Source organism: Streptomyces sp. NPDC003247 (genome assembly GCF_042888135.1).
Taxonomy (GTDB): domain Bacteria; phylum Actinomycetota; class Actinomycetes; order Streptomycetales; family Streptomycetaceae; genus Streptomyces.
This window is the reverse complement of sequence record NZ_JBIAPF010000005.1, coordinates 115,344-346,029: the sequence shown is the minus strand read 5'-3', so window position 1 is coordinate 346,029 and position 230,686 is coordinate 115,344. Positions and strand designations below refer to the sequence as shown.

Annotated in this window: 181 protein-coding genes, 17 pseudogenes and 1 CRISPR repeat array (2 of these 199 only partly in view); of the genes and pseudogenes, 105 read left to right on the top strand and 93 right to left on the bottom strand. The window is 72.1% G+C overall.

Annotated features, from left to right (window positions below; translation table 11 throughout):
* A protein-coding gene (locus tag ACFYWQ_RS19050) for a S10 family peptidase (protein ID WP_389517961.1) crosses the window boundary here: on the bottom strand, nt 1-1,382 show its 5' portion. The gene continues 25 nt to the left of window position 1, outside the view; the window shows 1,382 of its 1,407 coding nt (coding positions 1-1,382); it begins with the start codon at nt 1,380-1,382; its stop codon lies off the left edge, out of view.
* A 264-nt stretch (nt 1,383-1,646) separates the two neighbouring features.
* Between ACFYWQ_RS19050 and ACFYWQ_RS19045 the strand changes: the two are divergent.
* The 5 genes and pseudogenes from ACFYWQ_RS19045 to ACFYWQ_RS19025 form a co-directional block, all read left to right on the top strand.
* Nucleotides 1,647-2,022 (top strand): annotated as a pseudogene (locus ACFYWQ_RS19045) (PAS domain-containing protein); the annotation flags it as partial.
* A gap of 165 nt (nt 2,023-2,187) precedes the next feature.
* Nucleotides 2,188-2,421 (top strand): helix-turn-helix domain-containing protein, encoded by a 234-nt coding sequence (locus ACFYWQ_RS19040; RefSeq protein WP_389518325.1) that lies wholly within the window; start codon nt 2,188-2,190, stop codon nt 2,419-2,421.
* Between the two features lie 244 nt (nt 2,422-2,665).
* Nucleotides 2,666-3,982 carry a S10 family peptidase gene (locus tag ACFYWQ_RS19035; RefSeq protein ID WP_389517959.1) on the top strand — a complete coding sequence of 439 codons (1,317 nt, stop codon included), beginning with the start codon at nt 2,666-2,668 and terminating at the stop codon, nt 3,980-3,982.
* Between the two features lie 339 nt (nt 3,983-4,321).
* Nucleotides 4,322-5,782, top strand: coding sequence for a pyridoxal phosphate-dependent decarboxylase family protein (locus ACFYWQ_RS19030; RefSeq protein WP_389517957.1), 1,461 nt, complete (start codon nt 4,322-4,324; stop codon nt 5,780-5,782).
* A 245-nt stretch (nt 5,783-6,027) separates the two neighbouring features.
* Nucleotides 6,028-6,192, top strand: coding sequence for a hypothetical protein (locus ACFYWQ_RS19025; protein ID WP_389517955.1), 165 nt, complete (start codon nt 6,028-6,030; stop codon nt 6,190-6,192).
* Between the two features lie 218 nt (nt 6,193-6,410).
* On the opposite strand, the gene ACFYWQ_RS19020 is transcribed toward ACFYWQ_RS19025, so the two are convergent.
* Entirely contained in the window at nt 6,411-7,169 is a 759-nt protein-coding gene (locus ACFYWQ_RS19020) for a transcriptional regulator (protein ID WP_389517953.1), read from the bottom strand.
* A gap of 229 nt (nt 7,170-7,398) precedes the next feature.
* Between ACFYWQ_RS19020 and ACFYWQ_RS19015 the strand changes: the two genes are divergently transcribed.
* The 9 genes from ACFYWQ_RS19015 to ACFYWQ_RS18975 all read left to right on the top strand — a co-directional run bounded on the left by ACFYWQ_RS19015 (nt 7,399) and on the right by ACFYWQ_RS18975 (nt 19,305).
* Nucleotides 7,399-8,361 carry an ABC transporter permease gene (locus tag ACFYWQ_RS19015; protein WP_389517951.1) on the top strand — a complete coding sequence of 321 codons (963 nt, stop codon included), beginning with the start codon at nt 7,399-7,401 and terminating at the stop codon, nt 8,359-8,361.
* On the top strand, nt 8,361-9,248 hold the full coding sequence (locus tag ACFYWQ_RS19010) for an ABC transporter permease (RefSeq protein WP_389517949.1): 888 nt from the start codon (nt 8,361-8,363) through the stop codon (nt 9,246-9,248). The genes ACFYWQ_RS19015 and ACFYWQ_RS19010 overlap by 1 nt, the downstream gene beginning before the upstream one ends.
* Complete coding sequence (locus ACFYWQ_RS19005) at nt 9,245-11,098, top strand: dipeptide ABC transporter ATP-binding protein (RefSeq protein ID WP_389517947.1); 1,854 nt, start codon at nt 9,245-9,247, stop codon at nt 11,096-11,098. Before ACFYWQ_RS19010 ends, ACFYWQ_RS19005 begins: the two co-directional genes overlap by 4 nt.
* Nucleotides 11,099-11,190: 92 nt before the next feature.
* Nucleotides 11,191-12,831: an ABC transporter substrate-binding protein gene (locus ACFYWQ_RS19000; protein WP_389517945.1), complete on the top strand. Its 1,641-nt coding sequence runs from the start codon at nt 11,191-11,193 to the stop codon at nt 12,829-12,831.
* Between the two features lie 20 nt (nt 12,832-12,851).
* Nucleotides 12,852-13,937, top strand: a complete 1,086-nt coding sequence (locus tag ACFYWQ_RS18995; protein ID WP_389517943.1) for an aminotransferase class V-fold PLP-dependent enzyme — start codon at nt 12,852-12,854, stop codon at nt 13,935-13,937.
* 29 nt (nt 13,938-13,966) lie between these two features.
* Nucleotides 13,967-14,353, top strand: a complete 387-nt coding sequence (locus tag ACFYWQ_RS18990; RefSeq protein WP_389517941.1) for a RidA family protein — start codon at nt 13,967-13,969, stop codon at nt 14,351-14,353.
* Complete coding sequence (locus ACFYWQ_RS18985) at nt 14,353-16,326, top strand: amidohydrolase family protein (protein ID WP_389517939.1); 1,974 nt, start codon at nt 14,353-14,355, stop codon at nt 16,324-16,326. Before ACFYWQ_RS18990 ends, ACFYWQ_RS18985 begins: the two co-directional genes overlap by 1 nt.
* Complete coding sequence (locus tag ACFYWQ_RS18980) at nt 16,326-17,627, top strand: amidohydrolase (protein WP_389517937.1); 1,302 nt, start codon at nt 16,326-16,328, stop codon at nt 17,625-17,627. The genes ACFYWQ_RS18985 and ACFYWQ_RS18980 overlap by 1 nt, the downstream gene beginning before the upstream one ends.
* Before the next feature lie 67 nt (nt 17,628-17,694).
* Nucleotides 17,695-19,305 carry a hypothetical protein gene (locus tag ACFYWQ_RS18975; RefSeq protein WP_389517935.1) on the top strand — a complete coding sequence of 537 codons (1,611 nt, stop codon included), beginning with the start codon at nt 17,695-17,697 and terminating at the stop codon, nt 19,303-19,305.
* Nucleotides 19,306-19,325: 20 nt separating this feature from the next.
* Here the strand turns inward: ACFYWQ_RS18975 and ACFYWQ_RS18970 are convergent, their stop codons facing one another.
* Nucleotides 19,326-19,805: an Lrp/AsnC family transcriptional regulator gene (locus ACFYWQ_RS18970; protein ID WP_389517933.1), complete on the bottom strand. Its 480-nt coding sequence runs from the start codon at nt 19,803-19,805 to the stop codon at nt 19,326-19,328.
* 99 nt (nt 19,806-19,904) lie between these two features.
* Between ACFYWQ_RS18970 and ACFYWQ_RS18965 the strand changes: the two genes are divergently transcribed.
* The gene (locus ACFYWQ_RS18965; protein WP_389517931.1) at nt 19,905-21,011 is read left to right on the top strand and encodes a histidinol-phosphate transaminase; all 1,107 of its coding nucleotides are present in this window, start codon (nt 19,905-19,907) and stop codon (nt 21,009-21,011) included.
* Entirely contained in the window at nt 21,008-21,643 is a 636-nt protein-coding gene (locus ACFYWQ_RS18960; protein WP_389517928.1) for a YitT family protein, read from the top strand. The genes ACFYWQ_RS18965 and ACFYWQ_RS18960 overlap by 4 nt, the downstream gene beginning before the upstream one ends.
* 96 nt (nt 21,644-21,739) lie before the next feature.
* Here ACFYWQ_RS18960 and ACFYWQ_RS18955 read toward each other — a convergent pair.
* The 6 genes and pseudogenes from ACFYWQ_RS18955 to ACFYWQ_RS18930 all read right to left on the bottom strand — a co-directional run.
* Nucleotides 21,740-21,955 (bottom strand): annotated as a pseudogene (locus ACFYWQ_RS18955) (integrase core domain-containing protein); the annotation flags it as partial.
* 42 nt (nt 21,956-21,997) lie between these two features.
* Nucleotides 21,998-24,088: a hypothetical protein gene (locus ACFYWQ_RS18950; RefSeq protein WP_389517926.1), complete on the bottom strand. Its 2,091-nt coding sequence runs from the start codon at nt 24,086-24,088 to the stop codon at nt 21,998-22,000.
* 74 nt (nt 24,089-24,162) lie between these two features.
* Nucleotides 24,163-25,023: a carbohydrate ABC transporter permease gene (locus ACFYWQ_RS18945; protein WP_389517924.1), complete on the bottom strand. Its 861-nt coding sequence runs from the start codon at nt 25,021-25,023 to the stop codon at nt 24,163-24,165.
* Entirely contained in the window at nt 25,020-25,973 is a 954-nt protein-coding gene (locus tag ACFYWQ_RS18940) for a carbohydrate ABC transporter permease (RefSeq protein WP_389517922.1), read from the bottom strand. The genes ACFYWQ_RS18945 and ACFYWQ_RS18940 overlap by 4 nt, the downstream gene beginning before the upstream one ends.
* Before the next feature lie 55 nt (nt 25,974-26,028).
* The gene (locus tag ACFYWQ_RS18935) at nt 26,029-27,327 is read right to left on the bottom strand and encodes an ABC transporter substrate-binding protein (protein WP_389517920.1); all 1,299 of its coding nucleotides are present in this window, start codon (nt 27,325-27,327) and stop codon (nt 26,029-26,031) included.
* A gap of 309 nt (nt 27,328-27,636) precedes the next feature.
* Complete coding sequence (locus ACFYWQ_RS18930) at nt 27,637-28,704, bottom strand: LacI family DNA-binding transcriptional regulator (RefSeq protein WP_389517918.1); 1,068 nt, start codon at nt 28,702-28,704, stop codon at nt 27,637-27,639.
* Nucleotides 28,705-28,869: 165 nt separating this feature from the next.
* Here ACFYWQ_RS18930 and ACFYWQ_RS18925 point away from each other — a divergent pair, with 165 nt between their 5' ends.
* Nucleotides 28,870-30,498 (top strand): glycoside hydrolase family 31 protein, encoded by a 1,629-nt coding sequence (locus ACFYWQ_RS18925; RefSeq protein WP_389517916.1) that lies wholly within the window; start codon nt 28,870-28,872, stop codon nt 30,496-30,498.
* Nucleotides 30,499-30,630: 132 nt separating this feature from the next.
* On the top strand, nt 30,631-31,896 hold the full coding sequence (locus tag ACFYWQ_RS18920; RefSeq protein ID WP_389517914.1) for a family 43 glycosylhydrolase: 1,266 nt from the start codon (nt 30,631-30,633) through the stop codon (nt 31,894-31,896).
* A 280-nt stretch (nt 31,897-32,176) separates the two neighbouring features.
* Here the strand turns inward: ACFYWQ_RS18920 and ACFYWQ_RS18915 are convergent.
* From ACFYWQ_RS18915 to ACFYWQ_RS18890, 6 genes and pseudogenes are all read right to left on the bottom strand, one after another.
* Nucleotides 32,177-32,471: pseudogene (locus tag ACFYWQ_RS18915) on the bottom strand (phosphotransferase); the annotation flags it as partial.
* Nucleotides 32,472-32,658: 187 nt separating this feature from the next.
* Nucleotides 32,659-34,110, bottom strand: a complete 1,452-nt coding sequence (gene gndA / locus ACFYWQ_RS18910) for an NADP-dependent phosphogluconate dehydrogenase (protein WP_389517912.1) — start codon at nt 34,108-34,110, stop codon at nt 32,659-32,661.
* A gap of 33 nt (nt 34,111-34,143) precedes the next feature.
* Nucleotides 34,144-35,187: an L-idonate 5-dehydrogenase gene (locus ACFYWQ_RS18905; protein ID WP_389517910.1), complete on the bottom strand. Its 1,044-nt coding sequence runs from the start codon at nt 35,185-35,187 to the stop codon at nt 34,144-34,146.
* Between the two features lie 35 nt (nt 35,188-35,222).
* Nucleotides 35,223-35,993 (bottom strand): SDR family oxidoreductase, encoded by a 771-nt coding sequence (locus ACFYWQ_RS18900; RefSeq protein WP_389517908.1) that lies wholly within the window; start codon nt 35,991-35,993, stop codon nt 35,223-35,225.
* A gap of 32 nt (nt 35,994-36,025) precedes the next feature.
* Nucleotides 36,026-37,084 (bottom strand): D-2-hydroxyacid dehydrogenase, encoded by a 1,059-nt coding sequence (locus tag ACFYWQ_RS18895; RefSeq protein WP_389517906.1) that lies wholly within the window; start codon nt 37,082-37,084, stop codon nt 36,026-36,028.
* A 5-nt stretch (nt 37,085-37,089) separates the two neighbouring features.
* Nucleotides 37,090-37,728 carry an RraA family protein gene (locus ACFYWQ_RS18890; RefSeq protein ID WP_389517904.1) on the bottom strand — a complete coding sequence of 213 codons (639 nt, stop codon included), beginning with the start codon at nt 37,726-37,728 and terminating at the stop codon, nt 37,090-37,092.
* 466 nt (nt 37,729-38,194) lie between these two features.
* Here ACFYWQ_RS18890 and ACFYWQ_RS18885 point away from each other — a divergent pair, with 466 nt between their 5' ends.
* Genes ACFYWQ_RS18885 through gdhA form a run of 9 tightly spaced genes read left to right on the top strand, consistent with a single transcriptional unit; the run spans nt 38,195 to nt 46,483 of the window.
* The gene (locus ACFYWQ_RS18885) at nt 38,195-39,571 is read left to right on the top strand and encodes an MFS transporter (RefSeq protein ID WP_389517902.1); all 1,377 of its coding nucleotides are present in this window, start codon (nt 38,195-38,197) and stop codon (nt 39,569-39,571) included.
* 26 nt (nt 39,572-39,597) lie between these two features.
* Nucleotides 39,598-39,813, top strand: coding sequence for a hypothetical protein (locus tag ACFYWQ_RS18880; RefSeq protein WP_389517901.1), 216 nt, complete (start codon nt 39,598-39,600; stop codon nt 39,811-39,813).
* 29 nt (nt 39,814-39,842) lie between these two features.
* Nucleotides 39,843-40,658, top strand: a complete 816-nt coding sequence (locus ACFYWQ_RS18875; RefSeq protein ID WP_389517899.1) for a LamB/YcsF family protein — start codon at nt 39,843-39,845, stop codon at nt 40,656-40,658.
* 18 nt (nt 40,659-40,676) lie between these two features.
* A complete protein-coding gene (locus ACFYWQ_RS18870; protein ID WP_389517897.1) occupies nt 40,677-41,414 on the top strand; it encodes an allophanate hydrolase subunit 1 in 738 nt (245 codons plus the stop codon).
* A complete protein-coding gene (locus ACFYWQ_RS18865; protein ID WP_389517895.1) occupies nt 41,411-42,433 on the top strand; it encodes a biotin-dependent carboxyltransferase family protein in 1,023 nt (340 codons plus the stop codon). The genes ACFYWQ_RS18870 and ACFYWQ_RS18865 overlap by 4 nt, the downstream gene beginning before the upstream one ends.
* Before the next feature lie 49 nt (nt 42,434-42,482).
* Nucleotides 42,483-43,277, top strand: a complete 795-nt coding sequence (locus ACFYWQ_RS18860; RefSeq protein WP_389517893.1) for an SDR family oxidoreductase — start codon at nt 42,483-42,485, stop codon at nt 43,275-43,277.
* A 35-nt stretch (nt 43,278-43,312) separates the two neighbouring features.
* The gene (locus ACFYWQ_RS18855; RefSeq protein WP_389517891.1) at nt 43,313-44,482 is read left to right on the top strand and encodes a pyridoxal phosphate-dependent aminotransferase; all 1,170 of its coding nucleotides are present in this window, start codon (nt 43,313-43,315) and stop codon (nt 44,480-44,482) included.
* A gap of 32 nt (nt 44,483-44,514) precedes the next feature.
* A complete protein-coding gene (locus tag ACFYWQ_RS18850; protein ID WP_389517889.1) occupies nt 44,515-45,090 on the top strand; it encodes a TetR/AcrR family transcriptional regulator in 576 nt (191 codons plus the stop codon).
* 46 nt (nt 45,091-45,136) lie between these two features.
* Nucleotides 45,137-46,483: an NADP-specific glutamate dehydrogenase gene (gene gdhA / locus ACFYWQ_RS18845; RefSeq protein ID WP_389517887.1), complete on the top strand. Its 1,347-nt coding sequence runs from the start codon at nt 45,137-45,139 to the stop codon at nt 46,481-46,483.
* A 429-nt stretch (nt 46,484-46,912) separates the two neighbouring features.
* Here gdhA and ACFYWQ_RS18840 read toward each other — a convergent pair whose 3' ends face one another.
* Nucleotides 46,913-47,083 (bottom strand): hypothetical protein, encoded by a 171-nt coding sequence (locus ACFYWQ_RS18840; protein ID WP_389517885.1) that lies wholly within the window; start codon nt 47,081-47,083, stop codon nt 46,913-46,915.
* A 387-nt stretch (nt 47,084-47,470) separates the two neighbouring features.
* Nucleotides 47,471-48,763: a family 16 glycosylhydrolase gene (locus ACFYWQ_RS18835; protein ID WP_389517883.1), complete on the bottom strand. Its 1,293-nt coding sequence runs from the start codon at nt 48,761-48,763 to the stop codon at nt 47,471-47,473.
* A gap of 439 nt (nt 48,764-49,202) precedes the next feature.
* On the opposite strand from ACFYWQ_RS18835, the gene ACFYWQ_RS18830 reads away from it, so the two are divergent.
* The 8 genes from ACFYWQ_RS18830 to ACFYWQ_RS18795 all read left to right on the top strand — a co-directional run bounded on the left by ACFYWQ_RS18830 (nt 49,203) and on the right by ACFYWQ_RS18795 (nt 61,514).
* Nucleotides 49,203-50,342, top strand: coding sequence for an ROK family protein (locus ACFYWQ_RS18830; protein WP_389517881.1), 1,140 nt, complete (start codon nt 49,203-49,205; stop codon nt 50,340-50,342).
* Between the two features lie 236 nt (nt 50,343-50,578).
* Nucleotides 50,579-51,748: an ROK family protein gene (locus tag ACFYWQ_RS18825; protein ID WP_389517879.1), complete on the top strand. Its 1,170-nt coding sequence runs from the start codon at nt 50,579-50,581 to the stop codon at nt 51,746-51,748.
* A 150-nt stretch (nt 51,749-51,898) separates the two neighbouring features.
* The gene (locus ACFYWQ_RS18820; RefSeq protein ID WP_389517877.1) at nt 51,899-53,188 is read left to right on the top strand and encodes an ABC transporter substrate-binding protein; all 1,290 of its coding nucleotides are present in this window, start codon (nt 51,899-51,901) and stop codon (nt 53,186-53,188) included.
* 3 nt (nt 53,189-53,191) lie between these two features.
* Nucleotides 53,192-54,139, top strand: a complete 948-nt coding sequence (locus ACFYWQ_RS18815; protein ID WP_389517875.1) for a carbohydrate ABC transporter permease — start codon at nt 53,192-53,194, stop codon at nt 54,137-54,139.
* Complete coding sequence (locus ACFYWQ_RS18810; RefSeq protein WP_389517873.1) at nt 54,136-55,044, top strand: carbohydrate ABC transporter permease; 909 nt, start codon at nt 54,136-54,138, stop codon at nt 55,042-55,044. Before ACFYWQ_RS18815 ends, ACFYWQ_RS18810 begins: the two co-directional genes overlap by 4 nt.
* A gap of 3 nt (nt 55,045-55,047) precedes the next feature.
* On the top strand, nt 55,048-56,679 hold the full coding sequence (locus tag ACFYWQ_RS18805) for a glycoside hydrolase family 13 protein (RefSeq protein ID WP_389517871.1): 1,632 nt from the start codon (nt 55,048-55,050) through the stop codon (nt 56,677-56,679).
* Between the two features lie 413 nt (nt 56,680-57,092).
* Complete coding sequence (locus tag ACFYWQ_RS18800; RefSeq protein WP_389518324.1) at nt 57,093-60,131, top strand: family 78 glycoside hydrolase catalytic domain; 3,039 nt, start codon at nt 57,093-57,095, stop codon at nt 60,129-60,131.
* A 288-nt stretch (nt 60,132-60,419) separates the two neighbouring features.
* Nucleotides 60,420-61,514: a LacI family DNA-binding transcriptional regulator gene (locus ACFYWQ_RS18795; RefSeq protein WP_389517869.1), complete on the top strand. Its 1,095-nt coding sequence runs from the start codon at nt 60,420-60,422 to the stop codon at nt 61,512-61,514.
* Nucleotides 61,515-61,600: 86 nt separating this feature from the next.
* Here the strand turns inward: ACFYWQ_RS18795 and ACFYWQ_RS18790 are convergent, their stop codons facing one another.
* Nucleotides 61,601-63,175, bottom strand: coding sequence for a sigma-70 family RNA polymerase sigma factor (locus ACFYWQ_RS18790; protein WP_389517867.1), 1,575 nt, complete (start codon nt 63,173-63,175; stop codon nt 61,601-61,603).
* A 425-nt stretch (nt 63,176-63,600) separates the two neighbouring features.
* On the opposite strand from ACFYWQ_RS18790, the gene ACFYWQ_RS18785 reads away from it, so the two are divergent.
* Entirely contained in the window at nt 63,601-65,598 is a 1,998-nt protein-coding gene (locus ACFYWQ_RS18785; RefSeq protein WP_389517866.1) for a hypothetical protein, read from the top strand.
* Nucleotides 65,599-65,748: 150 nt separating this feature from the next.
* Complete coding sequence (locus ACFYWQ_RS18780; protein ID WP_389517864.1) at nt 65,749-67,698, top strand: DUF1566 domain-containing protein; 1,950 nt, start codon at nt 65,749-65,751, stop codon at nt 67,696-67,698.
* A 70-nt stretch (nt 67,699-67,768) separates the two neighbouring features.
* Here the strand turns inward: ACFYWQ_RS18780 and ACFYWQ_RS18775 are convergent, their stop codons facing one another.
* Together ACFYWQ_RS18775 and ACFYWQ_RS18770 are read right to left on the bottom strand one after the other, a co-directional pair.
* Complete coding sequence (locus ACFYWQ_RS18775) at nt 67,769-69,661, bottom strand: hypothetical protein (RefSeq protein WP_389517862.1); 1,893 nt, start codon at nt 69,659-69,661, stop codon at nt 67,769-67,771.
* 443 nt (nt 69,662-70,104) lie between these two features.
* The gene (locus tag ACFYWQ_RS18770) at nt 70,105-72,777 is read right to left on the bottom strand and encodes a Tat pathway signal sequence domain protein (protein WP_389518323.1); all 2,673 of its coding nucleotides are present in this window, start codon (nt 72,775-72,777) and stop codon (nt 70,105-70,107) included.
* 707 nt (nt 72,778-73,484) lie between these two features.
* Between ACFYWQ_RS18770 and ACFYWQ_RS18765 the strand changes: the two genes are divergently transcribed.
* The 7 genes from ACFYWQ_RS18765 to ACFYWQ_RS18735 all read left to right on the top strand — a co-directional run bounded on the left by ACFYWQ_RS18765 (nt 73,485) and on the right by ACFYWQ_RS18735 (nt 82,067).
* Nucleotides 73,485-74,111 carry a GDSL-type esterase/lipase family protein gene (locus ACFYWQ_RS18765; RefSeq protein ID WP_389517860.1) on the top strand — a complete coding sequence of 209 codons (627 nt, stop codon included), beginning with the start codon at nt 73,485-73,487 and terminating at the stop codon, nt 74,109-74,111.
* Nucleotides 74,112-74,193: 82 nt separating this feature from the next.
* Nucleotides 74,194-75,186: a hydroxyacid dehydrogenase gene (locus ACFYWQ_RS18760; protein ID WP_389517858.1), complete on the top strand. Its 993-nt coding sequence runs from the start codon at nt 74,194-74,196 to the stop codon at nt 75,184-75,186.
* A 247-nt stretch (nt 75,187-75,433) separates the two neighbouring features.
* Complete coding sequence (locus ACFYWQ_RS18755) at nt 75,434-76,288, top strand: ABC transporter permease (protein ID WP_389517856.1); 855 nt, start codon at nt 75,434-75,436, stop codon at nt 76,286-76,288.
* The gene (locus ACFYWQ_RS18750) at nt 76,285-77,172 is read left to right on the top strand and encodes a carbohydrate ABC transporter permease (protein ID WP_389517854.1); all 888 of its coding nucleotides are present in this window, start codon (nt 76,285-76,287) and stop codon (nt 77,170-77,172) included. The genes ACFYWQ_RS18755 and ACFYWQ_RS18750 overlap by 4 nt, the downstream gene beginning before the upstream one ends.
* An 88-nt stretch (nt 77,173-77,260) precedes the next feature.
* Complete coding sequence (locus ACFYWQ_RS18745; RefSeq protein ID WP_389517852.1) at nt 77,261-78,910, top strand: extracellular solute-binding protein; 1,650 nt, start codon at nt 77,261-77,263, stop codon at nt 78,908-78,910.
* The gene (locus ACFYWQ_RS18740; RefSeq protein ID WP_389517850.1) at nt 78,907-80,091 is read left to right on the top strand and encodes a LacI family DNA-binding transcriptional regulator; all 1,185 of its coding nucleotides are present in this window, start codon (nt 78,907-78,909) and stop codon (nt 80,089-80,091) included. The genes ACFYWQ_RS18745 and ACFYWQ_RS18740 overlap by 4 nt, the downstream gene beginning before the upstream one ends.
* Complete coding sequence (locus ACFYWQ_RS18735) at nt 80,088-82,067, top strand: DUF2264 domain-containing protein (RefSeq protein WP_389517848.1); 1,980 nt, start codon at nt 80,088-80,090, stop codon at nt 82,065-82,067. Before ACFYWQ_RS18740 ends, ACFYWQ_RS18735 begins: the two co-directional genes overlap by 4 nt.
* 10 nt (nt 82,068-82,077) lie before the next feature.
* On the opposite strand, the gene ACFYWQ_RS18730 is transcribed toward ACFYWQ_RS18735, so the two are convergent.
* On the bottom strand, nt 82,078-82,215 hold the full coding sequence (locus ACFYWQ_RS18730) for a hypothetical protein (RefSeq protein ID WP_389517846.1): 138 nt from the start codon (nt 82,213-82,215) through the stop codon (nt 82,078-82,080).
* Between the two features lie 536 nt (nt 82,216-82,751).
* The gene (locus ACFYWQ_RS18725) at nt 82,752-83,210 is read right to left on the bottom strand and encodes a hypothetical protein (RefSeq protein WP_389517844.1); all 459 of its coding nucleotides are present in this window, start codon (nt 83,208-83,210) and stop codon (nt 82,752-82,754) included.
* A gap of 200 nt (nt 83,211-83,410) precedes the next feature.
* Here ACFYWQ_RS18725 and ACFYWQ_RS18720 point away from each other — a divergent pair.
* The 5 genes and pseudogenes from ACFYWQ_RS18720 to ACFYWQ_RS18700 form a co-directional block, all read left to right on the top strand.
* A pseudogene (locus ACFYWQ_RS18720) lies at nt 83,411-83,542 on the top strand (ATP-binding protein); the annotation flags it as partial.
* A 396-nt stretch (nt 83,543-83,938) separates the two neighbouring features.
* Nucleotides 83,939-84,439, top strand: a pseudogene (locus tag ACFYWQ_RS18715) (transposase); the annotation flags it as partial.
* Between the two features lie 136 nt (nt 84,440-84,575).
* Nucleotides 84,576-86,018, top strand: coding sequence for an NF041680 family putative transposase (locus tag ACFYWQ_RS18710; RefSeq protein WP_389517842.1), 1,443 nt, complete (start codon nt 84,576-84,578; stop codon nt 86,016-86,018).
* A 16-nt stretch (nt 86,019-86,034) separates the two neighbouring features.
* Nucleotides 86,035-87,158: a CRISPR direct-repeat array (repeat unit 27 nt; unit sequence GTCGTCCCCGCACCCGCGGGGGTAGTT).
* Nucleotides 87,159-87,734: 576 nt separating this feature from the next.
* Complete coding sequence (locus ACFYWQ_RS18705; protein WP_389517840.1) at nt 87,735-87,920, top strand: helix-turn-helix domain-containing protein; 186 nt, start codon at nt 87,735-87,737, stop codon at nt 87,918-87,920.
* Between the two features lie 109 nt (nt 87,921-88,029).
* Nucleotides 88,030-89,160 (top strand): tyrosine-type recombinase/integrase, encoded by a 1,131-nt coding sequence (locus ACFYWQ_RS18700; RefSeq protein WP_389517838.1) that lies wholly within the window; start codon nt 88,030-88,032, stop codon nt 89,158-89,160.
* 238 nt (nt 89,161-89,398) lie between these two features.
* Here the strand turns inward: ACFYWQ_RS18700 and ACFYWQ_RS18695 are convergent, their stop codons facing one another.
* Nucleotides 89,399-90,553 carry a tyrosine-type recombinase/integrase gene (locus ACFYWQ_RS18695; protein ID WP_389517836.1) on the bottom strand — a complete coding sequence of 385 codons (1,155 nt, stop codon included), beginning with the start codon at nt 90,551-90,553 and terminating at the stop codon, nt 89,399-89,401.
* 94 nt (nt 90,554-90,647) lie between these two features.
* Between ACFYWQ_RS18695 and ACFYWQ_RS18690 the strand changes: the two are divergent.
* Nucleotides 90,648-90,812: pseudogene (locus ACFYWQ_RS18690) on the top strand (pirin family protein); the annotation flags it as partial.
* Between the two features lie 261 nt (nt 90,813-91,073).
* On the opposite strand, the pseudogene ACFYWQ_RS18685 reads toward ACFYWQ_RS18690, so the two are convergent.
* Nucleotides 91,074-91,567, bottom strand: a pseudogene (locus ACFYWQ_RS18685) (transposase); the annotation flags it as partial.
* Between the two features lie 479 nt (nt 91,568-92,046).
* Between ACFYWQ_RS18685 and ACFYWQ_RS18680 the strand changes: the two are divergent.
* Nucleotides 92,047-93,816: a CocE/NonD family hydrolase gene (locus ACFYWQ_RS18680; protein WP_389517834.1), complete on the top strand. Its 1,770-nt coding sequence runs from the start codon at nt 92,047-92,049 to the stop codon at nt 93,814-93,816.
* A gap of 102 nt (nt 93,817-93,918) precedes the next feature.
* A complete protein-coding gene (locus tag ACFYWQ_RS18675) occupies nt 93,919-95,241 on the top strand; it encodes an IclR family transcriptional regulator C-terminal domain-containing protein (protein ID WP_389517832.1) in 1,323 nt (440 codons plus the stop codon).
* Nucleotides 95,242-95,304: 63 nt separating this feature from the next.
* Here the strand turns inward: ACFYWQ_RS18675 and ACFYWQ_RS18670 are convergent, their stop codons facing one another.
* Together ACFYWQ_RS18670 and ACFYWQ_RS18665 are read right to left on the bottom strand one after the other, a co-directional pair.
* Complete coding sequence (locus ACFYWQ_RS18670) at nt 95,305-95,889, bottom strand: helix-turn-helix domain-containing protein (RefSeq protein ID WP_389517830.1); 585 nt, start codon at nt 95,887-95,889, stop codon at nt 95,305-95,307.
* 304 nt (nt 95,890-96,193) lie between these two features.
* Nucleotides 96,194-97,183 (bottom strand): AraC family transcriptional regulator, encoded by a 990-nt coding sequence (locus ACFYWQ_RS18665; RefSeq protein WP_389517828.1) that lies wholly within the window; start codon nt 97,181-97,183, stop codon nt 96,194-96,196.
* A 292-nt stretch (nt 97,184-97,475) separates the two neighbouring features.
* Between ACFYWQ_RS18665 and ACFYWQ_RS18660 the strand changes: the two genes are divergently transcribed.
* The 6 genes and pseudogenes from ACFYWQ_RS18660 (at nt 97,476) to ACFYWQ_RS18635 (ending at nt 102,077) form a co-directional block, all read left to right on the top strand.
* Complete coding sequence (locus ACFYWQ_RS18660) at nt 97,476-99,095, top strand: bifunctional 3-(3-hydroxy-phenyl)propionate/3-hydroxycinnamic acid hydroxylase (protein WP_389517826.1); 1,620 nt, start codon at nt 97,476-97,478, stop codon at nt 99,093-99,095.
* A gap of 1 nt (nt 99,096) precedes the next feature.
* Nucleotides 99,097-99,978, top strand: a complete 882-nt coding sequence (locus ACFYWQ_RS18655) for a dioxygenase (RefSeq protein ID WP_389517824.1) — start codon at nt 99,097-99,099, stop codon at nt 99,976-99,978.
* Entirely contained in the window at nt 99,975-101,048 is a 1,074-nt protein-coding gene (locus ACFYWQ_RS18650; protein WP_389517822.1) for a maleylacetate reductase, read from the top strand. Before ACFYWQ_RS18655 ends, ACFYWQ_RS18650 begins: the two co-directional genes overlap by 4 nt.
* 203 nt (nt 101,049-101,251) lie before the next feature.
* Nucleotides 101,252-101,413 (top strand): annotated as a pseudogene (locus tag ACFYWQ_RS18645) (DUF6233 domain-containing protein); the annotation flags it as partial.
* Nucleotides 101,414-101,489: 76 nt separating this feature from the next.
* Nucleotides 101,490-101,630, top strand: coding sequence for a hypothetical protein (locus tag ACFYWQ_RS18640; protein WP_389517820.1), 141 nt, complete (start codon nt 101,490-101,492; stop codon nt 101,628-101,630).
* Between the two features lie 69 nt (nt 101,631-101,699).
* Nucleotides 101,700-102,077 (top strand): hypothetical protein, encoded by a 378-nt coding sequence (locus ACFYWQ_RS18635; RefSeq protein WP_389517818.1) that lies wholly within the window; start codon nt 101,700-101,702, stop codon nt 102,075-102,077.
* A 536-nt stretch (nt 102,078-102,613) separates the two neighbouring features.
* Here the strand turns inward: ACFYWQ_RS18635 and ACFYWQ_RS18630 are convergent.
* Together ACFYWQ_RS18630 and ACFYWQ_RS18625 are read right to left on the bottom strand one after the other, a co-directional pair.
* Nucleotides 102,614-103,159 (bottom strand): nuclear transport factor 2 family protein, encoded by a 546-nt coding sequence (locus tag ACFYWQ_RS18630; RefSeq protein ID WP_389517816.1) that lies wholly within the window; start codon nt 103,157-103,159, stop codon nt 102,614-102,616.
* A 40-nt stretch (nt 103,160-103,199) separates the two neighbouring features.
* Nucleotides 103,200-104,504 carry an MFS transporter gene (locus tag ACFYWQ_RS18625; protein ID WP_389517814.1) on the bottom strand — a complete coding sequence of 435 codons (1,305 nt, stop codon included), beginning with the start codon at nt 104,502-104,504 and terminating at the stop codon, nt 103,200-103,202.
* Nucleotides 104,505-104,954: 450 nt separating this feature from the next.
* On the opposite strand from ACFYWQ_RS18625, the gene ACFYWQ_RS18620 reads away from it, so the two are divergent.
* The 3 genes from ACFYWQ_RS18620 (at nt 104,955) to ACFYWQ_RS18610 (ending at nt 109,495) form a co-directional block, all read left to right on the top strand.
* On the top strand, nt 104,955-105,599 hold the full coding sequence (locus ACFYWQ_RS18620; protein WP_389517812.1) for a TetR/AcrR family transcriptional regulator: 645 nt from the start codon (nt 104,955-104,957) through the stop codon (nt 105,597-105,599).
* Nucleotides 105,600-106,295: 696 nt separating this feature from the next.
* Nucleotides 106,296-107,852 carry a bifunctional 3-(3-hydroxy-phenyl)propionate/3-hydroxycinnamic acid hydroxylase gene (locus ACFYWQ_RS18615; RefSeq protein WP_389517810.1) on the top strand — a complete coding sequence of 519 codons (1,557 nt, stop codon included), beginning with the start codon at nt 106,296-106,298 and terminating at the stop codon, nt 107,850-107,852.
* The gene (locus ACFYWQ_RS18610; RefSeq protein WP_389517808.1) at nt 107,849-109,495 is read left to right on the top strand and encodes a helix-turn-helix domain-containing protein; all 1,647 of its coding nucleotides are present in this window, start codon (nt 107,849-107,851) and stop codon (nt 109,493-109,495) included. The genes ACFYWQ_RS18615 and ACFYWQ_RS18610 overlap by 4 nt, the downstream gene beginning before the upstream one ends.
* A gap of 277 nt (nt 109,496-109,772) precedes the next feature.
* On the opposite strand, the pseudogene ACFYWQ_RS18605 reads toward ACFYWQ_RS18610, so the two are convergent.
* From ACFYWQ_RS18605 to ACFYWQ_RS18550, 12 genes and pseudogenes are all read right to left on the bottom strand, one after another.
* A pseudogene (locus ACFYWQ_RS18605) lies at nt 109,773-110,120 on the bottom strand (Fe-Mn family superoxide dismutase); the annotation flags it as partial.
* A gap of 7 nt (nt 110,121-110,127) precedes the next feature.
* Entirely contained in the window at nt 110,128-110,898 is a 771-nt protein-coding gene (locus ACFYWQ_RS18600; RefSeq protein ID WP_389517806.1) for a cobalt-precorrin-6A reductase, read from the bottom strand.
* A 300-nt stretch (nt 110,899-111,198) separates the two neighbouring features.
* Nucleotides 111,199-114,153 (bottom strand): polysaccharide lyase family 8 super-sandwich domain-containing protein, encoded by a 2,955-nt coding sequence (locus ACFYWQ_RS18595; RefSeq protein WP_389517804.1) that lies wholly within the window; start codon nt 114,151-114,153, stop codon nt 111,199-111,201.
* Nucleotides 114,154-114,316: 163 nt separating this feature from the next.
* Nucleotides 114,317-115,177 (bottom strand): class II fructose-bisphosphate aldolase, encoded by an 861-nt coding sequence (locus tag ACFYWQ_RS18590; RefSeq protein WP_389517802.1) that lies wholly within the window; start codon nt 115,175-115,177, stop codon nt 114,317-114,319.
* A 139-nt stretch (nt 115,178-115,316) separates the two neighbouring features.
* A complete protein-coding gene (locus tag ACFYWQ_RS18585; protein ID WP_389517800.1) occupies nt 115,317-116,210 on the bottom strand; it encodes an SIS domain-containing protein in 894 nt (297 codons plus the stop codon).
* 304 nt (nt 116,211-116,514) lie between these two features.
* Complete coding sequence (locus ACFYWQ_RS18580) at nt 116,515-117,237, bottom strand: hypothetical protein (RefSeq protein WP_389517798.1); 723 nt, start codon at nt 117,235-117,237, stop codon at nt 116,515-116,517.
* A complete protein-coding gene (locus ACFYWQ_RS18575) occupies nt 117,230-118,246 on the bottom strand; it encodes a Gfo/Idh/MocA family protein (protein ID WP_389517796.1) in 1,017 nt (338 codons plus the stop codon). The genes ACFYWQ_RS18580 and ACFYWQ_RS18575 overlap by 8 nt, the downstream gene beginning before the upstream one ends.
* On the bottom strand, nt 118,243-119,421 hold the full coding sequence (locus tag ACFYWQ_RS18570) for a LacI family DNA-binding transcriptional regulator (RefSeq protein ID WP_389517794.1): 1,179 nt from the start codon (nt 119,419-119,421) through the stop codon (nt 118,243-118,245). The genes ACFYWQ_RS18575 and ACFYWQ_RS18570 overlap by 4 nt, the downstream gene beginning before the upstream one ends.
* A gap of 26 nt (nt 119,422-119,447) precedes the next feature.
* Nucleotides 119,448-120,329, bottom strand: a complete 882-nt coding sequence (locus tag ACFYWQ_RS18565) for a carbohydrate ABC transporter permease (protein ID WP_389517792.1) — start codon at nt 120,327-120,329, stop codon at nt 119,448-119,450.
* A gap of 80 nt (nt 120,330-120,409) precedes the next feature.
* The gene (locus ACFYWQ_RS18560; protein WP_389518322.1) at nt 120,410-121,387 is read right to left on the bottom strand and encodes a carbohydrate ABC transporter permease; all 978 of its coding nucleotides are present in this window, start codon (nt 121,385-121,387) and stop codon (nt 120,410-120,412) included.
* A pseudogene (locus ACFYWQ_RS18555) lies at nt 121,384-121,905 on the bottom strand (extracellular solute-binding protein); the annotation flags it as partial. The gene ACFYWQ_RS18560 and the pseudogene ACFYWQ_RS18555, both read right to left, overlap by 4 nt.
* A gap of 70 nt (nt 121,906-121,975) precedes the next feature.
* A pseudogene (locus ACFYWQ_RS18550) lies at nt 121,976-122,491 on the bottom strand (extracellular solute-binding protein); the annotation flags it as partial.
* On the opposite strand from ACFYWQ_RS18550, the gene ACFYWQ_RS18545 reads away from it, so the two are divergent.
* Both ACFYWQ_RS18545 and ACFYWQ_RS18540 read left to right on the top strand, forming a co-directional pair.
* Nucleotides 122,439-122,585 carry a hypothetical protein gene (locus ACFYWQ_RS18545; protein WP_389518353.1) on the top strand — a complete coding sequence of 49 codons (147 nt, stop codon included), beginning with the start codon at nt 122,439-122,441 and terminating at the stop codon, nt 122,583-122,585. The pseudogene ACFYWQ_RS18550 and the gene ACFYWQ_RS18545 sit on opposite strands and share 53 nt — an antisense overlap.
* Nucleotides 122,586-123,090: 505 nt before the next feature.
* The gene (locus tag ACFYWQ_RS18540) at nt 123,091-124,527 is read left to right on the top strand and encodes a sulfatase-like hydrolase/transferase (RefSeq protein WP_389517790.1); all 1,437 of its coding nucleotides are present in this window, start codon (nt 123,091-123,093) and stop codon (nt 124,525-124,527) included.
* A gap of 13 nt (nt 124,528-124,540) precedes the next feature.
* Here the strand turns inward: ACFYWQ_RS18540 and ACFYWQ_RS18535 are convergent, their stop codons facing one another.
* From ACFYWQ_RS18535 to ACFYWQ_RS18515, 5 genes and pseudogenes are all read right to left on the bottom strand, one after another.
* Nucleotides 124,541-124,768, bottom strand: coding sequence for a hypothetical protein (locus ACFYWQ_RS18535; RefSeq protein ID WP_389518321.1), 228 nt, complete (start codon nt 124,766-124,768; stop codon nt 124,541-124,543).
* A 39-nt stretch (nt 124,769-124,807) separates the two neighbouring features.
* Nucleotides 124,808-127,375 (bottom strand): annotated as a pseudogene (locus ACFYWQ_RS18530) (WD40 repeat domain-containing protein); the annotation flags it as partial.
* A gap of 14 nt (nt 127,376-127,389) precedes the next feature.
* Nucleotides 127,390-127,737 (bottom strand): hypothetical protein, encoded by a 348-nt coding sequence (locus tag ACFYWQ_RS18525; protein ID WP_389518320.1) that lies wholly within the window; start codon nt 127,735-127,737, stop codon nt 127,390-127,392.
* 79 nt (nt 127,738-127,816) lie between these two features.
* Nucleotides 127,817-128,155, bottom strand: coding sequence for a CU044_2847 family protein (locus tag ACFYWQ_RS18520; protein WP_389517788.1), 339 nt, complete (start codon nt 128,153-128,155; stop codon nt 127,817-127,819).
* 108 nt (nt 128,156-128,263) lie between these two features.
* Nucleotides 128,264-129,280 carry a zinc-dependent alcohol dehydrogenase family protein gene (locus ACFYWQ_RS18515; RefSeq protein ID WP_389517786.1) on the bottom strand — a complete coding sequence of 339 codons (1,017 nt, stop codon included), beginning with the start codon at nt 129,278-129,280 and terminating at the stop codon, nt 128,264-128,266.
* 209 nt (nt 129,281-129,489) lie between these two features.
* Here ACFYWQ_RS18515 and ACFYWQ_RS18510 point away from each other — a divergent pair.
* Nucleotides 129,490-129,612, top strand: a pseudogene (locus tag ACFYWQ_RS18510) (transcriptional regulator); the annotation flags it as partial.
* Between the two features lie 183 nt (nt 129,613-129,795).
* Nucleotides 129,796-130,011, top strand: a complete 216-nt coding sequence (locus ACFYWQ_RS18505; RefSeq protein WP_389518319.1) for a hypothetical protein — start codon at nt 129,796-129,798, stop codon at nt 130,009-130,011.
* Between the two features lie 65 nt (nt 130,012-130,076).
* On the opposite strand, the gene ACFYWQ_RS18500 is transcribed toward ACFYWQ_RS18505, so the two are convergent.
* The 3 genes from ACFYWQ_RS18500 to ACFYWQ_RS18490 all read right to left on the bottom strand — a co-directional run bounded on the left by ACFYWQ_RS18500 (nt 130,077) and on the right by ACFYWQ_RS18490 (nt 132,851).
* Nucleotides 130,077-131,339, bottom strand: a complete 1,263-nt coding sequence (locus ACFYWQ_RS18500; protein ID WP_389517784.1) for an aromatic ring-hydroxylating dioxygenase subunit alpha — start codon at nt 131,337-131,339, stop codon at nt 130,077-130,079.
* 5 nt (nt 131,340-131,344) lie between these two features.
* Complete coding sequence (locus tag ACFYWQ_RS18495) at nt 131,345-131,995, bottom strand: VC0807 family protein (protein WP_389517782.1); 651 nt, start codon at nt 131,993-131,995, stop codon at nt 131,345-131,347.
* A gap of 190 nt (nt 131,996-132,185) precedes the next feature.
* The gene (locus tag ACFYWQ_RS18490; protein WP_389517780.1) at nt 132,186-132,851 is read right to left on the bottom strand and encodes a TetR/AcrR family transcriptional regulator; all 666 of its coding nucleotides are present in this window, start codon (nt 132,849-132,851) and stop codon (nt 132,186-132,188) included.
* Nucleotides 132,852-133,096: 245 nt separating this feature from the next.
* Here ACFYWQ_RS18490 and ACFYWQ_RS18485 point away from each other — a divergent pair, with 245 nt between their 5' ends.
* The 3 genes from ACFYWQ_RS18485 to ACFYWQ_RS18475 all read left to right on the top strand — a co-directional run bounded on the left by ACFYWQ_RS18485 (nt 133,097) and on the right by ACFYWQ_RS18475 (nt 137,700).
* Nucleotides 133,097-133,867, top strand: coding sequence for an SDR family NAD(P)-dependent oxidoreductase (locus tag ACFYWQ_RS18485; RefSeq protein ID WP_389517778.1), 771 nt, complete (start codon nt 133,097-133,099; stop codon nt 133,865-133,867).
* Between the two features lie 159 nt (nt 133,868-134,026).
* Nucleotides 134,027-135,850, top strand: a complete 1,824-nt coding sequence (locus ACFYWQ_RS18480) for a flavin-containing monooxygenase (RefSeq protein ID WP_389517776.1) — start codon at nt 134,027-134,029, stop codon at nt 135,848-135,850.
* 152 nt (nt 135,851-136,002) lie between these two features.
* Nucleotides 136,003-137,700 carry a hypothetical protein gene (locus tag ACFYWQ_RS18475; RefSeq protein WP_389517774.1) on the top strand — a complete coding sequence of 566 codons (1,698 nt, stop codon included), beginning with the start codon at nt 136,003-136,005 and terminating at the stop codon, nt 137,698-137,700.
* Between the two features lie 17 nt (nt 137,701-137,717).
* On the opposite strand, the gene ACFYWQ_RS18470 is transcribed toward ACFYWQ_RS18475, so the two are convergent.
* Nucleotides 137,718-138,479, bottom strand: a complete 762-nt coding sequence (locus ACFYWQ_RS18470; RefSeq protein ID WP_389517772.1) for a hypothetical protein — start codon at nt 138,477-138,479, stop codon at nt 137,718-137,720.
* Between the two features lie 233 nt (nt 138,480-138,712).
* On the opposite strand from ACFYWQ_RS18470, the gene ACFYWQ_RS18465 reads away from it, so the two are divergent.
* The gene (locus ACFYWQ_RS18465) at nt 138,713-140,725 is read left to right on the top strand and encodes a beta-galactosidase (RefSeq protein WP_389517770.1); all 2,013 of its coding nucleotides are present in this window, start codon (nt 138,713-138,715) and stop codon (nt 140,723-140,725) included.
* Between the two features lie 389 nt (nt 140,726-141,114).
* Here the strand turns inward: ACFYWQ_RS18465 and ACFYWQ_RS18460 are convergent, their stop codons facing one another.
* Nucleotides 141,115-141,606, bottom strand: a complete 492-nt coding sequence (locus tag ACFYWQ_RS18460; RefSeq protein WP_389517768.1) for a peptidylprolyl isomerase — start codon at nt 141,604-141,606, stop codon at nt 141,115-141,117.
* Nucleotides 141,607-141,736: 130 nt separating this feature from the next.
* Here ACFYWQ_RS18460 and ACFYWQ_RS18455 point away from each other — a divergent pair, with 130 nt between their 5' ends.
* A complete protein-coding gene (locus ACFYWQ_RS18455) occupies nt 141,737-142,306 on the top strand; it encodes a DinB family protein (RefSeq protein ID WP_389517766.1) in 570 nt (189 codons plus the stop codon).
* 86 nt (nt 142,307-142,392) lie between these two features.
* Here the strand turns inward: ACFYWQ_RS18455 and ACFYWQ_RS18450 are convergent, their stop codons facing one another.
* From ACFYWQ_RS18450 to ACFYWQ_RS18430, 5 genes are all read right to left on the bottom strand, one after another.
* Complete coding sequence (locus ACFYWQ_RS18450) at nt 142,393-143,682, bottom strand: hypothetical protein (protein ID WP_389517764.1); 1,290 nt, start codon at nt 143,680-143,682, stop codon at nt 142,393-142,395.
* Nucleotides 143,679-145,091 carry a neutral/alkaline non-lysosomal ceramidase N-terminal domain-containing protein gene (locus ACFYWQ_RS18445; RefSeq protein ID WP_389517762.1) on the bottom strand — a complete coding sequence of 471 codons (1,413 nt, stop codon included), beginning with the start codon at nt 145,089-145,091 and terminating at the stop codon, nt 143,679-143,681. The genes ACFYWQ_RS18450 and ACFYWQ_RS18445 overlap by 4 nt, the downstream gene beginning before the upstream one ends.
* 77 nt (nt 145,092-145,168) lie before the next feature.
* Nucleotides 145,169-146,461 carry an MFS transporter gene (locus ACFYWQ_RS18440; protein WP_389517760.1) on the bottom strand — a complete coding sequence of 431 codons (1,293 nt, stop codon included), beginning with the start codon at nt 146,459-146,461 and terminating at the stop codon, nt 145,169-145,171.
* 297 nt (nt 146,462-146,758) lie between these two features.
* On the bottom strand, nt 146,759-147,340 hold the full coding sequence (locus ACFYWQ_RS18435; protein WP_389517758.1) for a carboxymuconolactone decarboxylase family protein: 582 nt from the start codon (nt 147,338-147,340) through the stop codon (nt 146,759-146,761).
* Between the two features lie 187 nt (nt 147,341-147,527).
* Nucleotides 147,528-148,394, bottom strand: coding sequence for a helix-turn-helix transcriptional regulator (locus ACFYWQ_RS18430; protein ID WP_389517756.1), 867 nt, complete (start codon nt 148,392-148,394; stop codon nt 147,528-147,530).
* Nucleotides 148,395-148,518: 124 nt separating this feature from the next.
* Here ACFYWQ_RS18430 and ACFYWQ_RS18425 point away from each other — a divergent pair, with 124 nt between their 5' ends.
* From ACFYWQ_RS18425 to ACFYWQ_RS18415, 3 genes are read left to right on the top strand one after another with little or no spacing between them, the layout of a single operon-like run.
* Entirely contained in the window at nt 148,519-149,034 is a 516-nt protein-coding gene (locus ACFYWQ_RS18425; protein WP_389517754.1) for a MarR family winged helix-turn-helix transcriptional regulator, read from the top strand.
* Complete coding sequence (locus ACFYWQ_RS18420; RefSeq protein WP_389517752.1) at nt 149,031-149,477, top strand: MarR family winged helix-turn-helix transcriptional regulator; 447 nt, start codon at nt 149,031-149,033, stop codon at nt 149,475-149,477. Before ACFYWQ_RS18425 ends, ACFYWQ_RS18420 begins: the two co-directional genes overlap by 4 nt.
* A 52-nt stretch (nt 149,478-149,529) precedes the next feature.
* Nucleotides 149,530-149,901, top strand: a complete 372-nt coding sequence (locus ACFYWQ_RS18415; RefSeq protein ID WP_389517750.1) for a tetratricopeptide repeat protein — start codon at nt 149,530-149,532, stop codon at nt 149,899-149,901.
* Between the two features lie 69 nt (nt 149,902-149,970).
* Here the strand turns inward: ACFYWQ_RS18415 and ACFYWQ_RS18410 are convergent, their stop codons facing one another.
* Nucleotides 149,971-151,407, bottom strand: a complete 1,437-nt coding sequence (locus ACFYWQ_RS18410; RefSeq protein WP_389517748.1) for a PepSY-associated TM helix domain-containing protein — start codon at nt 151,405-151,407, stop codon at nt 149,971-149,973.
* 143 nt (nt 151,408-151,550) lie between these two features.
* Here ACFYWQ_RS18410 and ACFYWQ_RS18405 point away from each other — a divergent pair, with 143 nt between their 5' ends.
* On the top strand, nt 151,551-152,195 hold the full coding sequence (locus ACFYWQ_RS18405) for a peptide deformylase (RefSeq protein WP_389517746.1): 645 nt from the start codon (nt 151,551-151,553) through the stop codon (nt 152,193-152,195).
* Between the two features lie 38 nt (nt 152,196-152,233).
* Here ACFYWQ_RS18405 and ACFYWQ_RS18400 read toward each other — a convergent pair whose 3' ends face one another.
* Nucleotides 152,234-153,652, bottom strand: a complete 1,419-nt coding sequence (locus ACFYWQ_RS18400) for a dihydrolipoyl dehydrogenase family protein (RefSeq protein ID WP_389517744.1) — start codon at nt 153,650-153,652, stop codon at nt 152,234-152,236.
* A 12-nt stretch (nt 153,653-153,664) separates the two neighbouring features.
* Here ACFYWQ_RS18400 and trxA point away from each other — a divergent pair, with 12 nt between their 5' ends.
* On the top strand, nt 153,665-154,192 hold the full coding sequence (trxA, locus tag ACFYWQ_RS18395) for a thioredoxin (RefSeq protein WP_389517742.1): 528 nt from the start codon (nt 153,665-153,667) through the stop codon (nt 154,190-154,192).
* A 60-nt stretch (nt 154,193-154,252) separates the two neighbouring features.
* Here the strand turns inward: trxA and ACFYWQ_RS18390 are convergent, their stop codons facing one another.
* The 3 genes from ACFYWQ_RS18390 to ACFYWQ_RS18380 form a co-directional block, all read right to left on the bottom strand.
* Nucleotides 154,253-155,689 (bottom strand): aldehyde dehydrogenase family protein, encoded by a 1,437-nt coding sequence (locus ACFYWQ_RS18390; protein WP_389517740.1) that lies wholly within the window; start codon nt 155,687-155,689, stop codon nt 154,253-154,255.
* A gap of 547 nt (nt 155,690-156,236) precedes the next feature.
* Nucleotides 156,237-157,286, bottom strand: a complete 1,050-nt coding sequence (locus tag ACFYWQ_RS18385; protein WP_389517738.1) for a LacI family DNA-binding transcriptional regulator — start codon at nt 157,284-157,286, stop codon at nt 156,237-156,239.
* Between the two features lie 114 nt (nt 157,287-157,400).
* A complete protein-coding gene (locus ACFYWQ_RS18380) occupies nt 157,401-158,051 on the bottom strand; it encodes a TetR/AcrR family transcriptional regulator (protein ID WP_389517736.1) in 651 nt (216 codons plus the stop codon).
* A 119-nt stretch (nt 158,052-158,170) separates the two neighbouring features.
* Here ACFYWQ_RS18380 and ACFYWQ_RS18375 point away from each other — a divergent pair, with 119 nt between their 5' ends.
* Entirely contained in the window at nt 158,171-158,734 is a 564-nt protein-coding gene (locus tag ACFYWQ_RS18375) for an NADPH-dependent FMN reductase (RefSeq protein ID WP_389517734.1), read from the top strand.
* Nucleotides 158,735-158,851: 117 nt separating this feature from the next.
* Here ACFYWQ_RS18375 and ACFYWQ_RS18370 read toward each other — a convergent pair whose 3' ends face one another.
* Nucleotides 158,852-160,303, bottom strand: a complete 1,452-nt coding sequence (locus ACFYWQ_RS18370; RefSeq protein ID WP_389517732.1) for an MFS transporter — start codon at nt 160,301-160,303, stop codon at nt 158,852-158,854.
* 263 nt (nt 160,304-160,566) lie between these two features.
* Between ACFYWQ_RS18370 and ACFYWQ_RS18365 the strand changes: the two are divergent.
* The 5 genes and pseudogenes from ACFYWQ_RS18365 to ACFYWQ_RS18345 form a co-directional block, all read left to right on the top strand.
* Nucleotides 160,567-161,019: pseudogene (locus ACFYWQ_RS18365) on the top strand (MarR family winged helix-turn-helix transcriptional regulator); the annotation flags it as partial.
* Nucleotides 161,020-161,333: 314 nt separating this feature from the next.
* Nucleotides 161,334-163,376 (top strand): SpoIIE family protein phosphatase, encoded by a 2,043-nt coding sequence (locus tag ACFYWQ_RS18360; protein WP_389517730.1) that lies wholly within the window; start codon nt 161,334-161,336, stop codon nt 163,374-163,376.
* Nucleotides 163,377-163,551: 175 nt separating this feature from the next.
* Nucleotides 163,552-164,574: an LD-carboxypeptidase gene (locus ACFYWQ_RS18355; RefSeq protein WP_389517728.1), complete on the top strand. Its 1,023-nt coding sequence runs from the start codon at nt 163,552-163,554 to the stop codon at nt 164,572-164,574.
* A gap of 88 nt (nt 164,575-164,662) precedes the next feature.
* The gene (locus ACFYWQ_RS18350) at nt 164,663-164,968 is read left to right on the top strand and encodes a hypothetical protein (RefSeq protein WP_389517726.1); all 306 of its coding nucleotides are present in this window, start codon (nt 164,663-164,665) and stop codon (nt 164,966-164,968) included.
* Nucleotides 164,969-165,052: 84 nt separating this feature from the next.
* A complete protein-coding gene (locus ACFYWQ_RS18345; RefSeq protein ID WP_389517724.1) occupies nt 165,053-165,973 on the top strand; it encodes an AEC family transporter in 921 nt (306 codons plus the stop codon).
* Between the two features lie 13 nt (nt 165,974-165,986).
* On the opposite strand, the gene ACFYWQ_RS18340 is transcribed toward ACFYWQ_RS18345, so the two are convergent.
* Complete coding sequence (locus tag ACFYWQ_RS18340; protein WP_389517722.1) at nt 165,987-168,443, bottom strand: cellulosome protein; 2,457 nt, start codon at nt 168,441-168,443, stop codon at nt 165,987-165,989.
* Nucleotides 168,444-168,583: 140 nt separating this feature from the next.
* The gene (locus ACFYWQ_RS18335) at nt 168,584-169,636 is read right to left on the bottom strand and encodes a LacI family DNA-binding transcriptional regulator (protein ID WP_389517720.1); all 1,053 of its coding nucleotides are present in this window, start codon (nt 169,634-169,636) and stop codon (nt 168,584-168,586) included.
* Between the two features lie 115 nt (nt 169,637-169,751).
* Here ACFYWQ_RS18335 and ACFYWQ_RS18330 point away from each other — a divergent pair, with 115 nt between their 5' ends.
* Nucleotides 169,752-171,932, top strand: a complete 2,181-nt coding sequence (locus tag ACFYWQ_RS18330) for an alpha-galactosidase (protein WP_389517718.1) — start codon at nt 169,752-169,754, stop codon at nt 171,930-171,932.
* Nucleotides 171,933-171,995: 63 nt separating this feature from the next.
* On the opposite strand, the gene ACFYWQ_RS18325 is transcribed toward ACFYWQ_RS18330, so the two are convergent.
* Nucleotides 171,996-173,384 carry a glycoside hydrolase family 43 protein gene (locus ACFYWQ_RS18325; protein WP_389517716.1) on the bottom strand — a complete coding sequence of 463 codons (1,389 nt, stop codon included), beginning with the start codon at nt 173,382-173,384 and terminating at the stop codon, nt 171,996-171,998.
* A gap of 393 nt (nt 173,385-173,777) precedes the next feature.
* On the opposite strand from ACFYWQ_RS18325, the gene ACFYWQ_RS18320 reads away from it, so the two are divergent.
* Together ACFYWQ_RS18320 and ACFYWQ_RS18315 are read left to right on the top strand one after the other, a co-directional pair.
* On the top strand, nt 173,778-175,205 hold the full coding sequence (locus ACFYWQ_RS18320; RefSeq protein ID WP_389517714.1) for an amidase: 1,428 nt from the start codon (nt 173,778-173,780) through the stop codon (nt 175,203-175,205).
* Between the two features lie 156 nt (nt 175,206-175,361).
* Nucleotides 175,362-175,808, top strand: a complete 447-nt coding sequence (locus ACFYWQ_RS18315; protein ID WP_389517712.1) for a type II toxin-antitoxin system PemK/MazF family toxin — start codon at nt 175,362-175,364, stop codon at nt 175,806-175,808.
* Between the two features lie 178 nt (nt 175,809-175,986).
* Here the strand turns inward: ACFYWQ_RS18315 and ACFYWQ_RS18310 are convergent, their stop codons facing one another.
* A complete protein-coding gene (locus ACFYWQ_RS18310; protein WP_389517710.1) occupies nt 175,987-176,808 on the bottom strand; it encodes a TIGR02452 family protein in 822 nt (273 codons plus the stop codon).
* A 310-nt stretch (nt 176,809-177,118) separates the two neighbouring features.
* Between ACFYWQ_RS18310 and egtA the strand changes: the two genes are divergently transcribed.
* The 4 genes from egtA to egtD are packed head-to-tail and all read left to right on the top strand — an operon-like array spanning nt 177,119 to nt 181,585.
* Nucleotides 177,119-178,462, top strand: a complete 1,344-nt coding sequence (gene egtA, locus ACFYWQ_RS18305; protein ID WP_389517708.1) for an ergothioneine biosynthesis glutamate--cysteine ligase EgtA — start codon at nt 177,119-177,121, stop codon at nt 178,460-178,462.
* Nucleotides 178,459-179,802 (top strand): ergothioneine biosynthesis protein EgtB, encoded by a 1,344-nt coding sequence (gene egtB / locus ACFYWQ_RS18300; RefSeq protein WP_389517706.1) that lies wholly within the window; start codon nt 178,459-178,461, stop codon nt 179,800-179,802. Before egtA ends, egtB begins: the two co-directional genes overlap by 4 nt.
* Complete coding sequence (gene egtC, locus ACFYWQ_RS18295) at nt 179,802-180,626, top strand: ergothioneine biosynthesis protein EgtC (protein ID WP_389517704.1); 825 nt, start codon at nt 179,802-179,804, stop codon at nt 180,624-180,626. Before egtB ends, egtC begins: the two co-directional genes overlap by 1 nt.
* On the top strand, nt 180,623-181,585 hold the full coding sequence (gene egtD, locus ACFYWQ_RS18290; RefSeq protein WP_389517702.1) for an L-histidine N(alpha)-methyltransferase: 963 nt from the start codon (nt 180,623-180,625) through the stop codon (nt 181,583-181,585). Before egtC ends, egtD begins: the two co-directional genes overlap by 4 nt.
* A 339-nt stretch (nt 181,586-181,924) precedes the next feature.
* On the opposite strand, the gene ACFYWQ_RS18285 is transcribed toward egtD, so the two are convergent.
* From ACFYWQ_RS18285 to ACFYWQ_RS18275, 3 genes are all read right to left on the bottom strand, one after another.
* Nucleotides 181,925-183,649, bottom strand: a complete 1,725-nt coding sequence (locus ACFYWQ_RS18285; RefSeq protein ID WP_389517700.1) for a GAF domain-containing protein — start codon at nt 183,647-183,649, stop codon at nt 181,925-181,927.
* Between the two features lie 263 nt (nt 183,650-183,912).
* Entirely contained in the window at nt 183,913-184,983 is a 1,071-nt protein-coding gene (locus ACFYWQ_RS18280; RefSeq protein ID WP_389517698.1) for a zinc-dependent alcohol dehydrogenase family protein, read from the bottom strand.
* Nucleotides 184,984-185,171: 188 nt separating this feature from the next.
* Nucleotides 185,172-187,550: a glycoside hydrolase family 65 protein gene (locus ACFYWQ_RS18275; RefSeq protein WP_389517696.1), complete on the bottom strand. Its 2,379-nt coding sequence runs from the start codon at nt 187,548-187,550 to the stop codon at nt 185,172-185,174.
* A 527-nt stretch (nt 187,551-188,077) separates the two neighbouring features.
* Between ACFYWQ_RS18275 and ACFYWQ_RS18270 the strand changes: the two genes are divergently transcribed.
* Nucleotides 188,078-188,533, top strand: coding sequence for a Crp/Fnr family transcriptional regulator (locus ACFYWQ_RS18270; protein WP_389517694.1), 456 nt, complete (start codon nt 188,078-188,080; stop codon nt 188,531-188,533).
* A gap of 76 nt (nt 188,534-188,609) precedes the next feature.
* A pseudogene (locus tag ACFYWQ_RS18265) lies at nt 188,610-188,756 on the top strand (CBS domain-containing protein); the annotation flags it as partial.
* 421 nt (nt 188,757-189,177) lie between these two features.
* Here ACFYWQ_RS18265 and ACFYWQ_RS18260 read toward each other — a convergent pair.
* Nucleotides 189,178-190,080 (bottom strand): pyridoxamine 5'-phosphate oxidase family protein, encoded by a 903-nt coding sequence (locus tag ACFYWQ_RS18260; RefSeq protein WP_389518318.1) that lies wholly within the window; start codon nt 190,078-190,080, stop codon nt 189,178-189,180.
* Nucleotides 190,081-190,318: 238 nt separating this feature from the next.
* On the opposite strand from ACFYWQ_RS18260, the gene ACFYWQ_RS18255 reads away from it, so the two are divergent.
* Nucleotides 190,319-190,717 (top strand): STAS domain-containing protein, encoded by a 399-nt coding sequence (locus ACFYWQ_RS18255; RefSeq protein WP_389517692.1) that lies wholly within the window; start codon nt 190,319-190,321, stop codon nt 190,715-190,717.
* 143 nt (nt 190,718-190,860) lie between these two features.
* Here the strand turns inward: ACFYWQ_RS18255 and ACFYWQ_RS18250 are convergent, their stop codons facing one another.
* On the bottom strand, nt 190,861-192,297 hold the full coding sequence (locus ACFYWQ_RS18250) for a hypothetical protein (protein WP_389517690.1): 1,437 nt from the start codon (nt 192,295-192,297) through the stop codon (nt 190,861-190,863).
* A 62-nt stretch (nt 192,298-192,359) separates the two neighbouring features.
* On the opposite strand from ACFYWQ_RS18250, the gene ACFYWQ_RS18245 reads away from it, so the two are divergent.
* Nucleotides 192,360-193,061: a CDP-alcohol phosphatidyltransferase family protein gene (locus ACFYWQ_RS18245; protein ID WP_389517688.1), complete on the top strand. Its 702-nt coding sequence runs from the start codon at nt 192,360-192,362 to the stop codon at nt 193,059-193,061.
* A gap of 18 nt (nt 193,062-193,079) precedes the next feature.
* On the opposite strand, the pseudogene ACFYWQ_RS18240 reads toward ACFYWQ_RS18245, so the two are convergent.
* The 5 genes and pseudogenes from ACFYWQ_RS18240 to ACFYWQ_RS18220 form a co-directional block, all read right to left on the bottom strand.
* Nucleotides 193,080-193,499, bottom strand: a pseudogene (locus tag ACFYWQ_RS18240) (adenylyltransferase/cytidyltransferase family protein); the annotation flags it as partial.
* Nucleotides 193,496-195,073 (bottom strand): fibronectin type III domain-containing protein, encoded by a 1,578-nt coding sequence (locus ACFYWQ_RS18235; RefSeq protein ID WP_389517686.1) that lies wholly within the window; start codon nt 195,071-195,073, stop codon nt 193,496-193,498. The pseudogene ACFYWQ_RS18240 and the gene ACFYWQ_RS18235, both read right to left, overlap by 4 nt.
* A gap of 84 nt (nt 195,074-195,157) precedes the next feature.
* Nucleotides 195,158-196,699, bottom strand: coding sequence for a lipopolysaccharide biosynthesis protein (locus ACFYWQ_RS18230; protein WP_389517684.1), 1,542 nt, complete (start codon nt 196,697-196,699; stop codon nt 195,158-195,160).
* The gene (locus ACFYWQ_RS18225; RefSeq protein WP_389517682.1) at nt 196,696-198,255 is read right to left on the bottom strand and encodes a hypothetical protein; all 1,560 of its coding nucleotides are present in this window, start codon (nt 198,253-198,255) and stop codon (nt 196,696-196,698) included. The genes ACFYWQ_RS18230 and ACFYWQ_RS18225 overlap by 4 nt, the downstream gene beginning before the upstream one ends.
* On the bottom strand, nt 198,252-199,775 hold the full coding sequence (locus ACFYWQ_RS18220) for a hypothetical protein (protein WP_389517680.1): 1,524 nt from the start codon (nt 199,773-199,775) through the stop codon (nt 198,252-198,254). Before ACFYWQ_RS18220 ends, ACFYWQ_RS18225 begins: the two co-directional genes overlap by 4 nt.
* 257 nt (nt 199,776-200,032) lie before the next feature.
* Here ACFYWQ_RS18220 and ACFYWQ_RS18215 point away from each other — a divergent pair, with 257 nt between their 5' ends.
* Nucleotides 200,033-201,013: an NAD-dependent epimerase/dehydratase family protein gene (locus ACFYWQ_RS18215; protein WP_389517678.1), complete on the top strand. Its 981-nt coding sequence runs from the start codon at nt 200,033-200,035 to the stop codon at nt 201,011-201,013.
* Nucleotides 201,014-201,054: 41 nt separating this feature from the next.
* Nucleotides 201,055-202,254 carry a glycosyltransferase family 4 protein gene (locus tag ACFYWQ_RS18210; RefSeq protein WP_389517676.1) on the top strand — a complete coding sequence of 400 codons (1,200 nt, stop codon included), beginning with the start codon at nt 201,055-201,057 and terminating at the stop codon, nt 202,252-202,254.
* Nucleotides 202,255-202,383: 129 nt separating this feature from the next.
* On the opposite strand, the gene ACFYWQ_RS18205 is transcribed toward ACFYWQ_RS18210, so the two are convergent.
* The 3 genes from ACFYWQ_RS18205 to ACFYWQ_RS18195 all read right to left on the bottom strand — a co-directional run bounded on the left by ACFYWQ_RS18205 (nt 202,384) and on the right by ACFYWQ_RS18195 (nt 205,806).
* A complete protein-coding gene (locus ACFYWQ_RS18205; RefSeq protein WP_389517674.1) occupies nt 202,384-203,520 on the bottom strand; it encodes a glycosyltransferase in 1,137 nt (378 codons plus the stop codon).
* Nucleotides 203,517-204,209 (bottom strand): DapH/DapD/GlmU-related protein, encoded by a 693-nt coding sequence (locus ACFYWQ_RS18200; protein ID WP_389517673.1) that lies wholly within the window; start codon nt 204,207-204,209, stop codon nt 203,517-203,519. The genes ACFYWQ_RS18205 and ACFYWQ_RS18200 overlap by 4 nt, the downstream gene beginning before the upstream one ends.
* A 145-nt stretch (nt 204,210-204,354) precedes the next feature.
* Nucleotides 204,355-205,806, bottom strand: a complete 1,452-nt coding sequence (locus ACFYWQ_RS18195) for a sugar transferase (protein WP_389517671.1) — start codon at nt 205,804-205,806, stop codon at nt 204,355-204,357.
* Nucleotides 205,807-206,042: 236 nt separating this feature from the next.
* Here ACFYWQ_RS18195 and ACFYWQ_RS18190 point away from each other — a divergent pair, with 236 nt between their 5' ends.
* A complete protein-coding gene (locus ACFYWQ_RS18190) occupies nt 206,043-206,258 on the top strand; it encodes a dodecin (protein ID WP_389517669.1) in 216 nt (71 codons plus the stop codon).
* A gap of 58 nt (nt 206,259-206,316) precedes the next feature.
* Here ACFYWQ_RS18190 and ACFYWQ_RS18185 read toward each other — a convergent pair whose 3' ends face one another.
* Nucleotides 206,317-206,808: a hypothetical protein gene (locus ACFYWQ_RS18185; RefSeq protein ID WP_389517667.1), complete on the bottom strand. Its 492-nt coding sequence runs from the start codon at nt 206,806-206,808 to the stop codon at nt 206,317-206,319.
* A gap of 210 nt (nt 206,809-207,018) precedes the next feature.
* Between ACFYWQ_RS18185 and ACFYWQ_RS18180 the strand changes: the two genes are divergently transcribed.
* Together ACFYWQ_RS18180 and ACFYWQ_RS18175 are read left to right on the top strand one after the other, a co-directional pair.
* The gene (locus ACFYWQ_RS18180; protein WP_389517665.1) at nt 207,019-208,161 is read left to right on the top strand and encodes an LLM class flavin-dependent oxidoreductase; all 1,143 of its coding nucleotides are present in this window, start codon (nt 207,019-207,021) and stop codon (nt 208,159-208,161) included.
* A 60-nt stretch (nt 208,162-208,221) separates the two neighbouring features.
* Nucleotides 208,222-208,383 carry a hypothetical protein gene (locus ACFYWQ_RS18175; protein WP_389517663.1) on the top strand — a complete coding sequence of 54 codons (162 nt, stop codon included), beginning with the start codon at nt 208,222-208,224 and terminating at the stop codon, nt 208,381-208,383.
* A 93-nt stretch (nt 208,384-208,476) separates the two neighbouring features.
* Here the strand turns inward: ACFYWQ_RS18175 and ACFYWQ_RS18170 are convergent, their stop codons facing one another.
* The 5 genes from ACFYWQ_RS18170 to ACFYWQ_RS18150 form a co-directional block, all read right to left on the bottom strand.
* The gene (locus tag ACFYWQ_RS18170; RefSeq protein ID WP_389517661.1) at nt 208,477-209,343 is read right to left on the bottom strand and encodes a lysophospholipid acyltransferase family protein; all 867 of its coding nucleotides are present in this window, start codon (nt 209,341-209,343) and stop codon (nt 208,477-208,479) included.
* Entirely contained in the window at nt 209,343-210,116 is a 774-nt protein-coding gene (locus tag ACFYWQ_RS18165; protein ID WP_389517659.1) for a GNAT family N-acetyltransferase, read from the bottom strand. The genes ACFYWQ_RS18170 and ACFYWQ_RS18165 overlap by 1 nt, the downstream gene beginning before the upstream one ends.
* A gap of 319 nt (nt 210,117-210,435) precedes the next feature.
* Entirely contained in the window at nt 210,436-211,182 is a 747-nt protein-coding gene (locus ACFYWQ_RS18160) for a succinate dehydrogenase/fumarate reductase iron-sulfur subunit (RefSeq protein ID WP_385064991.1), read from the bottom strand.
* Nucleotides 211,179-213,128 (bottom strand): fumarate reductase/succinate dehydrogenase flavoprotein subunit, encoded by a 1,950-nt coding sequence (locus ACFYWQ_RS18155; protein ID WP_389517656.1) that lies wholly within the window; start codon nt 213,126-213,128, stop codon nt 211,179-211,181. The genes ACFYWQ_RS18160 and ACFYWQ_RS18155 overlap by 4 nt, the downstream gene beginning before the upstream one ends.
* 1 nt (nt 213,129) lies before the next feature.
* Nucleotides 213,130-213,801: a succinate dehydrogenase gene (locus ACFYWQ_RS18150; RefSeq protein WP_389518317.1), complete on the bottom strand. Its 672-nt coding sequence runs from the start codon at nt 213,799-213,801 to the stop codon at nt 213,130-213,132.
* A 130-nt stretch (nt 213,802-213,931) separates the two neighbouring features.
* On the opposite strand from ACFYWQ_RS18150, the gene ACFYWQ_RS18145 reads away from it, so the two are divergent.
* Nucleotides 213,932-214,816, top strand: coding sequence for a LysR family transcriptional regulator (locus ACFYWQ_RS18145; RefSeq protein WP_389517654.1), 885 nt, complete (start codon nt 213,932-213,934; stop codon nt 214,814-214,816).
* 659 nt (nt 214,817-215,475) lie between these two features.
* Here ACFYWQ_RS18145 and ACFYWQ_RS18140 read toward each other — a convergent pair.
* From ACFYWQ_RS18140 to ACFYWQ_RS18125, 4 genes are all read right to left on the bottom strand, one after another.
* Nucleotides 215,476-217,611: a putative bifunctional diguanylate cyclase/phosphodiesterase gene (locus ACFYWQ_RS18140; protein WP_389517652.1), complete on the bottom strand. Its 2,136-nt coding sequence runs from the start codon at nt 217,609-217,611 to the stop codon at nt 215,476-215,478.
* Nucleotides 217,608-218,420 carry an SAM-dependent methyltransferase gene (locus tag ACFYWQ_RS18135; RefSeq protein WP_389517650.1) on the bottom strand — a complete coding sequence of 271 codons (813 nt, stop codon included), beginning with the start codon at nt 218,418-218,420 and terminating at the stop codon, nt 217,608-217,610. Before ACFYWQ_RS18135 ends, ACFYWQ_RS18140 begins: the two co-directional genes overlap by 4 nt.
* 276 nt (nt 218,421-218,696) lie before the next feature.
* Nucleotides 218,697-219,662: an SCO0930 family lipoprotein gene (locus tag ACFYWQ_RS18130; RefSeq protein ID WP_389517648.1), complete on the bottom strand. Its 966-nt coding sequence runs from the start codon at nt 219,660-219,662 to the stop codon at nt 218,697-218,699.
* 235 nt (nt 219,663-219,897) lie between these two features.
* Nucleotides 219,898-220,476, bottom strand: a complete 579-nt coding sequence (locus ACFYWQ_RS18125) for a hypothetical protein (protein ID WP_389517646.1) — start codon at nt 220,474-220,476, stop codon at nt 219,898-219,900.
* Between the two features lie 22 nt (nt 220,477-220,498).
* Here ACFYWQ_RS18125 and ACFYWQ_RS18120 point away from each other — a divergent pair, with 22 nt between their 5' ends.
* Both ACFYWQ_RS18120 and ACFYWQ_RS18115 read left to right on the top strand, forming a co-directional pair.
* Complete coding sequence (locus ACFYWQ_RS18120; RefSeq protein ID WP_389517644.1) at nt 220,499-220,627, top strand: hypothetical protein; 129 nt, start codon at nt 220,499-220,501, stop codon at nt 220,625-220,627.
* Nucleotides 220,628-220,648: 21 nt separating this feature from the next.
* Complete coding sequence (locus ACFYWQ_RS18115) at nt 220,649-221,413, top strand: hypothetical protein (protein WP_389517642.1); 765 nt, start codon at nt 220,649-220,651, stop codon at nt 221,411-221,413.
* Nucleotides 221,414-221,533: 120 nt separating this feature from the next.
* Here the strand turns inward: ACFYWQ_RS18115 and ACFYWQ_RS18110 are convergent.
* Nucleotides 221,534-221,935 (bottom strand): annotated as a pseudogene (locus ACFYWQ_RS18110) (hypothetical protein); the annotation flags it as partial.
* A 1,049-nt stretch (nt 221,936-222,984) separates the two neighbouring features.
* Between ACFYWQ_RS18110 and ACFYWQ_RS18105 the strand changes: the two are divergent.
* Nucleotides 222,985-223,659: a class F sortase gene (locus tag ACFYWQ_RS18105; protein WP_389517640.1), complete on the top strand. Its 675-nt coding sequence runs from the start codon at nt 222,985-222,987 to the stop codon at nt 223,657-223,659.
* Nucleotides 223,660-223,722: 63 nt separating this feature from the next.
* Here ACFYWQ_RS18105 and ACFYWQ_RS18100 read toward each other — a convergent pair whose 3' ends face one another.
* Nucleotides 223,723-224,568: a polysaccharide deacetylase family protein gene (locus ACFYWQ_RS18100; RefSeq protein ID WP_389517639.1), complete on the bottom strand. Its 846-nt coding sequence runs from the start codon at nt 224,566-224,568 to the stop codon at nt 223,723-223,725.
* A 148-nt stretch (nt 224,569-224,716) separates the two neighbouring features.
* On the opposite strand from ACFYWQ_RS18100, the gene ACFYWQ_RS18095 reads away from it, so the two are divergent.
* Nucleotides 224,717-225,178: a universal stress protein gene (locus tag ACFYWQ_RS18095; protein ID WP_389517637.1), complete on the top strand. Its 462-nt coding sequence runs from the start codon at nt 224,717-224,719 to the stop codon at nt 225,176-225,178.
* A gap of 88 nt (nt 225,179-225,266) precedes the next feature.
* Here ACFYWQ_RS18095 and ACFYWQ_RS18090 read toward each other — a convergent pair whose 3' ends face one another.
* The gene (locus ACFYWQ_RS18090; protein WP_389518316.1) at nt 225,267-226,418 is read right to left on the bottom strand and encodes a CapA family protein; all 1,152 of its coding nucleotides are present in this window, start codon (nt 226,416-226,418) and stop codon (nt 225,267-225,269) included.
* Between the two features lie 244 nt (nt 226,419-226,662).
* Between ACFYWQ_RS18090 and ACFYWQ_RS18085 the strand changes: the two genes are divergently transcribed.
* The 3 genes from ACFYWQ_RS18085 to ACFYWQ_RS18075 all read left to right on the top strand — a co-directional run bounded on the left by ACFYWQ_RS18085 (nt 226,663) and on the right by ACFYWQ_RS18075 (nt 228,667).
* Nucleotides 226,663-227,211 carry a sigma-70 family RNA polymerase sigma factor gene (locus tag ACFYWQ_RS18085; protein WP_389517635.1) on the top strand — a complete coding sequence of 183 codons (549 nt, stop codon included), beginning with the start codon at nt 226,663-226,665 and terminating at the stop codon, nt 227,209-227,211.
* Nucleotides 227,212-227,348: 137 nt separating this feature from the next.
* Nucleotides 227,349-227,864, top strand: a complete 516-nt coding sequence (locus ACFYWQ_RS18080) for a hypothetical protein (protein ID WP_389517633.1) — start codon at nt 227,349-227,351, stop codon at nt 227,862-227,864.
* Between the two features lie 152 nt (nt 227,865-228,016).
* On the top strand, nt 228,017-228,667 hold the full coding sequence (locus ACFYWQ_RS18075) for a zf-HC2 domain-containing protein (protein ID WP_389517631.1): 651 nt from the start codon (nt 228,017-228,019) through the stop codon (nt 228,665-228,667).
* Between the two features lie 42 nt (nt 228,668-228,709).
* On the opposite strand, the gene ACFYWQ_RS18070 is transcribed toward ACFYWQ_RS18075, so the two are convergent.
* The gene (locus tag ACFYWQ_RS18070; protein ID WP_389517629.1) at nt 228,710-229,573 is read right to left on the bottom strand and encodes an Fpg/Nei family DNA glycosylase; all 864 of its coding nucleotides are present in this window, start codon (nt 229,571-229,573) and stop codon (nt 228,710-228,712) included.
* Between the two features lie 31 nt (nt 229,574-229,604).
* Nucleotides 229,605-230,686, bottom strand: the 3' portion of a protein-coding gene (locus ACFYWQ_RS18065; RefSeq protein ID WP_389517627.1) for a SpoIIE family protein phosphatase. 1,006 nt of this gene lie beyond the right edge of the window; the window shows 1,082 of its 2,088 coding nt (coding positions 1,007-2,088); its start codon lies beyond the right edge, outside the window; its stop codon occupies nt 229,605-229,607.

Genomic DNA, 230,686 nt, shown 5'->3' with positions numbered 1-230,686 from the left:
AGGAACTTCCTTATGTCGTCGGCCAGTTGTTCGCGCGCGAGCCCTCCCAGGTAGGGCATATGACCGGACTCGTAGCGCCGGATGTGAACCCTGTCCCTGTCCAGCGGAACGCGCGTGACAGCGTGTTCGAGCGCGCCGACGGTGGTGACCAGGTCGTAGTAGCCCTGGCAGAAGAGCACGGTGAACCGTGGGTCGCGTCGCATGGCGGCGGCGAGGTCCTGGATGGATGTGTCCGAGGTCGGATAGACACCGGGGCCGGAGCCGTGATTCCAGCGGAAGTTGACCCGGGCGAACTCGATGGGCCGGTAGTCGATGTCGTACTCGGCACCGAGCTCGTCCCGCAGGTACGGCACGAGGGCTCCGCTGAACATTCCGGCGTACTGGCCCATCGCGGGGTCGTCGGAAACAGGGTCCGTGCCGGCGCCCGCGATCGGCAGGGTGTAGCGGGTGTCGTAGGCGCCGACCTGCCGGTCGCCGTCGGCGAGCAGTAGCTGCGCGAACTGGGCCCGGCTGAGCCTGAGATGGTTGCTGATCAATGCGTCCGCGGGAATACCGATGAGTTCGTGCAAGGAGCGGGCGATGCGTGTCCGGCGCTCGGGCGCAAGAGCGGTGCCGGCGAAGAGTGCGGGAAGGTAGTCCTGCTCGGCGAATCGGCGGGTGCTCTCGACATGGGCCTCCAGTGTCGGCGGCCGGTTGGGCAGGCGGTCGTGGTACCAGGCGGTGGCGGCGTAGGTGGGCAAGGTCGCGGCGTGGACTTCGTCGCTGTCCGGCTTCCAGAAGTGGGCACCGAGAAGGATGACACCGCTCAGCGCGGTCGTACCCAGGCTGCCGGTGCCCATGGGGCCGCCCGGCATCAGCCGCGCGATGGCCGCCGCCCTGATGCTGCCGTAGCTCTCACCCAGCAGGAACCGGGGCGAGTTCTCGCGGCGGTGCCTGCGGCACCATGCGGAGATCAGACGGATGAAGGCACGGGCATCGCCCTCCGTGCTGTAGAAGTCGGCCTCCAGCTCCGGGCTCAGAACCCGGCTGTAGCCGGTGCCGGGCGGGTCGATGAAGACGAGATCGGCAGCGTCGAGGACGGTCTCGCTGTTGTCTGTGAGGGTGTACGGGGGCGTGCTGCGTGGGGTGAGGGAGTCGGCTTCGGAGACTCGTCTTGGGCCCATGCCGAGGTGGAGCCAGACCGACGACGAACCGGGCCCGCCGTTGAAGGCGAAGATCACGGGCCGGCCGGATTGCTCGATGCCGGACCGCTGGTAGGTGGTGCAGACGATGCGTGCGCCGGGTTGTCCGTCGCTGCCGTCGATGGTGAACTCCTCCACCCGGGCTTCGTAGGTGAGCTCCTCGGATCCCACCTTGATCGTGCGCTGTGTGGACTGGGTCATGCGACGTGCTCCTTGGAGGCTGTGGGTGGGCGAAGAACCGAACGGCGTGGTGGCCCGCTCGTCCGGGAGGTCGTACGCGGGCATGCCGGGGGACCGCGTCTGCCAATCCAGCAGAGCCAAAAAACTTGCAACTTTCAACTCTCAGTTGATGCCACCAACACAATGTTGCATGCAGATTTCCGAGGGGGAAGCCCTACGTAAGCTTGTCTTTCTTGGGACAGGAGCCGTTGACCGGCAAGGTCCGACGCTGCCACAATCTGTGGAATGTCAGCCGGAACGCATCGCAGAGGCCAGCCTGAGGCCGCGAAGGGCGCCCCCCGGGACGGGATGACTTTCTCGCTGAGCCAGCGTGCTCACGCCGCGCGGGTGGTGGAGATGGTCGCGCCCATCGTTCCGGTCCTGGCCCGAGCGCTTCACCCTCGGACGGAGGTGGTCCTGCACGACCTCACACGCATGCCGGCCACCATCGTGGCCGTCGCGGGTGCGGTTACGGGCCGGGAGGTCGGCGGCCCACCGACAGACCTGGGTCTGCGTACCTTCCGCTCACGCACCCCCCCCCGACCTGATCGGCTACCGGACCGAGACAGCGGAAGGACGGGAACTACGACTGTCGAGCGTGTTCTTCCGCACCCCCTCAGGCGTTCCGGTGGCATGCCTGTGCATCACCACCGACGTCCACGACCTGAAGCAGGCGCGGGAAATCCTCGACGCGACGACCGCGTTCCGGGGACTGGTGCCGCCCTCCGGCAGCGGTACGTCGACGGAGACCTTCCCGGCGTCCGTCGACGAGCTGGCCGCCGGCATCATGCGCCAGGCCATCGAGGCCGCGGGCGTGGCACCGCACCTGATGAGGAAGGTCCACAAGGTGGAGGTCGTCAGAGACCTGGACAAACGCGGCTTCTTCACCATCAAGGAGGCCGTCGACATCATCGGACAGCGGCTGGGGGTGAGTCGCTACACGATCTACAACTACCTCAACGAGATCTCGGCCGACGCCGAGCACGCGTGTGCGGCGAACTCCGGTCCCGCCTCCACCTGACATCCCTCTCGACAGCGCACGAGCCTCGACCGGAAGTTGACGCTTGTCGCCGTCAAGTGAATCCCACCGCGGCCCAGCCCTCCACCCGGTCCGGGCCGTCCCGAGCAGACAGGAGCCGTATCCCGTGATCCAGGTGACAAGCCGTCAGTCCGGTCGTCTGGGCGGTGCGACCGCGAAGTACACCGTGACGGTGCGGACGTACCCTGCCCTCGACCCGTCGGGACAGCAGGTGGGGAGCTGTTCCGTGACCGCCTACGTGCGCGATACCGACGACTCCTCCCCCAGCGGTGACCGTCCGGTGCTGTTCGCCTTCAACGGAGGGCCGGGTTCGTCGTCGGCGCTGCTCCACCTCGGTGGCCTCGGACCGGTGCGCGCCTCGTTCCCGACCGACCTGTCGGACCGGTCCCCGGGACCGTTCCCCCTGGAAGCCAATCCGGGCAGCGTGCTGGATGTCGCCGACCTGGTCTTCCTCGACGCCGTGAACACCGGCTACGGCGTAGCCGAAGCCGGCCGGGACGCCGCCGGCGTCTACGGTGTCGACGGGGACTCCGCCTGCTTCGCCGCCGTGATCACGGCCTGGCTGTTGGAGGAGGACCGCCTGCACGCACCGACGTTCCTCCTCGGGGAGAGCTACGGCACCATCCGGGCACCTATGGTGGCCCGCAGACTGCTGAGCCAGACCACCAGCATCGCCGTCAACGGGATCGTGCTGCTCGGCCAGGCCGTGAACGTGCAGGAGACCGCCCAGCGTCCCACCAACGTGATAGGCACGGTCGCCGCCCTGCCGTACATGGCCGCGACCGCCTGGTATCACGGGCGGTCCCGGGCCGGCGGAGCGGACGTGGACGAAGTGTCGTGGGCAGCACACGAGTTCGCCATGACCGAGTACCTGCCGGCGCTGATACGCGGCAGCCTGCTGCCGGACTCCGAGCGCCGTGCGGTCGCCGAGCGACTGGCGCAGCTGACGGGCATCACACCCGAGCACCTGTTGCGGAGCCGCCTGCGGATCCACACCGACGAGTTCCGTCGACGCGTCCTCCAGGACGAAGGCCTGATTCTGGGCAGCAGCGACTCCCGCTACACTCGGCCCGCTCCCGATGAGCGCCGGGGCGAGGCGGTCGCCGATCCGGCGTCAGCCGCGATCATGCCCGGCCTCACGGCCGCCACAGTGCGCTACTACCGCGACCACCTCGATGTGCCGGACAAGGCATACCGGATGATGGATGCGGAGGCGTACCGCAACTGGGTATGGCACGACCCCGCTTCGCCCCACCCGCTCATGGGCAGCCAGCCGTCACCGTTCGCCGTCTTCGACTACGCCGCCTGCCTCAGCGGCTACCTCAAGGCGAATCCGGCGGCCCACCTGCTCATCGGCACCGGGCACTACGACTCCCTGACCACGGTGGGCATGGTCGAGCACCTGGTCACCCAGAACGATCTGCCGGCGGAGCGACTGCACCGCAAGACCTACGGGAGCGGCCACATGATGTACACCGACCCCGACGCCTGCGCCCAGCTCAACGACGACCTGCGTGAGTTCATCGCAGCCTCCCGAGGTTGACCTTCATCGCAGGGCCGTGAACGGCCGGGACCGACATCGCGGAAAAGGCCGGGTTGCCTTCGGCACATCACCTCTCCAGGACTTCGGGCCACGACCGCGACGGCGGCGGGACCACCTGGGGCGATTGAACCCGCTTGCGATGACTTCGAGTTGTTGTGGCTGCAACCCGGCGTGGCGAGCCGTGTGGGCGATCACGCGCTTCCGGCTCGGGCAAGGCCGACGGTATCGGCGGTCTGCGCGTTGCGCATTCTGTAACGCACCATCAAAGCGACATACCAGAATGCTCAATGCAAACACGCTCTATTGCGCTGATACCAAGACACTCGCCACGATATCGCCATGACGCATTCAACGGGCCAACCCGTTCCCGGCACGCTTGAGACCTCGCTGTCGGCACTCGCCGACCGGACTGGGGTCCTTGAGGACCTCTCCCGCTACCTGTCGCACGCATGGGAGTCGTTCGATCGCCCGCGGCCGTCCGAACCGGCTATCGACGCGGACCTGGTCACCCGGCTCGGCGGCACACTGCCGGAGCGGCCGGGCGACACGCGCGCCGCTCTGGACGACGCGGTGAACATCCTGGAAGCCAGCATCTCGCCGTCGCGACCGCTGTTCCTCGCCTATGTCGGGTCCAGCGGTCTGGAGGTGAGCGTGCTGGCTTCTGCACTGTCGGCCGCCTACGACGCGAACCTGGCCACCGCTGCCGGGGCCGCCGACCTGCTCGACCAGCAGGCTGTGCGTTGGGTGGCCGACTTCGTGCGCTACCCCTTGGGCGAGGGGCACTTCACGAGCGGAGGCCAGACTTCGAACCTGACCGCCTTGCTCGCGGCCCGCGAGCAGGCGCTCCCGGGCGCCCGGGAGAAAGGAGTCGCCGGTCACCGGGCCACCGTCTACTGCTCCGACGAGGCGCACCACTCCATCGCACGTGCCGTGGAGGCGGCGGGCCTGGGGCGCCGGGCACTGCGTCGGATACCGACGGACGAGCAGCGCCGGATGCGTGTGGACGCGCTCCAGAATGCCCTTGAACGCGACCGGGCGGAGGGGTTCACTCCGATCGCCGTCGTCGCGACCGCCGGCACCACGCTGACCGGAGCCGTCGACCCCCTCGCGTCGGTGGCCGACGTGTGCGAGCGCGAGGGAGTGTGGCTGCACGTCGATGGGGCCTACGGGCTGCCTGCCGCCGCCACCTCGACGGCCGGACACCACTTCGCGGGACTCGAGCGCGCCGACTCCGTCACGATCGACGCGCATAAGTGGCTCGGGATGCAGAAGAGCTGCAGCATCATCCTGCTGCGTCACCGGGGCCCGCTGAGGGCGGCGTTCGGGCACGAGGAGCGGTACATGCTCCATGAGGAGGATGCCGGCAACCCGGTCGACCACACCTTCGAATACTCCCGGCCCTTCCGTTCCCTGCGTTTGTGGCTGTCCATGAGGGTGTACGGCGCGGAGCAGTTCCGTTCCTGGATCGAGGGGACGCTCGCCAACGCGGCTCTACTCGCGAGCGAGGTGCGGGCTCACGCCTCATTCGAACTCTTGCATGAGCCCATGCTTTCGACCGTCTGTTTCCGGCACGTCCTGCCCGGACTGAGCAACAGCGGACTCAACGCTCACAACGAGAGACTCGCGCGGGCCATGCAGGCGGACGGGCGCGTCTACATCGCTCCCGCCATCGTCGACGGCCACACCTGCCTGCGCGCATGCTTCGTCAATTTCCGCACTGCCCCGGACGTCGTCAGGACTGTCCTGGACGTGGCGGACGAACTGGGCCGGGCACTCCCCGAGAGGACCGTCGCCCGCTGAGCGGAACGGCAGGGGCCTGCGGTGAAGCGCACACTGGCGGCGATGACGCGCGGCCAGTGTGCGCGCACTGAGATCAGGCTGCCCCTACGGGCACCCGCCGGCGCGGTGACCGTTCACCGACAGACCGTGCTCACGTCCGCGGTGTTCTTCTCGGGCAAGTACGTCGGCCGGCGGACGGAGAGCTGCGTCGTCCCCCTCGAACCGGATCTCTGCCGGGATCGCGCGCCGGGTCATGCGGATGCCGGGTGGACGAGACGACCGTGGTGGATGAGGGACGCCACCTGCTCGCGGCGGCGTACCCGGATGCTGATCTCGTAGTCCCTGATGCCGCCGACGTTGGCGAGCCGGCCGGTGGGACACCGGTAGAAGTCCGGTGTTCCCGGGCGGCGATGACGGCCATGATGCTGTGACGACCGCTCATGGCACCGGCGAGAAGCGCATGCGTCGTGCCGGCCGATGTCCTCGCCGACGCGGTGCGGGCGGGCCGGGTCCACCTGGATCCGGAGCCGGCGAGTTCGGCGAGGCGGGCCTGGGAGGGGCGGCAGTCTTCCGCCTGCGCTTCGGCGCTGACACCGCGACTCGGAGCGCCTCGCGAGCTGTCCGCGGACGAGATGGGCGGGACGTCCGGTCAGGCCGGCGTCTCCGAGGCGGAACCGGTCGAGACCTCGTTCAGGTAGTTGTAGATGGTGTACCTGCTGACGCCCAACCGCTGGGCGATCACGTCCACCGCCTCGCGGATGGCGAAGAAGCCACGCTGGTCCAGGTCCCGTACGACCGCGACTTTGTGAGACTTTTTCATGAGGTGGGTCGGGACGCCGACGGCGTCGATGGCGTGGCGGATGATGCCGTCGGCCAGGCCGTCGACGGTGGTGGGGAAGGACTCCACCGGCTCCTCCCGTCCCGTCGGCGCGGGCAGGTCACCGAACGACGTCAGGGCCGCCAGGACCTGCCGGGCCTGCTCCAGGTCACGTACGTCGGAGTTGAGGCAGAGGCAGGCCACGGGCTTTCCGGACGGGGTGCGGAAGAAGATGCTGGAGGACTTCAGGACCAGCCCGTCCGGGGTCTCCGTGCGGTAGTTGACGATGTCCTCGGGCTGCTCGGTGCGGAACGTGCGCAGACCGAGGTCGGTCGGTGGTCCGCCGACCTCCCTGCCGGTGACGGCTCCCGCGATGGCCGCGATGGTGTTCGGCATCCGGGTCAGGTCGTGCAGCACCACCTCGGTGCTGGGCGCCAGTGCCGCGGCCAGCGCCGGGACGATCGGCGCGACGATCTCCACCACCCTCGCCGCGTGGGCCCGCTGGCTGAGGGTGAACTTCAGCTCCCCTTCACCGATGGCGGCATCGGTTCCGCTGGCCGATCGGCTGGTTCGACGTGCGTTGGCTGCCATTCCACAGAGTGTGGCAGTGGCCGAAGCCGATGGTCAACGACGCGCCTCAGACAAAAACATGGTTACAGGGGGGTTGCTCTGGCGAAATTTGAGTGCAACATAGCGCTGGTGACATCAACGCAACGTCGAGGATGTCCACACCACGTTGAGATTTACCCTTTCCACTGCTGCTCGCTCCCGAATCGAGGTGCCCCGTGATGCCCGCCCATGTGAGGGGAGGTGACGCGCCGTGATCGCGGTCTTCGTGCTCAGGCGCCTCGGAGCCGGCCTCGTGCTGCTGCTCGTTCTGAGCTTCGTGGTCTTCTGCCTGCTGTCACTGAGCCCCGGTACACCCCTGCAGGCCCTGCTGGGAACCCGTACCGCCTCTCCGCAGCTCATCGATTCGCTGAACGCCCGCTACCACCTCGAGGACCCGTTCCTCGTCCAGTACGGGCACTGGCTGGCCGACCTGGGCACCCTGAACCTCGGCGAGTCGATCTCGGTGCAGAGCGACACCCCGGTCGGCCAGATCCTCTCCGAGCGGGTCACCGTCACCGTCCAGCTCGCGCTCTACGCGATGCTGCTGGTGGTCGTCGTGGGGATCCCGCTGGGCATGCTGGCCGGGATGCGGCGCGGCCGGCGGACCGACCGCGCGGTGTCGCTGGGGGCGACCGTCGCGATCAGCGCGCCCGCCTTCGTCCTGGCGATCGTGATGCTCTACGTCTTCGGCGTGGCCCTGGGCTGGTTCCCCATTTACGGCACTGGCGAGGGCTTCGCCGACCGGATCAGCCATCTGACGCTCCCTGCCGTCTCCCTGGCCACCGCGCTGTCCGCGATCATCATCCGGCAGACCCGGGCGGCGATGCTGGACGTGATGGCGCAGGACTACATCACCTTCGCCCGGCTGCGAGGCCTGTCACCGGCCCGGGTCCTGGTGCGCTACGCGTTGCGCAACGCCGCCCTGCCCGTTGTCACCAGCCTCGGTCTGATCGTCGTGGCCGCGCTGACGTCGACCCTCTTCATCGAGCAGGTGTTCTCCCTGCCGGGGCTCGGCACGCTGCTCCTGCAGGCGGTGACCAACACGGACGTGCCGGTGGTGCAGGGCACGGTCCTGGTGCTCGGCGGCGCGGTCGTCGTGATCAACCTGGCCGCCGATCTCTGCGCGCTCGCCCTCGACCCGCGCGTGCGCCACACCGCGAAGGACGGTGCGTGATGGCCGAAACGACCACCCTCGTACCCGACGTACCGATCCCGGTGGACGACACCACACGCTCGCGCGGCGCCCGACGCGGGCCCGGGATCCTGATCGTGCTGTCGGCGGTCGTCGCGGCGGCCATCCTCCTCCTCGTGGTGGCGGGCGAGTGGCTCACGCCCTTCGACCCGACGCACCAGGACCTGATGAACACCGCCGCCGCGCCGGGCGCCGGGCATCTGCTCGGCACCGACACGCTGGGCCGGGACGTGCTGTCCCTGCTGATCGCCGGAGCGCACACCGCGGTGGTCGGACCGCTGGTGGTCTCGCTGGGCACGGTCGTCTTCGGTGTGTCGCTGGGCCTGCTGGCGGGCTGGAAGGGCGGGGTCCTGGACACGGTGATGAGCCGGCTCGCGGACCTGATGTACGCCCTGCCGGGGCTGCTCGTCATCGTGGTCGTGGTCGGGGTCCTCGACGGCGGCTACTGGCTGGCCGTCGCGGTGCTCACCCTGCTCTCGATCCCCACGGCGTTCCGGATGACCCGCAGCGTCGCCGCGGCGCAGGTCCGCCTGCCGTACGTGGACGCGGCCCGCACCCTGGGGCTGTCGACCCACCAGATCATGTTCCGCCACGTGCTGCCCAACGTGCTGCCCACGGTTCTCGCCACCTTCCTCCTGGACTTCGTGAGCGCCCTCATCGGGCTGTCGGGCCTCTCCTTCCTCGGCCTGGGCGCCCCGGCCGGCACCCCCGACTGGGGCTCACTCCTCCAGGACGGCCAGAGCATGATCACCGTCAACCCCTGGGTGTCCCTCGCCCCCGGCCTGCTGATAGTGCTGACCGCCACCAGCGTCACGCTCCTTGGAGACTGGATGTACGACCGTTACTCGACCGAAGGGGCCCGGCGATGACGGCGGCGGCGCGGACGGCGCCGGCCCCGCTGCTGTCGGTGCGCGACCTGCGCGTCCGTACCAGCCGCGACCGCACCCTGGTGCGCGGGACCAGCTTCGACCTGCGGGCGGGCGAGATCCTCGGCATCGTCGGTGAGTCCGGCAGCGGCAAGACGATGACCGCCCGCGCCCTGGTACGCGCCCTGGCCGACGGACTGCGTACCGAGGGCACCGTCGACTTCGACGGCACCGACATCGTCGCCGCCGACGAACGCGCCCTGCGCCCGCTGCGGGGCTCCCGCCTCGCCATGGTCCTCCAGGATCCGTTCACCTCGCTGAACCCGTTGCAGACCGTGCGCGAGCATCTGCGCGAGTCGCTCCGCCCGGCCGTGCGCCGGGACCGGGCGGCGGCACGGACCGAGGTGGTACGACGGCTCGCGGAGGTCGGGCTGAAGGAGGAGGTGGCCGACCGCTATCCCTTCCAGCTCTCGGGCGGTATGCGCCAGCGCGTCGCCATCGCCGCCGCCCTGGCCCAGGACCCCGAACTGCTCATCGCCGACGAGCCCACCACCGCCCTGGACGCGAGCACCCAGGCCCAGGTGCTGGACCTGCTGCGCGACCTCCAGCGCGAGCGTGGCATGGCCCTGATCCTGATCACCCACGACCTGCGGGTCGCCTTCTCGGTCTGCGACCGCATCATGGTCATGTACGCCGGTACCGTCCTCGAACAGGCGCCGGCGGCGGCGATGTCCCGGGCGCCCCGGCACCCGTACTCCCTCGGGCTGCTGATGGCGGAGCCCTCGGCGACCCACTACCAGGAGAAGCTCTCCTTCGTCCCCGGAAGCGTCCCCGACGCCGACACCGTCGCCGACCGGTGCGCCTTCGCCGACCGCTGCCGCTGGAGCACCGACACCTGTACCGCGGCCGCTCCGCCCCTCGCGGAGGTCGGCACGCCGGAGGTCGCGCGTACGTCCGCCTGTGTGCGGGTGCCGGAGATCCAGGACGAGATGGACGCCGAGCGGCGCGCCGAGGCCGCGGTCCTGGACGAGGCCCCGCTTCCCGACCTGGGCAAGCGGCTGCTCAAGGTCACCGGTCTGGGCAAGACGTTCCGCGGCGCATCCCTGCTGCGGCGGCGGGTCGAGGCCAACGCGCTGCGGGAGGTGTCCTTCGAGATCGCCCGCGGCGAGTCGCTGGGCCTCCTCGGCGAGACCGGTTCGGGCAAGACGACCACCGCCCGCTGCGTCCTCGGACTGCTGACGCCCAGCTCCGGCACGATCGAGCTGGACGGCATCGACATCAGCGACTACCGGCGCCTGACCCGCGACGAGCGGGCGCGGGTACGCCGCATGGTGCAGGTCGTCTTCCAGGATCCCTACGCCTCGCTGAACCCGTCGCTCACCATCGGCTCAGCCCTCGGCGAGGCACTGGCCGCAGGCGCAGGGAGCGGGCCGGCATCCGTGGCGGAGCTGCTCGCCCTCGTCGGGCTGGACGGCACGTACGCGGCGCGCAAGCCGGGCGCCCTGTCCGGGGGCGAGCGCCAACGGGTCGCCATCGCCCGCGCCCTCGCCGTCGGACCCGAGCTGCTGATCTGTGACGAGCCCGTCGCCGCGCTGGACGTGTCGGTGCAGGCACAGATCCTCGAACTGCTGCGCGAGATCCGGGCCGAGCGCGGGACCAGCATGCTCTTCATCACCCACGACCTGTCCGTGGTGCGCCAGATGACCGACCGGACTCTGGTGCTGCAGGGCGGTCAGGTCGTCGAAGAGGGCGCGACCGGCCACGTCCTGGACTCCCCCCGGCACCCCTACACGCGCAGTCTCGTCGCGGCCGTACCCCATGCCGCCGACTCCGCCGCCCCGTCCACCACATAACCCCCGCCCCACCCGCCGTACCCCCCCGTACCGCCGCACGCCGAGACCTCCGGGTCCGCCGTGCCGCGCCCACGCTCCGAAGGGAAGCGAAGATGACGACTCGTTGGGCAACCAAGCTCCGGTCCGCGAGACCGGCCGTGGTCACCACCGCCGTGCTGGCCCTCACCGTCACAGCCTGCGCCGGGAACGACTCCGCGGCCGACACAGGAAAGGCGAAGGTCACCGACGCGGACATCCCCTCCTTCACGGTGGCCCTGAACTCCCAGCCGCCCGGCTACGACGCGGCCACCAGCGCCCAGCCCTACGTCACCAGCTCGGTGATGTCGCTGGTGACCGAACCCCTGGAGCGCTACAACGACAACGGCACCTTCACGCCGGCGCTCGCCACGAAGGTGGCCCAGCCGGACCCCACCACGCTCGTCTACACCCTGCGCGACGGCGTGAAGTTCTCCGACGGGCAGCCGCTGACCGCCGAGGACGTCGCGTGGAGCATCACCCACACCGCGACACCGCCCGCGCAGACCTCGGCGAGCGTCCGCAGCTTCAAGAGCGCCTCGGCCACCGGCCCACTGCAGGTGACGGTCAAGCTCTCCAGCGCCACGCCGCTGGGACGGGTGACCCTGGCCCAGGCCACCCTGATCCAGGAGAAGAAGTTCGCCGTCGCCCACCAGTCGGACCTCGGCACCGCGAACGCCATCCCCGTCGGCACCGGCCCGTACACGGTCGGTTCCGCCACGGCGTCCGGCATCACCCTGAACCGGCGGACCGGCTACTGGGGAACCGAACCCAAGATCCAGAAGGTGGACTTCAAGGTCGTCAGCGACGACAACAGCGCCCAGCTCGCCATGCGTTCGGGAGAGGTGGACCTCCGCCAGATCGGCGACGTCAAGACCGCCGCCCAGTGGCGCGCGATCCCCGGCACATCGGTGCTGTCCTCGCCGTCCGGGTCGGTGAACTTCCTCGCGATGGACGTGTCCAAGGCGCCGTTCGACGACATCCACGTCCGCCGGGCGATCTCGCACGCCACCGACGTCGCCGGCCTCATCAAGGCCGCGTGGGGAGGTGAGGCCACCGCGCTCAAGGGCCTCATGCCGGTCGACAGCCTCAAGGTCGTCGCCGGCGGCGAAGCCGCGGTCGACACGTTCCTCGACTCCCTCCCCGACCACGCGCTCGACCTGGACGAGGCCAAGAAGGAACTCGCCCAGTCCTCCCACCCGAAGGGCTTCAGCACCACCGTCGAGTACGTCTCCGAGGTGCCCGCCACCAAGGTGGTCGCGCTGTCGCTCCAGCAGAACCTCAAGCCGCTCGGCATCGACATCAAGACCAAGGCCGTCACCCTGAACGCCTGGTCGGCCAAGTTCTACCAGCACAAGCTCACCGGTCTCATCGTCGGCTTCGGCTTCACCGCCGAGCCCGACCCGTCCGCCCCGCTCGCCAGCATGGTCGGCAAGGCGAACATGGGGCCGCAGAAGGCCAACCTGGCGAACTTCACCACCCCCGAGGTCGAGAAGGCCCTTCCCACGCTGAGCACGGCCGGGGCCGACGCCGCCCGGTGGGACGCCGCCAAGACCGTCATCGCCCAGGTCGCGGACCAGGCGGCGTACGTGCCGCTGGCCTCGGAGGACCTGCTGATGGCGGTCGGCAAGGGGTTCGCCTCGGACACCGGGAAGATCACGGCCCGGAACATCCAGGACGGCAGCTGGGTGCTGGACATCCGCGCCACCCAGCAGTAGGAGGAGGTACCCCCACCGTCATGCACCCCGCACCCATACCCGACGGCGGCCTGGAGAACGCCGTGCCGGGCCGGCCAGGGATCGCCTACCTGGACACCGCCTCCATAGGTCTCGTGCCCGCCAACGTCGGGGCAGCGGTCGCCGACTGCTACCGGGCGCTCGGCGGCGGGGTGCTCGGCATGGCGGCCACCCGCCCCACGGTCCAGCGCACCCGCGCCCTTCTCGCGGAGGAGTTCGGGTGCGCCACCGAGGACATCACCTTCACCTCCTCCACCGGCGAGGCCGTGAACACCGTGGCCCGCGCGGTCAACTGGCGTCCCGGGGACGAAGTCGTCGTCCTCGAGGACGAGTTCCCCACGGTCCTGTGGCCGTGGAGCACGCTGCCGGATGTCCGCCTCGTCACGGTGGCGCCGGGACCGGACGACGACCGCCTGGGCGCGCTGACCGCCGCCATCGGCCCGCGCACCCGGCTCGTCGCCGTGTCCCACGTCAACTCCCAGACCGGCACCGTCGTCGATCTCGCCGCTCTCCGGGCGGCCTGTGTCCCGCACGGTTCGCTCGTCTTCTGCGACGGCGCACAGTCGGCCGGCGTCCTCCCCGTGGACGTCTCCCAGACCGACTTCTTCGTGTCCACCGGCTACAAGTGGATGCTCGCCGGCTTCGGCATCGCCTTCCTGATCACCAAGCCGTCCGTCCAGTCCGCCCTGCGCCCCACGCTCCTCGGGCACGGGAACATTCCACCGTCGAAGGCCCTCTCCGTCGGCACCCCGAACCTGGCCGGCATCTACGCCCTGGGCGCGGCAGCCGAATTCCGCCGGGCGACCGGCTACGACACCATCAGCCGGCGAGCGCTCGAACTGGCCGGGCGGATCCGGGACGAGGCGACCCGACTGGGACTGCGGTCCGTGGCCCACCCGTCCTCACACAGCCAGATCGTCAGCCTCGCGCCCGCCGCCCTCTGCGCCGGGGAGTACGTCACCCGCCTCCGCCACGACGGCGTCGTAGCGGCCGACCGGGGCGGCAACCTGCGCCTCTCACCCCACTTCTACACGCGGGACTCCGACGTCGACGACCTCCTCGACGCCCTGTCCCGCCTGCCTCTCTGATCGCCCGCACCCACCCAAGGACCCCCACCATGCCCAAGAAGATCATCCAGAACGGCTCCTCGCTCGGCCCCTACTCGCAGGCCGTCGTGGTCGGCAACCACTGCTACGTCGCGGGGACCGGCGGCTTCCTGCCCGGCACCTCCCAGCTCGTCGAGGGCGGCATCGAAGCCGAGATCCACCAGACCCTGAAGAACCTCGAAGCCGTCATCAGCGAGGCGGGCTACCGGATGACCGACGTCGTCTCCGTCACCGGCTACCTGCGCGACGTCTCCCACTGGCCCCTGTTCAACGAGATCTACGGCGACTACTTCCCGACGGAGTCCTCGCCCGCCCGCGCCGTGGTCGGGGTCGCCGCGCTGCCCGCCGGGGCCAGCGTCGAGGTCAGCTGCATCGCCCACCGCGAGGACGCCGTCTGATGCTCACCCTTCCCGACACCGAGCACTTCGCCTACTACGCCGCCGGTGAGCGCTGCGGAGACCTCACGGTCACGCCCGGCGCCCCCGGACGGCTGACGCTGGACTTCGCCGTCTCCAACAACGGACGCGGCGCCCGGCTGCACGAGGAGATCGACCTCGACGACAGCCACCTGCCTCTGCGGTGGTCCATCGACGGCACCTCCCTCATGGGCGCCGCCGTCAGCGAGCGCTTCACCACCGACGGTGCCACCCGGTCCTGGACCAGCCAGGCCGACGAGGGCAGCGACACCGGGGAGGGCGGCCTGTACCTGCCGGCGGACTCCAGCCCGTACACCCGGTGGATCGCCGCACGCGCCGCGCTGACCGCCGACGGCACCGTGCCCGCCCTCCCCTCAGGCACCGTCACCGCCGAGCGGCTGTCGCACCCCGGACCGGACACGCCCGGGGACCCGCTGGAGGTGTACGTGGTCCGGGGCATCGGCCTGAGCGCCGAATACGTGCTCACCGACTCCGGGCAGCGGCTGGTCGCATGGCTCGGCGCAGACGGGGAACTCCTCGTCCGCGACCACCACACCGACGCGTTCGACGCCTTCGCCCGGCTGGAGGCCGACCTCACCCGCACCCACCTGCGACAGGTGCAGGCCCGTATCCGCCACCGCTACGACCGACCGGTCCGGATCCGCGACGTCCGCGTCTTCGACCCCGAGAGCCTCACCCTCACCGCACCCCGGTCGGTGACCTTCCACCGTGGCCGCATCACCACCGTGGAGCCCGAGGAGCAGGCCGTCCCGGTCGAGGGCGAGATCGTCGTCGACGGCGACGGCGGAACCCTCCTCGCCGGCCTGCACGACATGCACGCCCATGTCAGCCCCACCGTCGGGCTCTTCTACCTGGCCGCGGGCGTGACCACCGTCCGCGACATGGGCAACGCCAACGACGTCCTGCTGCCCCTGGCCGACCAGTGGGACGCGGGTGAGCTGGCCGGCCCCACCGTCGTCCCGTCCGGCTTCATCGAGGGCCGCAGTCCCCATTCCGCGCTCCTGGGCATCATCCCGGACACCCTCGAAGAGGGACTCGACGCCGTGCGCTGGTACGCCGCCCACGGATACCACCAGATCAAGATCTACAACTCGATGAACCCGGACTGGGTCCCCGCCCTGGCCGACGAGGCACACCGTCTGGGCCTGCGCGTCACCGGGCACATCCCCGCCTTCACCACCCCGGACCGCATGATCGAAGCGGGCTACGACGAGATCACCCACGTCAACCAGCTCATGCTCGGCTGGCTGCTGGACGACGGCGAGGACACCCGCACCCCGCTGCGGCTCACCGCCCTGGCCCGCGCCCGCGACCTCGACCTGGACGGCGAGGCCGTCCGGCAGACCCTGAAGACGATGAAGGACCGGGGCATCGGCCTGGACACCACCGCGGTCATCGTCGAACGTCTGATGCTCAGCCGCGCCCGCACCGTCCTGCCCGCCGACGCGCCCTTCCTCTCCCACATGCCGGCCGGCTACCAGCGGCAGCGCAAGCGGACCTTCGTACCCAGCCGCACCGCCGACGACCTGCGCGCCTACGACGACTCCTTCCCCAAGGTCCTGGAGGTGATCAAGCTTCTCCACGACCACGGTGTCCCGCTGTGGCCCGGCACCGACGACATCACCGGCTTCACCGTCCACCGCGAACTGGAACTCTACGTCGAGGCCGGCCTGACACCCGCCGAGGTCCTGCGCATCGCCACCCGGGACTGCGCCCGCCACCTGGGACTCGGACACAGCCACGGCAGCGTCGAACGCGGCCGGCACGCCTCCTTCCTCCTCGTCGACGGCGACCCCCTGACCGACATCTCCGCCGTCCGCGACATCCGCATGGTCGTCAAGGACGGAGACGTCTACTTCCCCCAGGAGATCTACACCGAACTCGGCATCGCCCCCTTCGCCGAAGCCCCCCGAGTCGAGCGGGAGGACTCCTGATGACCGCCTCCGCACCCGCACCGGCGGGCAGCACCTTCCCGGACACCCCGGACGACCTCTTCGAACGGCTCGCCGACACCTACCGCGACTTCCACCGCCACCCCGAACTCTCGCTCCAGGAACACCGCACCGCCCGACGCGTCGCCGAACTCCTGCGCCCCCTCGGCTTCGAGGTCACCGAACACGTCGGCGGCACCGGAGTCGTCGGACTGCTGCGGCGCGGTGAGGGACCCGTGGTGATGCTGCGCGCGGACCTCGACGCGCTGCCGGTGGAGGAGAAGACCGGCCTGCCCTACGCCAGCACCGCCAGGGCGACCGACGCAGAGGGCCGCGACACCCCCGTGATGCACGCCTGCGGCCACGACGTCCACATCGCCTGCCTGCTCGGCGCCGCGGAGATCCTCGCCCGCCCCGAAACGAGATGGACGGGCACCCTCCTCCTCGTCTTCCAGCCGGCCGAGGAACTCGCCCGCGGCGCCCGCGCCATGGTCGACGACGGGCTCTTCACCCGCTTCGCCACCCCGGACGTGGTCCTCGGCCAGCACGTCGTACCGGCCCCCGCCGGGACCATCGCCTACGGCAGCGGCCCCATCATGGCCGCCACGGACAGCGCCGACGTCGTCCTGCACGGGCGCGGCGGCCACGGCTCCCGTCCGGAGAGCACCGTCGACCCCGTGCTCATGGCGGCACACGTGGTCACCCGCCTCCAGGGCATCGTCTCGCGCGAGATCCCCGCGGCCGAGGCCGCCGTCCTCACCGTCGGACGGCTCCAGTCCGGCACCAAGGACAACATCATCCCGGACCGGGCCGAACTCGGCGTCAACATCCGCAGCTACACCCCCGGCACGCGCGCCACCCTCCGCGACGCCATCGAACGCGTCGTCCGTGCCGAAGCCGAGGCCGGCGCGGCGCCCAGGCCGCCCGAGATCACTTGGACGATCGCCGCACCGGCCACCGTCAACGACCCCGCCGCCACCAAGGCGACCGTCGCCGCCCTCACCGCGCACTTCGGCCGGGACCGGGTGATGGAACAGCCGCCCATCACAGCCAGCGAGGACGTCGGCGTCTTCGGCCAGGCGTGCGGCGCGCCCACCGTGTTCTGGTTCATCGGCGGCCTCGACCCGGACGAGTTCGCCGACGCCGTCTCGCGGGACAGCGTCGCGTCCCTGCCCACCAACCACTCCCCGCACTTCGCCCCCGTCGTCGAACCCACTCTGCGCACCGGGGTCCAGGCACTCGTCGTGGCCGCCACGGCCTGGCTCGCGGGGACTTCGCCCACCGGTTCCGACGCCCCCTCCTGACACAGGACGCGCGACGCCCCCGGCTTCCTCCCCCTCCCCCCACCCTCTCGAGAGGCACACCCAGCCCATGGCATCTCCCAGCATCGACATCACGCTCACCCCGGAGGTGCCGGACGGCGCGGCGACCGGCGTGACGGTGAGCTACGTCGTGCGCGGCATCGACGTGGCCGAGGGCGACACGCTCTGCCGCATCCCGAAAACCCTCTTCGGCTTTCCCGCCGCCGAGATCACCGACGACGGCATCGTCGCCTTCGACGACGGCGGCGAACTGCCGCTCACCCACAGCCTGGACGAGCCGACCCCCACCTTCACCTACCGCCGCTGGCGCACCGGCCGGCCCTCGACCGGCGACATCCGGGTCGAGTACTTCGCCCCCGTCCGCGTCGTCACCCCCGCCACGACCAACGGGCCCCTGTACGACCTCAGGGCCGAAGGCTCGGGCATCAGCGCGGCCGGCATCTCCTTCCTCGCCCTCCCGGACCGCGAGGAGGAGTTCACCAGCAGCGTGGGCTGGGACCTGTCCCAACTGCCCGCAGGAGCACGCGGGGTGAGCAGTCACGGAGAGGACACCGTCAGCCGCACGGCCACCCCGGAAGCCCTGACGTTCACCTTTTACATGGCCGGAAGCATCGGCTCCTACCCCGAGCACCCCGACCCCGTCTTCGGCATGTACTGGCTGTCCCAGCCTCAGTTCGACACCACCGAGGTCGGCGCGTACGTCCGCGAGCTCTACGACCGGATGTCCGTCTTCTTCCGCGAACCCGACCCGGGATACCGGGTGTTCGTCCGCAAGCACCCCTTCCCCGGGAACGGCGGCAGCGCCATGCCCGGTTCCCGCAGCTTCATGTTCGGCTGGAGCGACGAACAGCCCCAGTCCGCGCCCGTCCTGAAGAACCTCCTGTCCCACGAGGCGGTGCACAACTGGCCGCTGCTGTCCGGAGACCCCGCGGAGAACAGTTGGTACAACGAGGGCGTCGCCGAGTACTACTCACTCAAGCTCACCCTCGACGCCGGCATCCTCACCGCGGACGCCTTCGCCGGCCTGCTGAACGAGCGCGCCCACGGCTACTACTCCAACCCGCTGCAGACCCTCTCCAGCGCGGAGACGGCCGAGCTGTTCTGGAAGGACTGGCGCGCCCAGCGAGTACCTTACGGGCGTGGCCTGTTCTACCTGATCGACGTCGACCACAAGCTCCGCGCGACCAGCGAGGGACAACGCGGCCTCGACGACCTGGTGCTCGAACTTCTCGAACGCCGGCGCGCCGGGGAGGAGGCGTCGGTCGCCGTGTGGATCGATCTGGTGGTGCGCGAACTCGGCGAGAGCGCACGTGAGAAGTACGGGGCCATGATGGCCGGCCGCTGGGTCCTTCCGGACACCGACGCCCTGGCCCCCAGGCTGACCGGCCGGGACGCCGACATCCGCCAGCTCGACGTCGGATTCGACTACCCGAGCTTCAAGAGCGGCACCGTCACCGGTGTGTTCGAGGGCGGTCCCGCCGACAAGGCCGGCGTCCGGGACGGCGACGTCATCGTGCACGGTCCAGCACCCCACTCGCTGCCGCAGAAGGAGGTCACGGAGATCACCCTGACCCTCCGGCGGGACGACAAGACCTTCGACGTCACCTACGAACCCCTCGGCGAGCTGGTTCCGGGGCGGCTCTGGGACGCCGCCGACTGAACACAGGACAGGTCCTGCCGTCAGGACCTGCCCGACCCCCACTGTTCCGCGACCGCCTCGATGAGCGCGCGCATCCTCAGGGGCATCTCCTCGCAGAGCGAGATCGCGGTGTTCGTCCGCACCACACCCGGCGCCGCGAGGATGCGGCCGTTGACGCGGTGGAGGTCGGCGGTGTCCTGGGCGACGACCTTGACCAGCAGGTCGGCGTCCCCCGTGGTGGAGTGCATCTCGACCACCTCCGGAATGTCGTGCAGTTCCTCGGCCGGCCGCGGGGTGCTCGTCTGGCTCAGCGAGATCGACACGAAGGCCACCAGGCGGTTGCCCAGGGCCGCGGGGTCCACCCGCCGGGAGAACTCCCGCAGCACCCCCTCCCGGTCCATGCGCTGGAGCCGCGCTGCGAGCGTGTTCCGCGCGATGCCCAGCCGCCCGGCGAGGGCCAACGCGCTCGCGTCGGGCTGGTCGTCGAGGGCCAGCAGGATACGGGCGTCAAGGCTGTCCATATGGGCATTCTGGCACAGAAAATAGTTCCATCCATTCAGACTGCTCAATGAAGAGTGGGCCTGTTGCGCAAAACTAACCCCTCTTCGCAAGGTATCGATATGCCTGATCAGAGCCTTTCCACGCCCCCCGGGCGGCGCCCGCTCCTGCGCCCCGCACTCGACGCCATACCCGCCTACACGCCGGGGCGTCGCGCGACGACGGCACTCACGGCGGCACTCGCGTCCAACGAGAGCCACCTCGCCCCGCTGCCTTCCGTCCAGGACGCCGTACGCGAGGCCGCGTCCCGGGTCAACCGCTATCCGGACGCCTCCGCCGTCCGGCTGCGAGCCGCCATCGGAGACGCCCTCCACGTAGACCCCGACACGATCTCGGTCGGCCCGGGAAGCGTGGGTGTCCTGCAGCAGCTTCTCGCGGCGTTCTGCGACGCCGGGGACGAAGTGGTCTTCGCCTGGCGCTCCTTCGAGGCGTACCCCATCCTCGTCGGACTCGCCGGAGCCCGCGCGGTAACCGTGCCCCTCACGGGGGACGGCGCCCACGATCTCGACGCGATGGCCGCCGCCGTCACCGAGCGGACCCGGATCGTCCTGCTGTGCGTGCCCAACAACCCCACGGGCGTGGGCATGCCGCACACGGATCTCGAAAGGTTCCTCGACCGCGTTCCTCCCACGGTCCTCGTGGTCGTGGACGAGGCGTACGCCGAATTCGTCGACGACCCGGATGCGGTCGACGCTCTGCGACTGCTGGACGACCACCCCAACCTCTGCGTCCTGCGCACCTTCTCCAAGGCGTACGGCCTCGCCGGCCTGCGGATCGGCTACTGCGCGGCTTCCGCCTACACGGCCGACGGGCTCCGGCGCGCCGCCCTGCCCTTCGGCGTCGGGACGGCCGCCCAGGAGGCGGCCATCGCCTCGCTCGCGGCCCGGGGCGAACTGCGGGCGCGAGTGGCCGAGGTCCGCGCGGAGCGAGAGCGCGTCACCACTGCCGCGCGTACGCAGGGCCGGCCGGTACCCGTCAGCCAGGCCAACTTCTTCTGGGTACCGGCGCGGGGCCGCCGGCTCGCCGCGCTGCTCACCGCGTTCGGCGCCGCGGACGTCCTCGTCCGTCCTTTCGCCGACGAGGGCATCCGCGTCACCCTCGCGGACCGTGCCGCCAACGACCGGGTGCTGGACGTCCTGGCGAACGCGGGTGTGGGGGTGGAGCAGTGACCGCGCAGGCAGTCGACGCCCGAACCACCGGACCGGCCGTCGCGCACACCGCCGTCGAGGACGGCCTGGCCATGACCATCGGCACCTTCCTCACCTCATTCGGCCTCTACCTGATCCACTCCGTCGGAGCCGTCACCGGAGGGACCGCCGGACTCGTCCTGCTGCTCACCCGACTGCTGCCCTGGCCATTCGCCGTCATCTTCGCGGTCATCAACCTCCCCTTCGCCGTACTGGCGTGGCGGCGCAAGGGACGGCGCTTCGTCCTCAACTCGGTGATCTCCGTCGCGCTGCTCTCCGCGTTCTCCCTCGTCCAGCCGCACCTGATCGCGACCTCACACCTCGTTCCCCCGTACGCCGCGCTCCTGGGGAATCTCATCGCGGGTATCGGGCTGCTCATCCTCTTCCGGCACCATTCGAGCCTTGGCGGATTCAACGTCATCGCGCTCGTCTGCCAGGACCGCCTGGGCTGGCGGGCGGGGTACGTCCTGCTGGCCCTGGACGCCACCGTCGTCGTCCTCTCGGCTTTCACGGCACCGCTGCAGACCACGCTGCTCTCCGCGCTCGGCGTCGCCGTGCTCAACCTCGTGATCGTCCTGAACCACCGCCCCGGCCGCTACCCCACCGCACTGTGAAGGCCCGTTGTTCCGAGTGCCTCCGGGGTCTGGCGCGGCCCTGGATCTGGGCCAGACCCATCACTGAGGCTCAACCTCGGGAGTGGACACCGGGTTTCATGCGACTCGCGACAGCGTACGTGATGAGATCAGCTGTTGCTCGAACTCGACTGGCGTGAGGTGGCCGAGGGCGGAGTGGCGGCGGCGCCGGTTGTAGGAGGCCAGCCGGCGGAACAGCTCCAGCCGTGTCTGCGCCTTCGAGGTGAGGCGTCGCCCGTGGAGCGGTTCCCGTTTCAGGCCCTGGAAGAACGACTCGGCCAAGGCATTGTCGTGAGCGGCCGGCCCGGGGCCGCGGTCCCGGGCCGGCCGCGACGGCTATGCCTGGCGGGCCGGCTCGGCGGCCCGGGACACCGCTCGTTCCGCCGGACTCCGCTGCTCCGCCAGAACGCCCTGCTCCATCGGAACGCCGCAACGGATCCAGTCGTCGATCCATGCGATGAGGTGCCAGTCCTGGTCGTTGGCGAGCGGGTCGGCCACATGCGCCGGCTCCCCGTCCACCGCGGTGGGGAAGACGAACGCGCAGGTGGCGCCGCCGTCGTCGAAGTAGTTGCACATGTTGGCGCGGAGGATCCGGTCGGCCAGTTCCCGGAGTCGGGGCGTGCGCAGTTCGCCGGGCAGGTTCGCCACCGCGTCGGCCGTCAGGGCGCTCCAGTGGTGGGGGAACACATCACCCCACTGCCGTCGCAGCCCGAACCAGAATCCGTCCCAGTGCCGGATGGCGATGCCGTTCAGCCGCACATGCTGCTGCGGGCCCCCGAAAGCGAGCAGTTTGGGCAGGGCGGCGCGGTTCGCGTCGAGGAAGACGCCGTCCCCGGTGAGCCGGTACGCCTCACTGTAGAGATTGATCAGGGGCGCGATGATCGACTGCTCGTAGGCGACCTCGTGCGCGGGCAGGTCGTCGCCCTGTGCGACGAAGTGCCGGGCACTGGCGACAAGGCGGTCACGGAGTTCCGTCGCGCGCTGCTCGTGGCCGGCGGCTTCGAGTTCGGTGGCCGTACGAACGGTGACGGCGGCCAGCCCGATCGCGAGGAACCGCTCGATGCCCCTGTGGAAGGCGCGCTCCAGAATGCCCGCGGCGTGTCCGAGCATCGTCTCGTCCCGGTTCCACAGGTACCGCTCCAGGTAGAAGCGTGACAGCCACGGCATGTCGTAGAGGCGCGGCGGGTCCGTGACGTTCGATCCGCGGCGCGGTGTGTAGTCCGCCTCCAGCAGGTGCTCGCGGGCGAAGTGCGCCCACCCGTCCAACTCCTCGTCGACCTCCGCCGACAGCCAGCCGAGACGGCGTGCCAGTTGCAGCATGATCGCCATGCCGATGCGCTCCGCACCGTCCGACCAGTCCGGCCACCCCCCGGCGGGAACGGTGAGCCGGGTGCGGACGTCCGTGCTCACCAGACCGTAGGCGAGTGAGCCCGCCCGTTCGGTGGCCCGTTGGTAGCGCATGATGTAGTCCGCCCGCTTGCGCACCATGGTGGGGAGCGGGTCGTGGAAGAGGATCTGGGTGTGGCTGTGGTCCCCGATGGACACGGTCACATCGCCGTGCCGGGTGCCGCTGACGGCGTAGCCGCCGGGTACTTCTCGTACGGACACGTCCGGGTGGTCGACCCGCACCGTCTCGGCGGTGCGGACCAGTATCTCCTCACCGGTCTGCGCGGCGAGCCGGTCGAACTCGGCCGGGGCACCGGTGTCGGCGAGGAACGACTCGACGGTGTCGTACCAGCGCAGTTCCCACCCGAGCCGGTAGGTCTCCCCGGGTGCCAGGGTGAACTGCGGCTGCCCGCCGAACGCGTCGGGGTTGCGGGCGTGGTCCGTCGGGTGCAGGACCACGTGTCCGCGCACGTTCGAGGAGGAGTTGTGGTTGCGGGACTCGACGGAGTAGCCGTGCAGCGCGCCGTCGCGGACGATCAGACCGAGGGAGCGGCCCACGCCGGACATCGGCTGCGCGAGCACCCACGCCCACTTGCCGCCGGTCATCACATGGGCGTGCACCGAGCGGTGCACGGCCGAGCGGGCGTTCTCGTACAGGTCGGCGAACGGGGTGTTGATGCCAATGCCGGTGATGCGCACCGGTGCCTCGCCGACGTTCTCGAAGGAGTACGTCTCGGTGAAGGCCGGGCCGCCGGCTCGCTCGACGGTCAGTCGCACGTCGGCGGTGACGTCGAAGGTCACCCGGATCGCCGCATCCGTCACCACCCATTCGTCCGGGACGTTCCACCGTCCGGCACCCCGGTCGGTGACGAGGTGGCCACTGCCCCACGCGTGCTCCGCGAACTGCCAGGAGATGGAGTCGTCGAGCAGGTACCGCCTCTCGGGATCGGCGTCGCAGACGAACTGCGCGGGCGCGCCGTCCGGAGTCATCACGACGGTGCCGCCGTCGAACCGGACAGCGTCGGGCATGGGATCAGACATGGGAGCACTTTCTGGACGGGACGCGCGCCGGCGGGCTCGTGCGGCCTCCGGTGCGCGTGCGCGTGGGACGCCGGTCAGCCCTTGAGGGCGCCGCTGATGAGGTCCAGCCGCCAGTACCGTTGCAGGAACAGCAGCAGCAGGACGCAGGGGATGATCGACAACATCGCTCCGCTGATGGCCAGCGAGTACAGGGAGGGCTCGCCGGAACTCTGCGAGAGCAGGCTGTACAGGCCGAGGGTGAGGGGGAACTTGTCGGTGTCGGACAGCATGATGTACGGCAGCAGGAAGTTGTTCCACACGCCGACGAACTGCAGCATGAAGACGGTGACCATGGCCGGGACCATCATGGGCAGTGCGATCGAGACGAAGATCCGGAACTCTCCGGCCCCGTCCATGCGGGCCGATTCGAGTGTGTCCGACGGGACGGAGGAAGCGGCGAACACGCGGCACAGGTAGATGCCGAACGGCGAGATGATCACCGGTAGCAGGACCGACCAGTAGGTGTTCCCGAGTCCGATGAGGGACATGAGCATGTACTGCGGGATCGCGATGACGATCCCGGGGACCAGGACTCCGGCGAGGATGGCGTAGAAGATGATCCGTCGGCCGGGGAAGTCGAACTTCGCCAGTCCGTACCCGGCGGCGACGGAGACCAGGACCGACAGGACCGAGCCGATGCCGGCGTAGAGGAAGCTGTTGAGCGCCCAACGCCCGAACTCGCCGCTGTTGTGCGTCATGAGCGACCGGATGTTCGCCATCAGTCCGGTGCCGGGTGTGAAGGTGAACGTGCTGAACAGCTGGCCGGGTGACTTGGTCGAGGCGACGACCACCCAGGCGACCGGGACGAGACAGTAGAGGGCACCGATGAGCAGCACACCGGTGGAGAGGGCGTAGACGCCTCGGCGGGTGCGGGGCGGCGTGGCGATGGTGCTCACTGCTCCTCCTGGAAGGCCTTGCGCTGAGTGCTGCGCAGCAACGCGACGGACAACACGACGGTGAAGAGGGCGAGCAGCACGGATTCGGCCGACGCCAGGGGGAGGTTGTCCCGGGTGAAGCCGTCCCGGTAGACGGTCATCAGCGGCACCCACGTGGCGGAGATGCTGGTGGTCATGGGCTGCAGCGTGGTCGGCTCGCCATAGACCTGCAGCGTTCCGATCAGGCTGAACAGGCCGGTGAGCACGAGCGCGGGGGCGACCAGTGGGATCTTGATCCGCCAGGCGATCTGCCACTCACTGGCGCCGTCGAGGCGGGCCGCTTCGTAGACCTCGGCGGGCAGACCGCGCAGGGCCGTGTAGATGACCACCATGTTGAAGCCGATCCCGCCCCAGATCGCGATGTTCGCGATGGAGAAGAAGACCTGCGGATCGTCCAGGAACGGGATCGTTCCCAGGCCGAGGGCGCGTGTGATGTGTGAGAAGGGGCTGGTGCCCGGCAGATAGAGGAAGCCCCACATGAGGCTGGCGACCACGCCGGGGACGGCGTACGGGATGAAGATCGCGACGCGGGAGAAACGGCGTGCGCGCACCCGGTACGTGTCCAGCAGCAGTGCGAATACGAGCGCCAGACCGAGGGTGAGCGGGATCGCGATCAGCCCGTACAGGGCGAGTCGGCCGAAGCCGGCGAGAAAGTCCGGGTCGGTCACCGCGTCGGTGTAGTTCGACAGGCCGACGAACACCTGTCGGCGGGCGGCGAGGATTCCGCCGCCCTGCACCCGGTAGCCCCGGAAGCTCAGCCACAATGCGTAGACGATCGGGACAAGCATGAACGCGACGTAGAGAAGCGCCGCGGGGGCGACGAAGAAGTAGGGGGCTCGGAGTGCCCTCCGGCGGCGCCGGGATCGCTTGACGTCCGAAGCCGTGAGGGGACGGGGCGCTGCTGTTGCCATGGTTCGACTCCTGGGCGCGGCCCTGACCGCAGCGGTCAGGGCCACATCGGTTGCGCTACTCCGAGACCTTGAAGCCGGTCTTCTTCATGTCACTGACGACGGTGTCCTGCACCGCCTTGACCGCAGACGACAGCGTCGAGCCGTTCTTCATCGCCTTCGCCGTCTCGTCCTGGTACGCCGACTGCCCCACGTCGGTGTTGGGTCCCCACTGGATGGCGGGAAGCGTGTCGCCGGCTATCTCGGCGGCGAGTTTCCAGAAGTCGGTCTGCTGCGGCATCAGTGTCGGCGGCTCGGCGGTCGCGGCGAGTTCCTGTCCGGAGATGTTGCCCGGGTAGGTTCCGGCCGCGATGCCGATCCGGCGCGCCTCCTTCGACGTCGACAGCCACTTGATGAACTCGGCGGCCTGCTCGGGGTGCTTGCTGTCCGCGGTCACGATGGTGGAGGAACCGCCCTGGAAGCCGACCTTGTCGTCCCCCTCGGTCCACGTCGGCAGCTTCGCCATCGCCCACTGTCCGGCGGTGTCGGGTGCGTCGGCCTCGATCACGCTGGGCGCCCAGATCGCGGACGGCCAGGTGAGGATCTTGCCCTGGTTCAGCTCCTGGTTCCACTGCGGCGTCTGGATGCCCTCGACCTTGACGTAGCCCTTGTCGATGAGTCCCTGCCAGTAGTCCGCCACCTTCAGCGCCGGCTCGCTGTCGATGCCGACCTTCCAGGTGTCGCCCTCGGTGGCCCACATGGCGGCGCCGGCCTGCTGTGCGAGGCCGGCGAAGTTGCCGAACTCGGTGGGGTTGAAGGTGGCGATGTAGCTGTCCGGGTCCTTCTCGTGGATCTTCTTGGCGGCCTCCGCGTACTCGGCCCACGTGGTGGGGACCTCGACGCCGAGTTCCTCGAACCGCTTGGTGTTGTAGAGCAGCACCTGGGGGCCGGCGTCGTTGGGGACCGCGAAGGTCTTGCCGTCGTAGGTCGTCAGGTTCCACATCGAGTCGGTGAAGTCGCTCTTCAGTTCACTGTCGATGTGCTTCGTGATGTCGATCGCGACGCCGCTGGTGACCACGGCCGGAAGCGACTGGTACTCGACCGAGGCCATGTCGGGGCCGCTGTTGCCGGCCCGGTGCTGGGTGAGCAGCTTCGCCGGGACCGAGCTGTTGCCGGTCGGAGCGATTTGCTTGACCTGGATCTTCGGGTGGGTCTTGTTCCAGGCGTCCACGATCTTCTTGTTGGCGTCGCCCCAGGCGTAGTACGTCAGGTGCACGACGCCGTCGGAGCTCTCGTCCGAGCCGGATCCGCCGCATCCGGAGAGGACGAGAGCCAGTACGCCCGCGGCTGCGGACGGGAACGCGAGTTTCCTTCGCATTGCTATCTCCCTTGATGAGGAATGCGATGAGGCCAAGCGCTCCGTTGCTTCGTACGGGGGGTGCGGCGCGGAAACTGCGCCCCGGCTCGGCGGTTCGAGGTCATGATGGAAGCACGCAGCGATACGTATCGCAATAGTCGTGACGACATCTGACGCCGACGCGTCCGAAGGGGCTGACCATGGTGAACGCACACGGTGAGCCGCCGCACGGCGAGCGGCATGAGGGCCCGGCCCGCACGCCGGCCAACCGTCCACGTCGGCGCGCGGGCCGGCCGCCGCCCGGCGGTTCCCGCGTACCGCCCGTACCTCTCAGCCAGGCGCGTTGAACAAGGTGGTCGTGGCCCGGCGCGTCAGACCGCGGGGCTCGACGAGTTCCAGACGGGCCGGCGCGCGGGAGCCTTCGAGGCGCTCCAGCAGCAGCCTCATCGCCAGGCTGGAGACGGTACGCGGCAGGGGCGACACGTTGGTGACCGGACGGGCGAAGGACAGTGCGGTCTCGTCCGTGCAGAGGCTGACCAGCGACAGGTCCTCGCCGAGGAGCAGATGCCGCTCGTGCACCAGTCGGACCAGCCACTCGGTGACCTGCGGGGCGCGGCAGATCAGGCCGAGACGGTCGTCGGCGTGGGCCAGCAGCCGGTCGGCGCTGTCCACCACGCCCTCCCAGCCCTCCAGCCTGCGGGGCACCACGGTCAGCTCGACACCGTGGGCCGCCGCCCGGTCCCGGAGCCCGTCGTAGAAGTCGAACATGAACTGGAACCGCCGGCGCTCGGCCGGCAGATCCCCCAGGACGGCGATGTGCCGGTGGCCGGTGAGAGCCAGCTCGTCCACCATCAGTTCCGCGGAGCGCCGGATGTCGAAGTCGACCACGTCCAGGCCCCGCGGGTCCTTCGGCCGTCCGACCAGGACCACGGGCAGTCCCAGGTCGTGGGCGGCGTCGATGCGTTCGTCGTCCGGCTGGATGTCCATCAGGACGAACGCGTCGCAGATCGACCGGCCGGCCAGGCGCCTGATGCCCTCGGGTGCCTCACGCTCGGTGCTGACCAGCACGTCGTAGTCGTGTTGCCGCGCCTGCTCGATGATCGTGTCGAGGTAGGGAACGGACTCGGCGGCGTCGACCTTCGCGCTGAGGTGCATGACCAGCGCGATGACGTTGGTCTTCGCCGTCCGCAGTGTCCGCGCACCGGCGTTGGGCTGGTAGCGCAGCTGCCGCATCGCCGCCTCCACCCGGCGGCGGGTCTCCGCCGAGACCGCACGCTTACCGCTCATCACCGCCGACACCGTGCTCTGCGCCACGCCGGCCAGGGCGGCGACATCCTTGCTGGTCGGCGCCGTTCTGCCGCCGCGATGTTCCGCCGGCGACCGATCGTCCTGTTCCATGTGGCGTACCGTATCCGACCCTCCGCGCCCCGGGCAGAGCGGAACGAGATGTGCGGCGACAGGGGATGTCGTGGGGCAGCCGTCTGCGGTAGCGTCGATACGTATCGCAGACCATTTCGTCAGGCATTCGTCCTGATCTGCCGTTTTCCGGTGAAGGAAGTGATGATGTCCCCCCGCCTTGAATCCGCCCAGTCCGTCGCCGCCCATTCCGTCGCCGCCCAGTCCGTCGGCACCCTCGTGGGACAGTCGGCGGACGAGGTGGAGCTGACGCTCGAAGCGGGCGAACGGTGGTGGGGCGGGGCCGTGTCCGACGGCCTGCTGATGCCGTTCGGCGACCGGCCCTTCGCCCGCGACCTGGGCGGCACGGTGTCGGGGGCCGACGGTGCGGCGGCACCGTCCAACCAGAGCAGTCCGTTGCTGGTGTCGACCCGGGGCCGGGTGGTGTGGTCGGACAGGCCCTTCGCCTTCTCCTTCGAGGAGGACACGTTGCGGATCTCGGGCCGGCAGGTGCTGGTGTGCCGGGGCGGGTCGACGCTGCGGGAGGCCTATCTGACCGCCTCACGGCGGTTCTTCCCGCCGTCGGGGCGGGCACCGGCACGGGAGCTGTTCGAGGCCCCGCAGTACAACACCTGGATCGAGTCCCCCTACACGCCCACGCAGCAGTCGGTGCTGGAGTTCGCCGCCGGCATCCTGGAGGCGGGAATGCCCCCCGGGGTACTGATGATCGACGACTGCTGGTCGCCCGACTACGGCTCCTGGTGGTTCGACCGGGGCCGGTTCCCCGACCCGGCGGCGATGACCCGGCAGCTCCATGCGTGGGGCTTCACGGTCATGCTCTGGGTCGTTCCCTTCGTCAGCCCCGACTCCGCGGCCTTCCGCGAACTGGAGGGCCGGGGCCTGCTCGTCCGCGACCGCTCCGGCGACACGGCGGTGCGCCGATGGTGGAACGGGCTGAGCGCGCTGCTGGACCTGACCAACCCTGACGCGATCGCCTGGCTGACCCGCCACCTGGACGCCCTGCGTGACGAGATGGGCGTGGACGGGTTCAAGTTCGACGGCGGCGACGTGCGCGACTACCGCGACGACGACCTGACGTTCCGGCCCGCCGAGCCGGTCGACCTGTGCGAGGCCTGGTCGCGGGTGGGTCTGGAGTACCCCTTCAACGAGTACCGGGCCAGCTGGCGCATGGGCGGCCGGCCGCTCGGGCAGCGGCTTCAGGACAAGGGCCCGCTGTGGGGTCCGGCCGGCATCCGGTCCCTGCTGCCCGAGATGCTCGCCCAGAGCATGACCGGCTATCCGTTCATCTGCCCCGACATGATCGGCGGCGGTGAGATCACGGCCATGAACGCCCAGGGCGACTCCACGGACCAGGAGTTCTTCGTCCGCTACGCGCAGGTCGCCGCCCTCAGCCCCATGATGCAGTTCTCCGTGGCACCTTCCCGTGTCCTGGACGAGGTCCACCTCGCCGCGGTCCGTGAGGCACTCGCCGTCCGTGCGGCGCTGCTGCCGCGTCTGCTGGAACTGGTGGACGAGGCGGCGCGCACCGGCGAGCCGGTCCTGCGGCCCATGGCGTACCACGCGAGCGGGGCGGACGAGGTCACCGACCAGTTCTTCCTCGGTCCGGACCTGATCGTCGCCCCGGTGACGGAACAGGGCGCGACCACGCGGAGCGTCGTCCTCCCGGCGGGCCGCTGGCGGGCGGACGACGGCGCGGTCTTCGACGGCCCCGCACGCATCGACGTACCGTGCGCCCTCGCGCGCATCCCGCGGTTCGAGCGACTCGGCGACGCCTGAGAGGAGTCGGACCGCCTCCCGTCCGGCAATCGGACGGCCTCCCGTCCGGCAAGAGGACCGACGGAACCCGTGGACGACCATGACCGGACCGCCCTGCCCGAGGGCGGTCCCCCGCAGTGAGCAAGGGGACGTATGAACGAGAGACTGGTGACGAGCGGAGTCCCGTGGTTCGACGACCGCGGACAGACGGTGAACGCCCACGGCGCCTGTCTGCTGCGCCGGAACGGGCGCTGGTACCTGTTCGGCGAGTACAAGACCGATGACCTCAACCAGTTCGCCGGCTTCAGCTGTTACTCCTCCGCCGACCTGGTCGACTGGCGCTTCGAGCGGATGGCCCTGCCGGTGCAGCCCGACGGACTGATGGGCCCCGGCCGCATCGGCGAGCGCGTCAAGGTCATGGAGTGCCCCACCACCGGCCGCTTCGTGATGTACATGCACTCCGACGACCTGGGGTACATGGACCCGCACATCTGTGTGGCGGTCAGCGACACCATCGACGGCGAGTACTCCTTCGTCGGTGCGCTGACCTACCGGGGCGAACCTCTTCGCAGGTGGGACATGGGCACGTTCCAGGACGACGACGGAACCGGTTACCTCCTGATCCACGAGGGCGACATCTACCGTCTGAGCCCGGACTACCTCACCGCCGAGGAACGCGTCGCCCACGAGGTCGCCCGCGGCGGCGAGTCACCCGCCATGCTCAAGCACGACGGCACCTACTTCCTGATGGTCTCGCACAAGACCAGCTGGGAGAGCAACGAGAACGTGCACCTGTCCGCCCCGGCCGTCGAGGGGCCGTGGACCTACCGCGGTTTCTTCGCCCCCGACGGCAGCCTGACCTGCAACTCGCAGTGCACCTACGCCTTCACCCTGCCCACCGCCGACGGGGACCTCCCGGTCTACATGGGCGACCGCTGGTCCTTCCCGCACCAGGCGTCCGCGGCCACCTACGTGTGGCAGCCGCTCCGGATCCACGGCGACACCCTCTCCATCGACCGGTACCAGGGCGCCTGGGACCCGCTCACCGGCCGTCCGGGCGAGTACACCGGCAAGGAGACGGCCATCGGCTTCTCCTCCACCACCGCGGGCGACAGCGTGGAGATCCCCTTCACCGGCACGTGCATCGTCCTCGTGGGCTCGTCACGGCCCGACGGCTCCTACGCACGGGTGGAGCTGACCGACGCCGGCGGAACGGTGCTCTCCTCCCTCTACGTCACCTTCTACAGCAAGGTCCCCGACGACGGGTACCGCTACGTCAGCCCGGTCCTTCCTCCGGGCGACTATCTGCTGAGGGTCACCGTGCTCGGCGAACCCACCGAGTGGAACGACAAGAGCGGGGCGCGCTTCGGCTCCGTCGGCACCCACGTCTCCGTCGACCGGGCCGTCGTACTCCCCTGACCCGTCTGCGGGCGACGGCGGGCCGAGGCCGGCTGCTCCCTGGCGCCGCCCGCTCCCCCCGGTCGGACGGCGGACGTCCGGCCGGGGCCGGAACACAGGCGGCCGGCCGCTCGTCGGCGCCCGCGAGTCCCCGGCGGGACCTTCGCCGTCACCGGAAACTGTTCGCCGCGGCGCCGGCCACCACCCGTAGCCCTGGGCGCGGTCCGACACCTCATCAGCCGTGTTTGCGAGCGCTGCCACCCGGCCTGCGGGTCCCCATGTCGGCTTGCCGCCAGGAAGGCCAGGGCTTCGGGAAGCGCGCGGACGGTTCACCGATCCGCACGGGGGTCGGGACCGGAAGCGGCAGGCGCGGAGCCAGGACAGGCAGCCACCGGCACTCCTTGCGCTGGAGGTCCGGGGCACGTTCTGTACGGGGCATGCGCACGGCCAACTCGTCCCCAAGGCGCCACTGCTGGTTGTCCCACCCGCCCGCCACCTTGCGGATGGCCGGCCCTGCGAGGTCCGGATGCTGCTCCTGCAGCAGGTAGCAGGTTGTGGACCAGGTCTGCGGTGATCTCGGTCTCGGAGTCGGTCATGCGAAGCCACAGTACTGGGGCCCATCGCCGATGCGACTCCGGTCCGGCAACACGTTCGCAAGCTGACGTGCTCCCCTCGCGAACCGTGGTGCTCCGCGGACGCATGCGCGGGGCGCATGCGTCCGCTCCGGTCGTGGCGGGGAGGGTCCCGGACAAACAGCCGACCCCCCGCCTGGCCGGACGGTGGTCAGTGCGAGCCGGCGTCCACCCGGACCTCACCGCGGTCGCCGGACCAGAGGGTGTGGAACGTTCCCTCCTTGTCGGTGCGCCGGTAGGTGTGGGCGCCGAAGAAGTCGCGCTGACCCTGGACGAGCGCGGCGGGGAGACGGTCCGCGGCGAGCGAGTCGTAGTAGCTCAGCGCGGAGCTGAACCCGGGCACCGGAACGCCGGAGAGCGCGGCGGTGGCGACGATGCGGCGCCAGGCGTCCTGCCCCTCGGTGACGGCCCGCGCGAAGTACGGGGCCTCCAACAGCGTGGTGATGCCGGGATTCTCCGTGTACGCCTCGGCGATGCGGTCGAGGAAGCGGGCGCGGATGATGCAGCCGCCGCGCCAGATCCTGGCGACGTGGTCCTTGCGGATGTCCCAGCCGTACTTGTCGGCGCCGGCGATGACGGCGTCGAAGCCCTGCGCGTAGGCGACGACCTTCGAGGCGTAGAGGGCCTTGGCGACGTCCTCTGCGAAGTCCGGGCCGGCCACCTGCTGTGCGGGGCGGGCCGCGCCGAGCCTCCGTACGGCCGCGCGCTGCGCCGGCCTGGCGGAGACGGCGCGGGCGAAGACGGCCTCCGCGATGCCGCCGACCGGGACGCCGAGGTCCAGGGCGTTCTGCACGGTCCACACGCCGGTCCCCTTGGAGCCGGCCTGGTCGAGGACGATGTCGACGAACGGCCGGCCGGTGTCGGGGTCGACCTGCCGCAGGATCTCGGCGGTGATCTCGATCAGGTAGGACTCCAGCGGGCCCTTGTTCCAGTGGGCGAAGATGTCCGCGACGGCGTGCGGTTCGAGGCCGCCCACCGTGCGCAGCAGGTCGTACGCCTCGCCGATGAGCTGCATGTCGGCGTACTCGATGCCGTTGTGGATCATCTTGACGAAGTGCCCGGCGCCGTCGGTGCCGACGTGTGTGACACAGGGTTCGCCGTCGGCGACCGCGGCGATGGAGGAGAGGATCGGGCCGAGGGTCTCGTAGGACTCGGCGGAGCCGCCGGGCATGATCGAGGGGCCCTTGAGGGCGCCTTCCTCGCCGCCGGAGATGCCCACGCCGACGAAGTGGATGCCGGTGGGAGCGATGCGCTTCTCGCGGGCGATGGTGTCCTGGAAGTTGGCGTTGCCGCCGTCCACGATGATGTCACCGGGCTCGAACCGCTCGGTGAGCTGCTCGATCACCGCGTCCGTGCCCGCGCCGGCCTGCACCATGATGATCGCGGTGCGCGGCCGGGCCAGCGACGCGACGAAGTCGTCGACGGTCTCGGCGGCGACGAACCCCGCCTCGGGGTGCGCCGCGACCAGTTCGGCGGTGCGGGCGTGGGTGCGGTTGTACACGGCCACGGTGTTGCCGTCGCGGGAGGCGAGGTTGCGGGCGAGGTTGGAGCCCATCACCGCCAGTCCGATGACACCGATGTTGGCCGTTGCGCGGGTACTCATGTGTTTCTCTTCCGTTCGGTGGGGACGGTCGGGTCAGAACGCGAGGAGGACCTTGCCCGAGACCGAGGCGTCGGCGGCGACGGCGAGCGCCCGCAGTGCCTCGGCGGCGGGGAAGCAGTGGGTGACGACCGGTCCGATGGCGAGGGATCCGTCGGCGAGTGCTGCGATGACCTCGTCGATCTCGTCGTTGAAGCGGAAGGAGCCGACCAGGTTCAGCTCCCGGGTGATGGCGTGCGCGACCGGCACCGGCTGGTCGCCCTGGGGCAGCAGGCCCACCATGACCACCGTGCCGCCCCGGGTCGCGCCGCGGATCGCGGAGGCGAGGCCCCGGTGGTTGCCGGAGGACTCGATCACCACGTCCGCGTCGACGGCGGCGATCGCCTCGGCGTCGCCCGCGTCGAGGGTTCGTGTCGCCCCGACCTCGGTCGCGATCCTGCGGGGCGTGTCGTGCAGGTCGACCGCCACGATCTCGGCGGCGCCGGCCCGCTTGGCGACCGCGACGGCGAGGGCGCCGATGGGACCGCTGCCGACGACGAGGACCCGCTTGCCGCTCACGTCGCCCGCCCGCGAGACGGCGTGCCAGGCGACGGCGGCCGGTTCGGCCAGGGCGGCGACGCGGAGGTCGACGCCCTCGGGCAGCTCCCGCAGCATGGCCCCGGGCAGCACGACCTCGGCGGCGAAGGCCCCCTCGGTGTGGGGGAAGCGGGCGGCGGAGCCGAGGTAGCGCACGCCCGGCGAGAGGTTGGGCCGGTCGTGGGGAAAGCGGACGCCGGTGGGTTCGCGCCGTGAGGGGTGGACCGCGACGCGGGTGCCCGCCGCCGGACCGCTGCCGTCGGACGCCGCCCGCAGGACGGTTCCGACGACCTCGTGGCCGAGGACCATCGGGGCCCGCAGCACGGACTCGCCGACGGCGCCGTGCTTCCAGTAGTGCAGGTCGGAACCGCAGATGCCGCCGTAGGCCACGGCGACGACCGCCTCGTGCGGCTGCGGGGCGCGCAGGTCGATGTCCTCGATCCGGACGTCGTCGGCGCCGTGGGCGACGACCGCGGTGGTGGTGTGGGTGAACTGGGTGGACACGGGCGGTTCCCTTCTCAGACGACGACCGTCATGTCTCAGACGACGACCGTCATGCCGCCGTCGACGAAGACGACCTGGCCGTTGACGTAGTCGGAGGCGCTGGAGGCGAGCCATACGGCGGGGCCGACGATGTCGGCGACCGTCCCCCAGCGCCGGGCGGGGGTGCGGCCGAGGATCCAGGAGTTGAACTTCTCGTCGTCGACGAGGTTCTGGGTCATCTCGGTGTGGATGTAGCCGGGGGCGATGCCGTTGATCTGGAGTCCCTCGCCGGCCCACTCCGCCGTCATGGCCCGGGTCAGGTTGCGCAGGGCTCCCTTGGCCGCGGTGTAGGGGCCGATGGTGGGGCGGGCGAGGTCGGTCTGTACCGAGCAGATGTTGATGATCTTCCCGGCGTGGCGCGGCAGCATCCGGCGGGCGACCTGCCGGCCCACGACGAAGGCGCCGGTGAGGTTGGTGTCGACCACCCGCTGCCAGTCCTCGCGGCGCACGTCGAGAAGGGGTTCGCGGTGCTGGACGCCGGCGTTGTTCACCAGGACGTCCACCGGGCCGACTTCGGACTCCACGGACGCGAGGGCCGAGGCGACGGCGTCCTCGTCGACGATGTCGAAGGACCGGGCCGCGACGCGGTCCTTCCCGAACCGCTCGGCGAGGGACGCGCGGGTGGCCTCCAGGCGCGCGGCGTCGACTCCGTTGAGGACGATGGTGGCTCCGGCGTCCGCCAGGCCGGTGGCGATGCCGAGTCCGATGCCGCGGCTCGATCCGGTGATCAGGGCGACCTTGCCGGTGAGGTCGAAGGGGGAGGTCATGCGTGAGGGTCTTCCTGGTCGTTCGGTGCGGTTCAGTAGAACTCGACGGTGTTGACACGGTTGAGGAGGGGCTCGCCGTCGAGGAGCCGGGTGGCGTTGGCGGCGAAGAGTTCTGCGATGAGCCGGTCCTCCCCCGCGTCGAGTGCCGCGGTGTGCGGACTCACCAGCACCCGGCCGTCGTCCCACAACGGGCTGTGCGCGGGCAGCGGTTCGGTCTCGAAGACGTCCAGGGCGGCGAAGCCGACCCGTCCGGATTCGAGCGCGTCGACCAGCGCCGCCTCGTCGACGACGGTCCCGCGGCCGACGTTGACGACGGTGGCGCCCGGCTCGAGGGCGTCGAAGAACCGCTTGCCGAGCAGGTGGTGGGTCGCGTCGGTGCCGGGCAGCGTGTTGACGACGGCGTCCACGGTGGGGGCCAGCTCCGCGATCCGGTCGGGGTGGACGACGTGGGAGACGCCGGGGACGGTGACGTCCCTGCGGCTGGTGCCGACGACCGTGGCGCCCAGCGCGTGGAGCGACGCCGCGACGACCCGGCCGATGCCGCCGAGGCCGAGGACGAGGACCGTCTGCCGGCTCACCTGGCCCATCGTCCAGCGCCCGCTCCACTCGCGGTCGCGCTGCTGCCGCTGGAGGCGGGGCAGGTGCTTGGCGCCGGCGAGCACGCCGAAGACGGCGAACTCGGCCAGCGGGCGGCCGTGCACGCCGGCGGAGGTGGTGAAGACGACCCGGTCGAGTTCGCCGGCGTCGAGTCCGGCGGCCCTGACCTGTCCGCCGCCGCCGGCGGCCATCGTGTGCACCCAGCGCAGCCGCGGGTTGGCGCGCACGGTGCGTGCCAGGGCCGCGGGGTCGACGTCGGGGATGCCGTACAGCGCGTCGGCGGAGTCGACGGCCGCTTCGTAGGCGCGCTGCTGTTCGGGGCTGCGGCGCCAGTCCGGGTCGCCGACGAAGTCGGCGGGCCAGCGCATCGGAGGCAGCAGCGAGTGGTCGACGACGAGGTCGATCCGCGGTTCCAGCTCCCGGATGCGGGCGCGGTTCTCCTCGGACAGCGGGGCGGCGACCGCGACACGCAGACGTCCCGGCGTCCTGGGCACGGCGGTCACCTCGCGGCCTCGGCGCGCAGGGTCTCGACCTCGGCGTCCAGGGCCGCCTCCCGGGCGACGATGGCCTCGACCGCTTCGAGTGCCTCCTCGGCGCGGTGCGGCGGGATGACGATGACGCCGTCGCCGTCGGCGGCGACGATGTCGCCGGGGTTGACCACGACGCCGCCGATGGCGACCGCCTCACCGATCGAGCCGGGGCCGTTCTTGAACGGACCGGCGGGGGTGAGACCGCGGGCGAAGACCGGGAAGGCGAGGTCCTCGATGATGGCGGCGTCGCGTACGTAGCCGTCCACGACCGCGCCGGCCGCCCCGTAGACGGCGAAGCGCTGGGCGAGGTTGTCGCCCATGATGGCCCTGCCGTCGTAGCCGAACGCGTTGATGACCAGCATGTCGCCGGGACGGACGTGGTCCACCGCCGCGATCACGGCCTTGTTGTCGCCCGCCACGGAGAGGACCGGCAGCGCTGTGCCGACGGCCTTCGCGCCGTTCCAGACGGGCACGATGCCGCCGTCCGCGATGTTCAGCCGGTCCAGGGCGTCCCCGAGGTTGGCCACCGAGTGGGCACGGAACCGGTCCAGCAGTTTCTCGTCGACACGGTTCCACTGGGTGTGGACGCGCACGTTGTCCTGGGTCATCGAAGAACTCCTCGGGGGAACGGGATCGCGGTGGTGGCTGCGGTCGCCGAGGTGGCGCCGGCGCCGCGAGGGCACGGGACACGGGGGCGTACGCCGCCGCCCGAAAGTGCGAAAACTTTCGCGTTTCGCGTGAGTCAGTCTGCATCCATCCAGGCCACAGCACAAGGGTGGGCGGCGCCGGACCGCGTCCCGGCCCCCGTTTCGGGCTCGGAGACACAGTCGAAGCGGAAGGTTAACTTCGGGGCAATACGAGTCCTTGACCCACCCAGAATGCGAATCTATTCTCATTCGAAATTCCAGTCGCATCTCGGCTCCGGCGTTGTGGTCTGCAGGCCGGCGGCCCCGAAACACGTCACTCCCTCTCCTGGGGTTCCTCCTCCGTTCCCGTCATCGCGGGGACGAGCAGTCGTACCCCGACCCCGTCAGGACACCGCGCAGGGGTCCGCGACACCGAAAGTGAACGCGTATGGCAACGTCAGATCGGCTCAGCACCCCGTCAGATCGTCTCGAAGCGGCGTCGAACGGCACCGACGCCTCGGCCGTCGACGCCGTCTCCGCCGATGACAAGGTCGTCCGCAAGGCCACCGTCGCCGGTGCGATCGGCTCCTTCGTCGAGTGGTACGACTACGGCATCTACGGCCTGCTGGTCACCTACCTCGCCGTCAACATCATGGGTGAGGCGGACGCCGGCAACCTCTTCCTCACCAACGTCGGCTTCCTGGTCAGCTTCGTCGCGCGGCCGTTCGGCAGCGTCATCTGCGGCTATTTCGGGGACAGGATCGGCCGCAAGAGCCTGCTCGCCGCCCTGTTGGTGCTCATATCGGCCGCGACCGCGGCCATCGGGCTGATCCCGTCCTCCAACGTCATAGGTGTCGCCGCCCCCGTCCTGCTGGTCCTGCTGCGGGTGCTCCAGGGCTTCTCCGCGGGCGGCGAGGTGGCCGGTGCGATGTCCTTCGTCGGCGAATACGCCCCGGACAGCCGCCGGAACTTCATGATGAGCTTCATCGCGGTCGGGTCGTTCATCGCCCTCATGGTCGGCAGCTCCCTGTCCGCGCTCCTCATCACGGCGTTCGGTGACGACACGATGACCTCCTGGGCCTGGCGGGTGCCCTTCCTGCTCGCCGTCCCGCTCGGCTACGTGGGCTTCTACATCCGCCGCCGGCTGGAGGAGACGCCGCACTTCGAGTCGCTGCGCGAGCAGAACACCGTCGCGCGCAACCCGCTGCGCGAGGCGCTCGGCTCCCCCCGGCACCTCAAGGCGATCGTGCTCACGATCTTCCTGCCCGCGCTCAACGGCCCCGGCTACTACCTCCTGTTCGTCTACATGCCGACCTACCTCAAGACCTCGCTCGGCGAGCACAACTTCTCGATGCTGCGGGCGCTCATGGTCACCGCGGTCAGCCTGGTGGCCATCGCCGTCTGTATCCCGCTGATGGCCCGGCTGTCGGACCGGATCGGCCGTAAGCCCGTCCTCGCCGGCTCCGCGATCGCCATGGCCGCCGTCTCGTACCCGATGTTCAAGCTCATCACCACGGGCGAGGTCGGACTCGCCTGCATCGGCACCGTCGTCCTGGCCGTCGCCTTCTCCGGCCACGCCGCGGTCATCCACACGGTGCTCGCCGAGATGTTCCCGACCACCGTGCGCTACTCCGCCTACAGCATCGGCTTCTCCCTCTCGACCATCATCTTCGGCGGCAGCGCACCGCTGGTGATGACCGAGCTGATCGAGTCGACCGGATCCCAGCTGGTGCCCGCCTTCGCCTCCATCCTCACCGCCCTGATCACCCTGGTCGCCCTCGCCTTCGTGCGCGAGACCAAAGGCCGGCCGCTCGCCGACCGCTGAACCACCGTCCGCACAAGGGAGACGCCATGGGACGCATCCGCGCGCCCGGCCCCGAGGGGCAGAACCCGCGCCGTCCGCGGGCCATGGACACGGTCCGCACCAACTGGGCCGTCGCCGAGTACGTCGAGCGGGCCCTCGAACGGGGCGAGTACCCCGTCGCCCTCGTCCCGCCCGCGGCCTTCCTCAGGACGGGCCCCGGTCCCCGAACCCACACCGAACACGCCGAACACGCCGAACCGTAAAACCGTAGAACCCGCACCAGGAGAACCACATGGGCATCAACTCCGTAGCCGTCGTCGCCGACCTCGGCGAGAGCTTCGGCAACTACACGATCGGTGACGACGCCGCCCTGCTCGGCCTCGTCACCTCCTCCAACATCGCCTGCGGCTTCCACGCCGGTGACCCGCGCATCATGGACCGGACCGTCGCCGAGTGCGTCGAGCGCGGCATCGAGCTGGGCGCCCACCCGGGCTACCCCGACCTCGTGGGCTTCGGCCGCCGCCTCATCGAGGCGACCGAGGAGGAGATCCGCACCGACGTGCTCTACCAGCTCGGCGCGCTGGACGGCTTCGCCCGGGTGCACGGCGGCACCATCAGCCACGTCGCGCCGCACGGGCGCATGGGCTCGATCGCGCAGACCGACGCCAAGCACGCCCGCGCCATCACCGACGCCATCGCCGCGTACAACAAGGACTACATCGTCATCTGTCAGCGCGGTCTGCTGGCCGAGGAGTCACGCAAGCGCGGCCTGGAGGTGGGCTACGTCTTCCTGGCGGACCGCGGCTACGGTGACGACGGCATGCCGGTCCCGCGCTCGCACGAGGGCGGCCTCATCCACGACCCGCAGCTCATCGGCGAGCGTGCCCGGCAGGTCGTGCGCGAGGGCACGGTCCGTTCCGTCAACGGCAACGTGGTCCCGCTCGGGCACGACGCCGACATCCTGCTGCTGCACGGCGACCACCCCACCGTCCTGGCGAACGGCACCGCGCTGCGTGCCGCGCTGGATGCCGAGGGCATCCGCGTCACCGGACTGCGGGACGTCCTGGCGGAGAAGGCGAAGAAGGCGGAGGCCGCGTCGGCTCGCTGAGGCCGCGCGCACCAGGCAATGACCACAGCACCGTACGGCGCCATCACCGTCGAGCCCTTCGGGGACTCGGCGGTCATGGTGACCATCCCGCACCCCGACCGGACGATCCGCAGGGCCGCCATCGTCGCCTTCCGGGACCGGTTCCTGGCCCACCGGCCGCACGGCGTTTTCGACGTCGTCTCCGGCCTGGAATCGCTGCTCATCGAGTTCGACCCGTTGCTGACGGCTCCGCAGCACGTGGAGTACGCGGCTCGTCTGGTGGCGGAGTGGGCGCCCGTGCCCGCCGCGGACGCGTCCGGCGTGCGTGCGGCGCGCACCTTCGCCATTCCGGTCGTCTTCGACGACGAGACGGGTCCCGACCTGGCCTCGGTGGCGGGGGAACTCGGCTGCACCGCCGCCGAGGTCGTCGAGGCCATCGCGGACTCCACGTTCACGATCTCCCTGCTGGGCGCCGCGATGGCGCCCATGATGGACGGGCTCAAGGTGCCCCGGCCGGTACGCAGGCGGGCCGAACCGCGTACCGACGTCGTCCCCGGCTCGATCATGATCGCGGGCACCAACGCGATCATCCAGCCGTTCCCCGGGCCCACCGGATGGCGTGTCGTCGGCCGCACCCCCTACACGATCGTCGACATCTCCCGCCCGGAACCCGTCTCCTTCGCCGCCGGTGACGTCGTGCGCTTCGTCCCCGTGACACAGACCGAGGCGGCCGCTGCGGACGGCGGGTTCCTGCTGCCGGTGGAGGACTCCGTATGACGACCGTGGCACTCGACATCACGCACACCGGCTGGATCACGACGTTCCAGGACCTCGGCCGGCACGGCTCCGAACAGCGCGGCGTGCCCACCGGAGGGGCCGCCGACCAGCACGCGGCGGCCGTCGCCAACCTGCTCGCGGGCAACCCCGCGCACGCGACGCTCCTGGAGAGCCTCGGCGGCGAACTGGCCCTGGTGCCGGACGCCGACGTGCTCCTGGCCGTGACCGGTGCCCCCGCCGAGGTGACCGTGGCAGGCGCGCCCGCGACCGCCTGGACTCCCCTGCTGGTGCCGGCCGGCCAGGAGATCCGTGTCCGCCCGGACATCAGCCGCGGAACGCGCACCTACCTGGCGGTCAACGGCGCACTCGCCGCGAAACGGCTGCTGGGCAGCACCGCCCCGGACGCCCGGATGGGCTTCGGGCAGGCCGTGTCGCGGGGCGATCGGGTGCTGCTGGAGACGGAGTTCGGTGGTTTCGGCCGCCGGCCGTTCGAGCCGTTGCTGTTCCGGCTTCCCGTGCCCGTCCCCCGCTTCGACGAGGGGACCTGGACCGTCGACGTCGTCGCGAGCCACGGCATCCACACCATTCCCGGCGTCCGGGAGCTGATCGAGGACTCGGTCTACACCGTCACGCCCCGCTCCAACCACGTGGGGCTCCGGCTCGACGGACCGGTACTCCACCCGGACGGCGACACCGAGATCGTCTCGCACGGCGTGCCCGTCGGGGCGCTCCAGATCCCGCACGCGGACGAGCTCATCGTGCTCGGCCGCTACCGGAGCCTGACGGCGGGCTACCCGATCGTCGGCGTCGCCTCGCGGGCCTGTCTTCCTCTGCTCGGGCAGGCGGGTCCGGGACGCCGGCTGCGGTTCCGGTGGACCGACCGGGAGACCTCGCTGCGTCGGTTCACGCAGCGTGCGGCCGAGGTGCGGACGCTGGGACGGGCTGCCGCCGAAGCGTTCGGCGCCCTCGGTTTCTCCGCACCCTTGTCGCGCATAAAACGAGAAGATATTCTCAATTGAAGTACGAATCGCATATCAAAGCGCCCCGACCGACCAAGGAGGTGGCTCGATGACGACGTCGGCCAAGACCGCGCTCATCACGGGAGCAGGCAGCGGGATGGGCCTGGAGACCGCACGGCTGCTGGCCCGGGACGGCATCACCGTCGTCCTGCTCGGCCGTCGGCAGCAGGCCCTCGACGAGGTCGCGGACACCATCCGCGCGGAAGGCGGCACGGCCCTGGCCCTCGCCGCCGACATCACCCGCACCGAGGACGTCACCCGCGTCCTGGACCGGGTCCGCACCGAGTTCGGCCCCGTCGACATCCTGGTGAACAACGCGGGCAGCGCGTCCTCGGTGCTCAACCCGCAGTGGCTGCCGCACGAGGAGTGGCGCCAGGTGCTCGACGTCAACCTCACGGCCGTCTTCCAGCTCACCCAGGCCGTCCTGCCGGACATGCTCGGACGCGGCACGGGCACCATCGTGACCGTCTCCTCGCTCGCCGCCGTCAACCCCAACCTGCTCGGCGGCGCGGCCTACGGCGCCGCCAAGGCCGGCGTCCGCAACTTCATGACCTTCCTGCACAACACCTTCCGCAACCAGGGCCTGCGCGCCATCACCGTGCTGCCCGGCGAGGCGGACACCCCGATCCTCGACAACCGGGCACGCCCGCCGGCCCCCGAGGAGCGCGCCGGCATGGTGCAGCCCGTGGACGTCGCCGAGGCCATCCGACTCGCCGTCACCCTTCCTCAGCGGGTCGTCCTCCAGGAGATGGTCGTCGCCCCCACCCGGCAACGCGACACCTCCGGCGACCTGGAGGTCAGCCGTTGGGCGGGCGCTCCCGCCGACGCCGAGCCGCAGCTCTGAACACCCGCCACCAGGAACGCCACCAGGAGAGTTCGATGCCTCCCTCCCTCACCGCACCGTCCCCCGTCTTCGGCACGGCCGAGGCCGTCGCCCGGATCGCCGCCGCCTCCCGCCGGACGCAGCAGCCGCAGTCCCGTGGCGACCTCGTCTCCCTCGCCATGGGAGAGCCCGACTTCGACACCCCGGAGGCAGTGACCGAAGCCGCCCTCGGCGCGCTGCGCGCGGGCCGCACGCACTACTCGCCCCTGCTCGGCGAACCGGCCCTGCGCGAGGCACTCGCCGAGCAGCTGACCGGCCTGGCCGGGGTACCGGCGAGCGCCGGCGACATCCTGATCACCCAGGGCGGCACCGCGGGTCTCGCCGCCTCGATCCTCGCCGTCGTCAACCCGGGCGACCGGGTCGTCGTCCCGGACCCCACCTACTCCCTCTACGCCGACCTCGTCAGCATGGCCGGCGGGGTCGTCGTGCCCGTCCCGCTCGCGCCGGACCTGCACTGGGACCTCGACCGGCTCGCCGACGCCCTCGTCGACGCCCGGCTCTTCGTCTTCTGCAACCCCTGCAACCCCACCGGCATCGTGCACAGCCGCGAGGAACTCGACACGCTCGCCAAGCTGCTCGACGGCACCTCCACCATCGTCATCTCCGACGAGGCGTACTCCGCGCTGGACTTCACCGGCCGCCCCTTCACCTCGGCGATCTCGCTCGACGGCCTGCGCGAGCGCACCGTGTACTGCCAGACCTTCTCCAAGAGCTACGCGATGACCGGCTGGCGCGTGGGATACCTGTGGGGCCCGTCGGAGCTGATCCGGGCGTCGGCCCGCATCCACAACACCTTCAACGGCTCCGTCAACACCTTCATCCAGGACGCGGCGCTGGTCGCGGTGGAGCGCTGCGAGGCGGACGTGGACCGTATGCGCCAGGCGTACCTCCAGCGGCGCGACCTCATGCGCGACGCGCTCGCGGACGTTCCCGGCCTGACGCTCAGTTCGCCGGAGGGGGCGTTCTACCAGTTCCCGCGCTACGACCTGGACCTGCCGTCCGTGGAGGTCGTCGCCGCCCTGCGCGCGCAGGGTGTGGCCGTCCGGCCCGGCAGTGAGTTCGGCGCCTGCGGCGAGGGGCACCTGCGCCTGTCGTACGCTGCCAGCCCGCAGTCCATCACCGAGGGCGTCCGCCGACTCGCCCTGGGCTTCGCCGCCTTGCGGTGAACGCCGCCCCCGACGCGAGGAGAAAGTCGCCCATGCGCAGTGACACCGAGCGCAACCGCAGGCACCTCATCAAGGCCGCCGCGCGCCTGTTCGAGAAGTCGCCGGGGCCCGTCAGCCTGGCGGAGATCGCCCGGCACGCCGAGGTGTCCACCGCGACGGCCTACCGCCATTTCTCCTCGGTCGAGGAGGTACTGCACGCGTTCCGCGCCCAAGTGGGCTCCGAACTGCAGGAGTTCAGTGCACGTCAGACCGTACGGGGCATGGCCAGGCTCGAGGCGGTGTCCCGGTACTGGGTGTCGCTGGTGCTGGAGCACGGTGGCGCCATGGCACAGATGCGTTCGCACCGCGGCTACCTGGAGCGGCTGCGCGAGAACACCGGTTACCTCGTCCCGCAGGCCGAAGCACTCGCCGAGCCGCTGCGGCAGACGACAGAGGAACTCGGCCTGGGCGACCTCGGCGACGAGGCCCTGTATCTGTGGAACGCGCTGTTCGACCCCCGCGACATCCTCGACCTCATCACGAGTGGGCGCAGCGAGGAGGAGACCGCCACCCGCCTCCTGGCGGCCCTGCGCGGCGCCTTGATCGGCTGGTCCACCCGGCACCTCTGATGCGCACCTCCGAATGCCCGCACATGAACAGGGAGACAGCACTTCCATGGACGTCAGCGCCTATGTCGAGACCGTTTACGCCGGGTTGTGCCGGCGCGATCCGGGGGAGGCGGAGTTCCACCAGGCCGCGCGGGAGGTCCTGCAGGCGATAGGCCCCGTGCTCCGGGCGCACCCCGAGTACGCGGAGAACCGTGTCGTGGAGCGGCTGTGCGAGCCGGAACGACAGCTCATGTTCCGCGTGCCATGGGTGGACGACCACGGCACGGTACAGGTGAACCGCGGCTTCCGGGTGGAGTTCAACAGCGCGCTCGGACCCTACAAGGGCGGTCTGCGGTTCCACCCGAGCGTCGATCTCGGCATCGTCAAGTTCCTCGGATTCGAGCAGATCTTCAAGAACGCGCTGACCGGGATGGCGATCGGCGGTGGCAAGGGCGGGTCCGACTTCGACCCCAAGGGGCGGTCCGAGGCGGAGGTGATGCGGTTCTGCCAGTCCTTCATGACCGAGCTCCACCGTCACCTGGGAGAACACACCGACGTGCCCGCCGGGGACATCGGCGTGGGCGGCCGCGAGATCGGCTACCTCTTCGGCCAGTACAAGCGGATCACCAACCGCTACGAGAGCGGCGTCCTGACGGGCAAGCCGGTGGGCTGGGGCGGTTCGCAGGCCCGCACCGAGGCGACCGGCTACGGCACCGTGTACTTCGCCCAGGAGATGCTCGCCACCCGGGGCCAGGACTTCGACGGCCGCCGTGTGGTGGTCTCCGGATCGGGGAACGTCGCCCTCTACGCGGTCGAGAAGGTGCACAGCCTGGGCGGACGGGTGGTGGCCTGTTCCGACTCCTCCGGCTACGTCGTCGACGAGGACGGCCTCGATCTCGCCCTGCTGAAGGAGGTCAAGGAGGTGCGCCGCGCCCGCGTCGCCGCCTACGCCGAGGCGAAGCCCACCGCCCGCTTCTCCGCGCGGGGATCGGTGTTCGACGTGCCGTGCGACATCGCCCTGCCGTGTGCCACCCAGAACGAGCTGCGTCAGCAGGACGCCGTGGCCCTGGTGAAGAACGGCGTGCTGGCCGTCGCCGAGGGCGCCAACATGCCGTGCACCCCCGAAGCCGTCGAGGTCTTCCGGGACGCCCGGGTGCTGTTCGGCCCCGGCAAGGCGGCCAACGCGGGCGGGGTGGCGACCTCCGCCCTGGAGATGCAGCAGAACGCCTCCCGCGACGCCTGGACCTTCGAGCGGACCGAGAGCAGGCTCGCGGACATCATGCGGCAGGTGCACGCGCAGTGCCGTGCCACGGCCGAGACCTACGGCGGTGACGCCGACGACTACGTGCTCGGCGCCAACACCGCGGGCTTCCTGCGTGTCGCGGAGGCGATGACGGCGCAGGGAGTGATCTGACCTCCCGGTCCGGTTCGCCGCGAGGACTGCCGAGCACCCCGGGAGGGCACGGAGAGAGACCGTCATCCGTGCCCGGTGACGGCGCCTTCGGCGGTGTCACCGCGTCGCCCGCCGGTTTCCCCGCGGCCGCGGCCGGGCCGGCCACCACCCGGATCCGCTCAGGCCGCGTTCCGCCGTGCTCGGCCGAGTCGGCCTGGCGATGTGACGGGGACAGGTCCGAGGTCGAGGTCCTCGTGCCGGACGGCGTGTCCGTCGAAGTGCCGCTTCCCGGCGGATCACGGTTCCGGGTGGCCGCCGGCCGGCACCTCCTGTCGTCGCGCTGAGCCGTCGGACGGCGCACGGTCCGCTCCGGCCCGGCATGGCGGGACGGAACCGGTGCCGTGCGGGACGTCCGGACCTGCTGCCGGACGTCCCGCGGCCGGGGACGGGTCAGTTGTCGAGGATCTCGATCTCGGCGAGCGCGTAGTGTTTCCAGGTCAGGTTCGCCCCATTGACCCTGATCCGCAGACCTCGCAGGTTCTCCTGCTGCGGGAGGTCGACGAGCTGCGCCTCCACGGTGGCGTCGTTGGTGAGGTAGGTGCGGGCCCCGCTGTCGGCCACCTCGGTCCAGGTGGCGCCGTCCGTCGTGACCTCGACGGCGGCTGAGGTGATCCCCTGTCCCTGGCCGTAGTTGGTGTGGATGCCGATCTGGTCGGCGTCCGTCCCGTCGGCCCAGGTGAAGGTCAGGTACTGCGGCAGGGCGGGGTTCCGGTCGAGAGGATCACAGCAGGTCCTTTCGGTGCGGTGCGGTGCGGTGGATGCGACGTTCGGGTGGTCCGGGAGGGACGCGTCGGATCGGCCGGAGCGGTGCGGTCGAGGAGGAGCTGGGATTCCTGCGGGCGGGACGGGCGGTGCGCGCCCGTCCCGTCATGGCGGCGCGGAGGCCCGCCGGCCGGAGCGTGTCCGGCCGGCGGGCCTCCGCCCGGAGCGGCTGCCGCCGCGGTGATGTCAGCTGGTCGCCTCCAGGGACCAGTCGGCGCTCCACCAGGTGGTGGGGGCGGCGCTCTCCTCGACGTAGCCGAGCTTGTTCTCGGCGTGCAGGTAGTCGCCGGTGTTGCGGTTGCGGATGCGCACGTAGCTGCCGTTGGTCTCCAGGACCCAGTCGGCGCTCCACCACTTGTCCGCGATGTGGCTGTACTGCACGGCCCCGCTGGGGGTCTGGTTGTTGAGGAAGTCGCCGGTCCAGCGGTTGCGGATGCGGGTGTAGCCCGAGCTGTCGGTCCGGGTGTACCAGTGGCCGGACCAGTACGTGCTGGGCACGCTGGTGGCGAGCTGGACCTGGCCGGTCTTGTCCTGGAGATGCATGTACTGCCCGGTGCTGCGGTTCTTCAGCCGGTAGACGGAGTAGCCGGCGTCGGGCTTGAAGACGCGCACGTAGTCGACGTACCAGGTCTTGGGCCAGGTGTCGTTGGCGGACCCGCTCCACGAGGCGTCGGTGTACAGGCCGAGCATCATGCCCATCGGGTACAGCGGCGAGCCGGCGATGCGTCCCTTGTACTCGTTGTCGTAGTAGAACTCGAGCCCGGTCGGGGTCCACTCCATGCCGTAGACGTGGTATTCGTTGGCGGGGTCGCCGTCGATCGTCATGGTCGTGTTCGTCTTGTTGTACGACGGGTCGGTCCACTTGTGGAGCGTGGGTGTCCACGAGCCGAGGTTCGAGAAGGCGTTCTCCACGATGTCGATCTCGCCGGACCGGAGGGTGCCGGTGCCGTCGGATGCCTGGTCGGCCTGGTCACCGACGAGCCACCAGGCCGTGTGTCCGCCGCCCCCGCAGTTGGGGCCCTTGGCCCGCATCTCGAAGTAGCCGAACTGGGTGGTGTAGCCGTTGAAGTCCGGCTCGCTGTGGTTGATCTCCATCTGCCCGTCCCAGCCGTTGAACTGGTGCAGGTAGTTACGCTCGTAGGTCTGGATGCTGGAGCACTTGACGATGCCGTCGTTGACCGGGTCCCAGGCCGGCTGGTCCTCGTCGATGCGCAGGGCCAGCGCGCTGTCGCTGATGCTGTACCGGGGCGCGGACAGCTCGCGGGTGCTCCAGTGGGGCAGGTAGTACGGCAGCCACTTGTCCGTGTCGAGGGACGAACTCTCGAACTCCTCCTGGAAGTCCAGCGTGTAGCCGGACTTCGTGGTCGAGTTGGCAGGGAAGTCCGACGTCGTGGCGGCGAAGGCCGGGCGGGTCAGCTGCATCGAGGCGGCGGACAGCAGCGAGGCGCCCAACAGGGCATTGAAGGAACGGCGCTTCACAGGTGGTACTCCTTCGACGGAAGGCAAGCGGGGGCTGGGAGGGGCGCGATGAGCGCGGCGTCCTGGCAGCGCGCACATGCGTCGCGCTGTGCCGGCGCGCGGCAGGGTGGTCCTCGGTCCACGCCGACCGGGTGGGCCGGATCGTCCGCGGATGAGAACGTACTGACAGAAAGTCAGGAAGTCGTGCAGGGGGCGACGCTCAGGATGGCGTCGTCTGCCGTCGGTGCATGGTGCGGCTCCAGGCATGAGGGGGAGGCCGTGACCGCCGGGGCGGGATACCCGGCGGCACATACGAAGGTCGTTTTCGTATGTCGGCGTCCCTCAGTGAAACGGCAGTAACAAAGGCCGTCAAGAGTTCACACGGAGGTAATCTGAAGATGCCTTCCACAGGAGAGGCGTCGGCCGCACGGCCGGCGCACAGCGGACTCACGGGGACGGGATGCCTTCACCTCGCGGCAGCGGCGCCGATCAGGCATTCATCAGGGCGCACAACGCTCAGGCGGCCCTTCGCATCCTGCGTCACACCGGCACTCCGGTCACCCTGACCCAACTGGCCAGGACGGCAGGGCTGTCGCGCCCCACGGTCGAGTCCGTGCTGGCCGATCTCACCGCCCGCGGCTGGGTGGTGGAACTGCCGCCGGACGACGGGGTGATGGGGCGGCCGGCACGCCGTTTCCGGTTCGACGCCGCCGCCGGTCACGCCGTGGGTCTGGACATCGGCATGGGCAAGGCCCTGGCGATCGTCACCGACCTCGACGGCCGGGTCGTCGGCAGTACGCGCCGCACGCTCAGCGACGGCCTGTCAGGACCGAACCGGCTGACGCTCGCCGGCGACCTGGTGGACGAATGCCTGCGGCAGGCGGGGATCGCATCGCCGTCTCTTTGGGCGTTGACCGTTGGCCTCCCGGGCCTGATGGACCGCACGGGGCGCATGACGCGTTCGACGGTCCTGCCCGGGCTGACCGGCGTGAACCTGTCCGGCTACTTCGCCGACCGGTTCGGCTGCCGGGTGCGGGCCGAGAACGACGCGAACCTCGCCACCCTCGCGGAGCACTGGCACGGCTGTGCCCAGCATGTCGACGACGTGGTCTACGTCCTGGCGGGCCGGCGCACCGGCGCCGGCATGATCATCGGAGGGCGGCTGCACCGGGGCCCGAACGGGGCCGCCGGGGAGCTGGGCGCGCTGCGGATGCTGGGCTGGTGGGACGCGCCCGGCGATCTGGAGGGGCACGGCGCCGACGCGGAGGCCGTCTTCGACGCGGCGCCCGCCGACCCCCGGGCCCAGCAGGCCGTCCTCGCCTACGCGGCGGCCCTGTCCAACGGCATCGCGGCGCTCGTCCTGACCCTCGATCCGGACCTGATCGTCATCGGCGGCGGTCTGTCGCAGGCCGGGGACCGACTACTCGGGCCCCTGCGCCGGCACTTGGCCGAAACCTGTCTGACCACACCGAGAATCGAAATGTCCGTTCTCGGCGACGAGTCGGTGGCCCTCGGGGCCGTCCGCACAGCCCTGGACCTCATCGACGAGGAAGTCTTCGACGCAGGACTGCGGCTCCAGTCGCCCCCGGACATGCCCTGAGGCCCGCGTTCCGTCAGGCGTCCGACCTGCGGTGACCGCCCTCCGCCGACGGCTCGCACGGGGCGGCCGGGCACGCCCGGCCGCCCCGCTCCGGACACAGGCTGGACACAGCCGCCGAAATTTTCGCCGCACCTCTTTACGGCACGGCAAACGCGATGTTAGATGTCGCTTGCTTCGCTTCATTCAAACTCTGAATCAAGTCGCTTGGGGATGTAATGCCTGGTTCGCTCCGCAGGATGCGCGCCGACAACCGGTCACTGGTACTCGGACACGTCGTGCGTCTGTGCCCGGTCGCCCGGCTCGACCTGGCGCAGGCGCTAAACCTGTCCCCAGCGACGATCACCAGCGCCATCCGCGAACTCGTGGGCCAGGGACTCGTGGAGGTCGTGGACGTCGTCCAGACCAACGGACGCCCCCGCGAACGGTTCGGCCCGTCCGCCTCCACCGTGCACGCCATCGGCGTCAAGGTGATGGCCGACCGCGTGGTCGCGGTCCGGGTCAACTACCGCGGCGAGGTGACGGCTTCCATGGAGGCCCCGTTCGACTCCCACCACTCCCGGGCGACCGGGCAGCTCGCCGATCTGCTGGAAGCGTGGATCGAGGAGCACGGCCGCAAGGGTCTGCTGGGCGTCGGCATCGGCGTGAGCGGCATAGTGGACTCCGAGTCGGGCCGGGTGGTCGACGCGGCTCGCGCCGGATGGAGCGACCTGCGGCTCGCCGAGGAGCTCGGCGACCGGCTCGGCACCCATGTCCGCGTCGACAACGACGTGATGGCCCTGGCCCGGGCCCACGCCCTGTACGGAGCGGGTCGCGAGCACGACTGCTTCATGATCGTGACTCTCGGAACGGGTCTGGGGTCGGCGGTCGTCACCGGCGGACAGGTCCACCGCGGCGCACGAGGCATGGCCGGCGAGATCGGCCACTTCACCGTCGATCCGACAGGCCCCCTGTGCGGCTGCGGCGCGAACGGCTGCCTTGAGGCGTACGTCTCCGAGTACGCCCTCGCGCGGGAGGCCGCGGCGTCCGGTGTCGCCGACGACTTCGAGCAGCTCCTCGCCCGGACCGAGAGCGACCCGAAGGCGCGCCGGCTCTTCGAGTCCGCCGGTGTCCGGCTCGGGCAGGCCCTGCAGCTCGTCGTCAACGTCCTCGACCCCGCCGTGGTCATCGTCTCCGGCGAAGGCGTGCGCTGGTGGCGTCACCTGCGGGACGCGGCACAGGACCAGCTGCGCCGCGGTCGGCTGGGCAGCGCCCGGCAGGTCTCCCTCGTCCAGGACGACTGGGACGACCGGGCCTGGGCGCGCGGTGCCGCGGCCTGCGTCCTGTCCTCGCTCACCGAGCCCACCGGCCGGCGCCTGCCGGCCGCCCCCACGATCGACGCACCACGACCGGGCTCCTCCGGTCCCTGATCCTCCACGTCCCAGGACGAGATCCCCCACCTCGTCACCAGGCATCACACGGCAGTACACCACCACCGGGAGCCGTCCGGCGCGCAGACGATCGCCGCCCGGCTCGTTCCGCGACGCCCGCGAGGCGTCGTATGCGAAAGGCACAGAACCATGAAGAGAATCACGCGAGCGGCCACGAACGTCGTCTCCGCGGCGGCTGCGCTGACCTTGCTCGGCGCCTGCGGCGCGCCCGAGTCGCCCAACGCCTCCACCGACACCGACGGCAAGCTGGAGGGCCGCGGTCCCATCACCTTCGTGGCGGGCAAGGACACCTCCGGCAGCATGCAGAAGATCGTCGACCGCTGGAACGCCGACCACCCGAAGGAGAAGGTCACCTTCGAGGAGCCCACCTTCGACGCCGACCAGTTCCGGGCGAAGGTGGCGCAGGCGGCCCAGGCCAAGAGCGACACGTTCTCCGTGATCAGCATGGACGTGGTGTGGACCGGCGAGTTCGCCAAGCGCGGCTACGTAGTGCCGCTGCCCGACGACGCCGTGGACACCTCGGAGTTCCTGTCCGGGCCGGTGGAGACCGCGACGTACGACGGCAAGCTGTACGGCGTGCCGTGGAAGACCGACACCGGCATCCTCTACTACCGCAAGGACCTCCTCGACAAGTACGGCCTCAAGGCGCCCACCACCTGGGCGGAGCTGGCCGAGGCGTGCGAGAAGGTCGCCGAGCCGGAGGGGATCGACTGTTACGCCGGGCAGCACGGTCAGACCGAGGGCCTGACGGTCAACGTGTCGGAGGCCGTGAACTCCGCCGGCGGCTCCCTCGTCACCGACGGCAAGCCCACCGCCGACACTCCTGAGGCCATCAAGGGCCTGACGTTCCTGGCCGACGCCTTCAAGAAGGGCTGGGCCGCGCCCGAGGCCCTCACCTACGACGAGGAGGCCGGGCGCGCCCGGTTCCAGAGCGGCGAGCTGCTCTTCCAGCGCAACTGGCCGTACATGTACGCGCTGGCCAACGCCAAGGGCGAGGGCAACAAGGCCGCCGGCAAGTTCGACATCGCCCCGCTCCCGGGGGCCGACGGCGCCGGCTCGGCGACGCTGGGCGGTCACAACCTGGCGATATCCACGTACGCGAAGAACAAGGCCACGGCGCTGGACTTCATCAAGTTCTTCACCCAGGAGGACAACCAGAAGCAGAACCTCCTGGTGGGCTCGTACGCCCCCACCCGGAGCGCGGTCTACGAGGACAAGGACGTCGTGTCCGAGATCCCGTACCTGTCGACCATGAAGACCGCCCTCGACAAGGCCGTTCCGCGTCCCGCTGCCGTCCCCTACCAGCAGGTGACCGCCGCCATCCAGGAAGCCGGACTCGCCGTCGAGAAGGGCACCAAGACCCCTGCTGAGGCCGCCAAGGACCTCCAGGCCGCGCTCGTTCCGCTCCTCGGTAAGTGAGTCATGTCCACCTCGCAACCCCAGACCCGGTCCGCGGCCACCCTGGTGCTGCCGACCATCGCCACCCTGGCCGTCGTGGTCGCCTACCCCGTCTTCCAGGCGGTGCGGCTGTCCCTGTACGGCCAGGACATCAACTTCAACGTGTTCTACCGGGGATTCGGCAACTACGCCGACTTCCTCACCGGCCCACACTCCGAGCAGTTCTGGCGGGCCGTCACCAACACCAGCGTCTTCACCTTCATCTCGGTGATTCTCGAGACGGTGATCGGCCTGGGCATGGCACTGGCCATGCACCACGTCATCCGCGGCCGCGGCCTGCTCCGTGCCTCGATCCTGGTCCCGTGGGCCATCCCCACCGCAATGAGCGCGCTGGTGTGGAAGTGGATGTTCACCCCGCACGGCATCGTCAACGCCGTGCTGGGCACCGACATCATCTGGGCGACCGAGCCCTGGGCCGCGAAGACCGCCATCATCGTCGCCGATGTGTGGAAGTCGGCCCCCTTCATGGGCCTGCTGATCCTCGCCGGCCTCCAGACCATCCCGAACGAGATGTACGAGGCCGCCCGGGTCGACGGCGCCACCGCCTGGCAGCGGTTCACCCGGATCACGCTCCCGATGATCCACGGGGCGCTGCTGGTGGCCGTTCTGATGCGCATGCTCGACGCGCTGCGCGTCTTCGACCTGCCGTACCTCTTCGCGGGCAGCGCCGACAACCAGGACCTGGTCACGCTGTCGATGCTGGGCTACAAGTACGCGATCCAGCAGGGCGATTCGGGCGCCGGTTCCGCGGTGTCCCTGCTGACCCTGGTCTTCATCGGGGTGATCGCCTACCTGTTCATCCGGCTGCTCGGCGCCGACGCCCTCGGCACCCGTGAGGCCAAGGAGGCCCGCCAGCAGGCGAAGAAGGCGGCGCGAGCCTCCCAGCACCACCCCGTACAGGAGCCGTCATGACTGCCTCCACCCTCGCGCGTCCCGCGTCCGTCGACGCGCCGCCGCCCAGCGGCACCGCCGTCCTGCGTACGCGGCGCCCCTCGCTCCGTGGTGTGCTGCGCGGCCTGCTGGTGGCGCTGATCGTCCTGTGGTGTCTGGCGCCCTTCCTCTGGATGCTGCGCACCAGCTTCACCGTCGAGCCCGAGGTGCTCAGCAGCAACGCCCTGATCCCGAAGGCGCCGAGCCTGGACAACTACACGGCGGCGTTGTCGGAGAAGAACGCGTTCCTGCGCGCGCTGCTCAACAGCTTCGTCGTGGCCGGCACGACCACGGTCCTGGCCCTGCTGATCGGTCTGACCTGCGCCTACGCGCTGGCCCGGCTCACCTTCCGCGGCCGCAACCTGGTCCTCGCCGCCGTCCTGACGACGTCGATGTTCCCGCTGGTCGCCGTGTTGAGCCCGCTGTTCAACCTGTTCACCCAGCTCGGGTGGATCGACAGCTACCAGGCCCTCGTCGTGCCCAACATCAGCATCTCGCTGCCGCTGGCGGTGTGGACGCTGACGAACTTCTTCCGGCAGATGCCCTGGGACCTGGAGGAGGCCGCCCTCCTGGACGGCTGCACCCGCCGCCAGGCCGTCCGCCTCGTCCTCGTCCCGCTGATGACACCCGCCATCTTCACCACCGGCATCCTGGTCTTCATCACCGCGTGGAACGAGTTCATCATCGCGCTGACCATGACCAACCAGCAGGAGATGTTCACCGCGCCGGTGGCCATCGCCAACTTCACCGGCGCCGTCAGCCACCAGTCCCCCTTCCCCTCCCAGATGGCCGCCTCCGTCGTGGTCACCGTCCCCCTCATCGTCCTCGTCCTGATCTTCCAGCGCCGTATCGTCGCCGGTCTCACCGCCGGCGCCACGAAGGGATAGCACGTGTCCGCAGCATGGTGGCGTGACGCCGTCATCTACCAGATCTACGTCCGCAGCTTCCGCGACAGCGACGGCGACGGCATCGGCGACCTGCCCGGCGTCCGCACTGCCCTGCCGTACCTGAAGCGCCTGGGCGTCGACGGGATCTGGCTGAACCCCTTCTACCCCTCCCCTCAGTACGACCACGGCTACGACGTCGCCGACTACACCGGCGTCGACCCCGTCTACGGCACCCTCGCCGACTTCGACGCGCTGCTCGCCGACGCGCACGAGCACGGCATCCGCGTCGTGGTCGACCTGGTGCCCAACCACTGCTCCATCGAGCACCCGCTGTTCGAGGCCGCGCTCGCCGCCGGGCCGGGCAGCCCCGAGCGGGAGATGTTCCACTTCGCCGACGGCCGCGGTGAGAACGGCGAGCTGCCGCCGAACAACTGGCGGACGATGTTCGGTGGCTCGGCCTGGCAGCGGGTGCCGGACTCCTGCCCCGACGGGCAGTGGTTCCTGCACCTGTTCACCCCGGAGCAGCCGGACTTCAACTGGCGCAACCCTCGGGTGGCGGAGTTCATGCAGGACGTGCTGCGGTTCTGGCTCGACCGCGGTGTCGACGGCTTCCGCATCGACGTGGCCCAGGGCCTGTTCAAGCACGCCGACCTCCCGGACGCGGCCGACCCGTTCGAGGAGGAGCGGGTGGGCGACGCCGCCAACCCGCTCGCCTGGGACCAGCCCGAGGTGCACGAGGTCTACCGCTCCTGGCGGAGCATCTGCGACGAGTACGAGGCCCGCGACGGCAAGGTGCGCCTCCTCGTCGGTGAGATCACCGGGATCGGGCAGCGCAGCCTGCCCGACTACGTCCGCCCCGACGAGCTGCACCAGGGCTTCTTCTTCGACTTCCTGGGCGCCGCCTGGGACGGCAAGGGCCTGCGGGCCATCATCGACCAGGGCCTGGACGGCGCGTCCGTCACCGGCTCCACGGTCACCTGGGTCCTGGGCAACCACGACCGCGTCCGCGTCGCCACCCGGTACGGCGGCGGCGAGGCCGGCCGCGGCCCCGGCGACTTCGAGCTGGGCACCCGCCGGGCCCGCGCCGGTGCCCTGCTCACGCTGGGCCTGCCCGGTTCGGTCTACGTCTACCAGGGCGAGGAGCTGGGACTCCCGGAGGTCGTCGACCTGCCGCTGCACCGCATCACGGACCCGATCTACCGTCGCTCGGAGGGCAAGCGCCTGGGCCGCGACGGCTGCCGGGTGCCGATCCCGTGGTCCGGCGACCAGGCGCCGTACGGCTTCTCCGAGACAGCCGACACCTGGCTGCCGCAGCCGGACTACTTCGCCCCGCACACCGTGGAGCGCAACGAGGCCGACCCCGACTCGGTCTGGCACCTGTACCAGCGGGCGATGGAGCTGCGCGAGCAGCACATCCCGGCGACCGCGCCCCTCGCGTGGCTGCCCAGCGACGAGGGCGTCCTCGCCTTCACCCGCGGTGACGGCTTCACCTGCGTGGTGAACTGCACCGACCGGCCGACCGCCGCCCCGCTGCCCGGCACACCCGACTTCGCCAGTGGTCCCGTGGAGCCCGGCGTAGTTCCCGCGAACACCGCGGCCTGGTGGTTCAGCGCTCCGGCCGCCGACCGCGGCTGACGACCGGCCCCCGGCCGCCGAGGTCCTCCTGACAGGACCCCGGCGGCCGGGGGCCCTCCACGCCGTTCACTGAAACGGCGCACGGCGACGGGCCGGCCGTTTCCGCGGGCGCCGGCACGTCGGGCCGGCCCGACGCCGCGCACCAGCCGACGGCGCGATTGAACGATTCAAAGGACCGGAAACGCCCCTCCACACCACGGCGGCCACCTGCATCTCGACGTCGCAGAATTCCTTGTCAGAAGCGTAGACACCTTAATCTTCTCCTCGTTACCTTCATCGCCGATCGATATGAATCGATAAAATCCGCGAGCCGAAGGGACGACGGCATGCGACACCACGAGAGCACACCCGGACGAAGAGAAGTGGGACGCCGAACGGTCCTCGCCTCCACTCTCGGCACCCTTCCCGTCCTCATGGCCCACCAGGCTCTGGCGGCCTCCCCCGCCGTCGCCGCGCCGGTGGCGGACACCCCGGGCGGCGGCGACACCTCCGTGACCGGGCTGACGGTCGAGCACCGGACGAACCCGCTGGGTGTGGACGCCGCCCGGCCCCGGCTCGGCTGGCGCACCGCGTCACGTGTCCGCGGCCGACGCCAGAAGGCGTACCGGATCCTCGTCGCCACCTCCGCCGGCCGCCTCTCCGCCGGCCGCGCGGACGTCTGGGACAGCGGGCGCGTCGACTCCGCCGCGTCGGTCGCGGTCCTCTACGACGGTCCCGAGCTGAGCCGCTCCACCCGGTACCACTGGACCGTGACCGTGTGGGACGAGAAGGGCGGCGCCCACACCGCCCGGAACACCGCCCGCTTCGAGACCGGCCTGCTGAGCACCGACGGGGTGGGCGGCTGGGACGGCGCCCGCTGGATCACCATGGCGGGCAAGGCCGCCAACTCCGCGGGCGCGCCCCTCCTGCGGCACGAGACGCCCCTCGCCCGCGCGAAGGTCCGCCGGGCGCGGCTCTACGTCAGCGCGCTCGGTGTGTACGAGGCGTACGTCAACGGCCGCCGGGTCACCGTGCCCCAGGACGGGCACCGCACCCCCGAGCTGCTGACGCCGGGCTGGACGAACTACGACAGCGTCGTCAACTACATGAGCTACGACGTCACCGGGCTCGTGGCCGCCGACCGGCAGCGGGTCACGCTGGGGGCGGTGCTGGGCAACGGCTGGTACAACGGCCGGGTCTCGGCCGGGGCCGCCTACTACTCCGCCTCCGGCAGCCGGCTCGCCCTGAAGGCGAAGCTGCTCCTCGAATACGCCGACGGGACGTCGCAGACGGTGGTGACCACGCCCGGCACCGATTGGCGGGCCACCGACACCGGCCCCTACCGGGCGGACGACATCTACGCCGGGCAGCGGTACGACGCCCGCGCCGAGATACCGGGATGGTCCGCGGGCGGTTTCGACGCCTCGGCCTGGGCGGGGGCCGACGAACACGACTTCACCTCCCGCTTCCCCGGCTCGCAGCTGGTCGCCTACCCCGGCGAGACCGCACGGCTGATGCCGGACTGGGCGTGCGAGCCGGTGTCGGTGACCGTCTGCACCGGCGTGACGGGCGAGGCCGACAGTCCCTACGGCAGGGGCCGCGTCGTCACCGACCCGGACCGCACGGTCACCGACCCGGCGAAGGCGCCCCACGCCGAGATCGCGCTGCGCCCCGGCGAAACGGCCGTGTACGACCTGGGCCAGAACATGGTGGGCGTCCTGCGGTACGCGCTGCGCGGCCCCGCGGGCGCCGAAGTGGTCTTCCGCACCGGCGAGATGCTCAACGACGCGAGCGAGGGCGCCGACGGCCCGGAGGGGTCCGTCTACCGGGCCAACCTGCGCGGTGCGGAGGCCACCAGCACCTACGTCCTCGCAGGCGCGGCCGACGGCGAGACCCACCAGGACTCGCTCACCTTCTCGGGCTTCCGCTACGTCTCCGTCACCACCTCCCACGACGTCACCCTGACCGGGGTGACCGGCAAGGTGGGCACCTCCGCGATCCGCGACATCGGCTCCGTCACCACCGACGACGACAAGGTCAACCAGCTCATCGGCAACGTGCGCTGGGGGCAGCGCGGCAACTACCTGTGGGTGCCCATCGACTGCCCGCAGCGGGACGAGCGGCAGGGCTGGACCGGCGACACCCAGCTCTTCTCCCGCACCGGCCTGTACAACGCAGACGTGGTCAACTTCCTCTCCCACTACCAGGAGAGCCTGGTCCAGTCCCAGCGCACCTACGGCGTGGGCGGCGCCCAGTTCACCACCCTCGCGCCGAGCAAGCCGTACAACGCCACCTCCATGGTGAGCGGCTGGGCGGACTGCGGCGTGATCGTGCCGTGGACGGTCTGGCAGATGAGCGGCGACACCACGATCATCGAGCGGAGCTGGGCCGCGATGACCCGCTACCTGGACTGGATCCGGGGCCGGACCGGGACGACGTACGCCGGACAGGGCTCCCGCTTCGGCGACTGGCTGGCCCCGCAGAGCACCGGCACCCAGCTCATGAGCGACGTCTACTACGGCTACAGCGCCCGGCTCATGGCCCACATGGCCCGCGCGACGGGCCGCACGGCGGAGGCGTCCGGCTACGACGACCTGTTCGCGAACATCAAGCGGGCCTTCCTCGCCAAGTACCTCGACACCACGGACGGTGGGCTCACCCTGCGCTCCAGCCTCGGCGGCAAGCCCATCAACGGCCCCGCCCCCGAGGACGACAGCCAGACCGCCCTGCTGTGGGCCCTCAAGCTCGGCTTCTACGACACCGAGGCCCAGCGCCGCCGACTGGTCGAACTGCTCGCGGCGAACATCGGCAACGACGCCGCGTACAAGGCGGCCCATCCCGGCAGCACCCGCGTCCAGTACGCCGAGAACACCCTCTCCGTCGGCTTCCTCGGCGTGAACGTCCTCGCGCCCGTGCTCACCGACGAGGGCCGCGCGGACCTCGCGTACGCGCTGCTCCACCAGAACGCCATGCCGTCGTGGCTCTTCTCGGTCGACAACGGCGCCACCACCATCTGGGAGCGCTGGAACTCGTACTCGACGGAGGACGGCTTCGGGCCGGTCTCGATGAACTCCTTCAACCACTACGCCTACGGCGCGATCATGGAGTGGCTGTACACCGGCATGGCGGGCATCGCCGGCGACCCCGAGGAGCCCGGCTTCCGGCACTTCTTCCTCAGCCCGCACCCGGACCCGACCGGCCGGATCACCCGGGTGACCGGCTCCCACCTGTCCCCGTACGGCGAGATCAGCAGCGAGTGGGAGGTGACGGACCGGACATTGACCTACCGGGCCGAGGTGCCGGCCAATACCACCGCGACCCTGCGCCTGCCGGCCACGGAGCCGGACGGTGTCCGTGCTGGCCGCACACCACTGGCCCGGCTCGACCAGGTGAAGTTCCTCGGCTTCGCCGACGGCACCGCCTCCTACCTGCTTCCCTCCGGCCGCTACGAGGTGACCTCGCCACTCGGCTGATCGTCGGCCGGGCTCCGGGTCGCCGACTGCGCTCCAGCGGCCCGGACCGGCCGGTCGCCCACCGGGAGGCGAGGCTGTACGCCCCACAGGATTGAAGCGTTTACACAACAGGCGACCGTATCCCCCCGGGGGGACAACGCGACGAAAGGGCCGCCGTTCGCACCTGGCAGGCCGACGCTCCCGGCCGAAAAGGCTCCCCACGGTCGTCCAGGTACGGCAAAAGATGCCGACATGCCATAATCGCGAACTGAAACGCTTACGCGATCCACGATGACGGCAGGAGGGTGGATGGTCCGCCGCCCCGCCCCGAGAGGCGGAGACCGCCCGGCGACGATCCGCGACGTCGCGCAGCACGCCGGCGTCTCCGTCGCCACCGTCTCGCGCATCCTCTCCGGCAGCTACCCCAGCGCTCCCGCGACCCGCAGCAAGGTGCTGCGCGCGGTGCGCGAGCTGGATTACGTGGCCAACCCGCACGCCAGGGGACTCGCCGGTGTGCAGCCGAAGAACGTGGCCATAGTGGTCAACTCGGTGGCTTCGCCGCATTACTCTCACGTCGCTCAGGGAGTACAGGAACAGGCCGCCAAGGCGGGGCGGGTGTGTCTGGTCGGCACCACCGGCGGTGACCCCGAGCAGGAGCTGGCACTGGTGCGGCTGATGCGCGAGCGGCACGCCGAGGCGCTGATCCTCGTCGGAAACGTCGTCGTGGACGACGCCTACCGCGAGCGCATGATCTCCTACGCCCGGTCCCTCGCCCTGGTCGGCTGCCACCTGGTCCTGTGCGGCAGGCCCTCGCTCGGCCCGGACGTGCCGGCCATCGTCGTGGAGTACGACAACACCAGCGGCGCCTTCGGCATGGCCAACCACCTCATCGACGCCGGGCACCGTCGCGTCCTGTTCCTGGGCCGGCGTGCCGGGTACTCCACGCCGGAGAGCCGGATCGAGGGCTACCGTGCCGCGCTGAGGGCCCACGGTCTCCCGCTGGAGCCGGAGTTGGAGGTCGACGGCACCATGGAGCGCGAGGAGGGATACCGGATGATGAGCGAACGGCTCGCCGCCGGTCCGCGGGACTTCACCGCCGTGATGGCGGCGAACGACGAGATCGCGGCGGGTGCCCGGCAGGCTCTGCTGGAACGGGGACTGCGCATCCCGGAGGACGTGTCGCTCACCGGCTTCGACGACCTGCCGCCGGCCGCCGACATCGGCCTCACCACGGTGCACGTACAGCACAAGGAACTGGGCCGTACCGCGGTACGCCTGGCGCTGGAGAGCGACACGCCCGGCGCGCCCCAGCACTTCCTGCTGGGGACGCGGCTCGTCGTCCGCGACACCGTCGCGGCGCCGTCGCGGAACGCACCGCGCCGTGCCCGTGCGGCGGCGGACTGACCTGATTCAGGCAGCGCGCGAGTGCGCCTTGCCGCATGCCCGGGGAGCGGTCGCGCCCCTGAGAGTCGGTGTGCGGCAGCAGGTGCTCAAGGATTCACGAACCGGAACGACCTGCTGTCCGCGTACGCGCCGTCGGCCCCCTCCTCCGGGTCGAGCCACACCTTGTCGTCGTCGCGGTAGCGCAGATAGGAGAAGGGGCTGTTGAAGGCGAACAGGGCCTTGGAACCTTCCTCCGAACCGTCGCGGACACAGTAGGTGGCGTCGGCGCGGAAGACGACGCTGCCGTCGTCGGACCCCACCTCGACCGTCCCTTCCTCCCCCGCGTGGCGCAGGTAGGAACCGTCGGAATACCGGAAGGAGTAGCAGCCGCTGCCCATCAGGCCGGGGACGACCGTGAAGGTCAGCCGCTGGTCGGTGAGCGACACTCCGTCCGCCGCCTCCAGCAGCACCACGCGCCCGTCCCGCACACCCATGTAGAAGCCGGGCCGTGTGGCCGCCTCCAGGGCGTGGGGGCCGAGCAGTCCGGTGGGGGTGGCCGACGCCGACGCGCCGGTGGGCGCGGACGACGTCGAGGTCGGGGAGGCCGAGGAAGAGGCCGAGGGCCTGGTCGGCGGGGACGGCGACGGGGCGGACGCCGACGGGGTGGCGGACGCGGTCGGCGAGGCCGCCGCGTGGTGTTCCGCCCGGGAGGCGCCGGAGGGCGTGCCGGGGTCGGCGAGCCCGTACCAGAGCCCGGCCCCGGCCAGCACCACCGCCGCCCCCGAGGCCGCCACCATGACGGGCCCCTGCGTGAGCCGGCCCGCCGCCTTGGCCGCACGCACCGCGCCGCCCGCGCCGGGGCCGTGGCCCGAGCCGGTGGCGGCAGCGACCACGACCCCACCGCCCTTCGCTCCCGCAACGCCTTTCATGATGAGGGCGGCACCCACCCCGAGGGGCAGCGGGACGAGCGCCAGACCGCCCAGCAGCCCCTCGGCGGGAACGAGGGCGCCACGGGTGCCGGCGCAGCCCGGGCAGTCACGGACGTGGCGGCTCAGGCGTTTGCGCCACAGGGAACCCGGGCGGCCGTCCCAGGTGGAGAGGGTGCGTGTCAGCTCGGGACAACGAGGCGTGGTCGCCAGGGCGCGCACCACGGCGCGGGCCGCCTCCAGCCGTTCCTTGACGCGCTGCACCCGTACGGCGGCCTGCTGGAGACTGAGCCCGCCGCCCTCCGCCCAGTCACTGCGGTTCAGTTGTCCGGCGGCCTCCATCCACCACAGCGAGAGGGTCTCCCGATCGGTCTCCTCCAGCCAGCGCGTCGCCTCCACCGCCTCACGGCGCTGGCCGGTCAGGTCGAGCCGGAGGATCGTGAGGTCGGCGAAGTCCGCCTGCGGGTCGGCCCGCGCGACGGCGTCCTCGGGCAGGCCGGTCCGCGGACCGCTCTGCCGGTCTTTCCACCAGTCACGCACCTGCCGGAGGGCGATGGCGACCAACCAGGAACGGAACCGGTCCGGATCGCGCAGCGCGGGCAGACCGCGCACGGCGCGGAGCATCGTCTCCTGCACGACGTCGTCGACATCGGGATGGCCGTCCATCGCCCGCCCCACGATGTTGTAGACGAGCGGCAGGTAGTCGGCCACCAGCCTCTCCACAGCTCGCTGGTCACCGTTCGCGGCAGCCGTCACCCGGGCCACGTCCGTGTCCGCAAGTCGCCCAGCATCGCGCGAGCGCACGCGCGCCACCGTCCCCTCATGTCGTCTTGTGTGATGTGACTTGGGCAGCGCCCTGCCCGCTGCCGGCCCGAGCCGTCGTCACGGTGCGACAGTGTGCCACCGCCGGCCGGCGCGCGAGAGCCGTGTCCAGATCTCACATCGGCTCGGGGAGTGCCAGATCTTTCGGGTCACACCGGCGAAGCCGTCGTCGCGGACCTGCCGGAACGGTCCACCGTGAGTGATGCACGTCACATTGGAAGAAGTTCTGAGATTTCTGCGATGGCCGGCGCCGGCGTCAGGTCTCCCATGCGTAAGGCATCGATCCGAGCGTTCCGCGGAGGACGGCACGACGCGCTCCGCCGCGTCGTTCCCGCGTGACACAAACAGGAGAACTCCCCGTGCACCCCAAGCACCGTCGTCGTAGGGCACTCTGGTGGTCCGTCGGTATGGGCTCGGCCGCCGTGGTCGCGTCCGTCGCCCTGCTCACCGATCTGTCCCCCCTGGGCAACGCGTCCACCGACCAGTCCTCGGCAACAGCGCGCCCGATGGAGAAGCTCGGCCGCGGCGTCGTCGCCGTGCGCAGCAGCGACACCGACGTCCTCGTCTCCTGGCGTCTGCTGGGCCTCGACCCCGAGGGGATCGGTTTCAACGTCTACCGGTCCACCGGCGACGACGGCACCTACACCAAGCTCAACCCGGACGTCCTGACCGGCGGCACCAACTTCACCGACACCACCGCCGACCTCACGGCGGACAACCGGTACCAGGTCCGGCCGGTCGTCGACGGGGACGAGCAGACCGCGAGCAGTCCCTTCACCCTCACCGCCGACCACGCGCAGGAACCCGTCGTCCGCGTCCCCCTGCGCGACGGCGCGGAGATCAAGTTCACCTGGGTCGGCGACCTCGACGGGGACGGCGAGTACGACTACGTCATCGACCGGCAGTCCACCCCGCGCGCCATCGAGGCGTACCGCAGCGACGGCACCTTCCTGTGGTCCATGGACATGGGCGACAACAGTCTCAACCTCAACAACATCGAGGGCGGTTCGTCCGGTCTGGACACCGGCAACTGGGACGGCGTCACCGTCTACGACTTCGACGGGGACGGGAAGGCGGAGGTCGCCGCCCGCATCGCCGACGGTGTCACCTTCGGCGACGGCTCGGTGTTCTCCGAGGGCGAGGACGACGACCACCAGTTCATCGCGATGCTCGACGGTCTGACCGGAGCCCCCCGCGCCACGGCCGCCGTGCCCGACGACTACATCGCCGACGGGCCGATGTACGCGCGGTTCGCCGTGGGGTACCTCGACGGGCACACCCCCTCCCTGGTCGCCTTCATGAAGAACCGCGTCGGCCGGGGCAAGTTCAACCTCATGATCACCGCCTGGACCTTCGACGGTTCCGCAGTGGAGCGCTCGTGGAAGTGGAAGCGCGGCGAGGGCAACGACGGCACGATGTCGGACGGCCACAACACCCGGGTCATCGACGTCGACGGCGACGGCAAGGACGAGGTCGTCGAGATCGGGTTCGTCCTCAACGGCGACGGAACCGTCCGGTACAACCTGGCCGACCAGGGCATCGTCCACGGTGACCGGTTCTACATCGGCAAGCTGGACCCCGACCGGCCCGGCCTCCAGGGCTACGGTGTCCAGCAGGACAACGAGAGCGGCCTGCGCGAGTACTACTACGACGCCACCGACGGCACCATGATCTGGAAACACACCGGCGAGGGCGTCGCCGACATCGGCCGCGGCCTGGTCGGCGACATCGACCCGAGCGCCCCTGGCATGGAGGTGTGGTCGTTCTCCGGTGTGTACAACGCCGCCTCCGACGACCTGCTCGTCAAGGACACGACGAAGGCGCCGTGGCCGTCCCTGGGCCTGTGGTGGGACGGCGACACCAGCATGGAGCTGCTCAACGGCGGCCGGATCGAGAAGTGGAACGCCGACTCGCCGAGCGCCAGCGACGGCCTGCCCCGGCTCGTGACGACCTGGAAGTACGGCGCGAAGGGCTTCGGCAGCGCCAAGAACCCCTCGCTCGTCGCCGACCTCTTCGGTGACTGGCGCGAGGAGGCGGTGTACAGCAACGCCGACAACAACGAGCTGATCATCTTCACCACGGACCAGGCCACGGACACGCGCCTGTACACGCTGGCGCAGAACCCGGCCTACCGCAATGACATGACGGTCAAGGGCTACCTGCAGTCGCACGAGGTCGACTACTACCTCGGCAGCGGCATGGAGCAGCCGGAGCGCCCGGACATCAGCTACGTCGGCGACACGGACGAGGAGACCGCCTCGCCCTCGGCGAGCGCCGGCCCCTCGCGCGGCAACGGCAACGGGGGCCACGGTCGCGGCCGGCACGACGACGAGCACGGTCGGCGCGAGGACTCCTGACCGCACCGCCGGGCCCGCGCACTCCCGCCGGGCGGACACCGCGCACCCCAGGGTCGCGGCGTCCGCCCGGCGGGGCGGCGCTCCGGGGCGACGGCCGGGAACCGGCGACGACACGAACCGAGCAGGACACCAGGACGAGGGGGCACACGGATGAGCAACGCGGGCATGGGCGAGGAAGGACTCGTCGCCGCCGTACAACGAGGGGAGCGTGGGGCGCGGGCCGCGTTGGCCGAGCACCTGCTGCCGCTGGTCTACAACGTCGTGGGGCGGGCCTCGCGCCGACGGCCGGACCTGGACCATGTCGTACGGGAGGCCGTGCTGGAAGTGATCGGTGACCGGTCCGGGCCCGGCCCGGAAAGCGGTCTGCGGGCCTGGGCCGCGGGCGTCTCCCTGCGAGCGGCCGTCCAGCCCCCGGCCCGAACCGTCGGCCCGGAGGAATGCCTCATGGAGTTCGAGGACCCTGCCACCCTGCGCCCGCGCGTGTCCGCGCCGTTCCGCCGGCTCGTGCAGGCGGGGCGCTGGCTGGACGAGGAGCACGGGATCGTCTGGTCCCTGTGGTGGCTGGAGGCGGCGGGCGAGCTGACGCGCGGCGACCTGGTGAGCGCCCTCGGCTCGACGCCGGACGCCGTGGAGTACCGCGTCCAGGACATGCTCGGGCAACTGGAGCGGGCCCGCGAGGTCGTGGGCGCCCTCGCGGCCTCCCGGTGCGGGGACCTCGCCTGGTGCACCGCGGGCTGGGACGGACGGCTCGACGCCCACTGGCGCGAGCGCGTCGCCGCCCATGTCCGGGAGTGCGCCGACTGCTCGGCGTCGCTCCCCCCGGAGCAGATCCCGCCGGAGCTGCTGGTGGTGGAGAACGCCCTGGTGCCGGTACCGGCGTCGCTGGCCGACTCCGTGGCCGCGGCGTGCCGGGACGAGGACCCGGGCCCGCCCGCCGCCCGGCACCGGGCGGCCCGGCACGCGCCCCCCTCCCGGCGCCGGCCCGTGCTCGGGCTCGCCGCCGCGGTCGTGGCCGCCGCCCTCGGCGTCACCTACGCCAGTCTGCCGGCCGATCGCGCCGAACCGGCGCAGAAGGCGGCCGGCGCCACGGTCCCGTCGGCCACCGCGTCGGCGACCGTCAGCGCCTCCCCCTCGGCCAGTGCATCCGCCTCCCCGTCCGCCTCGCCCTCGCCGAAGAAGTCGAAGAAGTCCGGGGCCGACGGGGAGCCGGGCGAGAAGAAGACGGCGACGACCGCTCCCGCCGCCACCGAGGCGGCCGGGACCGGCGCTTCGGCCGGGTGCGGCAGCCGACTGGCCTCGCGGTGGGCCGACTGGCCGATGCCCGACGCCGCGTCGGGCAGCGGCCCGCACCGGGCGAGCTACACCGTCCTCGGCGACGAGGCCGTACGCGACGACGTCACCTGCCTGACGTGGCAGCGCTCCGTCGCACCCCGGGCGTACACCTTCGAGGACGCCCGGTCCTACTGCGAGAACCTGGGCCTGGACGGCGGCGGCTGGCACCTGCCCACCCGGATCGAGCTGATGTCCCTGGTGGACACCACCCGCTCCGGCCCCGCCATCGACACCTCCGCGTTCCCCGGCACACCGGCCCAGTACTTCTGGACCTCCACTCCCTGGGCGGTGGAGAAGACGCCGCTGCGCGCCTGGATCATCAACTTCTACGAGGGTCTGACGAGCAACGCGGCCGACCAGTCGGGGGCCTACCAGGTGCGGTGCGTCCGCGGCGGCGCCGGGACCGCGCGCCCCTCCTACAGCGTCTCCGGCGGGCAGGTGACCGATCCCGCCACGGGGCTGACCTGGCAGCGGACCGCCGGGGGCTCGATGTCCGTGACGCAGGCCGACGCGTACTGCTCCGCCCTCACCCTGGGCGGCCACGCGTGGCGGCTGCCCACGGTCAAGGAACTCGCCACCCTCGTCGACGACGGCCGGGTCACCCCGGCCATCGACCGGGCCGCCTTCCCGGACACCCCCGGTACGGGCGTGTACTGGTCGGCGAGCGTCTACGCGGCCGACCGGTCCCAGCGGTGGTGGCTCAGCCACAACGACGGCATCACCAGCCACCGTTCGCTCGACGGCGCGCTCGTGCGCTGCGTGCGCTGAACCGCTGACGACCGAGGGGTGCGGACACCCGGCGACTGAGCCCACCGCCCGCTGTCCGCACCCCGGTTCGTCATCCGCCGACGTAGGTGATGTTCGGCTGCGGCGGGTCGGACATGCCGGCGCCGAGGTAGTAGTCGACGTGGTGGGACTGCATGTAGCCCTTGAAGGTCATCGCGTTGCGGTAGGCGGGGTTCTGGGCGAGCGTGTAGAGCCGGGTGTCGGACGGCTGGTCCGTGGTGAAGAGGATCAGCTCGTTGTAGTCCGCGTTCGTGTAGACCGCCTCCTCGCGCCAGTCGCCGATGATGTCGCCGACGAAGGTGGGCTGGACTCCCTGGCTGGCGTTGACCGCGCCGTACTTCCAGGTGCTGACCAGTCGGGGCAGGCTGGAGCTGGACGACGGGTTCTCCGGGTCCCATTTCTCGATCTTGCCGGCGTTGAGGAGTTCCCGGGTCACGTCGCCGTCCCACCACAGGCCGAGCTGGGGCCAGGGGGCGAGGGTCGTGTCCGATTCGGTGAGCTGGTCGGTCCGGGCGTTGTAGACACCGGAGAAGGACCACACCTCCATGCCCGAGTAGCGGGGGTCGATGTCGGCGGCCATGCCGCGGCCCACGTCGACGACGTCGTCGCCGCTGTGCTTCCAGATGACGGTGCCGTCGGTGGCGTCGTAGTAGTACTCGCGCAGGCCGCTGGCGTTGTCCTGCTGGACGCCGTAACCCTGGAGTCCGCTGCGTGACGGGTCCATCTTGGCGATGTCGAAGCGGTCGCCGTGGACGATGCCCTGGCCGGCCAGGTTGTAGCGGAGGCTGCCGTCGCCGTCGAGGACGAAGCCGATCTCGGCGATCTCGTCGGTTCCGTTGCCGTCGACGTCGATGGCGCGGGTGTTGTGCCCGTCCGGCATGGTGCCGTCGTTGCCCTCGCCGCGCTTCCACTTCCACTGCCGGGTGACGGTGGAACCGTCGAACTCGTAGGCGGTGATCATGCAGTTGAAGTCGCCGCTGTCCTGCCGGTTCTTCATGAACGCCACCAGGCTGGGCGTGACGCCGTCGAGGTAGGCGACGCCGAAGCGGGCGCCCATCGGCCCGTCGGACAGGTAGTCGTCGGGCACCGGGGTGGTGGCGCGGGCGGCGCCGGTCAGGCCGTCGAGGATGGCGATGAACTGGTGCTCGTCGTCGCTGTAGGTGAACTGGGTGCCGTCGCCGAAGGTGACGCCGTCGGCGATGCGCAGGGCGACCTCGGCTCTGCCGTCGCTGTCGAAGTCGTACACGGTCACGCCGTCCCAGTTGCCGACGTCGATGGCCGACGAGCCGGGCTCGATGTTGTTCTGGTTCTCGCTGTTGGCCCCGAGGTCGGCGCTCCACAGGAACTTGCCGTCGCCGCGGTACGCCTCGATCGACTGCGGTGAGGTCTGGCGGTCGATGACGAAGTCGTAGATGCCGTCGCCGGTGAGGTCGCCGACCCAGACGAACTTCACGGCGCCCCCGTCGCGCAGGGGCACCCGCACCGCGGGTTCCTGAGCGTGGTCGGCGGTGAGGATGAACGACCCGCTCGCCGCGCGCTCCGCGCCGTCGATCACCGGGCGGACCCGGTATCTGTTGGCCTTGGTCAGGTCGGCCGTGCCGTCCACGAAGTTGGTGCGGTCGGTGAGGACCGCGTCGTTGATCTTGAGGTACTCGCCCCCGTCGGTGGAGCGGTAGACGTTGAAGCCGATGTCCTCGGGGTCCAGCCCCAGCAGACGCCAGCTGACCAGCACCTCCGTGCTGCTGGAGCGTACGGCCACCACGCCCCGGCCCAGGTTCTCCATGGGCCGGGGTGCGGCGGCGGCCTGCGCGGCCACCGGGGCAGTCGCGGGTGCGGGTGAGGGTGCGGGTGAGGTGTCCAGCTGCGTCAGACAGAGGACCATCGCCGCCGCGGCGGACGCGGCGACGGTCAGACGGCGGGCACGCCGTCGTCGTGTGTGGTGCATGTGGGGTTCTCCTTGTTGCCATGTGCCGAGGAGAGAAGGGCTGCGCATGCCCGCCGGCCGAAGGGTGCTTCCCGAGCGCGAGGGCCCGCACGAACGGTGATGTCGGCGGGCGCGGTGTGGGGTGCGCGGAGGGGAGCAGACAGCCCTGCGGTCACCGACCGGTGCGGAGAGGTCGGGCATGACGAGTACCGGGTTCGGCTGCGCAACGGATGTGTCAGCCAAGTGACCACAGAGTTAAATCGCTTACATGGCGACTGAACCACCGGGTCAGGTACGCGTCAATAGTTCGGGATGCAACTGGTGAGAACTCACAGGAAGCGAATCGGCAGATGCAAACGTTTACACGCAGAAGGCGTCCAGCGCGGCAGCGAAGGGATCTCGCTGCCGCGCCGGACGCCTGATGTGCCGTCACTCATCCGGTGAGCGACGGAGTGTGTCTCAGGTCAGATCGCCTCCCCCACCAGAGCCAGGCACTGGAAGGCGGCCAGGCCGAACTGGGCGCTCGCGTTGGCGGACAGCGGCGCCTCGTCGATGTCGTTGAGCACCGCGGGCCCCTCGATGCGCTCGGTGGTGAAGCGGTGCGCGTCCGGGTAGCCGGCGTGCCCCGTGCGCAGCTCCGTCCAGGCCCGTGCGGCGAGCGTGTCGTCGTCCGTCTGGTTCGCCGCGTAGGCGGTCGCGCGGGAGTACGCCTGCTTGAGGTTGAGGGAGCCCCAGTAGGAGCCGGTGGTTGCCGTCTGCTCGGCTCTGGTGCCGTTGTAGAGCCGGCAGAACTCGATCCACTTGGCCTTCACCTCGGGCAGGTCCACCAGGTCGAGCAGCTCGGTCATCAGCTCGATCAGGCCGAAGACCGAGCTGAGGGCCCCGACCGCGACACTGCGTTCGGTGGGCCCGGTGAACACGCCGTTGGTCGAGTCGTACGTGATGTCGCCGCCCTGTACCCATCCGTTGGGCAGCGCGGCGATCGACTTCGCGCCGTTGAGCAGCTTGGTCCTGGCGATCGCGTCGCCGTTGCGCTCCCACTCGGTGAGCCACGCCAGCCCCAGGGCGCCCCAGTCGGTGGTCGTTCCGAGGTCCAGCGCCTTCGGGTCGTTGCTCCAGGCGTCGCTGCGGACCTTGCGCCAGGGGTCGAAGCGGACGTAGCTGCTGTCGGAGTCGACCAGGTCGTGCAGCAGGTCGCCGACGCGCTCGTCGGCGGTGAGGAAGTAGTAGAAGCGGCGGTAGCCGGCGTTGCTGATGCGGACCTGTTTGGCGCTGTCGCCCCAGTGCTGGACGCCGTGCCGGGTCCCGCAGCCCTTGAACTTGCCCAGGTGGTAGACGTCGACCTCGCCGGTGTGCCGCGTCATCGCCTCGGCGAAGCGGAAGGCGGAGGCGTCCCCGGTGCGCAGGTAGTGGTACCAGAGCCACAGGTCCGAGGAGAGTTCGGAGTTGTCCCAGGCGTAGCCGCCGATGTCGTAGGCCCAGGTGTGCCGGGTGCCGTCGTAGCTGTGCATGATGTCGCCGTAGTCCCAGAAGCCGTACCAGGAACGCTGGTCCACCTGTTCCCGGTGGTACTTGTGCATGAGGGCGAGCTTGTCCTCCAGCTCCTCCTTCTCCGCGTTGGAACGGTCGACCGGGGTCCAGGACCCGAACACGCCCGCCGCGTGGTTGTGTTCGGGACTGCTGGCGAGCAGCGGCGGGGTGGCGTTGGCCGCGGCGAGTTCGGTGAAGCGCTCGGCGGTCGGGGTGGCGTCCAGGGCCCAGAAGGTCAGCTCGGTGGTGCGGGCGATGCCGTAGGGCGTGCCCCACTCCGGCTCGTAGTCCTCGTAGGTGATCTCCAGGCCCTCGGTCTGCTCGGCGTAGGTGTCCTGGCCCATGCCGTCGTGGTAGAAGCGCATGTCCATGGAGCCGGCGCGCGGGGACCACATCCACGCGGTGGCCTCGGCCTCGTCGCCGGCGGCGCCGTTGATCTCCAGCTCGGTGGGGTGCAGCTGCCAGAAGTTGCGCATACCGAAGGCGAGTCCGCCGCTGGGGGTGCCGATGTAGGCCAGGCCCTCGGCGCGCTTGCCCCCGTCCACCCGGATCCACGCGTGGCCGGCCTTGGTCCGCTTGTGGATCTCGAAGCCGTGCGCGTTGAGCTGGCGCAGGCTGTAGTCGCCGAAGGCCGGGATGTACGGCAGCCGAGTGGTGACCCGCTGGTCCCAGGTGGCCGGGTCGGGCGTGGCCTTGCCCTCGTACTGCGCCTGCCGGACGGCCGCGCCCGGGTCGCGCCGCAGACCGCTGATGCCGCGGACCGCTTCTCGGAGCACGCCCTTGCCCTCGCCCGCGATGCGGACGTGCCGGTCGTGGAGTTCCCCGCGCATCGGCACGGAGAAGCGGACACCGAGGCCGTTGATGAAGTCCTTCTTCTCGTTGCCGTCGAAGACGAAGGTGTGCACGACTCTGATGGCGTCGGAACCCGCGTACAGGTAGAAGCGCACGGTGAAGGGCAGCCAGGCCCGGCGCCCCTTGCGGTGCTTGCCCTCCACCTTGATCACCGCGCGGACCGGTCCCTGGTGTTCGACCCGCACCGACTCCACGGTGCCGGTGAAGGACTCGGACTTGACGCCGGCCGGTTCCTCGCTGCTGGGCTTGTCCTGGCGGGAGGCGATCAGGCGGCCGCCGCGGGCGATCACCACACCTCCCCGCGTGATCGACTTCACCAGCTCGTTGCCGGACCGGGCGAAGGCCACCTGGACGACCCCCGTGTCCACCACGACCTGGCCGCCAGTGGTGCGGACGGTGAGCGGCGCGGCCGGTGCCTGCGCCGATCCGGCCGACAGCGTGTAGGTGTCCGCGCGCGGCACGTCGGCGGCGACGGCGTGGGCGGTCCACTTGACGGATCCGTCCGGCCACCACCCGGTGGGCCAGCTCTGTACCGCCACCGGGTCGCCGCCCTCGGTGGTCAGGGCGAACTCCTGGTCCGGCGCGAAGGACCCGCGCGGCCACGGCACGCCCCAGGTGACTCCGGCCGCGAGTTCCGCGGGCGCGTCCTTCTCCAGCCACCGAAGGGTGACGGGGTCGTGGCCCTCGAGGTCGGGAAGAGCCTGCGGTGCCGCAGCGGGAGCGGCATGGGCCGGCGCGGCCTGCGACGCCAGCATTGCGGCGGCGCCGGTCGCCGCCGCTGAGGCCAGGATGGTGCGTCGACTGATCTGAACCACGGTGTTCAGCTCCTTGACGGGAGAGGAGAAAGCGCTTGCCCCGCGGGTGCGGCTCAGCGCTCGGACAAGGGTGAGGTGAAGAACTGACAGAGCGAGCGGGTCGGCTACGCCCGTGGCAAAAGCGGAACGGTGCAGAGCGGAACGATTCTGCGACGGGCCGGGAAGCATCCGCCGCCACACGTCACTCGGAGGATGAGCGGACCGTTCCGGACAGGCCGGTCCGCGCCGGATGCCGACCGACACCCGCACGCGAACCGGGTGCCGCCCACCCTTCGCGTGTGCCAGGTCCCTCAGGGACCCGCCGTGTCACCGGCCGCCCACATGCTTACACCACTGCGGACCGCTGGACCAGAGGTCGTACCGACACTTCTCCAAGCTCACAACCGCCGGACAGCTCATCCACCTTCGGTACACGGCGAACGGTTGCAGGGCACAGTTGTGCGCCTCCTGACCACCGTGCACAATGCAGAACGCCTGCCGGGTAAACCGTTTTCAGTCCATCCCGATCAGCCTTCCCCCACTGCCCCTGGCCGTTCCGCCGACCCGCATCCCTCAACGAGGGCGCGCACCCGAGCCCCTTCCCGAGCACCGGTCACGGCCCACATCACGAGCCATGCTCGCCCCATCACTTTCCCCCAGGGAGATTCATGCCTGTTCACATATCCACCGACGCACTTCTGCTCTTCCAGGGCGACAGCATCACCGCGGCCGGCCGCGACCTCCAGGAGGACCGGAGCCTGGGGAACGGCTACGTCAGCCTGATCGCACGCGAGTTGGCGGCGCGAGGTACGGACGTCCGGATTCTCAACCGGGGCGTCAGCGGGCACCGCGCCGCCGAACTGCGGTCCCGCTGGCACGAGGACGCCGTCGCGCTCAAGCCCGACCTCCTGTCCGTCATGGTGGGCGTCAACGACACCTGGCGGCGCTACGACTCCCAGGTCGTCACCACCACCGCGGACTACGAGGACGACTACCGCGCGATGCTCCGCGCATCGCAGGACGCGGGAGCCCGGATCATCCTCGTCGAGCCGTTCCTCATCCCCGTGCGGGACGAGCAGTGGTCGTGGCGTGAGGACCTCGACGCCCGCATCCACGTCGTTCGACGGCTGGCCTCCGAGTTCGACGCCGCGCTGCTCGCGGCGGACGGACTGCTCAATCAGGCCGCACGCGAAGCGGGAGACCCGTCCTTGATCAGCGAGGACGGCGTGCACCTCACGGCTGCGGGGCACGCGGAACTCGCCGCCGCGTGGATCCGGCTGGTCAGCGTTGACTAGCCGGGCCGCGGCATCCGCCGGAGAGCCGTTCTCCGTGGGGGGCGCCCCGGCGGAACCGGCGCCGACCGCCCCCTCCCGACGCATGGCGACCGCGACCGTGTTCTCCCCGGAGTTGCGCGAGGAGCTGTTCGCCCCCTCGGTGTGGACGGAACTGACCGAGCTCGTGGACGTCGTCGCCGTGTGCCGCGACGGTCAGGACCTGGTCACCGCTCCACGCCGGGACGAGGTCGAGGTGCTCATCACCTCCTGGGGCGCACCGCAGCTCACAGCGGAGCTGCTCGACGCCCTTCCCCGCCTGCACACCGTCGTGCACGCCGCCGGATCGGTCCGCAAGCTGGTGAGCGAATCGCTCTGGCAGCGCGGCATCGTCGTGATCTCCGCGGCCGAGGCGAACAACGAGCCCGTGGCCGAATACGTCTATGCGCAGACGGTCCTGGCGCTCAAGGACACATACCGGCGATCCCGGCACATGACGGACCATCATGAGCTGCCTCCCCTGGAAACGGTTCCCGGCATCTACAACCGGCCGGTCGGTCTGGTGTCCTTCGGTTCGGTCGCCCGCAAAGTGGCCGGGCGACTGCGCCGGCTGGACGCCGAGGTACTGACCTGGGACCCGTACCAGAGCGACGACGCCGTCCGGGCGGCCGGTGCGACCCGGCTGACCGAGCTCACCGAGCTTTTCGCCCGCTCCCTCGTACTGAGCGTGCACACGCCGCTGATCCCCGGTCGCACCGAGAAAATGGTCGGTGCCGATCTGCTGCGCCGCTTGCCGACCGGGGCGACCCTCATCAACACGGCACGGGGCGCGATCGTCGACGAGGAGGCACTGACCTCGGTACTTGCCGATCGGCCCGACCTCTTCGCGATCCTCGACGTGACCGCCGAAGAGCCGCCGGCTCCTGAGTCACCGCTCTACACCCTGCCGAACGTCATGCTCACCGGACATGTGGCGGGGACGGTGAGTGGCGAACGGCGCGCCCTGGGCCGGCTTGCCGTCGGCGAGCTCCGGCGGCTCGCGGCGGGCCTCCCCGCCGAGCACGCCGTCACGGCCGAAGGGGCCCTGTTGCGCGCGTAGAACCGCTGCCTCCGGCGGCCGGCCGCTCCCCTTCCACGACCGCATCCGTGTCCAAACTATTGACCCAGCTGTGAAACCGTTTTAACTTCCCACTGCTTCATACGTCAGCCGAGGAGGCTCCGTGGCAGCCCTGCTACGTGAGCGCCCAGGGAAATCGACGGCAAGCCGCCCTTCCCGTCACCCGTCAGGCGCTTCGACCAAGCACAACCGCTCAACCTCCCGCCGCGGCCGGACCCTGTTCTGGCTGATGGTTCCGGGAATCGCGTACTTTCTGGTGTTCCACTACGGGGCGCTGGCCGGCAACCTCATCGCGTTCAAGGAGTACATACCGTTCGACGGCATCTGGGGCAGTCCCTGGGTCGGCCTCGACAACTTCCAGCGCATGTTCTCGGACACGGCGTTCTGGGACGCCGTCCTCAACACCCTCTGGATCGCCGTCCTCCAGATCGTCTTCTACTTCCCCGTCCCGCTGGCCCTCGCCCTGCTCCTGCACAGTCTGACCTGGTCCACCGTGCGGCGATTCGTGCAGTCGGTGGCCTACCTGCCGCACTTCATCTCGTGGGTGATCGTCGTCGCCCTGTTCCAGCAAGTGCTGGGCGACACGGGCATGCTGAACGGTTACCTGGGGGACGCCGGACTGAGCACGGTGGACATCATCGGCAACCCGGACGCCTTCAAGCCGCTGGTGGTCGCCCAGGTGGTCTGGAAGGACGCCGGCTGGGGCACCATCATCTTCCTCGCCGCCCTCTCCCAGGTCGACGAGCAGCAGTACGAGGCCGCGGCCATCGACGGCGCGGGCCCCTGGCGCCGTTTCTGGCACGTCACCCTGCCCGCCATCCGCCCCGTGATCGTGCTGCTGCTCATCATGCGGCTCGGGGACATCCTCTCCGTCGGCTTCGAGCAGATGCTGCTGCAACGCGACGCGGTCGGACCGCAGGCCGCCGAGATCATCGACACCTTCGTCTACTACCAGGGCGTCGTCGGCGGTGACTACGGATACGCCGCCGCGGCCGGTCTGTTCAAGGGCGTCATCGGCGCCGTCCTCGTCTACGCGGCGAACAAGGTCGCGCACCGCCTCGGCGAACAGGGGGTCTACCGGTGAGCGCCCAGATCAGGCCCGGCTGGATGGAGAAGCCGAAGCCCGTCACCCAGGTCGCCAAGGCCCTCGCCCTCGTCGCGGTCGTCGCGCTGGTGTGCGTGCCGTTCCTCGTCATCGTGTCGACGTCGCTCGCCTCACAGCAGGAGGTGGTCGACAACGGAGGCTGGGTGCTGTGGCCGACCGAGCCGACACTGAAGGCGTACCAGGACATCCTCGACGGCGGTATCGTCACCGACGCCCTCGCCGTCAGCGCCGGCGTCACGCTCGTCGGCACGCTGCTCAGCCTCGTCTGCACCGTCACGCTCGCCTACGCGCTGTCCCGCCCCGGCGTGTTCGGCGGCACACCGGTGCTGCTGCTCGTCCTGTTCACGTTCCTCTTCCCGCCCGGCATGATCCCCAGCTTCCTGCTGGTCAAGGAGCTGGGCCTGCTGGACAGTTACTCCTCGCTCGTCCTGCCCGTACTCGTGAACGTCTTCAACCTCGTCGTGCTGCGCGGATTCTTCCAGGGCATCCCGGAGGAGCTGTACGAGGCCGCCCGGCTCGACGGAGCCGGAGACCTGCGCGTGCTGTGGACGATCGTGCTGCCCCTCTCCAAGGCGGCCCTCGCGGTCGTCGGCCTCTTCTACGCGGTGGCGTACTGGAACTCCTGGTTCTACGCCTCGCTCTACCTGGAGAGCGACCACTGGCCGCTGCAACAGGTGCTGCGCACCTACGTCGTCTCCGGTCTCGGCCTGACCGACACCACCACCGGCGAGGGCACGGTGAACGCACCGCAGACCATCCAGATGGCAGTCCTGGTGCTGGCCACCGTACCGATCCTGCTCGTCTATCCCTTCCTGCAGAAGTACTTCACCAAGGGTGTGCTCACCGGCGCCATCAAGAGCTGAACGCGAGCCGCCTCAGCCCACGCCCGTCGGTGAAACGTTCCACCCCTCCCTCTTCCTCGACGCACCTCACCAGAGAGGTCGAACCACCATGCCCAAGATCTCCCGGCGCACACTCCTGCGCTCCACCGCGGTCACCGCGGCCGCCCTGTCCGTCCCCGGCCTGCTCACCGCCTGCTCCTCCGGCTCGGACGACGGGGACGTCTCCAACGCGGGCAAGGAGCTAGCCCCGTGGCCCGCCTACACACCGGCGACAGGGGTCAAGCCCGACCTGGCCCCCACCGACGAAGGCGTCCAGGCCGGCTACACCTCCTACCCCGCTGACCTCACCACGTCGGTGTCCCGCACGCCCGGTGACGGCTCCACGGTCAAGGTCATGTCGGTCACCTTCGGCACTCCGCCCAAGGGCAGCAGCGAGAACCAGTTCTGGCGGGCCGTGGAGAAGGCGCTCGGCGTCAAGATCGAGTACACGGTCATCCCGCAGGGCGACTACCAGAAGAAGATGGCCACGGTGATGGCCGGCGACCCCGACTCGCTGCCCGACATCATCAACGTCTTCTCCGGCTTCGCCCTGCCCCGCGAGACGCAGTTCGTGCAGCGCCGGGCCGAGGACCTGTCCCCGTTCCTGTCGGGCGACGCGGTCGCCGACTACCCCAACCTGGCGAACATCCCCACGCACGCGTGGAGCGACATGGGCCGCATCGGCGGCCGTATCTACGGCATCCCGCTGGAGCGCCCGCTGCCCGGCTCCACCCTGTGGCTCAACCAGCAGATGTTCACCGACGCGGGCATGAAGGACGGCTGGACCAGCGACGACTTCGCCGGTGTCGCCAAGGCGGCCACCGGGGGGAAGAAGTACGCGCTGGGCGCGTCCGCCGGGTCGGGCTTCGGCAACGGCTGGCACGTCGCCGCCCACCGCGCCCCCGTGGAGTGGGCGGTGGACAAGAACGGCACCTTCCACTCGCAGTACCTCGACGAGCGGTACAAGGCGGCCGTCGCCTTCCAGGCACAGCTGCGCAAGCAGGGCTCCTACCACCCCGACGCCACCTCGATGTCCACTCCGGACCTCCAGACCCTGTGGCTCAACGGCACCGTCGGATCCATGCAGAACGGCTTCGGCGCCTACACCACCCTCTACAACGACTCCGAGGGCCTCCTGACACCCACCCCCGCCCTGCCGTACGGGGTGAACGGCGAGTCCGGTGGCATCATCGGCGCCCGCCGCTCCTTCGGATACACGATCCTGAAGAAGGCCAAGAAGGAGCGCATCCAGATGCTCCTGCGCCTCCTGGACTACCTCGCCGCGCCGTTCGGCACCAAGGAGTACGAACTGGTCCACTACGGCGTGGAGGGCACGCACTTCACCCGCGGCAAGGACGGCTCACCGCAGTACACCAAGCTCGGCGAGGTGGAGAACATCACCAACCTGCCCTTCCGCTACCTGGCCGAGGGCCCCCAGGTCCTCTTCGTCCCCGGGCGGCCAGAGGCGGTGCAGGCTCTGCACACCTGGCAGCAGAAGGTGGTCCCGCTCGCCATCCGCAACGCGTCCTACGGACTGCAGTCGGCCACCGACGCGACTCAGGGAGCCACCCTCGACCAGATGATCGGTGACACGATCACCGCCGTCATCGCCGGCCGGGCGCCCCTGTCCGACCTCGACGCCACTCTGAAGAACTGGCGCTCCCGGGGCGGGGACAAGATCGCGGAGGAGTACGCGAAGGAGTACGCCGCCAACGCATGAGCGCCCCAGGTGCACACGGTCAGCCGAGGACTGCGCGGAGGAAGGCACCGGGCACGGGTCGCGTCACGATCCGTACCGTCGCCGAGCGGGCCGGTGTCTCCCCGGCCACCGTCTCCCGCGTGCTGACCGGCAAGTACCCCGTCCCGCCCGCGACACGGGCCAAGGTCATGCGCGCCGCACGGGCCCTGGACTACGTCGCCAACCCGCACGCCCGCGCCCTGGTCGGCGGCGGTCGCGCCATGGTCGCCGTCGTCCTGCGTCAGGTCACCAGCCCCTTCTACGCCCAGGTAGCGGAGGGCATCGAAGCGGAGGCCGCGGAGAACGGCTGGCTGTGCCTGGTCGGCACCACCGGCGGCGACCCCCAGCGAGAACTCGACTTCGTACAGCTCATGAGAGAGGAGGGTGCCCGCGTCGTCGTCCTGGTCGGCGGCGTCGTCGAGGACGACGCCTACCGTGCCCGCATCACTCAATACGCACACGCACTGGACGCCGTGGGCTCGCGTCTGGTGCTGTGCGGCCGGCCGTCGCCCGACCCGAACCTGCCCGCGCTGGTGATCGTCTTCGACAACGAGGCCGGTGCCCGCGCGATCACCAGCCACCTGCTCTCGGCCGGGCACCGCCGCATCGTCTTCCTGGGCGGACTGCCCGGGAACACCGCCCTGGACGCCCGCGTGGCCGGCTACCGCACGGCGCTGGCCCGGCACGGCCTGCCACCCGAGGCGGCACACGTCGTCGACTGCGGACTCGGCAGGGACGCCGGGCAGCGCGCCATGACCGAACTGCTCGAAGGAGGGCACGACTTCACCGCGGTCTTCGCCGGGGACGACATGGTCGCCGCCGGAGCACTGCGGGCGCTGACCGACGCGGGCCTGCGCGTCCCCGAGGACGTCTCCCTCGTCGGCTACAACGACACCCCGCTGGCCGAGGACCTCAGTACACCTCTGACCACCGTCCACACTCCCGCCGCCGAACTGGGCCGGGCCGCCGTACGCCTGGCCCTGCGCGACCCCCACGAGACACCCGGGACCTATCACGTACTCGGCACCCACATCGTGGTACGCGAAAGCGTCGGACCGCCCCGCGCCGCACCAGGCCCGGCCGGCGACCCACCGGAGCCCATCCCTGACAGCACGTCCGTGCCGGTGCCGGCACGGCCCCTCGGAGGACACACACCGGTATGACCCCCCACCCCGCGGCCGACACCCGCCTCCTGCCCGCGACCGACCACGTGCTGTCGCCCCACACCGGCTACACCCGCGCCCACTGGGAGGCCATGGCCGACCGCCTGCTCGACGCCCTGCTCCCGTACGCCTCCCCCGGCCTCGCCCAGTACCGGCTGCCCGGCCGCACCGGCCACTCCGGCGCCTGGTCCGACGGTGTCGAGGGCTACGCCCGCTCCTTCCTGCTGGCCGCCTTCCGCATCGCCGGCGCCGACGGCCGCGACCAGCCCGGCAGCACCACCGTCACGGGCCTGCTCGAACGCTACGCAGCCGGACTGGCCGCCGGCACCGACCCCGACCACCCCGAGCACTGGCCGCCCGTCACCGACCGCGCCCAGCCCATGGTCGAGGCCGCCTCCGTCGCCATCGCCCTGCACGAGACCCGCCCCTGGCTCTGGGACCGCCTCGACGACCGGGTACGCCACAACACCGCCGCCTGGCTGGGCGGTTTCGTCGGCGCCACCGCCAACGACTCGAACTGGCGCCTCTTCCAGGTCATCGCCGAGGAGTTCCTCGCCTCGGTCGGCGCCCCGTACCGGCGTTCCGAGATCGACGCCGGCCTGGCCCGGCTGGACGACTGGTACCGCGGGGACGGCTGGTACACCGACGGCGACGGCCGGAAGTTCGACTACTACAACGCCTTCGCCCTGCACCTCTACCCCGCGCTGTGGGCGCGCATCGCCGGCCCGCGCGCCGACCCCGGCCTGGTGACGACCCACCGCGAGCGGCTGCGCGCCTTCCTGGAGACCCACCAGTACTTCTTCGGCTCCGACGGCGCTCCCGTCCATCAGGGACGCTCCCTCACCTACCGGTACGCCACCGCCGCACCCCTGTGGGCCGGCGCGCTGACGGGCGCCACTCCGCTGCCGCCCGGCCGCACCCGCCGGCTGGCGTCGGGAGCCCTCAAGCACTTCACCGACCACGGCGTCCCCGACGACAAGGGACTGCTGACGCTGGGCTGGTACGGCACCTATCTCCCGGCGACCCAGCCGTACAGCGGGCCGGCCTCCCCCTACTGGGCGAGCAAGGCGTTCCTCGGTCTGCTGCTGCCCGCCGACCACCCCGTCTGGACGGCCGCGGAGGAGCCGGGCCCGGTGGACACCGCCGACCGTGTGCTCGCCCTGCCCGGCCCCGGATGGCTGCTGCACTCCACCGCCGCCGACGGCATCGTCCGCCTGGTGAACCACGGCAGCGACCGCCAGCCACCACCGCCCGCCGCTCTTCCCACCAGTCCGCACTACACCCGGCTCGCCTACTCCACGGCGACGGCTCCACAGACACCACCCGACGACACACCCGTCGTCGCTGACCACCACATCGCCGTCCTGGGGCCCACCGGAGCCTCACTGCGCCGCCGTATCCACCCGCTCCACCTCACGGGCCGGTCGGCCGGCTCCTGGCACGAAGCCGAGGACCCGGACGCGTTGGGTCACGCGACTGGGCGCATCTCGACCGTGAGCGTGGTACACGGACCGTGGGAGATACGGATTCACCACGTCCGGGCGGCGGCCGGCAGCACGATCCGGGAGAGCGGCTGGTCCGTGGCCGACGGCTCCCCCTGCACTGCCGAGACGAGTCCCGGCCGGGCACTGGTGCGCCGTGCCGACGGCCTGACGAGCGTGCTGAGGGGACTCCTGGGGTGGAGCGGGGACGCCGTACTGCCCGAAGGGGACGTCGTCCGGGGCAACGGCCTCAACGCCTACGGCGACCACTCGGCCGTGCCGACGCTCACCCTCGCCCGCCATCCCGGCGGCACGCACGTCCTGGCGACACTCGTCGTCCTCACGAAGGACCCGGCGCTGCTTGGTGACCAGGACGCCCTGTGGCGCGGCTGCGCCGCGCGGCTCGCTCCGGACGGCTCGGTCGAGGTCTCCTTCCCCGACGGCCGGCGCGAGAAGGCGCCGTCGTGTCGTCTGCCGGGGCCGTCGGAGGGATGAGGCGTCGCGGTCAGGCGATGCGGCACAACCACGGCAGCCGGGCCGGCGGGGCGTCGACCGTGGATATCGTCGGTCCTTCGGCGATCCGGCCGTCGTCGGCCTGCCAGGTGCCCGGCGAAAAGATGGCTGTCTGGGACGTGGCGCTCACCGGCTTGTTCCACGAACCTATGGGACGCCGCTGACGCTGCTGCGCGTGACCGTCAGACGTCACCGGGAACAGGCGGCTCGCGGCATCAGTAGCTGAGCCTTTCACGGGTGCGGGCCTGGTGTTCGCCGCGGGGACGCAGAACGCCAACGGTTTCCTCGTCGGCTGGTTCCGTCGCAGTCGGCGCCGAACGTCACGGGGCCGTCACCGGGAAGCGCGTGGACGTCCGCGGTCATCAGGTCGGCTGCACGGCGGCGGAGACGGCCTGACGGCCCGCCTTCGGCGTACGGACGGACTCCGGTCCGGGGGGCAGGGGGCTCGATCCGCGCCCACTGCGCGCGGTCAACGGCATACCCGGACCGACAACCGGCTGATCCGAACGAAACCGCCTACGCCGACCGGAACGATGCCGACGCAGCGCACCCGGTGCGCAAGGGCACCAGTTGGGCCTGGTACGAAACTGCTGAACCGCCGGCTTTCGGGAGAGAACGCGGGATGGGGGGCCGGCGGTGCGACCGCCGGCCCCCCACGGTCCCGTGTTACTCCGTGACGATCGGGCCCACGTACTCCAGGGTCCAGGTCTCCTGGAACTCGGGCTGGGGTGTGGTGAGTACGATCTGGGCGCCGCGGTGTCCGGCGCGCAGGCTGAGGCCCTTGTCCGAAAGGATCTTGACTCCGCCGATGACCGGCTCGAAGGTGAACTTCGCCCATTCGGTGCGCGGCACGCCGTTGACCCAGAGCTTGTCCTCGGTGACGACGAGACCTGCGGCGTTGTGATAGGCGAGGTGGATCACGTACGGTGACGCTGGTTCGGGCTCTTGCCCGGCCTCGGGGTAGTCGATGACCCACTCCTGCTCGATCGGCAGCGGGTTCAAGCGGTCGGTGATAACGGGGGCACCGTGCTTGACGGCGTACTCGGTGGCGGTCACCAGGCTGGTGGGGCCGATGATGTGGGCGTGGATCTTGTACCTGCCGGGCTTGACCGGGATCGAAGTCATGGGCGGGACTTCCTCTCTCACGGAGGGCGTCGGGTGGGGGTCGGGCGCTACAGACAGATCTCTCACCTCGAGGCACAGTCGGCTACCGCAAGAGGGACAGATGCGGCTGACCGGATGACGGACTAGACCGTTCGGGCGCGGTTCGAACGTCCGGCCGGAGCCTTGCGGCCGGTGGGGAACAGCGGGCCGCGTGAGCCTGGAGCCAGCCGCTGCGCCTGACCGGCGACTCCGGCACCGGCAGGTCTCACATGCTCATCGCCCTGGGATCCGAGGCCGCCATGAAGGGATACCGCGACCGCTGCACCCTCGCCACGAAGCTGGTGAACGAGCTGGACGCCCCCGGCGTTGCCAGGGGCGGGAGGCGAGTGACGTGGTGCGGGGGCGGTGTCTTTGGCCATCGGGTTGAGAGCGGTACGCAGCGGTCCGCTGTCCGAGAGCGCCCGGGTAGGGGTGTCCCTCCAGGTATGCCTGCATGTTCGCCAGGATGCCGGCGACACGGCGCGGCCCCCAGGAACGGACGCCGGCGTTCACGGGGGCGCGGTGGTGACGAAGTTCAGGATCTGGACGTCGCGCAGGAGGAGGTAGGGCTCCAGGAGGCGGGAGAAGTCGGTGGGCCAAGGGGCGCACCTGGGTGTAGCCGTCCAGGTAGGCGCGGGCGAATTCCTCGTAGCCGCCGGGTTCGGTGTGGGCGATGCGGAGGACAGGACGGTGGCGATGTCGAGGAGTTAATCGAGCCGACGTTGACGGCCTGGAGAAAGGCTCGGCTCGACCGCAGGCCCACCGGGCAGCCGACCAAGGTCGACCTGCGCGACGTATTCAACGCACTCCTCTACATCAACCGCACCGGAATCCCCTGGAAATACCTCCCGCACGACTTCCCCAACCACGGCAGTGTCTACGCCTACTACGCCGCCTGGCGCGACGAGGGAATCCTCGCCCAGCTCAACTACGACCTGACCGGTCTGGCCCGCGTGAAGGAAGGCCGCAAGCCCGAGCCGACCGCTTCCGTGATCGACACCCAGAGTGTGAAGATCTCCACCAACGTGCCCCTGACCAGCCAAGGAACCGACGCCGCCAAGAAGATCGTCGGCAGGAAACGGGGCATCCTCACCGACACGATCGGACTCATCCTCGCCGTGACTGTCACCGCCGCGAGCCTGTCCGAGAACGCCGTCGGAATCCAGCTCCTCGACCAGGCCAAGAAGACCTACCCGACCATCTCCAAGAGCTTGTTCTTTTTCTTCCGGCCTCGAACGACGTCTCGTACTGGGTCGCTCACCTGGGGGTTTGCCGGACGTGGGGGCGGCCTTCGTCTGATCATGTGCTCCGACCAAGGCGCACGTGACCACGACGAAGGCCGTGAGGATGAGTCTGCTGTCTGATGCTGTCCGGCGGGAAGCCTTCGCGGAAGCGTCACGCTTCCGGGGCGAGTTCTACGAGTGTCTGACCGCCCGGCGTGACGAGCTGTTCGAGCTGGCGGACGCGGTGCTGTGTGCGGACGGCGCGGTGAAGTCCCCGGTGGACCTGACGCTGCTGCCCGAGCATCGTCGTGGGCACGGAGCGATGCACGGCGGCCTGAACCACGGCCGGATCGACGTCGGCCGGCTCCGGACCGTGCTGGCCGGACTGTCGCTGCCGCGTTTCGACGGCGGGCGCCTGGTCCTGGCGGTCGACGTGTCGCCGTGGCTGCGCTCGAACGCGCCGTGCTCGGCGGAGCGGCTGTTCTGCCATGTTTACGGCCGTGCGAAGACGGCCTCGCAGTTCATTCCGGGCTGGCCCTACTCCTTCGTTGCCGTGCTGGAGCCGGGTTCCACGTCCTGGACCGCGATCCTGGACGCGGTCCGGCTCGGCCCGGCGGACGACGCGACCGCGATCACCGCAGCCCAGGTGAGGGGTGTCGTCGAGCGGCTCATCGTCGCAGGCCAGTGGCGTGCCGGGGACCCGGCCATCGTGATCGTCATGGACGCGGGCTACGACGTCACCCGCCTGGCCTGGGTCCTGCGCGACCTGCCGGTCGAGCTGGTCGGCCGAGTTCGCTCCGACCGCGTCATGCGCTTGCCGAAGCCGGTCCGGCTGCCCGGGACGAACGGTCGGCCGCCCAAGCACGGCCCGGAGTTCCGCTTCACCAAGCCGGAGACCTGGCCCGAGCCCGCGATCACCACCGTCACCGACACCAGCAACTACGGCAAGGCCGAAACACAGGCATGGGACCGGGTCCATCCCCGGCTCACTCACCGCTACTCATGGCTCGACCACGACGGTGAACTTCCCTTGGTCGAGGGGACGTTGATGCGGTTGAAGGTCGAGTACCTGTCGAAGGGACGGGATGCCCCGCCGGTGTGGTTGTGGTCTTCCAAGACCGGCGCCACTCCGGACGATGTGGACCGTTTCTGGCAGGCGTTTCTCCGCCGCTTCGATCTGGAGCACACCTTCCGCTTCGCGAAGCAGACCCTGGGCTGGACCACTCCGAAACTCCGTACTCCCGAGGCGGCGGACCGCTGGACCTGGATCCTGATCATCGCCCACACCCAGCTCCGGCTCGCTCGCCTTCTCGCTGTGGACCTCCGCCGGCCCTGGGAGAAGCCCACCGCCTCGGACCGGCTCACCCCGGCCAGGGTCCGCCGGGGGTTCAGGAACATCCGAGCCCACCTCGCCTGTCCCGCCCGTGTTCCCAAACCTCGCGGCACCGGCCCCGGACGCCCGCCCGGCGCCAAGAACAAATACCGGGCACCCCGCTACGACGTCGGCAAGACCGTCAAACGCCCCGAGACCCTCAAGGCCATCGGCAAGCCCGGCAGATCTTGGTAGATAAAGAACAAGCTAGGTCGTCCCCGCACCCGCGGGGGTAGTTCGTCCTCGTAGACCGCGACGGCGCCCACCTCGTAGTCGTCCCCGCACCCGCGGGGGTAGTTCCCCTGGCACCCTGTCAGTCCCCGCGGCTACCGTGTCGTCCCCGCACCCGCGGGGGTAGTTCCTGGATGAGGTTGCCGGGGGGCTGCTGCCGCCCGTCGTCCCCACACCCGCGGGGGTAGTTCGGTGGACATCCGCTGGTTGAAGGACCCGGCGGAGTCGTCCCCGCACCCGCGGGGGTAGTTCCGGGATGACCGAGGCGTCCCGCCGTTCGCGGGGGTCGTCCCCGCACCTGCGGGGGTAGTTCGCTCTACGAGGTCGGCCCCACACTGATCGGCGCGTCGTCCCCGCACCCGCGGGGGTAGTTCCTGGTGCTCATCAGACCTGCTCCTCCGCGCGGGGTCGTCCCCGCACCCGCGGGGGTAGTTTCCGCCAGCTCGTCGACCTGTGCAGCGCCTGCGCGTCGTCCCCGCACCCGCGGGGGTAGTTCCTTCGTCGGCGCGACGAACGTGCCGTAGCTGCTGTCGTCCCCGCACCCGCGGGGGTAGTTCTCTCCGGCCCTCATCCACGATCACCTCGGAGGGGTCGTCCCCGCACCTGCGGGGGTAGTTCCGCAGTCCGCAGATTCGTGTACGCGGTCATCGTGTCGTCCCCGCACCCGCGGGGGTAGTCCGGGAGAACAGCGCATGAGCGTCTACGGAGTCAGGTCGTCCCCGCACCCGCGGGGGTAGTTCCTCGCAGGTGACGGAGGCCACGTACGCGTCATGGTCGTCCCCGCACCCGCGGGGGGAGTTCGGCCGGGGTCGAGTGCGCGGTGCGGCTGGACGGGTCGTCCCCGCACCCGCGGGGGTAGTTCGGCGGCTCGGACTGCCGCGGGCAAGGCCGGCGTGTCGTCCCCGCACCCGCGGGGGTAGTTCGACGCGCGCGACGACGAACAACGGCTACGCCTCGTCGTCCCCGCACCCGCGGGGGTAGTTCCGCGTCGATGAGCACCTGGACTCCAGGGTCGTCGTCCCCGCACCCGCAGGGGTACTTCCCGGGGCACTTCCCCCCAGGACGCGCGACCGGCCGTCGTCCCCGCACCCGAGCGTGAAACAGTCGAAAAGTCATTCGTCCAGGCCAAATGACCTGCGACGGCCGGACGGGGCAGGTCACGGCGTTGACTGGTCTTTTCCGGAACAGCTGACCGCAGCGAAGCTGCCCGACGAAGCGCCCGGCCCACGGCAGTCACTCAGCGCGTCTGCCGCAGTGGCGGGCTTCTCCGCGTTGTCGCCGGTAATGACGGCCCTGCCTGGGGAGAATCTGGGGCGTATCCGTGCCGCTGAAGAGCGCGTGGGGAGAACCGACCGTATAAGACGGCACGCCCGTGAAAGACCCTGAAAGACGTAACTGCCCGGGTCGGCCACGGGCGTTGTCGAATCACCACAGGTCTAGGCCACTAGCTGGACAACTTCACAACGTAGTCCTCCGGGCCAGGAGCCCGAGCTGGTTCCGCGCTGGCGTGAAGCCTGACCAGCGCTGTCCAGTCTTCACCTACGGCAGCAATCAGCAGCCCGCAACATAGCCGAGAATCGCCGGTTAGCCAAACCGGCGCTGGGCCGGATGATGGAACTGCAACCGCCACCGACAAGTCGAGTCGGGCGATGAGGTGTTGCGCTAGATTCTTGAGGAAAAATGACAGTTCAGTTCATGAGCGTACGAGAAACGGCTACATTCCTGAACGTGTCCGCATCGTGGATCTATAAAAATGCGGCACGTGCAGGACTCGCCCCTTACAAATTTGGATCAGGCGTTAACGCAAAGATCCGATTTAGAAGGTCGGACATCGAGGCGTGGGTCAGGCAACAGCGCATCCCATAGCAACCACGTTGCCGACTCAGCCTTACCATTTTACGCATTACCGCTGCAGGCATTGCCCAATACATGATCGGAGATGTCTTCCTCTGTGTCTCGCTCGTTGATTCGCGGAATGGGCTCGTTCTTTAAAACATGTGAGCATCCGCAGTCCCGGTGGTCGAAGTGCCCACACCTCTACAAGATCCGGTACCGATCGGCGGCAGGGAAGCAGGTAGAGGAGTCGGGATTCGCAACCCAGGAAAAGGCAATCGGGCGCCTGACGGAGATCTACCACGACAAGAAGGCCGCCGGTCCGCGAACGCAGTCACAGGCTCAGCGGCTCTCGACTTACGGGGCAATGCGGTTCGAGGAATACGCAACTGAGTGGAAGGCCAACCAGCGGGACCTGAGCCCAAGCTCGCTCCGACACCTGGAATCCCTGCTACAGCACCACCTCTTTCCCGCGCTGGGCAACCGGCGGATGAGCACGTTCGATCACAAGGTTGTAGAAGGCTTCATCCAGACCATGGAGCGCAACGGGGTTGGTTTGGCCACCCAGTCCAACGCTTTCGACAAACTGAAAGCAGTTCTGCTCGACGCCAACCGGTTGGGCCTGTTCGACGAAAGCCCCCTCCGGGGCATAAAGGCACCGCAATACTACCCCGAGCGCGCAGCCATTCCATCGCCGGAGCAACTGCGAAGGATAGGCACTGCCGGCGACGACGCCTTCATGTTGATCGTTGACCTGATGAGCGGCTGTGGTCTGCGCAATGGCGAGGCGGCCGCGATCAACCTCGGTAACATCGTGGCAGACGATGTCTACCGGGTCACAGAGCAGGTCAACCAAACCACAGGCGAGTACGCGCCAATCAAGCACCGTAAGGCAAATGACTACCGCGACGTGCCTCTGCCAGTCCGTGTCAGGGAGACCATCGAGTGGTACGCGGCCAAGCACGGCACGGTCAACGGCTACCTGCTACGTCACCCGAGCGATCCAGCCCGCGCGTTCCCGCACTACTGTCTCAGCAATCAGTGGCGGCGCATCAAAAGGAAGGCGCAGGTGGACATCCCCCCGGGGATGGTGATCTACGGATTCCGGCACTTCTTCGCTTCCAACTGCCTCACCCACGGCATACCCATTACCGACGTCGCTGAGTGGATGGGACACAAAAACATCGCCATTACCTTCAAAACTTACCGCCACCTGATGCCGGGGACGGTCAGCAAAGCCGCGAGAGTCCTTAGCCTGGACCTCGCCGTTTAGTCTCACCTGCTGGCAGAGCGGGGCGACGATCCACCCGACCGTGGGCCCTGCGCGGGCCTACGCTCCCGTTTGCCGGCGTCAGCCATGCGCCCCCCATCACGGGCCGCGCCAGAACGGCCGCGGAGGCACTGGAAGGCGGCGGAAGCTACGACTTCCCATCCAGCCGGTCTCCTACAGGGGGTGGCCCTGCGCGGCGCTTGTTCGAGCCCTCGTCACGCGGTAGCGAGCACTTCTCTGCTCAGACAGCCAGGTTGAGGTTGAGCACCTTGGCGGCCGTACTGATCGAGCCGGGCATCAAGTGCCGATAGATCTTGAACGTGACGTCAAGACTCTTGTGCCCCATCCACTCGGCGACGTCCGTGATCGGAATACCGTTACTCAAGCAGTTCGACGCGAAGAAGTGGCGGTTTCCGTAGAGCACCATCCCCTCCGGGATGTCCACTTGGCCCGCCGCCCTGATCCGCCGCCACTGATTGTCCATGCCCCAGTGCGGATACGGCTTGCCGGGGTCGGTGGGCTGACGCAGCAAGTAGCCGTCGACCGTTCCGTGTGTCTCGGCGTACCACTCGATCGTCGCCCTGACCCGAGCGGGCAGGGGAACATCGCGGTACTCCCCCGCCTTCCTGTGCTTGAGCGGCCCGTACTGCCGGGTGGACAGGATGACCTGCTCGGTGACCCGGTAGACGTCGTCAGCAACGATGTTGTTGAGGTTCACGGCCGCTGCTTCGCCGTTCCGCAGGCCACAGCCGCTCATCAGGTCGACGATCAGCATGAAGGCGTCGTCGCCTGCGGTGCGTATGACGCGCAACTGCTCGTGGGACGGGATCACGGCTCGCGCGGGGTCGTACTGCGGCGGCTTGACGCCGGCTACCGGGTTGTCGGGGAAGATGCCGAGCCGGTGTGCGTCGAGAAGGATGGAGCGCAGCTTGTCGAAGGTGTTGGCCTGGGTGGCCAGTCCCACGCCGTTGCGCTCCATGGTGCGAATGAAGCCGTCAACCACCTTGTGGTCGAAGGAGTGCATCCGTCGACTGGCGAGCGCCGGATAGAGATGGTGCTGCAGAAGCGAGTCGAGGTGCCGCATCGACGCGACGGCCAGGTGCCGTTGCCCGGCCTTCCACTCCTCGGCGTACTCCTCGAACCGCATCGCCCCGTACTTCTGGATGCGATCCGCCTTCGACTGGGATCGCGGCGCCGCCTTCTTCTCCTTGTAGACCTCCGTCAAACGGTCGATGGCCTTGTCGCGGTCCGCGAACCCCGACTCCTCGACCTGGTTCCCGGCCGCTGCCCGGTACCGGATCTTGTAGGGGTGCGGGCACTTCGACCACCGAGACCGCGGATGCTCGCACTCCTTGAAGAACGAGCCCATCCCCCGAACCAACGAATCCCGCGCCACGGCCGACCGACTCCTCGCGACTGATGCTGACCTTTTGCTGACCAGGAGCAGTCGGACGTGCCGTTGACCTGCGTAAACAGCGACGTACTGCGATATGTGGTGGAACTTCGTCGGCCGCTCCCAGGACGAGATCGCACAGGCTCGCGAGGACTGGATGAAGGGGGCACGTTTCGGTGAGGTGAAGGGCTACGACGGGGACCCGCTGCCCGCACCGGAGCTGCCGGCCACGCCTCTCAAGCCGCGGGGAAGGGTGCGCTGACCCGGGGTGACAGAGCATCCGGTCGAGAGGCTCCGAGGTCGCCCTACTGGGAACCGTCGTCGCAGGTCGACGACTCGGGTGATGGTGGGCAGCCAACAGATCCAGGTGACGGTGAACAAGCATCCGCCCTCTTCCGATCCGCGCCTCCTCTGCCTGGTTCGGAGCGGGCGATTCCAGGGTGGGATCAATCGCCAGGGGGCCGCCGGTGGCGGGGGACACGCGATGGCCCTGGCTCACATTCGGTGGTGATGGTGGGTGGCGCTACCCGAGGAGGGCGCGGTGGCGGAGGAGGGTGAAGCCTGCTCTGCCGTTCATCTGGCGTGCGATCCGCTTGGTCTTGATGTTGGCGCCTTCGGTGGGGCCGTTGCTGTACGGGAGGGTGAGCGCGGCGATCACGGCGTCGCGGTCTCGCTCAAGGCCGCGGGCGAAGCTCCTCCTGTATGACGTCAGTCGGGTCATCTCTGGGCAGGCGGCAGTGAGCTTGGCCAGGAGGTCATGATGCTCGGCCGCCAGCGATCCGCGGCCTGGACCTCGGCGGACAGTGCGCGATGGGGCGCCTCACCATACGTCACCGAGCCGTCGCGGCACACGACCTCGACGCCCGGATGCCCGCGCAGCCACCTAGCACGTTCTCCAGTGTGTCGGCCGTGCAATCGGGCGGCACGTCGATCCGCTCGTGGGTCTCGGCATCGATCACCACGGTGGCACAGCGGGTGCCGCCGACGCAGAGCGAAGTCGTCGACGCCGATCGAGCGCAGCCAGCACACGTGCTCCGGCCCGGCCGGCTTTCACCGATCGGTTCGGAATGAGGTTCGCAGGCGGCGGAGGCGTATGAGACCGGGGGCCGCGCGTGCGGGGGGTCGGGGCGCTTGGTGGTGGCCACGGCGTCGGTGCAGGTGGCTCCGGGGTGGGCTGGGGTCCACTCCTCGACGTCGAGCTTCCAGGTGCCCGCAGTCAGTGCGGCGGGCAGGCCGCCGATCTTCGCGCTCGCCTTGCTGAGTCATTTTTCGCCCTGACCCGGCCGGATCCGGATCCGGATCCGGCCGGGTCAGGGTGCCGTCCCCGAGCCTCCTGGCACGTGTTTGACCGGGCGCGTGCCATATGGCGGCACGACGATTGCGCCTTTGGAACCCGCCGTTGTTTGACTGGCGAGGCGTAGCACCTTGAGCCGCTGCCATGGCTCGGTGTGAGTCGGCGCCGCTCGGAGCCGACTGCCACGACAGGAGGAAGCCTCATGAACAGGTACGTCGAGGAGTTCGGGTTGGAGGTCGTCTTCCGGCCCGCGAACCCGCTGTCGGATTCCGTGCCGCCGGTGGCCGACGCCGAGCCCGGCCGGGTGGTCCTTGAAAAGGGTTCGGTGCATGCCGAGGGCGCCTACCCGCTGCCGTGCGACATCGTGCTGGACCGTGACGTCGCGATACCGATGCGGGACGGCAATCACCTGCGGGGTGATGTGTTCCGACCGGCCGGAGAGGAGCCCGTACCCGTCATCGTCGTCTACACGCCGTACAGCAGGAGGGGCGGCTGGTGGAACGCGAACATGGATGTGAAGAAGTTCGGCGTGCCGGCCGAGTGGGTGTCCGGCCTGCAGTCCTTCGAGGCGCCGGACCCGGGATACTGGTGTGACCACGGGTACGCCCTCGCGATCGTGGATGCCGCCGGAACGTCCCACTCGGGCGGGGACGAGGTCTTCGTGGGCTCCGCGTCCGCCCGGAACGCGTACGACGCGATCGAATGGCTTGCGGCCCAGGAGTGGTGCACGGGCAAGGTCGGCACTGCGGGCATCTCCCAGCTCGCCATGATCCAGTGGGCGGTCGCCGCGCTCCAGCCGCCTCACCTGGCGGCCATCGCACCGACCGAGGGCTGCATCGACGTGTACCGGGAGGTCAGCGTGCGCGGCGGCATCCCCGACACGAGGTTCCACAAGGAGGACATCACCGATCACATCTTCGGCGAGAACGCCACCGAGGACCTCGTGGCGATGGTGGAGCGGTACCCGCTGATGAACGCCTACTGGGCCGACAAGCGGCCGGCGCTCGACCGGATCGAGGTCCCCGCCTACGTCGTCGCGAGCTACACCAGCCCGCTCCACCCCCACGGCACCTTCGAGGCCTTCCGCACCATCTCCTCCACGGACAAGTGGCTGCGGGTGCACAACGACCAGGAGTGGATCGACGGCGCAGACCCCCATCACGTCGCCGACCAGCGCGCGTTCTTCGACCGCTATCTGAAGGACCTCGACAACGGCTGGGAGGACACGCCCCGCGTCCGCCTGGCGGTGCTGGATCCGGGCGGCACGGACCGCGTGGGCCGCGCCGAGGAAGACTGGCCGCTGCCGCGGCAGCAGTGGCGGACGCTGTACCTGGACGCGGCGTCCGGCGCACTGGCGGACGACAAGCCTTCCGAGTCGGTCGCGGAGTACACCGGTGACGACCTCCGGGCATCCGTGCGGTTCTCCACCACCTTCGACGAGGACACCGAGATCACGGGCTATCTCAACCTGCACCTGTGGGTCGAGGCGGCCGACGCCGACGACATGGACCTGTTCGCGGCCGTCTACAAGGAGGACGCCGACGGCCAGCTGCTGCACCACATCACCCTCCGGGCACCCGAGGCGCGAGCCTTCGTGCAGTCGTTGGAAGAGGACGGCAAGCTGCCGGCCACGCTCAGCTACACCGGTCCGGTCGGTCGGCTGCGGGTCTCCCACCGCGCCTTGGACCCCGGGCGATCGACTCCCTCGGAGCCGTTCCTGACGCACACCTCCGAGGAACTGCTGACCCCGGGAGAGTGCGTGCCTGTCGAGCTGTCGCTGTGGCCGACCTCGATGGTGGTGCACCCCGGTGAGCGGCTGATCGTCGAGATCGCGGGGCACCCGGTGGGTCCCCTGGCCGGCCACGATCTGCCCGGCGCCGATCTGCACCTCAAGACCCGCAACCGTGGCGCGCACCGGATCCGCACGGGCGGCGAATACGACTCTCACCTGCTTCTTCCTGTGGTCCCCTGATCCACGGGCACGGGCGGTCGGGGCACGGCATGACCTTGTCCCGACCGCCGTTGCCGTGTGCGCCCACTCTGATCCGCTCCGGCGACGGACCGGAACCCGTGCGTGTTCCGTACAGCGGCAAACGCGATCTCCCAGAACTCCACCGACTCACTGTCGGGGCTTCGCTCCGCGACGTTCCCAAGCCTGAGCCGCGGCAGGGCTGGTGGCTGGTCCGCGCCGGCGCCTTCCGACCCGGACTCCGGAAATGGTGACGAGACGCTGACCCTTGACAGGGCGCTGCTGTCCGATCAGCACGACGGGACCTTCACCGAGTACCCGACCGTTCCGACGCTCGAGTCGCTCCGCCCCGGCGGCACGGTCGTGATCGTCGGTGTGACGAGCGGCATGAACCCGCCCGCCGCCCCGGGACACGTCTTCTGCCTCCAGCAGCGCATCCTCGGCTCTGTCGGCTGCGCCGGCAGTGAACTGGGCTACACGGGATGCCGTCCGGTTTACATCCCCAAAACGGTCTCTTATGCTGGACGCGCGTCCATTTTAATGGGCGGTACGGTCGTCACCGGAGTCGCCATGCCAGTTCCCGCCTCGATGTCCGCGCCTGCCTCCGACATACCGCCGGACGAGGCCGCCTCTGTCGAGCCCTCCCAGACCGCGGTGGACAAGGCGCTGGTGCTGCTGAAGTCGCTCGCCGAACTGGACGGGGAGATCGGTGTCAGCGAACTGGCCCGTCGCACCCGGCTGACGAAGTCGACCGCGTTCCGCCTGCTGGGCATCCTGCAACGCAACGACCTCGTCGAGCGCGTCGGCAGCAACTACCGGCTGAGCTCCCAGCTTTTCGACATCGGCGCCCGGGTCTATGGCCCCACTCCCTGGGTTCTGCAGGAACGCCTGATGCCCTACCTCGCGGACCTCTACGAGCTGACCCACGAGACCGTGCATCTGGCCACGCTGCACAGCACCGACATCGTGTACGTCAACAAACTGCAAGGTCACCGGGGGACGCGCTCGCCCTCCCGGATCGGCGCTCGGCTGCCCGCCTACTGCACGGCCGTCGGCAAGGCACTGCTCGCTTTCGACCACAGCGCGGCAGAAGCCGCGATCGCGGGCGGGCTGATGCCACGCACGGAGAACACCTGTACTGATCCCGATCAGCTCAGGGCCGAACTACAACGCATCCGGCAGGAGGGCATCGCCTACGACCGCCAGGAGGCCGTCCCCGGCCTTACCTGTGTCGCCGTCCCCGTCATGGGCTCGGCGGGGCGCCCCGTTGCAGCACTCTCCGTCTCGGGTGCCCCACGTCGCTTCGCCCCCGCCCGCTTCGCGCCGGCGCTGCGGCGTGTGGCTTACGAGGCGGGACGCGCGATGAACGCGGCTGCGCCGCTCCGGCAGGCGCCGCCCTCGGGTCTCGACGGTCTGCCGACGGCCTGAGCCCGGGACGCCATCCGTCTGCGTCCACAGTCTCGGCCTCATGGCCCGCAGTCCCCTGCGGGCTCAGTCTTCCCCGTGCGTACGGGCCACCAGGTTCGCCGAGCCCGTACCCGGCTGCACCCGCGGGACACTCACCACGATGTGTACGAGCCCTTCGCCTTCCAGGGCCTCGTACACATGTGGCCGGTCTGCCGGGAACCGCGCGAAGTCACCGGCCTCAAGCTCGATCGGACTGTCGGCGGGGCCCACCCGCACTCGTCCGCTGATCACGTACAGATGTTCCAGGGTCCCCACCCGGTGGGGCTCGGACGGTTCCGCCTCCCCGGCTCGGGCCTTGATCCGAACCACATAGTTCTCGATGACACCGGATCCGTAGATGTGGTCCAGCGGCCGCGCCTGATATCCACCGTGCTCCTGCCACACGACCTGGTCGCCCCGCTGCACGATCATCACTTGTTCCGGCTCCGCGACCAGCCGCGTCATCGGTACACCGAGCGCGGCGGCGATGGCGAACAGCGTGTCGAGCGTCGGGTTGCCCATCCCCTGTTCCAGCGTGGACAGCGTCTGCTTCGCCACTCCGGCCTGCCGCGCCAGCTCAGCCAGCGACAGTCCCCGTTGTTCCCTGAGCAGACGTACGTTCCGCGCCACCAGGGCGTTTCCTCCAGACACGAGGCCACTCTATTGGACCCGGCACCCCGACCGGTGATCACCGGGGCGCAGCGCGCCGACGCAGGAGACGCACAGGTCACGCCCCGCCCGTGGTGGGCCTGCTGAGACGGCCGCCGTTGCGGCCCTGGAGCCGGTCCTGGAACTTCCATGCCTGCCGGTCGAGAAACGCTCCACCGTGAGAGCCGCGGTGAGACCCGACTTGGTCTTCCGGACCCCCTGGTGGAGCCGGCGGAGGCCTTCGGCGGGGCGCAGGGACGACGACCGCCGGAGGGCGTGCCGCTCCTCAGCCGTCGCCCCGGGGCCCCGACTTGGCCAGAGTCTCGGACGGCAAGGTGCCGAAACGTTCGCGGTACGCGGCGGAGAACCTGCTCAGATGAGTGAATCCCCACCGGCGTGCTGATTCGGTCACCCCGGCGGTGCCGGCCAGCAGCTCCTCGTGGACACGTTCCAGGCGCGCGTTGCGGACATACGTCATCGGGGACACGCCGACGTGCTCCCTGAAGCCCTCCTGGAGGCGGCGGGCGCTGATCCCGGCGACCTCGGCCAGGTCCCCGACGGTGTAGGGGTCGTCGGGGCGGGCGTCGATCAGCTTGATCACCCTGAGCACCGTGCGGGGGCAGGCGGGAGGTTCCGGCCGCCGCAATGCCTCGGTGTAGTTGTGTGAGTGAGCCAGCAGCAGGCCGCTCACCAGCAGCCGCTCGTAGTGCTGCCGGAATGCCTGCTGGTCGATGAGCCCGCTGCCGCTGTCCGACTCGGCGAGGTACAGGTTCAGAGCGTTCTGCCAGCTGCGGGCCGACGCCGATGTGAGATCGAAGCCGAGCGCGAACTCCAGCGGTGTCTGCAGCGGGCGGCCCAGGAGAGCTTGCAGCTCCGTCTCCACGACGCCCCGGTCGATCTTGATCCCGAGCTGTTCGGAACCGTTCTCGCAGCTCAGGAGGTGGTGCTGCTGGGTGGGAGCGAAGACCATGGCGCTGCCGGCCGTGAACGTCATCCGCTGGTCCCCGGAAGCCGCTTCGACGGACCCTCGCAGGACGACGTTGACGTGGTAGTGGGACGGCGTCCGGTCGGGATCGACGCGAGTCCGCTGGCCGAAACGCATCACACCGACGGTGACGTGTTCCGAGCGGGTGCCGCGCAGCTCACCTCCGGGGCCGCCGTCACCCCTGAGCGGGGTGACGTCCGCGGGATAGAACAGGTCGTTGAGGCGTTCGCGGAAGTCGTCGAAGCCGGTATCGCGGCACAGCACGTGACGCGTCAGTAGGGAACGGCCCATCCGGACATCCTCGCCTCCGGCTCGTCTCCCTGGCAAGAGCCGACGTCATCGGACAGGAGGCGTCGCCGCGGCACCGGCGCGATCGAGGATGCCCTCCGGCACCTGGACAGGGCGCCGTTCAGGTTCCCGACACGCAGCTGAAACTTCATCGCGGTAATCGGACAGCCCGCCGCGCCCATCGGATATCGCCCTGAGCTGCTGCTTCATACCTTTGCACCAGCTTGAACGCCTGGAGCCCGCCCCTCCCTCCGGAGGATCTCGGGTGGTCCCCCGCTCGATTCAAGGAGGAATCGTGCCCGAATCGATCCACGACGTGGCGATCGTCGGCTGTGGTCCCGTCGGACTGACACTCGCCCTGCACCTCGGCAGAGCGGGACACGACGTCGTCGTGGTCGACAAATATCCCGAGCGCTTCCCCCTGCCCCGCGCGGTGGTGTGCGATCACGAGGCCCGCCGCATATACCAGAGCGCCGGCGTGGGAGAGGCCATCTCACGGATCTCCGCTGCGGTCCCGGACTGGTACGAATGGCACAACCAGCACGGCGAGACCCTGGTGAAGATCAAATGGTGGGGAGACGGACTGTCCGGCTGGCCCGAGACGAGTTTCTACTCCCAGCCCGAGGTGGAAGGGGTGCTCGAAGACGCCGCCGTGGCGCTGCCCACCGTCTCCGTGCGGCGAGGGCTCGAAGCCGTCCGGATCGAGGAGTCCGCGGACGACGTCGAGCTGACGCTCACCGATCCGGACGCGGGGGAGCACAGGATCCGGGCGCGCTACGTGATCGGTGCGGACGGAAGCAACAGCTTCGTGCGTGAGCAGATGGACACGTCGGTCACCGATCTGGGGTTCTACTTCGACTGGCTCATCGTCGATGTCGTCGAGGACGAGCCGCGTACCTGGTCCCCGATGAACCTTCAGGTCTGCGATCCGGCCCGCCCGCACACCATCGTCGCCGGTGGCCCGGGGCGCCGCCGCTGGGAGTTCATGCGGCTGCCCGGAGAGTCGATCGACGAACTCAACACGGCGGAGACCGCCTGGCGGCTGCTCGAGCCGTGGGGACTGACCCCGGACAACGCGGAACTCGAACGGCACACCGTCTACACCTTCCAGGCCAGATGGGCCGACCGGTGGCGGCGGGGACGGCTGCTCCTGGCGGGTGACGCGGCGCACCTGATGCCGCCGTTCGCCGGACAAGGGCTGTGTTCCGGACTTCGTGACACGGCCAACCTCGCGTGGAAGCTCGACCTCGTCCTGCGGGACGTGGCCGGCGAGGCGCTCCTGGACACCTACACGTCGGAGCGCTCGGACCACGTCCAGCACGCGATCCAGACCTCGATCGCGCTGGGGCGGGTCATCTGCGTCACGGACACCGCCGAGGCGGCGGAGCGCGACCAGCGCATGATCACCACCGGCGGCGACCCGGCCACGGCACTGCCGCCCCTCCCGCCGGCCATGCTCGGACCGGGGGCGACCTCGTCGTCCCAGTCCGCCGCCAACATGATGGCGGGGCATCTGTTCCCCCAGTTCACGGTGACCCGCGCTGGACGGACCGGTCGCTTCGACGACGTGGTCGGCACGGGGTTCCACATCCTCGCCACGGTCGACACCACCGCCCTGCTCTCGCGTGAGCAGCGTCGTTTCCTGCGGGATCTGGGCGCGAAGCTCGTGCACGTCGTCGCCGACGGCACGGTTCCGGGCACGGACGGGGCAGAGGGTTCCGTGACCGACACCACCGGTGCCTGTCTCGCGCTTCTCAGCGACCACGGTGCGCAAGTGGTCGTGGTCCGACCCGACTTCTACGTCTACGGGGCCCGCGCGCAGGCAGAGGAACTCGGCGGACTCCTCGATGAACTGAAGCGGTCGATCGGCGCACCCGCCACCCTCGACGAACACTCTGTACTGCAGGAGGCATGACATGCCCGACATCGACAAGGCCGCTGGAGCCATCACCACCGAGGTCGTCGAGAGTTTCCGGGACACGGACGACCCCCGGCTGAGGGAACTGCTCGGAGGGCTGGTCCAGCACCTGCACCGTTACATCCGGGAGTACCGCCCCACCCTTGAGGAGTGGGAGCGTGCCGTGGAGTTCCTCACCGCTGTGGGACAGAAGTGTGACGACACACGACAGGAGTTCATCCTGCTGTCGGACGTACTGGGCGTCTCCATGATGGTCGAGACGGTGAACGAACAGGGCGGCGGCACCGAGAGCACGGTCCTCGGACCTTTCCACGTCGTGGAGTCACCGGCGCGGAACAGCGGGGACAGCATCGACCTCATGGGCGGCGGAACCCCCTGCGTCGTGTCCGTACGGGTGGCCTCGGCCGACGGCAGCCCGCTCGCCGGTGCGAGCGTCGATGTGTGGCAGTGCACGGAGGAAGGCTTCTACGACGTGCAGCAGCCCGACGTGCAGCCATTGGGCAACGGACGCGGCCTCTTCCGGACCGACGGCGAAGGCCGCCTGTGGTTCCGCACGGTCGTTCCGAGCCACTACCCCATCCCGACCGACGGGCCGGTGGGAGCACTGTTGGAAGCCACCAAGCGTCACCCGTACCGCCCCGCCCACATCCACTTCATCGTAGAAGCGGAGAAGCACCGGCCGCTGACCACCCACATCTTCGTCGCGAACAGCCAGTACATCGACAGCGATGCCGTGTTCGCCGTCAAGGAGAGCCTGGTCGTCGACTTCCCCACGGTCGATGACCAGGAAACGGCCGGCCAGTACCGAGTGACCTCTCCGTTCCGCATGGCGGAGTTCGACATCGTCGTCGAGCCCGAGACCGAGGAAGCCGCCCGATGAACACACCGTTCGAATTCGCCTACCAAGCCCTGCCCATGCGCGTCGTGATGGGCCCCCACGCTCTCGACCGGCTCGCCGACGAGATCGACCGGGCCGGTCTCAAGACGGTCATCGTGCTCTGCTCTCCCGAACAGGAAGAGCTCGCCCGGACCGTCGCGGCCCTGATCGGCGAGCGAGCGGCCGGCATCCACCCCCATGCCCGGATGCACGTACCCGTCGAGTCGGCGGCCGCGGCCGCCGAGCATGCCGCGGCCCTCGACGCGGACGGTTGCGTCGCTGTCGGTGGCGGCTCGGCGATCGGCCTGGGCAAGGCGGTCGCCCTGCGCCACGGCCTGCCGATCATCGCCGTACCGACGACCTATGCCGGATCCGAGATGACATCGGTGTGGGGACTGACGGAGGACGGCGTCAAGCGCACCGGGAAGGACCCCCGCGTCCTGCCGGTCTCCGTGCTGTACGACCCCGCGCTCACCGTGACGCTGCCGGCGGCCGTGTCCGCGACCAGCGGCATGAACGCCATCGCGCATGCGGTCGAAGCCCTGTACGCGCCGGACGCCTCACCGGTCATCGACCTGATGGCCGAGGAAGGCGTCCGGGCCCTGGCAGCCGCCCTCCCGGATGTCGTCGCCGACGGCACCGACATGGAGGCCCGGTCCCGGGCCCAGTACGGTGCCTGGCTGTGCGGCGCCTGCCTCGGCGCCACCACCATGTCGCTGCATCACAAGCTCTGCCACGCCCTCGGCGGGACACTCGACCTGCCGCACGCCCCCACCCACACCGTCGTCCTCCCGCACGCCCTCGCCTACAACCAGCCCGCGACGTCCAAGGCCGTGGCCGCGCTGGGCCGCGCCCTCGGAGACGCCTCCGACCCGGCCACGCTTCTGTGGGAACTCGCCGGCCGGCTCGGCGCCCCCCGCTCCCTGCGGGAACTCGGGATGGCTGAGGAGGACGTCGACCGGATCGTCGAGGCCGTCCTGTGCAACCCCTACGCCAACCCCCGCGAGGTGACCGCGGAAGGCCTCACCCGGCTGCTGGGCGCTGCCTGGTCCGGGGAACCGCCGGCGGCCTGACGACCGAGAGGACCACCGGGCCGTCCAGCGAGCCGTCGACCAGTTCGACGTAGCGCCGGCCCGGCCGCGCGGGCCCGGGTGGTCGTGGTCGGTGCCGTAGACCGGCGCAGCGGGAACTCGTCATCCCGGTCCATCCGTTCAGCCTCGCAGCCCCCGCTGACAGCCGGGTCCGATCACGTCAGCTGCGGAAGTCCGAGATCCAGGTGCCGCCGGTCGAACTCGGCGTCGGCACCGGCCGACCGCCCGTCCAGGTCCACGCCGTCGACTGCCGCATGACCGGCAGTCGACGCCGGCCGGTCAGCCGTGACGAAGCCCGCCGTCTCCTGGCCGGCGGACTGCGCGCCTGCGCACACTGCCGGCCCCATACCCGCATGGGCATCATGGACTTACCCGACGGAGGTATCCCGCCCCCACCCGTATGCCGCCCGAAGGAGCCCGCCGATGACGCCGGCTCCCCGCCCCCGGTCACGGAACATGACCCCGCCTCCCCCGGCCCCCGGTACCGAACAGCGCGTGCGCGCCCACCACGCCCGCGCCTCGAAGGCCCTGAACGTGCAGACGGAGCCGGGCGGGGACTTCTGAGGGCGGGCCGGGCGCACTCTGGGTTCCCCGGCCCGCACCGCCGCCGGCATCCCGGCGTGGCTGCGGCTGGTGTCCGCCCCGGCGGACAAGGCGTCGGGAAAGTTGCGGGACGGCGCCCTGGACGCGCAGCACGCTGTCGGCGACCTCGCCGGGCACCGGCCCCTCCTCCTGACCGGACACGACGCCGCCGCCGACGGCACCGCCTACCGGGCGGAGCTGTCGGAGCTGTCGGCCCGCGTCGACCAGCCGGTCCTGTCCGACGCCCCGGTCCTCCAGCACGCCCTCCAGCCGCCGGACTCCTGGTGGGCCGACCTCGCCGGGGCGCTGGAGGTGTCGGCCGTCGACACTGACCGCGTTCGCCGTACGCCAGCAGTACATGGAGCGGGCCATCCCCGAGTTCGTGGGCACTCCCGCCCCGGCCGTCTCCTGCTGGACGACAGCCCATGAGGAAGTGCACTGGGAGAACCTCACCGAACCCCTGCGGCTGCTGGCCCGGGAGGGACGGGGGCAAGCTCCGGAGGGGTTCGACTCCGCCACTCTCTACGCCTGCTCGCTGCTCCAGCCGGACACCACCCGCCCGCGTCCGCACCGTCTTCCCCGTGCTGGGCAGCCCGGCTGGCCTTGCCGCCGAGGCAACCGTGTGCGCCCAGCTGCTCCAAACCGTGGCCCGCGGCGACAACCTCGCCCTCGAAGACCAGCTCCGGGAATGGGCCGGATACCTGCGCCGCCGCAGCACCGCTCCACAGGTCCGTGACGCGGCAACGCCTGTTGCCGCGTTGTGCGCGGTCTCGTGTGCCAGCAGGTCGGAGAAGTTCTCGACCGTGGGGCTCTCGTCGTCGCTGTAACCGAAGCAGAAGGACCGCGGCAGCCCAGTGCCGCCGTTACCTGTGCAGGGGTGCTTGCGTACGGACACCCGGTGGCCAGGCTCGGGCAACCTCCTGAGCCTTCTGCGCTCCACACTCGGCAACTTGTGATCGTGGGTGTCACGCGGGCGGCGCGGACGGCTCCCGCGTCTTGCTGCCGAGCCAGAAAACGTCCTCGTCCACGAGCTCACCGGGGTACGTCCAGAGGATCTCCCATCGAAGAGACGAGATCTTCCAGGATCCTTCGCGCAGCCGGAAGTCGACCGAGTAGCGCGACACCTCGCGGACCGCGGAGTAGACGTGGCCCTCCGCCGGCGAGGGCGTACCCATCCCCGGGCCGAAGAGGGTCGTCCCGACGTCCTGCCACTGCCCGGAGGCGCTCTCGCCGTCCTCGGCCACCACGACGACCGGTGAGGTGAGCATGTGCGCACCGAGTGTTCCGCCGTTGGCCCGCATCACCTTTTCGAGGTTGGTCCAGTACCCGCGGAGGGCGTCGGACCCGGTCAGGGTGGGGCCGGCGGCGATGGTAAGGGTCACTTCGGGGTCATCGAGGTCGAAAAGCGCGAGCATGCGTTCCGCGAAGTCCGGTCCCGAAACGTTCGCCACGTAGCGTCCCATGACGTTCTGGACTTCCAGTGCGGCGCGGGCGTAGCTTCCATCGTCCATGGTGTTTCCTTATCAGGTGTTCTGAGTGTGTGGACTTGTGTCAGGACCGGATCGCCGGGGCGTCCGGGGAGGAGGGCGCGTCCGTCGTCCGTCGGTCGGAGAGGTCTCCCGTCATGGGCAGGCGCGGGATGACGACCGTCCCGATCAGCGCGGCGATCACAGCGCCGGTCAGCAGGATCCCGAACAGGAGCCGCCCGGAGTACACCGCCAACTCCGGTGTCACGAGGGCGAAGGCCGCCGCCATCAGTCGGGCGAAGGCGAGGGTGACTCCGCCCGCGCTGCCGCGTAGGAGCGTGGGGATGTATTCCTGCGTCCACACCTTGTAGATGCCCTCGCCGGCGAACGCCCCGCCGATTCCCACCAGGAAGCCGAAGATCACCAGGGCCTGCACGGTGACGCCCAGGACGACGGGGGTGGCGAACGCGGCGAGGGAGAGCAGAAGTCCCGCCCGGAAGAACACGCGGCGTGCCGGCCGGTCGACCACCCGCATGAAGAGGGCGGCGCAGACGAGGCTCACTGGGAAGCCGAGCATCGCGGCCACCGAGGCGAGGCGGACGCTGCCGCCGGCGAGTTCGGTGAACAGGTACGTGTTGAATTGGCTGACGGTGTTCACGCCGAGGTTCCACAGTGCGTAGTACAGCCCCGTGGCGAGCAGCGCCGCGAGGACCGGCGGCTTGAACATCTGCCGGAATCGGCGCGGGGAGGCGAGCCGGCCGCTGCCCGCGCGGCGCTCTGTTCCCTGGTGTGCGCGCACCCATTCCGAGGACTCCCGCATACGGCCACGCAGAACGGTGACCACGACGGCGACGAGGAAGAGATGGCCGTAGAGGAGGCGTCCGCCGAGCGCGCCCAGAGAGGCGAGGCCGATGCTGAGGACGACCGAGGCCACGATTCCGATCAGCCAGAGCACTTGAGAGAAGGCCACCATTCGTCCCTTCTGGCCTTCGGGTGCCTCTTCGTTGATCAGGGCGAGTGAGACCGGCAGATCCGCCCCGGCGGCGAGGCCGGTCAGGATCGCCCCCGCGTAGAGCATGGGCAGGGAGGCGGCGGTTCCCAGCAGACCGACGCCCACTGCGAATCCGACGAGGGTGAGGGTGAATACGCGTCGGCGCCCGTACAGGTCGCCCAGGCGGCCTCCCACCATCGCCCCGATGGCGATACTGAGAGTCAGAGCCGCCGACACGCCGCCGATGGAGCCGGCCGTGAGGCCCAGTGAGGGTTTGAGCAGGACGAGAGCGATTCCCGTGGTGACGATCGCACCCCCGTCGAGGTAGGAGGCCATGCCGGCGAGGCCGGCCGTCCGCCAGGGGGGTGGCTGCGCGGCGTGGTGATCTGCAAGCGTCATTGATTGTCCTGATCCGGCCGTGGCTGTCGGGGAGAAGGCTTGCTTCGGGGGTGCGGGGGGCTTGGTCCGTTCGTCAGGCGGGCGCGGGGCACGTCGCGCCACGGGCGGGCTCGCGCGGACAAGCGGGTCCGGGAGTGGCAGGCATGCCGAGTGGGAATCCGGGCGGCCCGAGGAGATGTTGCCTCCGAGCCGATCCGGGTGGGGTGGGTCCGAGCCGGTCGACGGCGGTGAGCGCGGGCCGGCGGGCGGGTGGCCCGATCGGCCCGCGGGCGGTGGATCGGTCGATTCCCTTCGGCTCATGGTCGACCGGGGGGCGAGGTCTGACGACCTGGGTGGTGTGAGACGGCATCCACCAGCACCTGTATGCGAGTCATGATTCACATTACGTGCGAGGTGAGATTCACATGTGGGACGGAGGGGCGTCAAGAGTCCGGTCGATAAAATGCGCTCATGCCAGAAACGCCGACCCGCACCCCGCCGGCCCTGCAGGAACGCAGCCGCCGTTCGCAGCAGGACATCCTCCAGGCGGGTTACGCGCTCCTCAAGGAGGATGGCGCAGACGCGTTGACGGTCGCGGCCGTGGCGGAACGGGCCGGCATGGCGGTGGGAAGCGTCTACCGCAGGTTCGGCGACAAGGAGCGGCTACTCCTGGCCATCCAGCGCTCCTTCACCGAGGACCTGGAAGCGGAGATCACCGAGCGGGTCTCACTGCCCCGGATGCGCGCGCTCCTCGACCCCGCGGTGGCGGTCGCCGAAGCGGTGGGAGCCTGCACGGACGCCTTCCATGCACACGAAACCCTGCTACGAGTGTTCTTCCTGCTGGGCACGCGGAATGAGGCCGTACGGGCAGAGGGTTCCAGGGTGAGCGTCGAGGGCAATCGCCGCTTCGCGGCGGCGCTGGCCCATGTGCCGGTCACCCACGCCGACCGCGATGCCGCGCTGGACTTCGCCTACCGCCTCGTCTACGCGACGATCGCTCACCGCGTCGTCCAGGGGGGCGATCTCGAGTCCGATCGGCCTCTGTCGTGGGCCGAGTTGCGGAGCCACCTCCAGTCGGCGGTCGTCGCCTATCTGCTGGGACCCCGCCGCCCCTGACGCCGGGCCGGCGGTGCTGATCCTTCGGGCGGGGTTCCGGCGGTTCCCGCCCGGCGGAGCGGTGGGCGGTTCGTCGGAGGTGCGCCGGTTCCGCCCACTCGATCTGCGACAGGTCACAATCCTCGACGGCGCGGCGGAAGCCGGAGGCATTCCGTGCGCTGCGGCTCGTCGCCCTCGAGGTCGCTCCCGACCGGCGTCGGCACACGGGTGCACGGACGCGGCTCGGTGTCGTTGAGGGCTCGTCCGGAGAGCATGGGGCGTGCTCGTGACGGGGAAGCCGGCGCGGCGGGGGCGGCTTTCGCCGCATGCGCGTCGAGCGCCTCATGGGTGGCCGCGTGGAACTGCTTGCGGGCCCCTGCCGTTCCCGCGGCCGAGATGAGCCTGATGTGGGGCCGGCTCCGAATTCGCACCGCCTCCCGTCCGCCGGTCCATCGCCTTTCGGGTGCGCCCTCCCCGCTCACAGCGATCAGGTCCCGCTGCGGCCGCTTCGTGTGGCGGGGAAGCCGGCCCCCTCATCTTTGCCGACGCGCATCTTGACAGGCGCGAAGTCCACATGTGAACCTCCACTCACATTCAATGTGAATAACAACTCACATATGAGGTCGAGGCGCCTTCGCGTGCCCGCCACGGCATCCTCGCCCCCCTTCGCCCCCACCTCACCCTCGCAACGGCGCGGGATTCCTCTGGAGGTGCTTCATGAGCCCGATCTACGACATCGCCGTCGTCGGCTACGGACCGACGGGCCTGACCGCGGCCTCACTACTGGGCCGCCTGGGCCACCGCGTGGTGGTCTGCGAGCGCTGGCCCGGCCTGTACGGCCTGCCGCGGCTGACCCACATCGACGACGAGGCTGCCAGGACGATCCAGGCGTCGGCCGACGTCGATGAGGCGCTGCGGGACTCGTCCACCTGCCACTACGTCTGGCTCAACGGCAAGGGCGACGTCCTCGTGGAGATCCCGGCCGATCCGGACGGCCGCATGGGTTTCCCGGACCACATCTCGATGTACCAGCCCGACGTGGAGAAGGCCATCGACACGCGTCTGCGCGGTTACGGAGGCGTCGATGTCCGCCAGGGCTGGGCAGTCACCGGCCTCGAACAGGACGACGACGGCGTCACCCTACGGCTGCGCGGGTGGAACACCGAGGCGGTCACCGCGGACGGACCCCACGACGAGGTCCGCGCCCGGTATGTGATCGCGGCCGACGGCAGCCGCAGCAGCGTTCGTGAACTTCTCGAAGTCGAGCGCCAGGACTTCGGGTTCAACGAGCAGTGGCTCAACATCGACACCGAGTGGCTGCGCCCGCAGCCGGCCGAGTACGCCCACGGCACGCAGTACTGCGACCCGGCGCGCGGACACATGACGATCAACATCGGCCACACCCGCCAGCGCTTCGAGTTCGCCCTGCTCCCGGGAGAGAACCGGGACGACATGACGGGAGCCGAGGCCGCCTGGCGCCTGCTTCGTGAGCACCACGACCTCGGCCCCGAAGACCTGCGTGTCGTACGCCAGTTGGTGTACACCTTCGAAGCGCGGATCGCGACCCGCTGGCGATCAGGCCGGGTCTTCCTGACCGGCGACGCCGCCCACACCATGCCGCCCTACCTCGGCCAGGGCGCCTGCAGCGGGCTGCGCGACGCCGCCAATCTGGCCTGGAAACTGGACCTGGTCCTGCGGGGCTCGGCGCCGGCCACCTTGCTGGACACCTATGAGAGCGAGCGCCGCCCGCACGTCACAGCCATCACCCATGCGGCGATCGGGCTCGGACGGATCGCCAACCTCCACGACGTCGAACAGGCGGCGGCCAGGGACGCAGCCTTCGCCGCCGGCGAGGTGCCCCCGCCTCCGCCGTTCCCTCCGCTGAACGGCGGCATCCTGCGCACCGGGACGAACGCGCCGGTGGGCACCCTCACCCCCCAGGGCCGCGTCCGGCTGGCCGACGGCCGGGAGGGCAGGCTCGACGACCTGACCGGATACGGCTTCCTCCTGGTCTGCGCGCAGGACCCGGCCGAGGCTCTCGGCCCCGAGCGGCTCGCGCGCCTGGAAAGCCTGGCCTGCGCCGTGATCGCCCTGGACGGCGTCGAGGACCTGGACCAGCGCTATACCCCCTACCTGCGGGAACTCGGCGCCACCGCCTACCTGGCGCGGCCCGACTTCGTCCTCTTCGGTATCGCCACCGATGTCGGCGAGATCGGTCCGCTGGTCGACGACCTGCTCGCCCGGCTCGCTGTGAGGACCGAGGCAGCGGCATGACACCCGACGAGCACTCGATGCCGGAACTCCCGGCCCTGGTGGCTGCGCAGCACCGTGCCATGCCCTTCACCCGGCTGGTCGACTACGGCATGGACCACGCGGACGCCCGGCAGCTCCTCTCCGACACGGTCGCGGGAATGCAGTGGCAGGACTCCGCCGTCATCCTCGCGGAGACCCAGCTGGAGCGCGCCGGCCAGGCCGAGACGGCCGGACACCACACCACGGCCCACCAGTCCTACCGGTTCGCCGCCGCCGCGTTCATGTTCGCGCAGATGGCGTATCAGACGGACACACCCGACAAGCGCGACCTCTACGCCCGCCACACCGCCGCGACCGCCTCGGCCGCTGCCTGCCGGACGTCCCGCGGACCTGCCGTCGAACGGGTCACCGTCCCGTATCGCGACGGCATCCTGAACGGCTGGCTCTGCCTTCCGCGCACCCGGGAGACCCGCGCCACGGTCATCGTCTGGGGCGGCCTCAGCGGGTGGGGCGCGGCCTACGCGCCGATCGCGGACGCCTACACGGCCCGGGGCATGGCCTGTCTGCTCGCCGAGGGCCCGGGGCAGGGCACCTCGCGGCTGACCCACGGACTGTACGTCGACGAGAGGGTCACCGACGGCTTCGCCCGCTTCCTCGACCTCGTCGAGGCCGACTCCCGCCTGACCGGCCCCATCGGTGTCCAGGGCATGAGTTTCGGAGGGCTGTTCGCCGCCCATCTCGCCGCGGCCGACTCGCGCGTCGCCGCGGTCGTCGTCAACGGCGCCCCCGCGACGCCGGCGGTCCCGCAATTCCGGACCGCCCGGGAACAGATGAGTGCCGTCGTCGGCACCGAGGACTTGGACAAGGTCTCCGGGATCATGAACAGCCTCCGTTTCGACCCCGACGAGCACCGGATCGGCTGCCCACTGCTCCTGTTGCACGGCGGCCGTGATGCCCTCGCCCTCTCTACTCGGACCAGGAGCCCTTCCTGCGCGGAGCCGCCCCCGGGACGAGGACCGTACGCACCTGGCCCGATGGGGAGCACACCCTTTACAACCACGCCGCGGAGCGGGACTCGTTCACCGCCGACTGGTTCACCGACCATCTGGACATCGACAGCTAGTATGACGCGCCTGAAATCACGGATGCACCGAGTTGCTGCGCTGGGCGGGCGGGGCGGTGGCGCCCTGTCAGCTGACGTGTTGGGCGAGGCGGGCCAAGAGTTCCTGGCTGTGCGCGCGAGGATCGTGCTGCGGTGCGCGGAGGGCGGGACGAACAAGCGGGTGGCGGCCGAACTCGGTGTGAGCGAGCAGTCGGTGAACCGCTGGCGGGCCCGGTTCGTCAAGCGGCGGCTGGACGGTCTGGTCGACGAGCCGCGGCCCGGTCGGCCGCCGTCCATCCTGCTCGACCAGGTCGAGGACGTTGTCGTCGCGACGCTGGAATCCACGCCTGGCCAGGACACGCACTGGTCGCCGGCGTCCATGGCGGCCCGCACCGGACTGTCGAAGTCCACCGTCGGGCGGATCTGGAAGAAGTTCGACCTTCTGACCAAGGTCACCGGCGACAACACCCACAGGTCGGTCTACGGTGCCACGCTGTTCGCCGAGTTGGTGCTCGGCGAACAGCGGTCACAGCGGCTCCTTCCCGAACGGTTCATTCGCTGAGCTGCTCCCTCGGGCGCAGTCGCCGATGTGGTGGATGTGGATGGATGTGGTGGATGTGGGGCCCTCGGGGGCATGGGCACCGGTGTGCCGGAACTCCACGGGGAGGTGACATGGTCGTCCTGGGGGTGCCGAGGCCGGCGGCGCGGTGAGGCGCGTGCCTGGCTGTGCGGAAGGGCTCCCGGGAGCACGTCCTCGCGGGAGCGCTTCCTTCCACTGCCTGCGCGTGCCGGTGAGAAGACGATCACGAGCAGGACATCGGGGGTGCGCCGCCCGGCGGTCAGGGCGTGAGCAGCAGGCTGTCACCGCGCTCCTTGGCGGCCGCGTAGCGCTTGGCCCCGTCCTGGCAGTTGACGACCTGCCACATCGCCTCGATGAAGTCGACCTTCTGATTCTTGTACTGGAGGTGGAAGGCGTGCTCCCAGGCGTCGAAGACGAGGATCGGGGTGGAGCCCTGGCCGATGTTGCCCTGGTGGTCGTGAGACTGCTCGACGATCAGCCGGCCGCTGAGCGGCTCGTAGGCGAGGAGGCCCCAGCCGTAACCCTGAGTGGTGGCCGACGCCTTGGACAGCTGAGCCTTGAAGTGGGTGAACGAGCCGAAGGCGCCGGCGAGGGCGTCGGTGAGCTTGTTCGCGTCAGGACTGGCGGGGGCGGCCCGGCAGGTGTCGGCCCCGGCGTTCCTCGATCCACTGGGCGGCCTGTTCCGGGTCGGGAACCACCGCGACGCCCTCGGGCACGGGAGGCCTGCGCACCACGACCACGGGGATCCCCGCCTCGCGGGCGGCGATCAGTTTCGGTGCGGTGGCCGCTCCCCCGCTGTCCTTCGTCACGACGACGTCGATGCGGTGGCGGCGCAGCAGTTCGCGTTCGCCGTCGAGGGTGAAGGGACCGCGCTCCAGCAGCACGTCCATGTGGAGCGGGTACGGGGGCTCGGGAGCGTCGACGGACCGGACGAGGAACCGGAGACCGTCCGAGGCGGCGAAGGCGGCGAGGCCCATCCGCCCGGTGGTGAGGAACACGCGCCGGCCGAGGACGGGCAGCAGCCGCGCCGCGTGTTCCAGTGAATCGGCCTCGTGCCAGTCGTCGCCCTCGGCCGGGACCCAGCCTGGGCGGCGCAGGGCGAGCAGGGGGACACCGGCGGTGGCGGCGGCCCGCGCCGCGTGGAAACCGATCGTCCCGGCGAAGGGGTGGGTGGCGTCGACGAGCGCGTCGACCGCGTGCTCGCGCAGCCACGCCGTCAGCCCCTCCGCTCCGCCGAAGCCGCCGACGCGGACCCGGCCCGGAGGCAGTCGGGGGCTCGCGACCCGCCCGGCGAGGGAGCTGGTCAGTTCCAGGCCGGGAACGCCGTGGAGCAGCTCGGCGAGACGGCGGGCCTCCGTGGTCCCGCCGAGTATCAGTACGTGCACGCGAGTCCGGATCCGTTCAGGGGCAGTGATGCGCAGGGTGTCGTCGAGGCGAAGGGGAAGGCGACGGCGACGGGCGGTCGCAGTGCCCCACTCTGGCACATCGCGGATGACCGGCTCGTCGGGGCGGGCGGGCGTGGACCGGTCCGGGCGGTGGGCCGGTCCACGCCGGCGTCATGGGTGCGACAGGGGGACCGGCCACGCCGGGCCCCGAGGCGCCGGCGGCCCTCTCGCGGGGCCGCGTCGAACGGGGCAGGTGTGCGTGGACCGGCCGCCCGTGCCCGCCCGTGCCTACGGGGTCGGTCAGCCGTCGGCCAGGGTGAGCGTGAGGACCGGCGGACTGACGCTGTTCTCACGGGAGTTGAGGATCACCGCGAGCCCGGGAGCGTCCTCGGCGAGGGCCAGCGACACCCGTCCGCCGGCTTCCTGGACGACGTGGGCGGTCACGTCGAAGGTGAGGGTGGACTTGGTCGTGGTGGCGACGTCGCTCGACAGGGCCGTGCCCAGGGCGGGCTTGGTGTCCCAGGTGAGCCCGGACTCGGTCCACCCCGTGTCGGTCACCGCGTGCGCGGTGAGCGTGGCCGAGGTGCCGCCGGAGTCGGAGACATACCCGTACACCGAGAGGGTGGCGGCGGTGATCGTGCCGAGGACCGGCGAGGTGTCGAAGGTCAGGTAGGCCTGCCGGTTGTAGCCGCTGCCGCTCGCGTTCTTGATCACCAGGGTGGTCGCCGTCCCGTAGGCGGTGCCGGCGTACGACCCGTCGCGGACGTAGGCGTCGGCGACCGGTGCCAGCGCGGCCGAGGCCAGGGTGAAGGTCGCCTCCCGGGTGGTGCCGGCCGTGCCGGAGAGGTCGACGGACAGGGTGAGGACGGGCGAGGCGGAGGCGACGGTGATCGCGTCGTCCGCGTCGACCGGGGTGCCGGCCACCGAGAGGGTGACGGTGACCGTCCCCGAGGCCCGGGTGGGGTCGGAGATCCCGATCGTCAGCCGCCCCTCGTGCTGCCGGGTGATGACGGAACAGGGCGCCGAGACGGTGATGCCGCCCGCGCTGCCCGCGGCGAAGAAGTTGGCCGCGATCACCCCGCTCGTCTCGTCCCGGACCGCGTGCGCCACGGCGGTGTTCGCCAGGACCGTGACCGTGGGTGCGGCGGCCCGGGCCTCGGTCCGCGCACGGCTGAAGCCCGGCAGCAGCACGTAGGCGTAGGAGGCGGCCGAGGGCGCGGTGCCGTGCGGCAGGCAGAGGGAGACGTACTGCCGGGTGAGCTGTTCGGCCGTGCCGTTCAGGGTGTTGATGCCGCTCCAGGTACCGGTGCGGTCCGTACGGGCGGCCTGTACGGTGGCGCCGCCGGGGAAGAGGTAGCCGCCCACCCCCTCCAGGTGCGCCCAGGACGACACGGTCACGGTGTCCGACCAGCCGGCGGTACCGGACACGGTGGTGCCGTCCACGGTGAGCGCGTTGCCGCCGGACTCGTGCAGATTGCGGTTCTCCACGACCGTTACCACCTCGGCGCCGCTGCCCCCGGTGATCGCCGAGCCGACGCAGACCACCGCGTCGTCGAGCAGGAACCAGGACTTCCGCGCGGTCAGCGTGGACCCGTACTGCCGGAAGTCCATGCCCACACAGCCGTACGCGCCGGCCAGGCTCGCCCCGCCGCACCAGGTCGCGGCGGACCGGGTGCCGGTGCCGGCGCCGTCCGCGAGGGTGAGGGTGTCGACCGTGGTCCCGGGCAGCCGGTAGGGGTCGGCGGTGGGCCAGTAGCCGTCGGTGTGGTGGGTCAGGTCGGAGGCCAGGTAGAGGTAGCCCATGCCGTCGCCGGTGTGCCAGCCGTGGAGGTTCTCCCCGTTGATGCACTCGTAGCGCGCGGTCCGGGACGAGGACATGGCGAGGGCGTAGGCCCAGCCGTCCCTGCGGTGCACCACCCGGTCCATCGACGGGAACTGGACGTGTCCCTCGCCCTCCTCGGCCGCCGGCACCGAGGAGTCCTCCAGTACCGGGCGGGCCAGGGCGATCCCGGCGACGCTCGCGGTGGCCGCGAACGGCGCGACCGCCTCGCCCCGGGTGATCCAGCCCTTGGCCAGGCTCCGGAAGCGGGCGGCCTGTTCGGCGTCGGGCGCGGACTCGGCGGCGCGCAGCACCGACTGGGTGATCAGGTTGCCGTCGTAGAAGTCGGTTTCGGCGGGGCGGCTGATCGCCCGGCCGCGTACCGCGTCCATGCACAGCCCGTTCCACACCCAGGGCCGGAAGGCCGTGTCCACCGAGTCGAAGATGTGCGCGGTGGCCGGGTCGGTGACCGCCCAGTCGGAGCCGTCCGTCAGCTGGAACAGCACGCCGAGCCCGCGCAGCATCACCATGCCGTAGGTCCCGGTGTAGGGGATCCAGGTGTGCTGCACGAACGAGCCGTCGGCGTAGAGCCCGTCGCCCGAGGTGACGTACGGGAAGACGTCGGAGAGCGCGGCGACGGCGGCGCTCAGACGCTCGGAGTTCGCGCCGAGCACCCCGCGCAGGGCGACCACCTGGCAGAGGTCGACGCGGTTGGCTCCGGTGGAGGTGGTGCGGTCGGTGCCGTACCGGTTGAGGGTCGGGTCCGGCACGAAGTGGTCGACCGCGGCGAGCAGCGCGTCCAGCTGCGCGGTGGACAGCGACGGCCTCACCAGGACGGCGGCGTTGAGCAGGGCCTGGGGCGAACCGACCTCCCACTCCCACCAGTTGCCGGTCTCGGTGGTGGACGCGCCGTAGATCTCGGCGCACACGAAGTCCAGTCCGTCCACGATCGCCTGGCCGAGCGACGCGTTCTGGTACAGGGTGCGCCCGCTGCCGTCGGTGGCGGCCGTGCCCGGGGTGGCGTACGCCGTGGCCAGCGAGGCGAGTCGCTTGCTCGTGGTGGTCATGTTGGCCGGGGTGGTGAGGACGAGGGGGACGCCCGGCCAGAGGGAGGGGGTGGTGGAGTCCGGGGCGAGGGTGTTCCACAGGGTGGTGGCGGTGTCGGAGACGGCGGTCAGCGCGGTGGTGTAGGCGTCGTCGTCGGGGTCGATCGCGCCGCCGGTGAGGATCTCCGCCCACAGCAGGCGCAGGGTCTCGTACGGGTCGGAGGTGCCGGTGTCGTCGGCGTGGGCGGGTGCCGCGCCGGGGCCGAGGGGGAGGGCGCCGGCCAGACCGGCGAGCGCCAGCGCGGTGGCGGTGAGGAACCCCCGGCGGCCCAGGGGCGCGCCGGGGGACCCGACCGGGGATGTGGTGACCTGCGGGAGCTTTGCGGACACGGTGACACTCCGTTCGCGAGGCGTGGGATGTTCCGGGGGGGGGTGGCGGGCGGCGGGCGCGTGGAGGGGCGGACGGGGAGGGGAGGACGGGGAGGGGAGGAGACGTGGGACGGGGAGAGGGCCCGGGGAGACGGTCGCCCGGGAGAGGGGGCCGGCGGCGCGATCAGGAGCGGGTGGCGGGCTCCCGGGCCGGCCGGTCCAGCAGACGCAGCAGACGGGCGGTCTCCGTGGTGACCGCGTCCCGGCCCGCGCCGAGGTAGCGGCGGGGGTCCACGGAGCGGGGGTGGGCCTCCAGGTCCTCCCGGACGGCCCTGGTGAAGCGGGAGTTGAGATGAGTGGAGATGTTGATCTTCGTCATTCCGGCGGCGACCGCCGCCATCAGGCCCGCGTCACCGACCCCGGAGGAGCCGTGCAGGACCAGCGGCACCGGGACCGCCGCCCGCAGCACGCGGATCAGCGCGAAGTCGGGTGCCGCGTCCCGGGTGAGCATCGCGTGCGAGGTGCCGACGGCGACGGCCAGCCCGTCGACCCCGGTGGCGGCGACGAACGCGGCGGCCTCGGCCGGGTCGGTGCGCACACCGGGGGCGTGGGCGCCGTCCTTGCCGCCGATCTCGCCCAGTTCGGCCTCCACCCACACCCCGCGCCGGCGGCAGCGCTCGGCCAGGGCGGCGGTCGCGGCGACGTTCTCGGCGTAGGGCAGGGCGGAGGCGTCGTACATCACCGACGGGACGCCGAGCGCGACGGCCTCCTCGACCAGCGCGGGCGACACGGCGTGGTCGAGGTGGACCGAGACCGCGACCCGGGCGTCCTCGGCGGCGGAGAGCGCGGCACTGGCGAGCGGGCGCAGGGCACCGTGGTAGCGGACGGTGTTCTCGCTGATCTGGAGCACCACCGGGCACCCCGCCTCCTCGGCGGCGGCCACGATCGCGGTGACGTGTTCGAGCTGGATCACATTGAAGGCGCCGAGCCCGCGGCCCTCGGCGGCGGCCGTGGTGGCGAGCGTTCCGGTTCCCACGAGGGGCATGGGGATCTCCTGGTCCTTACGAGAGGGGCATGGCGGCCGAGTCGACGGCCGGGTCGGCGGCCGGGTCGGATACGGCGACCGCCGGTCCGGGCGGCGGGCCGCCGCGCGGCGTCACAGGGGACATCTCCGGGTCCTCCGGTCAGCCGAGGACGACGGAACGGGTCAGGCCGCGCGGCCGGTCCGGGTCCAGTCCGGCCGCCTCCGCCCGGGCCACGGCCAGCCGCTGGGCGCGGATCAGGTCGGCGAGCGGGTCGAGTCCGCCGGAGCGGACCAGGGCGGCGCCGGTGCGGGCGATGTCCTCGTCCAGTCCGGCGGGCACCTGCCCGAACACCCAGACGGCGCGGCCCGGGGCGGCGATGCTGATCGGGCCGTGGCGGTACTCCATCGCCGGGTAGCTCTCGGTCCAGGAGCCGGCCGCCTCCCGCATCTTCAGCGCGGCCTCGTCGGCGAGTCCGCAGGTCCAGCCGTCGCCGAGGAAGGTGAACTGCTCCGCCGCGACCAGCGCCGGGTCCACCGGTTCGAGCAGGGCGCCCCGGGCGTCCTCGACCGCCCGGCCGAGGTCCTCGCCGAGATGGGCGCGGAGCAGGGCGAGGGCGGTGGTCGCGAACCGGGTCTGCACGACGGACCGTTCGTCGGCGAACGGCAGCACCACGACCCGCCCCGCCGAGGCGGCGACCGGGGTGGCCCCGTCGGCGGTGATCGCGGTGACCGGCGTGGTGGCGCCACCGGTCCTGCCCGACTCCTCGATCAGCCGCAGGACTTCGGTGGTGGTGCCGGACCGGGTGAGGGCGAGGATCCGGTCGTAGCGGCGGCGGGCCGGGAACTGTGAGGCGGCGAAGGCGTCGGTCCGGCCGTGGCCGGCCTCCTCGCGCAGGACGGCGTAGGAACGCGCCATGTACAGCGAGGTGCCGCAGCCGATTACGGCGACGTCCTCGCCGGGCTGCGGCAGCGCGTCGGCGGCCTCCACGGCGGCCTCGGCGGCGCGCAGCCAGCACTCGGGCTGGGTGGCGATCTCGTCCAGGGTGTGCGACACGGGGGTTCCTTTCAGGAGGAGGACGACAGGGCGGCTCGTCCGGGCCGGGCGGGCAGGCGGCGGATGGACGGGTGCGGGAGGGAAGCAGGGAGCGGGCGGAGGTGCGTAGGCGGGAGGTGCTGCGGAGCGGCCTGCGGGCGTACGGCGGGGCGGCCGGGCAGGGCGGGTGTACGGCGGGGTGTGCGGGCAGGCCGGGCCTGCGGGCGTACGACGGGATGTGCGGGCAGGGCGGTCACGCGGGCGTACGGCGAGGTGGGCGGGCGGGGCGGAGTGGGCGTACGGCGGCACGCGGCGGTACGCCGGTCTAGGTCCTGTCGTCCGGTGTCGTCGGGGCGTCGGCCCGGAGCCCCAGGGCCCGCGCGGTCCGTGCCGGCGCCTCGGGCAGCGCGGGGATGTCCGGGCACCAGCGCCGCTCCCGCTCCCGCTCCCGCTCCAGGCCGAGGTGGCCCGGGTGGCCCACCCCCGCGAGGGCCACCGGTACGGCGTCCAGCGGGACCGCGCCGGGGCCGGGGAGGTCCGCGCCCGGCAAGCCCCGGACGCCCGCCGCCCCGGCACCGGCCGCCGGCTCGGCCGGCTCGGCCAGCGCGGGCGGCGCGGGCGGCGCGGCCAGCGCGGGCGGCTCAGCCAGCACGGGCGGCTCAGCCAGCACGGGCGGCTCAGCCAGCACGGCCAGCGCGGCCAGCGCGGGCGGCTCAGCCAGCACGGGCGGCTCGGCCAGCACGGCCTGCACGCTCGGCGCACGGAAGCACGCCACGTCGGTCAGGGTGTCGTCGGCGACCCGGACGGACGCGGCCGGCCGCAGGGGCCGTGCCCCGGTGTCCCGCGGCAGGGCGGTGAGTCGGGCTCGTTCGGCGGGTGGGGAGGTGGGGGTGAGCAGGTTCTCGGGCGGGTCGCGGCGCGGTTCCGCCGCGGTGCGGCCGGGGGCGCGGGCCGGCCGGGTCGCCTCCCGGACGCCGGCGTCGGGGCGGCCGAGCGTGCCGGACTCCGGTTCCCGGGGGACGGCGGCCCCTTCGGTGGGCTCAGCCAACGGGCACCTCCACCGGACCGCCGAGGACCTGGCGTTCCCCGGTGGCGCAGGCGGCGTACACGGCCTCGACGGTCCGGACGACCCGGCGGCCGTAGGCGGCGGTGACCGCGCAGGGCCGTTCCCCGCGCACCGCCCCGGCGAAGGCCGTGAGCTGGTCGCGGAAGGCGACCGGGACGTCGTCCTCGGACTCGGCGGCCAGCAGCACGGGGGCGGAGCCGTCGTCGGGGTGGAGCCGGGTGCCGACGCCGCGGGAGACGAGGAGGGTGCCGCGTTCGCCGATCAGGGTGAGTTCGTCGCGGGGCGGCAGCAGGGCGCTGGTGACGGTGATGTGGCCGGCCGTCCCGTCGGCCAGCTCCAGCCGGGCCAGGACGTCGGTCTCCACGGGCAGCCCGCCCCGGGTCGCGGCGGTGGCGGTGACCGCGACCGCGCGGCTGCCGGTGAGCCACAGCAGCCGGTCCACGCAGTGGGTGCCGATGTTGATGAACACGCCGCCGCCGGAGACGGCCGGGTCGAAGAACCAGGCGGGGCGGCTGCCGGGGCGGTAGTCGGTGGCGCGCCAGTCGTGGACGGCGAGGATCCTGCCGATCGCGCCCGCGTCGACGGCGGCCTTGGCGGCGGCCACGGGCGGCAGGAAGTGCTGGATGTGGCCGACGACCAGCAGTACGCCGGCGGCCTCGCAGGCGGCCTCCATCAGGGCGCAGTCCTCGGCGTTGGTCGCCATCGGCTTCTCGACCAGCACGTGCAGTCCGGCCCCGGCGGCGTCGGTGACGATGCCGGTGTGCAGGGCGTGGGGGGTGTTGACGACGACGGCGTCCACCAGCCCGGAGGCGATGAGCGCGCGGTGGTCGGTGAAGACGGGGGCGTCCAGGGGGCCGGCCACGCGGCGGGCGGTGCCGGCGTCGAGGTCGCAGACCGCGGTGACCCGCACGCCGGGGGTGGCGGCGGCCGCGTCGGCGTGCAGGACGCCGACGGCGCCCGCGCCGATCAGGCCGAGCCGGATGTCGGTCACGGGGTGCTCTCCTCGAGGGTCGGAGCCGGTGGCGGGGCGGGCGTCTCGACGGCGGCCGCGCCGGTACCGGAGGGGGTGAGTGCGGCCCGGGCGGCGGCGGCCGCCGCTCCGCAGGACTGCCGGACGGTGATGGTGGGGCGGAGCAGGACCCGGCCGCCGGGCCGGGCGGGGTCGTCGAGGCGCCGCAGCAGGGTCCGGGCGGCGATCCGGCCCAGCTGTTCCTTGGGCGGCGCGACCGCGGTGAGCGGCAGGTCGGCGAGGTCGGCGATCTCGTCGTCGTAGGCGACCAGGGCGAGGCCGCCGGGGACGGTGAGGCCGGCCCGGCGGGCGGCGGCGAGCAGCAGGGCGGCCTGCCGGTCGCCGAAGCAGACGGCGGCGGTGGCGCCGGCCGCGCGCAACGCGGCCAGGCAGCGGTCGGCCACCGCCGGACTCCACTCCTGGCGGGCGGCGCGGAACTCGGTGCTGCTCGCGCCGAGTTCGCGTACGGCCTGGTGGAATCCGTCGGCCACCGGGCCGGTGGTGGGGCTGAAGTCGCGCAGCACCAGGCCGAGCCGGCGGTGGCCGAGGGCGGCGAGGTGGCGGACGGCGTCGTAGGCGCCGGCCTCGTGGTGGGTGCAGACGGAGGTGTTGGTGTCGGCGAGGGAGGTGGCCCGGCGTTCGACGAGGACCGTCGGCACCGGCATCGCGGCCAGCCGGGCCAGACAGTCGGCGGCCGGTACGGGGCCGTTGAGGGTGGGGACGACGAGCAGCCCGTCGACGCCCGCGTCCAGCATGTCCCGCAGGTCCTCGGCCTCGCGGGCCTGGTCGTAGCCGGAGCAGGCGAACAGCAGCCGGGCACCGGCGGCGGACAGGGTCTCCTCGATGCCGTGCAGGACCTTCGGGTAGTAGAACGCGGTGTCGGGGACGATCACGCCGACCAGGGCCCGGCCCGGGGCGGGCGTGTTCGGCGGCACCACGAAGGTGCCGGAGCCCTGGCGCCGTACCACCAGTCCCTCGGCGACCAGTTCGTCCACGGCGCGGCGCACGGTGGAGACCGAGGTGCCGCTGGTGTGGGCGAGTTCCTTCTCGGTGGGCAGCCGGGAGTCGGCCGGCCAGACGCCCTGGAGGAGCCGCTGCCGCAGTTCGGCGGCGAGCCGGCGGAACTTCAGGTCGCGGGTCGCGCTGTCGGTGTTCACGGTCGTCGGTCCCCCCGGGGTGCGGCTCACTTGACGGAGCCGACGGTCATTCCCTCGATGATCCGTCGGCCCAGCCAGATGTAGGCGGCGAGCACCGGAAGGATCACGATGGCGACTCCGGCGAACAGGCCGCCCCAGTCGGCGCCGTTGTACTGCATCTGCTGGAGCAGTCCGAGGAGGGCGAGGGACAGGGTCTGGTGGTCGGTGCTCTGGACGAAGACCAGCGCGAAGACGGTCTCGCCCCAGTGCTGGATGACGTTGAGGATCAGCACGGTGACCAGTCCGCCGCGCGCCAGCGGCAGCATGACCTGCCAGAAGGTGCGGAAGGGGGACGCGCCGTCGAGGGCGGCGGCCTCCTCCAGTTCGACGGGGAGGGTGGTGAAGAAGCCGGTGAGGAAGAACACCGCGAACGGCAGCGAGGTCGCCACGTAGACCACGATCAGCCCGAACAGGCTGTCGACCAGCTGGAGCTGGTTCATGACGACGAACAGCGGCAGCATCACCACCTGGGCCGGGATGCCGAGACCGAGCGCGAAGAACAGGGTGAACGGTCCGCTCAGGCGGGTGGTGACCCGGCTGAGGACGTACGCGGCGGGCGCGGCCAGCAGCACGGTGAGGACGGCGGTGCCGCCGACCACGGCCACGGTGTTGGCGGCGGCCCGGCCGAACAGCCCGCCCGTCCACGCGCGGGCGTAGTTGTCCCAGTGGAAGGTGGCCGGGAGGGCCCAGGGGGAGCTGAAGATGTCGTCGGCGCTCTTCACCGAGGACAGCAGCAGCCACAGTCCCGTCAGCACGTTGAAGGCGGCGAACAGCCACACCAGGGGGACTCCGGCGACACGGCCCACGGTGAGGCGGCGCAGCCGGCGGGTGAGCGGGCCGGGGCTCCGGCCGGGACTGACGACGGCCATCGGGGGGACCTCCGTGAGGGCGGGACGCGGACGTGGGGGCGGGATGCGGACGTGAGGGCGGGAGCGGGAACGGGCCGGGGTCAGAACTGCACGGTGTCGCGGCGCATGACCCGGCGGATGAGGACGACGAGCACGCCGACCAGGGCGAGCATCACCACGGCGCTCGCGGCGGCGGAGCCGTAGCGGGGGACGCCGCCGGAGGCGAAGGCCTCGCCGTAGGTGTAGAGGGCGGTGTTCCAGACGCCGGTGTCGGGCATCTGGCCGGCGGCGCCGGCGAAGGCGTAGATGAACTCGAAGACCTTGACCGCGGAGATGGTCCACAGCACGGCGCACACCCCGACCACGTCCCACATCAGCGGGAGGGTGACGTGCCGGAACTTCTGCAGCGCGTTGGCGCCGGCCAGTTCGCAGTCCTCGTACAGCTCGGGCGGGATCTGGTCGACGGCGGCCATCAGGATGGTGGTGTAGAAGCCGGTCGACGTCCACACCAGGCCGACCATGATGACGGAGAACAGGTGTTCCTGGCCGAGCCAGTTGGGCGGGTCGTCGACGCCCGCCAGCCGGGCGACGGCGTCGACCAGGCCGTCGCTCTGGAACAGGAACCCCCACAGGATCGCCAGCACCACGCTGGGCACGATGTTGGGGAAGAACAGGATCGACCGGGCCGCCTTGCGGCCCTTCATGTCGCGCAGGAACATCGTCAGCACGAACGAGACCAGGAAGGTCAGCCCGCCCACACCGAGGATGATCCACAGAGTGTTGGCGAAGGCGTGGTGGAACGTCGGGTCCTGGAACATGCGGCGGTAGTTGTCCAGGCCGACGAAGGTCATCGGGCCCGCGCCCGCCCACTCGTTGAGGCTGAGCCACAGCGTGTACAGCGAGGGTCCGGCGAAGAAGACGACGTAGACCCCGGCGGCCGGCAGCAGCAGCGGCCAGAACAGCCGGCGGCGGCGGGCGGTCAGGGGGCTGGGCCGGCCCTCCGCCCGGACGGGGGCGGGGCGCCGTCCGGTGCGGGCGCGGCCGGGCGCGGTGACCCGGGCGGTGTCGGTGGCGCTCACGCGGCCGTCTTCCAGTAGCCCGCGGAGTCGTCGGCCAGTTTCTGCGCGAAGGCCTTCGCGGTGAGGCCGCCGGTGAGGAAGGTGGTGTTCAGCGGCTGGAACACCTTGGTGTACCACTCGGCCGCGGTCTCCTTCACACCGTCCAGCGTCTTGACGACGTCGCGCGACTCCAGGGCCTTCTGCGCGTCGGCGAGTTCGGCGGGAGCGGCGATGTCGGCGCGCGGGGTGAGGTTCTTGGCCTTGGTGGAGATGCCCTCCAGGTGCTTCTTGGCGAAGAAGTAGGCGAGGAACTTCTGCGCGGCGGCGGCGTTGCGCGCCTTCTTCGGGATGGAGAAACCGATCAGGGAGATGTCCTGGGAGGCGTCCCCGCCCGAGGTGAACGCCGGGAACGGGAAGGACCGGTAGGTGAAGCCGGAGCCCGCGAACTCCGCGGTCTCGCTCGGCGCGAAGGTGCCCAGCAGCAGGAAGTCCGACCTGCCCTTGGCCCACTTCTGCTGCACGGCCGGCCACTTGGAGCCGTCGTAGCCCTTGGTTGGTGAAGTCGCCGCCGGCGACCAGGTCCTCGATCCTCGACAGGGCCGCCACGAAGCCGTCGGCCTTCAGCAGCGCGCCGCTCCGGTCGGTGGCCGCCTTGCCGAACGCGCCGGGGCCGAGGCCGCGCAGGACCGCGTAGTACGTCCAGTAGGCGGCGTAATCGGCGATGTCACCGTCCAGGGCGAGCGGGCCGTCACCGCGCCTGCGGCGCCGGACGGCCAGCAGCTCGGCGAAGTCGTCCCAGGTGGCCGGGGGGTTGGCGGCGACATCGGGCAGGGCGTGGCCGTCGTACCAGATCTGGGTGGTGACCACCTCGTACGGCAGTTGCCACAGGACGCCGTCGGTGGTGTTCAGGTCGCGGTACTTGGCCGGGACGACGCCGCCGACGGTGTTGCCGCTCTCGCCGTGGACGGCGAGGTCGAGCACGGGGCCGAGGTCGAGGGCCTGGCCGGTCGCGTACAACTGGGCGTAGGCGAACCGGTCGGCGGAGTCGACCAGGTCGGCCGGGACGTTGGAGGTGTTCAGGGTCGGTGCGAGCTGCTGGACGACCTGGCGGCCCTTCCACTCCACGCTCACCTCGACCCCGGTGTCCTCGGTGAACCGGTCGATCGCCGCCCGCAGGACGTCGGCCTGCGGTTCGTCCTGCTTCCACATGGACCAGTAGGTGAACGAGGAGGAGCCGTCCCCGGAGGCCGAGGAGCCGTTGCCGCAGCCGGTGGCCAGCCCGGCCGTGGCGGCGAGGGCGGTCCCTAGGACGGAACGCCGGCTGAGGGAACGGGCGACGAGGGGGCTCCGGCCGAGGGGCCGGCCGTGCTCCCGGGTGACCGCGGGCGTTCTTTCAGCGAACATGGGCGCGCTCCTGTGGTGGTGGCCGGTGATGGCCTGAAGCGAGAGGAGGAATGACCAAATGATTGGTTCCGGTCCATCGGGCAGTCAACGGGAGTTATCCGTAATGAATTGCGTATGACTCCGCGATCATGCCGGTGCATTCGGACCGCTCTCCCCACTCGTCACACTGCGGCGTCCAATGCAGTGCCCCATTCATATTGCTGAAACAGTTGACTGGGAGACTGCTTCGCGCCAAAGATTTCGGGCGTCTCGGCAGCCGACACCACCCGTTCGTTCCACCGCTGCCTCCGCCTGCCGCCGAACCCGGGAGACCGACATCCATGGCAAGCCGCGATCCGTCACGCCCCAACGTCCTGCTGATGCTCTCCGACGATCAGGGACCCTGGGCGCTGGGCTGCGCCGGAAACCATGAGATACACACCCCGCGCCTGGACGCCCTGGCCGCGAGCGGCCTGCGCCTGAGCCGGTTCTTCTGCACCTCACCGGTCTGCTCCCCGGCCCGCGCCTCCCTGTTCACCGGCCGGCTCCCCTCCCAGCACGGCGTCCACGACTGGCTGTCGTACCACCACGCCGGCCGCACCGGCCTCGACTTCCTGGCCGGCCAGACCCTCTTCACCGACCTGCTCGCCGACGCCGGCTACCGGCTCGGCCTCAGCGGCAAGTGGCACCTGGGCGCCAACGACCGCCCCCGCAAGGGCTTCGTCCACTGGTACGCCCACGAGAGCGGCGGCGGACCCTACCGGGGCGCGCCCATGTACCGGGACGGCGTCCGCACCGAGGAACCCGCCTACCTCACCGACGCGCTCGCCGCCGACGCGGAACGCTTCCTGGACGCCGAGGCCGACCGCCCCGAACCCTTCCATCTCTCGCTGCACTTCACCGCTCCGCACAAGCCCTGGAAGGGACAGCACCCGCGCGCGTACACGGCCCTGTACGAGGACTGCCCGTTCGACACCTGCCCGCAGGGGCCCCCGCACCCCTGGCAGCCCCTGGACGCCGACGGCTCCCCGGTCGGCGGCGAATCCGACACCCGCCAGGCCCTGATCGGCTACTTCGCCGCGACCACCGCGATGGACGCCGCCATCGGCCGCGTCCTGGACCGCCTCGACACCCTCGGCCTCACCCGGTCGACCTTGGTGATCTTCACCAGCGACAACGGGTTCAACGCCGGCCACCACGGCATCTGGGGAAAGGGCAACGGCACCTTCCCGCAGAACATGTACGACAGCTCGGTCTTGGTCCCGTTCCTCGCCGCCCAGCCCGGCCGGATCCCCGCCGGCCGCGTCAGCGACGCCCTGCTCTCCCAGTACGACCTGCTGCCCACCCTCCTCGACCACCTCGGCCTGGACCCCCTCGCCCCCGACCCGGCCCGGCCGCCGCTGCCCGGCCGCTCCTTCGCCGGTCTGCTCGACGGCACCGGCGACACCGCCGGCCACGACCGGGTCGTCGTCTACGACGAGTACGGGCCGGTGCGCATGATCCGCACCCGTGACCGGAAGTACGTCCACCGCCACCCGCACGGCCCGCACGAGCTGTACGACCTCACCGCCGACCCCGGCGAGGACCACAACCTCGCCGACGACCCCGAGCACCGCGCGCTGCGCACCGCGCTGGCCGCCCGGCTGGACGAGTGGTTCGCCGCCCACATCGATCCGGCCCTGGACGGCGCCCGTCTCCCGGTCGCCGGCACCGGGCAGCGCACCCCGGTGGGTCCGGGCTCCCTCGCCACCGCCTTCGAGCCGCCACCGGGCGGCTGAACACCGCGGCCCGTCAGAAGAAGTCGCACGAGGCCCCGGCTCCGCTCTTCGGGAGGAAGGTGTCGCGTTCCACGTCCGTCAGATCACGCCCCACCGCCTCCCACAGCTGATCGATCGCCTCCTCCGCGCCGGGAAGGCTGACGCGCCACAGCTCGACGGCGCCGGCGTCGTCCCCCGTGACGAGCGTCTCGCCGTCCGGGCCGAAGTCCACCGCGCCGACGGACTCGTCGGGTCCGCGCAGGGTTCCACGGATCAGCCCCGAGGCGGCGTCCCAGAGGAGGATCCGCCCGTCGTCGTGGGCCGTGGCCACGGTGCGCCCGTCGGGACTGAACGCCACGGCCGTCGCATGGGCGTTGTATCCGGTCAGGACCCGCCGCACCCGGCCGGTGGCCACGTCCCACAGGTGTACGTCACCGGTCACCACCGCCAGGGTGCGGCCGTCCGGGCTGAACGCGACATCGCCCGGACCCTCCGGTTCCGTCAGCTCACGGCCGACCTGGCCGGCGCGCACGTCCCAGAGCCGTACCACGGAGGCGCTCAGGTCGGAGTCCGCGAGGACGGTGCCGTCCGGGCTGAAGGCGAGGGCCTGGGGCGGGAGGCGGTGACCCGGGGTCTCGAGGTCGCCGCGCGGCCGGGCGGTGGCCGGATCCCACAGGTGGACGGCCTCGTCGGTCCCGACCGCGAGCGTCCGGCCGTCGGGGCTGAAGGCCACCGCGTCCCCCAGGGAGACGTACCGCCGGACCCATGTCTGCTCGCCGGTGCGGGTGTTCCACAGCCGCACCGTGCCGTCCAGACCGCTGGTGGCGAGGGTCCGCCCGTCAGGGCTGAACGCCAGGGCCTGCACGAAGGAACGGTTGCCCACCATGGTGGCCCGGAGCCGGCCTGTCGTGGTGTCCCACACGCGGGCTGCGTAGTCACGGCCCGCACTGGCCACGGTCCGGCCGTCGGGGCTGAACCGCACGTCCTAGACGCCGCGAGGGTGGCTGCCCAGGACCCTGCGCTCGACCGTGCCGTCCCACCAGCGCAGCGCGCCGCCGTCGTCGACGCTGAGCAGCGTGCGCCCGTCAGGGCTGAACGCCACGTCCTCCACCTCTCCGGTGGGTCCGGCGAGGACATCGAGGGCACGTCCGCTGGTGGCGTCCCACAGCCGGACGGTCATGTCCCAGCTCCCGGTCGCCACGGTGCGCCCGTCGGGACTGAACGCCACCACGCCGACGAGATCGGTGTGTCCGGTGAGCCGTGTGCGGACGCGGCCCGTGGCCGGATCCATCAGCACGACCGTGTTGTCCAGTTGGGCCGCGAGGGTCCGGCCGTCCGGGGCGTAGACGAGCCGGCTCAGCACGGTGTCGAAGGAGCCGTCGAGCACGTGGACGACGCGTCCGTTGCCGGATCGGACGCGGATGCGGCCGTCGGTGTCGTGGGTGGCGAGGGTCCTGCCGTCCGGGCTGCGGGCGAAGCCCGCGTCCACGCCCTGGACGGTGCCGAGCGGCCGGCCGTCCCGGACGTCCCAGATCCGCAGCGTCTCGTCCTCGCCCGCCGACGTCAGCGTCCGGCCGTCGACGCCGTACTGCACGGTGAGCACGGCGCCGCGGTGCCCCCGCAGCACACGGACGACCTTCCGCTTCGCCACGTCGACGATCCGCACGACGCGGGACTCGCCTCCCACTGCGAGGTACCGGCCGTCCGGGCTGAAGGACAGCGTGTACACGCTCTGCCCGTCCGACAGAACGAGCCCGGCCCCGCGGCCGGTCCCGAGGTCCCAGAACTCCACGTAGCCTCGGGACCCGCCGGTCGCCACCAGACGGCCGTCCCGGCCGACCGCCATGGCGTTCGGCGCGTCGTCATGGGGGTGGCTCCGCCGCCGCAGCCGGCCGGCGGCCGCGGCGAACAGGGCCGCCTTCGCCTCCGGGGTGCGACCGGCCTGGTACGCGCACATGGCCAGCAGGGAGGCCAGGTCGGGGTTGTCGTCGAGGTGGGCGGTGGACTGCGCGGCGATCTGCCGGGACAGGGCGAGCCGCTCGTTGTCGAGGGCCTCGTCACGTTGCCACACGGCGACCCCGGTGGCGGTCAGGGCCAGCACGAGGAATCCGATCAGAACGGCGTTGAACCGCCAGGCGCGGCGCAGGGCGGCCTGCTGCGCGCGCCGGCCGGCGGCGACGTAGCGCGCGACGTCCTCGGGCAGCACGCGCCGGGCGGCCCATTCCAGTGCCTCCGCCAGGTCGCTGCCGCCCAGCAGATCCCCGGGACGGCGCTCGCCGTGCTCGTTCCAGCGGCGGCACCGTTCCTCCGCGCGGCGCAGCCACGTACCGAACCGCTCGTCCCGTTCGACGCGCTCGACCAGGTTCTCCCAGCCGTACGCCAGCACGTCGTGTCGGAGCTCCACCATGGTCGTGCCGTCCGGACGGCCGTCGCCGCCGGAGTGCGTGGTGACGATGTGGTGTGCGACGAGCAGCGCGAGAACGGCGGCCGCGGTCCGGCGGGCGGGCTCGCGGTCCTCGTCGGCGCGCCGCCGGCGGTCCCCGTCGGCGCGCCGCCGGCGGTCGGAGGCACCGGTCGTCGTACGGCCCGCGCCGCCGTCGCCCGTCCCGGAGCCGGGGGCGTGGCTCGCCATGTCGAGGAGGGTGGTCCGCGCGACCTGCCTGCGGGTGGCGGGCAGTTGCCGGGCCGGATCGGGAGACCGTACGAGGGGCGTGAGCAGGGTCCAGGCGACGTCCCGCTGGGCAGCGGGCAGTTGGTCGATCACGGAGTCGCACCACCGGGGGAGGGCTCCGGTGTACCCGCCGATGCGCTTGTACGAGGCATGGGACAGCACGCCGTCCCTGCGCTGCTCCCACAGCGTGCTGAGCATGAGCTGCAACGGCGTCAGCACGGTGACGGGGACCGGTCGGCTCGGCCGCGCACGGTGTCGGCGGCGAGCACGTCGGCGATGATGCGTTCGGGCAGTCCGTCGGCGTAGCGGGCGCCGGCGTCCCGCACCGGACGGACGATGATGTCCCGCAGGTCGTCCTGGCCGAGGGTGGCCGGCACGTTGAGCGGGCCCCCTTCGACCGCTGCCAGCAACTCGGGTGCCCAGGCGGCCAGTCGGGGGTAGAAGTCGTCCCTCATGACGAGGAGGACGGAGAGGGGGCGCCCGATTCCACGGCCCGGGTCAGCCGGCCGAGGTGGCGCGCGGCCAGGTCGTGGTCGTCCTCCCGGGTGAACTTGGGCCACCGCCGCCTGGAACCCGTCTCCCCACGCCTCCCCGGCCGCGTCGGCCGCGTCGTCCTCCCCCGCCACTGCCGCGTCCCGCTCAGCTTCCGGGCTCCTGCGAGCCGTCGCGGCTCCATGTCACCGTCACCTTGAGATGGGCCCCCACGCCGCCCTTGGCGACGACGGCACCGAGTTCGGACGTCAGGTCGAGCCCGAACTCGATCTGCACCTCGGAGGTGTCGTCCTGCCGCAACTGCTGCAAGGTGGTACGCGCCAGCTCCACGGCAGGCGTCAGCGCCTGGTGCAACGTGCCGGGAAAGTCACGGACCGCATCACTCAGGCGTCCCGCCTTGACCGGCCCGGCACCGGACTCGTCCGGCGCCTCGAACAGCACTTGGCCGCCGTCCGGCAGCGGAACACGCACGGCACCGCGCACCATAGCTCCCCCTTTTTCCCACCCCGAGCAGTACGGCGCAGCCTAGCCGAGCCGGACGTCTCGGCACGGGCTCATCGAGAACGACGCCCGTGACAGCGCGAGACGGGCAGGTCAGGGCTTGAGGAGGCTCTTGATGGCCCGACGCTCGTCCATGGCCCTGTACCCCTCGGCGACCTGGTCCAGGGGAAGGGTGAGGTCGAAGACCTTGCCGGGGTCGATCCGGCCGGTCAGGACGCGGTCGATCAGGTCGGGCAGGTAGCGGCGCACGGGGGCGGGGCCGCCGCGCAGACCGACGTGGGAGAAGAACAGTTCCTGCCCGTCGACGGCGACCCCGTGGGGGACGCCGACGAAGCCGACGTTGCCGCCGGGGCGCGCGGAGTGCAGGGCCTGCCGCATGGCCTGGTCGGTGCCCACGCATTCCAGGACCGCGTCGGCGCCGATCCCGTCGGTGAGGTCCTGGACGCGGGCGACGCCCTCGTCGCCGCGCTCGGTGACGATGTCGGTGGCGCCGAACGCACGGGCGAGCCTCTGCCGCGGCTCATGGCGGCTCATCACGATGATCCGCTCCGCGCCCATCTCCCTGGCCGCGATCACCGCGCACAGGCCGACGGCGCCGTCGCCGACCACGACCGCGGTCGCACCGGGCTCGACCTCCGCGGCGTCGGCGGCCCACCAGCCGGTGCCCATGACGTCGGAGACGGCCAGCAGGCCGGGCCACAGTGCCTCGTCGGGCGTCCCGTCGGTGGCGACCAGGGTGCCCTGGGCGTTGGGTATGCGGACGTGGTCGGCCTGGCAGGTGGTCATGAACTGGCGGTTGAGGCAATGGGACGGGAAGCCGTTGCGGCAGTTCGCGCAGGTGTTGTCCGAGGTGGCGAACGACCCGACGACGAACTGGCCCGGCTTGACGGCGGTGACCTCACTGCCGACCTCTTCCACGACACCGACGTACTCGTGCCCCATGGGATGGGCGTCGCCGATCGGTTCGAGGCCGCGGTAAGGCCACAGGTCGGAGCCGCACACACAGGTGACGGCCGTGCGGATGATCGCGTCGGTCGGCTGGAGGATCTCCGGGTCGTCCAGGGTCTCGAAGCGGACATCGCCGGGGGCGTGGATCACTGTTCCGCGCATGGGGGGTTCCTTACGTACCGAGGCGTGCGGTGCCGGTCACGTGCCGGCAGACGCCGAGTGCAGGTGCAGGCCCGCCACGGACGGCGAGCCGCCGCCCGTCGGCCGGCCGCGGGCTCCCCGCCCATCCGCGGACGCGGCCGGACGGAGAGCGCCACGCTTTCCAGGAAACCCGCTCGTCACGCGCGCGCCAAGCTCGAACGCCGCGCCGTATGGACCTGCTCGCCGCCAACCAGCTCGCCCGCGCCTTCTACGGCGACGTCCACGCCACGCTCCGGAACCAGGCGAGCCTCGCCCGCTTCGCCTTCCTCGACCCCGTCTCCCGCCGCTTCTATCCCGACTGGCCTCCTAAGAAGCCCTGCGTCTCCTCGCGTCCTGGGCCGCCACCCGGGAAGCCGACTCCGCGCACAGGGCAGCCGGCTGACCGCCTGCTCGCCGATGCGGGTGGTGACGGTGGCGGGGATGACGGTGACAGGGGCCCGGATGCGCGAGCGGCCGGCCCGGACGATGCTGGAGTCATGTCCGGACGCCGTCCCGTGGTGGTGGGCCGGCCGTCGCCGAGCGGCGGGCGGCGGGTTCGCGCGGACGGCGAGATCCTGGGCCTGGCGTACGGCCTGCGGGACGTCGAGGAGTTCCTGCGGCGGGCCGGGCTGGAGAACATCGACGTGACGACGTCGGACCTGATCGAGTGGCGCGGTGGCGGACCGGAGGTGTGGTCGGTCCGCACGTCGTGACGCCGTCGGCGGGTCCGGGTGCCGGGACGGCTCGCAGCCCGGGACCCCGGTGCCGGACCGCGGTCTCACAGCAGTCGCTCCGCGAGGTAGCGCTGGAACTGCCACAACGGGCGTTCCAGGTGGGAGAAGCGGCCGTTGGAGGGGGCCGGGTGGGAGGCCAGGCCCCGCTGGACGCCGCGGACGGCCACCAGGTCCTCTTCCTGGATCCGCTCGATCTGAGCACGTATGCCGGCCAGCTGCTCGGCGAAACCGGGCGTCTGCGGCACTCCGGGCGGGACCATGGCCGTGATCCGCGTGTCGTGGGTGGCGGGCCCGGTGGGCAGCCAGCGGATGCCGACCGCGCTGTCGGGCAGGACCGCCAGGACGAACTGCGGGAAGATCCCGGCGATGAGCATCCCCGGCCGCGCACCCCGGCCGGACCGGGTGCGCCGCCCCAGGCCCGTGCCGTCGCGCCCGGGGTCCGACAGCGGCGTGAACATGGTGAACCAGCGGCCGTCGCACGCGTCGACCTCCGTGTCCCGGCCCGGCAGCGCCGGTTCCAGGGTCGCCGCGTGCGTACCCATGTGGTGGTAGTTCTCGGAGCCGTTCTCCACCGCGACCTTCCAGTTGGCGGGCACGCCCTCCCAGACCCGGGTGTGGACGCTCACCCAGTCCGCGATGCCGAGGCCGCCCAGCCGCAGGTCGAGCCCGCGCAGTCCGGGCGCCGCCGGGGCCGCGCCGGGGTCGAGGTTGAGCAGGACGAAGCCGTTCCAGACCTCGACACGGTGCGCCGGGAGCCGGCAGCCGGCCCGGTCGAAGTCGACCCGCCGCATCAGGGGGGCACCGGCGAGCTGCCCGGCGTACTGGCCGTTCAGCCGGTAGGTCCAGGTGTGGTACGGGCAGGTCAGCCGCTTCAGACAGCCCTGCTCGGGCGCCGTCTCCGGCGGCAGGAGGTCCATGAACCGGTGGCGGCACACCCGGGACAGGGCGTGCAGCTCGCCCTGCTCGTCCCGGGTGATCACCAGGGGTGTGCCGAGGACGTCCAGCCGCAGATAGCTCCCCGGCTCCGGTATCTCCTCGGCGCGTGCCACGCACAGCCACTCCCGCCGGAAGATCCGCTCCACCTCCCATGCGTACAGGTCGGGCGAGGTGTAGGCGCGGGGCGGCAGCGTCTGGCCTCGTTCGAGGGGGAGCGCGGCCAGACGCCGCAGCTCCGCGAGCGTCTCGCGCAGCGCCTCGGGAGCAGCGGACGCGGGGGGCGCGGCGGGCGCGGGGGGCTCGGGCGCCTCGGCCTCGGTCCGGTGGTGAGTCCCGTGGGGAATCCGGTGGTGAGTCCCGTGGAGCGTCATGGTGATCAGCCTTCCTTCCCGGGGTTCAGGGGTGGCGAACCGAAGAGGGACAGTGCGTGCCGCCGGCCGTAGCGGCGGCTGTAGGCGACGGTGACGAGGGCGACGGCGCACAGCAGCGCCAGCCCCTTCGCGCGGTTGAGCGCCGGAACCGACTCCACCGGAAGCAGCAGCGCGATGAGCACTCCGGCCCCGCAGTCCAGCAGTTGGGCGGAGCCCCACAGGACCGTCAGCCGGGTCAGCCCGCTGCGCAGCGCCGGTGAGACGCCCCAGGCCGCTTCCCGGGTGCGCGCGGCGGTGGGCCTGTGCCAGGACTGGACGGCCTGGAAGGCGAAGGGCTTCGCCACGAGGAGCGAGCCCAGGATCCAGAGCCCGGCGGCCGCCGCGAGTCCGGAGTCCTTGACGAGGATGACCCGCGGGCTGCCGGTGAGCAGCGACGTCACGACGCGCACCGCCAGCATGCCCATCATGAACGCCTCGAAGCCGTCCATGCGGCGCCGGGTGGCGGCCACGACGGCCATGCGCGCCAAGGGGACCGCCCCGCTGAGCGTCAGTGCCAGCCATTGGCTGACGCCCTGCGACCGCAGGACGTAGAACACGGCCAGGGGGAGGACCACGGCGATCAGGAGCGGGGTGGCCGCTGACCACCACGTCGGCATGTCGTCTGTTCCGGTTCGACCGTTCGGGGTTCGACCGTTCGGGGTTCGACCGTTCGGGGTTCGACCGTTCGGAGATGCCATACGCAAAACCGTAGGAACCGGCGAAGATCACCTAATCGACGTGAGGCACGATATGCCGGATACATCATTGGATGTACCTCCCGGTCGAGCACCGACCGCAGGGCAGCACTCAGGAGGCCGGCTCGGTGCGGGTGCCGGCCCCGGACAGCGCGGACGAGTCCGGGTCGGGGAGACGCGCGATCATCCGCAGCGCGCGGGTGACGGTTTCCGCGTACGACGACCCCGTCGACGTATCGGACCGCAGGGCCCAGTCCTCCACCCCGATGCGCAGTGCCGTGTTCAGCACGCCCGCTTCCATACGGACGGCGAGGTCGTCGGCGGTCCGGCCGGTGCGGTCGGCGATCACGGCGGCGAAGGCCGCTTCGGCGTCGTGGTGGACCTGGAGCCAGACGGCGTGCAGTCCCGGCTCGACACGGCACAGACGTATGAGGTCGCGCAGCACCTCCAGGCGCTGTCCGCCGTCCTCGCGACGGTGGACGCGCATGACCGCTTCGGCGAGCGGGCGGTCCCCCCTCCAGTCCCCCAGGCGGTCCGTCAGCATCTCCAGACCTTCGGTGAGCAGAGGCCGTACGCACTCCTCCTTGGAGCGGAAGTAGCGCCACAACGTGCGGGTGGAGATCCCCGCGGCGGAGGCGATGTCCTCCGCGGTGGTCGCCGCCACCCCGTGGGCGCCGAAGAGCCGGACCGCCTCTTCGGCGATCTCCGTACGGGTCTCGGCGCGCCGCCGCTCGGTCAAGGGCGGTCGCCCGGTCGATCCCCCGGCCCGTCCGGCCATCGTCCCTCCTCCGACGTCCTGTGCTCGCCCGACCTTATGCCGCCCGACGCCCGCCTGCCCGACGCCCGACGCCCGACGCCCGCCTGGCGGCCTGGCCGCCTGGCCGCCTGGCCGCCTGGCCGCCTGGCCGCCAGAGGGTTGACACATCCTGTCTCAATGTCGCTCCCCGACTTTATGTCGCAGCGTGCCAAAAACTATTACGCTGACGCCACGTCAACCCCGAGGAAGAGAGCAGAGGAGCCCGCATGGGTGTCACCGGCCTGTCCGGCAGGAGCGTCATCGTCACCGGAGCCGCCTCCGGCATAGGCCGTGCCACGGCGCTGCGATTCGCCGCGGAGGCGGCGAACGTCGTCGTCGCCGACCTGGACGCCGGCGGGGCGAAGAGTGTCGTCGACGCGATCGAGGCGGCGGGGGGAACGGCCGTGGCCGTCACGGGTGACCTGAGCGACAGCGCGGTCGTCGACCGGGTGACGGCGACCGCGGTCGACACCTTCGGCGGGGTCGACGTCCTGGTCAACAACGCGGGCGTCATGGACAGCATGTCGGCCACGGCGGACGTCACCGACGCGGAGTGGGAGCGGGTGCTGCGCATCAACCTCACCGCGCCGTTCCTGCTGACGAGGTCCGTGCTGCCGCACATGCTCGCGGCCGGACGCGGAGCCATCGTCACCACCGCGTCGGAGGCGTCGCTGCGCGGAAGCGCGGCGGGGACCGCCTACACCGTCTCCAAGCACGGCCTCCTCGGACTCACCCGCTCCCTCGCGGTGATGTACCGGGACAAGGGCATCCGCGCCAACGCCATCGCCCCGGGCGGCACGATCACCAACATCACGAATGGCATCGGCGTGGACGGGGAGGCCCACGGACCGGCCGTCATCGGCAGGCACATGACCAACATGGGCCGGGTGTCGGACCCGGAGGAACAGGCCGCCGCCATCGTCTACCTCGCCTCCGACGCGGCGAGCAGCGTCAACGGCGTCGTCCTGCCGGTGGACAACGGCTGGGCAGCCGTCTGACCCGCGCACCGCCCGGCGCACGGATCGCGGCCGCGCCGGCCACCACCACCCACCCCCTACCCCCAGCTCCCCACTGCCCCCAGCCCACCCCCACCCCCACCCCCCAACGCCCGCTGTCCCCAGAACGATCCGCGGAGCAAGCAGAGGAAGAAGGCACAGATGGCCACCCCCCACACCGCGTCCGAGCCGGCGCGACCCGGCCCGGCGGACCTGGGATTCGATCCGGATGCCGTGCGCGAGCGCTACCGGGCCGAGCGCGACCGGCGGATCCGCCCCGACGGCAACCGCCAGTACCTTCGCACCACAGGCGAGTTCGGCCACTTCGACGACGACCCGCACGCCGGCCCCGACACCGGCCGGCGCCCCCTGGACGACCACGTCGAGGCGGTGGTCGTGGGCGGCGGGTTCGGCGGGCTGCTGGCCGGCGCCCGACTGCGCCAGGCGGGCCTGCGGAACATCCGGATCATCGAGAAGGGCGCGGACTTCGGCGGCACCTGGTACTGGAACCGGTACCCGGGAATCCACTGCGACATCGAGTCGTACGTCTACCTGCCGCTGCTCGAGGAGGTCGGCTACGTCCCCCGGTGGAAGTACGCTCCGGGCGAGGAGATCCGGCAGCACGCCCAGGCGATCGCGACCCGCTTCGACCTCTACCGCGACGCCTGCTTCCGGACCCAGGTCACCGAACTGCGCTGGAACGAGGCCGCGGCCGAGTGGACCGTAAGCACCGACCGCGGCGACCGCATGAGCGCCCGGTACGTCGTGGTGGCGACCGGCCTGCTCAGCCAGCCCAAACTGCCCGGCATCCCGGGGATCGAGACCTTCCGGGGGCACATGTTCCACACCAGCCGCTGGGACTACGACTACACCGGCGGCGACGCGAACGGCGGCCTGGACAAGCTCGCCGACCGGCGCGTGGCGCTCATCGGCACGGGGGCGACGGCCATCCAGGTCGTACCGCACCTCGGGCGGGACGCCGGACATCTGTACGTGTTCCAGCGCACGCCGTCCTCGGTGGACGTGCGCGGGCAGCGCCCCACCGACCCCGAGTGGGCGGCCTCGCTGACGCCCGGCTGGTCCCGGCGCCGCCGGGACAACTTCCTCGCCGTCGTCACGGGCGGCCCGGCCGAGGAGGACCTGGTGGCCGACGGCTGGACCAGCAGCGCCCGCCTCCAGCAGAAGCTCGTGCCGAGCGACGGCTACGCCAACCTCGCGCCCGGGGAACGCGAACGCCTCGAGGAGATCGCCGACTTCCAGAAGATGGACCAGTTGCGGGGCCGGGTGGACGAGATCGTCGAGGACCCGTCGACGGCCGGGGCGCTCAAGCCGTGGTACCGCTACATGTGCAAGCGGCCCACGTTCAGCGACACGTACCTCCAGACGTTCAACCGCCCCAACGTCACCCTCGTGGACACCGCCGACCACGGGGGCGTGGAGCGCATCACCGAGCGGGCCGTCGTGGTCGGCGGGGTGGCGTACGAGGTCGACTGCGTCGTCTTCGGAACCGGCTTCGAGGTCGGCGTCTCCGGACTGCTGTCCGGCCGTCTCCCCGCGTACGGCAGGGACGGGGTCGCCCTGCTGGACGCCTGGAAGGCCGGCCCGAGGACGCTCCACGGGTACTGCACCCGGGGCTTCCCCAACCTGTTCATGCTCGGTTCGGTGCAGAGCGCCAGTGCCGTGAACTACGCGCACGTCCTGGACGAACAGGCGACGCACGTCGCCGAGGTGGTCCGTGAGGCGCGCGGGCGCCGGGCCCGGTACGTGGAGCCGACGGCCGAGGCCGAGGACGCCTGGGTGGCCACGATCCGGGAGAAGGCGGCCGACCTGTACGCGTTCCAGGCCGAGTGCACCCCCGGCTACTACAACGGCGAGGGCATGCCCAGGCCGCGCAGCGAGTCGTACGGCGACGGCCCGGCCGCGTTCTTCGAACTGCTCCGGCGCTGGCGCGCGGACGGAGGGATGAGCGAGGTCCTCGGCACGTGACCCCGGCCGTCCGGACGAACCGCGGCCCGCGGCCCGCGCCCCACGGCCCGCGCCCCACACCCCGCGGCGCACAACCCGCAGCCCGCGACCCTCAGCCCACACCCCGCGGCCCACAGCCCGGCCACGACGCCCATGGACAGACAGGAAGCGAAGTGAGCACGCGATCGAGCAGGTTCGACGACGGGGAACACCGCCGGCCCACGAGTGCGCGCCGGCGGATACGGAGGCTCAACCCGCCCAACCCGCTGTGGGGTTCCAACGGTGTCGCGTTCGGACCCGACGGGCGGCTGTACGTCGCCCAGTTCCTCGCCGGGCGGATCAGCGCCGTGGACCCGGCCGACGGGGACGTCGAGGTGGTGGTGCCGGCGGACGGCCCGGTCCGGTCGCCGGACGACCTCGCCTTCGGCGCGGACGGCTCGATGTACATCGCCGATCTGGTCCCCGGCCGGGTGTGGCGCCGCAGTCCCCGGGGCGAGTACACGTCGGTCTCGGAGGAGGTGGCGGTCCCCAACGGCATCACCTGCGTCGGCGACCGGCTCTTCGTCAACGAGATGAAGATGGACGGCCGCCTGCTCGAACTGTTCCCGGAGGGCGGCGACCCGGTCGTCCTCACCGGCGGGATCGCCCTCGGCAACGCGATGCAGCTCGGCCCGGACGGCTGCCTGTACTACCCGCACATGGTCAGCAACCAGGTGTGGCGCATCTCCCCCGACGGCGGTGAGCCCGAGGTCGTCGCCGAGGACGTGCACGACCCGGTCGCGGTCCGCTTCGACAGGGGCGGCGTCCTGCACGTGCTGTCACGGGGCCCCGAGGGCTTCGTCACCCGCATCGACCTCCACGGCAGCGGATCCCGGTCGCTCGTCACCAGCGGGCTGGTGGGACTGGACAACGCGGCGTTCGACGCGGAGAACCGCATGTACGTCTCCAGCTACGCCGCCGGCGGCATCACCGAACTGCACCCCGACGGCCGCACCCGCGCGATCGTCCCCCGCGGCCTGAACGGCCCCTACGGCGTGACGGTCGACCTGGGCGGCACGGTGTACGCCGCCGACCACTACCGCGTGGCACGCCCCCAGCCCACCGACGGCGACGCCGACCGCGGCACCGGCACCGGCACCGGCACCGGCACCAACTGCGACACCGACACCGTCGGCAGGGACGCGTCGGGCGGCGTGACCACGGAGGCACTCCTCGTCTTCACCCACGGCATCACGGCCGACCGCGGGCTCCTGCACCTCACCTCGCAGTACGGCACCGTCCAGACCTACGACCCCGCACGCGGCACCGGCAGGGTCCGGGCGACCGGCCTGAGCCGGCCCCTGGGCATCGCGGTACGGGCGGACGGCGCGCTCGTGGTCGCCGAGACGGACGCCGGCCGGATCGTCGCCATCGACGAGGACGACACCGTCACGGTCGTCGCCGAAGGGCTCGGACACCCCGTGGACGTGGCGTTCGACGCCGAGCAGCGCTGCTACGTCAGCGACGACCGGCTGGGAGCGGTGCTGCGGATCGACGGAACGGACCGGGCGGTGCCCGTGGCGGAGGGACTCGGTTCCCCGCAGGGCTTGGCCGTCAGCGGCGACGAACTGTTCACCGTGGACACCGGTCAGCGCAGACTGTGGGCGATATCGCTGACCACCGGGGAGCGCAGGATCGACGCCGAGGACCTGGCCGTCGGCACGCCCCCGGGCGTCGCCCGCCGTGCCGAGCCCGCCCTCTTCGCCCACGGCATGCCCGGTCTGCCGGCCGGGTTCGCGGGCCTCGCCGCGGCGCCGGACGGTTCCCTCGTCCTCTCCGCCGACGGAGACGGCACCGTACTGCGCCTGTCCCCGCCGCACGACGGCGCCTGAGGAGGGGGACGGGAGCCTCAGGGCAGTTTCACCGTCACGCAGGCAGGAGCGGTCGGGGAACGGGTGGTGCACTGGCTCTTGCCCTTGTCCCCGCTGTTGGAGACGTTGATCGTGAGGTAGGTGGCGCTGTCCGGCACCGTGAGCGGGATGGTGATCCTCTGGTCCACCTCGCCCATGTCGTCGGGCCGGAGCGAGGCCGCGTAGAGCTCCGTGTCCGCCCGGTCGTCGTCCGGCGCGTACAGCGACCGCGCGAACGCGGCCACGTGGTCGTTGCGGTCGACGCCGACGGCGTGGACGGTGAACGTCAGCGACAGGTGGGGCCGCTGCCCCGTCAGGCTCACGCTGGTGACGGTCGGCCTGCCGTTGCCGGCGGCGGCGAGGGTCGCGACGACCAGCGAGGCGACGAGAGCCGCGACGTAGGCCGTGCTCCCGATGATCAGAAGCGGCTTCCGGTGGGTGAAGTACGCGTAGAGGCACAGGGCGACGGCGGTGATGGCCAGCGCGGGCGCGACCAGGGTCCACACCGTGTGGTTGTTCAGCGCGACGAACAGCCTGTCGCTGTTCATGCCCAGGGCGGTGAGCAGGCCCGCCAGCGCGATGAGCGAGCCCCACAGGGTGTTCGTCACCTCGCCGAACGGATTCTCGGCCTCCTCCGCCGACGGGGGCGCCTCCTCTTCGGCGGAGCGTCCGTCGTCCCTGGCCGCGGAACGGTTCGCCGTCCCGCCTCCTTCCGCCGCTTCCCTCGCTTCCGCCGCTTCCCCCGCTTCCCCCGCAGACATGGCCGACATCCTCACCTCGGGGCCGCTCCCGCCACAAGAGGCCCGACCTGTACCTGTCGTGAACAGCCGTGCCGGCCACCCGCGCCACCGCGCCGCCGCGGCACCGCACTGCTCGTTCCCGGTGTCCGGCGCCCTCCCCTCCCCATGCAGTAAGCGCTTTCTGGAGAAAGCGCTTACTGCGCTTTAGAGTGAGGCCCGGACGACGCACGCTCCCTACGCCGGAGGACCAGCAGATGACCACGCACAGGCCCTGGCCGCTCGACATCCCGGGCATCGCCTACGGCGGTGACTACAACCCCGAGCAATGGCCCGTGGACGTCCAGGTGGAGGACGTCGAGCTGATGCGCCGGGCCGGTGTGAACCTGGTCAGTGTCGGCATCTTCTCCTGGGCCCGGCTCGAACCCCGGGAGGGCGTGTACGACTTCGGCTGGCTCGACGCCGTGCTGGACCGCCTGCACGCCGCGGGCATCCGGGTCGCGCTCGCCACCGCCACCGCCTCCCCGCCGCCCTGGCTGACGCGCGCGCACCCGGAGATCCTGCCCCGCACCGCCGACGGCACCGTCCTCCACCAGGGCAGCCGGCAGTCCTACGCCGTCTCCTCCCCCGTGTTCCGGGAGTACGCGGTCCGGATGACCCGTAAAGTCGCCGAGCGCTACCGGGACCATCCCGCGCTCGCGCTGTGGCACGTGGACAACGAACTCGGCTGCCACGTCCCGCACGACCACTCGGACGCCGCGGCGGACGCCTTCCGCGGCTGGCTCGCCCGGCGGTACGGCACCGTCGACGCGCTCAACGCCGCGTGGGGGACGGCCTTCTGGTCACAGCGCTACGACTCCTTCGACGAGGTCCTGCCCCCGCTCGCCGCTCCGACCACCGTCAACCCCACCCAGCAGCTCGACTTCGCCCGGTTCTGCTCCGACGAGCACCTCACCCACTACCGGGCCCTGCGCGAGGTGCTGCGCGAGGTCACCCCGCACGTGCCGGCCACCACGAACTTCATGATGACCACCCGGACCAAGTGGCTCGACTACTTCTCCTGGACGGCCGACATGGACGTGGTCGCCAACGACCACTACACCATCGCGGCCGACCCCGAGGCCCACATCGAGCTCGCGTTCTGCGCCGACCTCAGCCGCGGTGTCGCCGGGGGCGAACCGTGGATGCTCATGGAGCACTCCACCTCGGCCGTCAACTGGCAGCCCCGCAACCGCCCCAAGGGGCCCGGCGAGATGCTGCGCAACTCCCTCACCCATGTGGCACGCGGCGCCGACGCCGTGATGTTCTTCCAGTGGCGGCAGTCCGCGGCGGGCTCGGAGAAGTACCACTCGGCGATGGTGCCCCACGCCGGACCGGACAGCGACGTCTTCCGCGACACCGTCGAACTCGGCCGCCGGCTGAGCGCCCTCGCACCCGTCCGGGGCAGCAGGGTCCGCGCCCGGGCGGCGCTCGTCTTCGACTACCCGTCCTGGTGGGGCAGCGAGCTCGACAGCCACCCCACCGAGGCGCTGCGCTACCCGGACGAGGTCATGCGCTGGTACCGCGCCCTGTGGCGGCGCGGGATCACCGTCGACGTCGTCGGCGCGCAGAGCGATCTCACCGGCTACCCGCTGGTCGTCGTCCCCACCCTCTACACCGTCACCGACCAGGACGCCGCCCGGATCGCCGAAGCGGCGCACTCCGGGGCCTCGGTGCTCATCACCTTCTTCAGCGGCATCACCGACGAGCACGACCACGTACGCCTCGGCGGCTACCCCGGGGCCTTCCGCGAACTGCTCGGTGTGCGGACGGAGGAGTTCTGGCCGCTGCTGGAGAACGAGACCCCGCTGCTCGACGACGGCGGCCGAGCGGACCTGTGGAGCGAGAAGACCCGTCTCGACGGCGCGCGGGCCGTGCGCACCTGGGCGGAGGGACCGCTGGCCGGGCGCCCCGCCGTCACCCGCAACAGCACCGGCCGGGGCGCCGCCTGGTACGTGGCGACCCGCCTGGACGAGGCCGGCACGGCCGCCGTCCTCGACGCGCTGCTCGCCGAGGCGGGCGTCTCGGCGGAGGTGCCGGGGCTGCCCGCCGGGGTGGAGGCCGTCCGGCGCCACGCCGACGACGGCTCCCGTTTCCTGTTCCTGGTCAACCACACCGACACCGACGTCCCGGTGGCCGTCACCGGCGAGGACCTGGTGAGCGGCGTGGCCACCGGGGAGGACGGGCTCACGCTGCCGGCCGGCGCGGTGGCGGTGATCCGCGAATCCTGAGGCGCGTCCCGTGGCCGCGGTGGGCGCGGGCGAGCGGCGGGGACGCGCCCGGTGCACGGGGGAGGCCCCGTGCCGGGACGACGTGCCGGCGTCCTCACCGTGCGGCGAGCATGGTCGTCGACGGGTGGGCACGCAGTGGCCGGGGCCGCCCGTCGACGGCTGACGGGCGATTCCCGCGGCACGCACGGCCTCGGGACGCACGGCCTCGGGACGCACGACTTCGGGACGCACGGCCTCGGGACGCACGGCCTCGGGACGCACGACCTCGGGACGCGCAGGACCCGGCACACACGGACCCCGCACACGCGGACCCCGCACACGCGCGGACCCCCCACGCGCCGGCCGCCCGCGTCGCCCCGCCAGGGGCCGCGCGGGCGGCCGGCACCGGCTCAGGCCAGCCGCGCGGACACGATCGTCACCGGCTCGACCGGCACGTCGCCGTGCCCGCCGCGGGACGTGGTGCGCACTCCCTCGATCGCGTCCACCGCCTCGCTGCCCGCGACGACCTTGCCGAACACCGCGTAGCCCCAGCCGTCCTGGCCGGGGTGGTTCAGGAAATCGTTGCTGTTGGTGTTGATGAAGAACTGGGCGCTCGCCGAATGCGGGTCCGCCGTCCGTGCCATCGCCACCGTGTACTTGTCGTTGCGCAGGCCGTTGCCCGCCTCGTTCTCCACCCGCCGGGGGGCCGGCTTCTGCTGCATGTCGGCGGTCAGGCCACCGCCCTGGATCATGAAACCGGGGATCACCCGGTGGAAGACGGTGCCGTCGTAGTGGCCGGCCTTGACGTAGTCGACGAAGTTCGCGACCGTCTTCGGGGCCTTGGCGTCGTCGAGCTCCAGGGTGATGTCCCCGGCGGAGGTGTTCAGCAGCACAGTGGTCATTCGGCCATCGTATGTCTCCGGCCCACGGCGGGCACGGGACGGGGCCGGGGTCAGGGCCGGGGTCAGGGCCGGGGTCAGGGCGGGGGCCGGGGCGTAACTCGGTGGCGCACCGGGGCCGGCACCGACGACCATGCGCCGTATGAGCGACCGACCCGCGCGATGGACCCAGGCGACCGTCTACCCCGACATGTGGGCCGACCCGGACGACGACCCCCGCAACAGCGAAGGGCCGAGTCCGGACGGCGAGCTCGCGACACTCCTGGACTTCCTGACGAACTACCGCATGACCCTGCGGATGAAGTGCGAGGGCCTGGACCCGGAGCAGCTGGCCCGCCGTTCGGTGCCGCCGTCGACGATGTCCCTGCTCGGACTGGTCCGGCACCTCGCCGAGGTGGAACGGGACTGGCACAACTGGATCAGCGACGGTGACCCGCTGCCGAAGCTGTACGGCGAGCGCGACGCGGACTTCGACGGGGCCGTCGCCGACCGGGCCGTGGTCGACGCCGCGTTCCGCGATCTGGAGCGTGAGCAGGCCGCGACCGACGCCGCGCTGGCCCGGCACCCGGACCTGGGCCGGCGGGTGGGGAGGGAGGGCATCGCGGTCCGGGAGCTGATGGTGCACCGGATCGAGGAGTACGCCCGTCACTGCGGGCACGCCGACCTGCTGCGCGAGTGCGTCGACGGACGGGTGGGCCAGTGACGACTGCGCGCACGGCGACCGCGGCTCGCCCCCGCACCCCGGGTCTTCCGGGGCACGGGGGTGTCGGCCCCGGCCGCCCTCGGTGATCAGCGTCCGCGGTCCTGGGCGTGCAGCGCGCGCAGGAGGCCGGTGAGGCGGTCGGCGACGGTCTCCGCCGCGCCGCGCGCGTAGCGGGAGTTCATGGCCTCGTAGGTGATGCGGTCGTAGCCGCCGGAGTCCGCCATGTATTTGGCGGCGCCGTTGACCATGGTGACGACGCAGGTGTGCGGGAAGGGCGAGGCGGCCTTCACGGCGATCCCGGTGGCGGCGTTCAGTTCGGCCTGGAGACCGGCGACCACCGTGTCACCGATGCGCGCCGCCACGAGGGGGACCTGTGCGGTGCCGTCGGGCTCGAAGGTGTACCGGGTCCTCGGGCGCAGGGTGTGCAGGCCCGCGGGCGGCTTCTGGGCGGGCACCTCGACGACGTCGTGCGTCACCCGCAGCGGGGTGGCGAGCGGTGCGGTGCGGATGCGGGCGGCGGTGCGCAGCGCCGTGTCCCCGAGGCGTTCGCCGAGCAGGCCGACCAGGACGTGTCCGTCGTCGCGCACCTCCGTCCGCCGCGGGACGCCGTCCTCGTCGGGCCAGGTGCGGCCGGCGGTCAGGTAGGGCGCCTGGTCTCCGGCGGCGCCGATCAGGAACAGGGCCACGGTGTCGCCGCCGTGGTGTTCCTCGATGCGGCGGGTGGCCGCGCCCGCGAGGTCGGCGCTGACCTGCCGCTCCCCCGCCGCGGTCGTGACGCCGTTCATCACGGAGGACTGGACGGCGTGGTTGACGAGCAGTGCGACGGGCCGGCCGTCGAGGCCGTCGACGCGCAGCACGCCCACACCGTCGTCGGTGAGGCCGGCGTCGTCGGCGCCCAGCCACCAGCCGTGCGGGGTGGACACGTCCCGCTGGACGCCGACCCGGCAGGTCCCGCGGCCGAATCCGAGGCGGGCGGGGCGCAGGGTGCGCACCGCGCGTCCGGCGGCCCGGGTCACCGCGTCGTCGACGGCGGCGGCCAGGCGGGCGTTGCGGCCGGCCTCGTCCGCCGGGGTGCGGCCGGGCGGGAGGACGTGCGGCGCGGAGAACGTGTGGCTGGCCACGACCAGACAGTGGCGCGGGTCGACCGCGGCGGTGCGCCGCAGGATCTCCCGGGTGCGGTCGACCTGGTCCTCGCCGATCGACGTCTGGTCGATCACCACCAGCGCCAGCCGGGTCCGTCCGTCGTCCAGGACGAGCGCTCGCGCGTGCAGGGGATCGTGGACGCCGGTGAATCCGTCGACGGGGAGTATCCCGTCCGTGAGGTCGACGGCCGCCCGGCCGGCGCCCGCGGTGAAGGTGTCGTCGAGCGGGGTCATCGTGCGTCCTCGGCGGGGTGGGGGGCGGGGCGGCCGTCGATCATGTCCACCAGGTTGTCGACGATGGCGTCCTCGGCGTATCCGCGCCGTACGGGGCAGCCGTTGACGGAGTGGACGGGCCGGTCGAAGCGGGCGTCGTCGGCGAGGTAGCCGATGCGGTCGTTGGCGAGGGAGACGAGCAGGGTGCGGGCCAGCGGCGACCGGGCGCGCAGCCGCCGGCAGATCTCGGTGACGACCTCGCCGGAGACGCCGGTGACGGCCACGTCGCCGAGGCGGATCAGGGACAGGCGCAGCGGCACCGTGCCGGAGCCGTCCTGGCGCATGGTCTCCATGACGTCGCGGCCCGGCTTGACGGGACAGGACACGGTCCGCTGCCGGGCTTCGAGGCGGACGTCCGCCGACGTGCGGACGCCGTCCGCCACGCGCAGCGCCTCGGCACCGACGATCAGCCCCTGGGCTTCCATGGCGGCGTAGGCCCGGGACGCGCGGCGCTCGTCGGGGGCGGTCCCGAAGGGGACGCCGAGGTCGATCCGCGGTGCCTGGTCGCCGAGGGGGCCGGCGGTCCACAGGGCCACGGCGCCCTCACCCGCCCGCTCGTCGCGGAGTGCGTCCTCGATGTACCGGCAGGCGGCTCCGGCCAGGTCGCCGCTGACCTCGGAGGTGCCGAAGACCACGGTGGAGTGGACGGCGTAGTTGACCACCAGGGCGATCGGCACGCCGTCGAGGTCCTCGAACTTCAGCACCCACAGGGTCTTGTCCGACGGGCCGTCGGGGTTGTGGCCGAGCGTCCAGCGTCCGTCGCGGTGGAGCTCGCGGTTGACGTTGACGTCGGCGGTGCCCGTGCCCGCGCCGAACCGCGCCGGCCGGGCGGTGTCCCGGGCCCGGCGGAGCGCGGTGACGATCCGGTCGTAGACGACCTCGGTGTAGGCGAACGACTCCGGCCCGCCCGCGTGGGCGAGCGCGCCGGGTGAGACGTCGGCGATCCGGGGGGCGTTGTGGGTGTGCGTCGCGGTGACGACGACGTGGTCGGCGGGGATGCCCAGCTCGCGTTCGATCCGCTCGCGCAGGGGGGTGACGTCGCCGGCCTCGATGAGGTCCAGGGAGACGAGCGCCGCCTCGGTGTCGCCGTCGCTGAGGTGGAGCGCGCGCAGGAAGAGCGGGTCGTGCACGCCGGTGAAGTCGCCGGGCATGGGGTGCAGACCGGTCAGGTCCGCGGGGGTGATGTCCGCCTTGGCGACGCCCACCCGCAGCCCCGCGCCGGGCGGTGCGTCGGGGGGCGTGGCGGCGGCGGTGATGGTGGTGGGCTGGGCGGGTTCCGGGGTGGCCGGGTTCTTCTGGCGCAGGGGTTCCGGGGTGGCCGGGTTCTTCGGGTGCAGGGGTTCCGGGGTGGCCGGATTCTTCGGGTGCAAGGGTCTCTCCTGGTGGGCGTGGGGGGTGGCGCGGCACGGGCGGGCCGGACGGCCGCCGGTGCCGGGGCCGGCACGGGTCAGGCAGTGCCGGAGGTCACCGGTGTGTCGGGGTGGTGGGGTCCGGCGTCGGCCGCGTCGGCCGCGTCGTCCCCGTGGGCACCGCGCAGTCCGTGCCGGGGCAGGCGCGGCAGCCACAGCAACCCGATCACGGTGGCCACGGCTCCCAGGGCGATGAGGATGCCCATGAACAGGGCCGGCCGCTCCTGCACGAGCGTAGGGGTGAACAGACCGAAGACGGCCATGACGTAGCGGGCGGCGCCGAAGGTGAGGCCCTGGGCGGTGCTGCGGATGCGCGTCGGGAAGATCTCCTGGCTCCACACCTTGTACAGGCCTTCTCCGGCCCAGGTTCCCGCAACGGTGTTGGCGGCGAACAGCACCACGAGGGAGGCGAGCGAGAAGCCGCCCAGGAGGGCGACGAGCGGGCCGGCGGCGAGGGAGACGAGACCGATGACGAGCAGGACGCGACGGACCGGGGAGTCCGCCAGGCGCTGGAACAGCAGGGCGACCGCGAGGCCGACGACCATGGTCCCCCAGCCGATCAGGCTGAAGACCTGAACGGTCGAACCGCCCAGGTGCACCACGAGGAAGGCTCCGAACTGGCCGACGGTGTTGGGCATGATGCCGCTGATCACGAAGTACAGGCCGGTGGCGAGGAGACCGACGCCGTACGGCTTGCGGAAGGCCTCGCGCAGGTCGCCGCGTCCGACGGAGGAGGCGCGGCTGCGCTGCCAGTCGGCCGACTCGGCCACGCCGCGGCGCAGGAACCACACGACGACGGCGACGACGAGCAGGTGCGCGAACATGATCCGGGCGCCCGTCGCCCCGAGGTCCGCGACGAAGAACCCGAGTATCTGGACGACGGCGACGCCCGCCAGCCACAGCGTCTGCGCGTAGGCGACCGTACTGCTCTGCCGCCCTTCGGCGGCCTCCTCCGCCATCAGCGCGAGCGAGGTGGGCACGTCGGCGCCCATCGCCAGGCCCGTGACGATCACTCCGACGAACAGGGTGGCCTGGTCGGGCGCGCAGAGGACCGTCACGACGCCGGCCGCGTAGACGACGAGGTCGACCGCGTACACCGTGCGGCGGCCGAGGACGTCGCCGAGCCGGCCGCCGACGACCGCGCCGGTGGCGAACATGAACATGAGGACGGAGTTGAGCGCGCCGACCGACCAGGTGCTCAGGGCGAACTGCCGTTGCAGGATGACCGACGTCATGCCGACGGTGACGATGGTCGCGCCGTCGAGGTAGGAGGCCATGCCGCCGAGGGTGGCGGTGTACCAGGGGCGCGAACGGGGTGCGGTTTCGGACACGGCGATGTGCCTCTTTTCGGGTGTCTGCGGCCACCGGCGCGTCGCGGAACGCGCCGTAGGGGTGGCGGGGCATGGGGACGGCCGGCGGGCGGGAGGCCGGTCGGGGGACCGGACGGGGCGGACGGGTCCGTGGCGGCGTCCGGGGTGCGGCGCGGCCCTGTCCCGAGCGGCCGGGCGCGGGGTACGGCGGTGGCCGGAGGGATCTGGGCGCGGAGTAAGGCGGTGGCCCGAAGGACCTGGGCGGGGGGGTACGGCGGTGGCCGGGGCGGGCGGGGGTGGCGGGCGGCGACGCCGGAGTCAGGAGGAGTTGGTCGTCCGTCGTCCGTGCGGGAGCGTGGTCACGTCGGGGAAGGGCGGCGTGGCGTCGGGCGGCAGGTCCACCTCGAAGACGTTGAGGAGGAGGGCGAGGGCGGCGAAGGTGCCGAGGGAGACGGTCAGGTCGACCAGCGCCGCCTCACCGAACTCCCCGCGTGCGGCGGCGTACGTGTCGTCGTCGACGAAGTGGCGGGTGAGCGCCTGGTGGACGAACCGGTGCAGGAGCCTCTCGTCCCGGCGGACGAAGCCGGGGTCCTCACCGCGCGCCAGCCTGTCCAGCGCCGCCGGGTCCAGGCCCGCGGCTCGCCCCTTCCCGACGTGTGCGAGCCAGGAGTGCTGCGCGTCGAGGAGCCGGGCCACCGTCAGCAGGGTGAGCTCGCGCAGTCGCGGGGGCAGCGCCGACTCCGCCAGGCACGAGGTGCTGAGCCGCTCCAGCGGGTCGCCCAGCGTGGGGCTCCTCAGCAGGACCTGGAAGGGGCCGTGGACACCGCCCCGCTCTCTCAGGAGTCGTGTCCGCAGACGCGCCTGCTCGGCGCTTTCGTCCCGCAGGGGTGTGAGTCGCATGGTGTTTCCTCGCCTCGCCGAGGACCGCCACGGGTGTGGAACGGCCCGTAGGAAACTTGGCCGAGATCAGCCGCTGGTGTCCATGCCGTGAACGCGGTGCAGCGGAGAGCCTTACGTTGCTCGTCGCGCGGTCGCACGGGCGTGTTCTTGCGGGGAGCGGGAGATAAGGTGTCGCCCCTGCGGAGGCTCAGACGCCGAGGATGTCCGCCATCCGTTCCTGTGACACGGCGTGGTGCCAGGCGGCCTCGCGCACCTGGACGTACCGCAGCACCTCGGCGGGGCTCGTGACCATCTCGACGCCGGCCGTGTCGTCCGTGTCGTCGAAGCGGAAGAGGGCGACGGTGCGCGCGTCGAAGATCCAGAAGTCCTCGCGGGGCAGCTCCAGCTCGACCGCCCGGGCACGGGTGAGGAACCGCACGTCCTCTCCCGACGCGGCGTTGCGCGGGGTGTTCTGCAACAGCAGGTACAGCTGGCATTCGGTGTACGGCTCGTCGATGACGCGCACGCGCTGGAACGTCTTGCCCAGGGCGGTCTGCTCGCGGCGGTTGCGGCACCACGCGCTCTGGAGGTCCCAGTGCACGTGGCGTCCGGTGACGAACGCCGTGTACTCGGGCCTGCGTTCGTGCCAGGCGTAGCGGCTCCGGCTCTCCAGGCGCCAGGCGCTGTGCAGCAGCGTACTGAACATCCGTTCGAGTGTCGCGGGTGAGGTGCCGCGGCCCCGGTGTGCGCTCCGGGCGGCGGGCGAGCCGGCGGAGGGCTCGGGGCGTGCCGGAGCCTGCCGATGCCCGGCGTCCGCGCCGGGGTGGCGCTCCGCCAGCTTCGCCAGGAGGTGCCCGTAGGCCTCCCGTTCGGGCTGCCGGGGCTCCGCCTTGCCCGACTCCCAGGCGCTGACGGTCGCCCGTCGGACGTCCATCGCGTGCGCGAGCTGCTCCTGGGTGAGGCCGTGCGCCTCACGCAGACGCTTCCGTTCCGCCGGCACGGGCAACGGCGACGCGGACTCCAGGAGGGCGTCGACGGCGGACAGCAGCCGCGACCGCTTCGTGCCCTCGGCCATGGGTCACCTCCTCGGCGCGACCGTGTGCGACCGTACGGTACACCGGGCCGGAAGCGTACGGAAACCGTACACACAGTCAAAGACATAGTAGCCATGAACATAGTAGCCATGTACTGTATCCACCATGAGCAAGGGTTCCGAAGGAGCCACGCCCGGTTACCTGGTGTGGCGCCTGTCCACGAAATGGCGGGTGGCGGTCGACCGGGCGGTGGCCCCGCTCGGTCTGACCCACGCCCAGTACGCGCTGGTCGCCTCCCTGTACGGCATGCGCCGCTCGGGGGAACGCCCCAGCCAGCGGCGCCTAGCCGACCACACCGGCCTCGAACCGCTCTACGTGTCCAAGCTGGCGCGGGCCCTGGAGTCCGCGGGTCTGGTCGAGCGGAACCGGGACCCGCACGACCCGCGCGCGGTCCAGCTGTCCCTCACCGAGCAGGGCGTGGACGTCACGCGGCGGGCCGTCGCGGTGGTGCGGGGGCTGCTGGAGCGACTGCTGGAGCCGCTCGGGGGGCTGGACAGCGACCGGACGCGCACGTTCACCGAGGAACTGTCGACCCTGCTCGCCGTACCGCTCGATCCCGTCGACGAGAGCACGACCCGAAACCCGGAGAGCACGACCCGACACCCGAAGGGGACGCCATGACCGTCACCGCACCCCCCGCCGACAGCCGCGCTGTCGCCCTCGCCCACTACGCCGCCCGCGCCGTCCTGGAGCGGGCCCTCGCCCGGCACGGCACCACCTTCCCGCAGCAGATCGCCCTCAGCTACGCGGTCGCCGCCGAGAACCCCCTGACAGCGAACGCCCTCGTGGACCAGGTCACCCGATCGCTCAAGAGCGACCCCGCCGAGGTGCTCGTCACGATCGGCGAGCTGCGCGAGAGGGGCCTGCTGTCGGCCGACGGCCCGCTGGTCCGGCCCACGGAGGCGGGACGGGAACTGATCGCCACCGTCACCGCCGAGACCAGCGAGGCCACCGCCCGCATCTGGGCCGGCATCCCCGCGGAGGACCTGGCCGCCGCCGGGCGGGTGCTCGCCCAGGTCGCCGAGCGGGCCGACGCGGAGCTGGCCGCGCCCGCCCCGAGGTAGTGGAATATTCAACGACAGGGGTGGGTTGTCGGCCTCGAAGGAGGCACAGAGAGTGGACAGGACCTACGAGGCGGCGTTCGACACCGCCTACTACGCCCACGGAACGCCGGCGGAGCGCTGGGAGCGCGCGCGGCTGTTCTTCGACGCGCGTGACTACGCCGCCGCGGCACGGGTGCTGACGGGGCTGGTCGAGGAGGTGCCGGAGCAGACCGGACCGCGGCTGCTGCTGGCCCGCTCCTACTACCACTCCGCGCAACTGCGCCGCGCCGAGGACGAGTTGCGGGTCATCGTGGAGCGCGACCCGGTGGAGCACTACGCCCGGCTGATGCTGGGCCGCACCCTGGAGCGGCAGGGCCGGCACGAGGAGGCGGGGACGCACCTGCGCATCGCCTCGGCGCTGGCCGGGGACTTCCCGGAGATCTGACCCGACGTGACGCGGCCCGGCGGTGGACACACCGCCGGGCCGCCGCCGTGCGGGCGCGGGCGCGGGCGCTCAGCCGGACGCCCGGCGCCCCCTGCGGTGCGCGACCTCCCCGAGGACGACGTCCACGGCGAGGAACGCGGCGAGCGGGATGCCGAGGAGCGGCACGAAGTAGCCGACGACGGCGATCACCGCCATCAGCGGGACGAGGACGTACGGCGGTACCTGCGCCCACGCGCCGCGCGGGACGGGCCGCCCGAAGGCGGAGCCGCGGCCGCGCTGCCACCACATGCGGTAGCCCCACAGGATCAGCAGCACCAGCGCGAGCGCCAGCAGCATCAGCGCGAGCTGGTTGGCCAGGCCGAACATCACGCCGGTGTGCAGGTCGATGCCCCAGCGGGTCAGCTTGGCGAGCACCGGGTAGTCCGCGAACCGCACCACGTCGGTGACCTCGCCCGAGGCCGGGTCGACCGCGACCGCGTCCTGCTTCGTGGGCCAGGCCCGCTGCACCTGCTTGACGACGTACGCCGACTCGGCGTCCGCGGGCGGCACGATCTCCACCGGGTCGCCCAGGCCCTCGGCACGGGCGGCGGCCAGGACCTTGTCGAGCCCGACGCCGTGCTCGCCGTTCCCGCCGGCGCCGGAGGCCGTGTCGTGACCGGCGTGCTCACCGCCGTTCGCCGCCGCCGAGACCGACGGCGTGGCACCGCCGAGCGAGGTGCGCAGCTCGTCGATGCTCGTGCCCGCGTACTGCGACCAGGTCAGGCCGGTCGCGGACAGGAAGAAGAAGCCGGCCGCCGCCCACACGCCGACCGTGCCGTGCAGTCCGAGGGTGCGGCGCCGCCCGGTGGTGCCGCGCACCTTGCGCAGGGCGCGGCGGCGGGAGAACCACAGGACCACGCCGCCGCCCGCGACGACCCACAGCCAGCTCGCGGCGAACTCGCTGTAGAGCCGCCCGTTCTCACCGAGGTGCAGGTCGCGGTGGAGCTCGTCGATCCAGGTCCGCAGCGGCAGGGCGCCGGTCGAGCCGTACTGCTCCAGGCCGCCGCGCACCTCGCCGGTGTACGGGTCGACGAACACGGCGAAGGTGTGGGTGGCGTCCACGCCCTCGACGCCGGACAGCATGACGCGGGTCGTGGCGCCGTCCGCCGGGGAGGGCCGCACGGCCGCGACCGTGCCCTCGGGGTACGCCTCGCGGGCCGCGGCCACCTGCTCCGAGATCGGCAGCTCGGTGTCGCCGGCCGGCACGGTCAGCTCGTGCGCGTAGACGATCCTCTCGGCCTGGAAGGCCGCCGCGTACAGGAAGCCGGTGAGGGCGGCGACGAGCAGGAACGGTGCGACGAACACGCCCGCGTAGAAGTGCAGGCGCAGCACCAGGGGGCGCAGCGGGGCCCACGGGCCCCGCTGCGACGCCGGCGCGGGTGCCGCGGGCGGCGGGGCCTCGTCCGATGGGGCACCCCCCGCTGGAGCGGAGCCGGGAGTGGGAGAGTTCGAGGGAGCGATGGACATCGGAGGGCTTCTCCCGGGTCGGTGGGGACGGCGCGTCGGCTCTTCAGCCGTGACGGACCAGTAGTCGGAGCGGGATCCCGCCGAGTTCCCGCCCTTTCGAGTGACCTGCGTCACACGCGCGTGGGGCGTGGCATGCTGGCCCGATGTCATCCCCCCGTTCCCACGCCCCCCTTGCCGAGCGGATCGAGGAACTCCTCGCCCCCGGAGGCCCGTTGCCGATCGTCGCGGCGGGCGACCCCGTCCTGCGCGCCGGCACCGAGCGCTACGACGGTCAGCTCGACCCCGCGCTGCTGGCCCGCTTCGTCGAGGCCCTGCGCGTCACCATGCACGCGGCGCCCGGTGTGGGCCTGGCCGCGCCGCAGGTCGGGGTGGGGCTGCGGATCGCGGTGATCGAGGACCCGGCGCCGGTGCCCGAGGAGGTGCGGGTGGCCCGGGGCCGGGTGCCGCAGCCGTTCCGGGTCCTGGTCAACCCGTCGTACCGGCCCGTGGGCGACGCCCGGGCCGCGTTCTTCGAGGGGTGCCTGAGCGTGCCGGGCTGGCAGGCGGTGGTGGCCCGGCACGCCGAGGTGCGGCTGACGGGCGAGGACGAGCGGGGCCGCCCGCTGGACGAGGTGTTCACGGGCTGGCCGGCCCGGATCGTCCAGCACGAGACGGACCACCTCGACGGCCTGCTCTACCTGGACCGGGCCGAACCGCGCTCGCTGTCCGCCAACGCCGCCGTGCTGGAGCGGTGGGCGCAGCCGACGCCGGAGGAGGCCGCGCGGGCGCTCGGCTTCGAGCTGCCCTGAGCGCGGCCTGACCCGCCGGAGCCGGCCGGGCCGGCGGGTCAGTTGTCCCGGTACGCCTCCAGCAGCCGCAGCCACACCTCGCTGATCGTCGGGTAGGACGGGACGGCGTGCCACAGACGGGACAGTGGTACCCGGCCCGCGACGGCGACGGTCGCCGAGTGCAGGAGCTCGCCGACGCCCGGCCCGACGAAGGTGACGCCGCGCAGGATCTCGTCCTCCAGGTCGACGACCATCCGGGCGCGGCCCTTGTAGCCCTCGCCGTACAGGCCCGCCCCGGCCACGGAGGAGAGGTCGACGTCGACGGCGCGGACGCGGTGCCCGGCCTGTTCCGCCTCCGCCAGGGAGAGGCCGACGGCGGCCGCCTCGGGGTCGGTGAACACGACCTGCGGGACCGCGTGGTGGTCCGCGGTGGCCGCGTGGGCGCCCCACGGGCCGGAGTCCGGGTCCGCCGTGCCCGAGGCGCGGGCCGCGATGGCGGCGCCCGCGATCCGGGCCTGGTACTTGCCCTGGTGGGTGAGGAGGGCCCGGTGGTTGACGTCGCCGACGGCGTAGAGCCAGTCGCTGCCGGTGACGCGCAGGCTGTCGTCGACGGTCAGCCAGGAGCCCGGTTCCAGGCCGACGGTGTCGAGGCCGATGTCGTCGGTGCGCGGGGCGCGGCCGGTGGCGAAGAGGATCTCGTCGGCCTCGACGCGGTCGCCCGCGTCGGTGACGGCGACGACGGTGCCGTCCGTGCGGGTCACCGACTCCACGGAGGTGCCCGTGCGCACGTCGACGCCGGCCTCGGCGAGCGCCTCGGCGACCAGTTCCCCGGCGAACGGCTCCATACGGTTGAGCAGGCCCTTGCCCCGCACCAGCAGGGTCACCCGGGCGCCGAGGGCCTGCCAGGCGGTGGCCATCTCGGTGGCGACCACTCCCCCGCCGACCACGACCAGCCGGCCCGGGACGGACCGGGCGCTGGTCGCCTCCCGGCTCGTCCACGGCGCGACCTCGGCGAGGCCCGGCAGGTCGGGCAGGACGGCGCGGCTGCCGGTGCAGACGGCGACGGCGTGCCGGGCGGTCAGGACCGTGTCGCCCACGGTCACGGTGCGGGGGCCGGTCAGGCGGCCGTGGCCGCGGTAGAGGTCGGCGCCTATGCCCTCCAGCCAGCCGACCTGCCCGTCGTCGTGCCAGTGGGAGGTGTAGTAGTCGCGGTGGGCGAGGACCGCGGCGGCGTCGAGGGGCCCCTGCACCGCCTGGCGCAGACCGGGCAGCCGACGGGCGTCGGCCTGGGCGATCACCGGGCGCAGCAGGGCCTTGCTGGGCATGCAGGCCCAGTACGAGCACTCGCCGCCGACCAGCTCGCTCTCCACGACCGCGGTGGTGAGGCCGGCCGCGCGGGTGCGGTCGGCCACGTTCTCCCCCACGGGCCCGGCCCCGAGCACCACGACGTCGTACACGATGGATTCCGTTTCCGTCATGGGGTCAGTCTGGTGGGTGGTGTGCGGGGTGGCCACACGGGTAGGGGCGCGGAATACGCGACCGGCCGGCCGTGTTGTGCGGACGGCTTCACCCCATGTCAGGACGCACCTGACAGGAAGCACCGGAAGAGGGTTCACGCCATGAGCAGCACCGTGGAGCTCACCAAGGAGAACTTCGACCAGACGGTCACCGACAACGACTTCGTCCTGATCGACTTCTGGGCGTCCTGGTGCGGGCCGTGCCGTCAGTTCGCCCCGGTCTACGACAAGGCCGCCGAGGAGAACCCGGACCTGGTGTTCGGCAAGGTGGACACCGAGGCGCAGCCGGAGCTGGCCGCGGCCTTCGGTATCCAGTCCATCCCCACGCTGATGATCGTCCGTGACCGCGTCGCCGTGTTCGCGCAGCCGGGCGCCCTGCCGGAGGCCGCCCTGGCGGACGTGATCGGGCAGGCCCGCAAGCTGGACATGGACGAGGTGCGCAAGTCGATCGAGGAGCAGCAGGCCGGTCAGGGCTCCCAGCCCGCCGCCGAGGGCGAGTGACCGCCCGGGGTGAACGGGCCCCGGGGACACCGCCTCTGAGGGGACACCTGAGGGGACGCCTCAGAAGGGGTACGGCGCCACGTCGCCGCGCACCGTCGTCCAGCGCACGTCGGTGAAGGCCTCCAGGTTGGCCTCGCCGCCGAAGCGGGCGCCGGTGCCGGAGGCGGCGACCCCGCCGAAGGGGGCGACGGCCTCGTCGTTCACGGTCTGGTCGTTGACGTGGACGATGCCCGTCGGGATGCGTTCGGCGAGATCGAGGCCGCGGGCGGCGTCCCGGGTGACGATGCCCAGGGAGAGGCCGTAGGAGCTCGCGGCGGCCAGCGCGGCGGCCTCGTCGGGGGTGCTGAAGGCGCGTACGGGGGCGACGGGACCGAACACCTCCTCCGCGTAGGCGGGGGTCCGGTCGTCCACACCGGCAAGGACGGTCGGGCGGTAGAAGAGGCGCTCGTGGGCGCCGCCCGCCGCGAGCCACGCGCCGGCGGCGGTGCTGGCCTCCACCAGGGCGTGCACCTTGTCCCGTTGGCCGTGGTCGATGAGCGGACCGAGGTGGACCTCGTCGCGGTGCGGGTCGCCGACGGCCAGGGAGTCGGCCTTCGCCGCGAGCCGCTCGACGTACTCGCCGTAGAGCGAGGCGTGCACCAGGTGGCGGCCGGTGGTCATGCAGATCTGGCCCTGGTGGAAGAACGAGCCCCAGGCGGCCGTGGAGATCACCGCGTCGAGGTCGGCGTCCTCCAGCACGATCAGGGCGGAGTTGCCGCCGAGTTCCAGGTGGGCGCGTTTGAGCTGGCGCCCGGCGGCCTCGCCGACGGCCCGGCCGGCCGCGGTGGACCCGGTGAAGGAGATCACCGGCACCCGCGGGTCGGCGACCAGGGCCGCGCCGGCGTCGGGGCCGCCCGGCAGGACGTGCAGCAGGCCGTCGGGGAGACCGGCCTCGGCGAGGACGGCGGCCAGGGACAGCCCGCCGCAGACCGCGGTGCGCGGGTCCGGCTTGAGGACGACGGCGTTGCCGAGCGCCGGGGCGGGCGCCACGGAGCGGATGGACAGGATCAGCGGGGCGTTGAACGGCGAGATCACGCCCACCGCCCCGACGGGGACCCGACGGGTGTACGACAGCCGGGGCGCCTCGCTGGGCAGCACCTGGCCGGCCTGGCGGGAGGCGAGCGCGGCGGCCTCGTAGCACTCCTGGGCGGCGACGTGCAGCTCGAAGTCGGCCTTGCCGGGGACGGAACCGGACTCGCGCACCAGCCACTCGCGCAGTTCGCCGGCGTGCGCGGCGAACAGGTCGCCCGCCCGGCGCAGCACGCCCGCGCGGACGAAGTGCGGTTCGCGGGCCCACGCGGCCTGCGCGGTCCGGGCGGCCTCGGCGGCCGGCGCGACGTCCTCGGCGGTGGCCAGGACGACGGTGCCGAGCCGCTCGCCGGTGGCGGGTTCGGTGACGGCGTGCTCGGGACCCGACAGGGGACGGGACTGCCAGGTCGTGGGGTCGAGCAACGGCATGACGGCTCTCCGATCAGTGACCCGCGGGACCCGGGTGGGAGCGGAGTCCCGTCGTGGCGCACCGCCGGTCCGGCGGCCGCGCGGCGGGACGTGCTGCTCCGGCGCGGCCGGGCGAGCCGCCTCCGGTGGTCGAACGCCTCCCATCCGGTTGAGCGTGCAACATCGCAGGTCGCAAACCGGCCACGCGGGGGGGGCGGTGCGCGCACCGCGTCTTCCCGGCGTGAGTACCCGCCGGGGCGCGCCGGGTCCCACGGTGGGCCGGGGGCGGGCCGGGCGTGGACGGACGCTGGGCTGGTGGCCAGCCGGTGGCGGACCGGTCGTGACAAGTGCTGGGCCGGTGGCGGACCGGCCCTGGACGGGCGCTGGGCCCGTGGCGGACCGGCCCTGGACGGGCGCTGGGCCCGTGGCGGACCGGCCCTGGACGGGGGTCGGTGGCGAGCAGGGCGTGGACGGGTGGCGCGCCCGTCGTGGACGGGAGGGAGGCGCGCCGGACCGGGGGCGCGCCGGTCGTGGGCGGGAGGTGGGCCGGGGCCTGCCTCCCGGGCGCTCAGGTGGAGTCGCGCTGCACCACCGTGGCCTCGAAGAGTGCGTGCGACTCGGGTTCGGCGCCGGGGTTGCGGACGGCCCGGTCGACCAGGCCCGCGAGGTCGCGGCCGGAGGGCAGGGCGATCCGGACGGTGCTCAGCCGCGGGCGCAGCAGCCGGCCGAGCATCAGGTCGTCCGCGCCGATGACGGCCGTGTCCTCGGGGATGCGCACGCCCGCGTCCTGGAGGGCGCTCATCAGCAGCATCGCGTACTCGTCGTTGTAGGCGACGACCGCGTCCAGGCCGAGGCCGGACCAGCGGGCGGCGAGGGCCGCCGCGGACTCCTCCGTGTGGGCGAGGGGCAGTTCGGTGACGGTGGCGTCGGTGCCGCGCAGGGCCGCGCGGGCGCCGGCCAGGCGGGGGGCGGAGAACACCTCCAGTGCCGGGTCCTCGGGGACGACGACGCCGATGCGGCGGCGGCCGCGCGCGTACAGGTGGCCGGCGGCGCTGCGGCCGACGCCCGCGTGGTCCATGAGCAGGGCGTGGGCGCCCCGGACGGGTTCGGGGGAGAGGGTCACCACGGCCCGCGCGCCGGAGCGTTTGAGCACGGCGACGCCCTGCGGGCCGAGCCCGGGTCCCGGCACCAGGACGGCCACCGGCCGCAGTTCGGCCCAGGCGCGGGCGGCGTCGTCACCCAACGGGCCACAGGCGCCGTACTGGACGACGGTGTAGTCGAGGCGGCTGAGCGCGCCCTGGAAGTCGTGCACGAACTGGGTGTAGAGGGGTCCCGCCGGGGCGGGCGGGGTGGGCATGAGGACCATACGGCTGTGTCCGCTGCGCAGGCTGCGGGCGGCGGCGTGCGGGACGTAGCCGAGGTCCTTGGCGGCCTGGCGGACCCGGCGGCGCGTGGGTTCGCTGATGCGGACGGCGCTGGTGTTGTTCAGCACGTAGGAGACGGTCGCGCGCGAGACGCCGGCCAGGCGGGCCACGTCGGCGCTCGTGGGCACGGAGTGCGGCGCCGACGACGGTGTCGGCGCGGGCGGATTCGGTATCTGCACCATGACGTACGGCATCTTGGCAGAAGCCCGGCCGGGGCCGCCCGTCGGGGCCGGGCCGCGTCGGAACGCGCTGGTGGGCGGACTCCCCCTGCCCATACGGGATATGAGTGATCGTCAGGCTTTCGTGGCTCAGGCTTTCGTGACCCGGTCGACCAGGTCGCACCAGGCCGCCTCCAGCCGGGCCAGCGGCAGGTCGCACTGCCGGGTCAGGTGGTGGATCAGGACGGGGTCGAGGTGGCCCAGGAGCGTGTGGGCGAGCAGCTCGACGTCCGCGTCCGGTGCCGCCTCGCGCAGCAGCAGCGCGACGTGGCCGTGGTGGAGGCGGCGGACCGGCACGAGGAAGCGGCGCTGCGCGCCGGGTTCGGCCGCCAGTTGGAGGTCCAGTTCGTCCTGGGTGCGCCGTAGCATCGCGGTGCCGAACGCCCGGAGCCGCTCCACGGGCGGCGCGCCGGGGCCGAGCGGCGGGGGTCCGCCGAGGAAGGCCGCCTGGAACTTGCGCTCCGAGTGGTCCAGCAGCGCCATCAGCAGACCGGTGCGGTCGCCGAAGCGGCGGAAGACCGTGCCCTTGCCGACGTCGGCCGCGGCGGCCACCGCCTCCATGGTGACGGCGCCCACGCCGTGCTCGGCGATCAGACGGGCGGCGGCGTCGAGCAGCCTGGCCCGGTTGCGGGCCGCGTCGGCACGCAGACACGGCTCGTCTGCGGCCGGCCCGAGCTGGAGCAGCCGGGGCTCGTCGAAGGTCTCCTCGGGCCCGTCGAAGGGCGGCAGGACGGCGGACATGAAGACAGCGTAAAGCACCGGGAATGAAACTGGACCCCGGTCCGTTTACAGTGATACAACCTGAAACGGACCCCGGTCCGGATCGTTACGGCACTGTTTCAGCCTCCTGGGAGATACCCATGTCTGTTCGCATCCTCGCGCTCGTCGGCAGCCTCCGCGCCGGTTCGCACAACCGCCAGCTCGCCGAGGCGGCCGTCAAGCTCGCTCCCGAGGGTGCCGAGGTCGACCTCTTCGAGGGCCTCGCCGACATCCCCTTCTACAACGAGGACATCGACGTCGAGGGCAGTGTCCCGGCCGCCGCCGTCAAGCTGCGCGAGGCCGCCCAGGCCTCCGACGCGTTCCTGCTGTTCTCCCCCGAGTACAACGGCACCATCCCGGCCGTCCTGAAGAACGCCATCGACTGGCTGTCCCGCCCCTACGGCGCCGGCGCCTTCGGCGGCAAGCCCGTCGCGGTGGTCGGCACCGCCTTCGGCCAGTACGGCGGCGTATGGGCGCAGGACGAGACCCGCAAGGCCGTGGGCATCGCCGGCGGCAAGGTGATCGAGGACCTCAAGCTGTCCATCCCCGGCTCGGTGACCCGCTTCGCCGACACCCACCCGGTGGACGACGCCGAGGTCGCCGCGCAGCTCACGGAGGTCGTCGCCCGGCTGCACGGCCACGCGGGCGAGACCGCTGCCGCCTGACCCGCACCGCCCCGCGCGGGGCGGCCGCCCGACCGCCGTGACCTGGCGGGACGCACGACGAAGGGCCCGGAGCGATTCCGGGCCCTTCGTCGTGCGTTGTCCGGTCGGCCCCGTCGGTCAGACGGCGGCCTGCGCCGGCTCGGCCGCCGGGTCGGCCTTCCGGTCGTCGGACTCCGCGGCGCGGGCGGCGGGGATGAGGGCGGCGATGGCGGCGGAGACCAGGGCCAGGCCGCCGCCGACGAGGAGCGCGGTGCGGAAGCCGTCCTCGGAGGCGAAGGTGTAGCCGCCGAGGGTGGTGGTCATCTGGGACAGGATCACGCCGATGACGGCGGCGCCGACCGAGGTGCCGAGCGAGCGCATCAGGGTGTTGAAGCCGTTGGCGGCGGCGGTCTCCGACAGCGGCACCGAGCCCATGATCAGAGCGGGCATCGAGCCGTAGGCGAGGCCGACACCGCTGTTGATGACGATGCCCACCACCATCAGGCCCCAGGCGGAGCCCATCAGCGCCATGGACAGGCCGTAGCCGGCCGCGATGACCAGCGCCCCGCAGATCAGCGTGAACTTCGGCCCGCGGGCGTTGGTGAGCTTTCCGCCGAGCGGGGAGACGAACATCATCATGATGCCGCCGGGCGCCATCCACAGGCCGGCCGCGAGCATCGACTGGCCGAGGCCGTAGCCGGTCGCCTCCGGGAACTGGAGCAGCTGCGGCATGACGAGCATGCTCGCGTACATCGCGAAGCCGACGAAGACCGAGGCGACGTTGGTGAGCAGCACCCGCGGGCGGGCGGTGGTGCGCAGGTCGGTCAGCGGGTCGGTGGTGCGGGTCTCCCACAGCCCCCAGGCCGCGAACACGACGACGGCGGCGGCGAACAGGCCGAGCGTGACGCCCGAGCCCCAGCCCCAGTCGGCCCCCTTGGAGACCGCGAGCAGCAGACAGACCAGGCCGGCGCCGAGGCCGAGCGCGCCCGGCAGGTCGAAGCGCTGGCCCTTGGCGGCGGCGGGCACGTCCGGGATCAGGAACCAGACCAGCACGGAGACGGCGACGGCCAGGCCGGCCGAGCCCCAGAACAGCACGCGCCAGTCCGCGTACTGGGCGACCGCCGCGGCGATCGGCAGGCCCAGGCCGCCGCCGATGCCCATGGAGGCACTGACCAGGGCGATGGAGGAGCTGAGCTTCTCGGCCGGGACGACGTCGCGCAGCAGGGCGATGCCGAGCGGCACCATGCCCATGCCCATGCCCTGGAGACCGCGTCCGACGATCATCGTGACGACGTCGGAGGCCAGGGCGCAGACCACCGAGCCCGCCACCAGCGGCACCGCGCACACCAGCAGCATGCGCCGCTTGCCGACCAGGTCGCCGAGCCGGCCGACGACCGGCACACAGACCGCGCCGGCGAGCAGGGTGACCGTGATCACCCAGGCGGCGTTCGAGGACGAGGTGTGCAGGATCTGCGGCAGCTCGGCGATCAGCGGGGTGACCAGGGTCTGCATGATCGCGGCCGTGATGCCGGCGAGCGCGAGCGTGGCGACCACGCCGCCCGCGCGGGCCGTGGGCTGGGGGGCGTCCATGGGCGGACTCCTCGACTTTCTCTCGGTCCCGGAACGCGCGCCGCAGGTCTCGGAGCAGGTGCCGGAGGTCTTGGGAACAGATACCGGAGGTCTCGGGAACAGGTTCCGGAGGTCTCGGGACAGGTACCGGAAGGGAAGGATGTGCATCATACATGCGGCATGTATCGAGCACATGATGTGGCTGGTGCACGACGGTGTGCCAGGATGGAGAGGCCGCCCCGGGACGTGCCGCGGGACGGTCGCACGAACAGGAGGCTGGGCACATGGAGAGGCCGACGCACGAGGTCGAGTACGAGCAGATGCTGCTCAGCCGGCACACGTTCCTGAACCAGCGCGGAGGCCGCCGCAAGGACGGCGTGCTGGAGCGCAGCGCCTACATCCTGCTGAGCCGGATCCGGGTGCAGGGGCCGATGTCCATCGGGGAGCTGAGCGACGCCTTCGGGCTGGACTCCTCCACCCTCAACCGGCAGACCGCGGCGGCCATGCGAGCGGGACTCGTGGAGCGGATCCCCGACCCGGCGGGCGGGATGGCCCGCAAGTTCCGGATCACCGACGACGGCCTGCGGCTGCTGGACGAGGAGCGCGAGGGCATCGTCGAGGCCCTGGACCGGGTGATGGAGGACTGGTCGGACCACGACATCGCCGCCTTCGCGGCGTACCTGCGGCGCTTCAACCACGGGATCGAACGCATCGGCGGCCGCCCGTGGCCGCGCCCGTCCGACCCGGGGGCCGTCGAGGACGGCCGGGAGACGACGGCGGGGCATGCCTCGGCGGGACAGACCTCGGCAGGGCAGGCATCGGCGGGGGCCGTCCGGCTCTGACCGGTTCCGCGGCCCTTCCGACCGGTCCCGCGGCCCTTCCGACCGGTCCCGGGGCCCTTCCGACCGATCCCGGGGCCCTTCCGACCGGTTCCGGGGCGGGCGAGGGCGCCCGGCGGTGTTGCCCTTCCGACCGTCCTGTGCCCTAATCGGATGGCCCATCAGTACGGATCTTGGCGCTACGGTCCGCCGCGCCGGAGGGAGCGGCTCGTATGCGCGGGGATGTGTCCACCGACGACGAGGTGACGACGGCGCCCGGCGGCCTGCTGGACCTGCTGAAGGTCGCGGCCGTGGTCCTGGACGCCACCGGGCGCATCGCCCTGTGGAGTCCCGAGATCGAGCAGCTGCTCGGCCACTCCGCCGACGAGGCCCTCGGACAGCGCGCCGACGCGCTCCTCGTCGCGTCCCCGGACCGGCCCCGGGCCAGGGAGCTGTTCGCGCGGGTCCGCTCGGGGACGAGGTGGGCGGGCGTCTTCCCGATGCGGCACCGGGACGGCACGGAACGCCCCGTCGAGTTCCGTACGATGCGGCTGTTCGACCGCGCGGGACAGCCGCACCTGCTCGGGCTCGCCACGGACGCGTCGACCGTGCGGGGCCTCGAACGGGACCTGGCGCTCTCCCACAGCCTGGTCGACCAGACCCCCGTCGGCATCGCCGTCTTCGACACCGACCTGCGCTGGGTGGCCGTCAACCCGGCGCTGGAGCGCATGAACGGCGTGCCCGAGTCGGCCGTGGTGGGCCGCCGGCTGGGCGAGGTGCTGCCCGGTCTGGACGTGGAGGCCATCGAGGGCCGGATGCGCCACGTGCTGGAGACCGGCGGCTCCCTGCTCGACCAGCAGACCATCGGCCGTACCGTCGCGGACACCGAGGACCGCGCGTACTCGGAGTCGTACCACCGCATCGAGGACACGGGCGGCCGGGTGCTCGGTCTGGCGATGGTCGTCCTGGACGTCACCGAACGCCAGCAGGCCTCGGCGGAGATCGCCCAGGCACGGCAGCGGCTGTCCGTGATCGCGGAGGCCGGGGTGCGGATCGGCACCACGCTGGACCTGCGGCAGACCGCGCAGGAACTGGCCGACGTCGCGGTGCCGCACCTGGCCGACCTGGCCGCCGTCGACGTCCTGGAGTCCGTCGTCGCGCACGGCACCATCACACCCGTCACCGGCAGGTCCCCCGCCGAGTTCCGGGCGCTGGCCGTCGCGTCCGGTTACCCCACCGACGCCCTGCACGCCGCCGACCCGGTCGGGGAACTGGCCACCTACAACTCCTCGCGGATCATCACCCAGTGCGTGCGCAACGCGCGGCCGGTGCTCGTCGAGCGCGTCGACGGGCGGACCATGCGGCGCATCGCCCGGGACGCCCGCGCCGCCCGGACGCTGGAGGAGGCCGGCGTCCACTCCTACCTCGCGGTACCGCTGATGGCCCGCGGGAAGGTGCTCGGCACCCTCAGCCTGTACCGGACCGTCAACGACCGCCCCTTCGACGAGCAGGACCGCGTCCTCGCCCGGGAACTCGCCGCGCGGGCCGCGATCTCGATCGACAACGCCCGCCTCTACGGGCGCGAGCGCACCACCGCCCTCACGTTGCAGCGCAGCCTGCTGCCGTCCGCGCCGGCCCGGCGGGAGGGACTCGACATCACCGCCCGCTACCGGCCCGCCCTGAGCGAGGTCGGCGGCGACTGGTACGACGTGCTGCCGCTGGGGCCGCGGCGCACCGGGTTCGTGGTGGGCGACGTGATGGGCAAGGGCGTCCAGGCCGCCGCGATCATGGGGCAGCTGAGCACCGCCACCCGCGCGCTGGCCCGCCTCGACCTGCCGCCCGCCGAGCTGCTGCGGCACCTGGACGACATCGCGGGCTCACTCGGCGACGCCATCGCCACCTGCGTCTACGCCGTGTACGACCTGGAGCGCGGGACCTGCGCCCTGTCCAGCGCCGGTCATCTGCCACCGGTGCTGGCCCGCGGCGACGGCACCGCGGACCTCGTCGACGTGCCCGGCGGCGTCCCGCTCGGGGTGGGCGGGGTGGACTTCGGCACCGTGGAGGTGGAGCTCGCCCCGGGCACCCTGCTCGCCCTCTACACCGACGGGCTGGTCGAGAACCGGGCCGAGCCGATCGACACCGGCCTCACCACGTTGACCCGGCTCCTTCAGAGCCCGGACGACTCGCTGGAGCGGACCGGCGACGCCCTGCTCGGCGCCCTGCGCCCGGAGCCCGACGACGACGTCGCCCTCCTCCTGGTCCGCACCCACGCCTGAGCCCGGAGCGAAGGCCGCGCGGGCCTCGGCACAACCGGGTCCTGTCACCTCGCCCGCACCGAAGCCCTGGCCGGACGGCCCCGGACCGGCTGACCGGACGCCGCACAGGAGGGGGCACCGGTGACTGATCAATAAACGAGTGGCGTGTCGTCATGGGCGTCGGGAGACTGCCCCGGTGACCCGTACCGCATTGCCTCAACTGCTGCGCCCTCGCGCCCTGGCGCCCGGAGATCTCGTCGTCGTCGCGGCGCTGTCCGGGCCGCTCGACGCCCGATACGCGCCCGATCTCGCACGGGCGGTGGCCGAGATCGAACGGATGGGATTCCGTGTGCGTCTCGCGCCGCTCCTCGAAGCCGGACGGCACCGCTGGTGGAGCGCGGCGCGGCCGGACGAGATCGCCGAGGAGCTCAACGGTCTGCTGCGTGATCCCGAGGTGCGCGCGATCGTCGCGCACGACGGTGGCCAGACGGTGTGCGGATACCTCGACCTGATCGACTTCGACGCGATCAGGGCCGACCCCAAGCCGATCCTCGGCTACAGCGACATCTCACTGCTGCACCTGGTGCTCCACGCGCGCACGGGTCTGGTCGGGTTCCATGCCGACCTGGCCACGCCCGGTCTGGGAGGGCACTGGCACAGAGCGTCCGCGGCCCGCCGGGAGGAGCTGGGGACGCTGTACTCGGCGCTGCTGACCGGCACGGAGCCGCTCGGCGCGCTGCCCGCCGGTCCGTCGTGGGAGTGCTGGCGTGCCGGGCGTGCCGAAGGTCCGCTGATCGGCGGGGTCATCAACCGCCTCGTGCTGGCGCAGGCGACGCCTTTCGCGCTGCCGCTCGAACGCTTCGACGGCGCGGTGCTGTTCTGGGAGGAGCTGGGCGGCCACGCTTCGTATGTGTGGAGCTATCTGCAGATACTGCGGCACAGCGGGATTCTCGACCGGATCTCCGGCATGGTCGTGGGCGTCCCGGAGGCGATCGACGGGCTCGACCCGTCCGACGGCTCCCCGACCCTGGCCGAGATCGTCCTCGACGTCCTCGGTGACCGCGACATCCCGGTCCTGGGCAACGTCGAGGTCGGGCACGCGGGCCCGAATCTGCCGATGCCGGTCGGTGTCCGTGCCGCCCTCGACGCGGGGGAGCGGACGTTGTCGCTGCTCGAACCGGCGGTACGGCCGCACGCGAGGACGGGACCGGTCGGCTGAGCGACGCGGAACGGTGAGCCTGTGGATCACGACGGCACCGGTCGCCCCGCGTCACGTCGAGCCGGCGCCCTCCCGGTCCTCCAGGGCGGTGATCGTGGTGGCGGTGAGGCTGTGGGGGGCGGGTGACGGGGAGGAGCCTGTCGACGGCGGCCCGCATGGTGGCGATGTCGTCGTCGGTGCGGCGCCGGGCGGCGAGTTCGGCCGCGGTCGGGTCGGGGGAGAGGCGGACCTCGAACAGCTGGCGGGCCTCGTCCGAGTTCATGGCGGAGACCCGTACGTCACGGTGGGTGTCGACGGTGACGAGGCCCTCGCTGCTGAGGCGGCGGATGGCCTCGGGCAGGCACGTGATGCTCATGTCGAGGGACTCGGCGAGGTCGTACCGCGCGAGCCGTGACCCGGCGGGGAGAGCGCCGGAGCGTCGTCGCCCGCCGCTGGACACACGCTGATCGGACACACGAAGCACAGGCAAGGAAGAGGGATGCTGGGAGTTCTCACCGGCTTCATGGTGATCGCCATAGTCGTCGGCGTCGGATACGCCATGGGCCGCCGCACATACCTGGGCGACGAGGGACGGCACGTCCTGACCAGGCTCGCCTTCGGTGTCGCCACTCCCTGTCTGCTCTTCACCACACTCGCGGGCGCCGACCTGTCCATCCTGCTGTCGAAGCGGCTGCTCGTCACCGCCGCCGCCACGGCCGCGGCAGCCGTCCTCTTCACCGTCGTCGGCCTCCGCAACGGCTGGAGGGCGGGCCCCCTCACCATCGGCGCCCTGTGCTCCAGCTACGTCAACGCCGGCAATCTCGGCATACCCATCGCCGTCTACGTGCTGGGTGACGCGTCCCTCGTCGCGCCGGTCCTGCTCTTCCAGCAGATCCTCGTGACCCCGCTCGCCCTGACCGTGCTCGACCTGACCCGCCCCGGCGAACGCCTGCCCCTCTCGCGACGGCTGGCCACGCCCCTTCGCAACCCGATGGCCGTCGGCTCCCTCGCGGGCGTCACCGTGGCCGCCATGGGCCTGCCCCTCCCCCGGCCCCTCCTCGAACCCCTCACCCTCATCGGGAACATGTCCGTCCCGGCCGTGCTGCTCGCCTTCGGCATCTCGCTGTGCGGCAGCGGCCTGCCCGCGTGCGGGGACGACCGGCCGGCGATCTGGCTGTCCGCCGTCATCAAGACCGCCGTCCAGCCCGTCATCGCCTGGGCCCTGGCCGCCGGGGTCTTCCACCTCCGGGGCGCCGCACTGCTCGACGTCGTCGTGGTCGCGGCCCTGCCAGCCGCCCAGAACCTCTACACCTACGCCTCCCGGTACCGCGTCGCCGAACAACTCGCCCGCGAGTCCATCCTGCTGTCCACTCTCCTGTCCGTCCCGGCGCTCATCACCGTCGCAGCGCTACTGGGATGAGCGCCGGGGCCGGCTACCCCACGACCCGGCCGACGTCGATGCGGTCGATGTCCGGGGCCCACCCGCTCGGGTTGGCGAAGGTCACGCCGTTGGGCCCTTTCCGCAGGTCGACGGGTACGCCCAGGGTCCAGTGGTCGTCACGGCTCCAGGTGTTGCGGAAGGTGACCCTGAGGGGGTCGCCGGCGCCGACCGTGATGTCCGCCGTGCGGGAGACGATGTCGGCGTTGTAGGCGTGGCCGTTGTCGCGGCGGTCGTCGTGCGCGTAGTGCACGACCAGCAGATGGCGGCCGGCGCGGGGTGCGTCGACCGTGAACCGGGCGGTGCTCCCATGGCCGAGGTGGCCGATGCGCAGTCCCCCGGAGGCGTGCGCGGAGGGGACGAGCCGCGCCCCGCCCGTGAGGACGGCCGAGTCCGCGCCGTAGGAGAGCGTGCCCTCGGCCGATCCCTCGCCCGAGACGTGCAGGGAGCGGACGGCCACGTCGGCGGCGGTCACCGCGATCCGGTTGTTGCCCGCGACGAGGTACAGCCGCAGGGGGCGGCCCGGGGTGGCCGTCGGCGACTCGCCGTGCAGGGCGAGCCGCACGGGTGCCGAGGCCCGCGCCACCACCGCGTAGTAGCCGTCGCGGGGCGCGTACACGTCGAAGACGGCCCGGTCGCCCCGGCGCAGGACGAGGGCGCCCGTACCGACCCCGGCCGACGAGCCGTAGTCGTACGACGGCCGTCCCTCGATGTCGGCGAGCGTCGCCTCGTAGGCGGCGGAGGGCACACCGGTCCGGGCCGTCAGGTCGATCCGGTCGAGGGTGATCTCGGCGTCGCCCCCGTCCAGCGTGAGGAGGTGCGGGCCGGCCGACAGCTCGACGGTGAGCTCCTTGCGGGCGCGGTGGGCGCCGTTCAGCGTGGAGGGGTAGGTCACGGTGACCGGTTCGCCGCCGTCGGCCGACAGCCGCTGCGCGGCGGGGGCGCCGGACGCGTTGCCGTAGAGGACCGCCAGGTCGTAGACGCCGTCCGCCGGGACGGTCACCGTGAAGTCGGCCCGGCCGGCATGGGCGTCGAGGCGGACGTCCCGGTCGCCGGAGGCCGCGTAGCCGCCCGCGTCGTCGGCCGTGCCGTGGGCGCGGACCTCCCCGCCGGTGACGGTCGCGTCCTGTGCCGCGTAGGAGGCGGTCCAGGGGACGGAGGGGGCGGCGGGGGTGCCCGAGCCGCCGGGGGTCAGGACGATCCGGTACGCCGACATCGGACGCAGGCCGCGCAGCGGCACGGTCACCGTGCCGTCGCCGGTCACCGCGCGCACGGTCCGGGCGAGGACGCGCGGCGCCGGGTGCGGCCCCTCGTAGCCGGACCAGGCCGCCTCGGCGACGGTCGCGACGACCGTACGGCCGAAGACGGGCCGGGGGACGGCACGCACCACGACCTCGCAGTCGCCGGCCGAGCCGCCGAGCAGGATCTGGGCCTGGCGGCGCGCGGGGTCCAGCGAGGCCAGGCCCTGGAGGGTGTCGACGGCGCCGGGGCGGGGCGGGACGACCCTGACGGTGTCCCCGGTCAGTCCGGCGTACCAGCGGAAGAACCACCAGGCGCCGTTGGGGACGTTCGTGCGCACCACGCTGCCGCTGAGGTCGCCGGCGGCGTCCCAGTATGCCTGGTCGGCGTACACCTTGTTCCGCTCGAACATCGACACCCACTGGACGAGCCGCCCCGGCACCGACAGGTCCCGGCGGTTGCCGTACTCGTCGATGTTGATCGGCAGCGGGGGGACGCCCAGCTCCCGTTCCAGGGCCCGGTAGTCGTCGTGGTGCGCCTGGAAGTCCCGCAGCGACGCGGTGTCCAGCTCGTGCCAGGTCATCACCTGGGGCAGGACGTCCTCGCGCGAGGCGAAGACGAGGAAGTCCCGCAGCAGGCGCGGGTGGTAGAAGGACTCGTTGGGGCCGGCGATCCGGGCGTCCGGGTCGATCGCGCGGATGCGCCGGACGACCGTGGCCCAGTCCCGGAGGAAGCAGTCCCGGTTCGCCTCGTACCGCGTCCGGTCGGCGACGCCGAGCTCGTACCAGATCTGGTCGGGTTCGTTGAACGGTATGTGGACGAAGCGGGCGCGGTCGGGGTGGGCGGCCACGGCCTCGACGATGCCGTCGACCCTGGGGAGGTAGTCGTCGAGGCCCAGGTCCTCGTACGGCCACCGCGCGTAGACGTCCTGCATCATCATGAGGACGTCACCGCCGCCGTTGCGGAAGAAGGAGCGGGAGACGGTGAGCGCGTCGCCGCCCGGGTGCTGGGCGCCGCCCTCCGGCTTCTGCGTGATGCTGGTGATCTTCAGGGGTGCCAGGACGGCGTCGCCGGGCACGCCGTCGTCGCTGAGTCCGTACAGGGCGCCGTTGGCGCCGTGCAGCACCGGGCCCTCGGGGGCGGCGAGGTCGACGGTGAGGCGCCGCGGGCCGTCCGCGGACGTCGCGGACCCGGCGGAAAGGGTGCCTGCCATGGCTGCTGCTCCAGGTGCGGGAGGGACGGGAGCGGTCAGGGGAGGGGCGGGAGCTGTCACGAGAGGGGCGGGCGTGGTCACCGGAGGAACGGGTGTGGTCACCGGAGGGACGGAAGGCGTCACCGGAGGGACGCGTGAGGTCACGGGAGGGGCGGGTGAGGGCGTACGGGTGGTGGTCCCGAGCTCTCCCGCACCACCAGCTCCGGTACCGGGGCGGGGTGCGGGGTGCGGGGTGCGGACTCCTCCATCAGGCCGTGCAGCCGGGCGAAGGCGGTCCGTCCGAGGCCGGTGAAGTCCAGGCGCACGGTCGTCAGCGACGGGGTCAGGCAGGCGGAGTGCGGGGCGTCGTCGAAGCCGGCCACGCTGACCTCGCCGGGTACGGACCGGCCGGACTCGTGCAGGGCGCGGAGCACGCCGAGCGCGAGGTCGTCGTTGCCGCACAGGACCGCCGTCACGGCCGGGTCCCGCGCGAGGCGCAGGCCCGCGGCGCGCCCGTCCGCCGGCCCCCAGCCGCCCCGCACCGGGCGGGGCTCGGGCGCTCCGGCCTCCCTGAGCGCCGCGCGCCAGCCGGCGGTGCGGGCGCCGGTGCGCCGGGTGCCGGACGGGAGGGCCACGTAGTGGACGGTCTCGTGGCCGAGGGAGAGCAGATGGCGGGTGGCGAGGCGGGCGGCCTCGCGGTCGTCGGTCCACACCCGGCGGAGGCCGTCGGCCGGCGGACGCGCGGGGGTCTCGACCACGCCGACGGCCGGCAGGTCGGCGGGGAGGGCGGCGAGGGCCCGGACCCCGGCCGGGTCGTAGGCGATCACGATCAGCCCGCCGCCCGTGTCCGCGGCCCGCCGCACCGCGGAGGCGACGGCGGAGTCCTCCTCCGACGCGAGGACGGAGATGCCCACCGTGTAGGAGACGGCGCGGGCGGCCTCCTCGATGCCTTCGAGGAGCGAGGCGTGGCCGTAGGGGGTGGTGCGGGCGGTGAGGACGGTCACGGCCCGGTTGCGTCCGCCGGCCAGGGCGAGCGCGGTGGCGTTGCGCCGGAATCCGAGCGTGCCGATCGCCGCGACGACCCGTTCCCGGGTGTCCGGGCTGACGCTGGGGTGGCCGTTGATCACCCGGGAGACGGTCTGGTAGGAGACACCGGCGGCGGCCGCGACGTCCCTGATGCTCGCCGGGCGCCTTGTGTGACCGGTCACATGCATGCCAGGATTGTGACCGGTCACATGGAGGGCCGTCAAGGCACGTGACGACAGCGGGGACCGCGGCCCGTCGAGCGGATCCCCGCGGTCGGCTTCGAGGAGGGACGAGGGGGACACGTTGACCGGTACGGCGGACGGCGGGATCCGGGGCGAGGGGGACCAGGGGGGCGGATCCGGCTGCCGCCCCGGCCGGCGGGAGGAATCCCGGGCGCCCGACGTCCGCTGGGGCCACGACGCCCTGGAGGTGAGGTTCGCGACCGCCCCCGACGGCACGCTGCGCCTGACGCGGCTGGCCCGCCCCGGCGACGCGTCGGAGCCCGTCCCCCTCGAACAGGCCCTCCCGCTCGTCGAGTTGACCGCGCTCGGCCATGGCAGCGGCTGGTCCGGGCCGCGTTTCACGGGCAGCGCCCTCGGCACCCGGTTGCGCCACCGGGGTCACCGCGCCGCCCGGCACGCGGACGGGGACCGGCTGACCGTCGAACTCCACGACCCCGGCACCGGGTTGACCGCGTTCGTCGAGCTGACGTCCCCCCGCGGGCTGCCCGTGCTGCGTTCCCGGGTCCGGCTCCGCAACGACGGGACCCAGCCCCTGGTCGTCCAGTCCGTCAGCAGCCTGCTGCTCGGCGGCCTGCCCTCCCCCGACGCCCTGGACCTGCTGCTGGCCCGCAACGACTGGCTCGCGGAGGCGCGTTGGCGCACCGAGCCGCTGCGCTCCGCCGTCGCCGACATCGGCGCCGACGCCCACCAGCACGACAGCCGGGCCGCCCGCGTCCTCACCGGCCGCGGCAGCTGGCCCACCGACGGCCATCTGCCGATGGGGGCGCTGACGGAGCGGGGCGGCGGCCGGACGTGGCTGTGGCAGATCGAGTCGCCGGCCGGCTGGCGCTGGGACCTGGGCGAACGCGCCCACGGCACGTACCTGGCGCTCAACGGTCCCACGGACGCGGAGCACCAGTGGCGCATCCGGCTCGCACCGGGCGCGGAGTTCACCACGGTGTCCGGCGTCCTGGCCCTAGGCTCCGGCTTCGACGGGGCGATGGCCGCGCTGACCGCGTACCGCCGGGCCGTCCGCCGCCCGCACCCGGACCACACGGCGCTCCCCGTCGTCTTCAACGACTACATGAACACGCTGATGGGCGATCCGACGACGGCGAAGCTGCTGCCGCTGGTCGACGCGGCGGCCCGGGCGGGCGCGGAGTTCTTCTGCGTGGACGCCGGCTGGTACGACGACTCGGCGGACGGCGGCTGGTGGGACGGCGTCGGCGAGTGGCTGCCCTCGCGGCGCCGCTTCCCCGGTGGTCTCGGGGTCGTCCTGGACCGGATCCGGGAGCGGGGCATGGTTCCCGGGCTGTGGCTGGAGCCGGAGGTCGTCGGCGTGCGCAGTCCGGTCGCGGCCGTGCTGCCGGCGGACGCCTTCTTCCAGCGGGACGGCGTGCGCCTCGTCGAGCAGGGCCGCCACCAGCTGGACCTGCGGCACCCGGCGGCCCGCGCCCACCTCGACCGGACGGTGGACCGGATCGTCGGCGACTGGGGCGTGGGCTACCTCAAGCTGGACTACAACATCGTGGTCGACCCGGGCACCTGCGCCCCCGGCGACCTCTCACCGGGCGCCGGGCTGCTGGGCCACGCCCGCGCGTACCTGGACTGGCTGTCCCACGCGCTGGACCGCCACCCCGGGCTGGTGGTCGAGAACTGCGCCTCGGGCGGTATGCGCATGGACGGCGCCACCCTGGCCGTGGCCCAGCTCCAGTCCACCAGCGACCAGCAGGATCCCCTGCGCTACCCGGCCGTCGCCGCCGCCGCGCCGACCGCGGTCCCGCCCGAACAGGGCGCCGTCTGGGCCTACCCGCAGCCCGAGTACGACGACGACCTGATCGCCTTCACGCTGGGCGGCGCCCTGCTCGGCCGCGTCCACCTGTCGGGCCGTCTGGACCGGATGTCGGAACGTCAGCTCGCGCTGGTCCGGGACGCGGTGGACACGTACAAGGCGATCCGCGGCGATCTGGCCCACGCCGTGCCCTTCTGGCCGCTCGGTCTGCCGGGCTGGACGGACCCCTGGCCGGCCCTGGGGATGCGCGGGGCCGACGGCCGCACGTCGTACCTGTCGGTGTGGCGCCGCGGCGGGGAGGCCGCCCGGCGGATCCCCGTCGGCCACCTGGCGGGCCGGCGGGTCCGCGTGGAGGTGCTGCACCCGTCCACCACGGCCGCCGGTGCGGCGGTGTGGGACGGGGAGGCACTACGGGTGTCACTGCCGCGCGCCCCCGCCGTCCTGCTGGTGCGCCTCACCGCGGAGCCTTAGGACGCTTCCGACGGATCTCCGCGCTTCCGACGGATCTCCGGCGGACCGGCGGTCGTCGCCCGCTCAGGCCCAGGCCGTCACCGGCACGAACGAGCTGTCCTGCCGGAACAGGTCCGTGCCGTCCGCCCGTTCCACCCGCAGCTGGTAGTCGTAGTGGCGCAGGTAGTAACCGGGGTAGTTGTACGACTCGAAGCGCACGGAACCGCTCGCGGTGCCCGTGCGGGCGACGAACGTGGCGTCCTGGGCGAAGGTCGTCGTGCCGTCGTGGGCGTCGAAGCGGGCGCGGAAGGCGTAGTGGCGCAGGTAGTTGCCGGCCGCGTCGCGGAAGGAGCAGCCGTTCGCGTCGGCCAGGCCGGGCACGACGGTGAAGGTGGCGTTCTGCTTCTCGGCGGCCGTGCTGGAGGCGCTCACGACCGGCAGGTTGAGCAGGGCGGACTGCGCCTGCCAGTAGCGGGTGGTGTAGTTGGCCGACCGGAAGGAGCGGGTGACGTTCTTCGTGACGCTCACCCCGCCGGACACCGTCTCCTTGAGGACGGTGAAGTGGCGTGCGGTGCCCGACACGGTCGGCAGAGCCGCGGGGGTGCTCCAGGTGGCGAAGGTGTCGTGGCTGTCGCTGTAGTAGTAGGTGCCGTCGCCGTAGCCGTCGAAGAAGATCCGCCAGGCCCCGTTGTCGAGCTGGACGAGCGCGGGGCCCTCGCGGTAGCTGCCCCAGCCCGCCCAGTCGCCGGTGCGGGAGATCGTGTAGGGGCCGGTGAGGCTGGTGGCGGTGGCGTACTCGATGTACTTGGTCGTCTCGTTCTTGGTGAAGGCGTGGTACGTCGAGCCGATCCGCACGACGTAGGTGTCGATGTGGTTCTCGCCGATGCCGGCCAGGGCGACCGGCGCGCTCCACGCGGTGAGGGCGGAGTCGGTGGCCCTCAGCCGGTACGGGGTGAAGATCCACTCGTCGTCGGTGGTCGAGCAGGACACGATGACGCTGACGCTGCCGTCGCCGTCGACGAACCACTCCGGCGCCCAGGCACGGGAGAGGTTGGTGATCGGCACGGTGTGGTCGTACAAGAACGTCCAGGTGACCCGGTCGGTGCTGCGGGCGAAGCCGATGGTGGTGCTGACGTCCTGCCAGGTGTGGGTGGTGTAGGTGAGGTAGTAGGCGCCGTCGGTGTGCTTGAGGACGCTGGCGTCCCGGATGCGGTCGGCCGGCGGGGTGTAGGCGGAGGACTTCACCAGCCGGAAGTCGGTGGCGTCGTCGGACTCGTAGACGTTCACGGTGCCGTCGTCGCTGTCGAGGAACGGCACGATGGTGTAGCGGGTGGCCGAGCCGCCGGGCGGGGCCGCGGCGAGCGCGGTGCCGAGCAGGCCGGGCGTCTCGCCCAGGACGAGCGCGGTGGCGGGCACGGCGGCCATCGCGCGCAGCAGGGTGCGGCGGGACGGAGCGGGCGGAAGGGTGGTCATGGGCGGCTCTCCCAACGGCTCGTGAGTTCGACATGCCGAACCGAGTTCGGAAAATCGGTCAGAAGGTAGGGGCGAGGACCCCACCCGTCAATGCCTTGCGCAGGAACACGCGGGCATCCCACGAACGGGCCCCCGCCGCCGTCCGGCAGCCGCCGCGCCACCGCACCCGGCGCCACTCGCGGGTGGCCCCGCCACCGTCCGTCGGCCGCCGGGCCGTCGAACCCGCCGCCGTCCGGCAGCCGCCGCGCCACCGCACCCGGCACCACTCGCGGGTGCCCCAGCCGCCGCCGACGGCCGCCGCGCCGCCGAACCCGCCGCCGTCCGAGGGTCGTTCCGTCGGCCCCCGCCAGAGGTTACCGTTCGGTAGACGACGTGCTCCCGGAGGTGTCCCGCATGACGCTCGACCGTTCCGCAGGCCTCACGGACACCGCACGTGCGCTGTCCGACGGGGAGGTGTCCGCCCGCGACCTGGTCGAACGGACCCTGGCCCGGATCGAGGCGACCCAGGACGTCCTCAACGCCTTCCGCGTCGTACGGACCGAGGCCGCTCTCGCCGAGGCCGACGCGGCGGACCGGGAGCTGGCCGCCGGAGCGCGCAGGCCCCTGCTGGGCGTGCCGGTCGCCGTCAAGGACGACACGGACGTCGCGGGCGAGCCGACCGCCTTCGGCTGCCGGGGCACCCACCCGGTGGCCGCCGAGGACGGCGAGGCCGTCCGCCGGCTGCGCGCGGCCGGTGCCGTGATCGTCGGCAAGACCAACACCTGCGAACTCGGCCAGTGGCCGTTCACCGAGGGCCCGGCCTTCGGCGCGACCCGCAACCCCTGGAGCACGGACCACACCCCCGGCGGCTCCTCCGGCGGCTCGGCGGCCGCGGTCGCGGCGGGTCTGGTGCCGGCGGCGCTCGGCTCCGACGGCGCCGGCTCGGTGCGCATCCCGGCCTCCTGGACCCACCTCGTCGGCGTCAAACCGCAGCGCGGCCGCATCTCGACCTGGCCGCGCGGCGAGTCCTTCCAGGGCATCACCGTCAACGGCACGCTCGCCCGCACGGTGGCCGACGCGGCCCTGCTGCTGGACGCGGCGAGCGGCAACCACGCGCTCGATCCGCACCGGCCGCCCGCCGTCGAGGCCTCGGCCGCCGTCGGCCGCGACCCCGGCCGGCTGCGGATCGCCCTCTCCCTGAAACCCCCGTTCACCGCCTTCCCCGCCCGGCTGCGGCCCGAGGTGCGCGCCCGGATCGTCGAACTCGCCGACCGGCTGGCCGGTCTCGGGCACACCGTCGAGGAGGCCGACCCGCCGTACGGGCGGATCGGGCTGACGTTCGTGCCCCGGGCGACCGCCGGTATCGCCGAGTGGGTCGCCGAGGCGCCCTTCCCCGCACTGCTCGACCGGCGCACCCACGGCGCGGCCCGGCTGGGCCGGCTCCTGGGCGGGGCCCCGCTGCGGGCCGCCCGGCGCGCGGAGGCGGCCCTGCACCGCCGTATCGGCGCGTTCTTCCGGACGTACGACGTGGTCCTCGCGCCGACCACGGCCGCTCCCCCGCCCCGGATCGGGGCCATGCTGCACCTCGGCGGGTTCGCCACCGACCGCGCGATGATCGCCGCGTGCCCGTACGCCTGGCCGTGGAACGTCCTCGGGTGGCCCGGTGTCAACGTGCCCGCCGGCTTCGCGCCCGGCGGACTGCCGGTGGGGGCGCAGTTGCTCGGACCGGCGCACAGCGAGCCGCTGCTGCTGTCCCTCGCCGCACAACTGGAGGCGGAGCTGCGCTGGCACGAGCTGTGGCCGCCGCAGCCGGAGCCGGAGCGGGTCACGACGGCCGGATGAGCGCGGGCGGCGCACGCGGGGCGCGGGGGGCGCGCGGGGCGGCCTGCGCGTGCACCGCCCCGACCGTGACGCGCCGTCACGGTCGGGGCCGTCACCGTCGAGGGCCCATGTCCTCCCGGCCGCCGCCCCCTCTCCGACGCCCTCTAAGGTGCCACCGTGACCGCGTTTACCGAAGAGAACGTCCCGGGCCGCTTCGGCCCGTCCGCCACCACCGAGGCCGACCCCCGTGAGACCGGCCGGGTGCGCACGGAGTACTCCCCCGCGCACGACGGGGACCCCGACCCCGGTGAGATCGTCTGGACCTGGGTGCCCTTCGAGGAGAACGACGGGCGGGGCAAGGACCGCCCGGTGCTCGTCGTCGCCCGGGAGGCGGCCGGGACCTTCCTGGCCGTGCAGCTGTCCAGCAAGCGGCACGACGGCAGCCGCGACTGGGTGCCGATCGGCAGCGGCCCCTGGGACCGGTCCGGGCGGGACTCCTGGGTGGACGTCGACCGGGTGCTGCGGCTGCACGAGGACGGTATGCGCCGGGAGGCCTGCGCCCTGGACCGCATGCGGTTCAACCTGGTCCGGCACCGGCTCCACGAACGCTACGGCTGGACCTGACACACACGGACGGCTGGGCCTGACGCGCACGGACGGCTCGGCCTGACGCCTGACGCGCACGGCTGGACCTGAGGCGTTACGGCCGGACGCGAGGCACCAACGGCTCGCCCTGTCACGCCACGGCCGGCCCTGTCGGTCCACGGCCGGCCCTGGTCACGCCATGGCCGGCCCAAACACGCTACGGGCGGCCCTCGAAAACCCTTTCGAAGGCGCCTCGCACGACACCGCCCGGCGTCCGGTCCAGCACGCCGAACACCACGTGCGCGAACGTCCGGCCGAACCGCCCGCCCGGCGCCAGCAGTGCCCGGAACGCCCCCGCCACCTGCGCGGGGTCGTTGCGGAAGACCCCGCAGCCCCAGGCGCCCAGCACCAGCCGCCGGTAGCCGTGCGCGGCGGCCGTCTCCAGCACGCGCTCGGCGCGCACGGCCAGGGCGCGGGGCAGCTCGGCGGCGCGTTCCGGCGCCGTCCGCAGCACCACCCCGGCGTTCGGCGCGGCCGCCGTCAGGAAGCCGGCGGTGAACGGCTCGTCGAGGAAGCGCCCCCGGTCGTCGCGGAAGACGGGCACGGCCGGCGCGTGGATCACCCGGTCGGAGTAGAACGGGTCCCGGTGGGCGCGGTGGTGGTCGTAGAACGCGCGGGCCTCGATCAGGCACGTGTACAGCGCGGAGGCCCGGCACAGGGCCTCCTCCTGGGCCTGGGCGCCGTTGAGGTAGCCGCCGCCCGGGTTCCGGGCGGAGGCGAAGTTCAGCACCGCGACCGGGCCGTCCGGCGCGAGCCGGCGGGCCGCCTCGGTGCTGCTCTCGCCGGTGACCTCGACGAACGGGTCCGCGTCGGGGGCGTCGGGCACCGGGACCGGGTCCGGTCCCAGCATCCGCGTCCCGGCGCGGGCGGCCGCGACCGCCGCCGCCAGGGACACCTCGCGCCCGTCCGGCGCGCGGTACCCGCCCGCCGCGACGACGCGTTCGTTCTCGCGGGCGACACCGCGCAGGCGCGCGCTCACGGCGCCACCCCCGTGGGCGCCGTGAGCCCGCGCCGTGCGGCCTCCCCCGTACCGTGCGTCGCGCCCGTCGTTCGCGGGTGCGACTCCCCCGTCGTGCTCATGGACGCATCGTGAGCGATGCTGGTCGTACGGCGCAACGGAGTTTTCCCGCTGCGCCGTACGGCGCGGAACCGGCGCTTCCCGGTCCCGATCGTGCCGTTGTGCACCCTTGTGTGAATCCGGCAGAGAGGCTTGGGTGGGACGAACGATGCCGGTCCGGTCCCACCGACACCGGACCGGCGACATGGTGGAATCTCAGGAGGATCCCGACATGTCCGACACTTCAAGCGATCCGTCCGCGGGTGGCTGTACGGAGCCCCGTACCGCCCTCACCGAAGCCGAGGTGGAGGCCCTGGTCAGGGGCATCTGCTTCAAGACCGGCCCGCCGCGCACCGTCGGGGCCGAACTGGAATGGCTCGTCCACGAGCTGCGCGCGCCGCGGCTCCCCGTGACACCCGAACGACTCGAGGCGGCCTACGCCGCCCTGCGGAACGTCCCCCTGAGGTCGGCCCTCACCGTCGAACCCGGTGGCCAGCTGGAACTCAGCTCGCCGCCCGCCGCCTCCCTCATGGAGTGCGTCGACACCCTCTCCGCCGACCTGGACGCCGTCCGCGCGGTCCTGCGCGAGGCGGGACTCGCCCTCTCCGGGCTGGGCACCGACCCCTGGCACGCGCCCCGCCGGTTCCTGCGCGAACCCCGCTACGACGCCATGGAGACGTACCTCGACCGGACCGGACCGGCCGGGCGGGCCATGATGTGCACCTCGGCCTCCGTGCAGGTCTGCCTGGACGCCGGGTACGAGGAACCCGGCCCGCTGGGGCTCGGGCGGCGCTGGTGGCTGGCGCACACCCTGGGCGCGGTGCTCGTCGCCGCCTTCGCCAACTCCCCGCTGCTCCGCGGCGCCCCGACCGGCTGGCGGTCCACACGGCAGCTGCTGTGGATGGAGATAGGCGCCGGGCGGGCGGGCGCGCCCGCCCCGGACACCGAGCCCCGCGGGGCCTGGGCCCGGCACGTCCTGGACGCGCCGGTGATGTGCGTACGGTGCGAGGAGGGGCCCTGGGAGGTGCCCGACGGGATGACGTTCCGGGAGTGGACCCGGACCGGGTCGCCCACCCGGGCGGACCTCGACTACCACGTCTCCACGCTGTTCCCGCCGGTCAGACCGCGCGGCCACCTGGAGCTGCGCATGATCGACGCGCAGCCCGGCGACGACGGCTGGATCGTGCCGGTCGCCGTGACGACGGCGCTCTTCGACGACCCGCAGGCCGCCGAGAGCGCCTACCGCACGGTCAAGCCGCTGGCGGAACGGGCGCTGTCCCGGCCCGCCCCGCACAATCCGCTGTGGCTCGACGCGGCCCGCTCCGGGCTGACCGACGGCGAGCTGCACGAGGCGGCCCTCGCCTGCTTCGCGGCGGCCCTGGAGGCCCTGCCCCGGATCGGCGCGACCACCGCCGTCACGGAGGCCGTCACCGCCTTCCGGGACCGCTACGTCCTGCCGGGCCGCTGCCCCGCCGACGACCAGCTGGACCGCCTGCGCGGCACGGACCTCGCCGGGTCCGGGCCCGGCCCGGCCGGGGAAGCCCCCACCGCGCACGGGAAGGACATCCGCTCATGACCGACACCGCCCCGGACGGGACCGGCCACGGTCCCGTCCACGACGCCGCCGCGCTCCGCGACCGGGCGTTCGCCTCGCTCACCGCGGCCCGTGCCCGCACCACACTCCTGACCAGTTGCGTCGAGGACCCCGACCTCACCGCCCAGCACTCCCCGCTGATGTCCCCGCTGGTGTGGGACCTCGCGCACATCGGCAACCAGGAGGAGCTGTGGCTCCTGCGCGCGGTGGCCGGCCGCGAGGCGATGCGCCCCGAGATCGACGGCCTGTACGACGCGTTCGAGCACCCGCGCGCCGAACGGCCCTCGCTGCCGCTGCTGCCGCCCGGCGAGGCCCGCCGGTACGCGGCGGAGGTGCGGGGGCGGGCCCTGGACGTCCTGGAGTCGGCCGACTTCCACGGCACCCGGCTGACGGAGGCCGGCTTCGCCTTCGGCATGATCGCCCAGCACGAACAGCAGCACGACGAGACCATGCTGATCACCCATCAGCTGCGCAAGGGCCCGCAGGCCCTCACCGCCCCCGACCCGGACCCGGTCCCGCTGTTCACCGGCCCGTCCGAGGTCCTCGTCCCCGGCGGCCCGTTCACCATGGGAACGTCCGAGGAGCCGTGGGCGCTGGACAACGAACGCCCGGCCCACGCCCGTGAGGTCGCGCCCTTCTTCATCGACACCGTCCCGGTGACGAACGCCGCCTACCAGGCGTTCATCGACGACGGCGGGTACGACGACGCACGCTGGTGGACCCGGGAGGGCTGGGCGCACGTGCGCCGGCACTCCCTGAGGGCCCCGCTGTTCTGGCGGCGGGACGGCAGGCAGTGGCTGCGCCGCCGCTTCGGCGTCACCGAGGCCGTACCGCCCGACGAGCCGGTGCTGCACGTGTGCTGGTACGAGGCCGACGCCTACGCCCGGTGGGCGGGGCGGCGGCTGCCCACCGAGGCCGAGTGGGAGAAGGCGGCCCGGTACGACCCGGCGACCGGCCGCTCGACGCGCTACCCGTGGGGCGACGCAGACCCCGCGCCCGAGCACGCCAACCTGGGCCAGCGGCACCTGCGTCCGGCCCCCGCCGGCAGCTACCCGGCCGGTGCGTCGCCGCTGGGGGTGCGGCAGCTGATCGGCGACGTGTGGGAGTGGACCGCGAGCGACTTCCTGCCCTACCCGGGTTTCCGGGCGTTCCCGTACAAGGAGTACTCGGAGGTGTTCTTCGGGTCCGACCACAAGGTGCTGCGCGGCGGTTCGTTCGCGGTGGACCCGGTGGCCTGCCGGGGCACCTTCCGCAACTGGGACCACCCGGTGCGGCGGCAGATATTCTCCGGCTTCCGCACCGCCCGGTCGGGGGACGTCTGATGTGCCGTCACGTGGCGTGCGTGGGCCCCGTGGAGCCGTTGGGCCGGCTCCTCGTGGAGCCCCCGCACGCGCTGTACCGCCAGTCGTGGGCGCCCCGGCGGCAGCGGCACGGCACCGTCAACGCCGACGGGTTCGGGGTCGGCTGGTACGCGGAGGGCGATCCGGCGCCGGCCCGCTACCGCCGGGCCGGCCCCATCTGGGCGGACCTGTCCTTCGCCGACCTGGCCCGTGTCGTGCGCTCCGGCGCGCTGCTGGCCGCCGTCCGGGACGCGACGCTGGCCGGGGCGGACGCGGAGGCCGCGGCGGCGCCGTTCGCCGCGGGGCCCTGGCTGTTCAGCCACAACGGGGCGGTCCCGGGATGGCCCGGCTCCCTCACGCCCCTGGTCCGGGGCCTGTCCGCGGCCGACGTGCTGTCGATGGAGGCGCGCAACGACTCGGCGTTCGTGTGGGCGCTGGTCCTCGCCCGGCTGCGCGCCGGGGACACCGAGGGGCAGGCGCTGGCGGACACCGTGCAGGAGGTCGCCGCAGCGGCCCCCGGCTCCCGCCTGAACCTGCTGCTCACCAACGGCACGACGATCACCGCCACGGCCTGGGGCGACAGCCTCTGGTACCTGGCCGGGCCCGGCCGCGCGGTCGTGGCCTCCGAGCCCCACGACGACGATCCCCGCTGGCAGGAGGTCCCCGACCGCACCCTGCTCACCGCGAGCCGCACCGAGGTCCTGCTCACCCCGCTCAAGGACCCGGACACGGACGCGGCGCCCTCCCCCACTCCCGGCCCCGCTCGACCGGGGGGACCCCCATCACCGGAGGAGACCTGCCCGTGAGCCCGTTCCAGATCACCCGCACCCTCCCCGAGGACGCCACCGACGCCGCGCTGCGCGCCGACGTCCGCGACGGCCTCACCGCCACCCCGAAGACCCTGCCGCCGAAGTGGTTCTACGACGCGCGCGGCAGCGAACTGTTCGAGCGGATCACCGAGTTGCCCGAGTACTACCCGACGCGGGCCGAGCGCGAGATCCTCGTCGACCGCTCGGCCGAGATCGCCGCGGCGGCCGGCGCCCGCACCCTCGTCGAGCTGGGCTCGGGCTCCTCGGAGAAGACCCGCCACCTGATCGCGGCACTGGACGGCCTGCACACGTACGTGCCCGTCGACGTCAGCGAGAGCGCCCTCGTCCGGGCCGGACACGCCCTGATCGCCGAGCGGCCCGGCCTGGGCGTGCACGCGCTCATCGCCGACTTCACCGCCCCGCTGACGCTGCCCGCCACACCGGGCCCGCGTCTGCTGGCGTTCCTCGGCGGCACCATCGGCAACCTGCCGCCCGGCGAACGGGCGCTCTTCCTCGCCTCGGTCCGCGCCCTGCTGGCTCCGGGGGACGCGCTGCTGCTCGGCACCGACCTGGTGAAGGACGAGCGGGTGCTGGTGCGGGCCTACGACGACGCGGCCGGGGTGACGGCCGCGTTCAACAAGAACGTCCTGGCCGTCGTCAACCGCGAACTGGGCGCCGACTTCGCCCCCGACTCCTTCGACCACGTCGCCCTCTGGGACGCCGGGAACGAGTGGATCGAGATGCGGCTGCGGGCCCGTACCGCGCAGACCGTCAAGGTCCCCGCGCTCGACCTCGCCGTCGACTTCGCCGCGGGCGAGGAGCTGCGCACCGAGGTGTCGGCCAAGTTCCGGAAGGAGGGAGTGCGGGCCGAACTGCTCTCCGCGGGGCTGGAGTTGACCCACTGGTGGACGGACGGCGCGGGGCGCTTCGCGCTGTCGCTCAGCGTGGTGCGCTGAGGGTGCTCCGCCGGCCGGGCGGCTCCGGACGCGTGCGCTCCGGTACCGCCCGGCTCTCCCGGCCCCGCCGACTCCCCCGGTTCCCCCGGCTCCTCCGGCCCCGCCGACTCCCCTGGCTCCCCCGGCCCCGTCGGCTCCCCCGGTTCCCCCGGCTCCCCAGCCCCGCCAACTCCCCCGGCCCCCCCTGCCCCCCTGCCCCCCGGCCCCGCCGGTTCTCCCCGCCCTCCCGGCTCTCGGCCCTCCCGGCTCTGGGAGGAACCGTCGAGGCGTTCCCGCCGGGACGTGGGGGCCGCGGGGGCCGCGGGGGCCGGGCGGATGCCGTCCGGCCCCGCACCGCGTTCAGGGGCCCTTCACCGGCACGCGCCACACCAGGGCCGTACCACCGCCGGCCGGGCCGGTCACCTCCAGCGTCCCGTTCAGCTGCGCGGCGCGCTCCGCCAGGTTGCGCAGGCCGCTGCGGCGGCCGTCCGGCGGGATGCCCACGCCGTCGTCGACGACCGACAGCCGGACCTCGCGGCCGTCGGTCTCCAGCAGCACCTCGGTCCGGCCGGCCCGGGCGTGCCGGGCGACGTTGGTCAGCGCCTCGGAGAGGACGGCGACCACGTGGTCGGCGATGTCCTTGGGCACCTGGGTGTCCAGCAGCCCCTCCATCCGCACGCTGGGCGCGAAGCCCAGCACCGGTGCCGTCTCCCCCACGACGCGCACCACCCGGGAGCGCAGTCCGGACCCGGCGGCGGCCTCACGCGACCGCAGTCCGAAGATCGCCGAACGGATGATCTTGACGGTCTCGTCGAGGTCGTCGACCGCCCGCGTCACACGCTCCGCGGCCTCCGGGTGCTCGATGAAACGGCCCGCGCTCTGCAAGGTCATGCCGGTGGCGAAGAGCCGCTGGATCGCGAGGTCGTGCAGGTCGCGGGCGATCCGGTCGCGGTCCTGGAGCACGGCGATCTGCTCGGCGTCGCGGCGGCGCTCCGCGAGTTCCATGGCGACCGCGGCCTGCGCCGCGAACGCCCGCAACGGCTCGATCTCCTTCTCCGAGAACACCGTGTGCCCCGACCGCCGCACCAGCAGCGCGACCCCTCGCACGCCGTCGCCCGTCCCGATGGGGACGGCCACGGCGGGACCGAGCCCCGCGGCCGTCGACCGGTCGGCCGGGGCGGGCGGTTCCGTGGAGAGGTCGGCGCTGGTCACCGGGTTCCCGCCGGAGAAGGCCCGCCCGATCAGGCCGCCGTCCGCCGGCAGTACCCGTCCGCGGTGCGCGTCGGCGCCCTCGCCGAGGGCGAGTTCCACCGTGAGCGCGCCGCTGTCCTCCATCGGCACGGCGACCACCGCGAGGGCCGCGGAGGTGATGTCCCGGGCCCGTTCGGCGATCAGCCCGAGGACCTCGCCGCGCTCGCTGCCCGACATCAGACTGCGGGTGATCTCGGCGCTGGCCCGCAGCCAGCGCTCACGCAGCCGTGACTCCTCGTACAGGCGGGCGTTGTCGATCGCGACGCCGGCCGCGACCGCCAGGGTGGAGAGGACCGCCTCGTCCTCCTCGTCGAACTCCGCCCCGCCCCGCTTCTCCGTCAGGTACAGGTTGCCGAAGACCTGGTCGCGCACCCGGATCGGGACGCCGAGGAAGGTGTTCATCGGCGGGTGGCGGGCCGGGAAGCCGTACGACGCCGGATGCGCGGAGATCTTCGGCAGCCGCAGGGGTTCGGGGTGGCGGATCAGTTCGCCGAGGATGCCGTGGCCCTCCGGGTAGTGACCGATGCCGGCGATCTGCTCGTCGGTGACGCCGACGGTGAGGAACTCCGACAGCCGTCTGCCGTCCGGCGTGATCACGCCCAGCGCCGCGTACTCGGCGTCGACCAGCGCCGCCGCGGCCTGGACGATGCCGCGCAGGGCCTGTTCGAGGTCGAGCTCGCGGCCGACCGAGAGCACCGCCTCGAACAGGCTGTGCACCCGGTCGCGGGTGCCGCGCGCGGCGTCCAGCCGGGCCTGGAGCTCCTCCAGCAAGTCGTCCAGTCTCAGCTGCGGCAGCCGCACGCGTGCCGTGCGGGACTCGTCGGAGCGTGTCACTGGTCGTCCTCCACGTCCCGTTCGCCCGTGCGTGCCGACGGTCGGCCGTCCCGTCCACGCGCCGCGGTGACGGTCCACGGGAGGAAACGGTGGGACCGGAGACCGGCCGGCCCGGACCGTGGCCGCGGTCGGCGTCCGGATCCGGGGAGACGGCCTGCCGGGGGGCGGCGGTCGGCGGGCGCAGCCCCCTACATTGTCGTACCGGCCGCCGCCCGCGGCCAGATCGCCGGTCGCCCGGCGGCGGAACGCCCCTCCCCGACCGGTCAGGCCGCCGGGACGGCCAGCACGTCGTGCCGTTCCTCGCCCAGCACCACCTTGAGGGCGCCGGTCTCGGCGGCCCGGGCGAAGACGTCGTAGGCCTCCTCCATCCGGCCCAGTGGGAAGGTGTGGGTGACCAGCTCCGGGGTGGGCAGCCGGCCGGCGGCCGCCATCCGCAGCAGGGTGGGCGTCGAGGACGTGTCGACGAGCCCGGTGGTGATCGTCACGTTCTTGATCCACAGGTCTTCGAGGTGCAGGGTGACGGGCCTGCCGTGGACGCCCACGTTGGCCACGCGGCCACCGGGCCGCACCATGCGCGTGCACATCTCGAAGCTCTCCGGCACCCCCACGGCCTCGACGACCACGTCGGCGCCCAATCCTTCGGTGAGGTCGGCGACGAGTTGCTCCGGGTCGTCGCGGACGGCCACGACGGCGTCGGCGCCGAGGCGCCTGGCGGCGTCGAGCCGGGAGTCGGCGAGGTCCACGGCGATGATCCGTTCCGGCGTGTACAGCCGTGCGGTGAGGATCGCGGCGAGCCCGACGGGGCCCGCCCCGACGACGGCGACCGTGTCCCCCGGCCGGACGCCCCCGTTGAGCACACCCACTTCGTAGGCGGTCGGGAAGATGTCGGCGAACAGCACCGCGTCCTCGCTCCCCAGCGTGCCGGGGAGCCGGTGCACGGACAGGTCGGCGTACGGCACGCGCACGTACTCGGCCTGTGTGCCGTCGATCCGGTGGCCCAGGATCCAGCCCCCGCCGCCCCGGCACTGGCCGTACGCCCCCCGCTTGCAGAAGCGGCAGCGGCCGCAGGCGGTGATGCAGGAGACCAGGACCCGGTCGCCGGGCCGTACGGTGCGCACGTCGCCGCCGGCCTCGACGACCTCACCGACCGCTTCATGGCCCAGCACGGTCCCCGGGCGCACCTCGGGCACGTCGCCCTTGAGGATGTGCAGGTCCGTGCCGCAGATGGTGACGGCGTCGACCCGCACCACGGCGTCGGTGGGTTCCTCGATGCCGGGGTCCGGGATCTGCTCCCAGGCGGATCGTCCGGTGCCGTGGAAAACGAAGCCCTTCATGACCGTTCCTCCTTCGGTCTCCGGCTCTTCGGCTCTTCGGCTCTTCGGCTCTTCGGCTCTTCGGCTCTTCGGCATGACGTCGGCGGGGCGCCGGGGCGCGCTCGGCGCGCCGGACGGCCTCCCTGTAGTCAGCTTGGGCCACCGTGGGGGCATCCGCATGGGCCGGTCGGCCCCCGGAGGCGGCGGACTCAAGGGCGTCGGCCGGGCAGCGGCAGCCGGCGTGTCTGTCCGGGCCGGACGCCGACGGTCCGGTCGGGCAGCCGCACCTCGATCGGCAGGCGGTCGGACGGCGGGACGGCGATCTCCAGCCGGCCGCTCTCCAGCCGCAGCCGCACGCCCCAGTTGCCGTGGTACCGCAGCGAGAATCCGTACGACGACAGCTCCGGGAGCGGAACGGGGTCCAGCCACAGTGCCCCTTCACGCGTCTCCAGCCCGGTGAGACCCCGCTGGACCAGGTCGAGGGTGCCGGCCATCGCCCCCAGGTGGATGCCCTCACCGGTGGTTCCGCCCTGGAGATCGGCCACGTCGCCCTCCAGTGCCTCCTGGCAGAACGTCCACGCCCGGCTCCGCCGGGAGCGGGCGAGGATCCAGCCGTGGACGAGACCGCTGAGGGTGGACCCGTGGCTGGTGCGGGCGAGGTAGTGGTCGACGGTGCGCCGCCAGGTGTCGTCGTCGAGCCCGTAGCCCAGCCGGCGGAACAGGGACCGCAGTTCGGCGGGTGAGAAGAGGTAGCCGAGCATGAGCACATCGGCCTGCTTGGACGCCTGGTAGCGGTTGACGGTGTCGCCCTCGGCCTCCAGGATCCGGTCGAGCCGCCGGATGTCGTCGTACCGCCTCCGGTATCCCTGCCAGTCGAGTTCGGCCAGGCTCCCGTAGCCGTCGAACTGGCTGACGACGCCTTGGTGGAAGGGCACGTGGAGCGTGCGGGAGACGTCGTCCCACCGCTCCAGCTCGCCGTCGTCCACGGCGGCGCGTTCGACGAGTTCGCGCCGGCGGGGCTCCGGGAGGCCGCGCAGCACCTCCAGGGTCCGGGCGAGCACCCAGGCCGCGGTGACGTTGGTGTACGTGTTGTCGTCGAGTCCCGGTTCCACCGCGCCGGGGTAGGCGTCGTGGTACTCGTCCGGGCCGACCACACCGCGGATCCGGTGCCGGCCGAGGTCCTGGTCCCAGGTCGCCGAGTCCGCCCAGAAGCGTGCGATCTGGAGCAGCATCTCCGCGCCCTCGGTGTGCAGGAACTCCGCGTCCCCGCTGGCTTCGCAGTACTGCCACACGTTGTACGCGATCGCCGACCCGACGTGGTGCTGGAGGTGTGAGTGGTCGGGCAGCCAGCGTCCCGATCGGGGGTTGAGGTGCAGACGCTGGGTCTCCTCGCGGCCGTCGCTGCCGCTCTGCCACGGATACAGCGCGCCCCGCCGGCCGGCGGCCCGCGCCGCGGCGCGGGCCCGGTCCAGCCGCCGGTGCCGGTAGCGCAGCAGGGCGCGGGAGACCTCGGGGAAGTGCAGGTTGAGGTAGGGCAGGACGAACAGCTCGTCCCAGAAGACGTGCCCGCGGTAGGCCTCGCCGTGCAGGCCGCGGGCCGGCACTCCCACGTCCAGGTCGGCGGTGTGCGGCGACAGCGTCTGGAGCACGTGGAAGAGGTGCAGGCGCAGGATCGCCCCCGGCTCGCCGGGGACGTCGATCTCGGCCCGCCGCCACAGCCCGCTCCACGCGGTGAGGTGCGACCGCGCGAGCTCCTCGAAGCCCGGCGCGGCTGCCACGCGGTCCACGGCGGTCCGGAGCGGGTCGCTGATCGCCGGGTCGCGCGAGGAGTGCAGGGCGACCGTCTTGTCGACGGCGGCGGTGCGGCCGGGTTCCAGGACCAGCCGCACCCCTTGTACGGCGCGGGGGTGCTCGTGCGTGTCGGTGACGGGCGCGTCCGCCGTCAGCCGCGCCGCCAGGGCGATCCGGATGTCCGAGGTGCGGGTACGGCAGCGCAGCCACACCGTGCCGGGGGCGGCGGTTCCGGTGTGCACATGGGTCAGATGGCGTCCGTCGAGACCTCGGTAGCGCGGCACCCCGGCGTTGGTCACTCCCCCGTCCAGTGACGCCTCGACCTCCAGCTCCACCCCGGCGCCCGAGACGGTGAACTCGGTGCGCAGCGCGGCCAGGTGGGGGTCGGCCATGTGCACGAGACGCCACTGGCGCACGGACAGCTCCCGTCCCCCGTCCAGGCCGTACCGTGTCACGCGCTCCAGCAGGCCGGAGTCCAGGCGCAGGACGTGGCGGTGGGCGAGCACCGGCGCGCTGTCCGGGGTGAGCCACGCACCGCCCGCGGGACGGAACCGCAGCGGCAGCCAGTTCGGCAGATTGACCATGTCCTCGTTCTCGACCCGGCGGCCGGCGACGACGGAGGTGAGCCGGTTGTAGCAGCCGGCCAGGTAGGTGCCCGGGTAGTGCACGTCGTCGGCGGCGCACTCGGGCAGCGCCCCCCGGGTGGCGAAGCGGCCGTTGCCCAGCGTGCACAGCGCCTCCCTCAGACGCTCGCGCGCGGCATCGTATCCCTCGTACTCCCAGGTCCAGGCCGTCATGCGGGTGTCCCTTCGCGGCTCCGGGGCCGGACGACCCGGGGGAAGGTCCCTGCCCGGACCAGTGTCCCCCGTGGCGGACGGCGTCCCGGTGTCCCACGGCACGAACGGCGGTGTGTCGCGGGCTGCGGGGCGCGCCCGTCGGGGTGGGGACGGTTCGGCCTCCGCCGAGGCCGTCCGGCCCTGCCGCCGCCCGTCCGGCGCGGCCTCGCCGCGCCCCCGCTCGCGCGCGGAGCCGGGGCGACCCGCCCCCGACCCCGGCGTGCCGAGGGCGGAGACGGGTCCGCGGGCGAGTGGGGCCGAAGGGCCCATGACGGGGACCGGGCGGCCCGTGGCGTCGGGCGCCGTGGCGGAACAAGCTGGTACCAGGGGCCGGACAGCAGCCCGGGGGACCACGGCGATCAGCCCGCCGAACGGCTCCCGGGCGGACGAGGCAGGAGGCCTCGGCCCCGTACGACGGACCCGTCGGCCGCCGGCCGCCGGCCGCGGCGCGAGCAGCGAGACGCGAGCAGCGAGAAGGAGACGGAACGATGACCACCACCACCCTGTCCACGGCCCTGCCGGCCGAGCACCGCGAACGGCTGATGCGCGTCGCCCGTGAGGTCTCCTTCGCGTCCGGGGAGCGTCTGTTCGAGGAAGGCCGGCGGGCCGACCGGTTCTGGATCGTCCGGACCGGAACCGTCGTCCTCGACCTGCATGTGCCCGGCCGCCGCGCCGTCACCGTCGAGTCGCTGGGCCACGGCGAACTGGTCGGCTGGTCCTGGCACTTCCCGCCGTACCGGTGGCAGCTGGGGGCCGAGGCGCTCAGCCCGGTGCGGGCCTGGGAGTTCGACGCGGAGGCGGTCCGGGCCATGTGCGCGCAGGACGCCGACCTCGGCCGGGCGATCGCGACCTGGGTGGGCCGGGTGGTGGCCCACCGGCTGCACGCCTCCCGCATCCGCCTGCTGGACCTGTACGCGCCGTACGGCAGCGGGAGCCCGGTGTGAGCGGCCCTCCGTCCCCGGCTCCCGCCACGCCTCTCGCCCGGCGGCCGGCCGCGCCCGACACCCCGGGGAGGACACCGTGCACGCAAGCCCGCACGTCGTCGGCGACGTGATGACCCACACCGTGGTGGCCGTGGGCCGGGACGCCCTCTTCAAGGACGTCGTCACGCTGATGGAGCAGTGGAAGGTCAGCGCCCTGCCCGTGCTGGAGGGCGAGGGGCGGGTCGCGGCGGCGTGTGGCGTCTCGGCGCGGGTGACGGCGGCGTTCGGCGCTGCGACGCGGGTCACGGCAGCGTCCGGCGGCGCGGCGCGGGTAACGGCGGGGCGCCGTCCGGCGGCCGGTACCGACTCCGGCCCGCAGCAGGACCCGCAGCGGGCCCGGCAGCGCCCCACCGAGGGGCCGGGCACGGCGGCGCTCGGCCGAGGAGCCGGGCCCCGACCTGCCGGGCGGGCGTCCGGGGCGCCCGCGGGAGCACCTCGTCGAGGGCGGCCTCGTCGCAGACGCTGATCCGGCATCCGGCCATCCGGCATCCGGCATCCGGACCCAGCCGAAGCGCGCTGTCCCGGCCCCGGCTGGCACCGGCCTCCTCGTGGCAGGCCGCTGTGGCGGGCCGCCGGGAGGCGGCCGGAACCGGTGCCGGGAGGGTTCAGGCGTCGTCGTCGGCCGGGGTGATGCGGCGTCCCGACAGGCGGTCGATGTCCATCGCCACCCATAGCGTGCGCGGGCCTCCCGCCCAGGGCTCGGTGTGCGCCCGCTCGTCGAGCCGGCGTACCGCGTCGGGGTCGGTGACGGCCCGGGCCCGTCCCACGGCCAGGACGCTCCAGCCCTGGCTCATGGCCTCGTCGACGCGGTCGACCTCGAAGGCCACCTCGTGGCCGATCGCCGCGGCGGGGACCGTGCCGGGCGCGGTGCGGAAGGCGATGGCCTCGTCGACCACCTCGTAGTTGACGGGCACCACGGCGGGACCGTCCGGTGCGGTCAGCGAGACGCGGCCCACGCCGTGCGTGGAGAGCAGGGCCCGGCACTCCCGCTCGTCGAGGTCCCGCAGTTGGGGGTGGAGCAGCGCCCTGCCCTGTCCGGGGGGCCGCTCCCGGCCGCCGCCCTTGAGTTCGTAGAGCGTGGTCCCCAGTGCGTCGGCCAGACGCAGGAGGGTCCCGAGGCTCGGGTCGGACGCCTGCGTCTCCAGGTAGTCGAGGTACTGCGGTGAGATCCGGGCGCGGCGTGCGGTCTCCGCCAGGTCCAGGCCCCGGCGTCGCCGTGCGGCGGCCACGCGCCGCCCGATGTCACCGGGCTGGTCGGCGACGGCCCCGGCGGTGTCCGCCGGCTCCGGTCCGCGTCCGCCCGCCACCGGCTCCTCCGGGCCGCCGCCGGGGTGGACATGGGCGTCCGGTCCGGGGAAGACCAGCGTGACGTCGCCGGTGTCCGACCAGCGCACGTCGTACGGCGGTGTCCCGTCGTCGTGGTGCAGGCCGACGATCTCCCCGTCGCGCCGGACGACACCGGTGGACGGGCTCTCGACGATCAGCCGGTCGCCGAGGTGGGCGTGCATGACCATGCCCTCTCCTTCCGTCGACGTCCCCCTCCAGCATCACCCGGGAACGGTGGCCGCACCAGGGGACCGGGGTCCCGCCGGACCGGGGCCGTCGAGCCCCCCTCCTCCCGGCGCCCGGCCGGCGAGCCCCCCTCCCGCGGCACCCGACCCGTGAATCCCCTAGCACCCGGTCGGCGCGGCGAGCAGGGCCGACCGGCCCTAGCGCGCGGGGGCCCGTCGGGCGTGTGCTCGGAGCATGTCCGAGAACCACGACGGGTCCGCGCACCACCCCACGGAACGTGTCGTCGGCGGCACGACCGTGGTGGAGCTGCGCGGCGAGATCGATCTCCTCACGGCGTCGCCGCTCTCCGCACGCCTCGACACCCTGACCTCGCGCCCGCGCCCCGACCTGGTGCTGGACCTGCGTCCGGTGTCCTTCATCGACTGCAGCGGGCTGAGCGTGCTGTGCCGGGCGAGGAACCGGATCCTGGCCGGACACGGCCGTCTGCGCCTGGTCGTCGACAGCGACCGCCTGTTGCGCGTCCTGCGGCTGGCGCGCCTGGCCGACGCCTTCGAGATCCTGCCCCACCTGCCCGGGCCCCTCGTCCGCGTGCCCGTGCCGGAGGCGGACGTCGTGCCCTCCGCGAGGGACTGACCGGGCCGACCGGGCCGACCGGACCGACCGGACCGACCGAACCGACCGGGCCGACCGGGCCGACCGGGCCGAACGAGACGCCTGCCCGGCCCGCCTCGCCTGCCCGGCCCGCCTCGCCTGCCCGGTCTGCCCTCGGCCGCCTCTCAGCCGGACGGGACCGGACCGGGCACGGGCGTCTGCGCGGGGCGCGGGGCCGCGCCCGCCGGCGGTTGCGGACTCGCAGGGGGGTCCGGGGCGGCGGGCGGGGCCGGCGCGGGCGCGCGGTCGTCGCCGGATCCGTCCAGACAGTCGACGAGGCTGACGAAGCCCGCGCGTGCGCCGCCCTCGGTGACCACGAAGTCGCCGGCCGTGTGACTGCGCAGCAGACACATGTCGTAGCGGACGACGGCCGGGATGTCGTCCGGGGCGGCCTCCGTCCGGTATCCGTGGCGGCCCACCAGCTGGCAGGAGTCGTAGCGGATCAGCGGTCCGCGCGGGCCGACCGCGTAGCGGTGCGGGACCACGTCGGCGGAGAAGTCCTTGAAGGCCAGGCCGGTGTCGTCGCAGTCGCTGAAGTGGACCGTCCCGCTCTTCCAGACGCAGTCGATGACCCGCACATCGGGGTTGCGCACCTCGAACCGGATGTCCTGGGCGTGGAACCGCTGCACCGAGTCGTGGTGCTGGGCGACGGGGAAGCGGAAGAAGGTGCTGGTGGTGCCGTACTCCTCCATCGGCCGGGGCCGTGTGCCGGTGATGATGTACGAGCCGCCCCGGCAGGTGATGGAGCCGCCGTAGGGGAACTCCAGGAAGTTGCCCCACTCGTACTCGACCTTCATGTCGGTGAACCAGTAGTTGAGGAACTGGTCCTGGTCGTTGGGGTCGGCCTGCCGGCGCCGGGACAGGCCCGAGTAGAGGAACGCCTTGCGGTAGCTGCCGCCGACGCGGCACGCCTCCCAGCGCATCTCCGAGTTGGTGTCCGTGCCGTCCAGGGCGAGCCCGAACTCCCACTCCCCCATCCACTCGCACTCCGAGAACCGGTAGTCCTGCGCCTGGCCGGTCGAGTACGAGCTGAAGAAGGAGGCGCCCGGTGTGGCCGAGCGGAACTGCATGCGCTCGAAGGACAGGTTCGACCAGATGTCCTCGTTGCGGCAGAGGAAGGAGCCCGGGCCGGTGGCCGGGCGGAAGACGAGGGTGGTCATGCGTTTGCCCGCCCCGCTGAAGCGCAGGCCGTTGGCCGCCCGCAGCGGGGCGACGCCGTTGAGCAGCGCGTGCGGACGGGTGATGAGGAACTCGCCGGCCGGGATCTCGATCACCGTGCGCCCGACCCCGCGGGTGACCCGGGAGGCCGCGAGGGCGTAGGCGATCTCGAACGCCGTGGTGTCGTCGGTCCGCCCGTTGCCCACGGCCCCGAGGTCGGCCACGTTGATCACGAGCGGCAGCCGGGCGGCGGAGCGGCCCCGCCCGGGGACCGCGGGGTCCGGGGGCACTTCGGGAAGGCGTTCCGGTCCGACGGCTGCGGACGCGTTGTGTGCGGTCAGGGCCGTCGCGGTGAGCACCGACACCCCGCCACGCAGAAGTTGACGACGGCTGACACGAGACATCCCGGCTCCCCGTTCTGCCATAATTGCCTTCTTTCCAACCTTTTTATTACCAAAGGAGGGGTATGACCGAGTTTGCCGAGACTCTCAGGTTTCTGTCGGCGGCACAGAAGCCTGCGAAAGGGGTCTCGCTCTACACCCTGTTCATCAACCGCCCGGCCGGCCGGTTCCTGGCCGCGGTGGCCTACCGCGTGGGGGCGACGCCCAATCAGCTGACCGTGCTGAGCGCCCTGGTCACCTTCCCGGCCCTGGCGGCGGTGGCGCTGCTGCCGCCCGGGCCGGGGATGGCGGTCTGCGTCGGCGCGACCCTGGCCGTGGGGTTCGCGCTGGACTCGGCGGACGGTCAGCTGGCGCGCGGTCAGCGCTCGGGCAGTCCGTCGGGCGAGTGGCTCGACCACGTCCTGGACTGCGTCAAGATCGTCGCCCTCCATCTGGTGGTGCTGGTCTCGCTCTACCGGTTCTTCACCCTGCCGAGCCCGCTCCTGCTGCTCGCGCCGATGGTGTTCCAGCTCGCCGCCGTGGTGATCTTCTTCGCCGGGATCCTGACGGAGAAGCTGAAGGGGCGGACACCGGGTGCGGCTCCGGCCGGGTCGGCCCCCGCGCTGCGGTCCGTGCTCCTCCTGCCCGTCGACTACGGCGTGACCTGTGTCGCCTTCCTATTCCTGGGGAGCCAGCACGCCTTCCTCACGGTGTACTGCGCCCTGCTGCTGGCCCACGTTGTGTTCATGGGCGCCTTCCTCGTGAAGTGGTTCCGCGAGCTGCGCTGAGGGGATCTCCGGCGACTGGCGGGTGGAGAGCAGCTCCAGGGCGCCGCGCAGCAGGGTGCTGGAGGTGTGCATGGTGTACGGGAAGTACACGACCTCGACGCCCACCTGCGCGAAGCGCCGTTCGAACTCCTCCCACTTGGGGGTGCCCCGCCAGTCGTCGCCCTTGAAGATGACGTGGAAGCCGATCCGCTTCCACGTCTTCAGCTTGTCGACCTCCGACTCCACGGCGACCTCGTCGACGTAGCGCACACTGCGGACGATCTCCAGGCGCTCGGCGAGCGGGACGACCGGCACCCGGCCCTTCAGTTGCGCGGTCAGGTCGTCGGAGGTGACGCCGGCCACCAGCCGGTCGCAGTGCCGGCGCGCCTCGCGCAGGATGTTGAGGTGCCCGATGTGGAACAGGTCGTAGACACCGGGCGCGAATCCGATGCGTGTCACTTGGGTCCACCCTCCACTGGCTTCTTGGCCGCCTTAGTCGGCGCGGTCTTCGCCGGCGCGCTCTTCGCGGGCACGGTCACGGTCACGGTGTTCGACTTGGCCGAGGTGTTCGTCCCGTCCGTCACCTCGAGGGTGTACCGGTGGCTGCCGGCCGCCACCGAGTCGGTGTGGGTCATCTGCGGCAGCTTCCAGTAGGTGGACTCCTGCGTCTTCGTCGCCACGGCCTTGCCGTCGCGGTAGACGCGGTACGTCAGGGAGGCGTCGTCCCGGTCCCAGGTGGCGCGCCAGGTGAGGGTGACGCTGCCGGGCTCGGTGCCGGACACCGCCAGGACGGGCACCTCCGGCGCCCCGGTGTCCCGGCTCCCGAAGCGGGTCAGGCCCTGCTGCGGCACGTCGTTGACCCGGGTGAACTCACCGCCCGCCCACAGCACGTCCTTCGAGATCGCCAGGGCGCGGGGGCCCACGTGCTCCCCGATCCCGTCGTTGGTGTCGGGGAACCAGTGCAGGATCCTGCGGTCCTCGAGCGACTGGACCAGCAGGTGCTGCCGGTCGCCGCGCTCGGGGAACCCGCCGGGCGTCTCGTTGCAGTTGTGCGCGTGCGACGCGCTGTAGAGGAGGTTCTTGTACGGCACGATGGCCTGGGTCGCCCCGAAGCAGGTGTCCTTCCAGACCATGCTGCCGTTGGTGAGTCGGCCCGCGATCCGGCCGTCGAAGATGCCGGTGCCGTGGCCCTCCGCGCCCACGTAGAAGCGGTCCTTGTAGCGCGCGATCGTCTTCACCGACGACTGGGGCGGGAACCACCCCGGGTAGGCGAGCACCGTCTTGCCGCTGCCGGGGTTCAGCGTGACGAGCGAGCGGGCCGCCTTCCCGTTGACCGACTCGAAGTCGCCGCCGACGAACAGCCTGCCGTACGAGGTGGCGGCCGACAGGGCCCGCACCGGCTGGTCGACGTCCGCCTGGAAGGGCAGCAGGGCGCCCTTGGTGGTGAGGGCGGCGACCCGGGTGCGGAGCTGTCCGCCGATCCGGCTGAAGTCGCCTCCCAGGTAGACGGTGTCGCCCGTCGTCTCGATGGCCCGGACGGTGGCGGACACCGACGGCCGGAAGTCCTTGCTCAGGGTGCAGCCGGCGGTGTCCAGGGCGACGGCGTTGGCCACGCGGGTCGAGCCGACGTGTTCGAAGGAACCGCCCACGTAGAGCACCCGCCCGTCGGCGGAGGCCTTCAGGGCGCGCACGGTGTGGTGGTGACCGGTGAACGTGGGCGCGCAGGGCAGGAGTTTGCCGGTCTTGGCGTCGAAGGCGGCGAAGTTGCGGCGGGCCACCTGCCGTTGGCCGGGAGCGGCTCCCGGCGGGCGGACGGTGTCGAAGGATCCTCCGACGTAGACGACCCCGTTCGCGGCGGCCAGCGACCAGACGATCCCGTCCGTCTGCCAGGTGGACAGCGGGTCGGCGGAGAAGGCGGGTGTGCCGTCGGCGGCCGCGGCGAAGGGGGCGTCGAGCAGGACGGTGGTGCAGCAGACGAGCGCTGTGGCAGCGACCCTGGCGACCGGCTTCGTACGGCGTTTTCTCAGGTGCAAGGGAAACCCCGGGTAGGCAGTGGTGTGAGGGGGGGTGACGCCGGCGGGGTGGGCGGGCCCGGAGGAGGGGGGCCGGGTCCGGGCTCATGCGGCGCGGCGACGCAGCACTCCGCCCAGGTCGCTCACCCTGAGCGACGTCCGATACCGCCACAAAGTAGTACCAAATACACACGATCCCAAAGCCATTCCGACGGCGAGTCCTGACGGTGTGTCACCTGCCGTCCGGCGCACCGCCGCCAGCACCGTCACGACGGCGCAGGCGATGGTCAGCGCCCTGGTGTAGCCCTCTCCCACGGTCGTGAAGCCCAGGCGCCACCGGACGAGCACGGCCGCCGCGAGGTTCTCCACGACGATGGCCGCGCCCCAGGACACCGCGGCGCCGAGCACGCCCCAGACGGGCACGGCCAGCACGCCGACGACGAGTTGCACCGTGAACGCCGCGGCGGTGACGGCCAGGTGCCAGGAGCTCCGGCCGGCCATGAGCAGCACGGTCTGGGCGTTGCCGACGGCGATGTTGACCATGGCGGCCGCGCACAGCAGCACCAGGGCGAGCGCGCCGTCGGTGAACTCCGGTCCAAAGACGGCCAGGACGGTCGCGGGGAAGCAGGCGACGACACCGAACAGCGGCCAGGAGAACAGCACGGTCCAGCAGGTCGACACGCGGTGCAGGTCGTGTGCCTCGGCGGTCCGGTCGACGGCGAGCAGACGGCTGAGCTCGGGCGCCACGGCGAGCCGTACGGCGAGCTGGACCAGGGTGCCGGCGGTGACGACGCGGCCGATGGCCGTGTACACCCCCGCCTCGGCGGCGGTGGCCAGCGCGGAGAGCAGGATGACGCCGACCCAGACGGCGCTGATGTCGAAGACGGAGGAGATCGCGCGGGGTGCGGCGAAACTCCAGAAGGCCCGCCGGTCCACGGGCGCGTCGCCCGCCGGCCGCGGTGCGGGACGGCCGGCGCGGCAGCGGCGCAGGGAGAGCCAGGCGGCCGCGGAACCGGCCAGCGCGGGCAGCAGCCAGGCCGCGGCGAGGGAGAGCAGTCCGGGCGCGTACCAGGCCACGGGGACGGCGATCAGCACCCGCAGCACCGGCTTGCCGATCTGCTCCACGCCGACGAACGGCACCACCGTGCCGTATCCCCGGGTGGCGCCGAGCAGGATCATGCCGACGGTGGCGGCGGGCAGGAAGAGCCCGAAGAGCCGGACCAGGGCGACGGCGTCCCCGGGCGGCAGATGGGGCAGCAGGGCGGTGGCCACCGCCGGGGAGAACACCAGTGGCACGGCGGCCGCGGTGGCGGCCACCGTGGCGGGCAGGACGGCCGTGCGCAGCAGCGCGTCCACCGAGCGGCCGCCGTCGACGGCGAGGTCGCGCGGCACGAAACGCACGAGCCCGGTGTCGGCACCGAGCTTGCAGGTGTTGCTGAGGATGGTGAAGAGGGCGACGCCGGTGAAGATCGCTCCCGCCCCCTGGGCCCCTACGGCCCGGGTGATCAGGCCGACGAGGAGGAAGGAGAAGACGGCGTTCGCGACGGAACCCGCCATCCCCCACCAGCCGCCCCGCGCGGTGGCGGCCACCCCACTGGGGGCGGCCGCCCCGGCGCGGGGGCGGGCGGTCGTCTCGGGGGCGGTCATCGGCGGGAGGCGCTCAGCGTGCCGTCCTGCACGGGGAGTTCCATGGACGCGTGGTCGGCGTGCGCGGTGTGACCGTACTTCGGGCGGCGGCGCAGGACCCGCAGGCGACGGCCCGGGCGGCCGGTGTCGAGGACGGCGCCGAGGAGGCGTCCGCCGGAGCAGGCGATCAGCTCCTGCACCTGGCGGAGGTCGTCGCGCCGGGTGCGGTCGAGGTGGGCGACCACGAGGACGCCGTCGACGCGCTGGGCGGCGGCCAGCGCGTCGGCCTGCGTGAGCAGCGGACCCGCGACGACGACGGTCGACGTCTCGTGATCGGCGAGGACCGTCCGGTGCCGCCGTCCGGTGCCGCCGTTGGAGGAGAAGGCGAAGCGGCCGGCGACGTCGGTGTCGACGAGGACGCTCCCGGCGGGCAGGAACGCCTCTTCCAGGGTGGGGGCCTCGTACGGCATCAGCGGCAGCCGCGTGGCGAGGTCGCCGGTGTCGGGGGTGGTGTCCACCAGCAGCACGTCGCTGCCGTCCTCGGCGAGGGCGGCGCCCAGGTTGGCGGCGACCTCCTCGGCGTCGCCGGTGGTGCGGGGGGCGACCACGAGCACGTGGCCGGGGCCGCCCGTGCGGTCCAGCTGCCGCATGCGGAACGACAGCGCCCGGTAGGCCTCGCTGCGCGGGCTGGCGCTACGGCCGACCGTCAGCAGCGCCTCGTCCCCCCCGTCGTCGGAGGGCAGGATGCCGAGCACCGGCGCGCGCAGGGCGGCCTGGACCTCCCCCACCGAGCGGACCCGGTTGTCCAGGGCGGAGCGCACCCAGGCCAGCACGATGCCGAGGAGCAGTCCGCACACCACCCCGAGGGCGAGCAGGGTGCGCAGGCCGGGTCCCACCGGCAGGGTGGGGACCGCGGCCCGGCGGACGACGTCACCGCCGTCGGTGTCCCGGGACTTGATGTCCAGGACGCGCTTCTGGAGGTTGTAGAGCTGGTTCTGCGCGGCGGGCTTGGCCGACGCGCGCTCCAGCTGGTCCTGCGCCAGCCGCTTGTTCAGCACGGTGATCTGCTGCTCCAGGGCGTGGGTGGCCCGGTGCGCGGTGGCCTCGTTGCGGCTCTTGCGGTCGGCGAGGTACGCCTCGGCGAAGGCGTTGGCGCCCTGCGCCGCGCGCTGGGGGGCGCCGGAGGTGTACTCGAAGCGGAGCACCTGGGATTTCTGCGGGTTGGTGACCCGTACCCGGGCGCCGAACGTGGTGGTCTGTTCGGCGGGCCGGCCCAGGAGGCGCACCGCGCGCTGGGCGACAGTCGCGCTGGCGGCGATCCGCTGCTCGGTGCTCATGCTGACCTGGTTGTCGGCGGAGACGCCGACCGTGCCGAAGGGGTCGGTGGTGGAGCGTACGAGGACTTCGCTGGTCGCCGTGTAGGTGTGGGCGCGCTGCACGGAGAGGGCGAGTCCGCCGACCGCTCCCAGGCAGATGCCCAGGGCGATCAGGGACCGGTGGCGCAGGATGCGGCGCAGTTGGTCGCGTAGCTGGTCCGGCTCGTCGTACCGGTCGTCGAATGGGGTGGGGCCGGTCACGGGTGCCCTCCTGTTCCGGGGATCGATGCGTGACGGATGGGTGTGGGCTGCGCGGCCGGTGAGGGGAACCGGGATGCCCGGGCGGTACGGGTGCTGATGAGCAGGGGGACGGCCATCAGGAGCGTCAGCGGGCCGGCGATGGCGAGCAGGCTGCCGCGCAGGAAGACCATCTGGTAGAAGGCGAAGGCCGGCACCAGGAGCGCCGCGAGGGTGCCCGGCCGGCCGCGCAACAGGTGGCGTACGTCGTCGGCGCGCCGTCCGACCGCGCCCAGCAGGCAGAACACAACGACCACCGCGAAGGGCCCGGCCCACAGGTAGCTCTCGATCCACAGGGGCGCGGACAGGTTGAGGAACTCGTAGCCCGCGTACCGGGCCAGGGCGATGCCGGTGTCCTCGGGTTTCTCCGGCCACATGGAGCGCGGCACCATGAACAGCGGGGGTCCGAGCGCGTCCTGGGGGGAGAAACCGTTCTCCCGGGCGTAGTCGATTCCCGTCTGCACCTGCTGGAAGGCGTCGTAGTCGCCGTTGGTGGTGAACTGGTCGGTGAGGGAGACGACGGTGACGTCCTCCCGGTCGCTGTAGCGGAAGTAGTCGCTGTAGGGGAAGACGACCAGGAGCGCGGCGATGAGCGCGGCCGCCGTGGCCCGGAAGGCCCGCGGCCTGCACAGCCGGGGCACGGTGAAGACCAGGGTCAGCAGGACCGTGCCGATCCAGAACCTGGGCTTGCTGATGGGGTTGTTGACGACGGCGTTGAGTGCCAGGAACACCGGCAGGAGCAGCCAGCGCAGGCCGCGCAGCCAGCGGTCGCCGCGCGCCACCCGCGGTACGTGCAGCAGGCCGAGCAGCGCCCAGAACGCGGGCACGGACAGCGACCAGCTGAGCAGCACCTGGAGGAAGGCGCCCTGGGTGTCGGCGGTCGCGCCGGCCTCGGTGATGGCCTGACGGCTGGTGAAGTACGCGCCGAGGCGACCGGGTTGGCTGGAGATCAGCAGGACCGCGAAGGCCAGGGCCAGCCCGCAGAGCACCACCAGGCGCCACGGGGCGATCCGGCGCGCGAGCAGTCGTTCCAGGAAGCCGGGCGGGGCGGAGCCGGCGCGGGCCTGCCGGCGGCGGGCGGCGAGGGCCGTTCCGGCGCTGTAGGCGAGGAGTCCGAGTTCCACGACGGCGACGGCCTCGAAGGCGTTGGCCTCGCGGGTCCGGTAGGGCCACGGGTAGGTGTCGGAGGCGAGCATCGCCAGGGGCGCCAGGCCGAGCCAGATGTAGGCGAAGACCCAGAAGCCGAAGGCGACGAGCCGCACCGTGGGCGCGGTGAGCACCCGGGCGAGCGCGCCACCGGAGTGCGCCACGACGACGCCCTGGAGCGCGAGCGCGACCGACAGCCGCACGCCGTCCGACTGGAGGATCAGCCCCGGCAGCAGGACGGTGAGCACCACGGCCCAGAGGGAGACCGCAGCCGCACTGCGGACGCGAGCGTCCTGCATCCCGACCTCTCTGCTGAGCGAGTTTTCAGGCTGAAACATCACCGAAAGATATATAGCGCTCTTACCGCTCAAATCGTCCAAGGCGCGCACAAATCATTCACTTCGGTGCAGCGGTCACCAAAGAGGACCATCGGGTGATGTTCTTTTTCGGCAGCGTGCCTTTTACCCCAAATCATGACAAGTCTGCATAGCTTGTCGCGCAGGTCTCCGCAGGGCCCGGCGCCGGACGGCGCCGCCGGCGGCGGAGGACCGGCTGACCGCACATCACATCTCCGGAGCACTCAGGGAGTCGCGCTATGAGCAAGCAGGTCGACGTCGTCGTCGCCGGTGGCGGGGGATTCATCGGAGGGCATCTCGTGGGCGACCTCCTCGCCCAGGGGCTGACCGTCCGCTCCATCGACATCAAGCCCCGGCACGAGTGGTACCAGGTCCACCAGGACGCCGAGAACGTGGTCGCCGACCTGTCGCTCCTGGACCGTGCGCGCGCCGGCGTCCGGGACGCCGGACAGGTGTACATGCTGGCCGCCGACATGGGCGGCATGGGCTTCATCGAGAACAACAAGGCCGCCTGCATGATGTCGGTGCTGACCAGCACCCACATGCTCCAGGCCGCCCACGAGGCCGACGTGGAGCGCTACTTCTACTCCTCCTCCGCCTGCGTGTACGCCGCCGGCAAGCAGACCGACCCGAACCTCACCGCGCTCAAGGAGGAGGACGCCTACCCCGCGCAGCCGGAGGACGGCTACGGCTGGGAGAAGCTGTTCTCCGAGCGCATGTGCCGCCACTACGCCGAGGACTACGGGTTCGTCACCCGCGTCGCCCGGTACCACAACGTGTACGGCCCGCACGGCACCTGGACCGGCGGCCGGGAGAAGGCCCCGGCCGCGGTGTGCCGCAAGGTGGCCGAGGCGGTCGTCTCCGGCGACCACCGGATCGAGATCTGGGGCGACGGCCGGCAGAGCCGCTCCTTCATGTACATCGACGACTGCCTCGACGGCAGCCAGATGATCATGAACGGGAACAGCGGCGTCCCGGTCAACCTCGGCTCCTCGGAGCTGGTCACCATCAACCAGCTCGTCGACATCGTCGAGCAGATCGCGGGCGTCCGCTGCGAGCGCAGCCACCGCCTCGACGCCCCGCAGGGCGTGCGCGGCCGCAACTCGGACAACACCCTGATCCGCGAGGTCCACGGCTGGGAACCGTCCGTCACCCTGATCGACGGCCTGGAGCAGACCTACGCCTGGGTCTACGACCAGGTCAAGCGCTCCCAGCAGTGAGACCCGACCGAGTACGCCGAGCACCAGGACCGGGAGAGCCGATGAGGATCCTCGTCCACGACTACAGCGGCCACCCGTTCCAGGCGCAGCTGAGCCGGGAACTGGCGCGCCGCGGCCACGACGTCGTCCACTCGACGTGCACCGCCTACGTCTCCGGCAAGGGCAACCTCGCCGGGGACGCCCCGGGCCTGCGCTTCGCCACCATCGGGGACGGCACCGCGCTCCGGAAGGAGGCCTACTTCCACCGGCTCCGCCAGGAGAGCCTGCTGGGCCTGGAGCTGGCCCGGCAGGTACGGCGGGAGAAGCCCGACGTGGCGATGCTCTCCAACCTGCCCATCCCGGTGCTGGTGGTGGCGGCGGCCGTGCTGCGGCGGTTGCGCATCCCCTGGGTGCTGTGGCACCAGGACGTGACCGCCGTCGCGCTGGAGAGCTTCGCCGCGGCCGACGTGGCGAGGACGATGGGCGTCGCCGCCAAGGTCTTCGGGGCGGGCGAGAAGTGGTCGGCGCGCCGGGCGGCGGCCATCGTGGTGATCGCCGAGTCCTTCGTACGGATCCACCGGACGTGGGGTACCGCGGGCAAGGTCACCGTCATCCCCAACTGGGCGCCGCTCGACGAGATCGTCCCGGTGGACCGGGCCAACGCCTGGTCGGCCGAGCAGGGTCTGGACGGGGTACGGACGGTGCTGTACTCCGGCACGCTGGGCCTGAAGCACCACCCGGTCCTGCTGGTGCAGCTGGCCGAGCGGCTGCGGGAGCGGGGCACGCCGGTCCGGCTCGTCGTCGTCAACGACGGCCCGGCCGTACCGGTGCTCCGGCAGGCCGCGGCCGCGCGCGGGGTGGACCTGACCCTGCTGCCCTTCCAGCCCTACGAGCGGCTGCCCGAGGTGCTGGGCAGCGGCGACCTCCTCGTCGTCCTCCTGGCGGCGGACGCCGGTGAGTTCTCCGTACCGTCCAAGACACTGTCGTACCTGTGCGCGGGGCGCCCGGTCCTCGGGCTGATGCCCGCCGGCAATCTGGCCGCGCACCTGCTCCGCCAGGCGGGGTCCGCGGTCTTCCCGCCGGAGGAGTCCGCCCTCGACGACGCCTCCGCCTGGGTGCAGGAGGTGCTGTCCGACCCGGCGCGCGCCGAGTCGCTGGGCAAGGAGAGCCGTGCCCTGGCCGAGCGGGAGTTCTCCCTGGAGGACTGCGCCTCCCGCTTCGAGGACATCCTCCGCACGGTCGGCCGCGCCCCGGCGCGCTGACGTCCCGCCGTGCCGCCGGCCACCGCGGGCCAGCCGTTTGCGACGGTGGGCCCGCGGTGGCCGGCGCCGCGCTGTCCGGGTCGGTCGCCCCCCGGCGCCGGGCCTCGCACACCGTCCGTGCGGTCGGTGCTACCGGTGTGCTCCGGGTGCGCGGCGGTGCCGGTAGACCTCCTCGAGGCGGTCCGCGACCGCGCGGATCGAGAAGACCTCGTCGATCGCGCGCCGGCCGGCCTCGGCCAGCCGCCGGCGCAGGTCCTCGTCGGCGAGGAGCAGGCACACCGCGTCGGCCAGGGCCTCCGGGCTGCCGTCGGTGACCAGCGCCGCGTCCCGGCGGGCCAGTTCGGCGGCGATGCCGCTGCTGTCCGTGCACACCACCGGCGTGCCCTCGGCCAGCGCCTCCAGGACCGTCATCGGGAACGGCTCGTGCACGCTCGGCAGGACGTAGACGGCGGCCCTGCGGTAGGCCTCCAGCGCCGCGGAGTGCTCCAGCGCGCCGCCGTAGGTGACCACGTCGGTCAGTCCGCGGTCCGCGACGAGCCGCCGCACCGCCGGCAGGGAGCCCTCGTCCGCGCCGTAGAGCGTGAAGCGCGCCTCGGACATCTCCTTGTGGACCAGGGCGGCCATCTCGACGAAGGCCTCGGGGCGTTTGCGCGGGTGGAGGCGGGCCAGGAAGATCACCTCGCGGCCGCTGCGCGGCTGGGCGGACGTCTCGTCACCGCCCGGGCGCAGCCCGTTGGGCAGGGACACCAGCGGTGGCCCGGCCGGGCCCAGCACCGCGGTCAGTGCCCGCCGCTCCCGCTCGGTGAGCACCAGGCAGCACCGCGCCCGGCGCAGCAGGGGCACGTACAGACGGTCGAAGACCCGCGCGACGGTTCCGGTGCGGGGCTCGACCATGCCGTGCGTCTGGGTGACGAAAGGGGTGCGCCGCAGCCGGGCGACGGCGAGCGCGGCGAGGGAGACGAGGTCGCGTCCCGCGTGCACGTGGACGGCGTCGGCGCGTCCCATGGCCCGCCACAGGTCCCGCAGCAGCAGGGGGTTCATGAGGCCGAGGCAGCCCTGGCCGGGCACGAGGCGCCATGCCGGACGGGAGACGAACCGGACGGCGCCGATGCGCCGTGCGGCGGGCGCCCGGCCCCGCCACAGCGACACCAGCGTCACGTCGTGGCCGCGGGCGGCGCACTCCTCCAACTGGGCGACGGCCACGCTCGTCGGTCCGCCGAACGCGCCGTCGTCGCTGACGAGCGTGACCACATGGACCAGTCTCATGCCGTGGCTCCCTTCGCCTCGGGGGTGGACACGGCGGACCCGCCGGACGCGCCGGACCCGGACGGGTCCGTTCCGGGCGTCCCGCCCGCCGTCAGGACCTCGCCCGGTGCGAGGTCCCGGTGGGCGACGGCCCCGGCGCCGACCACGGCGCCCCGGCCGACGGTGACGCCCCGCAGCACGACCGCGCGGGCCGCGACCCAGCTGCCCGGCTCCAGCCGGATGGGGCCGTTGTCGAACTCGAACGTGGCGGAACGGCGGCGGTGGCTGCCCGTGCACAGCAGCGCGCTCTGCGAGACGCAGCAGTCGCTGCCGATCGTCACCGGTTCGAGGTTGAGGATCCAGGCGTCCTCGCCGATCCACACGTCGTCGCCGACGTCCAGCTTCCAGGGCCAGTGGACGCGCACCCCGCGCCGGATCAGCACCCGCTGTCCGACGCGGGCGCCGAACGCGCGCAGCAGGGCCGGCCGCCAGCGGGCCGGGAACCACCACTTGACGAAGAGCAGGTGGAGGGCGGCGAACCAGGCGGCCTGGACCGGCAGCGGGCGCCCCTTGTCGTATCCGGCGCCGGTGAAGCCGCGCAGCGACCACGTCACCGTCGACCGGTGGCCGGTGGCACCGGCGGGGCCGTCCGGGGGCGGGGCCGGTGCGCGCTGTGCGGCGGTGGGGTGTGCGGCTGAGGTCTGTGCCATGGCGGTGTCCCTTCCCGAGGGCCAAGACGTCCCCGTCGCCGCGATCCTTCACGTCGCCCGGGGCGGATCCGCCGCGTTCACCGCGTGTTGGCTGCAGACGTGCCCGGATGGCGGATGCGGTCCGGGAAGGGGACCGCATCCGTCCTCAGTAGGCGCCCTGCCCGTCCAGGACGACGCGCAGGGTGCGGGCCATGACGTTCATGTCGCCGGCCAGCGACCAGTTGTCGACGTAGCGCAGGTCGAGGGCGACCGTCTCGCGCCACGACAGGTCCGACCGCCCGCTCACCTGCCACAGGCCGGTCAGGCCCGGCTTGATGCTGAGCCGGCGCATCTCGACGCCGTTGTACTTGGCGACCTCCTCGGGCAGCGGGGGCCGCGGACCGACCAGGGACATGTGACCGAACAGGATGTTGAACAGCTGGGGCAGCTCGTCCAGCGAGTAGCGGCGCAGGACGCGTCCCACGCCGGTGACCCTCGGGTCCTGGCGCATCTTGAACATGTGCCCGTCGTTCTCGTTCTGCGCCTCCAGCCCGCTCTTCATCCGGTCGGCGCCGACCACCATCGTGCGGAACTTCCACATGGGGAACGGCTCCCCGTTGCGGCCGACCCGGGTCTGGCGGTACAGGATCGGACCGGGCGAACCGAGCCGGACGGCGAGGGCGAGCAGGAACAGCAGCGGCGAGAACAGGGCGATCAGCGCCAGCGCGCCCAACCGGTCCACGAGGGACTTCGCCACGGTGTGCGCACCGCGCTGGAGCGGTGGCGCGATGTGCAGCAGGGTCAGGCCGGCCGCCGTGGTCAGCCGCACCCGGCGGCGCGACACCTCGACGATGCCGGGCAGCACCATGAGTGAGCGGCCCTGGTCGTGCAGCGCCCAGGACAACCGGCGCACCCGCTCACCGGACAGGTGCGGGCCGGGCGCCACGAACACCAGGTCGGCCGCGAGTTCGTCGGCCGCCCCGAGTACGGCCGTGGCGTCCTCCTCGGGCAGGTCGGGCGCCGTGCGGGGCAGCCGGACGCACTCCGGCACCCCGGAGCGGACCTCTCCGTCGCCCACCGGGCAGGCGCCGACGACCACGTACTCGTGGTCGGTGCGCTGGGCGAGCTGCTCGACCACGGCGTCGACGGTGGAGGCCTCGCCGACGACCAGCACGTGGCGCAGGGCACGGGCGTCCCGGCGGGCGGCCAGCAGGTGACGGTGGATCAGCTTCTGGCTGACGCCCGTCAGGACCAGCGCGGGGATCAGCGCCGTGAACGCCTCGGCGGGAACGCTGTCCAGCCCGCAGACCACGCGGAGCGTCGCCAGGGCGCCGACCAGGACGAGCCAGTCCCGTATCACCGCCCTCAGACCGCCTCCGTCGCCCCAGTTCTGGTGGGTGTACCGCTTGCTCACGGCCCCGATGAGGGGCCACAGCAGGGCGGCGACGGCCGCGTAGCGCAGCGGGTGGGGTTCGTGGACCTCCACGAACGCCGCCGCGACCGGCAGGGCCGCGGCCAGGAGATCGACACCCACCGCGACGGGGGCGTACCAACCGGCCCTCGTCTCCTCGCGGTGGACGGGATGGCGCGCCACGGGGACCGGCGCCTGTCGGGACATCGCGTTTCTTAACCGCCGCATGGTCTCCTTCAAACCCCCAATCACGGATCGCGGGCGCGGCCGTTGGAGCTTCGACGCCGACAGCCACACCCCCAGCAACATGATCCTTATATCATCAGATAGATAGGAATATCCCCTTTGACGCCTCGCGTTCTGTCGTGCCGTGGGGCACCGTGGAGTGACGCGGTGACGCGTGACCTGCGCGACACGAGCACGGCCGCGGAGAGGAGCCCCGTATGTCGAACCACACCTACCGGGTCACGGAGATCGTCGGCACCTCGCCGGACGGCGTCGACCAGGCGATCCGCAACGGCATCACCCGGGCGTCGCAGACCCTGCGCAACCTGGACTGGTTCGAGGTGACCCAGGTGCGCGGCCAGATCGAGGACGGCGGGGTCGCCCACTGGCAGGTGGGCCTGAAGGTCGGTTTCCGCCTGGAGGAGTCGGGGTGACGGCGGGGTGAAGTCGGGGTGGCGGGCCTCGGGCGGTCCCTTCGGCGCCGCACGACGCTCAGGTGCGGCCCTCCCGCTCCTGCGCCACCCGCAGGGTCCCCGAGGGCGGCGTCCAGCGTGCCCGGACCACCGTGAAACCGGCCTGTTCGGCGTCGTCGCAGACCAGGTCGTCGTCGTCCACGAGGACCCGCACCTCCCGGCCGCGGGCCAGCCGGCGCAGTGTCTCCAGCTTGGTGCGGCGGGCCGGCCGGCGGTCGTCGTCGCGGCGCATGTACACCCGCCCGTCGGGCAGCCCGTGCCGCTCCAGCCACTCCAGCGTGTCCCGCCGGCAGCGCTCGGGCCGCCCGGTCAGGTAGACGACCTCGCACTCCCCCGCGCTCTCCACGGCCATCGCCACGCCCTCGGGGATCGGCGGGTCCTGCGGCGCCGCCGCGAAGAAGGCGTCCCACTGCCGTGGGCTGCGCTCCAGGAAGCGCTGCCGGTGGGTGGTGTCGGCGAGGGTGTTGTCCAGGTCGAACACGGCGATCGGCCATCCGCGGGTGTCGGTCACACCCCCACCCTAGGGATCCTCCGGCACCGGGCGACGCCCGACCGACCGGCGACGCCCGACGGACCGACACAGCTCGACCGACCGACACGGCTCGACCGACCGACAACGCCCGACGGACCGGTGACCGGCCCGGCCTGCTCCCCCGCCGGTCGGGAGACCGGCCGGGAGCCCGGCCGGGAATCCCGCGGGCCGCGCGCTGTTGAACCCTTCATGACCTCCGCGCTCGCCTCGGCCCGCTTCTCCGTCCTCGACCGCTCCCGCGTCCGTGAGGGCCACACCGGCGCCGAGGCGTTGCGGGACACCGTGCGGCTGGCGCAGGAGGCGGAACGGCTGGGCTACCACCGTTTCTGGGTGGCGGAGCACCACGGCGTGCCCGGGGTCGCCGGATCCGCGCCGACGGTCCTGGCCGCCGCGGTGGCCGGCGCGACGCGCGCCATCAGGGTCGGTACCGGCGGAGTGATGCTGCCCAACCACCGGCCGCTGGTCGTGGCCGAGCAGTTCGGCGTCCTGGAGTCCCTGTTCCCGGGGCGGATCGACATGGGCCTGGGCCGCTCGGTGGGCTTCACCGACGGCGTGCGCCGGGCCCTGGGGCGCGACAAGGACGACGCGGACGACTTCGCCGGGCAACTTCAGGAGCTGCTGGGCTGGTTCCGGGGCACGTCCCCGACCGGCGTGCACGCCCGGCCCGCCGAGGGCCTGACGGTGCCGCCGTTCGTGCTGGCCATGGGTGAGGGCGCGCGGATCGCGGCGGAGGCGGGCCTGCCGATGGTCATCGGGGACCTCCGCGACCGCGACAGGATGCGGCGCGGCATCGACCGCTACCGCGCCCGTTTCCGGCCCTCCCTTTGGGCGGCGGAACCGTACGTCGTCGTCTCCGGCACGATCGCGGTGGCCGGCACCCCCGGGGAGGCCCGCCGGCTGCTGCTCCCCGAGGCCTGGTCGATGGCGTACGCGCGCACCCACGGCACCTTTCCGCCGCTGGCGCCCGCCGAGGAGGTCGAGGCCCGGTCCATGAGCGCGAAGCAGCGCGGACTCTTCGAAGCGGGTCTGACCGGCCACATCGCGGGCACCGAGGACGAGGTGGCCCCCGCGCTGGAGACCCTGCTGGCGGAGACCGGCGCGCAGGAGGTCCTCGTCACCACCAGCACCCACGACCGCGGGGCCCTCCTGGACTCCTACCGGCGCCTGGCCGGGATCGTACGCCCGGGGAGGGGCATGGCGGACACGGGCGGGCGCCTGGGGAGGGCCGCCACGGACGCGGGCGGGTTCCCGGAGAGGACCGCTACCGACACGAGCAGGCGCCCGGAGAAAACCGCCACCGACACGAGCGAGCACACGGGAAGGGCCGTGTAGGACGCGGGTGAGCACTCGGGAACGGCCGTCGCCGACACGGGCGGGCTCCAGGAGAGGACCGTGGCGGACGCAGGTGGGCTCCAGGAGAGGACCGAGGCGGACGCGGGCGAGCGCCCGGAGAGGGGCAGGGCGGACGCGGGCGAGCGCCCGGAGACGACCGCGGCAGACGCAGGCAAGCGCCCGGGAAGGGCCGTCGCCGAGACGGCGGCGCCCCTCGCCTGAGCTCGCCGTGCGGCCGGCCGCCACGCGGTGCGCCGCGTGGCGGCCGGCCGCACGGTGAGCCGACGGTCGCTGTCGCCGAGCCGACGGGCCCTGTCACGCGGTGCGGTGGAGGGTGTCGGACCGTGCCGTTCGGGGCCCCGCGTGTGAGGGGGCCGTGGTGCGCGGCCCCAGCACCTGCGTCTCGGCGGCGGCCGCGAGACCCTTGCGGTCCGGGTGGGTCTCCGGCGCGATCGGCGGCAGCACCTCCACCTCGGCCACCAGAGCCCGTGCCGTCGTCACCCGCCAGAGCGAGGCGAGCAGGGAGTCGTCGCCGACGAAGGCGGGCGCCGTGCTGGCCCCGCCCCCGTCCGCCCGGTACCGGATGCGCACCGGTTGGACGGGGACCCGCGCGTCCAGCGCCGCCTGGAACACGGCCCGCCGGAAGCGCCCCTGGGCCCGGCCGCACCAGGTGCTGCCCTCGGGGAACACCGCGACGGCCCGTCCGGCGCGGAGTGTCCCGGCGATCCGGTCGACCGTGCCGGGCAGGGCGCGCAACCGGTCGCGGTCGATGAACAGGACACCGGCCCGGGCGGCGATCGCCCCCGCCACCGGCCACCGCCGGATCTCGGTCTTGGCGAGCATCCGGGCCGGGCGGACCGCGGCCAGCAGGGGGATGTCCAGCCAGGAGATGTGGTTGGCCACCAGCAGCAGCCCGCCGGCGGGCGCGGCGGCGCCGGTCGTACGGACCCGGACGCCCGCCGCCCGCACGACCGCCCGGCTCCACCGCCGTACCGCGCCGGCCGGGACACTCCCCCACAGTCGGGGGAACGCCCGGCCGAGCGCCGACAGCAGGATGCCGGTGAGGACGAGCAGCACCACCGCCACGAGCCGCGGCACGGCCCGCGGGACGGCGGTGACGGACCCCGTCGTCTCCACGCACGCCCGCGGGGTGCAGGGCGCGCCGGGCAGCCAGACGCTCATCAGGCCGGGACGAGGGAGAGGAAGTGCCGCAGGTAGCGGGGGTTGACCCGGCGCATCGACAGCAGCACGTACAGGTCGGCGACCCCGAAGTCGGGGTCGTGGGCGGGCTCGGCGCACACCCAGGCGCCGAGGCGGAGGTAGCCGCGCAGGAGGGCGGGCAGTTCGGTGCGGGCGGGCGGTGCGACGTCCGCCGGCGGCGTCCACGGCAGCAGCGGCCGTACGCGGAACTCCTCCGGCGCCAGGTGCTTGTCGCGCACCCGGTCCCAGGTGCCGGCCGCGAGGGTGCCGCCGTCGGCGAGCGGGACGGAGCAGCAGCCGGCCAGCCACTCGTGGCCGCGGTCCACCATGTAGCGGGCGATGCCGGCCCAGATCAGCCCGATGACGGCGCCGTCGCGGTGGTCGGGGTGCACGCAGGAGCGGCCGACCTCGACGAGTCCCGGCCGGATGCCGTCCAGTGCGCTCAGGTCGAACTCGCCCTCGGAGTAAAGGCGTCCGGCGACCGCGGCGCGCTCGGGCGGCAGCAGCCGGTAGGTGCCGACGACCTGCCCGGTGCCGGTGTCGCGCACCAGCAGGTGGTCGCAGTAGGCGTCGAAGGGGTCGACGTCGAGGCCGGGCTGCGCGGAGGTGAGCAGGGCGCCCATCTCGCCGGCGAAGACGTCGTGCCGCAGCCGCTGCGCGGCCCGTACGTCGGCCTCGTCGCGGGCCAGGGTGACGGTGTAGCGGGCCGGCGCGGTGCTCTGCGGGGGACGGTCGAGGGTGGAAATCCCGGTCATGGCACTCTCCTGGTCACGGGCCGGAAATGGGGACGGCACCCGGTGGGCCGGGGAATCCGGCCCGCCGCCCCTGTTCTTCCGATGCCGATTGGCGTGTACGTGACCTGTGTCCGGAGAGTGGATGTGCGGATGTTGAACGGCACGGACGCGTTCCGGGCGTCCATGTTCCGGTGCCCGGAGCGTCAGCCGGAAGCCGCGGCGCCGTTCACCCGGAAAGCCAGACGGGGCCGGGGATGAGCACCACTCCCGGCCCCGCCCGTCCACCGTCTTCCGCGGCGAACGTCTTCCGCGCCCGTGCTGGCGCTCTACCGTGTCCCCGTCAGCGCTTGGCCTTGCGGGTGGCCCGCAGCCATTCCTTGTTCATGCCGGTGATGGAGACCAGCGGGATGCCCTTGGGGCAGGCGGTCGCGCACTCACCGGCGAGCGTGCAGCCGCCGAAGCCCTCGGCGTCCATCTGCGCCACCATGTCCAGCACCCGGGTCTCCCGCTCGGGAGCGCCCTGCGGCAGGACGTTCAGGTGGTTCACCTTGGCGGAGGTGAAGAGCATGGCCGCGCCGTTCGGGCAGGCGGCCACGCACGCCCCGCACCCGATGCACTCGGCGTGCTCGAAGGCGAGGTCGGCGTCCGGCTTGGGCACCGGCGTGGCGTGCGCCTCGGGGGCGGCACCCGTCGGCGCGGTGATGTAGCCGCCCGCCTGGATGATCCGGTCGAAGGCCGACCGGTCCACGACCAGGTCCTTGACCACCGGGAACGCCGACGCCCGCCACGGCTCGACGTCGATCGTGTCGCCGTCCCGGAAGGAGCGCATGTGCAGCTGGCAGGTGGTGGTGCGCTCGGGGCCGTGGGCGTCGCCGTTGATGACGAGGGAGCAGGCGCCGCAGATGCCCTCGCGGCAGTCGTGGTCGAAGGCGACCGGGTCCTCGCCGCGCAGGATGAGTTCCTCGTTGAGGGTGTCGAGCATCTCCAGGAAGGACATGTCGGGCGAGATGCCGTCCACCTCGTACGTGGACATGGCGCCGTCGGCGTCGGCGTTCTTCTGCCGCCAGACGCGCAGGGTGAGCTTCATGCGTAGCTCCGCTGAGTGGGGTGGACGTACTCGAAGACCAGGTCTTCCTTGTGCAGGACGGGCGCCTCGCCGGTGCCGGTGAACTCCCAGGCGGCCGCGTAGGCGAACGCGTCGTCCCTGCGGGCGGCCTCGCCGTCCGCGGTCTGCGACTCCTCACGGAAGTGGCCGCCGCAGGACTCGGAGCGGTGCAGGGCGTCGAGGCACATCAGCTCGGCGAGTTCCAGGTAGTCGACGACGCGGTTGGCCTTCTCCAGGGACTGGTTGAACTCCTCGCCTGTGCCGGGGACCTTGATGCGCCGCCAGAACTCCTCGCGGATCTGCGGGATGCGCTCCAGTGCCTTGCGCAGTCCGGCGTCCGTGCGGGCCATGCCGCAGAACTCCCACATCAGCTCGCCGACCTCGCGGTGGAAGGAGTCGGGCGTGCGGTCGCCGTCCACGGACAGCAGCAGGTCGAGGCGGTCCTGGGTCTCGGCCAGCACCTCCTGCACGGCCGGGTGCCCGTCGGTGACCTCGCCCTGGTGCGGGTTGCGGGCGAGGTAGTCGTTGATGGTCGCCGGCAGTACGAAGTAGCCGTCGGCCAGGCCCTGCATCAGCGCGGACGCGCCGAGCCGGTTGGCGCCGTGGTCGGAGAAGTTGGCCTCGCCGATCGCGAACAGACCGGGCACGGTGGTCTGGAGGTCGTAGTCGACCCACAGGCCGCCCATCGTGTAGTGCACGGCCGGGTAGATGCGCATGGGCACCTGGTACGGATCCTCGTCGGTGATCCGGTGGTACATGTCGAAGAGGTTGCCGTACTTGGCCTCCACGGCCTTGCGGCCCATGCGCTCGATCGCGTCGGCGAAGTCCAGGTAGACACCCTGGCCGCCGGGGCCGACGCCCCGGCCCTCGTCGCAGACGTTCTTCGCGGCGCGGGAGGCGATGTCCCGCGGGACCAGGTTGCCGAAGGACGGGTAGATGCGCTCCAGGTAGTAGTCGCGCTCGTCCTCGGGGATCTTGTTCGCGGGCCGGTCGTCGCCCTTGGCCTTCGGCACCCAGATGCGGCCGTCGTTGCGCAGCGACTCGCTCATCAGGGTGAGCTTGGACTGGTGGTCGCCGGTGCGCGGGATGCAGGTGGGGTGGATCTGGGTGAAGCAGGGGTTGGCGAAGTGGGCGCCGCGCCGGTGCGCCCGCCAGACGGCGGTGGCGTTGGAGTTCATGGCGTTCGTCGACAGGTAGAAGACGTTGCCGTAGCCGCCGCTGGCGAGGACGACGGCGTCCGCGTAGTACGTGTCGATCTTCCCCGTGATCAGGTCGCGCGCCACGATGCCGCGCGCCCGTCCGTCGATCACGATCAGGTCGAGCATCTCGGTGCGCGGGTGCAGCTCGATGTTCCCGGCCGCGATCTGCCGGGACAGCGCCTGGTAGGCGCCGAGCAGCAGCTGCTGGCCCGTCTGGCCGCGGGCGTAGAACGTGCGGGACACCTGGACGCCGCCGAAGGAGCGGGTGTCCAGCAGGCCGCCGTACTCGCGGGCGAAGGGCACGCCCTGCGCCACGCACTGGTCGATGATCTCGACGGAGATCTGCGCGAGGCGGTGCACGTTGGACTCGCGCGCCCGGAAGTCGCCGCCCTTGACGGTGTCGTAGAACAGCCGGTGGACGGAGTCGCCGTCGTTGCGGTAGTTCTTCGCGGCGTTGATGCCGCCCTGCGCGGCGATGGAGTGGGCGCGCCGCGGGGAGTCCTGGTAGCAGAACTGGACGACGTGGTAGCCCTGTTCGGCGAGGGTGGCCCCGGCGGAGCCGCCGGCCAGGCCGGTGCCGACGACGATGACGGTGTGCTTGCGCCGGTTGGCGGGGTTGACCAGCTTGGCCTCGAAGCGGCGCTTGTCCCAGCGTTCGCCGATCGGCCCGGAGGGGGCCTTGGTGTCGGCGAGGGGCTCACCGGTCAGGTAGTCGGTGTACGAGGTCATGTCAGCTCACCACTCCGGTCATGACGGCCACGGGGACGGCGATGAAACCGGCCGTGAGCACCAGCGCGAGGACGTCGGCGACGGTCTTGAGGGCGCGGTCGCGGGTGCGGCTGCCGGCGCCGAGGGTCTGGGCGGCGCTCCAGAAGCCGTGCCGGACGTGCAGGCCGAGGGCGAGCATCGCCACGATGTAGATCGTGTTGCCGTACCAGGTGGAGAAGGTGTCCACGACGTTCTGGTACGGGCGGCCCTCCTGGAAGCCGCCGGAGTGCACGGTCCCGGTCGTCAGGTCCAGGAGGTGCCAGACGATGAACAGGCCGAGGATGATCCCGCCCCAGCGCATGGTGCGGGTGGCGTAGCTCGCCCGCGGCTTCTTGTGGACGTACTTGTTCGGGCGCGCCTTGATGTCGCGGCGGCTGAGCTGGTACGCGGAGACGGCGTGGGCGACCACCGCGACGACCAGCACCACGCGGACCAGCCACAGGGTCCACTCGTAGTGCATGAACGGCTCGCCGACCGTGCGCAGCCAGTGCGCGTAGTGGTTGAACTCGCCCGCTCCGAAGAAGATCTTCAGGTTGCCGATCATGTGGACGACCAGGTACAGCAGCATGATCAGACCGCTGACGGCCATCACCGTCTTCTTGCCGACGGAGGAGTCCCACACGGTGCGTGCCATGGACGGCCGTCGGTCCGTCCGCGTTGCCAGAGCCATGACCGAGACGCTAGGGCCGAACGACCCCATCGGTCCAAGACATGGTCCACCTCGTTTCCATAGTCGATGCCTATCGACGCCGTATGCTGGCGGGATGCAGTTCCAGCAGCTCCAGTACTTCGTGGCGGTGGCCGAGACCCGGCACTTCACCCGGGCCGCCGACCTCGTGCACGTCGCGCAGCCCTCGCTGTCGCAGCAGATCAAGGCGCTGGAGCGGGAGTTGGGAGCCGATCTGTTCCTGCGGGCGCGCGGCAACATCACCCTCACCGACGCGGGCGAGGCGCTGCTGCCGCTGGCCCGGCGGATCCTGGCGGACGCGGAGACGGCCCGGTACGAGGTGCAGGAACTGGTGCAGCTGCGCGGCGGCCGGGTACGGCTCGGTGCGACCCCGAGTCTGTGCACGGGCCTGCTGCCGGACGTGCTGCGCGCCTTCCACGACCGCTACCCGGGCATCCGCCTGCTGATCGAGGAGGGCGGCTCGCACGACCTGGTCCGCGGGCTGGCCCGCGGCGCCCTGGATCTCGCCCTGGTCGTCCTGCCCCTGCCGACGCCCTCCCCCGCCCTGACGACGGTGGAGCTGCTGCGCGAGGATCTCGTGGTCGTCTCCTCCCCGGAGGCACCACGGCCGGGCGACGGCCGGCGCACGGTCCGCGTGGCCGACCTGGAGGGCGAACGCCTGGTGATGTTCCGCCACGGCTACGACCTGCGCGAGCTGACCGTCGCCGCCTGCCGCGCGGAGGGCTTCGAGCCGGACTTCGCGGTGGAGGGCGGGGAGATGGACGCGGTGCTGGGCTTCGTGCGGGCGGGACTGGGCGTGGCGGTCGTCCCGCGCATGGTGGCGGCCCGGTCGGGGCGCGGACTGCGCGTGACCCCGCTGGCCCGCCCCGGACTGAACCGGACGATCGCACTGGCCCACCGCAGCGACGTGGCCCCGCCGCGAGCGGCCCGGGAACTCCAGCGGATGCTGCTGGAGCGGTGACCCGCGCGGTACGGGGGGCGGTGACGCCGGCGTTCGGTCGGGCATCGGTGCGGGGGGCGGTCGGTGCGCGGGGGGGGGCGCGGCCGGGCGGTCGGTGCACCCGCTCGGCCGCTGCGGCCGGTGCGGCCCGCGCGGCCGGGCGACCGGTGCGGCCGGGCGACCGGTGCGGCCGGGCGACCGGTGCGGCCGGGCGGGCGGGCGACCGGTGCGGCCGGGCGGGCGGGCGTCGTACCCTGCGCCCCGGGTGCGGCCGAGGTCCTCGGCGGAGCCTCCGGGGCAGGGACCGGGTGCCGCTCGGCGGTGAGCGAGCGATGACCCGCGCGGTACGGCGGAGGCGGTGACGCCGGCGTCCGGTCGGGCACCGGTGCGCGGGGGCGCGCCCGCGCGGCCGGTGCGGCCCGCTCGGCCGATGCGGCCGGGCGGGCGTCGTACGCCGTGCACCGGGCGCGGCCGAGGTCCTCGGCGGAGTCCTGCGGGCCGGGTGTCGCTCGGCGGTGAGCGGCGCGTGGATCCCGGCGGCCGGGCCGGCGGGGGCCGGGGCGCGCCACGGTGTCCGGCCCACAGCCGTCATATCGGCACCACGCCGGCCGGAGGCCCGGCGACGACGCACGTCGGGCGGCGGCGTCGAGGAGGGGCCCGGCGGCTCCGGGGCCCCGGCCTCACCCCGTGGCGTCCACCAGGGCCAGATCGTGCAGGCGCTCGGGCGGGCCGGGGCGGGCGTAGTACCAGCCCTGGGCGGTGTCGCAGCCCAGTATCCGCAGCTGTTCGGCCTGGGCTCCGGTCTCCACGCCCTCGACGGTCACCGCGAGGTCCAGGCTGTGCGCCAGGGAGACGATCCCCTCGACGATCTTGAGGTCGACGGGGTCGGCCGGGAACTGCTGCATGCTCTGGGTGAAGGACCGGTCCAGCTTGAGCACGCTCACCGGCAGCCGGCGCAGGTTGGCGAGGTTGGAGTAGCCGGTGCCGAAGTCGTCCAGGGCGATGTCGACGCCCATCTCGGCGAGCCGGCGCAGCGGCTTGAGCAGGTCGTCGTCGGCGCCGATCAGGGCGGACTCGGTGACCTCCAGGCACAGGGCCTCGGGCTCGACGCCCGCGCGCTCCAGGATGTCGACGGTGTCCTGCACCAGTCCGGGGTGGGTGAGCTGGCACGGGGAGAGGTTGACGTTGATGCGCAGGGGGCTCGTGTCCCCACTGCGTTCTCGCCACGCACGGGCCTGGCGCACCGACTGCTCCAGGACCCAGCGGCCCAGCGGCACGATCAGCCCGGTGTGCTCGGCGAGCGGGATGAACCGGTCGGGGCCGAGCACGCCGTGCTGCGGGTGCAGCCAGCGCACCAGGGCCTCCGCGCCGCGCACGCTGCTGTCCCCGAGGTGGACCAGGGGCTGGTACTCGATGAAGAACTCGCCCCGCTCCAGGGCGACCGGGAGGGAGGTGGTCAGACCGTGCCGGGTGATCGCGCGGGCGTCGGCCTCGGGGTCGGCGAGCTCGAAGCGGTTGCCGCCCGCCGACTTGGCCCGGTACATGGTGATGTCGGCGCTGCGCAGCACCTCGGCGGGGCTGCGCTCCCCCGCCGGGCCCTCCACGATGCCGATGCTGCCGCGCACGGTCAGCTCCCGGCCGTCGATGCGCACGGGCGCCACCAGGGCGTTCATGATGCGCGCGGCGAGCTCGTCGACCTCGCGGCGGGTGTCGGGGCCGGTGGTCAGCGCCACGAACTCGTCGCCGCCGAGCCGGGCGACCATCTCGCCCGGCGCGGTCGCGCAGGACTGGAGCCGGTCGGCGACCTCGACGAGCAGCCGGTCGCCGGCCGCGTGGCCGAGGCTGTCGTTGATGGTCTTGAAACCGTCCAGGTCCAGGTAGCACAGACCGAAGCGCTGGCCCTCGCCGGCGGCCAGCGCCTTCTCCAGGCGTTCGAAGAACAGGGTGCGGTTGGGCAGGCCGGTGAGCGCGTCGTGGGTGGCCTCGTAGCGCAGCCGCAGGTTGAGCAGGCGGCGCTCGGTGGTGTCCTCCATGAGCGCCAGCTGGTACTGGGGGTCGCCGTCCGCGTCGCGCAGCAGGGAGACCGTCAGGTTGGTCCACAGGACCGTTCCGTCGGGGCGGTAGAACGCCTTCTCCACGTGGTAGTGCTCGCGTTCGCCGCGCACCAGTTCCTCGTAGAGCCGCCAGACCTGGGGCGCGTCCTCGGCGTGCGTCCACGCGCGGACGTTGCGGCCGCGCAGCGACTGCTCGCCGCCGCCGAACATGCGCAGCATCGCCCCGTTGACCTGGAGGACGTTGCCGTCCAGGTCGGCGATGCCGATCCCTATGGCGGCGCCCTCGAAGACGGCGCGGAAGCGGGCCTCGCTGGCGTGCAGCGCCTGCGCGACCACCCCCTGCGCCTGGAGCGCCGCCTGGGCGATGGCCTCCTGCTCGGCCAGGGTGCGCTGCCGCAGTGCCTGCGCGAACCCGGTGGCCATGGCGTGCTGGAGCCGCGAGCAGCGCGTGCGCAGGTCCTCCTGGGGGCCGTCCCCGCCGCAGTACAGCACCAGGTAGGCGTCGACGCAGTCCAGGCTGTGGCCGAGTGCGTCCGGGTCGGTGCAGTGCGCGTCGACCAGCGCGGCGCCGATCGCCTTCGCGGTCTCGGCCTCGAACGTCCTGGCGCGCAGTGCCTCGCTCAACCGCCGGGCCAGCGGCAGCAGTCGCTCCTCGAACTCCGGCCGGGTCAGCGACGTCGAGGTCACCGGGTACACGGCCCGGCTCCAGATCGTCGCGAACCGCCGCAGTCTGTCCTCCGGCCCGTCCGGCTCGGCGATCACGAAGTACGCCCCACGCCCGCGAATCCGGAGAAGGCGTACGGATCCTCGTCCTCCGGCGCTGTCTCCGGCCGCCAGCGCGGCATCGGCACCAGTCCCGGTTCCACCATCTCGTACCCCTCGAAGAACCGCGCGATGTCGTCGCGCGAGCGCATGATCAGCGGGTTGCGAATGTCCTGGTACACGTCCACCGCGCCGCCGGCCCGCTCGGGCGGCAACGGTATGCCCTCGTACGAGGCGTGCGTGAGGACGAGCAGGCTGCCGGGCGCGAGCGCGTCGGTCAGCTCGGCCACCGCCGCGTACGGGTCGTCCTCGTCCTCCACGAAGTGCAGTATGGCAACGAGCAGCAGGGCCACCGGCCGGTTCAGGTCGAGCAGGTGCTCCACCTGGGGGCTGGTCAGGATCTCCCGCGGCTTGCGCAGGTCGGCGGCGACGACGTCCGCGTCCTCGTTGCCCTCCAGCACCGCCTGGCTGTGGGCGACGGCGACCGGGTCGTGGTCGACGTAGACGACCCGGGCACCGGGGCTGGCCTCCTGGGCCACCTCGTGGGCGTTGCCGAAGGTGGGGATGCCCGACCCGATGTCGAGGAACTGGGTGATGCCCTCGCCCGCCGCGTACCGCACCGCGCGGCGCATGAACGCCCGGTTCGCCTGCATGATCTTGGGGAGTCCCGGCAGGAACTCCATGGCCCGGCGGGCCGCTTCCCGGTCGACCTCGAAGTTGTGCGAACCGCCCAGGTAGTAGTCGTAGATCCGCGAGACACTGGGTACGGAGACGTCGATGCTCCGTGGAGCCCAGGCGGGTCGCTCCATCTGTCTCTCCAAGGCGTAGGCGATCCGGTGTTCGACCAGAGGCTACTGATCGCCCGCCAAACGGGCGAGCAGAAACGGAAATTGACCGTCCGTTCCCGGTCACTGCCTGCGGCACGTGCCGCGTCGCCCTCCCCCGCAGGGACCCACGCAAAGTACCCGACCGAAGACGGCGCCGACAGCACAGCGGCCCGCCCCCTCCGTGCGGCGCGGAGGGGGCGGACCGGGGGTCGGACGTGCCGGGACAGGGTGCGGGGACCGGCCCTGGGGAGGCGGTCCCTACTGCTCCGGCGCGCCGACCAGCTCGCCGTCGGGGGTCACGGCGTACCACGTGCCGCCGACCCCCTGGCCGTTGATGTCCCCGGGGGCCTTGTCACCGGAGAAGGTGTAGATCGGTGAGCAGTTGACCGTCATCTGCTTGATGCCGTCGGGCCGGGTGAAGCTCATCAGGCCCTTCTTCTGGACGCCTTCGGTGTCGTCGGTGGCGACCGGGGCGACGGCCGGCCACTTCTCCAGGCAGGTGCCCAGGCACTCGGTCACCGGTTCGGGCCACGCCTGGTCCTTCACGAAGCGGTAGACCGTCATGCCGTTCTTGTCGACGACGATCTCGCCGAGGTTGGGGTCCTCGCGGACGGACAGCCCGGGCAGGTCGGACACCTTGGCCTTCTTGCCGTCGGGGGCCAGGGCGAACCACTTGCCGCCCACGCCCTGGCCGTTGGTGTCCCCGGCGTTGGTGTCCTTGGCATAGCGGTAGACCGGCCAGCCGTCGACGGTGAGCTGCTTGGTGCCGTCGGACCGGGTGACCTCGCCGAGCAGCGACTTGTCGATGCCGTCGCCCGCCGTGGCGTCGTCGGCGGGCACGGGCGGCCAGGTCGTGGCGCAGTCGCCGTCGCAGTTGGACTTGGGCGGTTCCGCGGTGTCCGCGTCGAAGCGGTACAGGGTCATGCCGTCGGCGTCGATGAGCACCTTGCCGAGTTCGGCGTTGGCGGAGACGGACAGCTCGCCCGCGGTGCCCGTCCCGGCGGCCGCCCCGGTGCCGCCCGTGGCCGCCGAGGCGCTGGGGCTCGTGCCGGCGCCGACCCCGCCGTAGCCGCTGCCCACGCCCGCGATGGTGCCGGCCTGAGCGGTGGCCCCCACGTTCTGGCTCGCGTTCGACGATCCGCTTTCCTGACCGCACGCCGTCGTCAGCGCCAGAACGGACACGGCGCTCGCCACGAGTGCGGCGCTCCGCCAGGAGGTCTTCATCGTCAACAACTCCCCGATCATCACAAGGGTGTTGCAGCGCCCTGCTGCGCCGCCGCACGGCCATGGGTACGCATATCGGCGGTCGTTGTGTTCAACCGTGGCGCGAAATTCTTTCCGCCGTCCGTGACCGGGCCCGTTCACTCCCGGATGCACTCGCACACACGTACGGCGGGCCGGACGCGCGAGCGCGCTCCGGCCGGACCACCGGGGAGCGGGTGTCACCCGTTCGGGGCAATCATGTCCGCGCGCGGGCGTGCACGCGGGCGACCGGCCCCATGATCTCCGTCGTGCATGGACCCGAAACGACCCGATCCGCCCTCGTCGCCCGGGCGTTGGCCCTGACGACCGCGGCCTGGTTCCTGGTGGCCGCGCCGGCCGGTACGGCCATGGCCGACGCCTGCGCGTACGCCTCGACGGGCCCGGACGGCACCGAGGCGGTCGCGGTCGCGGGGAAGCCCCCGTGGCCGACGTCGCCGGTGTGCCCGGTACCGACTCCGACGCCCACCCCGACACCCACCCCGCCCAAGCCGAAGCCCCCGCCGAAGCCGACCCCTCCGCCTCCGCCCGAGCCGACGCCTCCACCGGAACCGACGCCTCCCCCGAAGCCGAGCCCGCCGCCCAGCCCGAAGCCGAGCCCGAAGCCGAAGCCGCCCGCGAAGCCCTCGCCGTCCCCTCGGCCGGCCCGTCCCGCCGCTCCCGCACCGCCGCGGCCGGCCCCGGCCGTCGTGCCACCGGCCCCCGCCCCGCCCCCGGCACCCACTCCGCCCCCGCAGCCGACACCGACACCGACACCGACACCGACACCGAAGCCCACACCGCGCCCCTCGGTGACTCCCGTGCACTACCCGGCGTACCACACGTCACCGCACCGGCGGCCCACCCGCCACGGCCCCTCGCCGGTCACCTACGTCCTGCTCATCACCGCGCCCGCGGTGGTCGCCGTCGCCGCGCTGCGGCCGCGTTAACGCCGACCCTGGAGGCATCTCTTGCCGGAATGGCTTGTTCTCACCCTCGCGATGCTCGCCGCCTGCGCGGTGGTGGTCGTCATCACCCTCGTGCGGCACCGCACGGCGTCGGAGGACGAGGACCCCTCGGAGACCCCTGACGTCATCGAGTACATGACGATGTGGATCGGCGTGGTGTACGCCATCGTCCTGGGCCTGGCCATCGCCGGGGTCTGGGAGGCCCGTGGCATCGCGCAGGACCACGTGCAGACGGAGGCCCAGGCGCTGCACGAGATCTCGGAGCGGGTGCGGGTGTACCCGGCCGACGTCCGTGACCGCGTTCGGGAGGATGTCAACGCCTATGTCGGACACGTCGTCACCACCGAGTGGAAGGTGATGGCCGACAAAGGGGAGGTGACCCGGCGCGGCGACGAACTCCTCGGGCGTCTGCGCGCGGACCTCACCGACTACCAGCCGAAGTCCGACTTCGAGGCGCAGGCCTACCAGCCCCTGCTGGACCAGATGGCCGTCGCGGACCAGGCGCGCAACGCCCGGGCGGGCTCGATGGATCCCACGATGCCCGGTGTGGTGTGGTTCGGTCTGGTCATCGGGGCCGTCATCACCATCGGCATGGTCTTCGCGCTCCAGATCCGGCGCACCACGCGCGAGCTGATCCTGGCGGGGCTCTTCTCGGCGCTGATCGCCTTCCTCCTCTTCCTGATCTGGGACTTCGACGCGCCCTACAGCCGGGGCATCACCGCGACCACCGAACCCTTCCTGGCCCTCTTCCCGGGCGCCGGGGACTGACGGTCCCCCTCGGGCCGGCGTCCGACGCCGGCGGCATGGCAGGCCGTCGCCCCGGATCCCTGGAGGGACCGGGGCGACGGCCTGTGCCGCGCGGCCCACGGGGCGTTCATGACAATGCCGCTAGGAGCGGCGTTCGGCGCGGCGGCGCATCCAGAAGACTCCGCCGCCGGCGACGGCCGCGGCGACGAGCCCGCCGCCGATGGCGATGTCGGCGGGGGTGGCGCCGCTGGAGCTGCTGCCGCCGAGGCCGCCGCGGACGCCGCCGATGACGGTGAAGGCGGCCGGGTTCGTCAGGGTGCGGCCGTTGCAGTTGACGGTGATGCTGTGCGAGCCCGGGCTCGCGTTGCTGTTCACCGTGGTGGTGCCCCGCGCCGTCCCGCCGGCGTTGTTGACCGGGGACAGGTTGGCACTGCGGAAGGCGTCCGAGCTCATGGTGCCGCCGCTGCGGCAGCCGTCGACCGTGACGGTCAGCTGGCCGCCCGGGGCCACGACGTTGGGCAGCGCGACGATGTTGCTCGGGGACAGGCCGAAGTGGTTGTTGCCGTTGTTGCCGCCGACGTTGCCGACGTTCCCGCCGTGGCCCCCGTTGTTGCCGTTGTTTCCGCGCCCGTTGTTCCCGTTGTTCCCGTTGTTTCCCCGCCCGTTGTTGCCGTTGTTGCCGTTGTTCCCGTTTCCGTTGTTGCCGTTGTTCCCGTTTCCGTTCCCGTTCCCGTTCCCGCCGAAGTTGTTGTTGCCGTTTCCGTTCCCGTTGCCGCCGAAGTTGTTGCCGTTCCCGTTCCCGCCATTACCGCCGAAGTTGTTGTTGTCGTTCCCGTTACCGCCATTGCCGTTGCCGTTGCCGCCGAAGTTGTTGTTCCCGTTCCCTCCGAAGTTGTTGCCGTTTCCGTTCCCGTTCCCGTTCCCGCCGAAGTTGTTCCCGTTCCCGCCGAAGTTGTTCCCGCCCCCGTTCCCCCCGTTACCGTTCCCTCCCACCCCGTTCCCCCCGTTGCCGTTGCCGTTCCCTCCGAAGTTGTTGCCGTTCCCGTTCCCGTTCCCGTTCCCGTTGAAGTCGTTGCCCGGGCGGCCGCCCCCGTTGTTGTTGCCCGGGCGGCCGCCGTCGTTGCCGTTCACGCCGGCCAAGCCCGTGTCGTTGTTCTGGCTGCCCGGACTGGGGATGCCGTCCGCGACGGCCACAGGGGCGGCCAGCCCGAGGACGGCGACCGCGGTGGCCGCGGCCGCGAGGGCGCGTGTGTTTCTCATGTGATCCTCCGCGGAAGGCGCCCCGGGGACCGTCCCCGGCATGTCGGCGAGCGAACGCCTCCCGACACGACCCTCAGTTGCTCCGCACGCGCCCGCATGTCGGGAATGGTCCGTCCTGGTGAGGGGACACGCCGGGCGAAAACCGTGTGATCGATATCGCCGCAGGTCACGGACTGTCGGAAATTTCTCGTCGGCTGCGACTCGGATGGCGCACGCACCGGCGCGGGGGCCACCCGTTCGGTGCCGCCCCGTCGCCGGTTCCCGCTCCGGCACTTAGCGTTCTCGTATGCGCGGAGGGACGTGGCGACGGCCGCGTCGAAAGGGGAAGGCGAATGGCTGGGTACGGGCTATCCGGGATGGCGGAAGAAGAGGAGGTGCGGCCGAGGAAGCGCGCCCCCTGGGGAGTGATAGCGCTTGTTCTGCTGACCGGTCTCGCGCTCATCCGGAATGGTTCGGGGGAGTTCGACATCGGTCCGCCGCAGCCCGCGTCGGCGGCGGCCGCGGACGGCCGCACCGCCGAGGGCGCCGTCGGCGGGGCCCCGGCCCCGCTGTCGCACAGCGTGCCCGCCCGGATCCGGATCTCCGCCATCCAGGTGGACGCCCCGGTCATGGCGGTCGGTCTGGACACCGACGGCTGGGTCGGCGCGCCCCCGCCGGAGGACCCGAACCTGGCGGGCTGGTTCACCGGCGCGGTCACGCCCGGCGAGAAGGGGACCGCGGTCGTCGTCGGCCACGTCGACAACCTCCAGGGCCCCGCCGTCTTCTACGGCCTCGGGGCCCTGAAGAAGGGACATCACGTCGAGGTGGTGCGTCAGGACGGGAAGACGGCCGTCTTCGAGATCTACGGAGTCGAGGTGTTCGCGAAGAGCGGCTTCCCCGGTGACCGTGTCTACGCCTCCAAGGGCGCCGCCGAGCTGCGGGTGATCACCTGCGGCGGTGGTTTCTCCAAGGTGAACGGGTACGAGGCGAACGTGGTCGTCTTCGCCCGCCTGGCCGAGGTCCGCTGACGCGCCCCGGCCGGGCGGGCGAACGGCCCGCGCGGCACCCCGCCCCCGACCCGTCGTCACCCGTCAGTCGGGGGACAGGTACGGCACGGAGACGTGGTAGCCGGCGTCCAGCAGCTGCGGCAGATAGGTGCGCAGGGCCCGCACGCTCTGGCTGCGGTCGCCCCCGGCGTCGTGCGAGAGCACCACGACGCCGGGACCGGCGCCGTCCTCCACCCGGTCGACGATGGTGCGGGTGCCGGGGGTGGTCCAGTCGAGGGAGTCGACCGTCCAGGCCAGCGGTTCCATGCCGAGTTCGGCCCCGAGCTGGAACGCCGAGCGGTTCCAGGCGCCGTAGGGGGCCCTGAACCAGCGGGGACGCTCGCCGCAGACGTCCTCGACGACCTCGCAGGTACGGGACATCTCCCGGCGGATCTGACGCCGGGTGAGCCGGGTGAGCAGGGGGTGGGACCAGGTGTGGTTGCCGACGACGTGCCCCGCCTCGGCCATCCGCTCCAGCAGACGGGGGCACGCGGCGGCCATCCCCCCGCACACGAAGAACATGGCGCGCACGTCGTACTCGGCGAGGGTGTCGAGGATGCCGGGTGTGTAGCGGGGGTCGGGGCCGTCGTCGAAGGTCAGCACCATGGTCCGGCCGCGGCCGGTGATCCGCAGCAGCGGAACCTGCCGCACCGGCGGACGGCGGAGCGCGGCGGCCGGCGGGAGCGGTCCGGCGAGCGGCTGGAGACGGTAGGCGGAGGGGTTCATCGGAAGGCGGTGCGCCGGGGCGCCGGCGGCCGGGGCGGCGGTGCGGACCGGCTCCGGTTCGCCGCCCGTTCCCCACGCCAGCAGCCCGGCCGTACCGGCCGTACCGACGGCGGCGGAGCCGGCGAGCAGCATCCGGCGGCGCGTGAACAACTGATCCTTCTGCATGAGTCATCAGTCGCCCGGCGGGCGCCGGGCGCCTCCCGCCGACACCGGGGCGGCCTCACGAATCCACCCGCCCGGCGCAGTGGCGCGTGCCGGGCCCGACACCCCCTGCGACCCGGCCGGGCCCGGGCGTTCCGATAACCTCGGGGCCGTGACGGAACAGCACTCCTCCGCGTTCGAACGGGGCACGGACGGTCCGAAGGTCATCGTCGCCGGTGTGGACGGCTCGGACTCCTCCCTGCGGGCCGCGGCCTACGCCGCCGGTCTGGCCCGGCGGCAGCGCGCGCTGCTGGCCGTCGTGTACGTGCAGCCGGTGATGGCGGCGGGCGCGGTGCTCGGGGCGCCGGTCGCGGACACGACCGACGAGATCGCCGACGACATCGTCGCGCAGATCCGGGACTCCGCCGAGCGGCTGAAGGGGATATTCGACGTGCGCTGGGAGTTCCACACGTTCCGCGGCGACCCCTACAACGGTCTGGTGCGCGCGGCGGACGAGCTGAAGGCGGACGCGGTGGTGGTGGGCGCCTCCGAGCAGGCGGGCCACCGGATCGTGGGGTCGGTGGCGGTGCGGCTGGTGAAGGCGGGACGGTGGCCGGTGACGGTGGTGCCGTAGCCCCCCGGGCTCGGGCAGCACACGCCGCGGCCCCGGCGCCCCCGCATCACCTTTTACCACCCCCGCATCACCCCCGCATCACCTTGTATCACCCCTCCGTCACCAGGCCGTCCTCGGCCGCGCCCCGGCTGAGCACGGCGTCCCGGATGCGGTCGCGCAGGCCCCGCACGTCGGCTCCCCGGGCGACGGCCTGGTCGAGGCTGACCACCCGGCCGGCGTCGACGTCGAACGCGTAGGGGACGAACGCGGCCCGTGTCACCTCCCAGCGGCCGCCGGGCCGGGCGGGCGGGGAGAAGGTGAACCGGGCGAGGCTGGACCGGTTGCCGCGCGGGTCGGGCCGGCCCCGGCGGTCCGCCATCGCGCCGGCGACCTGGTTCCCCAGGCCGTAGACCACCCAGGTGCCGTTGACCTTCTCGTACGGCTGCGGGACGTGGGCGTGGGTGCCGAGGACGAGGTCGATGTCGGGGCGGCCGTCCGTGCGGGAGGCGGTGAGGGTCCTGGCGAGGGAGAGCTGGACGGCGTCCGGTGCCTCCTGCCACTCGGTGCCCCAGTGCAGGGAGACGACGACCACGTCGGCGCCCGCCCGGCGGGCGGCCCTGGCGTCGGCGAGGACCCGGTTCCCGTCGATGCGGCCGACGGCCCAGGGCTGCCCCGCGGGGAGCGGTCCGCCTCCCGCGCCGTGGGTGTAGGCGAGGTGGGCGACCGTGGCGGGGCCCGCGCGCAGGAGGGTGACGGAGCCCGCCTCGGCCTCGGTGCGGGCGGTGCCCGCGTGCCGTACGCCGGCGCCGTCGAGGGCGTCCAGGGTGCGGCGGATGCCGGCGGCGCCGTCGTCGAGGCTGTGCTCGGAGGCGGTGGAGCAGCCGTCGTAGCCGGTGGCGGCGAGGGCGTCGGCGATCTCGGGCGGGGACCTGAAGAGGGGCTGGGCGGTGTACGCGCCGTCGGCGCCGTAGACGGTCTCCATGTGGCACAGGGCCAGGTCCGCGCCCAGGACGTCGGCGCGGGCGCCGTCGAGCAGGGGGCGGAAGTCGTGGCCGCTGCCGCGGGCGTCGAAGCGCGCCCGGTCGATGACCGAGGTGTGCGGGAGGATCTCACCGGTGGCCACGAGGGTGAAGCCGTGGCCGGTGGACGGGCCCGGGGCCCCGGGCCGGGCGGCCGGTCCACGTCCGTCGGCCCGGCAGGCGGCGGCCGAGGCGAGGAGGGCCGTCAGGACCGCGGCCACCAGGTGTCTGCGCGCGAACACCGGATCACCCCACTTGATGCAGCTCGTCATATTTACCCACGTATCATTACTAATTCATGACCTGCGCCATGCGGCCCCGGCGCTCCCTCCGCCCGGCCGCGATGCGCGCGATCGGCGTAGCCGGGACCGGCCCGCGCGGCGGCCGGGACCGTTCGTCGAACCGTTCGCCGACGCGATCGACCGTCCGTCGCAGACCCGTGTGCGCGGCCTGTCCCTCCCGGCCGCCCTGCGATGCCATACGCGCATGACCGCCGCGACCCTCCTCCCCGCCAGGCCGACGACCGCCGAGCACGAGCTCGCCGCGCTCCAGCGCGAGCACGGACGGCCGCTCTACGCGCTGCTGCTGAGGCTGTGCGACGGCGACCGCCAGCGCGCGGAGGACCTCGTCCAGGAGACCCTGGTGCGCGCCTGGCAGCATCCCGAGGCCCTGCGCGCCGACGCCTTCGACTCCGTACGGCCCTGGCTGCTCACGGTCGCCCGGCGGCTGGCGATCGACGCACGGCGCGCCCGGCAGGCCCGGCCGGCCGAGGTCGGGGACACGGCGCTGGAGAACGCGCCCCTCTGCGACGACCACGCCGAACGGGCGGTCGCCACCCTCGACGTGCGCGAGGCTGTGAAGACCCTCACGCCGGAACACCGTGAAGTCCTGGTGCTGGTGTATTTCCAGGGGGCGAGTGTGGCGGAGACGGCCGAAACCCTCGGAATTCCGCCGGGTACGGTGAAGTCCCGCGCGTACTACGCGCTGCGCGCCCTGCGCCGGGTGCTTCCGGGTTACGCGCCCGACCTGGGCTGAAACCCACGATCGAGTCAAGCCTCCGTAAAGCGCCTTGCCGACGACCTAGGTTGAGTAATCGGGTGTCCTTATCCGTGTTCCGGATGAGGGGTCCCGGCACCGGGCGACGCGCACGCACCGGAGGAAGGCAGGAAGGGATGCTGCACAGAGGTCATCAGAGCACGGACGGCACCGACGGCGGTGAGCTGACCGTCCCCATGGCCTGGTTGTACGCCGAGTACATCGCCGACGAACTGCTGCGGACCGGCGATCTGATGCCGCCGACGTCCTTCGAGTTCCGTGCCGGGCGCGACGCCCTGGCCCTGACCATCTTCCTCTCCGACACCGACGGCGAACTCCCCGGCATCCGGGTCGTCACCCAGCTGGAGACCTGGCTCTCGCTGACCGCCTACGACCAGCCGTGGCAGGGCTGGGTGGCGGAGCGCATGGCCCGGCTGGCCGCCCTGGCCGCCGAGTCGGGCAGACCCGCGCCCGATCTGGAGCTGGCGTCGGCGGCCTGGCGCTGGCTGGAGGAGACCGAGCTGCTCGCCCCCGACCTCGACGCGGTGCCGGGGGGCGCGCAGGGCGCCGGCGAGGACGAGGGACCGAAGGTCTGGACGCCCGCGTGGCGGCTCGGACTGCCCCTCGGACACCTCGCGATCCACCTCTTCTGAAATCCCCTTCCGCATCCGACCAATCCGCGGGCCCGACCGCTCCGAACATCTGGGTCACGATTTGGTACGGGCCTGAGTCGATCCCCGGCCGGGTGCGTACCGGTGGGAGCAAGGAGTAACCCCACTGGCACTCGACGGCACGAGGTTTCGGCATGAGGTCCCTGGAGAGGCATCGCGACGTCGGCGCGTACGCGCTGGGCGTGCTGGACGAGGCGGAGGCCTTCCGTTTCGAGGACCACCTCATGGAATGTCCTCGGTGCACGACCGAGGTCACCGCGTTCGGGGCGACCACCCGGCAGCTGATGCTGTACCGCCGGGCGACCCCGCGCGCGGTGCACCCCTTCGCCGGACCGGGACCGCGGCTGCTGGACCGTCTCCTGGGCGAGGTCGCGGCCCGGCACCGGACCGCCCGGAGGCGGCTGCTGTACGCCGTGGCCGCGTCGGTGGTGGTCGCCCTCGCCGCCCCGGCGACCGCCCTCGTGGCGGCCGGCGGCGAGAAGGCGGTCCGGGTCACCGCCACCGACGAGAAGTCGGGCGTGTGGGCCCAGGTGACGACCGAGAACGAGGTGTACGGCAGCCAGGTCGAACTGAAGGTCAAGGACGCCGCCGGCCCCCGCGTCTGCCGTCTGGTCGTCGTCGGCCGCGACGGGTCCGAGCAGACGGTCACCAGTTGGAACGCCCCGCACCACGACGCCCGCCCCAGCACGATGAGGGGCGGCGCCGCCCTGCACCCCGAGGAGATCGCCCGGTACGAGGTGCGCACCGAACTGGGGGAGCTGCTGGTGCGGCTGGACGCACGCTAGGGCGCTGCCGCGGCACCTTCGCACGCTGGGGCGCTGCTGCGGCTACTTGAGCAGCTTGGACATCCTGCGGTCCGCGAGCGGCTTGCCGCCCGTCTGGCAGGTCGGGCAGTACTGGAGCGACGAGTCGCTGAAGGACACCTCGCGGACGGTGTCGCCGCAGACCGGGCAGGGTTCGCCGGTGCGGCCGTGGACGCGCAGGCCGGTCTTCTTCTCCGCCTTGAGCCGGCCGGCCGCCACTCCGCGGGAGCGTTCGACCGCGTCCGTGAGCGTGGTGCGCAGGGCCTCGTAGAGGGTGTGGGTCTCCGGCGCGGTGAGGGAGGCGGCGAGCTTGAAGGGGGACATCCGCGCCGCGTGCAGGATCTCGTCGCTGTAGGCGTTGCCGACGCCCGCGAGGAGGGACTGGTCGCGCAGGGCGCCCTTGAGCTGCCGCCGTTCCCCCGCGAGGAGGGCGGTGAAGCGGTCCTCGTCGAAGTCGGGGGCGAGGGGGTCGGGGCCGAGGCGGGCCACGCCGTCCACGTCCCGCGGGTCCCGCACGAGGTGGACGGCGAGACGCTTCTGGGTGCCGGCCTCGGTCAGGTCGAAGCCCTCCCCGGTCTCCAGGGCGACGCGGAGGGCGAGGGGGCCCTTGCCGGGGCGGGGCGGGCCGTCCGGGAGGCGGTCCCGCCAGTGCAGCCAGCCCGCGCGGGCGAGGTGCGTGACGAGGTGCAGCCCGCCGGCCGTCTCCACGTCGAGGAACTTGCCGTGCCGGCGCACGGCCGTGACCTCCCGGCCCTCCACGGCGCTCAGCGGGGGGTCGTAGGTCTTCAGGACGCTGACGGCGACGGGCAGGACGCGCACGATCTCGTGGCCGACCAGGTGCTCGGCCAGGAAGTCCTTGAGCGCTTCGACCTCGGGCAGTTCCGGCATACGTCCAGGGTGCCATCGGCGCACCCGCCGCTCAGGTCCGCCGCCCCACCGCGAACTCGCACCACACGCACTTGCCGCCGCCCCGCGCCTCCACTCCCCACCCGTCGCTGAGCAGGTCGACCAGGAGCAGGCCCCGTCCGGACATGCCCGACTCCCCCGCCTCACGGCGGCGCGGCAGGGCGCTGGAGGAGTCCTCGACCTCGACGCGCAGCCGGCGGCCGGTGCCGTTCAGGACCCGCACGGTGACGATCGCCGCGCCCTCGGTGTGCATCAGGGCGTTGGTGATGAGCTCGTCGGCGATCAGTTCGATCTCGTCGGCGCGGTCGCGCGCGCCCCAGGCGCGGACCGCGGCGCGGATCATGTGCCGGGCCCCGGTGAGGGCCTCGGGGTCGCCGGGGGCGACGTGCTGCTGGAGCCGGCCCCCGGTCCGCGGGGTGTCCGGGCTGCGGCGGCGCAGCAGGAGGAGGGCGACGTCGTCGTCGCCGCCGCGTTCCTCGGCCATGTCGATGAGGAGGTCGGCGAGCCGGCGGACGTCGTCGGGGGCGGCGGCGACGAACGCGGTGAGGGCGCGCATGCCGTCGTCGAGGTCGGTGCCGGGCTGTTCGACGAGGCCGTCGGTGCACAGCAGCAGGGTCTGCCCGGGGTCGAGTTCGAGGGTGGCGACCGGGTACGCGAGGCTGCCGAACTCGGCGGACAGGCCGAGCGGCAGCCCGCCGGGTACGGTGACGCGCCGGCAGGTGCCGTCGGCGCCCCGCACCAGCGGGTCGATGTGGCCCGCCCGGACCACCTGCACCACGCCGGTGGACAGGTCGGCCTCCGCGTACAGGCAGGTGGCGAAGCGGTCGGTGTCGAGTTCGTGCAGGAAGACGGAGGCACGGGCCATCACGGTGGCCGGGGTGTGACCCTCGGCGGCGTAGGCCCTCAGCACGATCCGCAGCTGGCCCATGACGGCGGCCGCGTGCGTGTCGTGGCCCTGCACGTCGCCGATGACGGCGCCGACGCGGCCTCCGGGCAGCGGGATGAGGTCGTACCAGTCGCCGCCGATGTCCCGGCCGTGGGTGCCGCCGATGGTGGCGGCGCGGTAGCGGACGGCGACGTCGGCGCCGGGCACGC

Coding starts and splice junctions, on each gene's coding strand:
- ACFYWQ_RS18145 (WP_389517654.1), top strand. CDS start 213,932: ATGCAGTTCCAGCAGCTCCAGTACTTCGTGGCGGTGGCCGAGACCCGG.
- ACFYWQ_RS18160 (WP_385064991.1), bottom strand. CDS start 211,182: ATGAAGCTCACCCTGCGCGTCTGGCGGCAGAAGAACGCCGACGCCGAC.
- ACFYWQ_RS18920 (WP_389517914.1), top strand. CDS start 30,631: ATGAACGAGAGACTGGTGACGAGCGGAGTCCCGTGGTTCGACGACCGC.
- ACFYWQ_RS18740 (WP_389517850.1), top strand. CDS start 78,907: ATGAGCGCCCCAGGTGCACACGGTCAGCCGAGGACTGCGCGGAGGAAG.
- egtA (WP_389517708.1), top strand. CDS start 177,119: ATGTCCGACACTTCAAGCGATCCGTCCGCGGGTGGCTGTACGGAGCCC.
- ACFYWQ_RS18130 (WP_389517648.1), bottom strand. CDS start 219,662: ATGAAGACCTCCTGGCGGAGCGCCGCACTCGTGGCGAGCGCCGTGTCC.
- ACFYWQ_RS18795 (WP_389517869.1), top strand. CDS start 60,420: ATGGTCCGCCGCCCCGCCCCGAGAGGCGGAGACCGCCCGGCGACGATC.
- ACFYWQ_RS18565 (WP_389517792.1), bottom strand. CDS start 120,329: ATGGCCGTCGTCAGTCCCGGCCGGAGCCCCGGCCCGCTCACCCGCCGG.
- ACFYWQ_RS18870 (WP_389517897.1), top strand. CDS start 40,677: ATGACCACAGCACCGTACGGCGCCATCACCGTCGAGCCCTTCGGGGAC.
- ACFYWQ_RS18205 (WP_389517674.1), bottom strand. CDS start 203,520: ATGAGACTGGTCCATGTGGTCACGCTCGTCAGCGACGACGGCGCGTTC.
- ACFYWQ_RS18215 (WP_389517678.1), top strand. CDS start 200,033: ATGAGCAAGCAGGTCGACGTCGTCGTCGCCGGTGGCGGGGGATTCATC.
- ACFYWQ_RS18980 (WP_389517937.1), top strand. CDS start 16,326: ATGACCGCCTCCGCACCCGCACCGGCGGGCAGCACCTTCCCGGACACC.
- ACFYWQ_RS18480 (WP_389517776.1), top strand. CDS start 134,027: ATGGCCACCCCCCACACCGCGTCCGAGCCGGCGCGACCCGGCCCGGCG.
- ACFYWQ_RS18460 (WP_389517768.1), bottom strand. CDS start 141,606: ATGACCACTGTGCTGCTGAACACCTCCGCCGGGGACATCACCCTGGAG.
- ACFYWQ_RS18900 (WP_389517908.1), bottom strand. CDS start 35,993: ATGACCTCCCCCTTCGACCTCACCGGCAAGGTCGCCCTGATCACCGGA.
- ACFYWQ_RS18080 (WP_389517633.1), top strand. CDS start 227,349: ATGCTGCACAGAGGTCATCAGAGCACGGACGGCACCGACGGCGGTGAG.
- ACFYWQ_RS19010 (WP_389517949.1), top strand. CDS start 8,361: ATGGCCGAAACGACCACCCTCGTACCCGACGTACCGATCCCGGTGGAC.
- ACFYWQ_RS18470 (WP_389517772.1), bottom strand. CDS start 138,479: ATGTCTGCGGGGGAAGCGGGGGAAGCGGCGGAAGCGAGGGAAGCGGCG.
- ACFYWQ_RS19005 (WP_389517947.1), top strand. CDS start 9,245: ATGACGGCGGCGGCGCGGACGGCGCCGGCCCCGCTGCTGTCGGTGCGC.
- ACFYWQ_RS18865 (WP_389517895.1), top strand. CDS start 41,411: ATGACGACCGTGGCACTCGACATCACGCACACCGGCTGGATCACGACG.
- ACFYWQ_RS18815 (WP_389517875.1), top strand. CDS start 53,192: ATGTCCACCTCGCAACCCCAGACCCGGTCCGCGGCCACCCTGGTGCTG.
- ACFYWQ_RS18965 (WP_389517931.1), top strand. CDS start 19,905: ATGCCTGATCAGAGCCTTTCCACGCCCCCCGGGCGGCGCCCGCTCCTG.
- ACFYWQ_RS18165 (WP_389517659.1), bottom strand. CDS start 210,116: ATGACCGGGATTTCCACCCTCGACCGTCCCCCGCAGAGCACCGCGCCG.
- ACFYWQ_RS18495 (WP_389517782.1), bottom strand. CDS start 131,995: ATGCCGACGTGGTGGTCAGCGGCCACCCCGCTCCTGATCGCCGTGGTC.
- ACFYWQ_RS18800 (WP_389518324.1), top strand. CDS start 57,093: ATGGCCCACCAGGCTCTGGCGGCCTCCCCCGCCGTCGCCGCGCCGGTG.
- ACFYWQ_RS18200 (WP_389517673.1), bottom strand. CDS start 204,209: ATGGCACAGACCTCAGCCGCACACCCCACCGCCGCACAGCGCGCACCG.
- ACFYWQ_RS18700 (WP_389517838.1), top strand. CDS start 88,030: ATGGGCTCGTTCTTTAAAACATGTGAGCATCCGCAGTCCCGGTGGTCG.
- ACFYWQ_RS18985 (WP_389517939.1), top strand. CDS start 14,353: ATGCTCACCCTTCCCGACACCGAGCACTTCGCCTACTACGCCGCCGGT.
- ACFYWQ_RS18765 (WP_389517860.1), top strand. CDS start 73,485: ATGCCTGTTCACATATCCACCGACGCACTTCTGCTCTTCCAGGGCGAC.
- ACFYWQ_RS18975 (WP_389517935.1), top strand. CDS start 17,695: ATGGCATCTCCCAGCATCGACATCACGCTCACCCCGGAGGTGCCGGAC.
- ACFYWQ_RS18345 (WP_389517724.1), top strand. CDS start 165,053: ATGCTGGGAGTTCTCACCGGCTTCATGGTGATCGCCATAGTCGTCGGC.
- egtC (WP_389517704.1), top strand. CDS start 179,802: ATGTGCCGTCACGTGGCGTGCGTGGGCCCCGTGGAGCCGTTGGGCCGG.
- ACFYWQ_RS18420 (WP_389517752.1), top strand. CDS start 149,031: ATGACCGTCACCGCACCCCCCGCCGACAGCCGCGCTGTCGCCCTCGCC.
- ACFYWQ_RS18935 (WP_389517920.1), bottom strand. CDS start 27,327: ATGCGAAGGAAACTCGCGTTCCCGTCCGCAGCCGCGGGCGTACTGGCT.
- ACFYWQ_RS18450 (WP_389517764.1), bottom strand. CDS start 143,682: ATGACCCCGCTCGACGACACCTTCACCGCGGGCGCCGGCCGGGCGGCC.
- ACFYWQ_RS18490 (WP_389517780.1), bottom strand. CDS start 132,851: ATGGCCGGACGGGCCGGGGGATCGACCGGGCGACCGCCCTTGACCGAG.
- ACFYWQ_RS18780 (WP_389517864.1), top strand. CDS start 65,749: ATGAGCAACGCGGGCATGGGCGAGGAAGGACTCGTCGCCGCCGTACAA.
- ACFYWQ_RS18230 (WP_389517684.1), bottom strand. CDS start 196,699: ATGACCGCCCCCGAGACGACCGCCCGCCCCCGCGCCGGGGCGGCCGCC.
- ACFYWQ_RS18630 (WP_389517816.1), bottom strand. CDS start 103,159: ATGGACGATGGAAGCTACGCCCGCGCCGCACTGGAAGTCCAGAACGTC.
- ACFYWQ_RS18515 (WP_389517786.1), bottom strand. CDS start 129,280: ATGCGCGGAACAGTGATCCACGCCCCCGGCGATGTCCGCTTCGAGACC.
- ACFYWQ_RS18085 (WP_389517635.1), top strand. CDS start 226,663: ATGACCGCCGCGACCCTCCTCCCCGCCAGGCCGACGACCGCCGAGCAC.
- ACFYWQ_RS18370 (WP_389517732.1), bottom strand. CDS start 160,303: ATGGACGCCCCCCAGCCCACGGCCCGCGCGGGCGGCGTGGTCGCCACG.
- ACFYWQ_RS18150 (WP_389518317.1), bottom strand. CDS start 213,801: ATGGCACGCACCGTGTGGGACTCCTCCGTCGGCAAGAAGACGGTGATG.
- ACFYWQ_RS18620 (WP_389517812.1), top strand. CDS start 104,955: ATGCCAGAAACGCCGACCCGCACCCCGCCGGCCCTGCAGGAACGCAGC.
- ACFYWQ_RS18070 (WP_389517629.1), bottom strand. CDS start 229,573: ATGCCGGAACTGCCCGAGGTCGAAGCGCTCAAGGACTTCCTGGCCGAG.
- ACFYWQ_RS18665 (WP_389517828.1), bottom strand. CDS start 97,183: ATGGGCCGTTCCCTACTGACGCGTCACGTGCTGTGCCGCGATACCGGC.
- ACFYWQ_RS18385 (WP_389517738.1), bottom strand. CDS start 157,286: ATGCCGTACGTCATGGTGCAGATACCGAATCCGCCCGCGCCGACACCG.
- ACFYWQ_RS18335 (WP_389517720.1), bottom strand. CDS start 169,636: ATGCATGTGACCGGTCACACAAGGCGCCCGGCGAGCATCAGGGACGTC.
- ACFYWQ_RS19000 (WP_389517945.1), top strand. CDS start 11,191: ATGACGACTCGTTGGGCAACCAAGCTCCGGTCCGCGAGACCGGCCGTG.
- ACFYWQ_RS18990 (WP_389517941.1), top strand. CDS start 13,967: ATGCCCAAGAAGATCATCCAGAACGGCTCCTCGCTCGGCCCCTACTCG.
- ACFYWQ_RS18820 (WP_389517877.1), top strand. CDS start 51,899: ATGAAGAGAATCACGCGAGCGGCCACGAACGTCGTCTCCGCGGCGGCT.
- ACFYWQ_RS18590 (WP_389517802.1), bottom strand. CDS start 115,177: ATGCCCCTCGTGGGAACCGGAACGCTCGCCACCACGGCCGCCGCCGAG.
- ACFYWQ_RS18100 (WP_389517639.1), bottom strand. CDS start 224,568: ATGCAGAAGGATCAGTTGTTCACGCGCCGCCGGATGCTGCTCGCCGGC.
- ACFYWQ_RS18170 (WP_389517661.1), bottom strand. CDS start 209,343: ATGAGCGTCTGGCTGCCCGGCGCGCCCTGCACCCCGCGGGCGTGCGTG.
- ACFYWQ_RS18710 (WP_389517842.1), top strand. CDS start 84,576: ATGAGTCTGCTGTCTGATGCTGTCCGGCGGGAAGCCTTCGCGGAAGCG.
- ACFYWQ_RS18260 (WP_389518318.1), bottom strand. CDS start 190,080: ATGCACGCCCACCTCGGCGACCGGCTGATCGTCGAGAGCCCGTCCACC.
- ACFYWQ_RS18825 (WP_389517879.1), top strand. CDS start 50,579: ATGCGCGCCGACAACCGGTCACTGGTACTCGGACACGTCGTGCGTCTG.
- ACFYWQ_RS18435 (WP_389517758.1), bottom strand. CDS start 147,340: ATGCGACTCACACCCCTGCGGGACGAAAGCGCCGAGCAGGCGCGTCTG.
- ACFYWQ_RS18775 (WP_389517862.1), bottom strand. CDS start 69,661: ATGCACCACACACGACGACGGCGTGCCCGCCGTCTGACCGTCGCCGCG.
- ACFYWQ_RS18760 (WP_389517858.1), top strand. CDS start 74,194: ATGGCGACCGCGACCGTGTTCTCCCCGGAGTTGCGCGAGGAGCTGTTC.
- ACFYWQ_RS18325 (WP_389517716.1), bottom strand. CDS start 173,384: ATGACCACCCTTCCGCCCGCTCCGTCCCGCCGCACCCTGCTGCGCGCG.
- ACFYWQ_RS18520 (WP_389517788.1), bottom strand. CDS start 128,155: ATGGTGCGCGGTGCCGTGCGTGTTCCGCTGCCGGACGGCGGCCAAGTG.
- ACFYWQ_RS18375 (WP_389517734.1), top strand. CDS start 158,171: ATGTCTGTTCGCATCCTCGCGCTCGTCGGCAGCCTCCGCGCCGGTTCG.
- ACFYWQ_RS18220 (WP_389517680.1), bottom strand. CDS start 199,775: ATGTTTCAGCCTGAAAACTCGCTCAGCAGAGAGGTCGGGATGCAGGAC.
- ACFYWQ_RS18970 (WP_389517933.1), bottom strand. CDS start 19,805: ATGGACAGCCTTGACGCCCGTATCCTGCTGGCCCTCGACGACCAGCCC.
- ACFYWQ_RS18405 (WP_389517746.1), top strand. CDS start 151,551: ATGTCATCCCCCCGTTCCCACGCCCCCCTTGCCGAGCGGATCGAGGAA.
- ACFYWQ_RS18705 (WP_389517840.1), top strand. CDS start 87,735: ATGACAGTTCAGTTCATGAGCGTACGAGAAACGGCTACATTCCTGAAC.
- ACFYWQ_RS18925 (WP_389517916.1), top strand. CDS start 28,870: ATGTCCCCCCGCCTTGAATCCGCCCAGTCCGTCGCCGCCCATTCCGTC.
- ACFYWQ_RS18390 (WP_389517740.1), bottom strand. CDS start 155,689: ATGCCGTTGCTCGACCCCACGACCTGGCAGTCCCGTCCCCTGTCGGGT.
- ACFYWQ_RS18195 (WP_389517671.1), bottom strand. CDS start 205,806: ATGTCCCGACAGGCGCCGGTCCCCGTGGCGCGCCATCCCGTCCACCGC.
- ACFYWQ_RS18875 (WP_389517899.1), top strand. CDS start 39,843: ATGGGCATCAACTCCGTAGCCGTCGTCGCCGACCTCGGCGAGAGCTTC.
- ACFYWQ_RS18245 (WP_389517688.1), top strand. CDS start 192,360: ATGACCGAGTTTGCCGAGACTCTCAGGTTTCTGTCGGCGGCACAGAAG.
- ACFYWQ_RS19020 (WP_389517953.1), bottom strand. CDS start 7,169: ATGGCAGCCAACGCACGTCGAACCAGCCGATCGGCCAGCGGAACCGAT.
- ACFYWQ_RS18430 (WP_389517756.1), bottom strand. CDS start 148,394: ATGGCCGAGGGCACGAAGCGGTCGCGGCTGCTGTCCGCCGTCGACGCC.
- ACFYWQ_RS18360 (WP_389517730.1), top strand. CDS start 161,334: ATGCGCGGGGATGTGTCCACCGACGACGAGGTGACGACGGCGCCCGGC.
- ACFYWQ_RS18755 (WP_389517856.1), top strand. CDS start 75,434: ATGGTTCCGGGAATCGCGTACTTTCTGGTGTTCCACTACGGGGCGCTG.
- ACFYWQ_RS18505 (WP_389518319.1), top strand. CDS start 129,796: ATGTCCGGACGCCGTCCCGTGGTGGTGGGCCGGCCGTCGCCGAGCGGC.
- ACFYWQ_RS18745 (WP_389517852.1), top strand. CDS start 77,261: ATGCCCAAGATCTCCCGGCGCACACTCCTGCGCTCCACCGCGGTCACC.
- ACFYWQ_RS19030 (WP_389517957.1), top strand. CDS start 4,322: ATGACGCATTCAACGGGCCAACCCGTTCCCGGCACGCTTGAGACCTCG.
- ACFYWQ_RS18650 (WP_389517822.1), top strand. CDS start 99,975: ATGAACACACCGTTCGAATTCGCCTACCAAGCCCTGCCCATGCGCGTC.
- gdhA (WP_389517887.1), top strand. CDS start 45,137: ATGGACGTCAGCGCCTATGTCGAGACCGTTTACGCCGGGTTGTGCCGG.
- ACFYWQ_RS18855 (WP_389517891.1), top strand. CDS start 43,313: ATGCCTCCCTCCCTCACCGCACCGTCCCCCGTCTTCGGCACGGCCGAG.
- ACFYWQ_RS18640 (WP_389517820.1), top strand. CDS start 101,490: ATGACGCCGGCTCCCCGCCCCCGGTCACGGAACATGACCCCGCCTCCC.
- ACFYWQ_RS18255 (WP_389517692.1), top strand. CDS start 190,319: ATGTCCGAGAACCACGACGGGTCCGCGCACCACCCCACGGAACGTGTC.
- ACFYWQ_RS18410 (WP_389517748.1), bottom strand. CDS start 151,407: ATGTCCATCGCTCCCTCGAACTCTCCCACTCCCGGCTCCGCTCCAGCG.
- ACFYWQ_RS18270 (WP_389517694.1), top strand. CDS start 188,078: ATGACCACCACCACCCTGTCCACGGCCCTGCCGGCCGAGCACCGCGAA.
- ACFYWQ_RS19040 (WP_389518325.1), top strand. CDS start 2,188: ATGCGCCAGGCCATCGAGGCCGCGGGCGTGGCACCGCACCTGATGAGG.
- gndA (WP_389517912.1), bottom strand. CDS start 34,110: ATGAGTACCCGCGCAACGGCCAACATCGGTGTCATCGGACTGGCGGTG.
- ACFYWQ_RS18135 (WP_389517650.1), bottom strand. CDS start 218,420: ATGGAGCGACCCGCCTGGGCTCCACGGAGCATCGACGTCTCCGTACCC.
- ACFYWQ_RS18210 (WP_389517676.1), top strand. CDS start 201,055: ATGAGGATCCTCGTCCACGACTACAGCGGCCACCCGTTCCAGGCGCAG.
- ACFYWQ_RS18880 (WP_389517901.1), top strand. CDS start 39,598: ATGGGACGCATCCGCGCGCCCGGCCCCGAGGGGCAGAACCCGCGCCGT.
- ACFYWQ_RS18455 (WP_389517766.1), top strand. CDS start 141,737: ATGCGCCGTATGAGCGACCGACCCGCGCGATGGACCCAGGCGACCGTC.
- ACFYWQ_RS18280 (WP_389517698.1), bottom strand. CDS start 184,983: ATGAAGGGCTTCGTTTTCCACGGCACCGGACGATCCGCCTGGGAGCAG.
- ACFYWQ_RS18320 (WP_389517714.1), top strand. CDS start 173,778: ATGACGCTCGACCGTTCCGCAGGCCTCACGGACACCGCACGTGCGCTG.
- ACFYWQ_RS18625 (WP_389517814.1), bottom strand. CDS start 104,504: ATGACGCTTGCAGATCACCACGCCGCGCAGCCACCCCCCTGGCGGACG.
- ACFYWQ_RS18655 (WP_389517824.1), top strand. CDS start 99,097: ATGCCCGACATCGACAAGGCCGCTGGAGCCATCACCACCGAGGTCGTC.
- ACFYWQ_RS18950 (WP_389517926.1), bottom strand. CDS start 24,088: ATGTCTGATCCCATGCCCGACGCTGTCCGGTTCGACGGCGGCACCGTC.
- ACFYWQ_RS18075 (WP_389517631.1), top strand. CDS start 228,017: ATGAGGTCCCTGGAGAGGCATCGCGACGTCGGCGCGTACGCGCTGGGC.
- ACFYWQ_RS18860 (WP_389517893.1), top strand. CDS start 42,483: ATGACGACGTCGGCCAAGACCGCGCTCATCACGGGAGCAGGCAGCGGG.
- ACFYWQ_RS18180 (WP_389517665.1), top strand. CDS start 207,019: ATGACCTCCGCGCTCGCCTCGGCCCGCTTCTCCGTCCTCGACCGCTCC.
- ACFYWQ_RS18940 (WP_389517922.1), bottom strand. CDS start 25,973: ATGGCAACAGCAGCGCCCCGTCCCCTCACGGCTTCGGACGTCAAGCGA.
- ACFYWQ_RS18770 (WP_389518323.1), bottom strand. CDS start 72,777: ATGCTGGCGTCGCAGGCCGCGCCGGCCCATGCCGCTCCCGCTGCGGCA.
- ACFYWQ_RS18610 (WP_389517808.1), top strand. CDS start 107,849: ATGACACCCGACGAGCACTCGATGCCGGAACTCCCGGCCCTGGTGGCT.
- ACFYWQ_RS18250 (WP_389517690.1), bottom strand. CDS start 192,297: ATGTCTCGTGTCAGCCGTCGTCAACTTCTGCGTGGCGGGGTGTCGGTG.
- ACFYWQ_RS18400 (WP_389517744.1), bottom strand. CDS start 153,652: ATGACGGAAACGGAATCCATCGTGTACGACGTCGTGGTGCTCGGGGCC.
- ACFYWQ_RS18340 (WP_389517722.1), bottom strand. CDS start 168,443: ATGGCAGGCACCCTTTCCGCCGGGTCCGCGACGTCCGCGGACGGCCCG.
- ACFYWQ_RS18190 (WP_389517669.1), top strand. CDS start 206,043: ATGTCGAACCACACCTACCGGGTCACGGAGATCGTCGGCACCTCGCCG.
- ACFYWQ_RS18105 (WP_389517640.1), top strand. CDS start 222,985: ATGGCTGGGTACGGGCTATCCGGGATGGCGGAAGAAGAGGAGGTGCGG.
- ACFYWQ_RS18890 (WP_389517904.1), bottom strand. CDS start 37,728: ATGACCCAGGACAACGTGCGCGTCCACACCCAGTGGAACCGTGTCGAC.
- ACFYWQ_RS18930 (WP_389517918.1), bottom strand. CDS start 28,704: ATGGAACAGGACGATCGGTCGCCGGCGGAACATCGCGGCGGCAGAACG.
- ACFYWQ_RS18810 (WP_389517873.1), top strand. CDS start 54,136: ATGACTGCCTCCACCCTCGCGCGTCCCGCGTCCGTCGACGCGCCGCCG.
- ACFYWQ_RS18615 (WP_389517810.1), top strand. CDS start 106,296: ATGAGCCCGATCTACGACATCGCCGTCGTCGGCTACGGACCGACGGGC.
- ACFYWQ_RS18275 (WP_389517696.1), bottom strand. CDS start 187,550: ATGACGGCCTGGACCTGGGAGTACGAGGGATACGATGCCGCGCGCGAG.
- ACFYWQ_RS18380 (WP_389517736.1), bottom strand. CDS start 158,051: ATGTCCGCCGTCCTGCCGCCCTTCGACGGGCCCGAGGAGACCTTCGAC.
- ACFYWQ_RS18500 (WP_389517784.1), bottom strand. CDS start 131,339: ATGACGCTCCACGGGACTCACCACCGGATTCCCCACGGGACTCACCAC.
- ACFYWQ_RS18425 (WP_389517754.1), top strand. CDS start 148,519: ATGAGCAAGGGTTCCGAAGGAGCCACGCCCGGTTACCTGGTGTGGCGC.
- ACFYWQ_RS18485 (WP_389517778.1), top strand. CDS start 133,097: ATGGGTGTCACCGGCCTGTCCGGCAGGAGCGTCATCGTCACCGGAGCC.
- ACFYWQ_RS18155 (WP_389517656.1), bottom strand. CDS start 213,128: ATGACCTCGTACACCGACTACCTGACCGGTGAGCCCCTCGCCGACACC.
- ACFYWQ_RS18830 (WP_389517881.1), top strand. CDS start 49,203: ATGCCTTCACCTCGCGGCAGCGGCGCCGATCAGGCATTCATCAGGGCG.
- ACFYWQ_RS18995 (WP_389517943.1), top strand. CDS start 12,852: ATGCACCCCGCACCCATACCCGACGGCGGCCTGGAGAACGCCGTGCCG.
- ACFYWQ_RS18465 (WP_389517770.1), top strand. CDS start 138,713: ATGACCACGCACAGGCCCTGGCCGCTCGACATCCCGGGCATCGCCTAC.
- egtB (WP_389517706.1), top strand. CDS start 178,459: ATGACCGACACCGCCCCGGACGGGACCGGCCACGGTCCCGTCCACGAC.
- ACFYWQ_RS18540 (WP_389517790.1), top strand. CDS start 123,091: ATGGCAAGCCGCGATCCGTCACGCCCCAACGTCCTGCTGATGCTCTCC.
- ACFYWQ_RS18725 (WP_389517844.1), bottom strand. CDS start 83,210: ATGACTTCGATCCCGGTCAAGCCCGGCAGGTACAAGATCCACGCCCAC.
- ACFYWQ_RS18850 (WP_389517889.1), top strand. CDS start 44,515: ATGCGCAGTGACACCGAGCGCAACCGCAGGCACCTCATCAAGGCCGCC.
- ACFYWQ_RS18680 (WP_389517834.1), top strand. CDS start 92,047: ATGAACAGGTACGTCGAGGAGTTCGGGTTGGAGGTCGTCTTCCGGCCC.
- ACFYWQ_RS18885 (WP_389517902.1), top strand. CDS start 38,195: ATGGCAACGTCAGATCGGCTCAGCACCCCGTCAGATCGTCTCGAAGCG.
- ACFYWQ_RS18735 (WP_389517848.1), top strand. CDS start 80,088: ATGACCCCCCACCCCGCGGCCGACACCCGCCTCCTGCCCGCGACCGAC.